Origin of the sequence: Phocoenobacter atlanticus subsp. cyclopteri, from assembly GCF_018343795.1 — a bacterium.
Classification (GTDB): Bacteria; Pseudomonadota; Gammaproteobacteria; order Enterobacterales; family Pasteurellaceae; genus Phocoenobacter; species Phocoenobacter atlanticus.
Genome location: NZ_CP074346.1, coordinates 922744 through 1153429, shown reverse-complemented (window position 1 = coordinate 1153429; position 230686 = coordinate 922744). Strand labels below are relative to the sequence as shown.

Genomic DNA, 230686 nt, shown 5'->3' with positions numbered 1-230686 from the left:
CAAATCGGACATTAAATAAGGATTACCTTGTTTTATTTTTAATATATTATCAAGATAAGATGGGTCTATCTGGCTGTTTTTAAAACTAATTTTTCCATAATGATAGCGTTCACCACTATCATAACCAAGTTGCCAGTTTGCTAGGTATTCTCTAGGATAGATTTCTAAGCGATGATATAACCAATGACTATCAAAATAACCTTTATTTTGAGCAAGATTTTCAAGTTTACTTTTAAAATTATCATAAGTACTATGATTAAGAATGGTTCCTTTTTTTGGTACCTCTTCTTTTATTAGAGAAATAAAATCAGCATCTTGTTTTGCTTTCCCTTTAATATCAATATTTCTTTTATTCAGTTTAACGGGGTTATTTAATTTAATATCAAGTGTTAATTTATTATTTTTTTTAGATGTAAAATTAAATGTTGAATTATAGTACCCCTCTGCTCGTAAGGCTTTATCAACGTTTTGAGTAACTAAATATTTATAACGATCAGAACCATCTGCTTCTTCGTTATCAATTTGAGATAAGTGTAGCTGAATATTTTTGAGTAATACAGAATTTTTAATTCCTTTTACTTCTGTTTTAATTAATTGTCTTGCTCCCCACGAAGAGCTAGATAGCACTAAACAACAAAAAGCAATCAAACGAATTTTTATTTTCACAGTAAAAAACCTCTAAAGTTCTGTAAAAGGAATAACAGTAAGGTATGATAGCGTGAAATGTGAAAATTTAAAATATGAATGTGTTATTTTTGAGGAGCAAGTTATATTTTTGATCAATTTGTTGATAAAAAAGCACCGCTAACAAGCGGTGCTTTTTAAAATGAAATTTACAAACTAACCTTTGTAATTATAAACGTGAGCGATTAAATCACACACTTTGTTTGAATAACCAACTTCGTTATCGTACCAAGATACTAATTTAACGAAAGTATCAGTTAATGCAATACCTGCTTTAGCATCAAATACTGAAGTTTCAGTTGCACCGTTGAAGTCAGTAGAAACTACCGCATCTTCAGTATAACCTAGCACACCTTTCATTTCGTTTTCTGAAGCACGTTTTAATTCTGCACAGATTTCTTCATAAGTTGCTGGTTTTTCTAAGTTTACTGTTAAATCAACAACAGAAACGTTAGTAGTAGGTACACGGAAAGCCATACCTGTTAATTTACCATTTAATGCAGGTAATACTTTACCTACTGCTTTAGCAGCACCAGTTGATGAAGGAATGATGTTTTGAGAAGCACCACGACCACCACGCCAGTCTTTAGATGAAGGACCATCTACAGTTTTTTGCGTTGCTGTTGTTGCGTGAACAGTTGTCATTAAACCGTCTTTGATACCAAATTTGTCATTAATTACTTTAGCTAAAGGTGCTAAACAGTTAGTTGTACAAGATGCGTTAGAAACGATATCTTGACCTGCATACTCATTGAAGTTAACACCGTTAACAAACATAGGAGTTGCATCTTTAGAAGGACCAGTTAAAACAACTTTTTTCGCACCTGCTTGAATGTGTTTACGTGCTGTTTCATCAGTTAAGAAGATACCAGTTGCTTCAGCAACAACTTCAACACCAGCTTCATCCCATTTTAGGTTTGCAGGATCACGCTCAGCAGTTACACGGATAGCTTTACCGTTTACTACTAATTTACCGTCTTTAACTTCAACAGTTCCATTGAAACGACCGTGAGTTGAATCATATTTCAACATATATGCCATATAATCAACATCAATTAAGTCATTGATTGCAACAACTTCGATATCATCACGAAGTTGTGCTGCACGGAATACGATACGTCCAATACGACCGAAGCCGTTAATACCAATTTTAATAGCCATAGATTTTTTTACCTATATTAAGTTAAACAAAATTTTACTTTTACACCTAAAATGTAAAAGATACTGTGAATTATATCACACTTTTTTCTATTTCTAAGTCTAAAAGTTAGAAAAGAGAGAGGTCAGATTAAAATTGGCTGATCTATGTCAAATTTTTTGTTATTCATTGATTTGTATAAATATGTTAATTCTGTTTAGTTTTTAACAGGATAATCACACATTATTGATTTTTTAAAAGTAATAATATTTTATCCCCCTCCCTAACCCTCCCCCGCAAGCGGAGGAGGGGATTTTTTTGTTATATTATGGTTGTACAGTACATCATTCCTCCCACCGCGGGGGGGGAGGTTAGGAGGGGGGCAAGTGCGAACTTGCTCTGCAGTCTCTAACTGCTTCTATTTATTTTTTTGCTGTTCAGCACGTTTACGACGAATTTCTTTAGGATCGGCGAGCAGTGGGCGATAAATTTCAATACGATCACCATCATTAACAAGATCGATCAGCTTAGCAGGGCGACTAAAAATTCCAATTTTATTGACCTTAAGATCAATTTCAGGATACTTACTTAAAACACCAGATTGCAGAATAACTTGCTCAATAGTGAGCGGTGACTTTAATTCTATTTTTTTCAAAAAATAATGTTCTGGATAAGCATAAAGTACTTCAACTCTTATTTTGTTAGACACCATATACCTCTTTCGCTCGTTTTTTAAATGCACTGATCATTTTATTAATGAGTTCATTAAACACTTTTCCAAAGACCATTGCAATGACGGGATTTGAAAATTCAAATTCTAGATACAATGCGATTTTACAACTCTGTTCATCAAAAGGAGTAAAAGCCCAAGTGCCTTGTAAATAGCTGAAAGGACCATTCAATAATGTCATTTCAATTTTTTGATTTTTAATCATTGTGTTATGAGTACTAAAACGCTGACTAATCCCTAATTTTTGAATATGCAATTCTGCTTCTAATTCATTCTCAGCAGTGGTAAGGGTCTTTGCTCCCACACAACCAGAGAGAAATTCAGGATAGCGTTCGTAGTCATTGACAAGATCATACATCTGTTTGGCACTATAAGGCACTAAAGTGGATTGATTGATTATTGGCATAGTTTTTATATTAAAATTATAAGCGGTGTGATTGTATCAAAAATTTGCAAAAAATTAATAGAAAGTTACCGCTTGTACCCATAAAAAAACAGCGAGGGAATAATCGCTGTTTTTTTACTGTAATAATTGTGGGTTTATTTCCACCAAATTGCTAAATCTGGGAAGATGATTAACAATGACAGGGCAATAATTTGTAGTACGATAAAGGGTACTAATGAACGGAAAATTAGCCCTAATGAAATATCTGGTGGAGCCACCGATTTTAAGTAAAATGCGGCAGGTCCAAATGGGGGTGATAAGAATGAGACTTGCATATTCATACAAAATACCACACCAAACCACACGGGATCGTAGCCTAAACCTGTAATGATTGGTACAAAAATTGGCATAGTTAAAAGTGCCACACCCACCCAATCAAGGAACATTCCAAGAACAAGTAAGATAACCATCATAATGAGTAATGTACCAATTTGGCTACCATTACTTAATGTTAGAATAGTTTGTTCAACAAATTTAATGCCTCCCATTAAGTTATAAACGCCCACTAATGCAGTTGCACCAATACCAATCCAGATGATCATTCCACAGGTTCGCATTGTTGATAATGCACTTTCTTTTAACATTTCCCAGCTTAATTCACCACGAATGAATGCACTGATCATAATACCCACCACACCAAGTGCAGAGGCTTCAGTTACGGAAGCAACACCACCATAGATACTTCCTAATACCACAACAACTGACAGAACAGGGAAGAATAAGGCTTTAAAATAATTAACTGGTTTTTCTTCGTTTGCTTTTAATTCTTCTGCTGACGGAAGTGGAGCAAGCTCTGGTTTTAAGTAAGAGAGTACTAAAACATAAACAATATAGAATGAGGCTAAAATTAATGCTGGAATAAATGCCCCTTTAAAGAGATCACCGATAGAAACACTAGCAGTTAAACCGTAAATAATGAGTACGATACTTGGTGGTAACATCGTACCTAACGCACCACCTGAACAGCACGTGCCAATCGCTAATTTTTTATCGTAGCCTAAACGTAACATTTGTGGAAGTGCTAGCATACCAAGTAAGACGGTTTCTCCGCCTACAACGCCTGACATTGAGGCTAAAATCACAGCAACCACTAAGGTTTGAACGGCTAAGCCACCACGTAAGCGTTTGGCAAATAATCGCATTGCATCAAAAAGATCGTGAGCAATACCTGACCGATCCAGCATTGCCGCCATTAGCACAAACATCGGTACGGCAAGGAAAACAAAGCTGGTCACAAAACTATACATTCGACTGGTAATAAGTGGAACTGCATCCATTCCAAACCAACCAAAAAGGAAAAACAGAGCAACAAAACCCGTTACAAAAGCGAGCTGCATTCCTGTTAATAATAATCCAATCATCATTATTAACATTAAAAGGCTACCATAGCCCAATCCGAGCGAGGCTAAATCAAACATTGTTACCTCCGAGTAATAAACGTACTTCTGCAATAAGTTTTAGAATAAATTGGATAGAGACAATGATCATTGTAATAAGAATAATGGCTTTTAGATAAGCAGGGAAATTGGTATTCCACGCAGTACCAGAGGTTTCAAGTTGAAATGCTCCCCAAGGTTTGACCCAAGCCTCTTTTGCCATTTGATAAGCTGCCCAAGTCATCATTGCTGAGAAAATCAATCCCATAATATGATGAAAGATATTAAGATAATGACGAGTTTTTACTGAAACATTATCGTAAATCAGTACAACACGCACGTGTTTATCTGTGGCAAGTGCATAAGCCCCACCAAATACGAAAAGTGAGCCACCTAAAAACATTGCGGTTTCGTGAACCCAAATGGTTGGAGAATTTAGTACATAGCGAACAAATACTTCAAAAAAAGTAATCGCCACAATAAATAAAAAAATGAGACTGAGTTTTTCTCCAATCCACTCAATCACTTTGTCTAAACGAGTTTTAATTTCAGGTGTGTTATCCATAATATTGCTCCTAATATCCATAAGGTGGGAAAATCTCTCCCCACCTCTATTATTTCAGCTATTATAATAAATCTTTAGCTTTTAGATATTTTGTTACAGAGTCATAAACTTTCTGTGCATTTGGCGAACTTTTCGCAAATTTTTCCCATTGTGTTTTAGCAATAGCACGGAATTTTTTACGTTCTTCTGCTGACCAGTTATGAATCGTGATTTTTGGATTTTTCATTGCTTCTTTCACCGCTTCTTCATCTGCTTTTTTCAATGTTGAAGTAATATCTATTGCAAAATCATTTACCGATTTAACTAATAATTCTTGTTGTTCTTTGGTCATCTCATCCCATTTTTTATGACTAATAGAAACGTCAATTAAAGGTAAAGAGTGGAAACCCGGTTGAACAGGGTGTGGGGCGATATCATTCAAGCCATTTTTATGGTTTGTTGAGAATACGGTATAATCCGCTGCATCAATAACCCCTTTGCTTAATCCTGTAAAGACTTCTGAACCCGGTAAATTAACAGGTGCTGCACCTGCAGCGGCAAAAACTTGTTGAATTAACCCTTCTGGGGCACGCAATTTCAAGCCTTTTAAGTCTGCTACGCCATTAAGAGGGACTTTTGAAACAAAAGATTCCACACCTGTTGTTGAAGCACCAACAAATTTTACGCCATAAGGTTTATAGAGTTCGGTAAGTAGCTCTTTACCCCCACCATTATTCATATAATCGAGTAATTGAGCGGTGTCAGACCAAGCACCTACCATATTACCTAATAAACCAAATGCTGGATCTTTACCTGAGAAATAGCCAGTGGCAGTCACGTGACCATCAATAATTCCCATTTTGATAGAATCTAAGGTTTCCGTATGTTTTACAATACTACCAACAGGTAACAAATCAATTTCAATTTGACCATTAGAATCTTTTTTAAGTTTTTCCACCCATTTTTTTTGAATTTGGAAATTTTGGTCACCAGATGGATCTGATGATTGTATTTTTAATGTAAGTGCTGATGCTGATAATGCAGACAATGAAAATGCACCTGCAACTAAAAGAGAAACTAGCTTTTTGTTCATAAGAATACCCTCAATGAAAGTAGTTAGAAAGAAAGTAAGCAATAATAATTCATTATCCTTACCTAAGATAACTAAAAGTTACCAGTAACAGTAATTCGTTGCAAATGCTATTTTTGAAATTTGTGACATAGCTCACAAATAAAGATTTTAATCGCAAAATCGCTTTAATTTTATTCAAAATTTTCTTTTTAAGATAATATTTTCCGTTTTTATGTCTTGTTACCGATAACATAAAAAGGTAGAATATTTTCAGAATGTCTAATTCTAGGAGGTGAGTTGTGTCGAACATAGGGAAAAGTTTTGTTTTAATGGGGGTTTCTAGCACAGGTAAAACCAGTGTTGGAACTGCTGTTGCACGACAACTTGGCTTAAAGTTAATCGATGGTGATGATCTACACCCAAGAGCCAATATAATAAAAATGGGACAAGGTCAGCCGTTAAATGATCAAGATCGTGCTCCTTGGTTAGAGCGTATTCGAGATGCAGCTTTTAGTCTTGAGCAGAAATCAGAAAAGGGGATCATCATCTGTTCGGCATTAAAAAAACAGTATCGAGATTTAATTCGAGATGGTAATCAGAATGTAAAATTTATCTTCTTATCGGGTAGCTTTGATCTTATTTTGGAGAGAATGCAACAGAGGGAAGGACATTTTATGAAAACGGATATGCTAAAAAGCCAGTTTGCAACCTTAGAAGTACCACAAGCGGATGAAGATGATGTTTTTCATATTAGTATTGATTGTATATTTGAAGAAGTTGTTGAAAATTGTATTGCTCAGATAAAACCTCTGATTTAACAACTGGTTAAATGCTTTCTCCTAAATGAATACGATATCCTAAATTAATAATATGGCTTTGCTGGGGTTGGTTATTTAATCGTTCTAATAGCTGTGTCGCAGCTACTTTTCCTATTTCTAAACGGGGTGTAATGACTGTTGCTAGCTGTGGCGTCATTGACTGACCGACATTGTGACCGTGAAATCCTGCAATAGCAATTTGTTCTGGTACTTTAATTCCTAAACGCTGACACTCAAATAATGCACCAATAGCAAGGTCATCATTGGTACAAAATATACCATTAGTATCTGGATATTTTCCTAAAGTTTGATGTAACTGTTTTGCTCCAAGACTAAAAGAAGAAGATTCTTCAGTTGTAATACAATGTGGAGTTAAACCGTGTTTTTGCATTGCTTTTGTATAGCCTTGCATTTTTAGTTGGGTGCGTTTATCCATTCGAGCAGAGAAGTAAACAATCTGTTTATGTCCTCGATTTATCATTGTTTCTGTCATAGATTGTGCCGCAGCTACATTATCAAACCCAATTGCTTGATAAGAGCCAATTTCACTGCATTCCATAATTTCTATAATAGGAATATTTGCCACTTTAAGCATTTTCAAAGTACGAGGGCTATGATGATTTTCAGACAAAATTAACGCATCCACATTATAAGAGAGCAAACTCTCAATACGTTGCTCTTCCTTTTTTATACTATAACCATAGTGAGCAAGCATTGTTTGATAGCCCGCAGGATCAGTGACTGTTTCAATGCCTTTGATTACATTAGCAAAAACTTGGTTGGTTAAAGAAGGCACCAGTACACCAATAGCGTGACTTTTGGCATTGGAAAGAATATCAGGAGCACGATTTGGAATATAACCAAATTCCTCAAGTGCAGTAGCAATTTTTTGTTGAGTTGCCACCGCAACAGAGTTTGGATTTCGTAAATAACGGCTCACAGTCATCTTAGTAATGCCAAGATGAGAGGCAATGTCTTGTAATGTTGGGCGTTTATTTTTTATCATTATTCATCTACTACTTTAATTGTCACTGAAACTTGATCACCTTGTGAGAGTGGTTTATCAAGACGAGCGGTTTCAACACATACCATTGTTTTATACCCTTGCTTACTCATACCACTGGTTGCTTTATGCCAAGGATTCCAAAATACCGTATTACTTGCATTATTATGCGTAATCTCAATTTTACGCTGATAAGTTGGATCAGTAATATGCTGTGTTGCAGGAGAGACAATTTTATAAATACAATCAACATTTTCTGTAATTTGACGTGGCGAAGGGACTTGTTCAGGTTGTTGAGTCAGAGAATTGAAACATTGTGTAGGTAAACCCGTTACTGAAATATTATTAATATCTGCAATATTAAAATAACTGTGTAATGCAACTTCAGCTTGCGCATTGCCATAATGTTTAAAGGTAATCTCACAAATATCGGAGAATATCATTGTTATTTTAGCTTCGATAATATCATCATCAGAAAAAAGAGAAAATTTAAGTTTTGCCTTTTCTTCATTGATGTCATAGCCACTTAATTGCCATAATGAAATACGAGCATAACCGTGTGAGGGCGATTGCTTACCACCAAACCAAGGATAACAAATAGGGATGCCACCACGAATTGCAGTACCCAATTTAAAAGGTTCTATATCACTTAACCAAAGCACATTTTGAGCAGTATCTTTTGGTTGCCAGCTTAATAAATGAGCCCCTTGCAATGAGATAAATGCATAACCAAGCTTGTGTTTTAAGACAATGATGGGAATTTCATTATATTGTTGAAGGCTAAGTTCAGGAGTTATCTGTTTAATAAAATCAAGTTGGTGGTTTAACATTTTTATCCTTCTATTTTTTATTTGCAAATTTTTGACATAATCATACCGCTTATTTTGGAAAAATTATTTTTGAAATTCATCATTTCCCTCCTCCGCTTGCGGGGAGGGTTAGGGTGGGGGCAAATCCAAATAAGTGTTGCTATTCTACCTGTTTTCCCATCACGGCGATAAGAGAAAAATTTATCTTTTTCTGTATAGGTACAATGCTCTCCACCTGAAATTTGAGTAATACCTAATTTATTTAAACGCTGAGTCGCAAGTTGATAAAGATCACCATAGTATTTTTCTTTTTCATTTGGGTCATTTTTAAAACATTGAATAGCATTAGGATCTATATCACAAAATTGTTCCACCACGTCTTTACCTACTTGAAAGGCTTTTTGACTAATGGCAGGAGCGAGCCAAACATTTATTTCTGAAGTAGGGCTGTGAAATTTTTTTACGGTTTCTTCTAAAATACCATCACATAATCCTCGCCACCCTGCGTGAGCGGCAGCCACTTCTGTCCCCTCTTTATTACAAAATAGTACAGGTAAACAATCAGCTGTCATTACAAGGCATACTTGATTAGGTTGATTGGTATAGACTGCATCTGCTTCTAAATTATTGTCTGAGTAGGGGAGTGTGATTACTCGAGTGCTGTGAGTTTGAGTTAAATAAAGAGGAGAATTTGGTAAATTTTGTGCAATAACTAACCGCTTGCGATTATTGGCTACGGCAATAGGATTGTCTCCTACGTGATCCCCTAAATTTAAGCTATCAAAAGGGAAAAGACTTTCGCCACCTTGTCGCAAGGTAGTGAAAGCCTTAATGTGTTTAGGTATATCCCAACTAGGTTGGATCACACGAATATCCGTCATTAGATAGTTTTAATTTAGGTATTACATTGATAATAATTCTACTCTCCTTTCGCCCAGTAATTTTCTTTTCTAACGGCAATCGCTTCAATTTCAATACCAGCATCTTTTGGTAAACGAGCCACTTCCACACAAGATCGAGCAGGGAATTGAGGATGATTATTTTCTTTGAAGAAAGCATCATATTCAGCATTTACTGCTGCAAAATCATTTAAGTCTTTAACGAAAATAGTGGTTTTCACAATATCAGCAACCGTTAAGCCCGCTTGTTCGATAATTGCTTTCACATTTTCAAGAGATTGACGTGCTTGTTTTACGATATCAGCGGGGAATTCGCCTGTTGCAGGATCAATAGGTAATTGTCCAGAAGTGATAATCATATTACCTAAATCTACCGCTTGTACATAAGGACCGATTGCTGCTGGTGCTTTGTCTGTGTGAATAAATTGAGTCATTAGAATTCTCCTTAGTATAAATAATTTTTAATGATTAATGTGTTAAACATGGGACTTACAAGGTGGCAGTGTTCCAATAATTTCGAATAGTTTATCACCATCCTTAAAGAAAACATAACCGCCATTTTTCATCTCTGTCCAATTTTCATTTTTGGTTAATGGTTGAGTAGTAATAACAGTAACTTTATCTTTTTCTGTTGTATATTGACTAAAATCAATCACAACATCATCTTCACGAAATACTTTACAAAATGGATATTTACGTGTCACATAATGTAATTTTGTGGCACAGCGAGCAATCATCCATTCACCATTAGAAAGAATAAAATTAAATACCCCTTTTTCTGCAATTTTTTCAGAAATCTCGACAACAGCATTAAAGATTTCCATTTCGGATGGTTTGTTAGGAAAGCGTTTTTTTAGTGCAGCAACCATACAACAAAAAGCACGCTCAGAGTCTGTTGTACCAATAGGTTGGTAATGATTGTTTACACATACTTCTAAATTTTCTACTGTACCATTATGTGCAAATACCCAATTTTCACCCCAAATTTCACGAATAAAAGGGTGAGTGTTTTCAATATTTACTGCGCCTTCTGTTGCTTGACGAATATGTGCAATAACATTAAAGGATTTAATTCGATAATTTTTGACGACATCTCCAAGAGGTGAAAAAGCCGCAGGTTGATTATCTCTAAATACACGGACTCCTTTTCCTTCAAAAAAAGCAATACCAAAACCATCTGAATGTTTATCAGTTATACCTGCTCGCAGTCTAAATCCTTCAAAAGAGAATGAAATATCTGTTGGGCTGTTACAGTTCATTCCTAATAATTGACACATTTATTGTTCCCATTGATTAAAAATTTATTTTTATTATGTGAAAGCATTATACAACAGGAATAATTAAACATTAATCATTAATTTCAATGCTTTTCGACAATTTTTACAAATATAACGTCGTCCTTTTTGTTGTATCGCATTATGGCGTTTTATGGTTAATAAATGAGTTTGGCAGTCACACTTATATTGAAAATTTTGTCTAACTGATCCCAATTCAAATTGATGGCACGTTTCAGCTGGTACACCAAAAACCTGTTCCATTAAGGCTTGCCACTCTTTGCCGTGTGGTTTTACTTTGCCGAATTGCTGATAAACAATAATGTGAGCGAGTTCGTGTGGCACGACATTTTTGATAAATTCATCGCTGTTTTCTTGCAACAAAATCGGATTAAAACGGATTTCATTGCGTTGCAAATAGGCTACGCCTGCCTTAGCACCACGCACATTATAATTCACTTTTGGTGTAATAAATTCTTTCTCAAAATACGTATTGGCTAAGACAAGGGTTTGCTTTAATTTACGCTGAACTTGTATTTTTAGGTGACGAATATCAGTCACTTTCTAAAATTCCTGTGGCACAAACAAAAGCCGATGACCACGCCCATTGAAAATTATATCCCCCAAGCCAACCTGTTACATCAAGTACTTCACCAATAAAATAAAGCCCTTTTGTTTGTTTGGTTTCCATTGTTTTTGAAGAGATAAAATCGGTATCCACGCCCCCTTTGGTGACTTCGGCGGTGCGATAACCTTCTGTACCATTTGGGACAAATTGCCAATGGTGGATAAATTGCTCTAAGTGAGTTAATTCGACTTTGCTTAAATCGGCAATGATTTTTTCTTTTAATAATTTTTGTTCAAACCATAGCTCAACTAATTTTTTAGGAAGATGGCGACACAACACGCTTTTTAGTTGTAATTTTGGCGAAGATTGACGAAGTTCATTCAAAATATCAAGGATAGATATTGTTGGTAATAAATCAATTTCAACACTGTTGCCTAATTCCCAATAATTAGAAATTTGTAGCATTGCAGGACCAGATAGTCCACGATGAGTAAAGAGCATTTGATTTGAAAAAGATTGTCCTCCACAGGTCACGGTGACTGGCAATGCGATCCCAGAAAGAGCAACCAATATTTTATCTTTTTCTTTATAAGTGAAAGGCACAAGGCTTGCTCGTGGTGGCAATACAGGGATATTAAATTGCTCCGCGATTTGATAACCAAAAGGTGTCGACCCAAGGGCTGGCATTGAAAGTCCGCCTGTTGCAATCACTACATTTTCTGTTTGATAAGTTCCACTAGCGGTATGAATATGATAAAAATTTGCAAATTTTTCAATTAATGTTACCGCTTGTCTAAGCTGAATATCCACTTTGCCACTTTTATCGCATTCGGCTTTCAACATCGCTACGATCTGCTCTGCACCCTCATCACAGAAAAGTTGACCTAACTCTTTTTCGTGATAGGCAATGCCGTAGCTTGCCACCATTGAGATAAAATCCCATTGCGTATAGCGAGCAAGGGCTGATTTCACAAAGTGGGGATTTTTGCACAGATAATGGTGCGGTGAAATTTCCATATTGGTAAAATTACAATTTCCACCACCAGACATCAAAATTTTGCGACCTAGTTTTTACCGTTGTCTAGCACAACAACGGATTTGCCACCTTGTCCTAACTGACTTGCACAAAAAAGCCCTGCTGCACCTGCACCGATAATGACGACATCAACATTTTTCATCAATTAAATATCCTGTTTTGGAACACAGTTCTGATAGCCAAATTGTCGCCACGCTTCATAAACCACCACAGCAACAGAATTGGATAAATTCATACTACGGCTGTCTTTACACATCGGAATACGAATTTTTTGGCTCATTGGTAAGCTGTCTAAAATTGCTTTTGGAATGCCACGACTTTCAGGACCAAACATCAAAAAATCACCTAGTTCATAGTTTACTTCGCTATGATTTGGTTCGCCTTTGGTTGTTAAAGCAAATAAACGTTTAGGTTTAGCTCGTGCCATAAAATCATCAAAGGAGATATATCTTTGAATATTCACAAACTCGTGATAATCAAGACCACTACGACGTAATTTTTTATCATCCCACGTAAAACCAAAGGGTTCAATCATATGTAAACGAAAGCCACAGTTGGCACATAAACGGATAATATTACCACTGTTTTGTGGAATTTCGGGTTCAAATAAAACGATATCTAACATAAATTTTTCTTCACTTCTTCTTGATCTGAAAAAGGGTATTTTTTCAAACCAATAATTTGATAATCTTCGTGTCCTTTACCTGCAATTAGTACGACATCTTTCGGATCAGCTTTTGCTATGGCTTCTTGTATGGCATATTGGCGAATATGTATGATTTTTACTTTTTTTGGCTTAATAAAGCCTTTTAAAATATCGTTAGTGATAACTTCAGGATCTTCAGTGCGAGGGTTGTCATCGGTCACTATCACCTTATCGGCGTAACGCTCAGCAATTTCTGCCATTTGAGGGCGTTTCCCTGTATCACGATCACCGCCACAGCCAAACACACAGCATAAGTCACCTTCACAATGTAAACGAGCAGCTTGCAACGCCTTTTCAAGGGCATCTGGTGTATGAGCATAATCAACAATGGCGGTTGGATATCCTTCTGTACTAAAAGATTCCATTCGTCCACGAACGCCTGTTAAGAGCGGTACGATTTTAATTAAATTTTGCAAATTATGTCCTAGCACCAATAAACTTGCTAGTGCGATTAATAAATTACTCACATTAAATGCACCAATTAATTTACTGTCAATTTTGCCATTGCCCCAGCTTGAGGAAAATTCAATGCTTGCACCCTGTTGAGTAAAGGTAATATTCGTTGCTTGTAACCATTGTTGTTGAGTTATTTTTACTGTTGGATCACAACTAACAGCGATGGCATTGGGTAAATTTTCAAGCCATTTTTTACCTACTTCATCATCAAAATTAATAACTTTATGTTGTGTAGTTAATTCATTAAATAGACGAAATTTTGCCGCTTCATATTCATCCATTGTGTTGTGATAATCTAAATGATCACGGCTTAAATTGGTAAAAATGGCAACATCAAAATCTAGTGCTTCAACTCGGTGTTGAACTAAACCGTGTGAAGAAACTTCCATTGCACAAAAATCTGCTTTTTGTTCCACAAATTGAGATAAGTATTGCTGAATTTCTACCGCAGAACCTGTGGTATTAATGGCTTCTTGCATATCTGGATACAAACCGTTTCCAATTGTTCCCATTACTGCTGATTTACCCCCTGCTAAGTTATGCCATTGAGCTAAAATCTGTGCCACAGTTGTTTTGCCATTGGTTCCTGTTATACCCACTAAGGTGAGTTTTTTTGAAGGATGAGCATAAAATTCGTCTGCAATTTGTGACACTTTTTTTGCCAAATTAGGGATCTCAAGGATAGGGCAAGCGGTAAGATCTTTTTCATTTTTTGCAAATTTTTCAGAAAATGTCACCGCTTGTTGATCTGCTTCTGCTTCACTTAAAATTAAACTCGCCCCTTGTGATATTGCCACTGGGATAAAATTTCGTCCATCAACTTGATGTCCTTTTAATGCAATAAACAAGTCGCCTTGTTGAACTTGGCGACTATCTAATCTTATTTGATTTAATGTGATTGGCTCACATTTTTTAAGTTCTGGAATGAGATGAATTAATCGTTTCATTATTATTTTTCACTTTCTAAATTATCTGGTTTAATATTACGTTCTCTTAATGTGTAGCCCATAATTTTTGAGAATACGGGAGCAGAAATTGCTCCGCCATAATATTTTTTACCTCGAGGCTCATTGATTAGTACTACTAAAGCAAAGCGAGGATCACTTGCAGGTGCAACCCCTGCCGTATAAGCAAGGTATTTTTTAACGTATTGTTTATTTTCAATTTTTTGAGCAGTTCCTGTTTTTACTGCCACTCGATAGCCATCAACAGCCGCTCGAACACCACCCCCGCCTTTTTTAGCGACACTTTCCATCATTCTGACCACATCTTTAGTGATTTTTTCAGGGAGAACTCGTTCTCCAATAATAGGTGGAGTCACTTTAGTAATAGAGAGCGGTCGATAAATTCCAAAACTACCTAAAGTGGCATAAGCTCTCGCAAGTTGTAACGGAGTAACTTGTAAGCCATAGCCATAGGCAACAGTTGCTCGTTCAATATCTGACCATCGTCTACGTTCTCCATTGGTACCTTGTCTTTCTCCTAATCCCAATCCAGTATCTTGACCAAAGCCTACTTTTGTATAAGTATTCATTAAAGTAGCGGGTGACATTCTTAATGCTAAACGGCTTACTCCTACATTACTTGATTTTTGTAAAATACCTTCTATGGATAACTGATCTCTTGGTGCAACATCGTGAATAGTATGTCCATTTACTTTAAATGGACGAGTATTAATGACTTCGTCTCTATAAGTCACTCCATTTTGTAATGCGGTTAATACCACAAAAGGTTTTACTGTTGAACCGGGTTCAAAGGTATCGGTAATGGCACGATTTCTCGCTAATTCAGGTTTATATTTTTTACGATTATTTGGATTAAAAGAAGGTGCATTTGCCATTGCCAATACTTCACCAGTAAGAATGTCAATCAACACGGCAGTACCAGATTTTGCATTATTTTCTATTACGGCTGTTTTAATTTCTCGATACACCATTGTTTGTAATTCTTCATCAATACTTAATATTACATCTTGAGGATCGTATTGTTTTTCATTATGAATATTTTCAATGACATTACCTCTAAAATCTTTACGAATAACTTTTTTACCATTTTTACCAATTAATAGTAGATCAAAACTTCTTTCTAACCCTTCTATTCCGTGTTTGTCATTTATATCAGTCAAACCCACTAATTGAGAAATAGCCTCTGATAGTGGATAAACGCGTAGGTATTCTGTTTTTAAAAATAAGGCGTTAATATTGAGATCTTTTACGTAGTTGCCAATTGCTTCGGAACGATGACGATCGATATACATAAAACGACGATGCGAATATTTATATATTTTAGTCATTAAATGCCCATAACTTTTGTGGAGACTTTTTGCTAATGCTCGCATTTTCATTTTTTCAATTTTTGCTGCTTCTCTATCTAAACGAACAAATTCTGAATTAGGGTTATTATGTACTTTTTGCAATAATAAATTGTAATCAAGTCCTGTTACTCTTGCGAGTAATGTCCAATACTTATCATTATTAGGATTTAAAATAATACGAGGGTTGTATTTAGATTTTGTCTGTGGTTTTAAAAAATGACTTAAATTAGCTTGGATGGCACTTGCTGATCCGCCTACTTCCATTGCGAGAATTTTCCAACGAGTACGATTGCGTTTAATTTGTGTATCAAAATATAATTTAGGATCAAAAGTGATTGAATAACGAGGATCACTGACAGAAAGTAAACGGTTATTACGATCCAGAATACGTCCTCGTGTAAAACTGAGTTTTTGAGTTCGAATAGAACGATTATTGGCTTCTTTAATTAATTCTTCTGAATCAAAAATTTGAATATAGGCAACTTTTCCAATTAAAGCACATACCATTAGAAAAAGGGTAAAATAAACACTATAAAATCGAAAAGGTAAATAGCTCTTTTCTTTTTGTTTATTTTCTGGGTCATTTGATTTTAACTTTACTGATGCCATTATTTATTCAACTCTATATTTATTCAATGATGATGATTTCTTGTTCTTTTTGTATTGATTGTAAACCGAATTTTTTTGCTGCAGCCACAACTCGAGGTTTTTGTGTTTTTGAATTCTCTTCTAATTGCAAATGCAAATATTGGTTATTTAATTGATGTTGCTGTTTAATTAATTTTTCTTTTTCTGTAATCAATAAACGAGTTTGGTGAGTAATCCAAACGGTAACAACAGCAGTTCCTGTTAATAATAATAAAAGTAAAATTGCCAATTTATTATTATTGACCAAATCATCGAAAATGACCTGTCTTAATGGATAATGTTTATTTGTCATTTTTATACCTTATCGCTTTTCTGCTATTCTCAACACGGCACTACGTGAACGAGGATTGATATTAATTTCTTGCTGTGAGGGTTTAATCGCTTTGCCAATCGTTTTTAATGGAATATCTTTATTCAATTCACTTTCTAAAATCGGCAAGCCTTTGGGAATCACTTTTCCTTTACTATTTTTACGCATAAATTGTTTCACCATTCGATCTTCTAACGAATGAAAACTAATAATAGAAAGTCGCCCTGCTTGATTAAGTACACTTAACGCTGAATTTAACGCCTTTTCTAGTTCATCCAATTCACTATTGATATAAATACGAATTGCTTGAAAAGAACGAGTAGCAGGGTGTTTATGCTTATCTTTAAAAGGCACTGCCTCTGCAATAATTTTAGCTAATTGTAGAGTCCGAGAAATTTTTTCAATATTCGATTTATTATAATTCACAATCGCTGTTGCAATACGCTTTGCAAAACGCTCTTCACCAAAGGTTTTTAATACCCAACTTAAATCTTCAATAGACACCTGTGCTAACCATTCCATTGCGGATAACCCTTTTGTGGTATCCATTCGCATATCCAAAGGACCATCTTTCATAAAACTAAAACCACGTTCAGCCTCATCAAGTTGTGGCGAAGAAACGCCAAGATCGAGTAAGATGCCATCAATTTTGCCCGTTAATTGTAATTTTTCGCAAATTTCAGGAATGAAAGAAAACGCATTATGTTCAATATGAAAACGAGGATCAGAAATCGTTTGAGCTTCGGCAATCGCACGAGGATCACGATCGATACCAATCAAACGCCCTTTTTCGCCTAATTGACTCAAAATTAATCGAGAATGGCCACCACGCCCAAACGTACCATCAATATAGATACCATCAGGCTTAATTGCTAATCCATCTACTGCTTCATTTAATAAAACAGTGATATGTTGAGGGGCGTTGCTCGTCATTTTGTGTACCAATTAGTTAAAAGTAAATTCAGAACTAGAAATTTTAACGTTTTACACTAGATACGACAAGCGGTTTTATCATTATCTGCGTATGTACTTTTTTATTCTATTCCGTTAAAATTACTCTTTTATTTTAAACGGGTTAAAAAATCTGTGAAAAAAGCCACTTTTTACCTACTTCAACAACAAAAAATAGGCGAATATGACGCCACTATTTCTGTTGCCTGTGATTTAGTCGCAACAGCTTGGCGTTCTGGTAAGCGAGTATTAATCAGTTGTGAAACTGAAGAACAGGCTTTAGATATTGATGAAGTGTTATGGGCAAGAGATCCTGAACAATTTGTCCCACATAATCTGTCAGGCGAAAGCACCACTTATGCAACGCCAGTTGAAGTCAGCTGGAAAGATAAACGTAATACACAACGCAGAGATTTATTAATTAATTTACAAAATCAAGTACCTGATTTTATCAGTAGCTTTAACCAAATTATTGATTTTGTTCCTACAGAAGAAACTCAAAAAGTAGAAGCTCGAGAGCGTTATAAACAACTTCGCCAAATGGGTTGGCAGTTGGATACACAGAAAATAGAATAAAAAAATAAGCGGTTACATTTTTATAAAAATTTGCAAAATTATCACAAAACCACGTAGAGACAGGGTATGCCCTGTCTAAAAAAACAAAGAAACAATATGAAAACAAGAGAAGAATTGCTAGCCAAACAACACCAACTAAACGTACTATTTTCTGCCTTTATTGAAGAAAAGAAAAAGCATGAGGTTCTGACTTTTCAACGAGATAATGGCGAAATTATAAAACACTATCCAAATGGAAAAATTGAAGTTGTAGTTTATGCAAAATAATATTAGTGCAATTTTCTATTGTGGTACAAATGGTGCTGGAAAATCAACTTTACGAGATTTTAATCAAGATCCCGTACAGATTGTAATTGACTCTGATCATATTGCTCAACGTATTAACCCAGATAATCCACGTCTTGCAGATTTGGAAGCAGGTAGAAAAGCAATACAATTATTTAATTTTGCAATAAAAGAGAAAATTCCATTTTCAATGGAATCTACTCTTTCAGGAAAGTCCATTATTAAGCGAATAGAAAAAGCAAAAAATGAAGGATTTAATGTTAAATTGAATTATGTAGGTGTAAATAATTATTTCATTAACATTGAACGAGTTAAAGCAAGGGTACAATTAGGTGGTCATTTTATTGATGAAGAAATAATAAAAAATCGTTATGACATAAGCAATGATAATTTGATAAAGGTTATTTCATTATGTGATGAAATTTTTATTTATGATAATTCACAAGAATTACCGAAAGTTATTTTTTATATTTCAGACAATACAATTATTCAGCTATCTGACATTATTCCAACTTGGTGTCAGAATTTACTAAAAATCCTGTTAGTAAAAGGATTAAATTTAGATTAAATAACAAGCGGTTACATTTTTATAAAAATTTACAAAATTATCACTAAACCATGTAGAGACAGGGCATGCCCTGTCTAAAAAATCAAAACAGAAAACAGAGAAACCACAATGACACAAAAATTTGAAATGGCAGATCGTTTTAATGCCAGCGCAGTAGAACAAGCACTTTATAAACACTGGGAAGAAAGTGGTTATTTTAAACCGACGATGACGGAAAATAACCCAAGTTTTTCAATCGCAATCCCACCGCCAAATGTAACAGGTAGCTTACATATGGGACACGCATTCCAACAAACCTTAATGGATACCTTGATCCGTTTTAATCGTATGGAAGGCAATAATACCCTTTGGCAAGCAGGGACTGACCACGCAGGTATTGCAACACAAATGGTGGTTGAGCGTAAGATCGCAGCTGAAGAAAACAAAACTCGCTATGATTATGGGCGTGATGCCTTTATTGATAAAATTTGGGAATGGAAAGCTCAATCAGGTGGCACAATTTCTGGACAAATGAAACGTTTAGGCAACTCGGTAGACTGGGAGCGTGAGCGTTTTACAATGGACGATGGTTTATCAGAAGCGGTAAAAGAAGTTTTTGTTCGCTTGCACGAAGAAGGACTGATTTATCGTGGTAAACGCCTTGTAAACTGGGATCCTGTATTAAAAACAGCTATTTCTGATCTTGAAGTAGAAAACAAAGAAGAAAAAGGTAAAATGTATCACGTTCGTTATCCTTTTGTTGATAAGAGCGTTACATTTGGCGGTGGTTATATGCATATTGCAACCACTCGCCCTGAAACAATTTTAGCTGATGGTTTTTTAGCTGTTCATCCTGATGATGAGCGTTACAGAGATATCATTGGACAAATGGTTCACGTACCAATGACTGATCGTATTATTCCTGTTGTTACTGATCCTTATCCTGATCCTGAATTTGGTACAGGTTGTGTAAAAATCACACCTGCACATGATTTTAATGACTATCAAGTAGGGCAACGTCACAATATTGAAGTTATCAATTTATTTAATGATGATGCATCTATGAACGATAATGCACCTGAGCGTTATCGTGGAATGGATCGCTTTGAAGCTCGTAAAGCTATTATTGCAGACTTAGAAGCGGAAGGATTTTTAGAAAAAATTGAAGATCACGTTTTAGTGCGTCCTTATGGTGACCGTAGTGGAACAGTTATTGAACCTTATTTAACGGATCAATGGTATGTTGCGGTACAAGAATTAGCCAAACCTGCGATTGAAGCGGTAGAAAATGGCGATATTCAATTCGTGCCAAAACAGTATGAAAACTTGTATTTCTCGTGGATGCGTGATTTACAAGACTGGTGTATCTCTCGCCAATTATGGTGGGGACACCGTATTCCAGCGTGGTATGATGAACAAGGTAATGTTTATGTGGGTCGTGATGAAGCAGAAGTACGTCAAAAACACAATATCAGCGACAATATCGCATTACGTCAAGATGATGACGTGCTTGATACTTGGTTTTCATCAGCTCTTTGGACATTCTCAACCTTAGGCTGGCCAAAACAAACACCTGAGTTAAAAATGTTCCACTCAACGGACGTATTGATCACTGGTTTTGATATTATTTTCTTCTGGGTTGCACGTATGATTATGATGACGTTGCACTTTATGAAAGATGAAAATGGCAAACCACAAGTACCATTCAAAACGGTGTATGTAACAGGTTTAATTCGTGATGAAAATGGTCAAAAAATGTCAAAATCTAAGGGGAATGTACTTGATCCATTGGATATGATTGACGGGATTGATTTGGAAGCCCTTGTTGAAAAACGTACTGGCAATATGATGCAACCACAAATGGCAGCGAAAATTGAGAAATCAACTCGTAAGCAATTTGAAAATGGAATTGCCGCTCACGGTACAGATGCATTACGCTTTACACTTTCAGTATTAGCAACTAATGGACGGGATATTAACTGGGATATGAAACGTCTTGAAGGTTACCGTAATTTCTGTAACAAATTATGGAATGCGAGCCGTTTTGTATTAACCAATGAAAAATTAGATTTAAGTGAAGGCGAGATCGAATATTCAGTCGCTGATCGTTGGATCGAATCTGAATTTAACCGTACCGTTGAAACATTTAGAAACAGCTTAAAACAGTTCCGTTTTGACTTATGTGCAACGGCAATTTACGAGTTTACTTGGAACCAATTCTGCGACTGGTATTTAGAATTAACCAAGCCTGTTTTTGCAAACGGCACACAAGCTCAAATTCGTGGTGCAAGTTATACTTTGATTAACGTTTTAGAAAAATTATTACGTTTATCACACCCAATGATGCCATTTATTACCGAAGAAATTTGGCAAAAAGTGAAAGGGTTTGCGGACATTGAAGCTGACACTATTATGTTACAACCATTCCCACAAGTGGAATCTGAATTAACGGATCTTGATGCTGAAAAATCAATGAACTGGTTGAAAGATATGGTAACGGCAGTGCGTAATATCCGTGCAGAAAGTAACATTGCACCAAGCAAAGCATTAACCTTATTATTTAGAAATGCGACTGAAAATGATCGCTTAATGTTAGCTGAAAATGAAGTGCTATTAAAAGCGATTGCTAAACTTGATGAAGTGAATTTGCTAAATGCTGATGAAAAAGCACCGCTTAGCGTCGCAAAATTAGTGGGTAATACCGAAGTGTTAGTGCCAATGGCAGATTTCATCAATAAAGATGCAGAGCTTGCTCGCTTAAACAAAGAGATCGAGAAATATCATAACGAAATTAGTCGTATTGAGAAAAAACTTGGTAATGAAGCCTTCGTTGCCAAAGCTCCAGCTCAGGTTATTGAAAAAGAAAAAGCCAAAATGGCAGATTACCAAACCGGCTTAGAAAAATTACAAATTCAATATAAAGAAATTGAAGCTCTGTAATTAAGTAAAAATAGAATAGGCGTATGAAAGTACGCCTATTTTTTTATTAAATTATGCAAGTTAGGAATAATTATTAGAGTGTTATACCTTATTTTTAAGAAGGGTAGATATTTTTTGAAAGTTGAGAGAAAGTGGCTGATTTTATTTGTAATTTTGCTCAAAATTCCGCAAAATAGCAGTAATGTTTTATTAACTAGATTTTAAAATGACAACTCAATTACTTCACTGTGAAAATATCAGCAAATTTTATCAAGAAGGCGAACAAAAAACACAGGTGTTAAATAATATCTCTTTTTCAATGAATGAGGGAGAACTTGTGGCGATTGTTGGAAGTTCCGGCTCAGGGAAAAGTACTTTATTACACACACTCGGCGGATTAGATCAACCAAGTAGTGGTAAAGTATTTATTAAAGAGGAATTACTACAAAAACTAAACAGTAATAAATTGGCTCGCTTACGTAATCAATACCTTGGATTTGTGTATCAGTTTCATCATTTAATGGCAGATTTTAGTGCGATTGAAAATGTAATGATGCCAATGTTAATTGGTAAAAAAAATAAAACGGAAGCAAAAGATCGTGCAGAAAAGATGCTACAAGCAGTAGGGCTGGCTCATCGTTTAAGTCATCGTCCGTCTGCTCTTTCAGGAGGAGAGCGTCAGCGTGTTGCAATAGCGAGGGCGTTAGTAAATGAACCTGCTTTAGTACTAGCTGATGAACCGACAGGGAATTTAGATCGCAAAACAACAGAAAGTATTTTTGAGTTGATTAAACAACTCAATGAAGAGCAGAATATTGCGTTTTTATTGGTTACTCACGACTTAAATCTTGCCAGTCAATTTTCTCGCAAACTTTGTATGCAAGATGGCGTGTTGAAAGAGGAATTATAATGAATACGCCTTTTTTTATTAGTTGGCGATACCAAGCAACCAAACAAAAAAATCGTCTTGTTTCTCTTATTTCATTATTTTCTAGTATTGGAATTGCACTTGGCGTTGCGGTGTTGATTATTGGATTAAGTGCAATGAATGGGTTTGAACGAGAACTCAATCAGCGAGTGCTTTCTGTGGTTCCTCACGCTGAATTATTATCTTATCAAAATGGGCAATTACAGCCGATTGAAAAGGGAGAAGAATTAGAAAATTTGGTAAAAAATAATCCAAATGTGACCGTTTCAGCCCCTTTTATCAGTTTTACCGCATTGATTGAAAATGGTTCAAAATTAAAAATTGTACAGGTAAAAGGGGTTTCAGCGGATAAACAGCAACAAGTCAGTGCGTTACACCAATTTATTGAACAATCACAATGGCAAACCTTCAAGCAAAATGGTGGCTTAATTTTAGGGGCGGGTATTGCTCGTGATTTAGGTATTAATACTGGTGATGAGATTACTTTATTATTGCCAGAAACCCAAAGTGATAACAAATTTGCTCAACCACAACATTTTAGTTTAACCGTGACTGGTATTTTACGCTTAGATGGTCAGCTTGATCATAGTTATGCTTTAATTCCTATTGAAAAAGCTCAAGAGCTACTTGCTTATAGTACTTCTCAGTATTCAGGAATTGAACTCTCTGTTAAGTCACCTTTTAATGTAAAAAATCTGACTATGCCTGAATTGGAGCAATTTCCTCAAGCTCTCTATTTACAAACGTGGATCGATAAATTTGGGTATATGTATAACGATATTCACCTTATCCGAACTATTATGTATATTGCAATGGTCTTGGTAATCGGTGTGGCGTGTTTTAATATCATCTCTACTTTGGTAATGGCAGTGAAAGATAAACAAGGGGATATTGCCATTCAGCGAACCCTTGGTGCAAATAACTATTTCATTCAAAAAATATTTCTTTGGTATGGATTGATTTCAGGAATGAAAGGGGCGATTTCAGGAATTATTTTAGGTGTAATTATTTCCCTTAATCTTACCGCTATTATTAAAAGTTTAGAAAGTTTTATTGGAATAAAATTACTTTCAGATGGGATTTATTTCGTGAATTTTTTACCGAGTGAATTACACTGGTTAGATATTGTATGGGTGTTATTAGCAACGGTGATATTAAGTTTAGTTGCCAGTTTGTATCCTGCAATCAGAGCATCAAAATTAGAACCTGCTAAAGTGTTAAGTGGGCATTGAGAGAATTAGCACCTTTAAAAATTTATCCCCCTCTTGTACAACATACATATGGTTTACACTTCCCCTAGTGTATACCACTGTGTGAGTGGATAGATTTTCTTATCTCTATTATTCATCAATCCTGGTTGATGGAAGCGATAGTATATTCTCCATTTACTTTTACCTTTCTCACCTCCATTATAATAATAAGCCACTATTTTATGAACTCTCTTTTATTAAACATTCTGAATGTTCGTTCATTTTTTAACTAGCAGGGCAAGATCGCACTTTTCTTAAAAATATGATCTAATAGCACCTATTATTCAATAACAAATAGGTGTAAAAATGAATATATTATCAGCTTTTAAAGATTTGGAAGACCCTCGCAAAGATATAAACAGAAAACATGACTTCTTAGATGTTATTTTTCTTTTCGTAAGTGCGGTAATATCAGGTGCAGAAGGATGGAGTGAAATTCATCAGTTTGGTAAATTGAATATAAAATGGTTACGAAAATACCGAGATTTTGAAAATGGTATTCCTGTTGATGATACGATTGCTCGTATTGTAAGACGGATAAATCCTGAGAAATTAAATTATATTTTTATTAATTTTATCAATGAGATACGAAAATCACAAGGCAAAGAGTGTATTGCAATAGATGGTAAAACATTAAAAAACAGTTCACATTTAGAGCCTCATAATGCCCTACATAGTATTACGGCTTGGAGCTGTTCAAGAGGATTAATTTTAGCTCAAAATAAGTCCAAAGGTAAGAAAAATGAGAATGAAAGCATTCTAGAAATGATAGATATTTTAGAGCTAAATCAAGCCGTCATTACGGTAGATGCGATGAATACGCAAAAGAAAATAGCGAAGAAAATCATAGAAAAGAAGAGCGATTATGTGATGCCATTGAAAAATAATCATAAGAAATTTAGAAATGAAATAGAAAGTTATTTTCATAAAGTAGTGCGAGAAAAATCAATAAAAATAGATAAATTTCAAGAAGTTAACTGTGAAAGAAGTCGAATAGATCAACGGTATTATTCAAAATTACCAATAAGTGATTGGCTTTTGGAATCTCAAGGTTGGACAGGAATTAAAAGCCTTATTCAAGTTCATAGGATAAGAGAAGACAATGGCAAGAAAAGTGAAGAAAAAGTATTTTATATCAGTAGCTTAGATGTTCCTTGCGAAGACTTTGCGAAATATATTAGGGGTCATTGGGAAGTTGAAAATAAAGCGCATTGGGTACTTGATGTTGTTTTTAAAGAAGATGATAGTACGATTTATTTGGGGGATGGCGTTGAAAATATGGCAATAATTAGGCGTTTAGGGCTTAATTTAGCACGACTACATCCAGCTAAAAATAGTATGAAAAGCAAGCTGAAATCAGCTGGCTGGTCTGATGAAATGAGGTCTGAGCTTATTTTTGGTGTGTGTGATTAATTTATAGACAAAGTACGCGGTTGCCCTGAATCTGTTATGCTCCTTTTCACTTATCTAGGATCTAAATATTGATCTTTATTCTGCATTAGTGATCTTAATTTGATTGTCGTCTATTTTTGGACTTAGTTTCAATGTTGAGAATAATGATTCTGACCGCCAATATGAAATAATAATTTCGAAAAATTAAAAAAACGAATTTTTAGTTTATTTTTGTGATTCATATCACAAATATTAACATTTTACATCAACAAAGTGTTTTTTTTTTGTTATTCTTTTTGTTAGTAAATAACATTTTGTGTTTGGTAATAACATATAGTAGTGAGGGGGATACAATGGCAGGTGTACGCTTGAGAGGGGTAGAAAAGCAATATCCAAATGGCTTTAAGGCTGTTCACGGCATTGATTTAGATATTAGAGATGGTGAATTTATGGTTTTGGTTGGTCCATCAGGCTGTGCAAAATCAACAACGTTACGAATGATTGCTGGCATTGAAGAGGCAACAGGTGGAGAGATCTATATCGGCGATCGTTTGGTTAATGATGTTGCACCAAAAGATCGTGAAATTGCAATGGTATTTCAAAGTTATGCTCTTTACCCACATATGACCGTCTATGACAATATGGCTTTGGCGTTAAAATTGCGAAATATTCCTAAAGATGAGATTGAGCACCGAGTACGAGAGGCCGCTGAAAAATTAGAAATTACTGATTTATTAGATAGAAAGCCAAAGGAGATGTCTGGTGGACAGCGTCAGCGTGTGGCTTTAGGGCGTGCGATTGTTCGTAAGCCAAAAGTTTTTTTATTTGATGAGCCGCTCTCTAATCTTGACGCAAAATTACGTGTTTCAATGCGTATTCGAATTGCTCAACTGCATAAAGAATTGAAGAATACAATGATTTATGTAACACATGATCAAGTGGAAGCTATGACGATGGGGGATCGTATCACTGTTTTAAAATTTGGGGAAATTATGCAAGTTGATACGCCACTCAATTTATATCATAGACCAAAAAATGTGTTTGTTGCTGGGTTTATTGGTTCTCCAACAATGAATTTAATGGACGCTATGTTAGTAGAAAAAGAGAATAAGGTTTATGTCAAAATTGAAGAAACATTGATTGAAATGTAGGCTAGTAAAGCTCAAAAAGTGAAAGATTATATTGGTAAGAGTGTGGTATTTGGTATTCGTCCTGAGGCTATCGAGGCTGTTGAAAGTGGTGGTATTGAAGGTGATATTACCGTTGTGGAACAAATGGGAAATGAGGAATACATCTACTTTAATATCGGAACAACACAATGGATTTGTCGAATGAATGTAGATGGCGAGAAAAATTTGCGTCGTGCAGGATGCTGTGAGTTTATTTTTAATACTGCAAAATGTCATATTTTTGATAAGGAAACTGAGCAGAATGTGAGTTTGTAGTATTAAAGATTATTGAGCTATTAAGTAGCGTATATAATTGTATTTATTCATCTATGGAGTCTTTCAAATGAAAAAATTTATGAAAAAGTTAGTGTTGCCAGTCACTTTACTTGGTTTAGCTGCGTGTGATCCAAATGCGGAAGTTAAAAATAATAAGGAAGTTGTTGAGTTTTATCACGCATTTTTCCATGAGGAGTCTGTTTATGCCCCATCTAAAGTTATGCGTGATCTTTATGATGATTTTGCAAAAACACATAATAATGAAACCATTGAATTTAAACCAATTTCAGTAAATGGTAACATTAAAGATGTGATGAATAATAAGGTGGCGAATGGCGAGTTCCCCGCAATTATTGATTTAGCTGGGCACGATGTGTCATTGGCGGCAATATCTCAAAATTTAGTGTTGGATATGAAGCCTTTTATTGATAAAAATAACTTACAAAAGAATATTGGGATTAACTATATTCAAAATAATAAAAATGGAAAAATCTATTCAGTACACGATCAGTTAGTTTCTTTAGGATTGTGGTATAACACAGATATTTTCAAGAAAGCGGGTGCCTCGTTGCCTGATACCTGGAAAGATTATAATGATTTTGGTGTGGCGATGTCTAAAGTGCGTCAACTTGATGGCGTGTATGGATTTGGAGCGGGAGAACCAGCGATTCGTATTTTTAATGCAGTACTTGGATTATCTGAAGAAGGGCGTGGATTATTAACTAAGCCATTAACCAAAGAAGGGATTGAATCAAAAGCGTTTGAAAATGCATTAAGAGTAACAATGCGTGAGGTTCAAGCGAATGGTTCTAATAATGCAGGAGGAAATGCAAATATTTATACAGCGGATTTTGTTAATAATAAATCTGCCGTATTTTTTAATGGAGTATGGGCTGCCAGTGAGTTACAAAAAAATAAAGCCTTACAGCCAGCACTTTACCCTGGAAAAGTCGCTATTTCTTCTCCAGGTGGCGGTATTACTATCTCTAATCAACTATCAGAAAAAGGTAAAGCCTTAGCATTAGAATTTTTAAAATATATGACTTCAGATAAAGTTCAAAAAATTATTTTTGAAAAAGTTGGTTCTGCAGTGGCAAGTAAAAATATTGATTTTTCAAGCTTAGCAGCCGCATCTTCTGAACCAACAACACGCTTATTAGGTACTGCGATTGCAGAGGTTGATGGATCAAAAGTTACTGTTCCTACTATTATTACTTCTTGGGGTGGGGATATTAGAACTGTCTTAATCAATGCGTTAACAGAATCTGCGGCAAGTAATGTTGATATTGAACAGAAAGTGAAAGATACACAAAAAATCTTAAATAGTTTGATTAACTAGGTCGTGTATAAATTGCCAATAGAGTTAATACTCTATTGGCAATATGTTAAGGGGGCTCTATGATAAAAATATTCAATAATAAAAAGTTTGGGAAACAGTTATTTATATTTTCTTTTTTATTACCAACATTACTCTGTTTTTTTATCTTTTATTTTTATTCTGTGGCGACTATTTTTGTGACATCATTTACAAAATGGGATTATACCAATTTAAGCCATCCAGAATTTTTAGGTTTTGATAATTTATTTGCAAATTATCATTATATTTTTAAAGAATATCCTTTTTTTATGGAGGCTCTGTTTAATTCTATTCGCTGGGCAATTATAGGTATTGTTATTCAAGTACCAATTGCAGTATCCATTGCTATTATATTATCAAAAAAATTATCAGGTTGGAAAGTAACACGAAATTTATTCATTATTCCAAGCATTATTTCTTCTGCTGCGATGGGGTTAATTTTTTACAAATTTATAATCCAAATTATGGTGTAGTTAATGAGATCATTAAATTTTTCAATCCAGATTTTAATGGTTCAGTACTTTTAATTCCGGGGGTAAATATCGTTGCAATGACAGCTGCTTATGTCTTTTTTACAGGTGCTTCGACAATTATGGTGCTTGGACAAATCCTTGCAATACCAAAGTCATTATATGAAGCGGCAGAAATTGACGGTATAAGTAATTTTAAGGTTGATTGGTATATTACGCTTCCAATGATTAAAGATACGATTAAAACAATTTCAGTCATGGCAGCGAGTGCGGGTTTCTTGATTTATAACGAAGTCTTTTTCTTAACCAATGGTGCGGCAGGTACAAAATCAATTAGTTTTATTATTCGTGAATTGGCGGTTTCAAGTTCACGAACACAATATGCTCGTGCGAATACGGTTGGGGTATTTCAGATTTTAGGTGGACTGTTGATCATTGTATTGATCGGTCTGATTTTTAGAAATAAAGATAATAAATTAATGAAATAGAGGAGTGACCAATGAAAAATAGTGGCAGTTTATCTAAAAGCACAAAAATGATTATCTATCTTTATATGGCATTTACTTGCTTAATTTCTTTATTTCCCATTGGTTGGATATTTTTATCTTCACTTAAAGCTGATCCAATGATGAATCCAGGTTTAAGTTTGCCTACTGAAATAAGTATTGAAGGCTATATTAATGTATTTACAGAGTTGGGGGTACATAAGTATTTTTGGAATAGTTTTAAAATCGTCTCTATTTCAGTCATTCTGAGTATCATAATGATTTCTATGTCATCTTATGTAATAGCAAGAATGGAGTTTCGCGGTAAAAAATTAGTGACAGCAATGCTTTATTCCACTCTATTTATTCCTGCTACGGCAATGACATTCCCTATTTACCGATTAGTAGGTGTGTTAGGTATATTCAATACTCCTATTGCATTGATTTTTGTATATACCTGTTCAGGTATTGCAATGAGTTTTTTTATTATAAAAAATTATTTTATGATTATTCCGAAGGAATTAGAAGAAGCCGCAGAGATAGACGGAGCAAGCCACACCCAAATTTTTTGGAAGATTATGTTGCCTATTGCCCGTCCCGGTATTTTAACCGCCGCTATTCTTGCATTTATTAATAACTGGAACGAATATTATTGGGCATCAATGCTGATTATTGATAAAGCTCAGCTTACTGTTCCAGCATTATTAGGACAATTTACGACAAGTTTTAACACGAATTATAATGGTCTTTTTTCAGCAATTTTTGTGATTGTGCTACCACCTATTATTTTATTTGCCTTTACGAGTAAATACTTTATTGAAGCATTAGGTGGCGGAGCAGTGAAAGGCTAAAACACTAATATTTTGAGGATATAAAATGAAAATTAGTAATAGTAATATTGAGCGTATTTTTCATTATGCTGATCATCAATTTTATACCGTAAAAGTGGTGAATCAATTAAATGGTAGAATTGTTGTAAATAATTCTAATAGAGAGTTTGAAATAACCTATTTAGATGGAAGAACGGTCACATCAGTTGATTTTAAGGCAAATGTTTTAGAGCAGAATAATAGTAATATTAAAGTGAAGTTTTATAATGAAACAACCTGTTTAATTATTGATTATATTGCAAGAAATGATGTTATCGCTAAGCAAATAGAAGTTATTTCATCAGACAATGCGATCAATTTTATCGATATAGATATTTTTGATTTTATTGATAAAACGGATATCTTCTATCCTAAAAAGCAAGATGATATTGCAGAAATGGCAAATTTTAGTGGGTACTATGTTGAGGCTGGACAACCTGTTTATGCGAAATCTTTCTTTTTAGGGGCGGAATTTCCTTTGATTGAAAATAGAATAATAGAAACGCATTATTTTTCACGGTATTTTTTAGGTGAGGCAGTGAATTTTCCTAAAAAAATACCGTCTGCTATTATTGGATCAGCTCGAGATAATGATGAATTAACTATTCAAAAGGCATTTTTCTCTTATATTGAAAGCATTTCTCAGCAGAGTTATTTCAGAAAACAATATAACTCTTGGTACGATCATATGAAAGAAATTGATGAAAAAATCATTTTAGATAGTTTTCAAAAAATTCATCAAGGTTTCAATAAATATGGGATAAAGCTAGATGCTTATGTTGTTGATGATGGTTGGAATAATTATGCAAGTTTTTGGGATTTCAATAATAAATTTCCGAATGGTTTAACCAAGATTAAAGCGTTAGTTAATTCCTTAAATGCGAGTTTAGGTTTATGGATTGGTCCACGAGGAGGCTACTGTGTGACTGAGACTATAATGAGTGATTGGCTTGAAAAAAATAAAGATAAAAAACTGGGAAGTAAAAATAAAATATCTCAAGATGTGAATGTCGGCGATTTTAATTATTTAGAAAATCTAAGAAAAGTGATGTTACAACATCAAAAGGATTTTGATATTAGTTATTGGAAAATTGATGGTTGGCTATTAAAACCCGATGTTCAAGATCAAAGTGGTGAATATGGAATGCACACAATGACACGAGTCTATGAATATTTGGTCAAAATATTAACGGATCTGAGAGATGAGAGAGGTTCTCGTGATTGTTGGATCAATCTAACTTCTTATGTGAATCCAAGTCCTTGGTGGTTGCAGTGGGTAAATAGTTTATGGATTCAACTTTCACAAGATATTGGTTTTACAGAAAATGCAGGTAATGATATAAACCGCACGATAACTTATCGTGATATTCAATATCGTAAATTTATCCGTGATCGTCATATTCAATTGCCTTTGTCGTGTTTATATAATCACGATCCTGTTTATGCAACAACAGCACATTCTGGTTATATGGATCATCAAATGTATGCTTCAATTACTGATTTTGAAAATTATTTACGCTTTATCGCAACACGAGGGAATGGCTTCTGGGAGTTTCATTATTCTTATACAATGTTTGATGATGAAAGATGGCAGGCAAATGCTCGAGCAATAAAATGGATTGAGAAAAATTATAATACGTTGAAATATAGTGAAATGATTGGTGGTAACCCAGAACTATTTGAAATATATGGTTATCATTGTATTGATGAAGTGAGCGGAAAAGCCATTTTATCGTTACGAAATCCAAGTAATATGACTCAGTTTATCTCATTACCAAATATTGATTTAAGTGATTATAAAACAACGATTGGTCAATTTTCTCTAGTAGATGATGGCATTTATCTCGCACCTTATGAGATAGTTATTTTACAAAAAAAGTAAAGTAATTTTTTAGAGACTATAAAAATAACTGTGTATCTGCTTTAATATAGAAAAACATTAAGGTGGATACCAACATGAAAAAAACAAATATAACCGACCAAATTGAAGCCCTGCTTGAGCAACTAGACTCTCAAGAAGATATCGCAAAAGCAACACAACTTTTGCACAAACGTTTCTTTGAGAAGTCACTCAATGCTGAATTAGATGAACATCTTGGCTATCAAAAGAATGGTATACGTAAAGGTAGCAATAGCAGAAATGGGGTGACATCCAAAACAGTCTATACCGAAGAAGGTAAATTTTCTATCGATACCCCACGTGATAGAGAAGGGACTTTCGAACCTGAAATCATTAAAAAACGACAAACAAGAGTGCCTACACTCGACTCAAAAATTATCTATTTATATTCACAAGGAATGAGTACCCGAGAAATCACTGAAACCGTGTCAGACCTGTATGGGACTGAAATCTCACCTACACTGGTATCACGTGTGACAGATGCACTATTAGATGATGTTATCGAGTGGCAATCTCGCCCCCTTGATGATGTCTATCCTATTGTTTATTTAGACTGTATCGTTGTTAAAGTCCGTCAAGATAAACGTGTGATTAACAAGGCAATTTACCTTGCCTTAGGCATTAATATGCAAGGACAAAAGGAGCTTCTAGGGTTGTGGATATCTGAAAATGAAGGAGCTAAATTTTTGTTAGGGGTGCTGACAGAATTACAAAATCGTGGTGTAAAAGATATCCTTATTGCTTGTGTTGATGGATTAACGGGCTTTCCTGATGCGATTAATGCTGTTTATCACAGCTTTGTATCGTCCATATGGTGCGTAATTCTATGAAATATGTGCCTTATAAGGACTATAAAGCAGTTGCTTGAGATTTAAAGAAAATTTATCAATCTGCGACAGAAGATGAAGCCTTGCAGGAATTAGAGAATTTTGCGAATACTTATGATGATAAATATCCGCAAATATCACGGTCTTGGTATAAACACTGGGATAACCTGAATACCTTGTTTAACTACCCACAGGACATCAGAAAATCCATTTATACAACGAATGCTATTGAGTCTGTCAATAGTGTTATTCGCAAAGTCATCAATAAAAGAAAATTATTCCCAACAGATGACTCAGCAAAAAAAGTTGTTTATCTGGCTATTCAAAATGCCTCTAAAAAATGGACAATGCCAATTAGAGACTGGAAATTAGCTCTCAATAAGTTTATGATTGAGTTTGATGATCGCTTAGCTGATTATCTTTAACTAAATTGCAGTTACACAGTTTAGGAGACAGTCTCTTGCCCTTTTTTAACTAGTACTTTAAGACATATTTGTTTAAAATAGGTTTTGATTATTTTTGAAGATATTATTAAAAGGACATACAATGAAACTATCCAAAATTACACTGAGTTTATTTGTCGCCGTTGCAATCTCAGGTTGTGCGAATAAAATGAGCCAAGATGGTAGTCTTGAACAAGTTCAAAAAAATTATAACAGTTATAAAGAGATCGTAAAGCAGTATAAAATTGATACTCAATGGTGGCTTGGATATCAAGATCCGCAATTAAATCAATTAATTGAAACAGCCTTAGCCAATAATAAAAATTTGGCAAAAAGTGCAATTTTAGTTAATAAAGCTCTTTATAACGCAAACCTAGTGGGAGCAAATTTAGTCCCTACGTTTAGTAGTGCAGGTAAATCTTCAGCAGAAAAAGGAGCAGGGCATTCTGCGAAAAATCCACGCTCAACAGGTACCTCATCTATTAGACACGATGTAGGTTTTGATCTAAGTTATACCCTCGATCTATGGCAACGTTTATCAAACAGTGCCAGTGCGGCGGAGTGGGAAAAAAATGCCACAGTGGAAGATTTAGAAGCAACTCGTTTGGCTTTAATTAATGCTGTGATTAACACATACTACAACTTAGCCTATTTTAATGAAGCCATTCATATTACTCAGCAAAGTATTAATAATTATACTAAAATCAGTCGAGTAATGAATAATAAATACAAATCAGGAATGATCACACAACTTAATGTTGATCAATCAATGCAAGCGGTCTTACAAGCAAGAAACAGTTTAATTAATTTACAAACAGCACAAAAGACGGCTGAACAAACACTGCGTAATTTATTGAATTTAAAACCAAATGACAGTATTCCTGTTAAATATCCAAATTTATTAAAAGTGAAATTACAAGGTGTGAATACCGATGTACCTGTTTCGACTATTGCAAACCGTCCTGATCTAAAATCTGCTTTATTCCGTTTACAAAGCGGTTTTAAAAGCCTACAAGCAACGGAAAACAGTTGGTATCCAACCCTCAGTTTAGGGGCGAGTTTATCAGGCTCTGCACCATTGGTAGGAGATATTGCAGATAATCAATTATTGGGTGGCACGTTATCTTTTAATTTACCTTTCTTAGATTGGAATAGAGTGAAGTTAAACATCAAAATTTCAGAACAAAATTATAAATTAGCGAAGCTAAATTATGAACAAATTGGTACTAAAGCACTAAATGAAATTAGTACCTATTACTATACTTATAAGCAATCGAAAAAAAGTTTGAGCAATCTGAAAAAGACCTATTTCTACAACAAGAGAATTAGTCGCTACTATCAAAACCGCTATAAAGAAGGTGTTTCTGAACTACGAGATTGGTTAAATGCAATCAATACTGAAAATGGTTCAAAACTGGCAATTATTCAAGCCAAATATAACACCCTACAATATGAAAACCTTGTTTATCAGGCAATGGCTGGGAAGTATAGTAAGTAGTTGATTTTTAAGCGGTATGATCTTTTTATTTTTTTGCAAAATAAAGTCATACCGTTTTTGATTGGTATTTTTATAAAAACTTGTTACCTTTATATGTTTTTAATACTTTCAAATAAGTTTTCTCAATCCAAGGGGAGAATAATGCTATCATTCAAAATTATGAATAAGCAAATATGATTATTTTTAATTGAAAGCAACTGGTGGGTCAGATTAAATAAGGGTTGAACTTATTTTGAAGAGGTTGGATTATTTATTTCTTTTTAAGGAAAGTGGGGAAAAGCATTACAATGTAAGGCTTTTTCCCACTTTTTACCAACGATTTTGTTTACTATACCTTATTATAAATATGGAATAAAAAATTAGTCGTCTAATAAAACTGACTCTAATGCAATTTCAATCATATCATTAAAGGTTAATTGGCGTTCTTCTGCCGTAGTTTGTTCACCTGTGCGAATATGGTCTGAAACTGTGCAAATCGATAATGCTTTTGCTCCGAATTCTGCAGCCACACCATAGATACCTGCCGCTTCCATTTCAACACCTAAAATGCCATATTTTTCCATTACATCAAACATTTCAAAATCTGGGGTATAGAAAAGATCAGCAGAGAAAAGGTTACCTACTCGAACGTTAACACCTTTGGCTTTAGCGGTTTGAATTGCTGCTACTGTCATATCAAAATCTGCAATCGCAGCGAAATCGTGATCTTTAAAACGTATACGGTTTACTTTTGAATCGGTACAAGCACCCATTCCAATAATAACATCGCGTAATTTCACATCTTCACGTACTGCACCACAAGAACCAACACGGATAATTTTTTTTACTCCGTATTCTGTGATTAATTCTTTAGTATAAATTGAACAAGATGGAATACCCATTCCGTGTCCCATTACAGAGATTTTACGTCCTTTGTAAGTTCCCGTATAACCAAGCATATTACGAACATTGGTTACTTCTTTTGTATCTTGTAAGAAAGTTTCTGCAATATATTTAGCACGAAGTGGATCACCCGGCATTAATACTACATCTGCAAATGCACCTTCTGGTGCGTTAATATGTGGAGTTGCCATTTTATTTTCCTCATTTAGTTTTTAATAAAAAGTTTAAGCGGTATGATTTCATTATAAATTTACAAAATTATTTTGTAATTAATAACCTGTCACCGATTGCTCTTCTGTTCCATTTAATGTTGCTAATAAATTAACCAATAAACTTGATGCACCAAAACGGAAGTGAGTTGAATTTACCCAATCTTTACCCAAAATATCTGCCGCTAATGATAAATATTGTTCAGCTTCTGCGGTTGTTTTTACACCACCAGCCGCTTTAAAACCGACTTTATCTGCCACATTTAAATCACGAATAACTTCTAACATAATTCTTGCAGATTCTAAGGTTGCATTCACGGGTACTTTACCCGTTGATGTTTTAATAAAATCTGCCCCGGCATTAATCGCAATTTCACTTGCTTTACGAATAAGTTGCTCTGTTTTCAATTCGCCTGTTTCAATAATGACTTTTAATAAAACATTCGCTTGTTCACATACGGCTTTACATTGTTTTACCAATTCAAAGCCAACTTCTTCATTGCCCGCAATTAATGCTTTGTATGGGAATACGACATCCACTTCATCAGCACCATAAACGACTGCTGCTTTAGTTTCTGTTACTGCAATGTTAATATCATCATTACCGTGAGGAAAATTAGTCACTGTTGCTACTTTTACGTCTAAACCTAATGCTTTTAATTTTTTATGTGCTACAGGTATAAAACGTGGATAAATACAAACAGCAGCAGGACTACCAAATTCTGTTTTTGCTTGTTCACACAAAGCAATCACTTTTTCATCTGTATCATTATCATTTAAAGTCGTTAAATCCATTAAAGATAATGCTTGTTTTGCAACTTGTTTTTGAGTCATTTACTTTTCTCCTATTTCTTCTTTAAATTTTGAAGCAATCGTTTTTCTAATACTAAAACGACAAACACCACTGATTAAGCAGTGGTGTTTACTTACGCTATACAAATTTTAACCTACAATTGCACCACCAAGTCCAATAAATAGACCTGCAATTGTTGCACTCATTAAGTTAGATAAAGATCCAGCTAATACAGCTTTCATACCTAAGCGAGCAATATCACTACGACGAGTTGGTGCCATTGTACCAATACCACCAATTAAGATTGCGATTGAACTGAAGTTTGCAAATCCACAAAGTGCAAATGTAATAATAGCCACTGTTTTATCACTTAAATGAATGGCTGATTCAGGTGCTAAGTATTTGATGAATTCTAAATAGCCTACGAATTCATTTACAACTAATTTAATACCAATCATCTCACCAGCAATACCTGCTTCATTCCAAGGAACACCGATTACCCACGCAAGTGGTTTAAATGCGTAAGCAAAGATTAAGTTTAATGAAAGATCAGGATAACCAATCCAGCCACCGATACCACCTAGAAGACCATTGATTAATGCAATTAATGCAACAAATGCGATTAACATTGCACCCACGTTAGCAGCAAGACCTAAACCAGTACTCGCACCAGATGCCGCAGCTTCTAATACGTTTGCAGGTTTTTCTAAATCAACTTCTTCTAATTCATCTTTAAATGTTTCAGTTTGTGGAAGAATAATTTTTGCAAATAATAACCCACCTGGTGCAGCCATAAATGATGCTGCGATTAAGTAAGTTAGAGGGACACCCATTCCAGCATAAGCTGCCATTACTGCACCTGCGATTGATGCTGTACCACCAGCCATTACTGCAAATAACTCAGATTCAGTCATTTTATTAACAAATGGCTTAACCACCAATGGTGCTTCTGTTTGTCCAACAAAAATATTTGCTGCTGCTGACATTGATTCTGCTTTTGAAGTACCTAATGCTTTTTGTAGCAATCCACCTAACACTTTGATCACTATTTGCATAATACCGATATAGTAAAGTACTGAAATTAATGCGGAGAAGAATATAATTGTTGGTAATACTCTAAATGCAAAAACAAAACCAAGTTTAAATGTAGTTGATAGTTCACCGAAAACAAAAGCAATACCTTCGTTACCGTAATTTATCACGTGTTGAATACCTGTTGCCATAGCACCTAACGCATCACGTCCAGCAGGAACATAAAGAATTAATGCCCCTAAACCAACCTGAATTGCTAATGCTCCAAAAACAGTACGAAAACTTATTGATTTTTTGTTATTAGAGAATAAAAAAGCAATCCCTAAAAGAACAAAAATCCCTAATAAGCTGTTTAATAAACCATTCATAGATAAGACCTCATTAAGTTAAATTATAAAGTGTGTAAATTTTACTGAATTTTTTATAAAAAATCTCAAAATATATTCAAAAATGTGAGCTTTCTCACATTTATAAAATAAACGTTATTTCAACAATAGGATATGATAATTATTTTACAAAATTATGCAATACTTTCAAATAATTCAATATGTTTTTTCCCTTCCTTTTCAACAAACTGATAAAACTGAGGAAAATTAAAGCTGAGTTTTTGTGCTTTTTTTTCTGCAAAAGTGGCATTAATCAATTTCACTTTTTTATCTTTACTTCCCTTACAGTTTAAATAACAATCTAAATGATTTTTTTCATCTAAAATATAAACATTAAAGGTAGTTTCTGTTTGATCTTCAAAAAAGAATTGGGTAAAACCCTCAATTGCAAACTCTCCAATTTCTTTAGGGAGCAAATGTTTTTTTAATAAACGCTCTTTTTCTGTAAATTTTTGAGATAATCCTACCGCTTGTTCTGAGTTTATTTCAATATTTCCAAATACAAACTGCCATTTTTGATTAGAAATCTCAGAACGTATTAATAGTTGTTTTTGATAATTAACACCTGTTTGTATAACAATACAACGGTTAACCAAAGCACTAATTAAAGATTGTAATTGTTGATTAAAATGTCGAGAATAACAAAATACATTTAATGAATGAGGTGCAAAAGTACTTTGGTAAAGTTTGTTAGATAAAAGTTTTAATGCATCTAAAACGGCATTTTCACCCTCAAAATACTCTGTTCTAATTTCACTCCACATATTACGATAAATTAACCCAATGCTACCTACAACCTTTTGTTGAGAATATCCTAAATTAAATAATTCTTTTGATGAAGGCTTAAATGACATCTCATTCATTTCTTTTGTTGGATCTTTGGTTAAATTAACGACTACCACTAAATGTTGTATTTCATTAGGATGATGCCACGCTTCACTACTTGGTAAAGGCACTCTAATAGGTATATTTAAACGAATATCTGCAATAAATTGACGTAACTGAACTAAATTAACGGTTTTACTAATAATATGTAAATCCGTTTTAGGGGTAATCAATCCATTAAAATACGCCCAAGAAATCAGTTGAATAAGATAAGGAAAATGTTGTACATAACGAGAATTAGAATCGTACATAATTTTAGGGGGATGATTCAGTAAATACCATCCTTTTTTAGGTGCTTTCGCTTCCACAAAAGTGAGGGCATCCTCCGCTAAATTCCATTTTATTTTATTATTTAATAATGTCACTTTTCCTGGCAAAACTTCAAATGTGGAATATAGTTGACGGACTAATATGTCGCTATCTTGAGAAAGAATAGTAGGGGTAATATTTTGTTGTCTTACAAAGTTAATCAATTTATGGTAACTCTGCATAAAAATGCCAACCAAAGTTTGTTGGTGCAAAATTGCTTGTTTAACTTTCCACTCTGTTCGACAAGATAATTCTTTCACCTGTTCTGGAGACCATTGCCATTTTGAAATCAATTCCTGTAATTGATTTAAACGCCAACTACCATTATTTTGTGGTATTCCTTCTGTCACCTTAATATAAAAACAGCGACGAATGTTTTCAAGACGTTCAAATTCTTGTTCTTTAGTTAAATAGGCAGTAACTTGCTCAAGTATTGCTAAATAAGGGTCAAAATGATAATCCGAACGTTTATCTTGCAATAACATTTTTTTGAATTGTTTAGAAATTAAATTTGTTTCAGGATAGGTTTTTGTATAACTTTCTAGCAATAAAATTTTTATAGCTGATTTATAAGGAGAATTAATGCTCTTATAAAGTTGCCATAAACTCGCACCAAAAAACTCATCAATGGAAAGCGCTGAAAAATCCCCAAAATCTAACCATTCATCAAGATCTACCCCATCGGAAATAAGTTGCTCAATAGCTTCTTGATAAGATTGCCCTTCTTCTTTTAAAAGATGAAGCCACAATAGTCTTTTTCCTGTAAGACGAATAGCGGAACGATAAAATTCATCTAACAAAAAAAAGTGTTGTGCTGAACCACTATTCTCTTTGGTTACTTTATTATAATAAAATTGTTTTTTAAATTGATTAGGATTCATTAAATAAAAATGAATTTCCACATTGAATTTATTTGCCCACTCTTGGATTAAACTAAACTTACTTTCGATTAATGATTGCTGTTGTAAATTAAAATATTTTTCACTACATACCCAAATATCTAAATCAGAAGTAGGGGTTTGTGAAATTGATCCCGTACTTCCCATTGCATACACAGCATCAAAACTTGGTTCATCCACTTCCAACAATGTATCATCATAAATATTTTTGGTTAAAAATTGTTTTTGATAAGGGGTCAATGAAAATTGCCAAATTCCTTTTGGTGCAGAGGGTACATAAGCGGGTAACTTCGGATGATTACAATGAATAAGTAAGGTAAGTAACTGGAAAACGTGCTGAAAATCAGTATTATTTGTGGTTGCAGTAAGCGTACGCTCTATCCGTAATTCATCAAGTGCATTAACTCTCTGTATCGCAATATCTATTTGCGAAATACTCGAATAATCTTGAGATTGTAGATTTAATTGAGGCACAGTTCACTCCATAAAAAACTGTGATCAATGTATCATTTTTTGAAAAAAAGTAAAGTTTTAGATGAAGTATTTTCCATTTTTATCGGTGAATTTAAGGACAAATAAAATGATTGCTAAAGTATGTTATAACCAAGTAAAATGCTTTCTGATAAAAACTTTACACTTTTAAAACTTATGCTGATTCGATTTTTAACCTTAATGTTAAGTTTAGTGCTGACTTTTTCTAGCTCAGCAAATTTATTTAAACAGAATAAACCTCAATATTTACCCAGTGAACAAGCATTTATTTTTTCATCTGAACAAAAGACCAATACATTAAAATTATTGTGGCAAATTTCACCTAACTATTATCTATATAAAAATAAAATGAGTATTACACCTGAAAATGGTGAAATTAAACCAATTGTACTTCCTCAAGGTGAACCATATTTTGATGAATTTTATGGTAATACTGAAATTTATACAAAGCAGCTTGAAATCAATGTTAATGCTGTTTCAACACAACCTGATTTTAATTTAACGATTGAATATCAAGGGTGTACCAAAGGTTTTTGCTATCCCCCTGAAAAACAAACCGTCCATTTTATAAAAAATGAAGCGGTCACATCTGATCAAAAATTTGCAAATTTCACAAAAGATCTTACCGCTTCAACAGATATTAATCAGCTTGAAAATAACCCAATTTCTCTCTTTTGGTTTTTAATTTTCGGCTTAGGATTAGCCTTTACTCCTTGTGTAATGCCAATGTTACCTTTGCTTTCAGCCATTGTCATAGGGCAACAACATAGACCCAATACCAAAAAAGCATTCTTATTAAGTTTTAGCTATGTGCAAGGAATGGCACTTACCTACACATTATTGGGCTTGCTTGTCGTCAGCATTGGCTTACCTTTTCAAGTCGCATTGCAAAGTGCTCCTGTATTAATTAGTTTAAGTATTATTTTTATATTATTCGCTTTTTCAATGTTTGGCTTATTTGAAATTAAATTACCAAATAGCTGGCAACAGAAACTAAATACAATTAATCAAAATCAGCAAGGCGGATCAATAAAAGGTGCTTTTGTAATGGGAATGGTTGCAGGTTTAGTTGCCTCACCTTGCACCTCTGCACCGCTTTCAGGTGCGTTGCTCTATGTTGCTCAAACAGGAAATTTTCTTATTGGTGGTACTGCACTTTATTTATTAGGATTAGGTATGGGTATCCCATTGATTTTTATTACCTTATTCGGTAATAAAATACTACCAAAATCAGGAGAATGGTTAATTAAAGTAAAAATTGCTTTTGGCTTCGTAATGTTAGCTTTACCTATTTTTTTATTAAATCGCATATTACCACAGTATATTGAACCTTTTATGTGGTCTTCATTAGCTTTGGTCTTTTTAGCTTGGTTAAGTTTTCAACTTCCAAAAAACAAAATATGGCATAAATTATTACATATTTTGTTATTTATGGGTTTAGCAGTGAGTTCAAAACCTTATTTAGATTTATTCTTTAATTCCAATATTTCATCACAAAAACAATCATCATCAGCCGTCATTTATGTAGACAGTTTTGCAGATTTACAACAAAAAGTGACCGCTTATAAAGGTCAAAAAATAATGTTAGATCTTTACGCAGACTGGTGTGTCGCCTGTGAAATGTTAGAAGAAGAAACCTTTTCCGCTCCAAAAGTAAAACAAAAATTACAACAGATGGTTGTTTTAAAAGCAGATTTAACTAAAAATACTATAAAAAACAAAGAACTAATGAAAAAATTAAACATTTTAGGTTTACCCTCTATTTTATTCTTTAATGAACAAGGTCAAGAACAACCTCATAAACGAATTAACGGATTTATGGATGCGGAAGATTTTTTGAAAAGGTTAAATGATTTGTAAAATTGAATATCTTAATTGACAGTTGTAAAGAGTGGCGATACAATTGATCTGTATTAATCAAATAGGTAGTTATTGTGATTATTTCATTTAAACATAAAGGATTAGAAAAGTTTTTTAGAACTGGTTCTACTGCAGGGATTATTGTATCTCATAAAAATAAGTTAAATCGTATTTTAACGGTTTTAGAGAATGCAACAGATATTCAAACAATTAATTTACCTGGTTATGATTTACATAAATTATCAGGTGCTTTGCAGGAGCATTGGAGTGTAAAAGTAAACGGAAATTGGCGTATTACATTTAAATTTGAAAATGGTGATGTTGAAATAGTCAATTACCAAGATTATCATTAAGGAGTAAAAATATGAGAATGTATAATCCACCTCACCCTATGGCAATTGTTAGAGAAGATATTTTACCTGAACTTAATATAACAGTAACAGAATCAGCAAGACAGTTAGGTATATCACGCGTAACTTTATCAAGATTACTCAATGAAAAATCTGCAATCACGCCCGATATGGCAATTCGGTTACATAAATGGCTAGGTCGTGGTCCTAGCCCTGAAACGTGGTTAAAAATGCAGTTAGCTTACGATTTGTGGCAAACCCAACAAAAGAACAAAGAATATAATGTTATTCCTATTGAATATGATGAAAATGATTCAGCCGTTTTGGCTTCAGCATAATTTTATATAATATCTTGATTTTATAATGGTTAATTTAGGGACAAAGCATGCTTTGTCCTTATGTTATATTATCCTTTATCTAAAACCAGTTTTTAAACTAGCGGTATAATCTTTAGTATTTTCTACAATTTTAGTCTAAATATTTATTTAGAACTATTAAAAATACTCCATTACACTAAGTATTACTTTTCATGTACACTTAAATATAATGAGCTTCCCTCTGACTCATTGCTAATAATTGAACCATTTTTACTACAAGAAGTATTTATACCATTTTGAAGTTGAAGGATAATCTTTTTATTATTTTTTTCGAAATAATAATGGCTAATAGGAAGTCTACTAATTAAACAATTATAGCTTTTAACATTTTCTGTTGATGAACTTAAATTTTTAGTAAATTTATAACCACTCTTTATGAGTGATTTTTTAAACTGATTAAAATGTGAAGAAAGCTTTTCAGAATATTGAGTTCCTTTTGTACCAAATTCTACGTTTAACCTTGAAGCTCCATCATAAAAGAAAAGAATCTCTGAAATCTCAAAACTATCAACTGCTAAGGTGTAGGTAACACCACTATCATTTTTTTCTACTATATATGGAATCCCTTCTTTTTCCAAAAAATGTTCAATATCAGAACGAGAAACTTCACTAGCACTATGATTTGTTACAAAATTAACGACTTTCATCACTTCTTCTTCACCATCTGCAAAAGCATTAAGACTGATAGCCATATTTAAAATAAAGCATAAAATCAGTTTTTTCATTGTTTACTCCTTGATGTTTATTGAATATAAAAAAACATCAGGATTGTACAAAAAAAAACAATATTGCAATGTTTTTTATTCTAAAATGTGAGAAATAGCATAATTTTGTTTGAAATTTTAGATTTGTAAATTTTTGGTTTGATGTATCCGCTATCCATTTTTTAGTGGCAGTAAATATTTATAGACAGGGCATACCCTGTCTATAAATTGTTGATTTTTAATAAAATTTGTAAATTTTTATTGAAATGTAACCGCTATATCTTTTATCCTTTCTCTAATACTGCTTTTAAAAAATGTGCGGTATAAGATTTTTTATCTTTTGAGACTTGTTCAGGCGTTCCCTGTACGATGATTTCTCCACCACCGCTACCGCCTTCTGGACCTAAATCGATAATCCAGTCAGCAGTTTTGATAACATCCAAATTATGCTCAATCACCACAATGGTATTACCGTGATCTCGTAACTTATGCAGCACCGTTAATAACTGTTTGATATCCGCAAAATGTAAGCCTGTGGTTGGTTCATCAAGGATATAAAGGGTTTTTCCTGTATCTCGTTTTGAAAGTTCAGTCGCTAATTTCACACGCTGTGCTTCACCACCTGAAAGCGTTGTTGAAGCTTGTCCTAAGCGAATATAGGATAATCCCACATCTACTAGAGTTTGTAATTTACGTGCTAAAACGGGGATTGCATCAAAAAATTCTCTGGCTTCTTCCACTGTCATATTTAACACTTGATCAATGGTTTTGCCTTTGTAACGAATTTCTAAGGTTTCTCGATTGTAACGCTTGCCTTTACAGTGGTCGCAAGGGACATAAACATCAGGTAAAAAGTGCATTTCAACTTTGATTACTCCATCACCTTGACAGGCTTCACAGCGTCCGCCTCGCACATTAAAACTAAAACGCCCAACGTTATAGCCTCTTGCTCGAGATTCAGGCACGCCAGCAAAGAGTTCACGAATTGGGGTAAATACACCTGTATAAGTCGCAGGGTTGGAACGTGGTGTTCGCCCAATCGGACTTTGGTTGATATCAATCACCTTATCAAAGTGGGCTAAGCCTTCAATACTTTTATAAGGAGCAATATTACGTTTATCGGCGCGATTTAATTCATTTTGAGCCAGTGGAAATAAGGTATCATTAATTAAGGTTGATTTACCTGAGCCAGAAACACCTGTTACGCAAGTAAACAAGCCTGCTGGAATCTCTAAATTGACATTTTTAAGGTTATTTCCTGATGCGCCTTTTAAACTGAGAATACGTTTAGGATCACGTTTTACTCGTTTAGTTGGAATATCAATTTTTTCTTTACCAGAAAGGAATTTACCCGTTAAAGAGTGTTCATTTTGCATAATCTCTTTTGCCGTTCCTTCTGCAATCACCTCACCACCGTGAACCCCTGCTCCGGGTCCAATATCAATAATATGATCCGCCATTAAAATGGCATCTTCATCGTGTTCAACTACAATTACGGTATTACCTAAATCACGCAAATGCACCAATGTTTGAAGTAATCGTTCATTGTCTCGTTGATGTAAACCAATTGACGGCTCATCAAGTACATACATTACCCCCACTAGACCTGCTCCAATTTGACTGGCTAAACGGATACGCTGTGCCTCTCCCCCTGAAAGGGTTTCTGCACTACGAGACAGGGATAAATAATTCAATCCAACATTGACTAAAAATTGTAAACGCTCACGAATTTCTTTTAAAATTTTCTCGGCAATTTTGGCTCTTTGACCAGAGAGGGTCAGATTTTCAAAAAATTCAGCCGCTTCACCAATACTTTTTTCTGAAATCTCAGGTAAATTGGTTTTTTCAATAAACACATTACGGGCTTCTTTGCATAAACGAGAACCATTGCAGGCTTTACAAGGACGGTTGTTAATATATTTTGCCAGTTCATCACGCACTGAATTAGATTCTGTTTGTTGATAACGGCGTGCCATATTATTTAACACTCCCTCAAAGGTATGAGTACGAGTAACGGTATCGCCTTTATCATTAATATAATTAAATTTAATCTCTTCTTCTGAACCATTTAAAATAATATGTTGGATCTTTTTAGGTAGCTGATTAAATGGCTTTTCAATATCAAATTTGTAATGTGCAGCTAATGATTTCAATAGACTGAAATAATAGAAACTACGGCGATCCCAACCTTTAATTGCCCCATTAACTAATGAAATTTCAGCATTTTGAATTACCTTTGTTTCATCAAAATATTGCTGAATACCTAAACCATCACAGGTTGAACACGCCCCAGCTGGGTTATTAAATGAGAATAAACGAGGTTCCAATTCTGTTAAAGAATAACCACATTCTTTACAGGCAAAGCTAGAAGAAAACACTAATTCTTCTGCGTTTGGATCGTCCATATCTGCCACAATCGCCGTTGAGCCTGAAAGATCTAATGCGGTTTCAAAGGATTCTGCTAAACGTGTTTTTAAATCAGTACGTACTTTGAAACGATCCACGACCACTTCAATGGTATGTTTTTTCTGTAATTCTAAGGTTGGGGGATCGGATAAATCACAAATTTCGCCATCAATTCTTGCTCGAATATAACCTTGAGCGGTTAGATTTTCTAATAATTTTATATGCTCACCTTTACGAGCTTTAACCACTGGAGCCAGTAACATTAAACGTTTACCCTCTGGCTCTTCCAATACACGATCCACCATTTGAGAAATCGTTTGAGCTTGTAAAGTAGTATTATGCTCAGGACAACGAGGTTCACCCACACGAGCAAAAAGTAAACGTAAGTAATCGTGAATTTCTGTGATTGTTCCTACTGTTGAACGTGGGTTGTGTGACGTCGATTTTTGCTCAATAGAAATTGCTGGTGAAAGCCCTTCTATATGATCCACATCAGGCTTTTCCATTAACGATAAAAACTGTCTTGCATAAGGGGAAAGGGATTCTACGTAACGGCGTTGTCCCTCGGCATAAAGCGTATCAAATGCCAAAGAAGATTTTCCAGAACCAGATAAACCTGTGACGACAATCAATTTATCACGAGGAATAATTACATTTATATTTTTTAAATTATGGGTTCTTGCCCCACGCACATCAATGTTTTTCATATTGTAACGCTCTTAATAATGGTCATTTTTACGGAAATAATGTGATCATTATCTCATTATTTGAAAAAAAACATATAAATTTTCAATTTTGTGATGATTTTTTTTAAAAAAAGCAAAATATATCTCAAATTTAAATAATGACTTTAATATCTATAACAATCCTCAAGGAGTTTATTCTATGAAAAAGTATTTTAAATTACTAACATTTTTTGCTTTATGTACAACAGCCGTTTCTCCAGTTGCCGTTGCAAAACACAAAGTACCTTACACTAATGAAGGTTTTTATACAACTGCTCCAACACAAGTAGCTGTACACTTTACTTCACTTGATAATATTAAGAAAAGTTTAGAAGGCAAAGCACCAATGACAGTAAGTTTTGACATAGATGATACTGTTCTTTTTTCTAGTGCTTATTTCCATTATGGTTTCACTTTTGGTGAAAAATTAGGGTTTGGAAAAACAATTCGTGAAGTTTTAAATTCTCAAAAATATTGGAACTGGTTAGCTGAACAAGGGGATGAGATGTCTATCCCTAAAAAATCGGCGAAAGCAATCATTGATATGCATAAAAAACGTGGGGATAAAGTTGTTTTCATTACAGGTCGTACAAAACACACTAATAATGAAAATGGTACAGTAACTAAAACTGCAAAAGTATTACAAAAATACTTTGATTTACCAGAAGATACGGTAATTTGGTACACTGCTTCAACACCTGTTGCTCCATACAAAAATGATAAAGCATTCTATATTAACAAAGTAGGTTCACAATTACATTACGGTGATTCAGATGATGATATTTTATCTGCTCGTGAAGCGGGTATTCGTGGTATTCGTATACAACGTTCATATTCTTCAACTAATCCACAAAAATTAAATGGTGGTTATGGTGAAGAAGTATTAATCAATTCAGCTTGGTAATACACAATAAACATTAATTTTGTTCAAATAAGAATAGCATCATACTTGTGGTGCTATTTTTTTATATCTAAATATTTTCTAAAAAGTAAACACTTTAAAATTTAATTTTTCGATCATTATCATAAATTTTATAATAACTGTACAAAAAATCAGTTTTACTAGTGATTTTCTTTTTAATTTCAGGCAAAATACACAGAATTGTAAATAACCAATAAATTAAGAAGAGGAATTTTTATGGCAGGTGTAAATAAAGTAATTATTGTTGGCAATCTAGGAAATGATCCAGATATGAGAACAATGCCAAATGGTGAAGCGGTAGCAAATTTAAGTGTTGCAACGTCAGAAAGTTGGACAGATCGTAATACAGGTGAACGCCGTGAAGTAACAGAATGGCATAGAATAGTATTCTTCCGTCGTCAAGCAGAAGTAGCGGGTGAGTATTTACGTAAAGGTTCAAAAGTTTATGTCGAAGGAAAATTAAAAACCCGCAAATGGCAAGATCAAGCAGGGCAAGATCGCTATACAACTGAAATTGTAGGTGATGTATTGCAAATGTTAGATAGCCGTAATGGTCAAGCAGGAGGCTTTGCTCCTCAAACACAACAAGGCGGTTACTCCGCACCACAGCAACAAAATAGTTTTAGTTCTGCTCCAAAATCATCTACTCCATCTCAGTCAGCACCGCAACAATCTGCACCTCCGATGGATAATTTTGATGATGATATTCCATTTTAACGTATATCGTATCTATTAGTTGTAATTTAAATTGGTAAATTCAAGCTTGAGGTACCATTCATCTAAATTTTGAATTTACCTCAAGTGATGTTTGGTAGCCTAATATTTTTCTTGGTTTATTATTTAAATTGAGCCAAAAAAATCATTATAAATAATACTATTGGGAAGAACGCAATGCCGTTAGATTTATCAGAAATTCGTCAGCAAATTACTCAAATAGATCGTAATTTGTTAAAATTATTATCAGAACGTCATCAGCTAGCTTATGACGTCGTTCGAAGTAAAGAATTAACGCAAACACCATTAAGAGATCTTGAACGAGAAAGAGAAGTTTTAAAAGAATTAATTCTTTTTGCAGAAAATGAAAGCTACCCTTTAGATCCTTTGTATATTACACAAATATTTCAAAAAATAATGGAAGATTCTGTGTTAACACAACAAAATTATTTACAAAGTAAAATTAATAAAACAAAACAGAGCACAATAACCGTTGCTTTTTTAGGAATGCGTGGTTCGTACTCACATTTAGCAACGAGACAATTTGCTAAACAACATAAAGAAACCTTGATTGAGCTTAGTTGTAATTCTTTTAACGATGTCTTAGAGCGAGTAAAATCTGGAGAAGCCGATTATGGTATTCTTCCGTTAGAAAACACAACTTCAGGCTCTATTAATGATGTGTATGATTTATTGCAGCATACGGATTTATCTTTAGTCGGAGAGTTAGTTTACACTATTAACCACTGTATTTTAGGTATAACACCCGTTGATTTAGGTAAAATTGAAACCTTATATAGTCATCCACAAGTTATTCAACAATGTAGTCAGTTTATCCAACGTTTGAATAAAGTTCATATTAAATATTGTGAAAGCAGTTCCCACGCAATGAAACTTGTAGCGAGTTTAAATAATCCTAATATCGTTGCACTAGGTAATCAAGAAGGGGGGCGTATTTATGGATTAGAAGTATTAAAACAAGATATTGCCAATCAGAAAAATAATATCACTCGCTTTGTTGTTTTTGCTAAAGAACCGATTGAAGTGTCTCCCCAAATTGAAACTAAAACGTTATTATTAATGAACACCACTCAGCAAGCGGGGGCGTTAGTTGATGCGTTAATGGTATTTAAAAAGCATAATATCGTGATGACAAAATTAGAGTCTCGCCCCATTTATGGCAAACCTTGGGAAGAAATGTTCTATATTGAATTAAGAGCAAATATTCACAATAAAGCAACTCAAGAGGCGTTAGAAGAGCTAAAAGAGTTTACTCGCTACATAAATGTATTAGGTTGTTATCCAAGTGAGGTGATTGAACCCACTAAAGTTGGGTGATTAATAAAAAATCATTACATACTGAAATAAAAAGAAATTTTATAAAAAAAGACGACTTTTTTCTTGAAAGCAACAAAATAATCCCCATATATCCAGAGCTACACAATAGGTGTAGATTTTAATTTTCTTTTTTAGGAGTAAAATCAATGAATATTCGTCCATTACACGATAAAGTAATTTTAAAACGTGAAGAAGTTGAAACAAAATCAGCAGGTGGGATTGTTTTAACTGGTAGTGCGGCAGAAAAATCAACCCGTGGTAAAGTCATTGCGGTTGGAGCGGGTCGTATTTTAGAAAATGGTTCAGTACTTCCTATGCAAGTTAAAGTAGGAGATACTGTTATTTTTAATGATGGTTATAACCTAAAATCAGAAAAAATTGATGGTGAAGAAGTATTAATTTTATCTGAAGATGATATTTTGGCGATTGTAGAATAATCGGTATATAAAAATAGAATAAAATTAAACAAAATATAAGGAATAAAAAAATGGCAGCAAAAGATGTAAAATTTGGAAATGATGCACGTATCAAAATGCTTAAAGGTGTAAATGTTTTAGCTGATGCAGTAAAAGTCACTTTAGGTCCGAAAGGGCGTAATGTTGTGTTGGATAAATCATTTGGTTCTCCAGCAATTACAAAAGATGGCGTATCAGTTGCTCGTGAAATTGAATTAGAAGATAGATTTGAAAATATGGGTGCACAAATGGTGAAAGAGGTTGCCTCTAAAGCCAATGATGAAGCAGGGGATGGTACAACCACAGCAACAGTTTTAGCTCAATCAATTATCAGTGAAGGTTTAAAATCTGTAGCAGCAGGTATGAACCCAATGGATTTAAAACGTGGAATTGATAAAGCGGTAATTGCAGTTGTCGAAGAGTTAAAAAATCTCTCCAAACCTTGTGAAACATCGAAAGAAATTGAGCAAGTAGGGACAATTTCTGCAAACTCTGATTCAACAGTAGGACAATTAATTGCACAAGCAATGGAAAAAGTTGGTAAAGAAGGCGTTATCACTGTTGAAGATGGTTCTGGATTAGAAGATGAATTAGCGGTGGTTGAAGGTATGCAATTTGACCGTGGCTATTTATCACCATATTTCATCAATAAACCAGATGCAGGTACGGTTGAATTAGAAAATCCATTTATCCTTTTAGTTGATAAGAAAATATCAAATATCCGTGAATTATTACCAACTTTAGAGGCGGTTGCAAAAGTAAATAAACCATTATTAATTATTGCAGAAGATCTTGAAGGTGAAGCATTAGCAACCTTAGTTGTAAATAATATGCGTGGTATCGTGAAAGTAGCAGCGGTTAAAGCTCCAGGTTTTGGTGATCGTCGTAAAGCAATGTTACAAGATATCGCTATTCTAACTGCGGGTACTGTAATTTCAGAAGAAATCGGTATGGAGTTAGAAAAAGCAGGACTTGAAGAATTGGGTCAAGCGAAACGAGTAGTGATCAACAAAGATAACACCACTATTATTGATGGTATCGGTGATGAAGAGCAAATCAAAGGTCGAGTAGCTCAAATTCGTCAACAAATTGAAGAATCAACGTCTGATTACGATAAAGAAAAACTTCAAGAACGTATGGCTAAATTAGCGGGTGGTGTGGCAGTAATCAAAGTAGGTGCAGCGACAGAAGTTGAAATGAAAGAGAAAAAAGACCGTGTTGATGATGCCCTTCACGCGACTCGTGCTGCGGTTGAAGAAGGTATTGTTGCAGGTGGTGGTGTTGCGTTAGTTCGTGCAGCGTCAAAAGTCGCAGAAAGCTTAAAAGGTGATAATGAAGATCAAAATGTAGGAATTAAACTCGCATTACGAGCAATGGAATCACCACTTCGTCAAATTGTTGAAAATGCAGGCGAAGAAGCCTCTGTTGTTGCTCGTAACGTAAAAGATGGTTCAGGTAACTACGGTTACAATGCAAGTACAGAGACTTACGGTGATATGTTAGAAATGGGTATCTTAGATCCGACTAAAGTTACACGTAGTGCATTACAATTTGCAGGTTCAATCGCAGGTTTAATGATTACCACTGAATGTATGGTTACCGATCTTCCAAAAGAAGATGCCCCTGATTTAGGTGCTGCTGGAATGGGTGGTATGGGAGGAATGGGCGGAATGATGTAATATCTTCTTCTATTAAGACACTATCTTACAAACTGTGTAAGTTATAAAAATAGGGTTCAGGGTTATCCCTTGAATCCTATCTCCAGAAATAGTCAAAAATTGATTCAAAATCAAGCCCCAATTTCTGATTGGTTGTGTCCATTTTGATATCTCCCTTAACCATAAATAAACAGATTTAGTGACCGTCTCATCTGTTGGATAGGAAGATTTATGTTTGCTTATGATTTACTCAAGGATTTTGGATTTTGGATTATAGATATTATTATATAACTAAAATAACACTAGGAAAATTAAGGCAGATTCGGTACAATCTGCCTTAATTTTTTAGCTATTTATCAAAAAGGATGATCAAATGATTATTGAAATAAAAAAAGATGCAGAACAACGTATGACTAAAAGCTTAGAAGCGTTTAAAGATCACATTTCTAAGGTACGTACAGGTCGTGCTCAACCAGCTTTATTAGACGGTATTCAAGTTTCTTATTACGGTGCCTTAACCCCACTTCGCCAATTAGCAAATGTGGTGGCAGAAGATGCAAGAACACTCGCGGTAAGCGTATTTGATCGTAGTTTAATCAGTGATGTTGAAAAAGCAATTATGAGTTCAGACTTAGGTTTAAACCCAATGACAGCAGGCACCACAATTCGTGTACCACTTCCACCATTAACAGAAGAACGTCGTCGTGATTTAATTAAAATCGTAAAAGGCGAAGCAGAGCAAGGGAAAGTGGCAGTGCGTAATGTACGCCGTGATGCGAACGATAAAATCAAAGCATTATTAAAAGATAAAGAAATCAGTGAAGATGAAGAGCGTAAAGCACAAGACGAAATTCAAAAAATTACCGATCAATTCATTAAACAAGTTGATGAAGTGTTAGCGGGTAAAGAAAAAGAATTATTAGATTTCTAATTTTTTGAAGCGGTCAGATTTTAGTTGTTTTTTGCAATTTTTTAAATTTTTGCAAATTTTATATAAAATCTTACCGCTTAATTTATATTTACTATTATGAAAAAAATCACTATTTTAGGTTCAACAGGTTCAATCGGAAAAAGTACCCTTTCTGTGATTGAACGTAACCCAGAGCGTTATCAAATTTTTGCACTCGTTGGGGGCAGAAATGTTGAGTTAATGTTTCAACAATGCTTAAAATTCCAACCTCAATTTGTCGCCTTAGACGATGAAAATGCCGCTCAACAATTAAAAATCGCTTTGCAATCTCATTCAATTAAAACCGAAGTATTAGCGGGTAGCCAAGCGATTTGTGAATTGTCGGCTCATGCTGATGAGGATATGGTAATGGCGGCGATTGTTGGGGCGGCAGGCTTATTGCCAACCCTTGCTGCGGTAAAAGCAGGTAAGAAAGTACTGTTAGCGAACAAAGAGTCGTTAGTGACTTGTGGGCAGATTTTTATTGATGAAGCGAAAAAATCGGGGGCAAAGTTGTTGCCTGTGGATAGTGAACATAATGCGATTTTTCAATCTTTACCGCCACAAGCACAAAATCAAATCGGATTTTGTCCGTTGGCAGAATTAGGGATCAGTAAAATTGTTTTAACGGGATCGGGTGGTCCATTTAGAACTAAGCCGTTAAGTGAGTTTTCAAGTATTACGCCTGCTCAGGCTGTCGCACACCCAAACTGGTCTATGGGGCAAAAAATCTCCGTTGATTCAGCGACGATGATGAATAAAGGCTTGGAATATATTGAAGCACGTTGGTTATTTAATGCCAGCGAAGAGGAGATGGAAATTATTATCCACCCACAATCCATTATTCACTCAATGGTGCGTTATATTGACGGCAGTGTGATTGCTCAAATGGGAAATCCTGATATGCGAACCCCGATTGCTCATACAATGGCGTATCCAGAGCGTATCTATTCTAACGTTGAACCGTTGGACTTTTTCAAACTCAAAGAATTAACCTTTATTGAGCCAGATTTCGCTCGTTATCCAAACTTAAAATTAGCTATTGATGCATTTAGAGAAGGGCAGTATGCGACAACAGCAATGAATGCAGCGAATGAAATTGCAGTTGCTTCGTTCTTGAATAATCAAATTCGTTTTACGGATATTGAACAGGTTAATCGCTCAGTCGTAGAAAATATTGCACCAGTAAAGATTACTGAAATTGCGGACGTATTACATATAGATAAGTTAGCGAGAGAGCTAGCACAACAACAGATATTACAAATATAATGAATGAATTAGACATACGTTTTGATTTAGACATACGTTTTGATTTAGACAGAATGCCACAACACGTTGCTATTATTATGGACGGCAATGGACGTTGGGCAAAACAGCAGGGTAAACTGCGAGTTTTTGGTCATCAAAATGCGATGAAAGCGGTCAGATCTGCGGTAAATTTTGCCGCTCGTCATCAAATTAAGGTGCTGACACTTTATGCGTTTAGTAGCGAGAATTGGTGTCGCCCACAAGATGAAGTGTCGGCGTTGATGTCACTTTTTATGAAAGCGTTAAACAGTGAAGTAAAAAAATTACATAAAAATAATATCTGTTTAAAAGTGATCGGCGATACATCGGCATTTAGTGATGAGTTACAACAAAAAATTATTGAATCAGAGAAATTAACCCAAAATAATGATGGTTTAATTCTTAATATTGCCGCAAATTATGGCGGAATGTGGGATATCACACAGGCGACAAAAAAATTAGCGTTACAAGTAAAATTGGGCGAGATTGCCCTAAATGAAATTACTGAACAACAGCTACAACAGAATTTAATTACAGCAGAGCAACCACAGGTAGATCTCTTGATCCGAACCAGTGGCGAGCAACGAATTAGTAATTTTCTATTGTGGCAAATTGCTTATGCGGAGCTGTTTTTTACCCCTGTATTATGGCCTGATTTTAACGATGAAATTTTTGCACAAGCGATAATGGCTTACCAACAGCGTGAACGCCGTTTTGGTGGTTGTGAATCGTGAACAACAAAATAAGGAAACAAAATGCTTAAACAACGAATACTCTCTGCTCTGATTATGATCCCATTGGCGTTATTGGGATTATTTTTTCTTTCGCCACTTCCTTTCTTTCTAGCGATATCAGTTTTAGTGGTATTAGGAATGTGGGAATGGGCACAATTTGCAGGCATTAAACGCTCTATCGGACGAATAATTGTTGCCTTAGTTACTTTGGGGATTTTATTATTTCCGATAATGGCGGGCACTTATTCCATTAAAAAAGCAGATTTTCTTAATGATGTTACCACGCCATTGTTATTTGTTGGGGTAATTTGGTGGTTAGTAGCGTTGTTTTTAGTGATCGGTTACCCAAAAACAGGCAAGTTTTGGGCAAAATCCATCAGTGCTAAATTTATTTTTGGCTTTTTGACCTTAGTCCCATTTTTAATCGCAATGCCAGCACTACGTTTTTATCACTACCATTCAAATCCTTATCAAGGGGCATTTTTATTACTTTATGTATTAGTGCTTGTTTGGTCGGCAGATTCAGGAGCGTATTTCTTTGGACGAGCATTGGGTAAACATAAATTAGCCCCAAAAGTATCACCAGGTAAATCGATTGAAGGGGCGATAGGTGGTTTAGTGACTGCTGGGGTGGTGTCATTTATCTTCTTGCAAGTGAATCCAAGTGATATGTTAAGTGCTAAATTAAATATGGCTGCCTTTATTGTGGTTTCTATCCTGACCGTTGCGATCTCAATTTTAGGGGATTTAACGGAAAGTATGTTTAAGCGTCAAGCGGGTGTGAAAGACAGCAGTAATTTAATTCCGGGACACGGTGGGATTTTAGATCGTATTGATAGCCTAACGGCGGCAGTGCCTTTCTTTGCCGTGGCATTTTTGTTCTTTTTATAGGATTTAGTAGGTAAATTGTGACAGCGACATTGTCTTTTCTATTTTTAATCTGTGTGTTAGTGACGGTACACGAGTATGGTCACTTTGCCGTTGCTCGTGCCTGTGGCGTGAGAGTGTTACGTTTTTCTATCGGTTTTGGAAAAGTGTTGTGGAAAAGAACCGATAAAAAAGGTACAGAGTGGGTAATTTCGTTAATTCCACTTGGCGGTTATGTCAAAATGCTTAATGATGAACAAGGCTTTGCGGATAGTGAGCGTTATGATAGCAAAGTCGTTTGGCAGAGAATGTTGATTATTTTAGCTGGACCTGTTGCCAACTTTATTTTTGCCATTTTTGCTTATTGGGCAGTATTTGTTTCTGGTGTGCCAACACTAAAACCAGTGGTCGGAGAAGTGGTACCAAACAGCATTGTAGCAATGGCGAAGATACCGACAGAATTTGAATTTACACAAATTGATGGTAGAAATGTACAAGATTGGGAAGAAGTGGCATTAGCTTTTATTGGTAATGTGGGTTCAGAAAAGGTAGGAGTTACAGGGCATTTGATTGATAGCCAATATCCGCAATCTTTTCAGTTGGATTTATCACAATGGCAATTTAATGGCAATAAAGAGAATCCATTGGCGGCATTGGGAATTATTCCAAAAAGAGCCATTGTTGAACCAATAATTAAAACGGTAGTCAAAGATTCGGTTGCTGAAAAAGTAGGTTTACAGGCGAAAGATATAATACGTAAGGTAAACCAAGTTCCCTTTGATTGGCATCATTTGATTGAAGTCGTTCAAACAGGAAAACAATTACAATTAGAAATTAAACGTGATACAGAAATACTGACGTTCAATTTGTTACCTCAACAAGCAAAAGAAATTAAAAGATATGTTATTGGTATTATTCCACAGTATCAACCACTAGCAGAAAAGTATCGTGTTGTGCTAGAATATGGTATTCTTGAAGCCTTTGAAAAAGGTGTTGAAAAAGTGACTTCACTTATTCATACGGTGTTTCAATTTATAGCAAATTTAATAACAGGTAATCTCTCAATAAAGAATATGGGAGGACCTATTTCAATGGCCAAGGGAGCGGTTGCAAGTGCAGAAGTAGGTTTTATTTATTATCTTAGCTTTATGGCATTGATTAGTGTAAATTTAGGTGTAATGAATTTATTTCCTCTTTTGCCTCTTGATGGTGGACAATTTATTTTGTTAAGTGTTGAAGCGATTCGAGGAAAAGCCACGTCAAAAAATTTACAAGAGCGATTTCAGAAGTTAGGAATGATATTTGTAATAGGATTAATGGTTTTTGCTTTGTTTAATGATTTAATTCATTTTTAATTAAATAAAGCGATAACTTTAGATAAATATTTTATAAAATACATAGGAATTTTTTAATGAAAAAATTATTACTTTCAAGTCTTTTGTTAGCAAATGGTGTAATTGCCTCACCTTTTGTTGTAAAAGATATACGTATTGATGGAGTTTCTCCTGAAATTCAACGTTCAATTCTTTCAAAATTGCCTGTAAGAGTTGGGCAAAGAGTAACGGATAGAGATCTTACTAATGTTGTTCAGCAATTATATATTCAACAACGTTTTGATGATGTAATCGCAAAACGAGAAGGTGATGCTTTAGTGATCGAAGTGGTTGAGAAACCATTTATTGCTGATATAGAAATAGTGGGAAATAAGATTATTCCAACAAAAGCACTAAAAGAAAACTTGAAAGCAAATTTAATTGTTAAGGGTGAAATTTATAATGCTCAAAAATTAAAATCTTTTAAAGACGGATTACTTGAACACTATTACTCTGTCGGTCGCTATAATGCAATAGTTAATACCATTGTTCAGCGATTAGATAATGGTCAAGTAAAAATTAAGTTAGATATTAAAGAAGATGATGTCACTTATGTTAAACAAATTCATTTTGAAGGAAATAAAGCGTTTGATGAAGATGATTTAATTAAAATATTGGATATTCAACCAAATGTTTCTTGGTGGAATATTTTTGAAAGTAGTAAATATGAACAGCAAGTCTTTAAAAAAGACTTAGATACGTTACGTAATTTTTATTTAAATCGTGGTTATGTAAAATTCGCAGTTAATAATGTAAAGACTGATTTTAATGATAATAAAAAAGAAGTTAAATTAACATATGAAATTAATGAAGGTAAACAGTATAAAGTCAGTAAAGTTCGTGTGATTGGCGATACGGCAAACTTAGATAATGAATTAAATAAAATTTTAAAAGAATATAAAACGGGTGATATTTTCCGAGCAAAAGATATTGATGCACTAAAAACTAAACTAGAATATCGTTTAGGCGAAGATGGTTATGGTTCAGCAAAAATACAGATGTCTTTTTCTTTTGATGAAGAAAATAATACCGTTGCTATTTCTTATATCGTAGAAGCAGGAAAACGAATTTATGTTCGTCGTGTTCGTTTTGAAGGAAATAATGTGACAGCTGATTCAACTTTACGTCGTGAAATGCGTCAGCAAGAGGGAGCTTGGTTATCAACCAGTGCTATTGCAACAGGAAAGGCTCGTTTAGAGCGTACAGGTTTTTATGAAACTGTAGAAATGAAGACAGTAAATGTACCAAATACGACAGATCAGGTGGATGTAGTGTACACCATTACAGAGCGTAATACTGGAAGTGTTAATTTCAGTATTGGCTATGGTACTGGTAGTGGTTTTACTTACCAAGCAGGAATTAAACAGAAAAATTTCTTAGGTATGGGATCAACAATTAGCTTAGATGGTACACGTAATGATTATAGTACAACATTACGATTTGGTTATGAAGAACCTTACTTCACGAAAGATGGGGTAAGTTTAGGGGGAGATGTTTATTATAGTAAGTATGACTATTCTAAAAATGGTTCATCTTCAGGCTACAAAAGAACAACTTTAGGAATTGATGGTACTTTAGGATTTCCAGTTGATGAATATAATAGTTACTATTTAGGTCTTGGTGCAACTAAGGATAAAATCAATAATGTTGATCGTGAATTTACACGTGAAAAATATGTAAAAGCGATGGATATTAAAATACCAAATGGTGTTGAAAAATATGCAAAAATTAAAACAACAGATTTTAACTTTAGTTTTGGCTGGAATTATAATAGTTTAGATCGAGGTTTTATGCCAACTGAAGGCTTGCAAGCAAGTTTCGGTGGTAATGTAACTATTCCTGGATCAGATAATAAGTACTATAAATTAAATACTAAATTTGCACATTATTATCCATTAAATAGAGAACATAGTTGGGTAATTAGCTCTCGTTTAAAACTTGGTTATGCGAGTGGTATTAGTGGTAAGGAAATTCCATTTTTCCAAACATATAGCTCAGGAGGAATAGGTTCTGTTCGAGGTTTCTCTTATAGTTCAATTGGTCCTAATGCCATTTACTTAGGAAAAGCAACGGGTGAATTTGATCAATTATCTAATGATATCATTGGTGGTAATGCAATGGCAGTGGCGAATTTAGAACTAATTATGCCAACGCCATTTGTGGCACAGAAATATCAGCATAGAGTAAGAACGGCATTGTTTGTAGATGCTGGAACCGTTTGGAATACCAAGTGGGACGCTAAAAAATTCAATAAAAATGTTCCAGACTATGGAGATTACAAACGTTTTAGAGCGGCGGCAGGAATCGGATTACAATGGAATTCACCAATTGGACCATTATTGTTATCTTATTCAAAACCGTTACGCAAGTATAAAAATGATGATGTAGAGCAATTCCAATTTAGTATTGGTGGCTCGTTCTAAATTTAGTGGGAGGTAAGACTTGTAGATTTTGAATATGATCTTACCGCTTCTAATGTTAAATTAAATTTAATTATATAAGGAACTATTTATGAAAAAAGTATTTAAAATCGCTACCCTTGTAGCAAGTTTAGCCATTGTAGTAAATACAGCAAATGCTAAAGATAAAATTGGTTTTGTTACACCACAGTTTGTTATTCAAAACCATCCACTATTTGCAGAATCTTCTGATTTCTCGAAAAAAGTACAACAGGAAAGAAAGGCTCTTGAAATTGAAGAGCAGAGATTAGCTGAAGAGGAAAAATCATTGGTTGTTCAAGCAAAGGAACTAAAGGAAGAGGAAGATAAAGTTGTTGAACAAATAAAAGCTAAAAGAGAGGCATTGAGTAAACAAGCGCCAAAACTTCGTAGTAAAGAGATTAAAAAACGTCAAGAAGCGATTGTCACATTAGCCAATGCATTTGAAAAGAAAGCTCAAGCGTTTAATAAAAAAGAGATAGCATTTAGAGAAAAAGTTGTTAATTATCGTAAAAAATCAGAAAAAGTGGGTCAAACGCTAGCAATGGAAGAAGCTAAAGTTCGTAGTCAAATTATTAAACAAATTGATGGTAAGATTAAAGAAATAGCTGAAGACAAAGGTTATACAATAATTTTAAATGCAAATTCGGTTGTGTTTGCTTCTGAAAAAGAAAATAATTTGGATGAAGAAGTTCTTAAAGCAGTAGGCGGAACAATGCCTGAATTACCAGCTAAAAAGTAACAATGAGTAATTGATGGAAAAATTTCTTTTAGGTTATTTAACCAATCAAATCGGTGGTTCTCTTCGGGGAAACGCCGATTTGGTGATCTCAGGTATTGCCCCTTTTAAAAGTGCAAAGAAAGAGCATATTACTTTTATTTCAAACCCTAAATTTCGTACTCAGTTAAAAGAAAGTCAAGCTGGTGCAATTATTGTTAGCCGAAATGATGTTGAATTTTGCTCAGAAAGTCAGAATTTAATTATAGTTGAAGATCCTTATATTGCCTATGCATTATTAGCACAATGTATGGATACAACACCAAAATCAGCTTATAGCATTGAACCTAGTGCAGTAATTGCATCCAATGTTGTTTTAGGTGAAAACGTTTCAATTGGTGCAAATGCCGTTATTGAAGAAGGTGTAACACTTGGAGATGGTGTAATTATTGGTGCTGGTTGTTTTATTGGTAAACATACTCAAATTGGTAAAAATACTCAACTGTGGGCAAATGTGTCGGTTTATCATAATGTTCAAATTGGTGAAAATTGTCTAATACAGTCTGCTACGGTAATTGGTAGTGATGGCTTTGGTTATGCAAATAGTAAAGGTAAATGGATTAAAATTCCACAAACAGGTGGTGTAATTATTGGAAATAATGTTGAAATAGGTGCTTGTACTTGTATTGATCGAGGAGCATTAGATTCAACAGTAATTGAAGATAATGTTATTATTGATAACCTATGCCAGATCGCCCATAATGTACACATTGGTACAGGTACTGCAATTGCAGGCGGTGTGATAATGGCAGGAAGTTTAAAAGTAGGACGTTACTGCTTAATTGGTGGGGCAAGTGCTATTAATGGGCATATGGAGATCTGTGATGGTGTGACTATTACGGGTATGAGTATGGTTATTCGCTCAATCACTGAGAAAGGAACTTACTCATCTGGTATGCCAGTACAACCAAATACACAATGGCGAAAAACAGCTACTTTAATGATGAATATTGATGGAATAAATAAACGTCTGAAAAGTATTGAAAAACAAAAATTAAGTATTGAAGAGGACAATTGAGTTGGATATGGAACAACAAAGTAGAGAGTCTAGAATTATTGAAACAACAGAGATAATGGAACTTCTACCACATCGTTACCCTTTTTTATTGGTTGATAGAGTTATTGATTTTGAAGAAGGAAAATGGATTAAAGCAATAAAAAATGTGACGGCGAATGAACCTTGTTTTACAGGTCATTTTCCTAAACAACCTATTTTTCCAGGTGTGTTAATTATGGAGTCTCTTGCTCAAGCAATGGGAATTTTAGCATTTAAAACACACCAATTAGAAGGTGGTGAAATATTTTATTTTGCAGGAATTAATAATGCTCGTTTTAAAAAACCAGTATTGCCTGGAGATCAAATGAAATTACAGGTTAACATTTTAAAAGAAATGCGAGGAGTAATTCGTTTTACTGGTACTGTAACCGTTGAAGGAAAAACAGTCTGTGAAGCAGAATTAATGTGTGCTCGTCGTCAATCCTAAGGAGTATTTATGCAATTAATTCATCGTACGGCTAAAATTAGTCCATTGGCTATTATTGAAGAAGGTGCAATAATTGGAGAAAGCGTCGAAATTGGTGCATATACAATCATTGGTAAGAATGTAGAGATTAGAGCAAGAACTAAAATTCATTCTCATGTCATTATTAATGGTCATACTCAGATTGGTAAAGAAAATGAAATTTATCAATTTGCAACAATAGGTGAGAAAAATCAAGACCTTAAATATAAAGATGAACCCACTAGAACAATCATTGGTGATCGTAATCGTATTCGTGAAAGTGTGACTATTCATAGAGGTACTGTACAAGGTGGTGGAGTGACTAAGATTGGTGATGATAATTTATTAATGATCAATACTCATATAGCGCATGATTGTCAAATTGGAAATCGTTGTATTCTTGCAAATAATGCTACTCTTGGTGGGCACGTAACTCTTAATGATTTTGTTATTGTAGGTGGAATGTCAGCAATACATCAATTTGTTGTGATTGGTTCACACGTAATGCTTGGTGGTGGCTCTATTGTCGTGCAGGATATTCCTCCTTACGTAATAGCTCAAGGAAATCATGCTCGTCCATTTGGAGTAAACCTTGAGGGATTAAAACGTCGAGGTTTTGAAAAAGCAACAATGCACGCAATTCGAAATGTGTACAAATTAATTTATCGTAGTGGAAAAACAATAGAAGAAGTACAACAAGATATTGAACATTACGCTAAAACAGAAGCTGCAATTAGCTTATTTTTAGATTTCTTTAAAAACTCAACTCGTGGAATTATTCGATAATTTATATTTAAAATAGGGATAACGCCCAGAATTAAAGTGATTTAATTAACTAGGGACTCATTTTTAATAAAAACCTTAGAAGTTACGGTTAACTTTTGAGGTTTGGTCTGAATTTGCAAAAAACAAAAATAATGTAACCGCTTAGTGACTAAAATAATTTCTATTAAAAGGCTTATTGACTGAGAGTTGAATAATCTTTAATTGCAGAACTTGGTAATGCTAAAAAGTCTGCTAACATCTGCATATCTTTTCGCATTTGTTCTAGTCCATTATGATTCAAAATATTAATACGACGTCCACCTTTGGTGAGCATATTCATCTCATAGCAAACGTAACTCAGTTGTTGTTTTTGATTGATTTGTAGTCCTACAATATTTTCTAATTTAACGCATCGATATGGTTTTTTTGAAAAAACACCTATTTTCTTATCAAATTTAATTTTAGCAATATAATCGCTAGAGACGTAAAATCCCAGTATAATCAAACTTATACCGAAGAGCGTAATAAATAAAAAAAGATCAAGTTGTGAAGTGTAATAATAAATGATAGAAGCAATAACAAATAGCAATCCTCCTAAAACAAAGTAGAGCATTGAGTAGCCGATGGATTCTCTTGTAGGTTTGAAATAGAATAGCTCATCTTCAACGATAGCATAATGAGTACAAAATTTAGGACCATTTTTTAATAAATGCTTACTTAAGTTAATCTCGTGCTGAATTACTTTTTTCATACTATACCTCACTGATAAAAAATAAGCCTATCAAAGGATAGGCTCATTCTATAATAGTTGTGTTTTATTTGATAGAATTATTTATATTTTTTAATCTCACCAGATTTCACTCGAGCGACAAAAGATACAAATTCTTTTTTAACAATAGGCATTAAAAAGTAAAGACCAATGATGTTAAAGATAGACATTGCAAAAATTGCGGCATCAGAGAAGTCGATAACAAAACCAAACTTAACAGTTGCACCGATAACAACGAATAAACAGAAAACAATTTTATAAACCATTTCTTTATTCGCGCCTTCACCCACTAGGTAAGTCCAGCCTTTAAGACCATAGTAAGACCACGAAATCATAGTTGAGAATGCAAATAAGATAACAGCAACAGCTAATGGATATTTAAACCAATCTGCAGTATGAGTAAATGATTCAGCGGTTAATTGAACACCAGTTAAACCAGAACCATCAAATGGTGCTGTATTTTGTCCTGCAATAGTGATAACTAAAGCAGTCATTGTACAGATAACAACAGTATCAATTAATGGTTCAAGTAATGAAACTAATCCTTCTGTAATAGGTTCATCTGTTTTAACTGCTGAGTGAGCAATTGCCGCTGAACCAACTCCTGCTTCATTAGAGAATGTCGCACGTTTTAAACCTTGAATTAATGCACCGATAAAACCACCAGTTACACCATCCGCTGAGAATGCACCATCAATAATAGATGAGAAAGCAGGACCAATATGATCGACGTTTGAGCCAATAACAAAAAGAGACATCGCGATATATAAAAATGCCATCCAAGGTACAAGCTTTTCAGTTACTGAAGAAATTGATGGCATACCACCGAAGATAACAGAGAATGTAAGAGCAGCTAAAATAATACCGGTTACTACACCATATTCAGCAGGAACACCAAAGGCATAATTTAACATTGCGTGTGCTTGGTTTGCTTGGAACATATTACCGCCACCTAACGAACCTAAGATAACCATAATAGCAAAACCAACAGCAAGGAATTTACCTAAACCACCAAAACCACGTTCTTTTAAGCCTTGGCTTAAGTAGTACATTGGACCGCCAGAAACTACACCTGAAGGTAAAATAGTACGGTATTTAACCCCAAGAGTACATTCCACAAATTTAGAAGCCATTCCTAAAAGACCTACTATAATCATCCAAAATGTTGCACCTGGTCCACCAATAGCAAGAGCAGCACCCACCCCCGCAATATTACCTAAACCAACCGTTCCAGAGAGAGCTGTGGTTAATGCTTGAAAGTGACTAACTTCACCAGCTTCTTTTTTATCTGGATTCGTGTATTTACCACGTAAAATATCAATTGCTAAACCAAATTTACGAAATTGAACGAAGCCGAAATAGAAAGAAAAGATCAATGCTGCAACAAGTAACCAACCTGCGATTAATAAGAAACTTGTTCCATTAATATCTACTGAATAGAAGATGGTGCTAACAAAAGGACCAAAAATAGTAGCCATCGTACTATCAACATTATGACTTAATGTTGTAAGCCAAGATTCTGCACTAGCAGAAAGGGGAAGTAATAGCACTAAAAATGCCATCATTTTTTTAAAGTTCATATAAATCACTCCAAGTAATTAAAAAATAAACCTAGCAATCTACAATTGAATATTTATTATAAAATAGGGTAGAGCTAGTCGTATCAATGACAATTAAAGTAATGTTTTTCAATGAATTAGATTAAATAAAATTATTAAAATTTTAAAATTCATATTTTTATTCTATATAGCTCGATTTATTTTGCAACTATTTTTTAACTTTTTTTGTTTTTTCGTAACATTTCATTTTTTGTCATAATACTTTGAAATTTTGCTAAATATCATACTATTGATGTTTGGATTTGCGTCATATATTTTAAAAAGTAAAATTGGGGGGGAGGGATAATTTCAGGGCAAAATCATACTTGAATAAAAAATATACTTATTAGCAAAATAGCTATTTATTTGAATTTGAAAATAAACTTTATTTATAACATTTAAGTATAGAAAGACATTAATTAAACAGTTTTTGTTTAGCATTCAACCTTTTGAATAAGGTAAATAATGAACATATTGTAAGTTTACAAGTATGATCTTGCCCTGGGGATAATTTAACATTTAGAACAATAAATATTTACATTAGTGAAAATTGGAATTTGTTCATATAGACGAAAACCCAAGCACATCATTTGGAAAAACAATATGTGCTTAGGGTTTTTTAATAGGTTAAATATCTAACAATAATCTTGTTGGGTCTTCTAATAAATCTTTAATTGTAACTAAAAATCCAACAGATTCTTTACCATCAATTAAACGATGATCATAAGAAAGGGCAAGATACATCATTGGGCAGATAATAACTTCACCATTAACTGCTACTGGGCGATCTTTTATCGTATGCATTCCTAAAATGGCACTTTGAGGTGGATTGATAATAGGTGTGGACATCAGTGAACCAAATACACCACCATTAGTAATGGTAAACGTCCCCCCTGTTAAATCTTCAACAGTTAATTTACCATCACGTCCTTTAATGGCTAGTGCTTTAATCGTTTTTTCAATCTCTGCCATACTTAGCTTATCACAATCACGTAATACAGGTGTAACCAAGCCTCTTGGGGTTGAAACTGCGATACTAATATCAAAATAGTTATGATAAATTACGTCATCTCCGTCAATAGATGCATTGATTTCAGGGTAGCGTTTTAATGCTTCAACCACTGCTTTAATATAAAATGACATAAAACCTAAGCGAACATTATGTTGTTTTTCAAAAGCATCCCCATAGGTTTTACGTAAATTCATAATAGGTTGCATATTTACTTCATTAAAAGTAGTAAGCATCGCGGTGGTATTTTTTGCTTCCAATAAACGCTCTGCAATACGTTTACGTAAACGAGTCATTGGAACACGTTTTTCATTACGATTTGTGTCAACAGAGAAATGCGTTTCTGGTTTTACTGGTTTATTTTTTGTTTTGATAACTGCTTCAACATCTTGACGAGAAATTCGCCCACCTACACCAGAACCTGTAATTTCATCAGCATTTAAGTCGTGCTCGGCTAATAAACGACGAATTGCCGGTCCCTGAGCATTGGCTAAATGATTGTCGTGTTCAATGGCTGCAGTACGACGATCCAATGGCGTGGCTTCATTTTTATCGACTGTTGCTGTTGTTATTTTACCATCATTATCTTGTATCGTACTTAGTTTTCCAAGAAGTTGCTTGCTGGTTACTGTTGCGCCTTCCTGTTGAAGAATTTCTTCAAGTATTCCCTCTTTTTCAGCAGGGACTTCAAGTACCACTTTATCTGTTTCAATTTCAACAAGAATATCATCTCGCTGAACCTTATCTCCTACTTTTTTATGCCAAGTAGCAACCATTGCGTCTGCAACAGATTCTGGTAAATCAGGAGTAAGAATTTCAATAGTCATAATATTTTCCTTTTCTTTCTTTTAAAGAGTTAATGCATCATCAACGAGTTGCTGCTGTTGTTGTGTATGTAGAGCCATACTTCCGACTGCGGGTGATGCAGACGCTTCTCGTCCTGCATAACGTAACGTTGATTTTGGAGGAATAGACTCTGTAAAATGATGATTGCTTGAGTACCACGCCCCTTGATTTTGAGGTTCTTCTTGACACCATACATAATCTTTTATGTGTTTATAGCGTTTGAGAATATGCAGCACATCTTCAAGTGGGTAAGGGTAAAGTTGTTCAATACGAATAATTGCCACATCATTTTGTTTGTTTTTACGGCGTTGTTCGAGTAAGTCATAATAAACTTTACCCGAGCAAAGTATCACTCGTTTTATGTCTTTAGGATTGAGATCATCAATTTCATCAATCACATTTTGGAATGTACCGTGAATTAATTCTTCTTGTTTCGACACCGCAAGTGGGTGGCGAAGCAATGATTTTGGCGATAACACAATCAATGGACGACGCATTTTACGAATGGCTTGGCGACGTAGCATATGATAAACCTGTGCAGGAGTAGAAGGGATACACACCTGCATATTGTGTTGAGCACAAAGCTGTAAATAACGTTCTAAACGAGCTGAAGAGTGTTCAGGTCCTTGTCCTTCGTAACCGTGAGGGAGTAGCATTACTAAACCACACATACGTCCCCATTTTTGTTCACCAGAACTAATAAATTGGTCAATAACGATTTGAGCACCATTTGCAAAATCACCAAATTGGGCTTCCCAAATAGTAAGGGTTTTTGGTAATGTGATTGCATAACCATATTCAAACGCCAATACCGCTTCTTCAGAAAGTACTGAATCCCAGACTTCAAAATGTCCTTGACTAGAATGAAGATTAACTAATGGAATATAGCCTGTACCATCTTTTTGATTATGAATAACACTGTGTCGGTGGAAGAATGTGCCACGTCCTGCATCTTCTCCAGATAGGCGAATATGCGTACCATCATCTAATAAAGTCGCATAAGCCATTATTTCAGCCATACCCCAATCAAATAACTTTTCACCTTTTGCCATTGCTTGGCGATCTTGATAGATTTTGGCAACACGAGATTGCGGAACAACGCTTTCTGGATAGCTAGCAACACGTTTTGCAAGGCTGATAAATCGCTCTTGATCAAATTTACTTTCATAAGGATCTGTCCATTCGTGGTTAAGGTAGGAGACCCAATCCGCTTTTGTTTTATCCATTTTACGCCACTCAGGAACAACACATTCACCATTATCCAAGGCATCACGATAGAGATTGATTATTTCGGTCACTTGTTCTTCTGTAACAATCCCTTCTGCAATTAAACGATCGGCATAAATTTTACGAGGAGTTGGATGTTTTTTGATAATGCTATACATTATTGGCTGTGTAGCCATTGGTTCATCGGCTTCATTGTGACCGTGACGACGATAAGAAATCAACTCAATAAAAATATCACGTTTAAATAAAGCACGATATTCTACTGCCATTTGGGCTGCAAACGCTACTGCTTCAGGATCATCACCATTAACGTGAATAATCGGTGCTTGCACCATTTTTGCTATATCAGTGCAAAATTCGGTTGAACGAGTATCAAGAGGGTTAGAGGTAGTGAAACCGATCTGATTATTAATGACAATACGAATGGCACCTCCCACGCTATAACCACGAGCGTGAGACATATTCAATGTCTCTTGTACTATACCTTGTCCTGCAATGGCTGAATCACCGTGAACAGTGACGGCTAATACTTTATTGTGTTTAGTATCATTTTTACGAATTTGTCTCGCTCGAGTTGAACCAATAACCACTGGATTTACAATTTCTAAATGAGAAGGATTAAAAGCAAGAACAAGATGCATTAGTTTATCGTCTGCGGCAAAATAAGAAGAAAAACCTTGATGATATTTTACATCCCCAGTTCTATCGCCAGAATGTTTACCTGAAAATTCATCAAAAAGTTCAGTCGGTTTTTTTCCTAGTACATTGACTAGCATATTTAAACGTCCACGATGTGCCATTCCCATCGTGACATCAGACATTCCTTGACGACTAGCGTGACGAATAATCTCTTTCATCATTGGAATAAACGCATCGCTTCCTTCTAGAGAAAAGCGTTTAGCACCAGGGAATTTTGCCCCGATATAACGTTCTAATCCATCAGCGGCAGTTAATTCTTCTAAAAATTTGATACGTTGTTGAGGAGAGAAAAGGGGTTTATTTAATAGACTTTCTATTTTTTTTTGTAACCATATTTTTTGTTCTTGATCTTGTACGTGCATAAATTCAAGCCCAATAGTACCACAATAAGTCTCTTTTAATTTTTTATCTAATTCACGTAATGTAATGGTTTCTTGATTATAAACGTAACGATTAATCGTAAAGGTTTCATCTAAATCGGATTCACTAAAGCCGTGAAAACGATAGTCTAATTCAGGCACTTGTGATGTTTTCCAACGGTAATAATTGAGTGGGTCTAAATTGGCTTCCAAATAACCACGAAAACGGTGAGCATTAATAAATTGTAATATTTTAACTAATTTTGCACTTGCATCAGGAGCAATAGCTGTTGTGCCACTTAGATGGCTAGTTTTTGCTAAATGACGAAAATAATCTCTCACACAAGAGTGTGCTTGTTCTATTTTTTGAGATTGAGGTAAGGCATCAAAGATACCACGCCAGCTTTCTTCTACCGAAGTAGGATCATCGAGATATTGTTCATAAATATCTTCAATATAAGATTGGCTTGCTCCATTAAGTGCTGAAGATGCCAGCCACTCTTCAAAATTTGTATGAGTTGTATTATTTGCCATATAACTTGTACCTGATTTTAAGCTTTTTAGTGCCATATATTATGCCTTAAACTTAATTAAAAAACTTAAATTATTACAAAAAATACATTTTTTTAACAAAGCAAAAACAAAATTTGTGATCTAGATCGATAAATTTTAAGTAATGTTTAGCTAAATTCATCAAGTAATCGCATTCTACGATCCAATATATGGTTATTAAAATAGAAATTTAGCAATGAATTTAGACCGATTTTGTATTTTATTTTGTTTTTTATTATTAAGTATTTTCTGGTTTCCCTTAGATTATTTTTATTGGGCGATTTGGGGGAGTAGTTTAGGTGCAATAATTGTCTTTAGCATTAGAAAAAGAATGTGGGGGGTATTTTTTATTATACTCTCAGTGAGTTTTTATCAAGTACAACAAATTGCAAAAAATGCTCAAAATGTCACCGCTTATCAAACGACGGAGAACATTAAGATCATTCAAATTTTGCATCAGATAGGCTATCAAACAGCAATTGCTCAATTGGAAAATGGCATAAAATTATATTTAAAATGGCAAACGGATACGCCCTTAGAATTAGAAAGAAGTTACCAAGCAAATTTAAAAATCCGTCCTATTTCAAGTCGCTTAAACACTGGAAATTTTAATCGTCAACAATGGCATTTTGCAAATAATATCAATGCAATAGCGACAGTCAAAAAAGCAAATTTAATACAAAAGTCACTTAATCATTTATCAACTCGAACACGATGGTTAGAGAGAGTGAAACAACAAACGGAGAAATTTGCGACACAAGGGTTGATATTAGCACTTAGCTTTGGTGAAAGAGCGTGGTTGAATAATCAAACGTGGCAACTTTTTAAGCAAACAGCAACGGCACATTTAATTGCCATTTCAGGTCTACATATTGGTTTAGTAATGTGGCTGGGATTTGGGTTAGCAAAATTGGGGCAGTATGTCATATTGTTGATTTTGAATAAAACAAGCGGTCACATTTTTATAAAATTTTGCAAAAAATTAGCATTATCTTACCGCTTGCCATTCTTATTGGGGTTATGTTGTGCCTTGGGATATGCTTTTTTAGCCAATTTTTCTACGCCTACGTTAAGAGCGTTACTTGCCATTAGTTTTGTTTTATGTTTCCAATTCGCTCGTCGTCATTACACGCCAATGCAATTTTGGTGGCGAATAGTGGTGGTGTTGTTAATTTGTAATCCGATCGCCTTATTATCCAGTAGCTTTTGGCTTTCTATCTTGGCAGTACTGTGTTTGATTATTTGGTATCGTTATTTCCCATTAAAAAAAATACTTGAGGTATTGCCTTTTAATGATAAATGGTTAAAGGCAAAAAGTGTTCGCTTTATCCTCAGGTTGTTACATTTACAAATCGGTATTTTATTACTTTTTGCACCTGTACAATTTTATTTTTTTGAAGGTTTATCGCCGTTTGGTTTTATTGCAAATCTAATTATTGTCCCTTTCTATAGTTTAATCATTATCCCTTTTATTTTGTTTTCACTGGTCACGGATAATCTTTTTGAGACTTGGCAAATCGTCGATGATTTATTGCAAATAAGCCTTGATTTATTAACCCCTCTTTCCCATTCTTGGTTTTTCTTAAGTCAATATCAACAATGGCAATATCTTACCGTGAATTTATTTATTCTACTTATTTTATACACTTGGTTAAATTATAAATTTAGACAATACTGGAAGCAGATTATTATTGCGACTGTGATATTTAATAGTCTATTTTATGCCTATTATTTCACAAAGCCACGAACACAATGGATTACCTTTGATGTAGGTCAGGGTTTAGCGAATGCCTTAGTATATCGACACGGTTTACAAACTAAAGCTGTATTATATGATACAGGAGTAAGTTGGGGCAGAGGAAAGGCACAAAATTCAATGGCAAAATTAGAAATTCTGCCTTATTTAAAACGCAATGGTATTAAAGTAGACGCTATATTCTTAAGTCACGATGATAAAGATCATTCAGGGGGAATAGTCGATATTTTAAAAGCTTATCCAAAAGCAAGGTTAATTTCATCAAGTAACAGAAAATATGCCAATCGGCAAACAGAGCCTTGTATTCAAGGAAAACAATGGCAATTTGGCAAGTTTCATTTACAAGTTTACTATCCTAAAGCGGTGACATTTAAAGCAAAAAATGCAAATTCTTGCGTAATTTTAGTGAAAATTCAAAACTTTAAAATTTTGCTAACGGGAGATATTACTCAAAATGAAGAACCTTATTTTTCACAAAAAATAGGTCGAGTTGATTTTTTACAAGTTCCACATCACGGCAGTAAAACCAGCACCAGTTATACTTTACTTAACTACACAAAACCTAAATTTGCAATGGTTTCAACAGGGCGTTGGAATATTTGGCATTTGCCGAATAAGAATATAATAAAACGATTAGAAAAGAGAAATATTAAAGTGTTAGATACTGCAAAAGTGGGAATGATTACAGTCAATTTTTATGATCAAAAATATAAAGTTAAAGTAGCGAGAGGAGAGAACAGTAGTTGGTATAATGATTTTTTTAGATAGAAAATGCAAGGCGATCCTTTATTTTATAAAAGAGTGTGATAAGGTATAAACAACTATTTTTAAATACATTAAAGCGATGAATTTAACTGAACTAAAACAACAACTAATAGAATTTAATCAAATTCAAAATAATGATTTTCCACAAGTGGATACGTTAAATCTTATTCATCAACGCAGTGACTTTTATGATCAGCGACTATTAGATATATGGCAATATTTTAGTTTTGATAAAAGAGAGGATCTCACTTTAATTGCAGTGGGAGGCTATGGTCGTCGTGAAATGTTTCCATTGTCAGATTTAGATATTTTAGTTTTAGTAAAAGAGCCGTTAGACGAAGAAACTCAAACACAATTTAATGCTTTTTTTACGTTACTTTGGGATTTGAAATTACAAGTTGGTTCAGCCATTCGTACTTTTGATGAATGTATTGAAATGGGGAAAGCAGAAATTTCTATTGCAACCAATATGTTAGAGGGACGTTTTTTAACAGGAAATAGTCAAGATTTTTATGATCTACTAGAACGAATTCATCAAAATGATTTTTGGATAACAGAAGATTTTTTACGGGCTAAAATTACTGAAAAAACAGAACGTTATGCACGTTATCATAATACCAGCTATAACCTTGAACCCGATTTAAAACATAGTCCAGGTGGTTTGCGAGATTTACATTTATTAATGTGGGTAATGTTAAGACATTATGGCGTGTATTCCTTATCAGAACTTTTTGAACAACAATTATTATTTGCAGAAGAATATAGTGAATTAGAACAGGCACAAGCAGTCTTATTTAAAATGCGATTTGGCTTACATTTACAGCTAAAACGTTATGACAATCGTTTGAGATTTGACCGTCAATTAGTTTTAAGCCAACGATTGGGTTATCAAGGAGAAGGTAATCAACCTGTTGAAACAATGATGCGAGAGTATTTTCAAGCAACACAATCAATTGTACAATTAAGTTATCTATTATTAAAAAATTTTGAGAAAGTAATCTTAAAGAAAGCAAAATTAAAAAGTGATAAAATTCAGTTAGACAACCATTTTTATTTACAAAACAACCTGATTTTTGGAACAAATAACTATCAATTTTTTGAAGATGAACCTCATTCTATTTTAGATCTTTTTTACCATTTAACGCAGTATCCTAATGCAAAACCAAGTATATCCGCATTGCGTTATTTACGTCTTGCAATAGGAAAATTAACCACTCCACTTTGTGAATATTCTCAGTCTAGAGAGCGATTTATTTCACTTTTTTCACAACCAAATTGTATAGAACGAGCCATTAAACCAATGCACCATCTAGGAGTATTAAAAGCCTATTTACCACAGTGGAAAAATATCACAGGTTTAATGCAATTTAATATGCTGCATATTTATACTGTTGATGAACACACCATTCGAGTAATGCGAAAATTAGAGAAATTACTTGATCCAAATGAAACAAGTTATCCATTGTGTTCCGAACTATTTCGAGATTTTAAAGATCCGAGCGTACTTTATTTAGCCGCAATGTTTCACGATATTGCGAAAGGGCAGAGCGGTTGTCATAGCGAAAAAGGGGCAATGGAAGTTTACCAATTTGCAAAATTGCACAATTTAGATGATGAACAGACTAAACTAATGACGTGGCTTGTCGCAGAGCATCTAACAATGTCAATGACAGCACAGCGACGAGATATTTATGATCCACAAGTAATTTCAGAATTTGCAAAAACTGTTAAAAATCATACCGCTTTATCTGCGTTACTTTGTTTAACTTTTGCAGATATGTCTTCTACCAACAAAACCTTTTGGAATAAATGGAAAGAACAACTCTTTACACAACTTTATACTGCAACCAAAGAGAAAATAGAACGAGGAGAAGAGCAGTGTATCGATTATCAACAGTTAAGTTTGGTTAATCGACAACGTGTTGCCGAAAAACTCCCCGCTATCTATGATGAAATACAAATTAAACAGATCAATACTTTTTGGAATAGTTGTCCTGATAGCTATTTTATTCGCCATAATACAGAGCAACTAAATTGGCATATTCAAGGTTATTTACAGGCAGAAATACAACTACCATTAATACTTGTTTCAAATATTAATCAGCAAAATATGACGCAATTATTCATACATTGTCAGGATATGCCCCATTTCTTTTCTACTGTTGCACAATTATTAACACAAAAGAAAATGACCATTTTAGAAGCACAAATTTTAACCAATAATCAATTGGTATTCGATAGTTTTGTGGTGGCAGAATATAATGGCGAACCATTGTCAGAAAAGCGCCGTGAACAATTAAAAAATGCGTTATTTAACATATTAAATCAGCCGAAATTACGATTTAAATTGATTAAAAAACCAATTAAATTTACCCCTTTTAAACATAAAACAAAAGTTAAATTTCTAGATAATAGCCATTTAGAACAAACAGAATTTGAATTTAAAACCCTTGATCGAGAAGGGTTATTAGCTCATATTAGCGATATTTTCAATGAACTTAATTTACAACTTCTTAATGCCAAAATTACCACCATTGGTGAACGAGTAGAAGATTTTTTTGTTGTGGCGAATAGCGAAAACAAAGCCTTGTCAGAAGAACAGAAAGTATATTTAATGCAACGGTTGTTGGAGGAGTTTTAAAAAATTGATAAATTCCCTCCTCCGCTTGTGGGGGAGTGCTAGGGAGGGAGGATTTTTTTCAGAAGAGTGCTAGAGAGGTGAGGATTAAAAATATGCATTTGCAAAAATAATTATAAATAAGTATTAAAAATCCTTTGACGAAAGCAGTCAAAGGATTTAGGATTACCAGCAGTTTAGAATTTATTATTTTCAACTTACTCACAGGAGTTTATTATGGGAAAACATACACAATCTTTTCAAGATATGCTTGATTACGTTCATTTATATCGTTTAAAAAATAAATTATTACGAGAAACAGCAGAAAATGATCGTAGAATTCGAGATAACAGAAAACGAGTATTATTACTTGATAATCTAAATCAATATATTACGGATTCAATGACAATTGAGGAAATTCGAGCAATTATTGCAAATATGCGTGATGACTATGAAAGCCGTGTGGATGATATTACTATCCGTAATGCGGAGCTTTCTAAAGAGCGTCGTATTATTCGTCAAAAAATGGCGGTTCACGCAGGCAAAAAGCAAACAAAAGAAAGTTAATTTAAAATAGATTAATTTTTAATACTGACTTGTTGAATATTAAAACATATTCAACAAGTCATTTTTGTTTATTTGGGTTTAAGAAATAGAGTCAACAAATTGTACCCCCACCCTAACCCTCCCCCGCGAGCGGAGGAGGGAATTATACTGCCTCCATTTACGGAGGGAGGGCTAGGAGGAATATTAACTTAAAAAGCTGTAAAGATGACAAAAAATAATCATAATGAAATAAATAAACAAGTTGCAGAGCAATATAAACTTTTAGTTAATCGTGCTACAACCTTTGCGGTAATTGTGGCGGGAATGTTGTTATTGTTAAAAGTGATAGTATGGTGGATTACTGGCTCGGTTTCTATTTTAGCTGCAATGACTGATTCTTTACTGGATGTGTTTGCGTCTGTCACTAATATATTAGTGCTACGCTTTGCGTTACGACCCGCTGATGATAATCATACATTTGGGCATAGTAAGGCTGAAGAATTAGCAGCTTTAGTACAAGGGGCTTTTATTACAGGTTCAGCACTATTTCTACTTTTACACGGTGTACAGCGTTTATATAATCCGCAAGTTATTTATCAAACAGAGCTAGGGATTATCGTTAGTGTTATCTCTATTGTTTTAACTGGCGTCCTTGTATTATATCAACAAAAGGTGTTAAAAGTTGTAAATAGCCCTATTGTTCAGGCGGATATTCTTAATTATAAAACAGATATTTTAATGAATATTGCTATTCTTATTGCAATGGGATTATCTCTTTATGGCATTGTTTATGCTGATGCTCTATTTGCTATTGCGATTGCACTTTATATTATGATTAATGCAATTAAAGTGGCATGGCAAGCAATACAAATGTTGTTAGATCAAGCCTTACCTGAAGAAGAAATTAATAAAATCAAGGATATTGCAGAACATCATCCTGATGTATTGAGTATTCACGATATAAAAACTCGTCAAGCTGGGGCGGTTCGTTTTATTCAATTACATATGGAATTAGATGATCATCTTTCCCTTGTGAAAGCACACGAAATTACGGATAGTTTAGAGAAAAAATTATTACGTGCTTTTCCGCTTTCAGAAGTTATTCTTCATCAAGAACCAACATCTGTTGTTGAGGTTGAAATGCAACAAATGAAGGAACAGAAAAAATAATGTATCAAGCTATTGCAAAATTTAGTTATCCTTATTTTGATGAAAACTTTACGTCATTGATTTTTAAAATTGTGAATCAATGGCGAGAAAATGGGCAGATGATTGGGCGAGAAGCGGGGATCACCCATTTTCAGTGTATTGATGAAGCCTTTTTTCAAGTGAATTTATCGATACCTCGTCAAGATAGTTTAATGGCAAAATATAATAGTGATGAAGTGAATAAAGCCTTATCTCAAGCGGATAGTTATGGTGTAAAATTTGCAAGTTTTGAATTAGTTGGAAAAGATTATCGAGCAGATGTCACCAGCCATCAAATTGAAGGAGAATTTTTACTTTTATACACAACGCATTTAGATTCTTGCTCACCGGTCTTTAATGGTGCTGATTTTTTACCTTTGCCTCTCTATGAAATTACACAATCAAATCAACCTTTTTCTGCGGATATTTTAAAATGGCAAGAAGATTGGCAGGCTTGTGATCAATTACAAATGAATGGTTCAACTCTTGAACAATCTGCATTACAACAAATTTCCGATCATACAAGTGAATTGGCACAACAAGGAAGAACACTTTGTCAAAGAATAGAACAAATCACCCAAACACCCACGTACTATTATTTATACCGTTTAGGGAAAGATGAAGAGATTGAGCATAACCGAAAATGCCCAAATTGTAATGAAGAATGGAAATTAAATGAACCAATGCACAGTATTTTTTATTTTAAGTGTGATAAATGCCGTTTGATTTCTAATTTGAGTTGGGAAGTTTTGTAATAGCTGTTATAATTGAACAACTTTTATAATCATTTTTTAAGGATAATTTTTATGGCAGATTTTAATAAAATTTTAGATGCTGGCGATGTAAACAGCGGTATTATTAACGTAGTAAATGAAATTCCAGCGGGTAGTAATCATAAAATTGAGTGGAACAGAGAGCTTGCTTGTTTTCAGTTAGATCGTGTTGAACCAATCATTTTTGCAAAACCAACTAACTACGGTTTTATTCCACAAACCTTAGATGAAGATGGTGATGAATTAGATGTGTTATTAGTTACTGAACAACCATTAGCAACAGGGGTTTTCTTAGAAGCACGTGTTATTGGTGTAATGAAATTTGTGGATGATGATGAAGTGGATGATAAAATTGTTTGTGTACCCGCAGATGATCGTAACAACGGTAATGCGTACAAAACATTATCAGATTTACCAAAACAGCTCATTTCACAAATTGAATTCCATTTTAATCACTATAAAGACCTTAAAAAAGCAGGGACAACCAAAGTAACAGCTTGGGGTGGTGCAGAAGAAGCGAAAAAAGTGATTAAAGAAGCCATTCAGCGTTGGAAAGATAAATAAAAAAATAGTTTTTTATGTTAGTAATATAAGGAGTACAAGCGGTCAGTTTGTACTCTTTTTTTACAAAATTTATTTTCTCGGATTATAATACGAGAAGTTTTATTTTTAAATAGAAAAACAATGAATAACGAATTAAACAAAAAACAAACCTATAATTTTAATAAATTACAAAAACGCCTTCGCCGTAATGTGGGAAATGCAATCGCCGATTTTAATATGATTGAAGAGGGTGATAAAGTAATGGTATGTCTATCTGGTGGAAAAGACAGCTATACCTTGCTGGATATTTTATTAAACCTCCGCATTAATGCACCGATCCATTTTGATATTGTGGCGGTGAATTTAGATCAAAAACAGCCTGAATTTCCTGAACATATTTTACCTGAGTATTTAGAAGGTATTGGAGTTGAATATAAAATTGTGCAAGAAGATACTTACGCCATTGTGAAAGAAAAAATTCCAGAGGGTAAAACCACGTGTTCCCTTTGTTCTCGTTTACGTCGAGGCATTTTATATCGCACAGCAACAGAGTTAGGGGCAACAAAAATCGCATTGGGCCACCATCGTGATGATATGTTAGAAACTTTGTTTCTAAATATGTTTTATGGCGGAAAAATGAAGTCTATGCCACCTAAGTTGATGAGTGATGATGGTAAGCAAATTGTTATTCGTCCGCTGGTTTATTGCAAAGAGAAAGATATTATTAAATATTCTGATGCAAAACAGTTTCCTATTATTCCGTGTAACCTATGTGGTTCACAACCTAATTTACAACGTCAAGTTATAAAAGAAATGCTACAAACTTGGGATCGTCAATATCCAGGTCGAATTGAAACAATGTTTAGTGCCTTGCAAAATATTACGCCCTCGCATTTGTGTGATACTTCATTGTTTGATTTTAAAGGCATTAAACACGGCGTAAGACTAGAGGGCATTGAAGGGGATATGGCGTTTGATAAAGAAGATGTTGTTACACCTATTTTTAATGAAGATGATGTTGAGCAGTATGTAGAAAGTGGTCTAATTCAATTTAAAGCGGTTTCTTAATATTTTGACAGGACAATAGCATACTTTTAAGTATTAATTTTTGATAATTAATAATATTTTCCCACCCTAACTTTCCCCTGCAAGCTGATGCACCCCAAAAATGTACAACCTAAACACAGCCTTTGGGGTGTTTTTTTATGGAAATGAGTTAAAAGATAGCAGTGGAAAGCTATATTGAGTATTATAATACGCAAAGAATCAATGTTAAACTAAAAGGACTGATACCTGTTGAATACAGAAATCAGTTCCTTTGTTTAAATTCTTAATTATAAACCTTAATTATAAACCGTCCAAAATTTGGGGTTTATACTACGCTTGCGGGGAAAGGCTAGGGTGGGTGTTTTTCTATTAATTTACAAAAAATTAACGGCGACCGCCAAACATACCACCCATTCCGCCAGCACCACCCATCATTCCTTGCATTCCACGCATCATTTTACTCATTCCGCCTTTACGCATTTTTTTCATCATTTTTTGCATATCGTCGAACTGTTTGAGTAATTTATTCACATCTTGTACTTTCGTTCCTGAACCCATTGCGATACGTTTACGGCGTGATCCTTTGATAATGGATGGATTAGCACGCTCTTTTAACGTCATTGAGTTGATAATGGCTTCCATTTTATGGAACATTTTATCATCTACTTGACCTTTCACGTGAGCAGGCAGATTTTTTGCTCCCGGTAATTTATCAAGCATTGATGCCATTCCGCCCATTTTTTTCATTTCGATCAGTTGTTCACGGAAATCTTCAAGGGTAAAGGCATCACCTTTCTTGAATTTTTTCGCCATTTTCTCAGCTTTTTCACGATCAACAGATTTTTCTAAATCTTCGATTAGAGAAAGCACATCACCCATTCCTAAAATACGAGAAGCGATACGATCAGGGTGGAAAGGTTCTAAGGCGTCGGTTTTTTCGCCCACACCTAAGAATTTAATCGGTTTACCTGTGATTTGACGAATGGATAACGCCGCACCACCACGTGCATCACCGTCCACTTTGGTTAAGATCACACCCGTTAAAGGCAACGCCTCATTAAAGGCTTTTGCGGTATTCGCTGCGTCTTGCCCTGTCATTGCGTCCACAGTGAATAAGGTTTCGATTGGATTTAGCACCTGATGAATTTGTTTGATTTCATCCATCATTTCACTATCAACGTGCAAACGCCCCGCCGTATCCACAATCAACACATCAAAGAAATTTAATTTTGCGTATTTTAGGGCTACTGTAGCGATATCCGTTGGTTTTTGACTGGTTTCACTTGGGAAGAAAGCGATATCTAAATCACTGGCTAGGGTTTCTAACTGTTTGATCGCCGCAGGACGATAAACGTCGGCAGACACCACTAAGACTTTTTTCTTATGTTTTTCTTTTAAGAATTTAGATAATTTACCCACAGAGGTGGTTTTACCAGCCCCCTGTAAACCCGCCATTAAAATGACCGCAGGCGGTTGGCTTGCAAGGTTTAGCCCTTCGTTGGCTTCACCCATTGCATTTTCAAGCTCAGCTTTAACAATTTTAACGAATTCTTGCCCCGGAGTAAGGCTTTTATTGACTTCAACGCCAATCGCTCGCTCTTTTACCTTGCTGATAAATTCACGTAATACAGGTAACGCCACGTCCGCTTCAAGCAATGCCATACGCACTTCACGGAGCGTGTCTTTAATATTGTCTTCAGTTAAACGCCCTTTGCCACTAATAGTTTTAAGGGTTTGGGAAAGTCTATCGGATAAATTTTCAAACATAATTTTCTCGTTATTTAAAAATGGTAAATTTTAATTGAAATCTGACCGCTTATATTAATGTAGTTATCGTAGGGGCGGGATTAGCAAACGTGAGTTTGCGTATATCCGCCCATTGCTCAATATAAAATTTTAACAAAAACTACATAGCAAGTTTATGAAATGACAAATTTTTTATCATTTTATTTTACATTAGTGAGCTACACATTGTGGGCGGATATTCCATTTGCTATGCTTATTAAATCCGCCTTTACAACCAATCAATTATCATCAATTTCTGATTACCTACATTATACATAAAAAATAATCATTTTTCAGTTTACTACTTATCTTTGAATAGCTAAAATCACTTTATATCTTAAAAATTCAAACAATAATTGATAAAAAAGGAACTGAAATGAATTTATACAACATCAAACACCCAGAAGAAAATGTTAATTTTGCTCAAGCTGTGCGTCAAGGATTGGGAAAGGATCAAGGACTATTTTTTCCTGAGATTTTACCCAAATTAGATAATATTGATGAACTGTTAGCAATGCCGTTGGTAGAGCGTAGCCAAGCGATTTTAGGGGCGATTATCGGCGATGAATTACCAACAGAGACCTTAAATAATGTCATTAAAAATGCCTTCACGTTTCCTGCTCCCCTTGAAAAAGTCACAGAGAATATTTATGCCTTTGAACTTTTTCACGGTCCAACCTTAGCTTTTAAAGATTTCGGCGGACGTTTTATGGCACAAGTTTTGAAAGCGGTTACTTCTGATCAAAAAATTACCATTTTGACCGCAACCTCTGGTGATACTGGAGCGGCAGTAGCACACGCATTTTATGGTTTAGAAAATATTGAAGTGGTTATTTTATATCCAAAAGGAAAAATCAGCCCACTGCAAGAAAAGTTATTCTGTACGTTAGGTAAAAATATTCGCACCGTTGCAATCAAGGGCGATTTTGATGATTGCCAAGCCTTAGTTAAACAGGCTTTTGATGATAAATATTTACGAGAAACCATCGGCTTAAATTCAGCCAATTCCATCAATATCAGCCGTTTGTTGGCTCAAATTTGTTACTATTTTGAAGCAGTGGCACAACTTCCAAAAGAAAAACGACAAAATCTTGTCGTGTCCGTACCAAGTGGTAACTTTGGGAATTTAACAGCAGGATTAATCGCCAAAAGTTTAGGTTTACCTATTAAACGTTTTATTGCTTCAACCAATAGTAACGATACTGTACCTCGTTACTTACAATCAGGACAATGGCAACCTAATTCAACGGTTGCAACTCTTTCTAATGCAATGGATGTAAGCCGTCCAAATAACTGGCCTCGTGTAGAAGAATTGTTTAAACGTAACAACTGGTCATTTAAAGAATTAGCATCAGGGATGTTGACCGATCTTCAAACAGAGCAAAGTTTACAAGCAATGAATGAATTAGGTTATTTATGCGAACCGCACGGTGCTATTGCTTATCAAATATTGTTAAATCAATTAGCAGAAGATGAAACAGGTGTTTTCCTTTGCACTGCTCATCCCGCTAAATTCAAAGAAAGTGTCGATCGTATTTTAAATATTGATCTTCCATTGCCAGAAGCATTAGATAAGCATAATAAAATGCCACTGCTTTCTGATGAAATGGATAATAATTTTGAACAGTTAAAGGGCTATTTGTTGAAATAAAGATTATCTACTAAACAAGAATAAATAATTCTAAACATTTAAATAGAGTTTGTTACAATATACTTAATACTTATCTATTTTTGAATGTAATATTATTATGAACTATGCCCAATGGCTTAATGATGCAGAGGCATTGCTATCAAAGAATTGTAAACAAGACCCTTATCTTAATCCAAAATCTGATGCACGGGTATTGTTGCAATTTGTAACGAGACAATCTAAGTCTCGTTTGTTTGCCTTTGCTGAAACAGAATTACTAGAGGCGGAACAACAGCAACTTAAGGTGTTATTATCCCGTCGTTTAAAAGGTGAACCAATAGCTTATATTATTGGTAAAAAAGAATTTTGGTCGTTACCATTAAAAGTGGCAACCTCTACCTTAATTCCTCGTCCTGATACAGAAAGATTAGTGGAAGTTGCATTAGAGTTTGCTTTGAAGCGGTTAGATTTTTGTGAAAATTTACAAATTCTAGATTTGGGTACTGGAACGGGTGCAATAGCATTGGCACTGGCAAGTGAATTAGGCAAAAAAGTACAAATTATCGGTGTTGATAAATCATTAAATGCAGTACAATTAGCAGAACAAAATAGAAAAAGCTTAGGATTTGAGCAGGTACATTTTTTACAAAGCGATTGGTTTAGTTCTTTGCAAAATAAACAATTTGATCTTATTGTAAGTAATCCTCCTTATATTGATAAACAAGACCAAAATTTACAACAAGGGGATGTTCGGTTTGAACCACTTTCAGCATTGGTTGCTGAACAACAAGGATTAAGTGATTTGCAAAAAATTGTGAGTAACGCACCGCTTTATTTAGCATCTAAAGGGGGCTTGTTTCTTGAACACGGCTGGCAACAAGCAATACAGGTACAACAATTATTTGATCTCACTTTGTGGAATGAACCTTGTACTGAACAGGATTATGCAGGTAATGATCGAGTAACTTGGGCAATATTAAAGTAATAATTATGAATAAACAAACAAAACAGGAAAGAGAGTTAAAACAGTTTCTCTATAAAGAATTATTAAGACTTTCATTGGTTATTGATGATAGTTTTCATTCACCTCAGGTTTTTGGATATATGTCTAGTTTAGTCAGAAAAGTAAAAAAATTAGTGAATGCCGAAACAGAGGAGCAACGTATAAATCAACTATTAGATTTGGTTTATAATGAATGGGGATTTTATTGTGATCGAGACTATTTTAATATTGAAAATATTTTGATGAATTATGTTCTATCTGATAGACGAGGAATGCCTGTTTCAATTGGTGCAGTCGTTCTTTATTTGGCAGCAGCATTAGAGCTTCCGATTTATCCTGTGAATTTCCCAACACAATTAATTTTACGAGCAGACTATATTGATGATAATAATCAACCTAAAACTCGTTTTATCAATCCTTGGGGAGGGCAAACGCTTTCATTGGAGCAATTACAAAAATGGTTAGAGGGTGAATTTGGATTTGAAACAGAGCTATCACTTGAATTTACCAAAGTTGCTGAAATTAATGAGTTATTAGAACGTTTGGAAACCATTGCTAAAATGGCATTAACTCGTGAAGGTAATTATGAAAAAGCGTTAGCTTTGATTGAGTATCGTCTCATTTTTATGCCTGATGATCCTTATGAAATTAGAGACCGAGGAATGGTATTAGCCAGTTTGGATTGCTTTGATGCAGCGGCGAAAGATCTTAATTATTTTATTGAGCAATGTCCTGAAGATCCTTCAGCATTAATGTTAAAACTGGAAATGCCAACATTATTAAAACACACACATCATAATCAACTGCATTGATTTTGTAAAAATTTAAGGAATTATGTATGAAAAATAAACTTATTCAATTAGATAATATTCAAATTGCCAACGATAAACCTTTTGTGTTATTCGGTGGTGTAAACGTATTAGAAAGCCGTGATATGGCAATGGCAACCTGTGAAAAATATGTCGAAGTAACCCAAAAATTAAATGTACCTTACGTTTTCAAAGCTTCATTTGATAAAGCCAATCGTTCATCCATCCACTCTTATCGTGGACCAGGAATGGATGAATGTTTAAAGATTTTTCAAGAGCTTAAAGAAACATTTGGCGTAAAAATTATTACTGATGTACACGAAATTTATCAATGTCAGCCTGTCGCAGAAGTGGTTGATATTATTCAACTTCCTGCATTTTTAGCTCGTCAAACAGATTTAGTGGAAGCAATGGCTCGCACAGGTGCGATTATCAACGTAAAAAAACCACAGTTTTTAAGCCCTGGTCAAATGGGGAATATCGTCGAAAAAATTGCAGAATGTGGTAATGATAAAGTGATTTTATGTGATCGTGGAGCAAACTTTGGTTATGATAATTTAGTAGTAGATATGTTAGGTTTTGGAGTGATGAAAAAAGCCTCAAAAGGAGCCCCCGTGATTTTTGATGTCACTCACTCATTACAATGCCGTGATCCATTTGGTGCTTCCTCTGGTGGTCGTCGTGATCAAGTGACTGAATTGGCTCGTTCAGGAATGGCGATAGGTCTGGCGGGCTTATTCCTCGAAGCTCACCCTGAACCAAATAAAGCAAAATGTGATGGTCCTTCGGCTTTACCACTTTCCGCCTTAGAACCTTTTGTTGCACAAATGAAAGCGATTGATGATTTAGTAAAATCATTTCCTGAATTAGATACTTCTCATTAGAGATAAGAAATAAAAGAAAATAAAATGAAAGATAAACCTAAGTTTAAAACCGTTGAACGTAAATCATTTCAACCAAAGTCAGAAAAGAAACCACAGGCAGTCTATCCACGTTTTGCTAAAAAATCAGGTGAAAAAGAGGGGAGTGTGAAGATCAGGGTAAAAGGCAGTGAAACGCAAACGGGAGCATTATCCCCAAGAGCACCTGAAAAAATCCGTAAAAATCGTAATGAAGAGATGAAGGTGTATGGTGAAAATAGTTGCCATACACTTTTTACACAGCGACCAGAGTCGATTGTTCGTTTATGGGCAACCATTGAAGTGGCAAAAAAGCAGGGAGAGTTATTAAGCTACCTTGCTGAAAATAAAAAAGCTTACCATATTGTGGACAAAGAAGAATTAACTACTGTGACAGGTACAGAGCATCATGGTGGAATTTGCCTTTTAGTTAAAAAAGCAAAAACATTTAGTTTGGAAGGTTATTTAAGCACACCCAAGCAAAATGATTGTCTGGTATTTTTAGATAATATTCATAATGCTCAAAATGTTGGCGGTATTATTCGAACTTGTAGCTTTTATGGAATTAAAGGTGTGATTACCGAGAATACTGATAAGCTCAATTCAAGTAGTGCAGCACGTGTTGCTGAGGGTGGATTTGAGTTTATTAGAATGCTAGAAACTAAGCATAAACAGATCGCTTTTACTCAATTAAGAAAAGCAGGCTATCAAATTGTGCATTTAACACATAGTAAAAAAGCCTCACTTTTACCTAAAATTAATTTAGGTAATAAAATTGTTTTTGTATTAAGTGAAGTAATATCTAATGAGATTGAATATGCTGAAGATATTACGGTACAGCTTTCAGTTGTTAATCCTTTGCAGAATGGTTTAAATGTTGCGGTGAATACTGGTGTATTACTTTCCCACTGGTATCATTTAAATAGGGTTTAATAATAAATTTTTAGAGACAGAGAGTCATTTTTTAGGTGTAAATTAATTGTAAATGATTATGTGGTGGTTTAGCTGAACAGGGCATGCCCTGTTCCTACGTTTTTAGCCATCTATTCGGTGGTAACCAGTTTCTTATACTTGAAAATTTTGCTTTAATATTTCTAAGCTATTTATTCAATAGTAATCCCGTAGAGACAGGGCATGCCCTGTCTAAAAAATCTCTAAGCTATCTACTCGATGGTAATTCTCGCAAACTTTTAAAAATGTGGTGACCCAGTTTTCTAAGCCATCTACACGATGGTTAACGGTGATAATTTACCGCAGGGTGCTTTCGAGGCTTTCTAAGCCATCTACACGATGGTTAACTTTCCCAAGTATCCAGTCTTTCAAAAAGGCTGTTTCTAAGCCATCTACACGATGGTTAACCTAGGAATTTTATTCATAAATCCCTGATTTTTCAATACCTGAAATGAAAAATTAGAAAAATACCCTTTTTTTGATAGTTTTTGTAACTTATTGATAATAAAATGATTTTAAAATCGGGCGGATTCAAGTTTGAAGTGCAACGCACCCAAATCTAGATTTTACCTCAAGAGGTGTTTGATAGCCTAATTGTAGAAGATCATTAAAACTAAGAAAATAAAAGAAATGTGGGAATTGGTAAAAATTAACGGGATCTAGTGGGTAAAAACATAGAAAGAAAGGGGCTTGCGGTAGTTTTGCCCCTTTTTTATTGTTGAAACATCAAAAAATCCAAAACTGCGAAAAAATAATAAAAACCTTAAATTTAAACCGCAAAAACTGCGAAATTAGAATGAACGTTTAAAAGCGTTTAAATAGCATTTAAATTATATACCTTAGCGTCGTTTTTTAGAAGATACCGCAAGATAAACTTTTTGAAGTTCTGTATCATTTAATTCAGAGATACTTATAACACCATATTTTGTATAAAGGTAATTATCAAGCCATTCATTAAGATTGTATTGCTTTGTATTAAGTTTAATATACGCATATTTCTTTTTACGCCACTCACTACCAACCTTTTTAGGTGCAGACTTTGAAGAACTTAGTCTTCCAATCCATTGTCTTAAATACTTTTCTGCTTTTGGATAACATTCAAGTGGAATTAAGTGGTATTGTGTTACACCACAATGCTTATTCAAAGATCCCCATACAGCAGGATATCCCTTAGGATATCTTTTTACTTTTGATTCTAATTGAACAATCTCATCTACTAAGTCTTTAATTTTTCTAGCCATTTTTTCGCTAATATGAGTTTCATTTGGCTTAACTTCTGCTTTTGTACGAGTAACGATCTTCTCAGTCTTAATATTATTTATTACACTTTTATCCCCAACAATAACGCTTCCTGAGTTATTACCACCAACAACAGGGCTATTAGATTTTGTTGGTTGGTTCATACCAGTAAAACCACCTAACAAGAACCCTAACATCATTTTTTTCTGTTCTGAGGTTAATTGTCTAAATTGTTGTAATAAAAAGGCTTCTTCTGTATTGATATTTGTATGAGATGGCTTCCCTGTAATTAAATATTGAATATCAACACCTAATTCATAGGCTTTTTGTAAATAATCACTATCAGGCTTACGGTTTCCCCTTTCATAGTTGGATTGAGCAATACTTTTAACACCACAGTATTCAGCAAATTCGGTTTGTTTTAAACCTAATCTAGTTCTTTCTATCTTTAATCTTTCTGAAAACATTCTTAATCCTTAAAAATAAACTTATTCAAAAAGATAAAAAAATAGCTTGACTTATCCAAATGAATAAATACAATAACACACATAACAACGCAAAAGCGAAGTTATAAATAAAAAAACGAGGTAATTTTACCACACTTTAACCCAATATTAAGGATTATTTTATGATGCACAGTGAACAAAAATTGCGTAATGCAAAAGCAAAAATCTATGCTCAGGGCTTAACGATTAAAGAATGGGCTGAACAAAATGGTTTTAACGTAAAAAATGTTTATTCATTACTAAATGGAGAAAGAAAAGGACGAGTTGGAAAAAGTTTACTTATTGCAAACAAACTTGGTTTCTATGATGAAGATTGAGTTACAAGTTATAGGCTTAAACTTGTAACTTTCTAATAAGAAACTTGTAACAGTTACAAGTTATAAAAATATTTTATAAAACAATATGTTAATTATTTAAAACAAAATAATTAGAAATTTAAACTTGAAACTATGAAGTTACAAGTAAGGATTTAAAAATGAGCAAACAAGAATATTACACAATACAAGAGTTAATTGAGTTAAATCTCAATAGTTTGCCATCAACCGTATTAGGGATTAGAAAAAAAGCCAACCGAGAAAACTGGCAATCACGCCCAAGACAAGGCAAAGGTGGTGGGCTTGAATATTCATTTGAAAGTTTTAATCAAGATATTCAACAAGCCATTATCCTAAAAATTGCAAAAGCAAATAAAGAACGTACCGTTTGTACAGCAGAGTCTAAAAGTTTTGCTTTATTGCCACAATGGGAACGCTTTGAAAAAGCCAACAATACTCAAAAAGACAAAGCAAAACTTAAATTCCAAGCCTGTGTTGCATTAGATGATCAAGTGAAAGCTGGATTAAATCTAATGCAAGCAATAGATGACACTGCAAAAGCATTCAACGTCTCTCACGGCTCACTTAAAAACTGGTACTACAAAGTCCGCAAATTTGAACGCAGTGATTGGCTCGCCATTCTGCTCTGCAAAAGTGGAAGCAATCGCAAAATTAACTACGCAGAGATAGACGTTGAAGCGTGGGAAGTCTTACTTGCCGACTACTTAAGACCTGAACGTCCTAGCTTCTCGGCGTGCTATTACAGATTGACACGCAGTGCAAAAGAAATGGGTTGGACAATTCCAGCAAAACCAGCATTAGAACGCAAATTAAAGCGTGAAGTACAAAAAGAAGTACAAGTTTTCTTAAGGGATGGCGAGCGTGCGTTATTTGATTTATATCCAGCAATGCGTAGAAGCGTTGAAGATTTACAGGCGATGGAATGGATAAACGGAGACGGTTATCAGCATAACGTGTTTGTTAAGTGGAAAAATGGTGAAATAGTGCGACCTAAAACGTGGCTTTGGCAAGACGTTAGAACACGCAAAATCTTAGCTTGGCGTTGTGATTTAAGTGAAAACAGCGACACTATTCGCCTCAGTCTAATGGATTTAATCAACAAGTACGGTATTCCTAAAGATTGCACGATAGACAACACTCGTGCAGCTGCGAACAAATGGCTCACTGGGGGCGTTAAAAATCGTTACCGCTTTAAAGTAAAAGAAGATGATCCAGTCGGAATTATCCCATTGCTCGGTATTACTCTTCACTGGACAAGTGTTATCGCAGGCAAGGGACACGGACAAGCTAAGCCTATAGAACGTGCATTTTCGCACGGTGGATTGGGTGAAGTGGTCGATAAACACCCAAGTTTAGCTGGCTATTTTGCAGGTGAAAACGTCTACAACAAGCCAGACAATTACAACTACGGTAAAGATGGCGTTGATTTTGACGTATTTATCACAGCCCTAGAACAGGGTATCCAGCAATGGAATGAACGCCCACAGCGTAAGGGTGAAATCACACAAGGCTTATTTAGTTATAGCGACGTATTCGCACGTGATTATGCTCTAGCAAAAGTGCGAAAAGCAACAGATGAGCAAATTAGACAGCTTATGCTAATGAGCGAAGCAGTAACAATTAATAAGAAAGGTGAATTTAAACTTGAGGCTGGCGGTAAGTTATTTGGACGTACCAATGTGTACTGGTCGCAAAAATTAATCAGTTCAGAGTTCAAAAAAGTGGTTGTTCGATTTGACCCAGAAAAATTACACGAAAATGTAGAGGTTTATACCTTAGATGGGCGTTATATCTGCACTGCTGAATGCTCAATTACCGCAGGATTTGGCGATAAATCAGTAGCACGTGAACACAGTAAACATCGCAAACAATTTACAAAAGCAGTTAAACAGCAAGCAAAAGCAATGGATTTAATGGAAGCACAAGAAACTGCCGCATATTTACCAGAAACAACAGAGGAAGATGTACCACAGCCTAGCATTATAGAACTTTATCAAACACAGGGTTCGGTGGCATTAAAACAACAAGTAGTAATTGAAGAAGATGAAGAAATTAGCGAGTTTGAAAAAGCTTTCCAACTCGGTGTTGATAAAACAAATAAATTGAAGCTTAAACGCTGATTTAAACGACTTTTAAACACTTTTAAAAAGAGGAAAAAAGAATGAACTTAATAGCAAAAATCAGACAACACATTGAAGATACCAACATTTCACAATCTAAACTAGCTAAAGAAATAGGTGTGACGAGTGGATTAATGTCTTCGTACTTAAACGGCAACTATAAAGGCAATATTGAAAATGTTGAAAACAAAATTAATGAATATTTTGAGCGTTTTCAAAAACTGTCACAGGAATTTATAGAAGCACCTGAATTTATTGAAACTTCAACATCTAAACAGATTTTTAAAGCCCTTGATTTCTCACGCATTGCGAACTGTATCAATGTGATTTATGGGGCGAGTGGTGTAGGTAAAACCAAAGCACTGCAACAATATGCTCAGCAATCTACAAATGTTTGGCTTATCACTGCAAGCCCTAGCCGAGCGTCATTAAGCGAGATTTTATATGAATTAGCCTTAGAAATTGGTATCGGCGATGCACCGAAGCGTAAAGGCTCATCTGCTCGTTTAATTCGCAAAAAACTGATGAATACAAATGGCTTAGTAATTATTGATGAAGCGGATCATCTGCCTTATGACGCTCTTGAAGAGCTTCGTATTATGCAAGAAGAAACAAATATTGGCTTGGTTTTAGTGGGAAATGACAAAGTTTATAACAGATTGCGTGGAGGCTCGCACCAAGCCCACGAATTTGCGAGATTGTGGTCACGCATTGCCAAGCGCATAAACATTCAGAAATGTAAAAAAGGCGACATTCAAGCGATAGCGAACGCTTGGGGATTAGTAGATGACACTGAAGCAATGACCGTAATGAGTGAGATAGCAACAAAAGGGGGCGGTTTAAGAAGTTTAACCCAAACTTTGCGATTAGCTGGAATGGCAGCAAAAGGAAGTGGCATAGCTATTACTACAGATTTAATTATTGCAGCACATAATGATTTACAAGGGACAAATAATGTATGAAAAACTTTAAAAAAGAAAAAAAAGAACAAATTCTAAGAGAAGAACAAATTAAATATGCAGTGGGCTTGCTTGTAGATTCTCATTTTAACATAGAAGTATCAATATATTGGTTAGAAGATCTATTTAAAAATAAGAATGTAGAAGTAGAAAAAGTCATAACCGAATACTTAGAGTTAATGAGTTTAAATAAAAATAAAATATTTGAACTTAGAAAAGCAATAGATCCAAATTTTAATGGGGTATAAACAATGAATATTCAAAAACCACTTAACAGAAACAATCAAATAATGCTGGGTTTTGTGAGCAAAATTCAAGAAACGATAGAGATTTTAAATGATATGGGACTATCAGTAATCAACCTTGATTTAAAAACAAAATCGCCAGTAATCAGAGTGGATAGAAACCATATAACAGATCAATTGGAAGCAGAACACAAGGCATTTACTTATATAAGAAAAGGTCGAGAGTATCACGAGGTACAAATGCAATTAAATGGTTGTGTGATTGTGTGGTGTAAGTATTTAGTTTAATTATTTTTAATAACAGGAGAAAACAATGAGTAAACATTTCACTATAGATGGCAGATACTTTTGGAAAAATGCCAAAGGGCAACTTATTCCAGAAGCGAACGTTAAAGAGATAGACAAAGAGCGTGATGAGTTAGTTCGTTTTCTTATATCTCAAGCGCTTGCAGTTCAAAAACATCTCCGTCAATTTAAAACGCAAGTATTTGATGACGTGGGGGCATTTGTTGAACTTTCAGCCGAGAAATATAACGCAAGTATAGGCGGTAAGAAAGGCAATGTTACGCTCTTTACCTATGACGGCGAATATAAGTTACAGGTGGCTGTGGCGGAGCATATCTGTTTTGACGAGCGTATCCACGCTGCTAAATCCCTTATTGATGAATGCTTGCACGATTGGTCAGAAGGTTCAAAACCTGAGCTAAAAGTATTGATTGATAATGCGTTTCAAGTAGATAAAGAGGGTAATCTTTCAACTTCTCGTATTCTTTCACTAAGACGAGTTGAGATTGATGACGAGCGTTGGAATAACGCAATGCAAGCGATTTCAGACAGCATTCAGGTCGTGGGTTCAAAGGATTATGTTCGTTTTTATCAACGTGATAAAAATGGGAAATACAATCCTATTTCATTGGATATTGCGGGGGTTTAGATGGGTTTTGTTGGTATTGATGTTGCTGATGTTTTTTGCATATTATTCCTTATTTATATAATTTATGACGTTTGGGACGACTGGAAATAAAACCCTTTTCAATGCTCTTTAAATTGTGTTTAAGGGGCATTTATAAAGTGTTTTAAATTAACAAAGGAGTAAAACAATGAGCAGTATAGTACAGTCAGCAAATGCAACAATAAAAAAGCAATTAGAAGCTGAAAGAAAGACAACATATATTTATGTTGCTAAACAAGCTAGAGATATCGAAAATCAAAAAAATGAACGTTATCTAGAAGCGTGGGGCGAGCGAATTTATCAACGTGAGAAACAGGGGCTTTGATTGTGGAATTAAATGAAAAAGCAGATGTTTTTGATGAAATGTTTATCGCTATTGACACATTGCAACACGCTTTATTTGCACTGCAAAAAGATGATGTAGATAAAGCGGAAAAATTATGGCGAGAAGGGGCAAAAGAAGTGGTTTTGCTAAAACCGTTATTAAGTGAGTTTATTAAAAATCAGGAGAAAGAAGATGGAATATAAATATTTTAAAGGCGATTTAGAGAAAGAACCTCTAAAGAAACTTAATGATAATTGGTTAGAAACAAGAAAGAGTCGTAATGAGAGTCTTCAAAAAGTAGTTGACACCATACCTTTTTATGACGGTTGGGCAGGTGGAGAAGACTACATTTGTGGAATTGTTTGCGATAAAAACAATCCACTTTTCGAGACAATAAAGCACGATGCTTCATATAAAATCAAACCTCTTAATGATAATAAAAAGGAGTTTATTGTTAGTCCTGACAAAAGGTATAAGAAAGGAAAAGAATTAGCATCAAAAATTGATGAAATTCGTAAAATACTAAAAAAACATTCTTGCTTCCGTGATTTTATGTTACGTGAATTGAAATTGCCTAGCTCGACACTTGGAAGAGCAACTGCTTATTTTTCATCAATTGGTGTGGTAAATAAAACACTGTTGCTTGAAATACCATTTGTAGATGGTAAACAACCCTCTAGCATTCCTGATTTTTTAACAGAAATTAAAGAAAGTGAATTTTTGGCTATTCAAGGGAAATAAGGGAGTAAAGAAAATGAGAGAGTTTAAATTTAGAGCTTGGAACACAGAAAATGAAGAAATGCATATGAATTATAAAGCAGGACAGTTATTTTTATGGCAAGACCAAGGTTGTCCAGTTGTAATAATGCAATACACAGGGCTTAAAGACATAAACAATAAAGAAATTTATGAAGGAGACATAATAATTAATGATAGTAATAATTATGACAAAGGAGATCTAATATGTCACGACAATTTCAGTATTGATCTAACGCCCCCTGTAACAGTTAAGTACGAATCAGAAATGTTTAAAGCTGGACGTATGTCATTATGCTCTTTTCGTTATCCTTTGGTTGTCGGAAATATTTATGAAAATTCTGAATTATTAAATCTAAGGGGGTAATTATGTAATTTATAAACTTTTCACCCACCGCCATTTATCTAGCATAACTGCGGCGGTGGAGTGAATAAATATAAGGGATAGCTTTTATATTTATTCATTCATCGGAGATAAAGAATGACATCAGAACAACTAAAGAACGAAAAAAAGCGTTTAATTATGTTAGTTAAAATCGGTCAAAAACAATTAAATATGGCTGATGATAGCTATCGTGCAATGTTGATGCGTTTAACAAATAAAAACAGTGCAACAAAATGTAGCATTGTTGATTTGCATAAAGTTATCAGTGAGTTGAAGACAAAAGGAGCAAAACTGAATGAATTTGCAAATTTTAATAAGAAAAAGACCGCTTCATATCGTTATAAAAGTGCAATTACACCCAAGATTTACGTGATTTGGCAACAAATGGCTCGTGCAGGTTTTATTAAAGATGGGAGTAAAAAAGCATTAGATACTTGGGCAAGAAAAATTATCAATCCTCGACCGAATGGCACACTAATGTTAAATATTAACGGATTAAGAGACCACGAAGCCACGATAGTATTAGAATGTTTGAAAAAATGGCAACAAAGAATGCAGGAGGCTAAATAATGAAATTAGCAAAATGCCCTGTTTGTCATTGCGACATACACTTAGAAGCTCTCATCGAAGATGAAGCAGGACGTGAATTACTAGGAAAAATCAGTCAACTAACACACGGCTGTGCAAAGCCGATAGTAAATTATTTAGGACTATTCAAACCCTTAAAAAGCAACTTAAATAATGCTCGTGCGTTGAAATTATTAAATGAAGTGTTAGAACTCTATCCTTGCTCGCTACTACTCGCTCACGTGTTAAGCGAAACGGTAGAAAGCATACGCAAAAAAAGACGTGATAATCGTAATTTAGAGCCGTTAACTAATCACAATTATTTAAAATCTGTATATGAGTCGCAAAGAGTAATGTTTGCACCGAGTTCTAATAACAATCAGACAATACAAGATCGTCTGAAAGAAGATAAAACACGCTCAGCGATTGAATATATTCAGCGTTATGCAGATTTGGGGCAGATTGAGCAAGTGAAAAATACACCTGAGTATCAGATTTGGCTAGATTATAGGAGTAAATAATGATAGAAAAAGATGTATTTACTAAAAAAACACCTGATGTATTAATTGGGTTGGCTCAAGTTGTTGAAACTGTTGCAGTTCAAAGCCTTGATCTTTCAAAAGAGAATGCTGAACAATTAGGTATTGATATCGCACAAGCAATGGCGAAAGAATGGGGCGGTTCAATGCTTTATATTCCGATTAATCTTGTGTTTAATCTCTCTCAACGAGATTTAGAAATTTGGGAAAAATTTAACGGATTTAATCACGCAGAATTGGCACGTGAATTTGGTATAAGTAAGCAATGGGTATATCATATAATTAAACGTATTCGTAAGCAGATGCAAGATAAAGCACAGCCTGATTTGTTTAATAATGGAAATCAATAAACCACCTTAATATCACTCAAATACAATAATATTTAAACTCTCTTTAAATACCATTTAAAGAGAGTTTTTTTATGTCTTTACCTATCACAAAAATTATTATTCACTGCTCCGCTACTCAAAACGGCGAACCGCTTGCTAAACGAGGCAAAACCGCAGCCCAACGCATTGATGATATGCACAGAAAGCGAGGGTTTCGTCGTCAATATCCAGCTATCAAGCACTTTAATCCACACCTAAAAGCGATTGGCTATCACTTTGTTATTGATGTTGATGGCACGTTAGAAACTGGGCGACAAGTGGGGGAAATAGGTGCTCACGCTAAACACCACAATAGTAATTCTATCGGTATTTGTCTTGTAGGTGGCATTACAGTCAATGGTAAAAACTATGGGCGATACACAAAAGCCCAATGGTACGCATTAAGCGAGTTATTGCAACATCTACAAGTGCAACATCCAAAAGCTAACATTCTTGGACATCGTGACTTGTCGCCAGACTTAAATCACGACGGGAAAATCACCCCAAATGAATTTATGAAAGACTGCCCGTGTTTTGATGTGTGGGAGTGGCTAGACAGCGAACAAGTGATTAATGAACCACATTTATTTAAGGAGTAATGCTATGAATTTCTTATATAAATTATATAACCGTTTTTCTCATAAAATTTTTAAAACAAAAAATACAAGTAAAAAGAATGTAAGTAAAAACGCTCTTAAAAGCAGAAAAATCAATGGTGGTTACACTGCTGCCGAAATACTGTTACAGAAAATCTTAACAATGTAAGGGGCTGATGATGAAAGAGCTTATTACTAACTCGGATGGACGGCTTTCTACAACTGCTTTTATTCAGTTTGGCGGTGCATTGCTGATGGCTGGCATTCTTTGTTATAGCGTGTATTTAGACCGCTCCTATGTACCTGAGTTATTTATGACATTTGCAATATTTTGCGGCGGTGGAGCCGCTACTAAAGGCTTTGCAAATGCAATGAAAAGAGGGAAAGAATGATTATATATTTGATGATCGGGTTTTTAATTGGAGTGGTTGCTCTTTTTTGCTTTCTTTATATTAAATGGTTAGAAAGCCGTTTAGAAGAAACCATTAAACAATTAGACAATAGCAACCGCAAAAATGAACAGTTAAAACAGGAAATTAACAATGCCCAAATTCGTAAAAATATTGAAGAAAATAACCGCTTGCAGTCTGATAATGATGTTGATCAGTTGCTCGAACAAGGCGGATATTTGCGTAACAACAAATAGTTGTAATGCTTTTGGGCTGATTTACCCAAGCAGACAGGATACAACTGAAACCAAAAGACAGGTATTGATACATAACAAAGTGTATCAAAAAATCTGTAATGGAAAGGAGCAATAATGATTGAGTTTATTCATTGGATAAAAGAATACTGGTTTTTTTCATTAAGTGTCTTTGGAGTTTTAGGCACTTTTATTTGGCTGAAACTTGATAGTCGTTATGCAAAAAAAAGGCGACATTAGTGATTTGCATCATCGAGTAACAAAAATAGAAGATAGCTTGCAACACTTACCGTCTTCAAAAGATTTTAATGATTTAAAGCTCGCTGTAACAGAAATGAACGGCGAAACCAAAGCATTTCATACAGAAGTTAAAGCTGAAGTAAAAGGGCTAAGTCGTTTAGTAGGTTTATTAGTAGAAAAAGAGGTAGGCAAAGAATGAAAAATATAATTCATCAAGATCAACGTTTAGTAATTTTACGCTCTTTAATTGAGTGTGATTATGATGCTAATGAGAGTATTTTAAAAGATTGTTTAGCCGTTTATGGACATCGTATTAGCCGTGATTTGGTACGTACTCATTTGATGTTTTTAGAAGAACAGGGCTTGGTTAAGATCAATCGTATTCAAACAGGTGCAGGTACAGATTTCTTTGTAGCAAGCATTACTACTCGTGGCGTTGATGTTGCCGAAGGGCATAGTGTGGTGGCTGGGGTTAAAAAGCCAAGTCCACGTTATTAGGAGTAGGAAGACTTATGGAAAAACCAACGCGAGGACGAGCCTCAAAAGTGGATTTATTGCCTCCGAATATTAAAACACAATTAGCAACAATGCTAAGAGACAAGCAATTTTCACAAGCTGAAATTTTGGAAGAAATTAATGATTTAATCCGTGATTGTGGGCTTGATGAAAGTTTGTTTTTAAGTCGCAGTGGGTTAAATCGTTATGCCAGCCGAATGGAAAAAATGGCAAGTAAAATCCGACAATCTCGTGAAATTGCACAAGTGTGGACGAAACAATTCGGTGAGACCCCGCAGTCAGACATCGGAAAATTGTTAATGGAAACCGTTAAAACAATGGCGTTTGAACTAACATTAAACGCTGATGATGAAACGATTAACGATCCAAAATTTATCAATCAGCTTGCCTTAATCACTAATCGTATCGAACAAGCACAAAGTATTTCTGATGAACGAGAGAGAAAAATCAGAAAAGAAATGGCACAACTTGCCGCTGAAACGGCTGAAAAAGTCGTGGTTCAGGCAGGGCTTTCTGGCGATACGGTGAAACTAATTAAAGAGCAGATTTTAGGAATTGCATAATGGCTTTAATAAATGAACGTCCACTGAATGTATTACACCCAGAATGTCAGGAGTTTCTTGACAATCTTGGAGAGTTTGAACCAGATGAATTATTACTTGGTTATCAAAAACGCTGGATAGCTGATAATAGCCAATTAAAGATTGCAGAAAAATCACGTCGTACAGGATTGACTTGGGCTGAGGCAGCAATTAATGCTTTAACTGCAAGTACAAGAAAGTCAGATGGTGGCAGTGATTGTTTCTATATTGGAACAAACAAAGATATGGCTCGTGAATATATTGATGCCGTCGCAATGTGGGGGAAAGCATTTAATTATGCGGCAAGCGAAACGCAAGAAGAGGTTTTTAAAGACGAAGACAAAGATATCCTAGCATTTGTTATTTATTTTGCATCTGGTTTTAAAGTAAAGGCTCTTTCATCAAATCCTACAAATTTGCGTGGCATGAAAGGGTTCGTTGTTATTGACGAATCTGCATTTAATGAGAAATTAAAAGAAACAGTTAATGGTGCAATGGCTCTTACAATGTGGGGCGGTAAAATTCGGTTAATCTCAACACATAATGGATTTGATAATTTATTTAATGAGTTAATCATCGATAGTCGTGCAGGTAAAAAAGATTATTCAATTCATACTATTGATTTAGATGATGCTTGTTCTGAAGGTTTATATAAACGAATTTGCCAAGTAACAAAACAAAAGTGGACACAAGAAAAAGAAAACAAATGGAAACAAGATCTTATTAAAAACTCTGCAACAGAAGCAGGTGCATTAGAAGAATATTACTGTATTCCACAAAATGGCTCAGGTCAGTGGCTTACTCGTCCAATGATTGAAAAAAACATGAGTAAAGAAACGCCTGTGATTGCCCTTGAAAAAAGTGATGAGTTTAATTTGCTTGATGAAAAAGTTCGCCGAGCTGAAATTGATGATTGGTGTAATGAAACCTTAAGACCTGTGATTTCTAAACTTAACCCTGACTTAAAACACTATGCAGGGGAAGACTTTGCTCGTAATGGCGATTTAACTGTTATTCCTGTGGGAGCTGAACAGCCTAATTTAGATTTAGATGTTCAATTTGTCGTTGAACTTCGTAATATCCCTTTTAAACAACAAGAGCAAATTGTTCTGTTTATTTTGGAGCATTTACCAAACTTTGCAGGTGCCGCTTTTGACGCACGCGGTAATGGTCAGTATTTGTCTGAATGTGCAGCTGATAGATTTGGTAAATGGGACGAGAAGACACAATACGGCTTAATTGATTGCGTAATGCTTAGTGAAAAATGGTATCGAGAAAATACCAGTCCATTTAAGTCTGCATTAGAAGATAGCACACTAATTAACATTCCTAAAACCGATGATATGTTAAAAGATTTAAGGGCTTTTGAGTTAGTCAAAGGTGTGCCTCGTATTCCTGATAAACGTACCACTAGCACCGATGGAAATAAACGACACGGCGATGCTGGGATTGCTCTACTTTTAATGCACTACGCACAACGAAATATTTCAGCAAAAATCGTCGAATATGGCTATGAAGCTGTAACCCAAAAAGACAACTTTTTTGATGATGACGGATTTAAAGACCGATTTATTAGAGGTAACCTGTAATGAAAGAAAATGAAAAACTAAATAAAAAATTGTTAACCGAAGAGCTCGCAATAAGTTCTATTCAAGGTGTGCGTCGTGCTTGGAATACCGATACCGTAGCCAGTGGTTTAACACCGTCAAAATTAGCTAATGTCTTAAGTAATGCTACCGAAGGTGATAGCAATGATTATTTAACGTTAGCTGAAGAAATGGAAGAACGTGAGCCACATTATGGCTCGGTATTGCGTACTCGTAAACTTGCCCTTGAAGGCTTAGATAGAACCGTTGAAGCGAGTTCTGATGTCAAAGATGAGATTATTGAAGCGGTTGAAAATTTAGTAAAAAATTCAAATTTTGATGATTTTCTTGCAGGATTAGTTGATGCACTGGGCAAAGGTTATTCTGCTGTTGAAATTGTTTGGGATGATGAATTTAAACCTGCTAATTACTATTGGCGTGATCCTCGTTATTTCACTTTTGCCAAAGATAATGCCTATAAACTTCTGTTACGTGATGAACAGGGGCAAGATGGCACACCACTACCGCCTTATAAATTTGTTGTTCATACACCGAAACTAAAAGCAGGTATCCCTATTCGTGGTGGCTTGGCTCGAATGTCTGCCCTTTCTTATATGTGTAAAACCTATGCTTTAACGGACTGGATGGCATTTTGTGAAGTCTTTGGTATGCCTATTCGTATTGGTAAATATCAAAATGGGGCAAGTGATAAAGATCAAGCGATTTTAAAGCGTGCTGTTGCTAATATTGGTACTGATGCGGCTGCGATTATACCTGAAACAATGAAAGTTGAGTTTATAGAAGCTGCAAGTGCCAAAGGTGGCGAAAGTGTGTTTGAAAACCTTGCAAACTGGTTAGATAAACAAATCAGTAAAGCGGTATTGGGGCAGACAATGACGGCTGATGATGGTTCAAGTCAGTCGCAGGCGAATGTTCACAATGAAGTGCGATTAGATTTATTAAGAACTGATGCGAAACAATTAGCCGCAACAATTAACGAACAGTTAATCAAACCCTTTATTCATTTTCATTTTGGCGAGCAAGAACATTATCCAAAACTGGTGTTTTACATTGCTGAAGCTGAAGATATTGCATCACTTGTTGATGGTGTAACTAAACTGGTTCCACTTGGTTTAAAAGTGTCACAGGGCTTTTTAAGGGATAAGTTGGGTATTCCTGATCCACAAGATGATGATGAATTATTAGGTGTGGAAGCGGTACAATCTGATGAAAAAATTGCAAAAAATTCAAAAAATCATACCGCTTGCAACCACAAAACAGCACTAAATAGCACTGAAGAAAATATTGATGAAGATGAAGAAGGTTTTATCAATACAACTCAAAATGCGATTAAAGAACTAGCTGAAAAATTGCAAAAAGCGAATAATTTTAATGAGTTATTAGAAATATTAAATAGTGCTGAATTAAATACTTCTGATATTGCTGATGCCCTTGCTCTTGCTCTTGCTGGTGTCAAAGCCTTTGTTGATGGTTCGGTTGAATAACGGAGAGATGATGCATTTACACTACGATAAAGAATATGAAGAATTTCAAGAGTATTTAGAAAAACTTAAAAATAAGAAGTAATTATTATGCAAACAGTTATCCCACACAAAGCTATTGTCTATATTGCAAGTAAAAAATTAAAAACCTCTTTTAATTGGTATGAAGTCTATGCTGATGAGCATCAACACGCTTTTACTGTGGCAAAAGTAATGGAAGCAGATTTGTTGGCTGAATTGCATCAAGGTGTCCAAAAAGCGATTGCACAAGGACAAACATTTCACAGTTTTAAACGTGATTTATTGAAAAATTTAGGCGAAAGCGGTTGGGGTAATTTTAAGCAGATTGATGAAGAGACAGGAGATGTCATTACTCGTTTATCTGATAGGCGGTTACGCAAGGTTTATCAAACGAATATAACACAAGCAAGACGGCATGGTGATTGGCAACGTTTTCAAGAAAGTAAAAAAGCCTTTCCTTATTTGCAGTATCGTTTAGGTTCAAGTGTACACCACAGGGAGGCTCATCAGCGTTTTGCAGGTTTAGTGTTGCCTGTTGATGATCCATTTTGGGATACTCACATGCCGATGAACGGTTGGGGTTGTAAGTGTTGGGTGCAACAGCTCACAGAAGAAAAGGCACAAGAGATTGGTATATCACAAAGCCCTAAAATTGAGTATCACGACTGGATAAACCCACACACTGGTGAAGTAGTTAAAGTACCAAAAGGGTTAAGCCCGGGTTTTGAATACAACGTGGGTAAGAATCGTAATCAAGGTGATTTAACGTTGATTACCAATAAACTTAATCGTTATTTAATTCAAGATCAACATTTAGCAACCAGATTATTTAAAGGATTACTAAACAGTACAAGTAACGTTTATCTAGATAAAGCATTTAGTGATTGGGTTGCCACACTGAATAAAAGCAAGTTTGCACGAGGGCAAACAATGGCTGTGGGTATAATTGATAATCAAGTTATATCAAAACTTAAACAACTTAATAAAGCACCACAGCATCCCATTATTTCAGTGAGAGATAGCGATATTTTACACGCATTAAGAGACAGCAAGAAAAATCTAGGTATAAATTTACCTCTTGAATTTTGGCAACAATTACCAATGAAATTAAGAAAACCTGATGCAGTTTTACTTGATAGAAATAATGAAAATACGTTGCTTTATGTTTTTAATACCGACAAAGGTAAATTAGCAATACGTTTAAATTACGAAATTAAAGTTAAAAATGAGAAAGGTAAAAAAGTTCGAGTAAAAGTAAATTTAGTTAGAACAGGGAGTTTATTTATAGACAATACAGCATTGTATGATTTTGATATTTTATATGGTGGTTTATAGTCGCTAAATTGCCTGATTCGAACAGGATAATACCCCTTTTACAGCGTAACCTTTCCATTAGGAAACCATTAGCGACTTAATAAATATTAAATCAAAATTATTTTTTAATCAATAGGAGAAAACAAAATGAAAAATTATCTTACAAAAGAGTACCTAGAGAGCCTTGTTGTTAAAACGGAATATCATCGTTTAACACAAAGTTTAACCGTCTGTGTATTAACTTTAAAAAATGGCTTTGAAGTATTAGGGCAATCTGCTGTTGCAGATCCTAATAATTATAATCAAGAAATCGGAGAGAACATTGCTTATGAAGATGCCTTTGGTAAAATCTGGCAATTAGAAGGCTATTTTCTAAAAACAAAGATAAGCAAAAATCAATAAAGCACTTTAATATCATTTCTTTTTAATACCCTTTAAACTCTGTTTAAGTCAATATTAAACAGGGTTTAAAATGAAAAAACAAACTTCTGCATTATGCCACGAACTGCCTACATTTAAGGTTCAAGAAACCGAAGGCGATTTGTGGCTTCCTTTAATTCCTATCGGACAAGTTACAGGTCGTGATGGACGAACTTGGAATAACCACAATCCTGAACTTGTCATTGAGCGAACCAAATTACCTTTTATTTTAGATATTGATCATCAAAGCGAACTTTCTACAAACACTGCTGCAAGCGGTTGGATTGTAGAGCTTGCGATTGAGGGTAACCATATCAAAGGGCGTTTAGAACTCAATGATTTAGGTAAGACAGCCATTGAGAATAAACATTATAAATTTTATTCGCCTGCGTTTTTATATGACACAGCGGGCAATATTACCAAATTAGTCAGCGTTGGGCTGACCAATAAACCAAACCTTGATGTCCCTGCGTTAAATCATACGCAAGATAATTTAGAAAACCCAAAGGAGCAAAATGTGAAACAAATCGCAGAAAAACTAGGGCTTAATGCAACTGCAAATACCGATGAAATTTGCACCGCTATTAACGCCCTGCAAACCAAAGCAAGCCAGGCACCTGATTTAAACTCGTTTGTGCCTAAGGCAACTTATGACCAAACCGAAATGGCATTAAATGCTGCTAACGCCAAACTTGCTCAAATTGAAAAGGATAAGCATAACGCAGCGGTTGAATTAGCCTTAAATTCTGCAATCAAAGCGAAGAAAATCGCCCCAGCAGATAAGGATTACTATCAAGCTCAATGTGCAACGGAAGACGGTTTAAAGGCGTTTAACGCATTTATTGAGAAAAAAGCCCCGTTAATCGGTGATGTAGCGTTACCTGATAATCCACCGCAAAGTGATAGTGTGGCGTTAAATAGTGAACAGAAAAAAATATTAAGCCAACTTGGTTTAACTGAAAAAGACTTACAAGGAGAATAAAAATGGCGATTATTGACAATGCAAATTTAAAAGTATTAAACACCAGTTTTAATAAAATTTTTAATGATGCCCTTAAAAGTGTTGAGCCTGAATATCAGAAAGTGGCAACGGTTGTAACCTCAAACACGGCGAGCAACACCTATGGCTGGTTAGGCGAAATGCCAGAATTAACCGAATGGGTGGGTGAACGTGATATTAAAAACTTTAAAACATACGATTACAACATTCCAAATAAACTGTTCGAGTCAAGTATTGGCGTTGCTCGTGTGCATATCGAAGATGATAATTTGGGGCAATATAATATGCGTTTTACTTCCCTCGCAAGACGTGCTGCCCAGCACCCTGATAAATTAGTGTTTGATTTTCTAAAAAATGGCGATAAGAACAACTGTTATGACGGTAAAAAATTCTTTGCAACAAACCACCCTGTTTTTGCTAAACACGATGGTACAGGGGCGAAAACCGATGTAGCGAATATGGTGGCTGGCGAACAAGCCGCTTGGTTCTTGCTTGATACTTCACAACCACTAAAACCGCTGATTTTTCAACAACGACAAGCCATTGAATTAACCGCAATGACAAAACTTGATGATGAGTCTGTGTTTATGAAAGACGAATTCCGTTACGGTGTGCGAGCAAGACATAATGCAGGTTACGGTTTCTGGCAAATGGCTTATATGAGCAAGCAGGAATTAACCCCTGAAAACTTTAATGCGGCGGTTTCAGCAATGATGAGCCAAACTGCTGACGGTGGTCGTCCACTAAATATTAAACCTACTTTGCTTGTTGTACCACCTTCACTGCGAGCGAAAGCCTTAGAAATTGTGAAAGCGGAACGCTTGGCAAATGGGGAAACCAATATTAATAAAGATTTGGTTGATGTGTTAGTAACCCAAGAAGTGATGTAGGTTAAGAATGGCTTACGCAACCATTACTGATTTAATTAACCGTCTTGGCAACAAGGCGGTAGTTGAACTCACTAATCCCAATATGCGAGCTGATGCCATTAATGATTTAGTGGCTGATGCGGCATTAGCGGACGGTCAAGCGTTGGTGGATAGCTATATCGGTCAGCGTGTTACTTTACCGATTGAAACCGTGCCTCATTTTGTGAAAACACTTTCTTTAGATTTAGCTATTTACTACTTGCAAACAAAAGTGGGTAATAGCAACAGCAAAGAAAGTGCTGCTCAAAAACTCTATGATGATGCAATTAAGCACCTAGAACGCTTCGCAAAAGGTGAAACAAGTCTAGGTTTAAACATCATCAAACAGGAAAATGAGCCAAAGCAACAAGTGGTTAAAAATACGGCTGAAATTACCAGTGAACCAAGACGATGTAATCGTCAAACATTAGGGCGTTTAACTTAATCAGTAGAAAACACGAAAAACGCCGTATAAGGCGAGATGATTAAAAAATCACTCAATTATACGGCTAAATTTTTTTAAACGTTTTATAAGCGATTTAAACGCAATTTAAACGGGGTTGTAGATGTCAGTTTCCATTACATTAGACGGAAATGTTAAACAAGTCTTAAAAAAGCTCGTACAAAAAAGCGAAAATTTACAACCGCTTTTTGCAGGAATTGGCGATACGTTGATTGCAAGTACCAAAGAACGACTTGATACAACTAAACGAAGCCCTGAAGGAAAATCTTGGGAACAACTTAGTCCTGAGTACGCTGCTTTTAAAAATAGAGTTAAACCTAATGTGGGCTTATTGCGTTTTAATGATGATTTAATGAGTTCAATCATTCGTAATGTTAGCCCATCAGAATTGAAAATTGGTACAAATATGGAATACGCAAGACGTATGCAATTTGGTGGTGGGGGTGTAAAGGCTCGTCCATTTTTGGGTATTAGTACTGATGATAATAAGGAAATTAAAAAACTTGTAATCACTTATTATGAGGAAAGATGATGACAATAAGACAGCAAATTGCAGAGCGAATAAAAGAAGTTGATGATAAAAGTAGTCATCCTCTTTTTATTATTGTTTCAGATAGTGCTGAGCTTGATGATTGTTTAAATCATCGAACTATTACTGAAGGGTGCTTCGTAATTAAATTGGAAACCACTGCAAAAAGTCACAGTGATTTCTATCAACGTATTACAGAACGCTATCAAATTGTCACACTTTGCCAAAATCTAACAGATAGCAATGGGCAAGCGGTCGGTGAATTGGCGGAACGGATGCAAAAACGTGTATTAAAAGCAATTTCAGGTTTTTGCCCTAAATACGATGAAACAGAAACTGACCCTCTACAATTTGTATCAGGGCGTTTAATTGATTTAAGTGATGGATTGCATATTTGGGCTGATGTTTATGAACTTCAATATACGCAAGCCATTCATCAATAATTTAAACTAAACAGGAGTAAATAATGGCAAATGTAGCATTAACTCGTAAATTTAAGAAAAAATTACTGCTTTTAGGAATGGGTGATTTAACAGGTCAAATTGCCCAGCTTAAAGCAGTGGAAACCAAAGATGTAGAAATTGGTTTCGAAGGTGATAGCGAAGAACAAGAAACTGATGGTGTTTCTTGGGGAGCGAATAAAAAACACCGTACCTCTGATAAGGTAAAAATCACAGGTAAAATCGCTTTTGCTGGAAGTGGTACAGCAGGTGTTCCCCCTGCTTATCGTGAACTATTTTTAATGAGCGGACACAGTGAAACCGTTAAAAATACAGGCGAAGCGAATGAGAAGAAAGTAACTTATACACCAATTACTGAAAATATTCAAAAAGGTACAGTGGCATTCTTGCTTGATGGCGAATTTCATATCGGAAAAGAAGCACAAGCAGAAATTAAACTAACCGCTAACAGTGGCGAAATTGGTTACTGGGATTTCGAAATCTCAATGGTGGGAGGCACAATTCCAACCACACAACCATCAGGGTTGAGAACTTTAGTTGAAGGCTATCAAACACCAAAAGCGATTAATTTTGCCAATACACCAAAATTCCAAATCGGTGGGCGTGATTATCCGATGAAAGGATTTGAATATACCACAGGCAATGAAATTACCGCTCTTGATTTAGTTAATCATCAATCTGCAATGATTTCTGACCGTAAACCGATGGTTAAAGTGGTAGTGGGGGCACCTGCTCTTTCTGAAATTAACCTTTATCAAAAAGCGTGGGACGGTGTGGAAATGCCTCTTGTTTTAGAACACGGCACAAAAGCAGGTGAAAAAATTAGCCTAAATTTTCCAAATGTTTCCCTTGATATTCCAAAAGCAACAGATATTGACGGTGCATTAGGCTATGAAATTGAATGTACCGCAATGCAAAAAGGCAATACTGCCCCATATACCATTATTTTTAGTTAATAAATAGGAGAATTAAAATGTTTAATATTGATAAATTACAAGATACTTATACGTGGAAAGTTGAAGTTAAAATCCCAAATAACGGTACATTTGAAAAAATTGCAGTTCGAGTGAAATACAACCGTTTACCACATAATGAAAAAATAAGTTTAATTGAGCAAATGGAAAGTACCAGTAAACTTGAATTAACCCAAATTCCTGCTGCTGAAAATGATGTATTTGACCGCATTTTTGCAGGTTGGGAAAAGGGACAAATTAAAGATAATAATGGTGAGGTGGAAGATACACCTGAAAATCGTGCGAAATTATTGAATATTACCGAGTTTCGTATTGCTTTATTACAAGGTTTTATGCAATCAATGGGTGGTGACTTGGGAAAGATAAACTCTTAATCAAACTGGGCGAGCATTATGCTCGCCTAACCCTTGCTTATCAACAATATAAAAATGACCAACAAGCTCAAGATGAAGCCTTTGCTGAATTTGGTGTTGAAAAGGAAAAGGAGCCATTTAATTTTGAAACCTTAATTATTTGGCGAGAGCATCAAGCGGTCGTTTTTTTATTTGAATTTGCCGCTTTTAAATTTAATGATTATTCAGGGGTGATAATGGGAGTGGATTGGCAAGCAGTGGATATTTTACTAAAAAATGAAAAGGTAAAAGTTACATCGCAACAGTTTAGAGATTGGAGAATTGCATTAGGTGGGTATATTCAAATAATGAATGAACATATTGTTAATAACTAATGATTAAAAACGTATCTTTAATAGCATAAATAAATAGCCCTAGACCTAACAGTAAAGCAATCCCTCCTAAAATATTAAATAACCAAAGAGTGCTAAATGTAACAATAATAAACCATGCTAGCACTTTTACAAAAATCATCACAATACTATCAGGCAGATATGATTTTGATAGTACAAGTAAAGAAAATCCAATAAAAATAAGTAATAACATTGCGATAAAAAGATTAATCAAATAAGAAAAAGGATAGCACTATGGCTCAAGATATGCAACTTACTTTAAGACTTAATGCTGACGGAACGGCAATGATCACTGGAATAAAAAAAGCAGGGAAAGCAGTTGATGATTTAGGAGAAAGAGCTAATAAAAATGCAGGGAAAACTCGTAAAGGATTAACCTCTATCTCTCAACAACTTGCAAGGGCTAAAAGTCAATTAATTGGTTTTTTTGCTGCTTCTAAAATTGCACAATTTGGGAAAGAACTTATAGATACAGCCGATAGTGTAAAACAAATGAATGCTAGATTACTTACAGCAACAGGTAGTCAAGAAGCATATAAACAAGCTATTTCTGCTTCTACTCGTATTGCAAAAGAAGCTCGTGCAGATTACCAAAGTACTGTTAATTTATTCTCACGTTTAACTACTGCTGCAGACCAATATGATATTGCTCAAAATAAAATAGCAAAAACCACTGAAGCTGTAACTTATGGTTTAAAACTCTATGGTGCAAGCAGTGCGGAAGTTACCTCTGTCCAAACTCAGCTTTCACAAGCAATGGCTTCAGGTGTTTTAGCTGGGGACGAATTTAAATCAATGGCTGAAGCAAGCCCACGCTTAATGCAAGCATTGGCAGATGGGATGGGGGTTGCTCGTGGCGAATTAAAACAAATGGCAGCAGATGGTAAGCTAACAACCGAAGTTGTTGTAAATGCCTTAGCAGGACAAGCGGATAGATTAAAAACAGAATTTGCAAAAATGCCCATTACAGTAGGAGAAGCATGGGGACAAGTTAAAAATAAATTTGTACAGGGGCTTGGTGAATTTGATAAGACTAATGGTGCAACTGAAACATTAGCTAAAGGTTTAATGTTTGTTGCTGAAAACTTAGGAACTCTGACTAAATCTCTAGCAATAGCAACTGTAGCAAGTGCTACTTTTTATGCAACTCAAAAAGGAGGTATATTAGCAACCAGTGCAAGTTCAATAATAAATTTCTCACGTGGACTTTTCTCTTTTTCAGGTGCTGTTCGTTTAGCAACAACAGCGACCAAAGGATTTAATTTTGCTATTGCCGCAAACCCTATCGGTTTAATTATAACAGGATTAACTACAGCAATTAGCTATTTATATCTATTTCGTAATGAGATTCATCCCGTAGAAGGAAGTATTGCAAACTTAAGTGACTATGTCGTTGTTGCATTCCATTTAATTGATAATGCTATTTCAAGTGTTTTTCCCTCTTTTGAAGAATTAACAGGGTTTGTAAACGCCTTAAATGAACCTTTTAATAATAGTTTAAATGCTATTTTAAGTGTATTTAAAACATTTTTAAATAATGTTAAAACATTTATCAATAAATTTATTGGTTTTTGGGCTGGTAGTTTTAAGGCTATCATTGCTATCTATGATAATTTTCCAAATGCTTTATCAGGTATTATTACTGATGCAGTAAATTGGGCGTTAGAAGGAATTAATGATCTTATTAAGGGTTCAGCAGAGTTATTAAATAAATTGCCAGGTGTTGAAATTGATATAAAGGGAATTGGATTTGAGAAATTAGAAAATAATGCTCAATCTGCGGCTCAATCGGTTTATGACGCTTTTAATCAAGGAATGGATACTGATTATATAGGTAGTGCTGCAGATTTTATGATGGAAAAAATTACTGCAGTTGGTCAAGAGTGGAAAAAACTTGCTGAAATTGAGCATCAAAAAAATACAGAGAAATCAGAGCAAGGTGCAGAAAATTCAACATTAAAAGCATTAACTCAACAAGCAAATACAACAAAATCTGCATTAAAATCAGTAAAAGAACAATTAACCGCCATTGCAAATTTTAAACAAAATCAGACCGCTTCATTAGAAGATTATGCGTTTGAAACTTCATTGATTGGTTTACAAGCCCAAGAAGTTGAAAAATTACGTTATGAGTATGATTTATGGAAACAAGCACAACAAGCAATGCAGGGATTATCTGAGCAAAACGCTCAAGCAATCAGAAATGAAGTTATTGCATTAAAAGAAAAGCGTGCTGAACTTGTCGCAGAGCGTAATATCGCGCAACAAAAACACGATAATGATTGGGCTGGTGGAATGAAAGCAGGGCTTCAAGAAGTGACTGGAAGTGCAGGAACTGCATTTAGTGTGATGAAAGATGCATCTAAAAATGCGATAGGTTCAATGGCTGACGGTTTAGCGAATTTTGTTACAACAGGAAAAGCGAATTTTAAAGACTTAACTCGTTCTATTTTAGCTGACATTTCAAAAATGCTGATTAAGTTTGCTATCTTACAAGCATTCAAAGCTGGAATGAGTGCTTTAGGATTTTCTAAAGGTGGGGCTTTTGATAGTGGTGGGCAATTTTTTGCGAATGGTGGTGCATTTAATCAAGGTGTTCAATTTTATGCAAAAGGTGATATTTTTAACCGTCCTACGGCATTTAGTCACGCAGGAGGTTTAGGCGTACTAGGTGAAGCTGGACCTGAAGCGATTATGCCTTTAACTCGTGGAGCAAATGGCAAATTGGGGGTACAAGTTTATGGAGGCAATAAAGCGAACAATACCGCAGGGCAAATTAACAATATTGAAATTAGTGTCAATGTAAACGGACAAGAAACTCAAAGCAGTTCACAAAGTCAAGCAGCAGAAGGTAAACGACTTGCAGAAAGTCTGGAATTTGCTATTAAATCTGTATTACAAAAAGAAATGCGAGCAGGAGGTATGTTAAGTGTTGCAAGATAATCATTTATTTTAAAACTTCTTAATATATAATAAGATTTTTCTTAAATAATAATATCAGAGGGAGGGACTATGAAGAAAATATTATTATTAGTGATAGTAGTAAGTTTATTAGGTTGTGCATCTGTATCTATGGAAAAAAGATTGAAAGAAGAGCCAGCTTTTACTTTTAATACAAATTCAAGTATCGATGAAACAGTTAATTGCCTTAAAACACAATGGGGAACATCTATTCCTTTCTCTTTGGTTGATACTAAAAAAGGGAAAATGATATTTAATGGTGATCCTGACTCTGTAGGACACATTATTGAAATAATTTCTAATCAAAATAACACAACAACGGTCAAAGCCATTATTGTTTCACCTTGGGCAATAATGCAAAAAAACTTAATGAACAGACTGAAAAAATGTGAAGCTATGCTATAAATTCAATAAAGCACCTTAATATCAAAAATCAACCCTACTGAGTAAAATTATTCAGTAGGTTTTTTTATGGGAGTTGAAATGAAAACATTTGAGTTTGATGTGGCAATAGGAAGCAGTTCAACGGCAGATTATCCTGTAAAAACAGTGAAATTTGGTGAAGGTTACGAACAGCGACAACCTCAAAGTCTTGCCCCTATTTTAGAAAAATGGTCAGTTTCAGCAACAGGAACCAAAAAGCATATTGATAAAATCAAAGCATTCCTAGATGAACATGCAGGCTATAAAGCCTTTTTATGGCGAGTTACTCCTGATGAATCTTATAAAAAATATAAAGCAAAAGGCTATCGTCGTATGCCAAAAGGTGGCGGCGTTTGGGAATTACAATGGGAAATGGAAGAGGTACTGGCGTGAAACAATTATCTGAAAATCAGATTAAAGAGTTCCCAAAACTGGAACAATCTGCAATGGTTGAACTTTTTACCCTTGATTTATCTGCTTTTGGTGGTGAAGTTTATAACCTTTGTAATCAGCTTAACGAAAAGGGACAACCGATTATTTTTGCGGGTATTTCTTACACTCCCTACCCTATTGATGCATCTGGTTTTGCAACCAATTCACAAGGGGCTTCAACTCGTCCAACATTAAGTGTTTCAAATATGTATGGATTAGTCACTGCTCTTGTTGACGGTAATGGGGTTGTTGGGGCAAAAGTTACACGTCAGCAAGTTTATGCACGTCACTTAGATGCAATTAACTTTATTAATGGAAATGAACACGCTGATAGTAATGCGGTAGCTCCAAGTTTTTATGTAGTGGAAACCATAAAATCATTGAATAAAAACTTAGCCACTTTTGAACTAGCGATTCCATCAGAGTCAGATGGGGTAAAAATGCCTCGTCGTATCATTATTTCAAATACTAGTCCAAGTGCCTATAAAGGTTCAACAGGGGTGCTTGCTTATCGTGAGGATTAAAATGGATAAATTAACGCAACAAATTTTAACGCATTGTCAGAAAGAATATCCAAATGAAGCTTGTGGTTTTGTGATTGGGGATAAATTTTATCCTTGTAAAAATGTCGCAGATAATCCCCAAGAAACCTTTGTGATTGCTGAAAAAGAGTGGCGACCAGAGATTGAAGTTGTGGTGCATTCACATCCTAACAACGAACCTTTTTTAAGTGGTGCAGATAGAATCTCACAAGCTAGAAGTGGTTTAGAATGGTGGTTGATTTGCAAAAATCAGCTAAAAAAATACCGCTATGCACCTTTGTTAAGAGGACGTGAGTTTAAGTATGGCAAAACGGATTGTTGCTCCATTATTGAAGATGTATTTATGTTGATGGGTATTTTTGACACACAATTCCCACGAACTAACGAACAAGATGATATAAAAAATCAAGCTATTCTGCACTATTTAGAGCAAGCAGGATTTGAACAAGTATCAACACAAAGTCAAGGCTTAACTCTTGCTCAAGCAGGCGATGTGATTTTAACAAGTATTCAAGGTGTGGCAAATCACGCTAGTTTTTATTTAGGTAATGAAAAAATCTTACACCACCCAATGTTTGGTCTTTCTCGTGTTGAAAAACTAGGGGGAATTTTTCATAAAGCCATTCATTCGATTTGGCGACACCCTGATTTTAAACCTGAAATGATGACAGCTGTGTTTAACGATTTAGAGGCAAGTGATTTATGGCAACAGTAATGTTTTATGGCGATTTACGTGAAAAATTTGGTACCAAATTTAAGCTTGATGTAGAGAGTGCAGGTGAAGCTGTTCGAGCATTAACAAATCAAATAAAAGGTTTACGACAACATTTACAAAATGGTGGCTATTATATTCGAGTCGCTAAAAAAAGCGTGGAAGAAAACGCCATTAAAAAGGACTTTAAACAGTGTTTAAACCACAATGATGTTATTCATATTGTGCCTGAAATTTCAGGGGCAGGTAAATTCGGGCAAATCATTGTTGGAGCAGCATTGATTGTTGCGGCTTTTTATACTGGTGGGGCAAGTATGGGACTTTGGGGTACTATGTCCACAGGGTTATTTACTGCGGGTGTAGGTATGCTTCTAGGTGGCGTAACTCAAATGTTAATGAAACCACCTAAAATGGATATGAATAGTCAATCCGCTGAAATGTCTAAATCATCAGCGTTTGGAAATTTAGGTAACCGTGCCGCCGAAGGCGGTTGTGTGCCTATTATTTATGGGCGTGTTCGTGTGGGTTCTAAGGTTATTTCACAGTCGCTAGAAAGTTATAGCATAGTAAAAGATATTGAGGAGAATAAATAATGGGTTCAGGTGGCGGTGGTGGTAGTGCTCATACTCCCTATGAGGCACCCAATACATTACAATCAGCACAACGCTTAAAAGTTGTCGATATTTTATGTGAAGGACCGATAAAATCAGATGTTTCTTTAAAAAATATTCTGCTTGATGGTACACCTATTCAAAATGATGATGGCTCGTATAACTTTCAAGGTGTGGACGTTTCTTATCTTGCAGGACATCATACCCAAAGCACTTTAAAAGGTTTTGAACAAGTATCAAAAGTAATAAGCGTAGGAGCAGAAGTTAAACATAGCACTCCTATTACTCGTTCAGTTACTGATCCTCTTGTTGATAGTGTGCGAGTAGTTCTTACATTAGGCTCTCTTCTAAATATGAAAGATAATGGTGATCGTGTGGGGGGAACTGTTGAACTTTTGGTTACAGCTGGAAATAGACGTTACCCAGTTACGATTACAGGAAAAACCACATCATCTTATAATCAAGATGTATTAATTACTGACTTACCTGAAGTTCCTTTTAATATCACCGTTGAGCGTATTACTCTTGATGCAACTACACAAAATACCAGCGACAAAACATATTGGAATGTCTATGTAGAAAATACTGACACTAAATTCACTTACCCAGATACTGTGGTTGTTGGGCTTTCTATCGATTCTGCTCAATTTGGGGGTAAAGTCCCTACTCGTACCTATTTGACAGATTGGCAAATGGTACAAATTCCTGCGAATTATGATCCAAAAACAAGGAAATATGATGGAATTTGGGACGGTACATTTAAGTATGATTGGACAGATAACCCAGCTTGGTTAATGTATGATTTAATTACGAATAAGCGTTATGGTTTAGGCGAACGTGTAGGAAATGCGTGCGATAAATGGTCGCTTTATGAAATAGCTAAATATTGTGATCAAATTGTGCCAGACGGTTTTGGTGGTCACGAGCCTCGTTTTACTTGTAATGTGTGCATTGATGACCAACGTGATGCCTATGCTCTACTTGATGACTTAGCGAGCTGTTTTCGTGGTATTCCTATCTGGGACGGTACACAAGTTACTTTTGCAATTGATAGCAAAAAAGATCCAGTTGCTCTTTTTTCTAATTCTAATGTGGTTGATGGCACATTTGAATATGCAAGTTCAGAGTTAAAAACAATTTATACTGCGGCTCACGTGCAATATGTTGATAAAGAAAATGGCTATAAAAAAACCACTGAATATGTCGCCGATGACGAAGCAATAGCTCGTTATGGCTTAAATGTAAAACAATTTACTGCTTTCGGTTGTACATCTCGTGGACAAGCGGCACGAGCTGGAAAGTGGATGATTGAAACATCAATTCGTGAGCGTCAGTCTGTTAGTTTTAAAACAGGTATGCAGGGTTTTTGTTTGTTGCCGTGGGATATTATTCAAATAGCAGATGCAGACTACGCAGGTGAGCAAATTCACGGACGTATTGAAAATATTGAAGATACTCTTGTTACTATCGACCGAGAATTAGCACAAAATAGCGTTGGGGCAAGTTTTCATTATTATACTCAAGACGGAATGCAACACCGCACTATTGAGCAAATTAACGGCAAGGTTTTAACATTAAATGAATCCCCAGAGGGTGCTGAACAACTTGCTGTTTTTGGTGTTGCTAAAGAGCAACTTAAACCACGATTGTTTAGGGTCATTGGGATTAAAGAAGATGAGGGCGTGTTTAGTGTAAGTGCAATACAGCACGACCCTAATAAGGAAGCCATTGTTGATAATGGAATGACCTTCACTCATCATTCACAAGCAACTAAACATACCCCTGTTTTATATGCCACGACCATCAATAAAACAGGCGATGATTTAGTGGTGGCGTGGCAAGGAATGAATGCTACCGCTTATTCTATTAACAGGGCAAGATCGCACTTTTCTTAAAAATATGATCTAATAGCACCTATTATTCAATAACAAATAGGTGTAAAAATGAATATATTATCAGCTTTTAAAGATTTGGAAGACCCTCGCAAAGATATAAACAAAAAACATGACTTCTTAGATGTTATTTTTCTTGTCGTAAGTGCGGTAATATCAGGTGCAGAAGGATGGAGTGAAATTCATCAGTTTGGTAAATTGAATATAAAATGGTTACGAAAATACCGAGATTTTGAAAATGGTATTCCTGTTGATGATACGATTGCTCGTATTGTAAGACGGATAAATCCTGAGAAATTAAATTATATTTTTATTAATTTTATCAATGAGATACGAAAATCACAAGGCAAAGAGTGTATTGCAATAGATGGTAAAAAATTAAAAAACAGTTCACATTTAGAGCCTCATAATGCGCTACATAGTATTACGGCTTGGAGCTGTTCAAGAGGATTAATTTTAGCTCAAAATAAGTCCAAAGGTAAGAAAAATGAGAATGAAAGCATTCTAGAAATGATAGATATTTTAGAGCTAAATCAAGCCGTCATTACGGTAGATGCGATGAATACGCAAAAGAAAATAGCAAAGAAAATCATAGAAAAGAAGAGCGATTATGTGATGCCATTGAAAAATAATCATAAGAAATTTAGAAATGAAATAGAAAGTTATTTTCATAAAGTAGTGCGAGAAAAATCAATAAAAATAGATGAGTTTCAAGAGGTTAACTGTGAAAGAAGTCGAATAGATCAACGGTATTATTCAAAATTACCAATAAGTGATTGGCTTTTGGAATCTCAAGGTTGGACAGGAATTAAAAGCCTTATTCAAGTTCATAGGATAAGAGAAGACAAAGGCAAGAAAAGTGAAGAAAAAGTATTTTATATCAGTAGCTTAGATGTTCCTTGCGAAGACTTTGCGAAATATATTAGGGGTCATTGGGAAGTTGAAAATAAAGCGCATTGGGTGCTTGATGTTGTTTTTAAAGAAGATGATAGTACGATTTATTTGGGGGATGGCGTTGAAAATATGGCAATAATTAGGCGTTTAGGGCTTAATTTAGCACGACTACATCCAGCTAAAAATAGTATGAAAAGCAAGCTGAAATCAGCTGGCTGGTCTGATGAAATGAGGTCTGAGCTTATTTTTGGTGTGTGTGATTAATTTATAGACAAAGTACGCGGTTGCCCTGATTCTATTAAGCTATATCGCAATAATAAACTTTATAAAGAATTTACCCAAGAAAATCCACAAATTACTTTTAAGAATTTGCCAAATGGTACTTATCGAAGTGAAATTAGAGCAAAAAACAGTAATGGGCAAATATCAGAACCAACAATTAAAGAATGGGAAATTGATTATAATATTCAAGGTTTAATCGCAAGTCCTGAATTATTTGCTATCCGTTTAGATTGGACAAATCCAAGCCTGATAATGAATAAAGCAAATGTGGAAATTTGGCACAGTAAAACTAAGAATAGAAAAGTAGCTAAACTTATCGCTACTTTACCCTTGCCAACACATTCTTTTGTTCAAAATGGCATTAAATTAAGCGAAACACATCATTTTTGGTTACGCATTAAAGATAGCTTAGGAAATACAGGTGATTTTGCATATATCAATGGTGAGTGTTCAAGTGATACTTCGGCAATTATTGAGAGTATTCACGGACAAATTACAAAAACTGAATTAGCTCAATCGTTGATTGATAGTTTGCAAAATGACATTGATGATGGAGTTGCAAAAAGTAATAGAAATCTAACCGCTAAAATTACGAATGAAGCAACCAAGAGACAACAGGCTTTACTTGTTCAAGCTAGAACGTTAGGAACAAAAATCACTAATGTTGAAACTGCGACAAATGAGCAATCACAACAACTAGCACGATTGACTGCAGTTAAAAATAATCTTGTTACTGGATTAGAGCAAGAACGCCAAGCACGTATTAACGGCGATAACGCAGAAGCACAAGCGAGACAGACCTTAATTAGTCAAGTCAATACTAATAAAGCGAGTATTAATACGCTTTCGCAAACTGTTGTTAATAATCAACAGTCGAATGCAAGTCAATTAACGACACTAACTGCTAAAGTTGATGAGGCACCTGCTGAAAATCTAGCTCAAGGAACTTTTACATTTGATACATCAGGAAATTTTAAACCGAATTACGCAGGATTTGGAATAAAAACGAATGAATTATTCAAGGGTGGGGTTGTGTATGAGACAACTCGAAATTGGCAAGGTTTCTTTTTTAACATAGAACAGACCTCGCGGCCTGTTGTTGTGTCTTTTTATGCAAAGCCGATTCAAGGGACGTGTAGGTTTTGCACTGTATCAGGCAATAGAGCGGTTAAGCATTATTCGAGTACAGGTTTAATTAAGGGTGAATGGAAAAGGTATTTTATCAGCTTTCCGAAAGGTACGGCATTCAACAATACAAAACGGCAAGGTATTGTTGAGTTCGTGTACGGGAGATGTCGTTATGCTTTAGTTAAAGTCGAGTATGGTGAAACCCCATCAAAATTTGATACAAATGCAGAAAAGCTCTCTTCAACTTACACAATTAAAACCCAAGCCATCGCAGGCAACCGTAAAGCAATAGCAGGAATAACACTTGGTTCTAGTATAGATGGTCAAGAAGCAGAAAGCTCCGTTATTTTAATGGCAGATAAAGTCGGCGTAGTATCGAGTGCCAATGATGGAACAGTTAAAAATCTGTTTTCTATAGTGTCAGGGAAAGTGGCTGTAAATGGAGATTTAATTGCTGATGGGACGATAATGGGTAAACATATAAAGGCGAATCAGACCATCACAGCACCAAATATTCGAGGTGGTTCACTTAATGTGAATAATCGCTTTATTGTTGATAATCAGGGGAATTTAACAGCAAAGAATGGCACGTTTCGTGGAAGAATTGAAGGTTCAACAATTACAGGGGGGACAATAAGAGGTGGAACAATTGAGGGGGCTACAGGAACATTTAGCGGTAATGTTTATGCAAAAAATTTAATTGATGATGTCGCAAAAGTTTATACGTGGGAACGACATAATCAAACAATTACCATACCACCATTTGCAAAAAATAGAGTTTTAATTATTCCCGGCTCTAATATTAAATTTTGGGCTCATGGTGCGTCTGGTTCGGGAGGTTCTTTTTACATTAATGCAGTATTAAAAAGTAATAGAGGGGATTCTATTAGTGATCAAGATTCAATCCATACAGGAGAGAATACAATTTTACATTTATCAGGGGCTATACCTATACCACGAAATACATCATTACAGGTTACGTTACATATTCCAACAACACGTTGTAATTTTAAAGCTCGTGTTGTAGGCATAGCCATTTGTTAATCTATTAATTTCTTTTAAAAATAAGGAGAAAACTATGAAAAAAGTACTTTTAGTATTTATGTTAGCAACAGTCTTAACTGCTTGTTCAACAAACAAAAACACAAAACTGGATTATACAACTAAACCTGTTTTCTGTTATCAACTCGAACCAGCAGAGCAAATGCCAAGTAAAAATTGCATTGGTTCTGGTGGACATAATTAAATCTAAACTAAAACAAGGAGTCATTATGACAAAATATATTAAAAAAACTATTGAGGATAGCACAACAGGTGCTGAGGTTAATTACCATGAAGTCACTTACATTGGTGTTGATTTAGCAAACAATTTAACTACCGCAACGGTAACCAGTTATTTCTCGCTAAAAGCCAAACAAAAAGGCAAACACCCAATCGGCGAACCGAAACAGTTTACGATTGAAAACAAACCACCAAAAGGCGTAGAGCTGGAAAACTGGCTTTATGAAAACTTAACGCAAGCAATCCCAGAAGGCTACCAACCAACACCTGAAAATGAGCAGTATATAGGTTATGTTGATCCGTATATGTTTACTGGGGGGATTATTAAAGATAGTGAGGAAAAAACAAAAGCTAAAAATAATTAAAGGGCTTTAATATAAAACTTTAATTTAAAAGAGTAGGATTACTTTTAATAAAAGCAAGCGACTAGCGGTTGCTCGAACAACCGCTAGACCCGCAAAGTGTCTAACCCACTATTACGGCAAGGCTTACTCTCCCCGTACGGAGATCGAGAAGTCTAGCTGATTATTTTTTTGAAGTAAATGATTAAATAATCGTAAGGTGGATTATGCAAAAAACAAAAGAATTTTGTTGTCTACATTGTAATAAATTACTTGCAATGGCGAAGCACATACAATTGTTACAAATTAAGTGTTCTCGATGTAAGACAGTAAATAATTTTAACTAATAAAAACGTTTGCGAGTACCTGAACATCTAGAGTGTCTGAGTACCATAAATAGGTAACTTTATGAAAAGCAAACATTATTTTAAACAAGCCCCGCTACCTTTTACAGGGCAAAAAAGAATGTTTTTAAAACATTTTGAAAAAATATTAAATGACAATATAAAAGGTGATGGTAAAGACTGGACTATTATCGATGTATTTGGTGGTAGTGGATTACTCAGTCATACTGCTAAGTATTTAAAACCGCAAGCGAAGGTAATTTATAACGATTTTGATGGATATTCAGATAGATTAAAACACATCAATGAGACTAATCAGCTTCGCAAACAAATCTATGATATTGTCAAAGACACACCCAAAAATAAGCGGTTAAATTCATCTCTAAAATTGCAAGCTATTCAAATAATAAACAATTTTAAAGGATATAAAGACTTAAACTGCATTGCTTCGTGGTTATTATTTAGTGGGCAACAAGTTAGTAATTTTGATGAATTGTACTCAAAAACATTTTGGAACTGCGTTAGACAAAGTGACTATCCAAATGCAAATGGGTATTTAGATGGTATTGAAGTCATTCGAGAGAGTTTTCACACGTTAATTCCGAAATTTAAAAATCAAGAAAAAGTACTGCTATTGTTAGATCCTCCTTACTTATGCACTAATCAAAAATCTTACAGGCAGGATACTTACTTTGATTTGATTGATTTTTTAAGGTTAATCAATTTAACAAAACCACCATACATTTTTTTTAGTTCTACTAAGTCAGAATTTATTCGATTTATTGATTATATTATTGAAAGTAAGTTTGATAATTATGAGAGCTTTAAGCATTCAAAACGCATCAAAGTACAAACTACAGCAAGCTATACAATTCAGTATGAAGATAATTTAGTTTATAAGTTTTAAGGGGGGAATTGTGGCAAAAAAGAGAATAATAATTTGGGCGTTGTTTGATAGTGGTAACGGTTGTTATTTAAAGGCAGCTAAGTGTTTTTCAAATATTAAAATATATTCAATTGGAATTGATATTGAAAATAAAAATAATCATTTTATTAAACTTAATTTAGCAGATTATTCTAGATTATTTGGAACAAATAAATTATTTAAGAAACTTGATAGATTGCAAAAACCAGACGTTATAATAGCAAGCCCTCCCTGTGAAAGCTTTAGTGTTGCAAGTGCGATGTGGGGAGGTAATGCAAGCTGGAAACAAGAAGATAAAAAAGGATCTCGCTTTGTTATTCGAAATAGAAGTGATTACGAAATTCCGAAGGTGTCAAGGGTGCATTTTCGCTATGAAAAATCATTTTTGAATCGAATTAATGGTGAGCTATGTATATTTAATACTATTGAGATTATTAAACGTTATCAACCACCAATTTATATTATTGAAAATCCTTATTCCAGCAGGATTTGGGACTATATTGAAAAAGTCCTAGGGTTTTACATAGAATATAATAATCCGACATATTATGGCAACTATAACTATTCAGTTAAGAAACCCACTAAGTTTAAGAGTAACATCCCACTTAAACTTAAGTATGAGAATTATTATTCAGGAGTACAATTCAGTAATGTGTTAAAAACTTATAACGCACGCTCTAATATTCCTCTTAATTTAATTAGAGACATTTATAGGGAAATAATTAAGTTTTTTGAGTTGGTTTAAATGAGGTTTAAAGATTGTTTAAAACGGTAAAAATGCGAAATTTTAGTATTAAATATTTTTCGCAGTTTTACTGTTCGCAGTTTCGTAGTTTTGCCGACGTGCAACACTAATACTTTTCTTGGTCTATTGTTTAAATTATCTTCAATAGCTTTAATCTCATCATCAGTTACTTTATCTAAAGTGGCTGATTTTGGTAAAAATTGCCGAATAAGCCCATTCGTATTTTCATTTGTTCCACGCTCCCAAGAGTGATATGGTTTTGCAAAATAAATCGTTGTCTTTAATGACTTTGCAATCTCTTCGTGTTGTGCAAACTCTTTACCATTATCAAAGGTAATACTTAATGGATTTTCACCTAAAAGCATTTCAATACAAGCTTCTTTAACTCGTTCAGCCTTACGGTTAGGTAAACATTTTATTTTAGTTTCTCGACTTACCCTATCAACCAAGGTAACTAGCACTCCACGATGATGTTTACCTACAACGGTATCACCTTCATAATCCCCTAAGCGTTCTCTATTATCAACAGAAGCAGGACGTTCTGTAATATCAATTCTATTTGCTATTTGACCACGTCTATCTTGATTAGCGTAACCTCGTTTTCTGTAGGTTTTCTGACAACGTAGGTGCTGATACAGCTTTCCTCCTGCTTGTTTATCCGCATAAATATATTGATAGATTCTTTCGTGACTAGGCACATTAGTCCACCCAAGAAAACGTAGTCTCCCTGTAATTTGTTCAGGAGAGTATTTCCTTGATAATAACTCCTCTATATATGCCCAGCCAAAATCACTAATTGTTTGAGCATTATTTGCTTTTCTAGAGACAGCGAGGTTATTTGCTTGTTTAGGGCGGTAACCTCGTTGTCCAGTATTACGTTTTAGTTCACGGTATATCGTTGCTTTGTGAACGCCAATGATTCGAGAAATTTCACTTTTTGAGATTCCTGTTTTCATTAGAGCAGAAATTTGATATCTTTGTTCTTGTGTAAGATGTTTGTAGTGTTTCATAACGTTTTGATATGTGGTAGTTGAAAATCGAAGTGCAACACTGCACATCTTACATTTCAATTACTATTTTTCAAACGTTGCACTTCGTTTTTGAATCTAAGTCGCTAAAAATAAAGGGTATTTTTAGTTATTCCATAGGGGAGTAAAGAACAAAGCGGTATGATGTGAATATAAATTTGTAAATTTTTGATAAAATCATACCGCTTATTTATTTTCAGTGTATCTAGGGCTGTCTTCCCATTTATTTGGCGATTTTTGGCTACCTTTAAAATAAAGAAAAAGACTGAAAATAAAAGTGATAAATGCAATAAAAAGGAATATTCCCATAAGAAAACCGTTTTTTCATCGTAATTATCTGTACCGTAATATCTATCAAGTTCTATAATTTTTGACAAATAAAGTAAGAAGCTACCGAAAAATGGTATTGCTACCGCAGAAAGCTACCAGCCAGATTTTCCTAAATCGTGTAGTCTTCGTACAATAAGGCTGACACTCGGAAAAATAATGATAAAACTAAATAGTCTGAGAATAAAATAGACGAGATGAATATTTGTTATTCGTGCCACTTGTAAAAGTAACATAAATATTAAACCACTAATTAGACTAAACCAGCATAACTCAGTTCGTGTGGCTCGTCTTTTATAATTTAAGGTATTTTTTAACGAGTGTAAATAATGGTTTATTATCGTCTTAAACATTTTAAAAAGTGAGAACCTTGTCGCTGTCAATTACCCAATCAGCTAAAGCATCCATTGTCGATTTTTCAGCCCCTTCAAAATAAGGTTGGTTTTTATAGATACCACAACGAGACATACAAGAGCCACATACTTTTACTGGAACACCTTTGGAAATTAAGTTTTTAAGCATTTGAGATAAATCTTGATCGTAACCTTGTGGGAGAGTGCAGCTGTCACGAGCCATATCCACCGCATCATTCATTAGAAAAATACGTACTTCTACATCTTTATTGGTTAAAGTGTCAGCCAAACGTAACCCATTCCAAGTTACATCAGTGCTATCATAAGGTTCACGGTTAAAGATAATTAATGTTTTCATTTTTCCTCTCTTTGGTTATCAGATAAGAATAATTTGCAGTTCAATTTAACACGTTAAATATTAAAATGTAAAGCGGTATGATCTTGTTAGAAATTTGCAAATTTTGATTTTTATCTTACCGCTATCCTGATAAATTGTTTTATTAAGGTACTGATTTTTAAGTATATTTGTAGAGGGTGTGCTAGATATTTAATTTGTAATTTTTTCATTAATGTAATCGCTACATATTGTAAATAAAGATATTAATGAATACAGTAAATGAAATGTTTTTCACAAATTTTGTACTCAATAAATATTATAACATATTGATTTTTATACATTTAGAGAAGTAGTATGCTACGCCACTATGCTAAATAGAAGTAAAGATTTTAGGTTATAATCAGTCTAATTTATTTTAATAAACTCCAATTGTTTTGTATATTATATCAAAACAAAGCGGTACGATCTTTTCAAAAATTTGTAAATTTTGAATATGATCGTACCGCTTAATCAGTTTAGGTTTAAACTTTAATTAAAGTTTTGGACCTGCAGCTTTTAATGCAACTGTTGCTTCATTAGTTGCATATTTTTCGAAGTTCTTAACAAAACGGTTTGCTAGATCTTCAGCTTTTTCTTGCCATTGTGCAACATCTGCATAAGTATCACGTGGGTCAAGAATATTTGGATCAACATTCGGTAATGCTGTTGGTACTTGTAAATCAAAGATTGGTACTTGTTTAGTGTCAGCATGCTCAATTGAACCATCTAAAATGGCATCGATAATTGCACGAGTATCTTTAATTGAGATACGTTTACCAGTACCGTTCCAACCTGTATTTACTAAGTATGCTTCTGCACCTACCGCTTCCATACGTTTAACTAATACATCTGCATAACGGATTGGGTGTAATGATAAGAATGCAGCACCAAAACAAGGAGAGAATGTTGGAGTTGGTTCTGTGATGCCTCGTTCTGTACCTGCTAATTTTGCTGTAAATCCAGATAAGAAATAATATTTCATTTGTTCTGGTGTTAATTTAGAAACAGGTGGTAATACTCCAAATGCGTCAGCTGTTAAGAAAATAACTTTTTTCGCATGTCCTGCACGAGATACTGGTTTAACAATGTTATCAATGTGATAAATTGGGTAAGAAACACGAGTATTTTCTGTTTTTGAGTTATCATCAAAGTCGATAGAACCATCTTCACGAACCACTACGTTTTCTAACAATGCGTCACGACGGATTGCACGGAAGATATCTGGTTCATTTTCTTCTGAAAGATTGATTGTTTTCGCATAGCAACCACCTTCAAAGTTGAACACACCATCATCGTCCCAACCGTGTTCATCATCACCAATTAATTGACGTTTTGGATCGGTTGAAAGGGTGGTTTTACCTGTTCCTGATAAACCAAAGAATACAGCTACGTCGCCATCTTCACCAACGTTTGCAGAGCAGTGCATTGAAGCAATACCTTTAAGTGGTAATAAGTAGTTCATCATTGAGAACATACCTTTTTTCATTTCACCGCCGTACCAAGAACCACCGATTAATTGGATACCTTCAGTCAAGTTAAATGCAATGAAGTTTTCAGAATTTAAACCTTGTTCTTTCCAATTTGGATTCGTACATTTAGAACCATTCATTACTGTGAAATCAGGTTTAAAATCTTTTAATTGTTCTTGGCTTGGGCGAATAAACATATTTGTTACAAAGTGAGCTTGCCATGCTACTTCTGTTACAAAACGTACTGCTAATTTATTCTGTTCAGTTGCACCACAAAATGCATCAACAACAAATAAACGTTTACCAGATAGTTGATCTGCTACCAATGTTTTTAAACTTGCCCAAGTTTCTTGGGTCATTGGTTTGTTATCATTTTTTACTTTTTCTTCTGTCCACCAGAAATGTTCTTTTGTTGTTTCATCTAAAACAATATATTTATCCTTTGGAGAACGACCTGTAAAGATACCTGTATCTACTGCAACACAGCCAGTATCTGTTAAAGTACCACGCTCGAAACCTTCTAAACCAGGTTTCATCTCTTCTTCAAAAAGTTGTTCATAAGTCGGATTATAAACTACTTCTGCTACATTAGTGATACCTACAAGTTCTAGTTCTTTGATAATATTTGACATAAAAGTCTCCCTATAGTTAATTAAATTATTTGATGGCGTAATTATAAATAATTTTTTTAGAAAAAAATGTTATTTACTTCAAACTTTTACAAAAATTTTGTTATAGATCATAAAAAAATTGATTATTTTTTTACAATATTGGTTAATATATAAAGCAAGTCAATTAACAAAGGAAACTTTTATGCAAAAAACACTTTCTATTCTTAAACCAGATGTGACAGAACGCCATTTAATTGGTGAAATTTTAGCTTATTTAGAGAAAAATAGTTTCACTATTTGCTGTTTGAAAAAAATTCAACTTACAAAAGAACAAGCCGAAGGTTTTTATGCGGAGCATCGAGGGAGACCTTATTTTGAAAAATTGGTCAATTATATGATTTCTGCACCAGTGGTGGTGGCTGTACTTTCAGGAGAGAATGTAATTTGTAAATATCGTGAACTGATGGGAGCGACCGATCCAGCTGAAGCAGCAGAAGGTACAATTCGCAAATTATATGCTTTAGATAAAACACAAAACTCTGTACATGGTTCGGATTCTGAAGAGGCTGCGATACAAGAAATTGCCTATTTCTTTAGTGATGATGAAATTATTGATTAATTGGAGGTTATTTCTCTTTTGAAGCTCGATATAAATCTTTACTATAAATAACTTCACTTGCATTCTCTTTGTCAATACCTTTGATACTATTGTTAAGAGAGATTGTTCGTTGGTATTGAAAAAGAGGCAGAATAACGACATCTTCTTCCAACAATTGTATTATTTGGTGGATAAGAACTTGTCGTTCATTTTTGCTTTGTTGGGTATGTTCTAATTGTTCGAGTAATTGATCGACTTTTTCATTTTTATAGCTTATTTTATTTTCAGGACTCTTTGAATGAAACTGGACTAAAAATTGAGCAGGATCAACGTAGTCGGTACACCAACCAGATCGGATCATTTGAAATTGTTTTTGTTCTCTTGTTTTTAATAAATCCTGCCATTCAACCGTTTGAGGGCTAACTTTAAAAAGATCTGAACGACTAAGGGATCTAATGATACTGCTTGCTATATCTTGATGAATACCTTGTTTATCATAGGTTAGAGTAAGGTGAATTGGATTTTGGGAGGTAATTCCTTCATTGTGTAGAAGTTGCTCAACAACAATAGGTTGCCATTGAGTTTGACTTTCTATATTCATACTACTCGGTAAGATAGAGGCATTTGGAATACCAAAATTTGAGACTGTATCATTTACAGAAATCATACCTTTAATGGCTTTTCTGATATTTTTATTTTGGATAATTGGGTCAGCAAAATTAAACTCATAAAAATAGGTACAAAGTTTTGGTAGCTTGAAAGCATATTGGGTATTTTTTTGTGTTGGATTTTCGATAATATCGAAATCGCTCACTGTTTTAGTCTCATTTTGTAAAACATAGATCACATTTTGAAATTTTAGTGTGGGATCGGTGGCTTTTAATGTTAATTTATTACCATTAATATGTTCAATTTGATATTGACCATTACTTATAAAAGAGAGATCTAAGAGAGGACTTTTTCCTTGATAAGTTGGCAACAATGCGGAGTGAGTGAGCATTAAAGGAAGTTGAAAATTAGTACGATTGAGCTCTATTTTTAACGTTTTCTCATTAATTGCCATTACACCTAATTCAGTTGCAAATTTTTTACCAGAAGTGACCGCTTGAGCATTTTTTATTCCCATATAAATTAAATAATCAGCAAGAGGAGAGTTGTTCTGATTGGATGCTAAACGTTGCCAACTAGCCACAAAGTCTTGAGCGGTTACTGGTGCTTTATTTGACCATCTTGCCTCATTTTTTAGATGGAAAATCCACGTTTTTCCATCTTCAGTTTGCCAGTCTTCTGCAACGCCATTGATAACATTCCCTTTTTTATTAAAAATCATCAAGCCAGTGAGTAAGTCTCTTAATGGGGCAGTATCTTTTGCTGAGGTAGTAAAAATAGGATCAACATAAAATTGTTTAGCATATATTACACGGGTAAGAGTATCCATTGAACGATTATTTTGTTTTGTGGTACTAAAATTACTTTGATCGCAAGCAACAAGTAACAGAGCCACTATTAAGCAGCCCCAATACTTTGTCGTTTTAAATAAATAATGTATTGATATTTTTTTAATAAAATATTTCATTTTAAATTTAAACATTAACTAGAGAGGGAAAAATATTTCCTAATCCATTTACAATAAATTCAATACCAAGAGACATCAAAATTAGTCCCATAATACGAGTGATGACATTAGTGCCTGTTTTTCCTAATTTCTTTACAACAGGGGCAGAAAAACGCAAAGAGATATAGCAAATTATCGCAAAGGCTATAATGGCGAGACTAAAGCCAATATAATCAGTCCATTGATGGTGATTACTTCCCCAAACGATGGTTGAACCGATTGCTCCAGGACCTGCCATCATTGGCATTGCTAGAGGAACAACACCAATATTGTCATATTCAGAGACATCAGTATTTCTTTCTTCTTTATTTTGTTTGTGTTCACCCAGTTTTCCGTTGATCATTGTGATCGCAATTGTTGTAATTAAAAAACCACCTGCAACACGAAAAGAATCCAGAGAAATACTAAAAGCATCAAGAATTAGCTTTCCAAAAAAGAGAGAAACAAGCAGAATCATACATACAGAAATAGAGGTAACAAAAGTTGTGTGGTTACGCTCTGCTTCATATTGATGTTCTGTCATACTATAAAAAATAGGTAGAAAACCGACAGGGTTAACTACTGCAAATAATCCGATAAAAAATTGCAAATAAATTGAAAAGTGAAAAACTATTTCCATAAGGTAAATTTTAAAATTTAATAATATTTCGGCATTATATATGCTATTTGATAACTATGAAATCAATAAATACAATTTTAAATATTATCTAGTATTTCTAATGCGTCAGTAAGTTTTTTAACCGTGAATACGTCCATTCCTTGTATCTTTTTCTTCGGAGCATTATTGTAAGGAATAATGGCTCGTTTAAAACCGTGTTTAGCGGCTTCACTGATACGATCTTGACCGCTGGGGACAGGACGAATTTCTCCTCCTAATCCAACTTCACCAAAAATAACAAGGTCTTGTGGTAAAGGGCGATTTCTAAAACTTGAAATTAAAGCGAGCAGTAAAGCTAAGTCAGCACTGGTTTCTGTGACTTTTACTCCTCCCACTACATTAACAAAAACATCTTGATCAGACATTTGTAAACCACCGTGGCGATGAAGTACTGCTAATAAAAGAGATAAGCGATTATGTTCTAACCCAACCGCTACTCGTCTTGGATTGGCTAACATTGAGTGATCAACAAGTGCTTGAATTTCTACAAGAAGAGGTCGAGTTCCTTCCCACAATACCATTACCGAACTGCCCGCTGTTTGTTCTTCACTACGACTTAAAAAAATAGCAGAGGGATTTTTGACTTCTTTTAGCCCCTGTTCCGTCATTCCAAAAACACCAAGCTCATTGACTGCACCAAAGCGATTTTTATGACTACGTAGTGTTCTATAGCGAGAGTCAGCTTCGCCCTCAAGTAATATGGAGCAATCAATACAGTGTTCTAATACTTTAGGACCAGCTAAAGAACCATCTTTGGTCACGTGTCCAACCATAATAATAGCCACTTGGTGCATTTTGGCATAACGAGTTAAAAACGAAGCACATTCACGTACTTGAGATACACTTCCGGGTGAAGAAGAAATATCAGCAAGGTGCATTACTTGAATTGAGTCAATCACCATCACTTTCGGTTTTTGCTGATCGGCAAGGTTACAAATTTGCTCAACAGAGGTTTCAGAAAGCATTTTTAAGTTGTTGGTAGGTAAATTTAAGCGTTTTGCTCGCATTGCAACTTGTTGTAATGATTCTTCTCCAGTTACATATAAAGTAGGTAATTTATCTGCTAAGCCACACATTACTTGTAATAATAGTGTACTTTTTCCTGCTCCCGGATGTCCTCCAATTAAAATAGCACTACCAGGTACAATCCCTCCACCTAGCACACGATCTAATTCTTTAAATCCACTACTTAAACGAGGTAATTCTTCTAGGCTAATTTCTGAAAGAGTTTGAATTTTACCTGTGGTTTCACCTGCATAGCCACGAAGTCGATCATTTTTAGTCTCTTTCGTAGAAACTAAACGTACTTCACTAATTGTATTCCAAGCCAAACAAGATTTACATTGACCTAACCAGCGAGAGTAGTCAGCACCACAATCATTACACACATAAGCTGTTTTAGGGGCTTTTGCCATTAGATACCTCTATTTTTAGAATTTTCGAACATTTTATCAAAACACTGTTTAAATAGACAGTGTTTAATAATGATTTTTGCGATCGAGATCGAGAAAATTAGGTTAAGTGTTCGATCTTTATTATAGAAACCTAGAGTATCTATCTGGAATTTATCACACTTAAAACTTAAGGAAATCTATGACAAAAAGTACATTACAAAAAAATTACTTCAAACTTTCACAAGCTTTTACGTTAATTGAACTAATGATCGTGATAGCCATTATTGCTATTTTAGCAACTATTGCTATCCCTTCTTATACCAGTTATACCCAAAAAGCGGCACTATCAGAGTTATTAAGTGCTTCCGCACCCTATAAATCAGATGTAGAAATCTGTATTTATAATGAAAGTGCTTTAACTAACTGTAATGGTGGTTCAAACGGTATTCAAGCCAATAAAACCAGTACAACAATGAAATATCTTAAGTCTATTTCAACTGCAGCGGGTGTGATTTCTGTGCAAGGTAAAGGTTCATTAGAGGGCTATGGCTATACGCTTAAACCAACCTATTCAAATAATACTATTACTTGGGAAACAAGTTGTACGGGTAAAGATAGCGATATTAGTATTTTCCCTGCAGGCTTTTGTTCAAATTAATGATGCTTTATCAGAGGAATAAATAATGCAATATAATGTTTATGATTTGAACAATGAAAAAGTATGGACTATTTCTGAACAAAGGTGGCAGAAGAATTGCAATGATAGTCAGCTTTTATTACGTTATCTTGTGTTACCACTAAAAGAAGATGAACATACATTATGGTTGGCACTGGATGATGAAAAAAATCTTAATGCTTGTGAAATATTTTCATTTTTAACTCATAAACATATTGAACCAATATTAATTTCCTCTGATGAATTAAAATATTTTTTAAATGAACTCTCTCCAAATAGGATGAATGATCAAATTAATGAACCACAAATTGCACTTTATAATCAAAAAAACAGTGATGAAATTATTGATTATCAAGATCCTATTATCCAGCTATTAGATAATATTTTTAAATACAGTTTACAAAAAGAGGTATCTGATATTCATATTGAACCTCAAAAAGATCTTTTGGTTATTCGTTTAAGAATAGATGGCGTTCTACAGCGTTATCAAACTATTTCTCAAAATATGGCATCTAGAATTATTTCCAGAATTAAATTATTAGCAAAATTAGACATTAGTGAAACTCGCTTGCCTCAAGATGGGCAATTTTATTTCCAAACACAATTAAATGAGCGATTAGATTTTAGGGTTTCAACGTTACCCACTTATTATGGTGAAAAATTAGTTTTACGTTTACAAAAAAATAACCCAACCAATTTAGATTTTGTCACCTTAGGCTTTACCCAATCTCAAAGGAAAATTTTAATTAATGCTTTAAATAAACCACAAGGCTTAATTTTAGTCACAGGTCCAACTGGAAGTGGGAAAAGTATCACGCTTTACAGTGCATTAAATTATCTTAATCAAACCGATAAACATATTTTAACTGCTGAAGATCCAATTGAAATTGTGATTGAGGGTATTATCCAAACTCAAGTAAACAGAAGTATTGGGATTGATTTTAGTCAATTGTTACGTACATTTTTACGTCAAGATCCTGATATCATTATGCTTGGTGAAATTCGAGATCAAGAAAGTGCAGAAATCGCATTAAGAGCAGCTCAAACTGGACATCTAGTACTTTCGACATTACATACCAATGATGCGCCCTCTGCAATAGAGCGTTTATTACAACTGGGTATTAAAGAGTATGAGATTAAGCATTCACTACAATTAGTGATTGCACAACGCTTAATTAGAAAATTATGTTCTAATTGTAATGGTACAGGGTGTGAAAATTGTTTTGAAGGCTATAAAGGCAGAATTGGGGTGTTTCAATGTTTATCAAAAAATGCAAAAACCTTTGATAAAGAGACCGCTTATTTAGATTTTAAAACTTTATATGACAGTGCAAAACAGAAAGTGGCACAAAATCAAACAAATCTAACCGAAGTAATGAGGGTGATCGGTAATGAAAGTATATGAATTTAAATATAAAGCCATTAATCGTTTATCCCAACGTCAAAAAGGGATATTGTTAGGGACTAATCATCAGGAAGTAGAAAATAAGCTTTTGCAGAAAGGCTATAAAGATATAAAAATAAAACGAAACTTTGTTATTGCAACACAGCCAAAGAGTGAACAAATTACGCAATTTATTAGCCAGTTATCATTATTACTCAATGCTAAAATAACCTTAAAACAAGCGTTAAATATTGTTTTAGAAACAACTACTAATATTAAATTTTATCAATGGTTAACACAAGTTATTCAATTGCTTGAAACAGGGCATTCATTTTCTAATTCATTGGAAATTTTAGGGAAATATTTTAAACCTCAAGAAATACAGTTAATTAAAATTGCAGAACAAAGCGGTCAGTTATCAACCATTTTTTACAATATTGCTAAAACGAAAGAAAAGTCCGAAAAATTGGCTAAAAAAGTAAAAAAGATTATATTTTACCCAGTTGTGGTGCTGATTATTTCTATTGTTCTTTCTATATTACTGCTTGTTTTTATTGTGCCTCAATTTGCAGAACTCTATCAAGCTAAAGATAAAACCCTTCCATTTATTACTCAGTTATTATTCGATAGTTCTCATTTTTTACAGCAAGATAAAAATAGGATTATCAGTATGAGTTTGTTAACCTTTATCATTATTTTTATTTTAAAGAAAAAAACAACAATCATCGCTAAATTAAAATCCAAGATATTATCTGTTACTCCTATTTTTAAAAATATAATAAGTGATAATAGAATTATTTTCTTTTGTCAAAATATTGCATTAATGCAGAAATCTGGTGTACCACTTAATGTTGCACTCTCTTCTTTTATTTCATCCAAAGATAATGATTTTATTTTACAGCAAGAAATCGTCAAAATAATTGAAAGTTTAAATCAAGGATTTTCTTTCTCTCACTCTTTAAATTCCGCTTTATTTGGTGATGAAGTTATTCAAATGGTGAGTATAGGAGAGCAGAGCGGTCAGTTATCTCAAATGTTAGAGCATATTAGCGAAATTACGCAACAGCGATTAGATCATAAAATAGAGATACTTTCACAAATGTTAGAACCTACATTAATGTTAGTGATTGGTTCTATTATAGGTACCATTATTATGGGACTTTATCTTCCTATTTTTGATATGGGAGCCTTAGTCTAATGATCTTTCTTCAATTATTATTAATGATGATTTTACCTTATTGGTTTGCAAAAGAAATAAAAAAATTTCCTTTTAAAATTAACCAACAAGTTTTTCAAGAGTATCATCAACTGATTAATCAAAAATCTCTTTTTTATGATTTTATCAAGCATTCAACACTTCAATATAAAGAAATAAAATCAATTAAATGGCTATATCTATTATCTCCAATAATACTTTTAGTATTTAAAAATGAGCATTTTATTATTATTTTTATTCTATCTATTTTAATTTATTTATCAATCTTAGATTTTAATTATTATTTAACAGATATTAAATATATCATTATTGTTTTTATAAGCGGTATGATTTATTTAACTTTTTGCAAAAATATGCAGATAGATGAAAATATATTTTCACTATTATTTAGCGTAATCTTTTTTTTCACTCTTCATTTTATAAGTGAAATAATATTAAGAAAAGAGTTGTTTGGAATGGGAGATAGCTTATTAATTATTGCACTATCGCCACTTTTTAATTTAGAACAATTATTACAACTGTTACTTTACGCCAGTTCTTTAGGAATATTCTTTGCAAGCGGTTACTTTTTTATCAAAAAATGCAAAATTCAACGCTTACCTTTTATTCCATTTATTAGCTGTGCCTTTTTTATTTTGTTTATGATGAAAAATTATTGACGAATTTTAGTAACAAAATTAGACTGTTTGAGCTGATTAATGTAAAGGTGAAAAAAGGTTAAATGAAATCTAATACAATGAATTATATTGTAGGGCTAACAGGCGGAATAGGCAGTGGGAAAAGTACAATTGCTGAGATGTTTCAACAACTAGGTGTTCCTGTTGTTGATGCAGATATTGTCGCAAGAGAGGTCGTCGCCAAAGGCTATCCATTACTTAAGCAAATTGTAGAAAAATTTGGCAAACAGGTTTTATTACAAAATGGTGAGTTAGATCGATCTAAATTACGCCAAATTATTTTTAATCATCAGAAAAATACACAATGGTTAAATAATTTATTACACCCTGCAATTCGTAAAGAAATGTTACGACAACTTAACCAAACACAGGCACCTTATGTACTTTGGGTTGTGCCTTTGTTAATTGAAAGTAATCTCATTCAATATTGTGATCGAATACTGGTCATAGATGTGTTACCCGAAATTCAAATTGAACGAGCAACAAAACGAGATAAAAATAAGATTGAAATGATTAAAAATATAATGAAAGCACAGGTTAGTCGAGAAGAACGTTTAAGCTATGCTCAGGATGTTATTGAAAATAATCTTGAATTAAGTGAGAATAGTCAAAATTTAGAACAGCAATTCAGCCAACTACACCAACAATATTTATTATTGGCACAATAACTTAATAAAAGGAAAATTAAATGACAGAAACTATCGTGAACTGCCCAACCTGTGAAAAAGAAGTGATTTGGTCAAAAGAAAATCAATATCGACCATTCTGTTGTAAACGTTGTCAAATGATCGACTTAGGTGAATGGGCAAGTGAACAAAAATATATTGCAGGTAGCGACGATGAAAATGAGGTAATGAGCCTAGAGTTAGAACAACATTAAACAACTTATTGAGTTTAAAAAATATTTTAAAGAGGAAGTTCTGTTGATTGTTTAATTGTATTTAAAATAATTTCTGATTTAATATTTTTAATACCGATTTCTTTATTGAGATAATTTACTTTGAGTTTGTTAAATTCTTCAAGATCGGATACAAAGATTTTAAGAATAAAATCATAATCACCCGCCATAAGGTGACATTCTGCGATTTGAGGGAGTAATTTCATTTCAAAAATAAAGCGTTCTCTTTTTTTATAATCTTCTTCAAAAAAAGAGCCAAGAACATAAATCATAAAATTACAATTTATTTTAGCGGGATTAAGTAAGGCTACATAACGGTCAATAATGCCTTTTTCTTCTAAAATATTGACTCGACGTAAACAAGCTGAATTAGATAATCCGACTTCTTCTGCAAGTTCAGTATTTTGTAAGCGTCCATTTCGTTGTAATGCACGTAAAATACGAGTATCTATGTTATCTAATTTTTCGTTTTTCATATAAGTTTACCACTCTCTCAATATTTGAAATAATTTCTGACTTATTGATTTGAAAGCTAGTTTTACTAGAAAACTAGCTTTTGATTATATTAACATATTCTTAGATTAATTATGCGTATAACTGCACTTGAATTAAGAGTAATATTGATGAAATGATGAATAATCCACCAACCATTGGCATAATAAATCTAACCCATTTATTAAATGGAATATGAAGCATTTGTAAGGTTACTAACACTAATCCTGTTGGAGCTAGGAAGAGCATTATATATTGTCCCCAGTTATAAGCGGATACGATAATATCACGAGGGATACCCACAGTATCTGCAAGCGGTGCCATAATAGGCATTGAAAGTACTGCTAATCCTGATGAGGAAGGAACAAATAGTCCTAATACCACAAAGACTAATAACTGACCGATAATAAATACACTACCAGACATTCCAGATACCATATCAGATAATGAAGCAAGAATTGTATCAGAAACCATTCCTTGATCCAGAATCATATTTACACCACGTGCTAAACCGATAATTAATGACACTGCAACCAGTTCTGACGCACCTTTATTAAAGGCATTAATAATATCTTCTTCGCAAAGACCTGAAATGAACATAATAATGATAGTAATGGTTAGGAATGATGCAGCCATTGTTGGGAACCACCAACCTCCATACATAACACCCCAAATCATAATTGGGAAACCTGCACAGAATAGTGCTAGAATCAGTTTTCTTTTAAATGTAAACGCTGGGATTTCTGTATTTGAATCATCACGATAGGTATGATAAAACTTCTCTCTTTCTTCATAAACAATAGAAGAAGTTGGATCAGCTTTGATTTTTTTCGCATACCAATAAAGGTAAGAAATAACCATAATTTCGCCAATGACAAGACCAATAGAACGCCAAGTAATCCCTTCAGTAAATGCAATACCTGCAGCATCTGATGCAATCACTACAGAGAATGGGTTAATGGTTGAGAATGCAGTACCCATTGATGCAGCAAGAAAAATTGCACCAACCGTAATAATGGCATCATACCCTAAAGCGATAAAGACAGGGGCTAAAATCGGATAAAAAGCAACCGCTTCTTCTTCAATACCACAGGTTGTACCACCAATTGCCATCAACACACAAACGGCAAAAACAATAGTGAACTCTTTTCCTTTAGTTCGCTCTGCTAATGCTGAAAGTCCCGCTGCAAATGATCCTGTTTTATTGATAACCCCGATCATACCACCGAGTACAAAGATAAATACCATAATATCAGCAGCTTCAATTGTCCCTTTAACCATACTAATAGCGATATCTTGAATACCTTTTGGATTTTGTTCTACTCGGGTATAAGAACCAGGAACCGCTATAGGTTTCCAAATTTTTCCACTAGTAATATTGCCAATATCAATATTAATATTAAGTTCTTTTAAGGTTTTTTCGGTTGCGGGTAGAATTTTATCTTCTTGTTGGTATTTCTTAATCACAAACACATTTTGTGCTTTGTCATAAGTAAGTTTTGAATAAGCACCTGCTGGGATTATCCAAGTTAGACCAACTGCTATAATGATAATAGCGAATAAGATTGTAAAGGCGGTTGGGAATTTGAACCCTTTTTTCTTCGTAGTCATAAGAAACTCCTTTTTTATAAGGATTAAAAAGGTTTATTTGATAAGGTAGAGCAAAATTTCACTCCACCTTATTACCTTTTGTATTACTTGAATGTGTAAAATTTAAAAATATTCAATACCTGATACATCTGTTGTAATTCTTGTTCCAGCTTTACCTTTCACAATATCAACAATATCTGATAATGAACCAATCACAGCATCTTTACCTGTTTGTTTAACAAAATTAACCGCTGCTTGAACTTTTGGCCCCATAGAGCCTGCTGCAAAGCCCATTTTGCTAATTTCGTCAGGGTGTGCTTTTGCAATCGCTTTTTGATCAGGCGTTCCCCAATCAACGAACACAGCAGAAACATCTGTTGCAATTACAAAGAGATCCGCATCAAGATTATCCGCAAGTAAAGCAGAACATAAGTCCTTATCAATAACCGCTTCAACGCCCTGAAGGTTACCTTGCTCATCGTAGTAGGTTGGAATACCTCCACCACCTGCACAAATTACAATACTGCCTTTTTCAAGTAACCATTTCACAGGACGAATTTCAAAAATGCGTTTTGGTAATGGGCTTGGTACAACACGACGGAACTTATCACCATCAGGCTTAATCGACCAACCTTTTTCAGCGGCTAATCTTTCCGCCTCTTCTTTACTATAAACAGGACCAATTGGTTTGGTTGGATTTTTGAATGCGGGGTCGTTTTTATCCACTTCAACTTGTGATAACAAAGTCGCAAATGGCACATCAAAAGGCACCAAGTTACCTAATTCTTGTTGAATCATATAACCAATCATACCAATATTTTCTGCACCTAATACATCTAATGGATAAGTTGGGACATCTTTATAAGCGGCACCTTGTAGAGCTAATAAACCAACTTGTGGACCATTCCCGTGAGCAATAACCAACTCATTATTTGGGTAAACTTTTGCAATTTGTTCGCAAGCGATCTTCACATTTTGACGCTGATTTTCAGCGGTTAAAGGTTCGCCACGACGCAATAATGCGTTACCACCTAGTGCTATAACAATTCTCATTATAACTCCTTAAATTATAAAATTAGGCTTAACTTAAACTTGCAATCATTACTGCTTTAATCGTATGCATACGATTTTCTGCTTGTTCGAATGCCACATTCATTGGTGATTCGAATACATCTTCTGTAACTTCAATACCGTTTGCAAGTTCTGGATATTTTTCAGCAATTTGTTTACCCACTTTGGTTTCACTATTGTGGAATGCTGGTAAACAGTGCATAAATTTCACTTTTGGATTACCACTACGAGCCATCAATTCAGGGGTAACTTGGTATGGTAATAAAATTTTGATACGTTCTCCCCAGCTTTCTAATGGTTCGCCCATAGAAACCCAAACATCAGTATGAACGAAGTCCACATCTTTCATTGCTTTATCAATATCTTCTGTTACTGTAATTCTCGCACCACTTTCCTTGGCAAATCCTTCACACATTTCAACTAATTCAGCCTCTGGAAGTAATGATTTAGGTGCACAAATACGTACATCCATACCTAATTTAGCACCGATAAGTAATAAAGAATTACCCACATTATTACGACCATCACCAATATAAACATATTTAATTTCAGTTAATGGTTTGTCGCAGTTTTCAATCATTGTAAGTACATCAGCTAACATCTGAGTTGGATGGAATTCATCGGTTAAACCATTCCAGACCGGCACGCCTGCATAATCTGCTAATTCTTGAACAACACTTTGCTTAAAGCCACGATACTCAATACCATCATACATACGCCCTAATACACGAGCGGTATCTTTCATACTTTCTTTATGACCAATTTGTGAAGAAGTAGGATCAATATAAGTGACTTGAGCACCTTGATCATAAGCGGCAACTTCAAACGCACAACGAGTACGAGTAGAGGTTTTTTCAAAAATCAACGCAATATTTTTACCTTTTAATACTTGTTGTTCGCAACCTGCATACTTAGCACGTTTTAAATCACGTGATAAATCTAACAAATATTTAATTTCACGTTCAGTGTGATGAACAAGACTTAAAAGATGTCTGTTTTTCATATTAAAAGCCATAATATTTTCTCCTAAATTGAAGTATAGATAAAAATAAAATGCAATAAAAATAGATAGTTACATTTTATTTGATTAAGCAAGTTTATGGTCATTGCTCATTACGTATAATATAAAAATTAATTTAGAATTTGTGACCTTTTTTCAATTTAAAATAAGAATTTTTCGCATAAAATTCTAAAAAAATAAAAAAACTCAGAAAAAAATTTACTGTTTTAAAGGAAGCTTATTATGAAATAAGAGGGGATAAATAATTTTTAGCAGAAACAATATGGAAACTATGAATTCTTTTTTGCTTCTTTTATTTTTTTCAATGTTTTAGGCATTTTTCCAGTAATAAAATCAACAAACATACCTACTCGAGCAAAGTATTCACGAATTCTTACTTTGTAATGTTTTGGGGGATATTCTGCGGCAAAGCAAATCGCATCAATATGATGAAATTGTGCAATTAATAGTGCCCGTTCACAATGAAATTGTTGGCTTACAATAGTAAAGTTTTGCAGATGAAAGGTTTTATTCGCTCGAATAACTGAAGATTGAGTATTATAGCCAGCATAATCTTGATGTAAGAATTGACGAGGAATGCCTTTTTTACGCAAATCCTTTGTCATATTTTTAGGTTCATTATAATAGGGAGTAGTATTGTCACCACTTAATAAAAATTGTTTTACCTTTTTATTTTTAAAAAGTTTTGTTGCGGCTTCCAGACGATTTTTATAATAAAGATTATCTCGTCCTGAAGGAAAATATTTTGCAGTACCCAGTACTACGGCATATTCACGTTGAGGAACAGTGTTAATATCAGTATAAATTTTATCTTCTACCAAATATCCTGTCATAAAATCAATTAAAATAACAAACGCAATAAGCAATAAAATACCCATAGTGGTAACTTTTATTATTATTTTGATAATGTACAAAAAGGTATTAAATAGTTTCATTATTGAACTTCGGCTAAATATTGTTATTCTCAGTTATTAGATTACTTTTCCTAGCATAATATAGTCTTCAAAATAGTCAATCACTAAGCGGTGATTTACTTATAAAAATTTGCAAATATGCTATTTGTTGGTGACAAGAATAAGTGTATAAATATTATTCTTGTTAAGTATGTTATAACACTCTCTTCATCGCACGAATGACAGCTTCTGGTTTAACTGCGTGTACCCAATGATCAGCATTACTCACAATAAATAATTTAGCGTGTGGAAATTGATTTAATACAATTTGTTTATGCTCTTTTTTAATGTAATCAGATAAATCCCCTTTAATAAATAATGTTGGTTTCTCTACCTTAACATCACTCCAATCACTGATATTATCATAATTTCGTTGCAGTGCAGTTAGGTTAAATAAAAAGCGTTCATCTTCAGTGGGTGCAAATGATTTTAACATAAATTGTTGGACACCTTGCTCCTTGATATAAGGTTGCATTGCTTTTTGAGCTTGAATACGATTTTGAGCATCAGAATTTTTTACAGCAAATAAGCCAGCAAAAATAGCATCGTGACGACTTTCCGTGTATTTGACGGGGGCAATATCAATAATCACTAATTGTTCTACTAAATGAGGAGCGACATCCGCCAATTTCATTGCAACTTTGCCACCCATTGAATGCCCCACAACAATTGCAGGAGAAAGATTTAAATGTTCAAGTAGCTCTTTTACATCTGTTGCCATTGACTCAAAATTCATTTCATCACTATGAAAAGAATGACCGTGATTACGTAAATCTAAACATAAAACATCATAGTCATCTTCAAAGGCTCTTGCAATACGTCCTAAATTATGAAGATCACCAAATAATCCGTGAATAAAAACTAACAAGCGGTGTGATTGTTCAGTGTTTTTGCAATTTTTTGCTGTTTGTAATTTATAATTTAAAAAAACGGATTTATTTGTTTCTTTTGTCATAATTTTGTCCAAATATGTAATCTTTAAAGATGAGAAAAAACTCAAACTTAAGTATAATGCCAATAATTTTTTGCGAATCAAGAGAATAAAGGAAAAATAATGAAAAAAATTGAAATCGATGATGAATTATATCATTACATTGCCAGTCAAACACAATTTATTGGTGAAACAGCCTCTGATATTTTAAGACGTTTATTAAAACTGTCTGAACTTTCTCAATCTGTTGTACCAACAAAAGAAAATATTAACAAAAAAATTAAAAAAGAGTTTGAAAATACATCAAATATCAAAAAAGAGCAAGTTAACGAGCTGACTTTCTTATTAAAACATTTAGATGAAGTATTAAATTCAGATGAATTTGTTGATGAAACAAAAGTGGTAAAACGCTTTTTGATGATTTTATCAGCCCTTTATTTTGCAGCACCAGAACGTTTTACTTATGGAACAGAAAATATTCAAGGAAGTGAACGTGTTTATTTTGCAAAAAATGAGGAGACTATCTTAGCAACAGGCAGTGGTGTACGAGCTAAACAAATACCAAGTTCACCATTCTGGGTTATCACTAACAATAATACCGCTCGCAAAGGCATTATTTTAACTAAATTAATGGAAGCAATGGATATTCCAGAAGAGAGCATTGAGCGTATTAAAACTTTTTTTATCCGTTAAAATGACTTTTTCTGTTTTTCCTACCACCTTTTGGGCTGAAAAACATACCTCTCAAATAGCAGTGGTATGGAATAAATCTGAAATAAGAGGATTGAATTTAGCGCCTTTTTTTAAAAATTTGCCACAACAAATTTCGTGGCAATTGCTTGATCAAATAATTGCAAAATTTACTCAACATCTTACCGCTTGTGGTGTGCAACCATCACAGCTGGTTGCGTACTCAGGAAAAAATAGATTTATTAATTTACTTTGTTATTGTGCGGTATTAACAATGGGGGCAAAAATTTTAATGCTTAACCCCTTGTTAACACAGTCTCAACGTCAGCAAATCTTAGAACAAAATCAAGTTGATTTTTTTATTACAGATAGGGATTTTTTATCTTTATCAAGTTTTGATACTTCTCAAAAAATAGTAAGCAGTTTTAGTTTAACTAACCTTGCAACTTTTACCTTAACTTCTGGCTCATCAGGGCAACCAAAAGCCGTGGTGCATTCAATAGCAAACCATCTGGCAAGTGCAGAAGGAGTATGTGAATTGATGGATTTTAAACAACAACATAGCTGGTTATTAAGTTTGCCACTATTTCACGTTTCAGGACAAGGAATAGTATGGCGTTGGTTGTTACAGGGATCCACGCTTTATATTGATCAAAATAAACAATCATTTTGGCAAACACTTTCAAAAGTCACTCACTGCTCCCTTGTACCAACACAATTACAACGTTATTTAACTTGGCTTGAAGATCGTAAAGTAAATCAAAAAATATTGTTAGGAGGTGCAAATATTCCAGCTAACCTTATTGAACAGGCGAACGCTAGAGGAATGACTACTTTTGCAAGTTACGGTTTAACAGAAATGGCATCAACAGTGACAGCAGCAACAAATCAAACAGATAATGTTGGGCAAGTTTTGTTAAATCGTGAGATCAAACTAGTAAATAATGAAATTTGGGTACGAGGTAAAACCTTAGCCTTGGGTTATTGGATAGAAAATAGTCTTCACCCTTTAACAAATGAATTAGGTTGGTTTGCAACAAAAGATGGTGGAGTTTTAGAGAACAATCAACTTATTGTGACAGGACGATTAGATTATATGTTTATTTCAGGGGGAGAAAATATTCAACCTGAAGAGATAGAAAAAGTGTTATTTCAGTCCAATTTAGTGCAAAATGTCTTTGTTGTACCAGTAGACGATCAAGAATTTGGTGCAAAACCTGTTGCATTTGTGGAATTTAAGCAACCATTTAGTGAGCAAGCGGTACGATCTTTACAAAAATTTGCAAAAGATCGATTAGAAAAATTTAAACAGCCGATTGCATATTTTTCTTTGGAAGAAGTAAAACATTTACAGGAAAATGGAATTAAAATTTCTCGTAAAGCACTGGTAGAATATGTAGCAAATACAAGACAAAAAATAGAATAAAATAAGGGAATTATGGCAGGTAATAGCATTGGAACTTTGTTCAAAGTAACGACTTTTGGTGAATCTCACGGTGAAGCATTGGGTTGTATTGTAGATGGCGTACCGCCCAATATGGCATTGTGTGAGGCTGATTTACAGGTTGATTTAGATCGTCGCAGACCGAAAGGTTCACGCTATACGACACCTCGAAACGAAGAGGATAAAGTACAAATTTTATCAGGTGTTTTTGAGGGGAAAACTACAGGTACCAGCATTGGGTTAATAATTAAAAATAGCGACCAACGTTCACAAGATTACGCCAATATTAAAGACCGTTTTCGTCCTAATCACGCCGATTACACTTATCAACATAAATACGGCATTCGTGATTATCGTGGTGGTGGACGTTCTTCAGCTCGTGAAACTGCAATGCGAGTGGCGGCTGGCGGGATAGCAAAAAAATATCTCAAAGAGCAGTTTGGTATTGAAGTAAGAGGTTTTTTGTCTCAAATGGGATCAGTGAAAGTTAATCCGCAATCTGTGGCAGATATTGAGAAAATTGATTGGGAAAAAGTGAATAGCAATCCATTTTTCAGCCCTGATGAAAATATAATTAGTGAGTTTGAACAGCAAATTCGCTCTCTCAAAAAAGAAGGGAATTCTATTGGTGCGAAGGTAACGGTGATTGCAGAAAATATTCCAGTAGGTTTAGGTGAGCCAGTGTTTGATCGTTTAGATGCTGATCTTGCCCACGCATTGATGTCGATCAATGCCGTAAAAGGAGTAGAAATTGGTGATGGTTTTGATGTGGTTGAGCAAACAGGTACCCAACATCGTGATGAAATTACCCCACAAGGATTTAAATCTAATCATACAGGTGGAATTTTAGGTGGGATAAGTTCAGGGCAACCAATTGTTGCTCATATTGCCTTAAAACCGACTTCAAGCATTGCTATTTCGGGAGATACCGTAAATTTAGATAATCAGCCTGTTGAAATAGTGACGAAAGGTCGCCACGATCCTTGTGTGGGGATTCGTGCTGTCCCCATTGCAGAAGCAATGACAGCGATAGTATTGTTAGACCATTTATTACGTTTTAAAGCACAGTGTAGATAACAAAGTCGATAATAGGAAATTAAATGAAATTATTAAAAATATTTGCCATTACAATGGCAGTGATCACCTCCGTGAATGCGAGTGACTGGGAAAAAATAACATCACCAGTACAAGGTAAAATGCAATCTATCGGAAGTTATTCTAATGGTTGCATTATTGGTGCCACTCCTCTAGCCTTAAAAGGGCAGGGTTACCAAGTTATTCGTTCTTATAAAAATCGTTTTTATGGACATAAAAACTTAGTCAATTTTATTCAGCGGTTAGGCAAAAATGCAAAACAAGAAGGGCTATCAACTGTTTTAGTGGGTGATATGGGAATGCCTGCAGGAGGACGATTTTCTTCAGGACACGCAAGTCATCAAACAGGGTTAGATGCAGATATTTGGTTACGTTTTGGTGCATTGAGTGATAAAGAAGCCCAACATCCAACTGCAACCGTAATGGTAACAGGAAAGCAAGTAAATAGTAATTGGACTGAAAATCAAGCAAGCTTAATTCGTCTTGCAGCACAAGACAGTAATGTCGCAAGAATTTTTGTGAATCCTGCAATTAAAGTAAAACTGTGTCAAACCGCAAAAGGTGATCGTTCGTGGTTACGTAAAATTCGCCCTTGGTTTGGACACACGGCACATATGCACGTACGTTTAACTTGTCCTGAAAATTCAAAAGATTTTAAAAATCAATCAGTTATACCCGCAGGAGAAGGTTGTGATGCAACGCTTTACTCGTGGTTTAAACCACGAAAACCGTCTAAGCACAAAAAGAAAAGAGCATTACCAACACCACCATTTCAGTGTCAAATGGTATTATCTTCAAAAGGTTTAAATTAGTTTTTATTTGATGATGCGTTTATTTATAGCAGAAAAACCTAGCCTTGCACGAGCCATTGCTGATGTCTTGCCTAAGCCTCATAAAAGAGGTGATGGCTTTATTACGTGTGGAGAAAATGATGTGGTTACTTGGTGTATCGGTCACTTGTTGGAGCAGGCTGAACCTGATGCTTATGATGAACGCTATAAAAAATGGCGAATGGAACATTTGCCGATCATTCCTCAAAAATGGCAATGGTTTCCTAAAAAAAATACCGTAAAACAGTTTAAAGTGGTAGAAAGGCTAGTAAAAAAAGCGGATATTTTGGTTAACGCAGGTGACCCTGATAGAGAAGGGCAATTATTAGTTGATGAAATTTTTGGCTATATGAATTTATCTGCTGAAAAACGCTCACAAATTCAACGCTGTTTAGTGAGTGATCTTAACCCAAGTGCGGTGAAGAAAGCCGTAGAAAAATTGCAAAATAATACTCACTTCATACCGCTATCAACTTCAGCATTGGCACGTGCTAGAGCGGATTGGCTTTATGGTATTAATATGACACGAGCTTATACCCTTCAAGGGCAACGATCAGGTTATAAAGGAGTATTGTCAGTTGGACGAGTACAAACCCCTGTATTGGGTTTGATTGTGCGACGTGATTTAGAAATTGAAAATTTCGTACCAAAAGACTATTTTGAAGTGCTAGCTCACGTGATAGTACCTGAGACTCAAGAATGTTTTACCGCACAATGGAAACCAAGTAAAGCCTGTGAAGATTATCAAGATGAGGAAGGACGAGTGCTTTCTCTTGGATTAGCTGAAAACGTAGTAAAACGTATTGCCAATCAGCCTGCCATAGTAACGGATTATCAAAATAAACTTGAAAAAGAAACCGCACCTTTACCTTATTCCCTTTCTGTATTGCAAATTGAAGCAGCACGCCGTTTTGGTCTTTCTGCTCAATCCGTACTTGATATTTGTCAAAAGTTGTATGAAACCCATAAATTGATTACTTACCCTCGTTCTGATAACCGTTATTTACCAAAAGAGCATTATGGTGATCGTTTTAAAGTGACTAATGCGATTTCACAACATCTGACTGAATACCAAAATTTACCAGAAATAGTTGATTTAGAAATTAAAAATCGTTGTTGGAATGATAAAAAAGTAGAAGCTCACCACGCTATTATTCCAACGGCTCGTACGGGTAATGTTCGTTTAACTGAAAATGAAAAACAGGTTTATCAGCTTATTGCTCGACAATACTTAATGCAATTTTGCCCTGAGGCAGAATATCGCAAAGCAAAAATTACGTTAGAAATTGCAGGCGGTATTTTTATTGCTCAAGAACGAAATTTAGTGGTAGCAGGTTGGAAAGCACTGCAAGGAAAAGAAGACAACAATGAAATCAATGAAAATACGTTACCTATAGTTAAAAAATCACAAGTATTACATTGTGAAAAAGGCGAAGTTTTAAGTAAGAAGACAACACCGCCACGCTATTTTTCTGATGCCACCTTACTTTCAGCAATGACGGGTATCGCACGTTTTGTACAAGATAAAGAGTTAAAAAAAATCTTACGAGAAACGGATGGTTTAGGCACAGAAGCAACCAGAGCAGGGATCATTGAATTATTGTTTAAACGTGGTTTTTTAACCAAAAAAGGCAGACAAATTCACAGCACAGAAGCAGGACGAATTTTAATTCAAGCCTTACCAGAAGTGGCAACTATTCCTGATATGACTGCATATTGGGAAATGCAACTAAACGGAATAAGTAAAAAACAGACCACTTATCAAAATTTTATGTCTGATCTTACGCAAAAATTACCTCATTTATTGAACAGCCCAAATCAACAAATTTTGCAAAATTTAAGTAAAATCACACCGCGTACTAAACCAAAATATAGAACTAAATAGTCACTTTCTCGCTCTCCCTTGCAACTGGAAGATGTGTAATCAGTTTCTTCCTATATTTGTGAAGAAAGAAAAAATAAAAAAAACGGCAATCTATAAAAGACTGCCGTTTTTTTATATGGTGCCTGAGCGAACACTTAACAAAACTATTCATACGCCACAAATAAAGGACTTCTGGTTTGTTTGCCCTTGCACATACTACCAAGAGTACTACTAAAGTTTAATTTCATAAATCATAGTCACTTGCCTTTAGCTTTTGCCTCGCTGTCTTTAATTTCCCCACCGCTGAACATATACGGATCTATGTACCCGTCGTACTGCTCTTCTTCAGGAACTTGCTGATAATCAGCTGGCACATCTTGAGTTAAATTCTTCAATAGCCAATCAACTAAACCCTCGTTTTCTGGCGGTGTCGTATTAATACTAAGCTGTTTTGGGTCACCTATAGGCGCCTTACCTCGCTTTTTCGTCTTCGAAGAAATATAACTTGTGACAGTGGCAGTCGTCAAGTTATTTACGAAGTCGATACCCACATAAGTTACTTCGTGATAATTCACGTCAGCCCCTGTTGTCTGGTCTTCAATAGTTTTTTCGATATATTTTGTCATAATGACTCCTTATTTTAGTTAAAAAAAACCGCATTTAAAATGCGGTTGTCTATGAGATGAAATTTAATTATGCCCACCAGAACCAATGCAATTCTTTCCTGGCGCTTGCTCCACCGGAGCAAGTTGATAACAGAAAACAGGTTTAGTCGTGTAATCCTGTTTCGTATTTTTTTGTGTTGAGCAAGCAGTTAATGTAACAACTGAACCCAAGATTAATATACTTAATATTACTTTTTTCATAGTTTACTCCTCATTTAGATTAATGCACTTCCAGAAGTGCTTGTGTGGATGCAAAAACACGTAAATATAAGCTCATCGAAGTTTACATCCGAAAAACTATATACAGCAGTTACAGGCGTATTTACCGGAATAACCGCTACATTACCAATCTTACTAACAGATGGTGAATAACTAACACCATCTACTACAGAAGACCTCATCTGTAAATCCGGGTAAAAATAGCGTTCTACGGCACGAGGTTTTATGCTAACTGCAATTTGCATATTGTAAGCTGTTTTTTCGATACTTCTACAAATTTCAACTGGATAATAACCCGTATTTGTTACTCCCCAGCTTGTAGATTGACCTGGGTTTACCTGTTCACACTGGTGTACTGTGTATCTTTTACTTGAAGAGGCTCTCACAACGTACGTTTTTGAATCAAATAAATTCGACCCAATAACATTTTCTGCGTGAACTGAACCCTTAAATACCCCTGTTACACCTTCTAGTCTTGTACCTCGTATTGTTCCACCTGTAATTGTTGTTCCGTTTATTACACCCCCATTTATAGTAGTACCCGTGATAGTAGTACCCGTGATTGTTCCCGCCGTAACATCACCCAAATTTGAACTCAATGCTGATAACTTACTTACATTTAACTTATCAGCAGTTATTGCCCCCGATACTATTTTATCCGCGGAAATAGAATTAGCTGCAAGATGTGAAGTTGTAATACCTCCTTTTGCAATTAGCTGTGGTGCTAATACCGCTTTGTTTTCTTGCACTGTAAACAGCGGTTGTAGTGTTCCGTTTTCACTTGCTGCAACATTAAAGTTATTAGCTAGCACATTTACAGAAGACTCAACAGTTTCACCATCAATAGTGGCACCCAATGTCAGCCCCGCAATTGCTTTACGATTTCCTGCAATTGCTTGTGTTTTGATTGTGTAAGTTGAAGAGAGCTTTTCTGCATTTGTATCAAATTTTGATGGGGTTTCACCATACTCGACTTTAACTAAAGCATAACGACATCTCCCGTACACGAACTCAACAATACCTTGCCGTTTTGTATTGTTGAATGCCGTACCTTTCGGAAAGCTGATAAAATACCTTTTCCAGTCACCCTTAATTAAACCTGTACTCGAATAATGCTTAACCGCTCTATTGCCTGATACAGTGCAAAACCTACACGTCCCTTGAATCGGCTTTGCATAAAAAGACACAACAACAGGCCGCGAGGTCTGTTCTATGTTAAAAAAGAAACCTTGCCAATTTCGAGTTGTCTCATACACAACCCCACCCTTGAATAATTCATTCGTTTTTATTCCAAATCCTGCGTAATTCGGTTTAAAATTTCCTGATGTATCAAATGTAAAAGTTCCTTGAGCTAGATTTTCAGCAGGTGCCTCATCAACTTTAGCAGTTAGTGTCGTTAATTGACTTGCATTCGACTGTTGATTATTAACAACAGTTTGCGAAAGCGTATTAATACTCGCTTTATTAGTATTGACTTGACTAATTAAGGTCTGTCTCGCTTGTGCTTCTGCGTTATCGCCGTTAATACGTGCTTGGCGTTCTTGCTCTAATCCGGTAACAAGATTATTTTTAACTGCAGTTAAGCGTGCTAGTTGTTGTGATTGCTCATTCGTCGCGGTTTCAACATTAGAGATTTTTGTTCCTAACGTTCTAGCTTGAACAAGTAAAGCCTGTTCACGCTTAGTCGCTTCCTCCGTTATTTTACTCGCTAGTGTTCTCTCGCCCGCTTTTCTATGCTCAACTTCATCATTAATTAACGCATCGTAATTAAATTTACCCTTTAATACCTCAATTTCTTCATCGATATCAACAGATGTCTGAGCTTTTAACCCTGCATTTTGATAGAACTCACCGTTATTAATTCCGCGAGTGTGACGTAGCCAATAGTAACGGACTTTATTCGCTCCGACTTCGTGCGAGTACATTTGAGCGGTCACTTTTGCAAGTTTTTTTGCAGTTTTTATATCATCAGTTTCCGATACAAAAATCTCGGTTTCTGTTGTGTCATCAACGTATTGCCACTCAAGAATAACATTTTTTAAGCCCCCAGTGATTTCTACCGCAGTTGGTCTAGGCGGTTTGTTAATAACAAAATCATTGGAACTTTCTTTTAATAGCTGTCCATTTTTGTTTTTAGCATAAATAACAGCGGTATAGTCGCCGTTCGGTAAATTATTTAGTTTTAGCTCCGGTGATTTAAGTCCTTTTCTAAAATCGTATAAATTACCGTCTTTGAGAATTTTAATATCGTAAGTTAATTCTACTCCTGCGGATGAAACATCCGCTTCAATATTTGTTCCACTTCCCACAGAACTAATTGCGATATGTGATATGTTTGGTGTTTTATGTGAAGTAGATACACTTGATGAAAAACTTGCCCCACCATCAACAATAGCTTCTTTTTGTGGTTCGTGTTGCAAGGCTGTTATTGTATAACTTCCATCTTCACCTTCAGCTATCCCCAATGCTCGGAAAAGTTGGGTTTGTACTGTTTGGGTATGTAAAGCCCATACACAATTTTCCTCAAGCCCAATAGGTTCGACATCTAAATGTATGATATGATCATTCTCGCTATCAACACTTAAAACCTTAACACGTTGTAATACTGGATTTTCGCTACCGTAATCAACATAACTAATATAGCTCTCTCCGACAAGTTCTACACTTCTATCTAGTGTTACGGTTCGCTCTTCGATAGCAACTACACGACCACCTAAGTTTAAGTTTGCATAACTGTTATCCGCGACTTCAATAATGTCACCAGGTAAATGTCGAAGCCCCTCACGACCGACAGAGAAAGTAATAGTACATTGTTCTAAGCGGGATGTTTCTAAAATCCATTTGCCATATCTTCTAGCTTGTCCACGACTTGTACACGCAAAAGCAACAATTTTTTTTACATTGTAGCCGTAGCGAGCTATCATTAAATCATCTGCTATATATTCAATTGTTTTTTGGTATCTATTTCTAGCATCCACATATTCTACTTCTACAGCTGTATAAATAGCTTTGAGTGGAACATATCTACGACTAAATTTACCATTGACTACGTTAGCTTGAGTGTATGTACAAACCGGATCTGTAGCTCTGTCTTGGGTAGCCATTAGTTGCGTACCATTCCACGCTACTATTGCTCTAAACACTGAAGCCATATCAGCAAGAACAGAATAAGCATCTCTTTGTGATGTAAGCCACAAGTTAGCCGTCATTCTTGGTTCTTTACCACCGTAACCGTCATCTACAAGCTGGTCACAGTATTGGGCGATTTGGTAAAGTTGGAATTTATCAACTCCATATTCGCCTAATCTCGCACCCAAACCTACCAATTTACTAGTGACTAAATCGTAGAAAACCCAAGCTGGGTTGTTTGTCCAGTCTAATTTAAAATCACCTTTCCATAACCCATTTTCATAAGTTCTTGTATATGGATCATAATTTGCAGGAATTTTTACCAAACGACCTTGCAATAAAAAATTAACATTTGGAAAGTGTGGGTTATAACGAGAATCGGTTTTTATCCCCACAATCGCCATATTTGGGTATGATAATTTTGTGTCTATGATTTCTGTGTAGCTAGACCAAAAAGTCGTATTTTGCAAACGTTGGCTGTTACTGTCTTCTGTAATTCTTTTTACGGTAATAGTAAAAGGACGCTCGGGTAAATTAGTAAGTATATAACTACGAGCAAAACGCGATGATGATTTACCGCTAATCGTAAATGTTGAATAATCCGCATTATTTATTAAAACTTGAAAAGTAACATCCGTGCCGTTTGTATCGCCCTCATCATTTTGTTCAAATAAAGCATTTACGCCCATTGTAAGACGAACACGAGTAATATCTTTATCTATTACTGTGCGAGTAATTGGATGATCTTTTTTTACTTCTACGCCGACATTAACCTCACGCTCTGAACATTCAAAACCATTTAATGGCAATTGGTCTTGTGTACCTAAATTGTACTGAATTTCAGTATTTTTAAAGTTAAAGCTCGCTTCATCATTATCATCAACTCCATCTTCTTTTTGAATTGGGGTATTGTCAAAATAAGTGCTTTTCCATTTGTTTACAGGTCCTTTAATAGGTCCTAAAGAAATTAGTCCGATAGCTCTTAATCTTTGGGATGATTTAAGAGAATCAGGAGCTTCATAGGGAGTATGACCTCCGCCACCACTTTGTCCACCCATAATTTACTTCCTTAAATTTGTTCATCAAAGGTTTCAATTCCTTGCGAAATTAAAACTAAACTTGTCATCATTGTGCCGTATAGCAAGGGGATTGGTCGCCCCTGTGGGGTTATGTTCTTAAGATTAGAAAAAGAAGTGCTTTTTTGCTTTTCTGAATCATCAAACCCCGTTCCCATTTCAGGAGGTTTTGTTAGCAATGATACGGCACCACTCATAATCATCGCGACTCCCATCGTAAATGCTAACGTTGCCCCCGTTTGGGTACCTATATATCCCCATCCAGCAGCACCTCCCACATACCAAGAAGCCGCAACAAGAATGACTCCTACAACAATACTAAAAATACCGCCATTTTTACCCGCCCCCGCAACAACCGGCGTGAAATGAATGGTGGCATTATCATTAAGTTTTATAGCGTTTGGATCTGTTTCTATTTGCTTTTGCGTGAGATACTTATTTTTACCCATTCGTACTTTATAAAAGCCTTTAGATAAATGCTGTCTTAACCCTGGTATTTGGGTAAGTAATCCGCTCATTAATTCTGAAAAGCTATCGACACAAAGCTCTAACGTCTTGTTATCTGCAAATCGTTTAAGATCGCCGTGAAATTTAATTTTTGCCATTCTTTATATCTCCAAATGCTATGCGTACAATCCAACCAAAAGCCATCGTAAGGCACTCGTGCAGATAATCGTCCCTCACTGTGATGAAGCATTAATTGATTCCCTAAATAAATTCCTGCGTGATTTGGCACATCCGCACCAATCTGAACCATCACAATATCACCCAACTGCGGAGTTTCATTATGTGCTAGTTTTTCACACCCAAATCTAATTAGGTTTTCTTCGTATAAATTACTTGTTTCAAACCAGTTAAATTCATACTTAACGTCATCAGGAACATCGATACCTGCTAACATATAACAGTCTAGTAAAATGTTTCTACAATCCTGCTTGTTGTTTTTAAATTGACGACCAAGCAGGGGAGCGATATTTCTAAACTGTTTAATTTCTCCATTGACAACCAACCAAAAATCTAATTGCATTCTTAACTGGCACTCTCTATCCGCCGTTGATAAATAGGGGAGTCCTTTTTCTTCTTCGGTATCCGGGTGAGAGTGAACAAAAGCGACAATTTCACCTTTTTGCTCGGCTTCAATTAAATCTTCTGAGGAAACCTCAAAAAAATTCACAGGGTTATCCGCTATATTTTCACAAGGAAAATAGAGGGTTTCTTCCCCATCAGAAATGACAAAGCCACAACTTTCTTGTGGCTTACATTGTTCTGCGTGGTCTAATATCTTTTTCTTAACGTCATTAGGTATTTTCATTTTTAATTACCGTATTGTGTTGTAGATGGAAATCCACCAAAGGGCAGTGCTACATCGTTTCCAAACCTTAATTTGCACCCTTGAATACAATGACTGCAACGATCTTTTTTAAGGTCTGTTGTGGGTCTATCGTATTCATCTGCCACCGCCTCTCCTGTGTAGCCACATTGAGCTGAGCGATACTGCCAAATACAGACATCAGATGTGATCATTAAGAGTGGTATTCGAGCATTATCAGTTTCGGCGGGCAATGAGAGTTCAAAACTTGCGATTTCATCATCTAAATTTTTTAACTGCTCAACGATATAGTAGCTAGATGTTCCCGCTAAAGGATCTGCTTTCGTGTTCCCCTCTGGAAAATTAACCGCATCTAAAAATTGAGCATAGACTTGATGACGAGTAACTTTTGCTCCAATGCCTTGTCCAAACTCCGAAACAATCGCTGTTACAATTCCATAAAGATTTGAAATCACAAGAGAAGGGCGATTGCTAGGACCTTGCCCCGATACTTCAAACCCCTCTGCTTGTATTGGATAAGCCTGATACTCATTACCTTGCCAAATTAAATTTTTATGCCCCTGCGACAATCCATTGTGAAATCTTAGCAGCTCTCCTTTTTTGGTTGGGTCTAAACTACTATGAATATGTCGTAAATCAATCTCCCAAAGTTCAATTAATGCGTTTTGTTCAAATTTGGGTAATTCTTTTAACATTTTTTCAGGTATTGGCTTTGGCATTAAAGCACCTCCTCAAATTCACAAGCAAACTCAGAATATCGCAACCCTGCCGTTTCTGACCACTTAGCACAAATCACTTTAACTAGTTTACTTTGTGGTCGTTCTTGAAAATAAAACGCCCTTACTCCGCCGTGTTCTGCTAAGAAGTTATCAAAACTATCTTTTTTCTCACTCGGAACTTTAAACGTTAATGAAAACTTTCTTAGCAACGGATTCAATCCGTCAGCGGTTCTTTGTTGATAACCATCTCCGAATTGTATCGCTTTTCGCTTTGGTTCATTACTTACCGAGTAACCTGGCTTAGGACAAAATGGAAACGTTTTAATACCCATAAACTACCTCCTATTATATTGTCCACCACTTCGCACAAACCCATTAACTAACGCATTATGGGTTTCTTGGCGTGCGATTTGCTTCATTAACTCAACTGTAACTTTAATATCATTACCATCCCGTTCTGTTTTAACCGCAGCCTCTGTTGGCTCACCGTTATTAATTACTTTAACAGTTACATTTGGTGATGATGGTTTTAGTTTGTATTTTGGTGTTGGAAGATTTGGTACTCCTACGCCTCCGCCATTAGCAAATCCACGTCGAGGTACTCCATAGTTAAGCTGATCTAAAAAGCCACGACCTAATCTAGACGTGGCTTCTTTTGTTATAACGTATTCACCTCGGTGAACAACCCCCGCAGGTGTGTATTTCCCTCCATCTCCTGTATAGCCTCCCGTCGCAAAACTCATTTGTACAGATTGAATGCTAGATACTATTCGTGCTGTTAATGCAGCGGCTCTTGCATACTGAACCATATTTTGAGGAAATGGTAATTTTGCCGCTTCTGAAAGCGCTAAACCTGCATTAATTGCTGCCTCTGCAATCGCAAATCCCTTTGAGATGGCAAACATTGCTTTATATGCACCCGATTGCTTACCCGCCGCATTCTCCATCACACCTGCCATTGTATCGAAAGCTGAGGACATTAATGCCGAGGATTGAGCATAGGCTTCTTGCTCTTTCTTGGTTCGCTCATTTTTATAGCGATCAATAATATCCTGTCTACGCTTCTGATAATCTTCCTCTGTCATCAATTTTTTATCATTAGCTTCCTGCTGGCGATATAATTCATCTAACAGTGCAAGTTCTTGCGTTTCTTGATTTTTACTTTCCTGATTTGGATCATACATCCCCGCAATTCTGTCCATTGGTGTAACCGCATTCTGTGACATATGCTGAGCATATTGAAACTGTGCATTTTGTCGTGCTATTTGTGCTTCTTTATCAGATAACGCACCTTGCCCTTGTAACTCCTGAATGTTTGCCATTCCATTTTGTAAGTCTAACTCCGCTCTCTTACTAGGTGAGTATTGAGCGGCGAGTTCCAAACGTTTTTTTGCAAAATTTTCTTCAATAGCAAGTTTTGCCTTAGTAGCTTGGTCGTGAGTAACTACACCCTTGCTAATAAACGCACTCAACTTCTTAAAATGCTTGGTTCTTTCTACTTCAATCTGAGCCAAACTTGAGCTGTTTTTATTGACTAAGTTATCATAAAAGGAGATCCAATTATCTTGGCTTTTATTTCCTCTTCCATACTTACTTCTTGATTTTCCTTGCTCTTGAAGATACTTAAGATTTGATTGATATAGCTTTTTATATTCATTACTCTTTTCATCAAATTTGTCACCTAATTTAGATCGTGTTCTTTGTTTCGCTTTTAATTGAATTTCCTTTTTGGTATCGCCGGAGTTACGTGCTTTTAGAATTTCTAAATTTAATTCATTATCTTCAATAGATTTAGCAACCTCAGGATTGAGCGCTTCTTCTACCGCTTTCTTAAACTTAATTGCTTCATTTGTCGCTAAATCAAGTCCTAAAACAAACTGTTGAATGCTGTATCCAATTCCCTTAATATTTCCATCTGCTTTAGGCAGTATTCTATTCCATTCATCAATAGAATACCCGAAAGATTCTACACCTTCTTTAGAAATATCAAGGTACGGGTATAAATCTTTCAATTTATCCGTAATTTGAGTAATTGGCAGTGCGGATGTCGCTGAATCCACAAATTGCATAGTTTGTGCCAATTTGTTTTCGGCAACATTCAGATTATAAGTTGCATTCATCAATGCATATCTTTGTTTTTCTAGCAACTTGGTACTTTTCGCGAAAGCGTGAACTTCACCGGTTAATTCATCGGTAACAGTAATTGTTTTTTGTTCAAATTGTTTCTTTAATTTTTCATATTCTTCCCTAAGATCTTTAATTTGTTTCTTTTGTTCCTCGATGCTCACTTTGGCATCGCCTATTTTTATCTCAAGCTCCACAGAGTTTAGTTTTTCAAGATTTTTAGTAATTTCAGGAATAGTGTCCGCAAACTCTAGTGCTTTTTTTCTTGCTTCCTCAGCTTCTTGATAAACTTCATAAAAGGCCGCAGCAACTCCGCTAATAACAATTGCAGCCGCTCCATAAGGTCCCCCAACAATACCCATTGCTCCGGTCAAAAATCTTGAGCTTGTTGATGTCATTTTTTGTGCAACAGCTAACTTTTGCTGTGCTGTTGCCTCTGCGTGAATAGCCGCGGTTAATTTTCTTTCTTGATTAATAATTTGCTGAGAAAGTGCAAGACGCTCTTTATCCGTGATTGCTAGCTCTTTTTTGAGATGTAGCATACTCATCTCAGCTTGTCGTTGGGATAAAATAGAAGCAGTTCTTTGTTTTTCCGCCTGAGCGGCATTAAATGCTGATAATGCTTGTTTGTCACTTTCTAATCGCCAAGCTCTAGCTTTAGCTATTGTTGCCGCAATGCCTGTGGAAACAAGAATTGCGGCAAGTATTTCTACGTGATCAGCCAAAAAACCAATAGAATTAGCTACCCCAGAGCTTACTCCAATTAATTCATTAGCCTCACCAATATATTCGGTTGTTGCGGTTCTTAAATTTTCAAATGCTGCAGATATTGTTACTACACGCGTAGCAAATTGTTTATCAACGTGACTTTCTACATTCTCGAGACCTTTAACCAAAGTTGCCGTAGTTAATTCACCAGCATTCGCCATCTTACGAAGCTCGCCGATACTTACCCCAAGACCCTTGGCGATCGCCATTAATAACCCCGGTGTTTGCTCTGCTACTGAGTTAAATTCTTGCCCTCGGAATACACCACTCGCTAGTGATTGACCAAGTTGCATTAATGCGGCATCTGAAGCAGCGGCACTTGCTCCTGAAATAGCAACCGCTTTCGATACTGTTGCGGTTAAGCGAGCTACGCGTAATTGACTAATCCCTAATCTATCAGCATTTTGTGCAAATCGTTGATACACTGCGGATGTAGAACTAACACTTTGGTTTGTTTCCATCGATATATCAAAAATAGACTGCATTGACGATGTAACTTGTGCAGAAGTATCATTCACAAGTCGCATTCTGTTTTCAATTTCAGTATAACTATCTGCGTATTCAACCAACCCTCTTGTTAGTTGGGGAACAGCATACCCAAATACTTGAAATTGATTTAACCGATTAATAGAGTTTGCTGCTTTCTCGATGTTATCCAGATAACTTACGGTTTTATCGGAGAAGAGCTTTACTCTTTTCTGTGCATACCCTAGATTTTTTTGGAATTTTGCGTGATCCAAATAAAGCTTAACGTTTAAGTCTCCTACTGAAGCCATCTTTATTTCTCCCAATAAAAAAGCTCACCGAAGTGAGCTTTTTGTTTAACTATAACTAATTTTATTTATTCAAAATCATTTATTCCAAATAATTTATTTGTTTTTTGTTCTTTGGTTAGTGTTGGATCTAACTTGATTTTAATTATCCAACCAATATTTACTAACGCTAATAGTACCCACGCTACAAGACCGTAAGGAAATCCAAAAGTATTTAACCACGATGTAAATGCAACAAAAACTACAATTACTACAGGAATAAGTATTATAAAAGGGTTAATGTCTAGCCACGCTAAAAAACCCATTAGTAAAAAGAGTACAACTCCACCAAAAATTAATGCTCCCATAATATTTCTCCAGTTATCTTATATACGATTACCCAGCTCTTTTTGTGATGCCACCGCTAAAAAGTGACTTCTGTCACGATAGATATCAGAATGACTAACCTTGCTATCTATTCTATCAATTAGATATTGTGGTAAGCTTATATTTAAACGTTTACGATTGCCAAAATATGATGTTAAATCGATATCAATCAACAGCCAAACATCGCAATATTTATAATCTTCCTGTGTTTTATAAAAGTTAAATCCCTTATCTGTAATACTTAATATATCAAAATCATCATCAAGCATTAACTCTAACATTGAATGAACCGCGTCTGTCACTTGCGGTATTATCTCTTCTTCACTATCCGCAGCACTAAAACAACTGTATTCATCATTACAAAGTGCTGGCACCACCATTCCAAATGCCGAATTTTCATCCTTTGGCATTTCAACGCCTATTGTAAATAACATCATAACCTCCACTTTAAGCTCGGCAGAGCTATAAAAGCCCTGCCGATTTTTGAATTGACCTTAATGTTCCAATTGCTACTTCTTTTTTAGGATGTGGTACTACAAATTTCTTTCCAGTTTTAGGCGAATACCAAACTTGATGATCGCCTTTTCCGTGCCTAATAAAATAACAACCTTGTTTTTTAAGGTCTTTGATTAAGTCACGTGAGTGCATATTACCTCCTTGTCTTAATCAACTATCATTATACACACAAATACACACCAATCAAGCTTTTTTCATATTTTTATCTGTTGGCTAAAAACTCGGCACTACCATCATCCTCGTCCTCGTCTTTCTCAAAACCTGATTTATTCCAAAATGGCATAAAGTCTTGTAGCTTTGGAGGTTCCCTTTTGCTGTCTCGGTTTATTAAAGCGAGCAAGTGTGATATTTGAGCGGTTCGATAGTCATCTCTCCATTGTCCGAAAGGTTGCTCTTCGTTATAGAGCAAATACTCATTAAACTCACGCTCTGGCATTTGCTCTATTTCTGTTAATGTTTTACCTAATGCCAGCGAAAGCGTTATTTGGAATTTTCGTCGCTGGCTAAGGCTTTTGGGGTGGTTATGTCAGACACGGATTTATTGAAATCTCGAAGTACTTCTGAATCAAGTTTACTTAACGCTTTTAAATCTTCGATATTGTCGGGGTCAAACAATGCCTTACCCTTTTCATCACATAAACGAATTGCCATCGAGCGTGCTAGCGTGTATGGGTCATAAACACTAGCCAATTGTTTAGCTAATACCTCTTCATCATCAAGATTTAATTCAATTCCTTGTTCTTCTGCTAACTGGACAAGTCTCTGACGTTGTCTGTATATCATACTATTGTGGTCACCTACAGTAAGTTCTCGAATAAAATAATCATCTTCTCCGATTTTTATTTTAGACACTTTCGGTGTTTTATTTAATAGTTTGTCACGTAAATTCATTTAGTATTCCTTATTTGTTTGAGGGCGGATAACCGCCCTAATTTTTGTTATGCTGGTAATAAATAATCACGTTTTGATTGTTTGATAGTTACACCACTTTCAAACTTACCTTTTACTTCACCGCTGAAGTTGGCACCTGTTTGAATAAAGCCTGTTCCGTATAAAGAACCTTGATTATTTTTAAATATGATCAGATATGGGAATGTTTCTTTATTGTAAAACTTCTTACGCAAATCTGCTTGCATTGTCGTTGCTGGGGCAAAGAAGAAGGTTAATTTTAAAGAACCAAACTCAATATCACCTGGTTCTGTTTCTGTTCCCTCGCTACACATCGTAGTAACATCTTCTTCACCTAATGTGTCGCCATCTTTTTCGATGTTTTTAATCGCACAGAAGTTATCAGACCACGTTACTTTAGCCATTTTTGCTTTAGTAAAATCTGTTGGTTTGTCTTTTTCTGTCCAATCTACCTCATCGCCTAATGTGATGACGTCACTAGCAATAGATTTAACAGGGTAAAAGCCCTCCATTGAGCCTAAACCTGTAATTTTAATACAGTCCCCAGCTTTTAAACCGTGAGAAGCAACAGTTATTGTTGCGTTAGGCGTAACAGTACAAGCAGTAATCGCTTTTCCTGCACCTAGACCTACGCCTAGATATAATTTAGTTCCCTGAAATGGGGTTGTTCGTGCCATAGTTATTTCTCCTTATGGTAAGTGATTTGGTACGTAATATTGGCGATATGCCAAGATCGTTGTGTTGTATCAGATTCATAATTAATTTGAGATAAATCCAATTCTTCGACTGTTTGCAATTCTTCTTTTGCACTTTCTAATTGAGAAACGACAGCTTCAATGGTTTCATCTAACTCGCTGGGTTCAAAGGTCTTTAAGTACACTGCGATATTCAATGTCGCACGCCATTCTTCCCACGAAGTTGAAATATCATCCCTCTCGGCTTCATCAATAAAAACCGCAACGGCTGATTGCGTATCATCCAAGTCTAAAAACTCAGGTCGCCCATTATGAAACTCTTCTACATCAATATTGCCTTTTAAAGATTTTAGAATTTCTTGACGAATTTCGTTGTGAATTTTCATTATCTTTTCTCTGTAATAATTTGTCGGATTTCTTTTTGAATTTGTTGCGGATAGTCAGAAAGTTGCTTTTTAAACTCGTCTGTAAAGGGTTGTGAAAGCGGTATTTTTACTACATCAATGGGGTAACGCTCGGCACCTTGTCTTTGTATTATATGCGTTCTACCATTTGGCAATTTTTTCTTGAAGCCTCGAGCAACTGTATATTTTCCAACGCTAATTGCACCTTTTTGTACTCTTAGTTCGTTTTTCGCAGTTTCAAGTACTCTTATCATTGGCATATTTGAGCGATTAACTTTTACAACAGCCTTTGGAGAGCTTAATTTTGCTTTCTTAACAAATCTAACTCGTCCTCTGATTGTTTTTTGTTTAACACCCACCTGCTTTGCAACCTCTCTAACACTTGCTTGCATAGCCTTTCTAGCAACTTTGTTAATTGCTTTATTACTGGCTTTTCTATAACGCTTCCCCTCTTCTTCTAAGTTTTTTATTACTTTCTTAGTATCCGCCTCCAAACTCATAAATTACTCCAACTGTAAAATAATTAAGCCATCTTGAAATGCGTAACTTTGCACAACGTAGTTGCGTTCATTTACTTTTACTTGATGACCCGCTTTTGGTTTATAACCGCTACTTCTAAACAGTGTTAATGTTCGCTCTGTTCCATTAATGCGTGGCTCGTCTCCTCGAGACAGAAACTCTGCCATTGTTGGATTTTCATCATAAGTAGCAGAATACTTTTCTCCATTGATTACACATTCTGCCATTATGATTTCTTCTATCGAACTATCTGCTTGTTTAAGTAGCGTATCAAATTCGCTAGGCATTGATTTTAACCTGCACCATTGAATCTGATGTGCCTGAATCCGCCCAAGCGATACCTAGCTTCGGATTGCTGCCTTTTGTGATTGTTGCTTGATTATCTGAGTCAGACCAATACACCACCGCTCCTTGCTTGATATCATCTGCCATCTTAGCTGGCAACTCCCAAACTCCGCCAACAATACCTGTTCCTGTTTCATTTGCTTTTACATCAGTAACAGCAACCGCCACCAATGTTTATAAAACAGCAACTTGACCACTTTGCAGATTTTTCTTTGCAGTAAAATTAATCGTTTTACCGTCTTGAATATAATTTTTAGCCATAATGTTTTCCTTTTGAAATAAAAAAACCGCTTATACAAGCGGTCATATTTAGTTAAATTTTTGCAAAATTACTTATTAGTTACACGAACAATGCCACGATGATCCAATACATTTACACCTGCATCAATACGTACTTTTGTAGTTACACCGTCAATAGTAAAGCCTGTTTGTTGATCGATAAATGGTGTTTCAACGCCATTTAAGTATGATACTTCAATCGCTTCTTTATTGAGTAAGTACCACTGTTTCGCATTGTGTGCTTGCAAACGTTGTGACTTGGTAATTGGTAAAATATTTTGGATTGGATTAATAATTCCAGAATTAATATCTGCACCTTCTACGGATGCTGAGCCAACCACTTGTTTTGCTCGTGTAAACAATGTCGTCGGGGTAAGCATTACATCCGGCTCAATTGCTAATTGTTGCTTACCGTCAAAAGATTTATGAGCATTCATCATCTGAATTGCGTTATCAATATTGGTAACGTCAATAGCGCCATTAGTTAGCGTATTTTTGTGAGAAGTGTCATACAGTTTCTTACCATCATACGCCATCAAAGGATCGCCTGTTAGCTGAGCAAAAACTAAATCTGCAATGGTAGCACGTGCGGCACGTCCTAATTTGAATGGAATACTAGTTAGCATATTCATATCATCATTAATGATTGTCTGACGTGTAATACTAAATAATGCTCCGTAAGTAGCAAGTGATACTAAGGTTCCCGTATCTCCTAATGTCACGTAAGTATATTCAGCACCTTCACGAACTTGTGGCAATGATTCAAAGCCACCCAACCCAACACGATGGGCAGGGCGAAAATCACTTAATGTACCTTTTGTTGTCCATTCTGCAAAATTCTCGTTAGCTTCTTCCCACCCTTTCATTACAGATTTATGGGTAACATCAATTAAGATATGTCCAAAATCACTGGTTGAATGCGTAAAGGCTAGGCCAACCATTTGTAGAGGGTTTAACCCCGCAACCCCAACACCTCGATCTACTAATGAAGCACGAGCCAATTCACGTAATGTCATTCCGTTGTAGATATTATCATTTTGTCGCTCGCCATTGCCGGTTGCGGATAAGAGAGAGGCTTTAATACTGTCACCAACAATATTACCGTTACCAGCATAAATGTGTTGGTTACCCACGCTTGGGGTTGTCTTTTCACCTAGTTTAGCTAATAACTTTTCTTGTGCCTTATCTTTGGTGCAACTTAAATCACTTAGACATTCAATAAGTACATCATCAAACTGCCCCGCAAAAGGCTTAAATACCGACTTAATTGCTTCATTTCGAGCTGTTAATTCTGCTTGTACGGCTGCTGCGTTATCAACCTCCTTTTCAACCACTTTATTCTGTGGTTCAATAATTACTTTGTTCTCTGGTGCTTTTTCTTCTTTTGGATCCTTAGCTTGTGCTTTTGGCTCTAACAAATTTTTAATTGCTTTAGGCATATTTTCATAATCCTCTAATTTTTTGATTGAATAGAAGCCATTGCCAAAACTGGCTCGGCTAGTTCGTCTGCAAAACCTAGCTCAAGACACTCTTTGCCATTGAGCCACGTTTCATTGCTTAGCATTTCTGCTAATTCATTTTCATCTATACCTGTTTTATTGATATAAGCTGATGTTAAAGAGCCTTCCACTTTATCAAGTAGATCGGCATATTTACGCATATCCTCCGCATCGCCACCTTGTACGCCCCAAGGCTTATGGATCATCATCATTGCATTTTCAGGCATAACAATCTTATCGCCAACCATCGCAATGACACTTGCCATAGATGCAGCAAGACCGTCAATATAGACGGTCTTTTGTGCAGAATGATTTTTTAATAAATTGTAGATGGCTATACCATCAAAAACATCTCCCCCTGGCGAATGAATATGAAGATTGATGTGTTTTAAATCCCCGTAATCCATCAGTTCCTTAGAAAATTGTTTTGCTGATACGCCCCACATTCCGATTTCATCGTAAATACTGATTTCTGCGGTACCCTTTGACTTTGCTTTAATCGAAAACCAATTTTGGTTATTCGTCTTTGTCGCCATCGCTTTGGGTTTTATCAGTATTTCCGGTGTCTTTTTCTTCCCCATTGGTTGCCCCCTGTGTATTAGTTAAATCTGTATCAAATTTCAAACCGTTTTCTTTATTCTCTTTTACTTCCACAATACGACGGCGTTTTACTTCCGCAGGATTGTAGCCACTTGCTCGGATAGCTTGGCTTTCTGTTGCCAAGCCACCACGAATACGCACCGACCACGCATTTGCTTCTTTAACTGGATCTATCCACGGCATAACAGGTCCAGAATAAACCGCGTTATAAAGAGAAGCTTCATCAACATCAATTGGAACCTCAATTTCTCCTGAAGCAATCGCCATTTCTAGCCAAGCACGATAAACTGGGCGAGAAATACGAGATACAAAAGTATCTTGTAGTACCGCATACCCTTCATAGCTTTCAACCAGTTCTTGACGTTGGGCTGAGTAAGTTCCGTTGTAGTCTCTTGCTATACTTGAATAGCTTGAGCGTGTACCACTCGCTACGGCTCGTAATTGACCGTTTCTAAATGCCTCAAGATTGACGTTTGGGCGATTAGAATTAATCATTCCCACATCTTCACCGGGTTTTAAATCATCAATTACCGCTCCCGGTGCGATGTCAAATAGTCGTTGCCCCTTATCATCCACATCATCACCATCATAAAGTGCGGCATCACCTTTTTTAATATAAATTGTGAAAGCCGCTGCAATTCTTGCCGCAAAACGCTCGCTTTCTTCATAATCCTTAAGATCTGCAATGCGAACAATAACGCTGTGTAATGCGGTAATACCTCTTAACTGATGAAGTCGCTTTTTAAATGCTAGATGTAGCATATTCTCAGCACTAACAAGTTTAGTTTTATGAATAACCATTCCGTGTTCTTGTGGATTGTCTAAATAAACTTGATAAGCGGTTGGTTTTCGCCAACTATTTACTTTGATTCCCTGTACCAAATTTTGACTTACATCGGTATTCATCGGAATAAAATCAGCTTCTAAGGCTTCAAGAGCAAATTTAATTTTTGTAGGGTATTTCAATCCAATCACACTTCCTTTTACCAATTGGATGAATACCTCACCATCGCGCAACCAAGTTCTTAACAACATTCGCTCAAGCTCTGGACGTGTAAATTGTTCTGTTACATCTGGCTTAACCGACCATTCTGCCCATTTTTTACGGATTATTTCAGCAAACCCATCATTCACTGAGCCATCACGATTTAATGGCTGTGGTTCGATATAGATACCCTTTGAGCCTATTACTCGCTCTTCCATCTTATCCAGAATACCAACAACAATATCGTGATTTTGGTCTAATGCTCTTGCTTGTTCTCTTAGCGAAACGCCACTTTGTCGCACGTTGGCGTTTGCCCCTTGTTGATCTCGCACCGCTTTGTGTGTGCGAGAGGGTAGAGCAGCCTCGTAAACATTAAGCATATAACGATCACGAGACCGCTTCGCCGCCCAGTTTGGAGAAAAGGTTGCAATGGCTTTTTCAATTACATTCATTTAAAACCTCGCATATTTAATTCTGTGCTTTTTCGCGTTACTTTTTGTTAATGCGAGTTGTTCATCTAACATTCTTTGATAACGATCTCGCTGTTTAGTCCACTCGCTTACTTGATAAGAAACTGACCGCCCATTAAAGCTAACCTGACTTTGAGCCGTTTCAATTTTTTCATCTAGTGAACGGATTTTTTGTTTTAATTCTTCTATTGAATAAATCATCATAACCACCCACCTCTTTTAGGTTCTATCCACCCGCTTGATTTAGCTTCCTGTTGTGGTTTAAGCGGTGTGATTTGTTGTGTTTTTTGCAATTCTATTGCTGGTTGTTCGTTATTCGTCTCCGTGATAATGACGTTTGGGTTAACATTTGGAAGTCTCGCCCAATAAGGAATTAATTCTTCATCTCCCCATTTGATACGTTCATAGCCCCGTAAAATTGCTATTGCGTGAGCGTAACAAAATAAGTCAAATGCCTCATTATTCCCTTTTCCTGGTTTTCGCCATTTGCCATCAACGCCACGCTCTTCATAAACCAACTCATCAAAAAACCACTCGCCTAACCAATCAGGGAAGTGAATATAATTAGCTCCTTCAGTTTTTCTATTGAGTGCGTTATAAATTCGGTCTTTAAATGCGTCTGTTTGCAGTAAGTACAGAGGTACATCACCTCGCGCGTCTGCGTGTCGATTAGAACGTCCTGTATTATCTGGATAGCTACGTGTGATTAACTTTTGACGTTTAGTACTATCCCCTTTAATCAGATAGACTTTTTTACCGTTGCCATTTCGCTTACATTTCCGCCAATATTTATAAGCAAGATCGGTAACACCATCTTCACCGCCACTGTCAACCGCCATTGCTAAAATTGGCATTTTGCGATTGCTGTACCCCTCTAAACGATATTGTTTATTCAAGACGTCAGAGGTAAGCAAATCCCAATCTTCAAGATAACTAGATGGATCAATACGGTAGCATTCACCGTCTTCGTTTGAGCGTAGCGACCATTTGATGTTGTAGCGATCTATTAGCCAACGTTCGCCATTTTCTCCATACCCAACAATCTGAACCACGAAACGACGATTTTTACCACCCTGAACATCCACTGCAGCAATTAAAAAACGGCATTGATTTGGTACAATACGTTTTTCGAGTTCCTCTCTACGCTCCATTAGTTCATCGCTAGAGCGTTGCTCAAGTGCGGCTCTTGGTAAATAAGGCAATCCCCAGTCAGTATTGATAACTGCTTTTAGAATTTCCTCACTACCTGTGATTTCGTACTCGTGTTCAGCATTTAATAACTTATACGTTAATTGTGACCAAGTTTGATACGCGGCAGCTGGTCCTTCCATCCAAAACGAAGCTATTCGGGATTGTCTAGCTATGCCCGTGATTTTGCCTTGCTTATCAATTTTTTGTCCCTCTTTTAGCCAAACTGAGTTTATATTTAGCTGTCGCTTTTGTTCTGGCTCAATTAAGTTTTTGCAATGTGGACATTTTAAGCGAGCATTCTCACTTGCTTTTACAAAGTCCTTTTCCTCTCGAAAATTAGCCATATTTTCAAGACTAGGCTGGAAATAATCACTACAATGTGGGCATTGCCAATACAATCTTCTACGGTCACCTCTATTATAAAGTGATAATATCCCCGTTGTTGGCGGTGCTTCGTGGGTAGAACTTACCTTAAATTTCACATCTCGAATATCTTTACCGGGAGAGCTTTCTACAAGTGTCATCCCGGATGACATAAATGTGGTAGTACGCTTACTCGCTAAAGAAAACCCATCCCCCTCGCCGTCAATGTCTTCTGGCCAGCGGTCGTAATCGGTTAGTGCAACAAATTTGTAATCTGACGAAGATAATATATTGATTGATGGCCAGCCAATTTTTAAAAAGTTACCTCCTCTAAAAATCTTATCGTGAATATTGTTGTCATTTTTGCGAGGGCTTAATCGTTCCGCTACTTTTGGCGAACATCTAAATGTTCTATCCAATCTTTTACGACTGTGTTCACTCGCTTTTTCTTGGGTAAGTTGAACTAGCAACATATCAGACGGATCACACACGATTGAATAAACTATCCAGCCATCAATCAAACCTAACGTTTTACCTGTTCGAGCTGGACCTACGAAAATAACCGCATCATATTCACGAGAGTTTAAACAGTTGATCGGTTCAAGCATATAGGGGGCAGTATTTGCATCCCATTTAACCGAATTTCCACCACCGACTGGCACTCGCATATATTCAGCAATGGCCTCGCTTACTTTCATTCTGCGTGGTGCTTTGATTGATTCGGCAATATCTCTTTTAATTGATTTCGCACTCGCAAACATTATTCTTCCTCACTCTGTGGCTCTGTTATTAAATGCAATGCCATTTGGTCTCGCAAATCATCAACCACTTCTTGAACTCGATTAAGAGCTTTTGGAGAAAGCCCCTCGTCTCGCTCTAAAACATCTGGTAATGTCTCTAACGTTTGGATGATTGCCTTAGCCATTGCCCCCATTTCAAAAGCGACCTCGTGAGCTGGGATTAACTCTCCTGTTTCCCTTTCAAACTTCAATCTTTCATTTTCTGCTTGCCAAAAAGCACGGCGTTCAACGGGCGAAAGGCTATCGACATCCGCCGTCATCTTTTCTTGTAGTCCCAGTTGAATTAAATCTGACAGTTTATAGAGCTTCTTTTTACTGTTACTTCCGATTGCTGGGGTTAAACCCGCAACCCTTTGAGATACTGTTTGTCTATGTAATCCAACAAGATCGGCAATTTGGTTAATGTTTAATTTTAATTCGTGTAAATTTTCCATAATTTTAAAATTACCTTAATCAAATAATCCTTAAAAATTAAAAAAAAACAGTACTTGATGATGATGACTAGAGATCCAAAAAACTGTCGAAAACCAGGCCGCGCTAACCTCGTGTAATGGGTAGCCCCCCTAGGAGTACCTTTTTATTTTACAGACTCCGATTGCCACTCATTTATCAACTTAATCTGATTCGCACAGATGTCACGCTCTCCAATTACAGTGATTAGAAAGCTAATAACATCCCCATAAGTCTTACCTCGGAATGCGGATTGCTTGCACTGAATTAAATAAGCCTGTGGCGGATATTGAGGCTCAATCTTCGTGACGACTGATTGACTGCAACTGCTTAGAAATACTGCTAGGCAAACGGGTATTAGCGCACTTTTCATTTTTAAGAGTTTGATTAATACTTTGTTTTGTTTCATTTGCTTTTTCTCTTAATGATGTAACCGTTTGCTGATAACTAGTAACAGCCTCTCTTTCTAGCTCTAAGTTTCTAATCAAATTCTTGTTTGCTTCTTCTTGCTTAGAAATAGTTTGTGATAGCTTGTTATTTTTATCTTTCAAATTAGAAATGATATTGTTTTGAAAAACTAACACGCTGAGCAATATAACAATTAGAGTTGCAATTATTATTTGTAATCTGCTAAACATAGTTGTTTCTCTTTCTCTCGACGAATAACCAAGCCATTTAAAACCCTACCATTACTATACTTCCACTTCGTGAACTCATTACACATCGCTTTGATTTTTCCTGACCGAGCATACTTAAATAAAGTAGACTTCTTCATCGTGCCACAACCGACATTAAATGTGATTGATGTAGCAGCCTCGAAAGCTCCCTGCGGTAGTTGATTTCCATTAGCAAATCTATTTATACATTCTTCCGCTTTATGAATATCGTTCGTCCATCGTTCTGCGATTTCATCGTATGTATAAACTTTACGTTTAATAATATCGCCACCAGCTTCTGTCGAACCTATACCGACCGTCAAAACACCAGCGGGGCATTTATAAGGGTATTTTCGACACCCTTCAGCCTGCCCTATGATTTCAAGCCCTTTTTGAGTTGTGCGGATATCTTCTGGATATTTATTAACTACTATAAAAATAACCGCCATCACGCTACACGCAACCGCAGTTTTATGGCTTCTCATCTTCATTAATCAATCTCCCTTTCTTATCTCTCAGACCCGCTCGAATTTCTTCAAGAATAATCATACGTTTCTTGTATCTTGATTCTCGAAAAAAACCTAGCACAGTAACAATAATACCGATTAATATCGCCCATTCGCTCAGTGTAAATGCTCCAAAAAAAGCGGTTACCCAAGCACATATTTGAGATTCGATAGGAATATTTTTAACTGTTTCTTTAAACATAAACCTTCCCATTTTTTGGATATAAAAAAGCCCAATCCGTTAAGATTGAGCTTTGTTTGGGTACAAAAAAACCTCGAATGTAGTGATACATTCAAGGCTATAAAATTATTTAACTTTTCTTTAAGATGTGTTTTCGACATCTTACGGGAGAAATATACCTTACTGGGGTCCCCATTGTCAAATTTTTTTTATGATAAAAAACCGTGAATAAACATCTCAGCACCTCTAAACACTGTATGAACATACTTTTTAGGGCGATTAATTTCCTTAGAAATTTTATTCAAGGATATATTATTTATGTAATAAGTTTTAATCACCTCATAACCTAGCTCATCAAACTGTTTAAACTTGCACACTGCTTTTTCCACTTCCAATACTTCCTTTTCGGTTCCCGTTACACTAGAGGGTATGCACATATCCGAAGTATTTAAAAAAGCGGATAAACTAGGATATCCAGTGTGGATCTCTACTTCTCTTGACCATCTTCCCCAATTAATCAATCTGGCTTTCAATTCATCTTTTTTCATTTTTTATCCTTATGACAGGGAGACACCTACGTGTCTCCTCATTAAACCCAGTATTTGCAATGCTTTTATGAAATTTCGCGACGGCGACACCTTCATTAAAAACTTTCTATATAAATAGAAAAATATAAAAATACATAAATACTCATTTATTTAACTAATTTATATTCTTATAAATATTTTTTTAGTGTCTCCTGTCTCCTTTAGTACTAAAATACATATAACATATTGATTTTATTAAAGTTAACAAGGCGACACTTGTTTTTACTTGGTGTCTCCTCGCATCATATAACTTGTTGATTTTTATATAAATTAATGGCGACACGTGATTTATGGTTGTTACAGGTTGCTGTCGCCTTCTAATAAGTGTTCCGCTTTTTCTATATGTAAACGATAAATATCATTTTCTACTTTTTTAAGCTCATCACACAAAACCCAAGGACGAAGCATTTTACCCCTATACTTTAAACGTCTTTGGTCGCCCACGTGGTGTTGTAATAACTTCACTAACTGTGATTCATCAATAAACAAATCATCATTAGAATTATTTAAAAAGTCTGTGATTTGCTTAAGAGTCATCACACCAACAGGAGGCTTTTCTAAGAAATCTAAAAAAGCGACTTCGATATCAGAGCGATTGAACTCAATCATATTGCGACGTGCCGGGGTATCAAAGGAATGTGTCCAACGATAGTCTGATAAATCGAGTGTAATTAAGTAAGAATACACCTCGTCAATAAATGTACTATCTTCCAGTAAGTTATATAAATTATCATAATAGTCCTTTGATTTAGCTTTATCGGGTCCATCAAAGGCATTGATACGCCTGTCTTCTTCTCGAAGCACTAACGCATCCCTGTGATTTGTCATAAAAAAGAAATTTGTATAAACAGGAATGGTTTTCTTTGCACCGTATTTTATATTTACTTCTAAATCTTTCTCAGTCAGTGTATCTCGCACTTTATCACTAATCGCAAAGCGATCGTTACGCTCCTTCACTTCTTCGATACAGCATAAAATAGAGCGATACATAAAACCATTGAATTGACCATCGACCAAATCACCCATTTTACATTTCGTACAATTCCATTTACCCAAAATTATTTGCAATAACTCGACAACCCAACCACGTCCAGTACCTTGAGGAACTGAAACGAGCATATTAGTAACTTTATTACGACGTTCTGGATGTTGTCTAAGAGATGCCATCCACTGCAAGAAATGTTTACGTTCATTTGCGTTAGGGATTAAATACTCAATATGCTCTAAAAAGAAATGCAATTTATCTTTAGAACTCACCATATTCAAATTTGGAAAATGAAAGGTATTGAAATATCGTGCACCGCCTTGCTCTTCAATAAACATATCTTGACCAGGGAGATAAACAGTACTAATAACAGATTGGCGTTTAGGGTTTGAAAGCCACTCTTTCCATACCGGAACAGGCTCTAACTTATTCTTGCTTACGGCTTTCATAATTGTTATATTAGCAGTATAGTTTTTGAACTCGGAAAGCTTAGGCATATATGAATGGTGCGGATGATCTAAATCGAGTACACGGTCATTTTCTGCGACATAAACATAACGCCGAACGAACTCCGCCACCCAATCATCGGCGGGGTTTTCTTTATCCGTAGGGATTTCGTCAAACATATCATCATAGAAACCGATCGCGTCTAAAAAATCATTGTCAGAACGATTAGCACAATGAGCGTGCTGACATTTGAAATGCCCCATTTCAAAACCGCCCGTTTCTGCTGGAAAGTAAGCTGTAGAGGTTTCATTACCGCTATCGCTAGAGTGTTCACTCTCAAAAGGACAACGAATAAAACGCTCACCGCGATTACCGATACTGAATACTTCGCAGTTATTGTCTAAGAACGCTGCGACTTCGTCAGAAGACAAGCTATCGCCCTGTGATAAATCTCGGTTTTTAGAAAGAGATTGCGAAGACTCATCAACGACATCAAGAATTAAAGGTAATGTTTCCCAGAAGTTATTGAAGTCATTTAATGAAATGGTAGGAATGTCCTTTGGTAATCCTCCTTCCCACTCATAGCGTACGCCACTTGGATGCGTGCCAATCGCAACGAATTGCTGACCTTTTGCTAAGAACTCAATCATACCACCATCAGCTAATCGCATAATACGTTTCGGTAATTGCTCATCTTCAATCGCAAACATAAATAAGCACTTATTAGAGTTTGAACGAAAACGCTTTGGCGGGATAATGCCAAAATAAGATTGTAAAGTATTAGCTACATTTTCAACATCTTTTAGGTTTTAACTATCGACACCTAACGCAACGAGATATCTTTGTGTACTTTTGTCAAATAGTGCATTATTTGAACTATTGCCATAATATGTGAGTGGCTGTTCACATATTATGGTAAGATCGTTTTTTAAACTTGTTTCGTTTGTTTTTTCATCACTTACGCGAATATGTTTATTTATACAGTATTCATTGCCTAAACGAATACAAATCCCTAAGCGATGATCTGTTTTCCACCCTTTGATATCTGAATCTGTAATAGTTCTATTCGTCCAATTAGTAAGTCCCACCATAAAACCATTGTTATTAATAGTAGAAGGTAATTTTCCCTTTGAAGTAATTCTGCTTCTAGGAGATATTTTTATATTTGGATCAGAAACGACAGGTAATAAATCTTGACCTAAACCGAGATCGACAAAATGCTGCCATTCTTCCAGAGATGCTCCATAAATTTTATCAGTCATAAGGTATCCTTATTTACTATTACGAAGCACAGACCAATCAATATCAGGACGAAGCTCTTCACATCGCACTTGACCCTTTGTTAATTTTTCGATTTCAATACAACGTTCCACTGGTACCCCAGATTTTTGCCATTTTGATACAGCCCAAGGGCGAATTTGGAAATGCTTTGCAAGAGCGGATTGCCCTCCAACTATAGTAAAAGCTTTTTGAATAGCTAGCATAAAATTAAACTCCTTATCTTTATTCTACTTTAAGTAGCATTATAAAACTTAAAATAGAATTGATTCAAGCTTTTTTTGAGTTTATTATCTACCTTAGGTAGAAACGCATAAACAAAAGGAGGGTCAAAATGACTTTGCATACCGACACAAAAGTAGAACAGAAAAGTTTAGCGTATAGACTTAAAACATTAATGACTACCAATAAAGTATCAATTCAAGAGTTGAGCGATGCTCTCGGATTAACGTACGAAATGATCAGAAGATACACCTTGGGTAAAGCAGAACCAAGAACTAAAAACTTAGAAAAAATAGCAAAATACTTAGATACAACACCCGCTTGGTTACAATTTGGAGAGGAAAGTACTTCACTTATGAGAAGCGTACCTTCATTTTCTTACCCATTAATAAGTGCAGTTCAAGCAGGAGCTTTTACAAGTACTTACGATTTACAAGACAGTGAGGGCTATGAAATGCTGGATAGTGAAACGGCTACTAAAGGAGAGTCCTTTTTCTTACGTATTTCAGGGCGTTCTATGGAGACTAAATTTAGCGAGGGTGATTTAGTATTAATTGATACTGGAAGAGTGCCTCAGCCAGGTAACTATGTTGCAGCGGTAAATGGTTCAGGTGAAGCGACATTCAAAATGTATAAACAACTCGGGGAATTATCAGAAAGTGGTAATCCACATTTTGAGTTAGTACCTTTAAATAGTGTTTTTCCAACGTTGAGTTCACTAAAACAAGATATAAGAATCATCGGTGTAGCCGTTGAACATAGAAGTTATTTATAACGTTATTAGGAAATAGTAGATGAACAATAAACGAATTACCCCAGATCAATTCGCAGATTTTATAGTATCAAAAACGGGGAAAAACCTTACTTGTCCTATTTGTAAAGGGCAAGAACACTATCTACACGAAGGTTATGATACCTTTAGTGAAATTGGAGGCGAAAAAGTAATAGGTGTTCCAACAATCACTTACAAGATAGAGCCAACCCCAACCGAAATATCAAGCTTTGTAAAACCTGAAATGCAAAAGGTACATTTTAAAGATAGGGCTTTCTATAGAAATCTATTAAATGATAAGGCAAAAACTGTGGTAATTGTAACCTGTTCTTGTTGCAGTAATGTTCTATTTTTTGACCGTGAAAGAATTATAGAGTGGAGTGATAAAAATGAAAAATAATGAACAAGCTAGTATTATTCTTGACCCATATTCTTTACAACTGGGTAAAATGCTTGCAAATCATTCAGGAGGAGATCATAATAATTCACAGTCATACACCCAGGAGGATGAAGAAATGGATTATTATAGAAGACTGACAAGATTAGAAGAAAACGTTCAAAAAGTTTCTCTAAAAGTTAATGTTATTGAATCTAATTATTTAACCACAAGTAAGTTTTATGCTAGTGGTCTTACTGCATTCTTTTTACTTATTGGCTTAGGTGCTGGCTTATTTGCTTATGTGGACAATAAATACGAAAATAGATTTGCTAATATTGATAAAAAATTTGAAAAGATAGATGTAAGACTCGACTCTATAGAACAAAATTACATTAAAACGGATAGCAAGATAGACAAACTTGATGACAAAATACAATTTTTGATTGACCAAACCCAAAATTAAAAATAACACTACTTCATACTTAGCTCTCTTAAGAATTATTGGTGTAACAGTTGAGCATAGAAGTTATTTGTAAGGAGAAATTAATATGAGTTTTTTAGAAGTCAATAGTTCAATTTTAGAGAAAGAGATTACAGAAAAGCAAAAAATGTCTTCTCACGATATTAGAGAATACCCTATAGGTGTTATTGTTGATAAGTTCTTAAAGGGTATAAAAAATGACGAATCAGAATTATTTATCCCAGACTATCAGCGTGAATTTAGATGGAGTAAAAAACAGCAAAGAGAATTTATTGAATCAATTCTACTAAATTTACCAATACCTTATTTATTTGTTGCAGATAATGGAGAGGGGAGATTAGAGATTGTTGATGGTAGCCAAAGAGTGAGAACGCTCGTTGAATTTGTCACTAACAAATTATCTTTAGATAGCTTAAAATATATTCCTAGTGCAAATGGGCTTTTTTTTGAAGACTTCCCTAAAGTAAGACAATTACGCTTCTTACGTAAAACATTGAGAATGATTGAATTAACTGAAGAGGTTGATGAAGACGCTCGCAGAGAGCTATTTGCCAGGCTAAACTCGGGAGGCTCTCAACTAGTAGAAATGGAAATTAGGAGAGGTAGAAGCGATGGTGAGTTTTTAAAGTTTATTAGACGGTTATCTAAAGATAAATTATTTCACACTGTTTGCCCTCTTAGCATAAAAAAACAAAAAAAATCAGAATATGATGAGTTGGTTTTAAGATATTTTGCTTATAGTGAAAATTATTTAGGGTTCAAGCATAGTGTGGACGCATTCTTAAATGATTATATTAAAAGTAAAGAAAATGGCTTTAATGAAGAGGAAATGGAATATAAATTTCAAAATATGCTTGAGTTTGTTAATAAATATTTTGATAATGGTTTTAGAAAAACGAGTACCGCACAAACGGTTCCTAGACTAAGATTTGAAGTTATTGCAACGGGGGTTACATTAGCTTTGAATATAAATCCTCAACTTATACCTAGAAATGTAGATCAGTGGTTAGAATCTCAAGAATTCATAAAACATACCCGCTCTGATGCAAGTAACTCAAGACCAAAAGTAAAATCAAGAATTGAATTTGTTAGAGATAAATTATTAGGTGGCTACCCGTATGACAAGTGAGGTTATAACTCCTAAACTTACACCCAAAGACATAACAATACCTGGGTTTAAAATATATACAAAACCACCTCAATTTCTTCCTGAAACATATTTGTTGTTTAAAGATAAAGAAAAAGAGGCAAAAGAATACCTATCCTTCTTAAAAAAGATTGATTCTAAAGGCAGTTCTATTACATATAATAAATTTTCAATAAATGACCAGACTTTAGCAACTCAAAGTGAAAGCATTACAGAAAATATTGACACAAATCTAATTCATTCATTAAAATCAAGTTATATTTTGTTGTTATATAGTTTTTCAGAAGCTATTGCGACCACAATCATGAGAGAAATACATTTACACTTAAATGATGAATTTAATAACAATTCTCTGCCCCTAAGAAAAATCCATAATAATTTAATGAATAAAATTATTCATCATATTCTTAATGAGAAAAAATGTGAGAAAAATATCAAGGAGCATATTCAAGAATATATAAAGAAACCAAGGATTAATTCAATTGATAAAAGCTTATTCAGAGAATGGCTAATGTTCTATGAAGAGAAAATGAAAGAAGAAAAATCTTGTTGGTTTTCAGGAAATGTAGATCATAGAAAGATTAAAGAAATAGGAGAAACATACGGCTTTTATAAAAAGGAATATGAAGCCTTTTTTAGAAAAGACCAAGGAAGTACTTTAGTGAAAGTAAAAAATGGTAGAAACCAGCTGGCTCATGGTAAAAAATCTTTTATTGAATATGGCAATGATTTCACAACACCTGAATTGGAAAAGTTTTATACAGATGTCACTGCTTATTTGAAAACTCTCATAAGATTAGTAAACTCATATTTAGAAAATAAAAGCTATATATCTTGAAGATGTTTAATCAAAGATAAGCCTATAATTTCGCCTAATCTGACAGGCACGGCATTACCTATCATAGTGCCTAATTCTCTCATTCTCAAATTATCATCAGGATGGCTGAATTGATAATCCTTTGGAAAAGTCTGAAAAATAGCCGCTTCTCTTAGAGAAATAGCTCTATCTTGCTCCGGATGACCAAAGCGACCATTACCATACCCAAAGCACTGGGTTGTCATCGTTGGGCTTGGCTTATCCCACTCCATACGACCATAAACACTTCCATAGTTAGAACCGGATTTTTTCTTATGGCATACTAAACGTAAATCTTCTGGCCAGTCTTTCCAAGTTCCACCGGGTTTAGACATTTTAATACGTTTTAAATTAACTTGATTAAGAGACGAACATCTGTGTAATAAATCACTTTCTAATTGCTCTCCCGCTCTGATTTCGGGTAACTCTCTTATCACATCTTTTACAGTTACCCAGTTATCTTTGTGAGTAGGCTCAATTAATTTAATACTACCTAATCGTGAAGCTAACAATACGTGACGACGTCTATTTTGAGGTACACCATAATCAGCACATACAACGGTATCCGCCCAAGTGTAATAGCCTAGACTTTCAAGTTTTTTTACAAAATCGTGGTAAACTTGGTGCTTAGTTACCTCCGGTACATTTTCCATTGTTACTAATTCAGGCAATTCTTCTTCAATTAAGCGAGCAAACGAGTAAAGCAATGGCCATTTTTTATCTAAAGTAGTGTTTTTACCTTGATTATATTTTGAGAAAGGCTGACAAGGGGCACACCCAGCTAAAAGGCGAATAGCTCCCTTTGAGTACCATTGGCGAAGTTCACTACTACCAACCAAAGACACATCTTTATTTATAAATGTTGTTTGGTTATTGAATTCAAAAGCATAACGACATTTTTCTTCAATGTCATATCCTGCCTTCACTTTAATACCAGCTTGCTGTAATCCTGCAGTCAAGCCTCCCGCACCACAAAACAGATCAATTGCTTCAATCATTTTTTTTACCTCTAGCACATTATACAAATATTTATTTTTAAAATCGATTTATTTTTTACTTTTTTTAAAAAATTTCTAAATTTTGCAAAATTTCACACAAAACCCACCGCTTATATATCTAAAAAACGTGATCTAACTCACATTTTCAAAAATTCTTAAAAAAATATCTCTTTATAAATCAACAAAATAAAACTTTAAGTAGAATTTTTTAAAAATATTTACTACTTTTAGTTGACAATACTTTCTACTTTAGATAGTATTTGCCACATAAAACAAATTGCTCTTTAAAAACCTGAATAACTCTCTATAGCCTATGTGTTAGGTTCGTAAACGTGTACGAGAGAGGCTGAGGCAAACACGTATCAAGCTATTACCCTTATTTATTTTTTATAAGTGAATAAAGGTAATAGTTAACTAGGAGAAAAACCTATGGCAAAAGTTATCATAAAAAGAAGTGCTACTAAGTTTTCTAATAAAAAAGACATACGCTTAAAAGGTAAAGCGGGTCGCAAAGCGAGGATGTTCCAAAAATCTCGTAAGATAGAAAGCGTATGGCAAAAAGCGGTAGAAAAACCAAGTAAAGTGGATAGCGTACTTTCGATGGTATCAACAAAAAAAGTTATAAGAGATGTAACATTACCTAAGAAACATTACAAACAATCACATATCCCAACCGCAACTGCAAAACAAAAACGTTGTTGTGGTCATAGAGATTTAATTTAATCATCATAATCACCGCCCGCTTAATCGCGGGCTTTTTTATACCTAAAAAACAGGAGAATAATAATGTCGTTGGAGCAAACATTACAAGAAAATACTGCAGCAGTAAATAAGCTGAGTGAAATACTGCAGAGTCTATTTGAAAAAGGTATTGAGATACCGAAAAAAGTAAAAAAAGAAGCTAAGGCACAAGTTAAGGAGGAAGCTAAGGAGGAAGCTAAGGCACAAGCTACCGATAAAGTGGATTTAGTTTCTCTCCGCCAAAAAGCCGCCGAGCTAACTGTTAGCGTAGCTAAAATAAATCGAGAAAGCGTTGTTTCATTGTTGGCGGAGTTCAATGCAAAAAAACTAACGGATGTACAGTATTCTGATATTGAACAGTATTTTAATAAATTGCTGAAGTTAAAAGAAGGGGTAACCAATGCCGACTAAACACGCACTGCTTTCCCCAAGTGGAGCACATAGATGGCTAAATTGCCAAGGTTCTTTACTTCTTGAGTCTCAATTTGAAAATACCACATCGGATGCTGCAATTGAGGGAACAACCGCCCACGCGTTAGCCGAAATATGTTTAACAGAAAACAAAGCACCTGCGGATTTTTTAGGAAAAATTTTAGAAGAGGGTTTTGTTGAAGTAGACAAGGATATGGTGGAGTACATTTCAACCTATATTCAAGAAATCAGATCTGCAGCACAAGGGTCGATTTTACATATAGAAGAAAAGGTAGATATTTCGCCTTATCTTGAGCAAAAAGACGTATTCGGAACGGTAGATGCCTTAATTATTTCAAACGATGAAATTCAAGTCCACGACTTAAAGTATGGAATGGGCGTAAAAGTAGATGCTAAAAACAATGAGCAATTACAAATGTACGCATTGGGAGCGTACGCGCTTTATCAATTCGGTTTTGATATTAAACAAGTCAGAATGGTGATACACCAGGTACGACTTAACTCAATATCAGAATGGGTTATCTCAATTGATGATTTGCTTAAATTTGGAGAAAAAGCAAAACAGAAAGCAGCACAAGTCATCGCGATTTATGATTCAGGCGAATTAAAAAAGCAAGACTTCAACCCGCAGGATAAAACCTGCAAATTCTGCAAAGCTAAAGCACACTGCAAAGCATTAGCACAACACGTAGCGGATTTAGTTGCGGATGATTTTGTTAATCTTGATGAAGAGATAGATTTAAGCTCAGGTATTAATAAGCTTGCAACCTGTGATAACTCACACATTGCAAAATTACTCCCACAGTTAGATTTAATCGACGGTTTTACAAAAGCTGTAAGAACTCGAGCAACATCCGAATTATTAAGCGGAAACGAGATACCGGGGTACAAACTCGTTGCAGGACGTAAGGGTGCAAGAAAGTGGACTGACGAAGAACGTGTTGAACAAGAATTGCGAAAACTTGCAAAAGTTAGCGATATTTACACGAAAAAACTTATCACCCCAACTGTCGCAACCAAACTCTTTAAAAATGCCCCAAAAAAAATCGCAAGATTGCAGGATTTTATCATACAAGCAGAGGGTTCACCTTCTGTTGTTCCTGAAACAGATAAAAGACCTACATTAGTTACCAACGAAGTCGCTGATGACTTCGACAATTTAAACCAACCATAAAAGGAAAAACCAATGAAAGTAAAATTAAAAGATGTACGTTTAGCATTCCCTGCATTGTTTCAAGCGAAAACAATTAACGGAGAAGGTGACCCACGTTTTAGTGCAGTATTTTTATTAGAAAAAAATAGTGCAAACGTTAAAGAGATGGAAGACGCCATCAATCAAGTTGCAAAAGACAAATGGGATGATAAAGCGGAAGCAATACTAAAAGGTATTCGCACGCGAAACGCCGTTTGTTTGCACGATGGTGCCGAAAAAGCAGAATATGACGGTTTCGAGGGCAAGATGTATGTTTCTGCGGGCGGTTGTGCAAAACCTAAAATCTTTGACCGAGACAAAACGGAGCTTATTCAAGCCGATGGTAAGCCTTATGGAGGTTGCTATGTAGATGCTGTTATCGATATTTGGGCTCAAGATAACAAATACGGTAAACGCATTAATGCCTCATTGATGGGAGTTCGATTCCTCCGGGATGGCGACGCATTTTCCAGTGGCGGTGTTGCTAGCGAAGATGATTTTGACGACTTAGGTGTCGATGAAAACGACACTGATTTAGTGTAACTAATTAAGAGGACATAAAAATGGATAAAACAAATATTTACGATTTTATGGGGGAGCTTGATGCAGGTATTTTTGAACAAAAGATAGCAGCGGCTCTTTCTGACGTAGCACTTGGTGTAGTTAATCATAATAAAGAGGGTAAGGTCACCCTTGAATTTAAAGTGAAGAAAATGGACAGTGATAACCCACAGGTTCAGATCTCACACAAACTCACGTACGCAAAACCTACCAAGCGTGGTAAATCTTCAGAAGAAGATACAACGGCTACACCGATGTACGTACATAAAGGCGGTAAGCTCAGCGTTACACCTGAAAAAGTGGATAATGCACTATATCAACGCGATAGTGAAAACCCAACAGTTGTTTATAAAGTAAATTAATAGGAGTATTAAAAATGAGTCAAAATATAGAGCAAATTAAAAACCTAGTTCTTTCAAGTGTACGAGTTGACACCTGTGCACACCCCATTGCTATTTTACCAGATAATATGAATATCCATTCTTTGGAAAAACATAACCAATTTCGTAATCAATTCCGCGCGGATTTTAATACTGCGGATTTCGACAGCTTTGTAGCGTATGTGAAAGACCAAACGCAGGATAACGCACAATGCTTTATTAACGCGGAACGCTTAGGTGCGGAGATCGTTTTTGATATAGGAACATCTGAGCTACCAAAACATGCGCTACATCGTGCAAGTATTCGAATGCAAAAAACAGCAGCGTATCAAGCCCTATGTAACTTTACAGGCACTAAGCACAACCAAAAAGATTTTTCAGAATGGCTGGAAGACTGGAGCGAATACCTAGAAGCATATTCGGAAGACGATAAGCCGATGGGAGTTACAAAAGCAGTTCAAGCAATCCGAAAAATGACGTTAGATTATGCTCGTAATGAAGAGCACGAAGTCAGTGAGTTCGCAGCGAAAAAATCAGCAATGGAAAGCGTTGAAGCAAAAAGTAAATTGGAACTTCCAAAATACTTTGTTTTCCACACTATCCCATACAATAGTTTAAACGCTCGCGATTTTGTATTGCGTTTGTCGGTATTAACAGGGGGCGATAGACCAACACTCGTGGTTCGCTTAGCCAAAGAAGAGCAAATCAACGAAGCTATTGCGCAAGAGTTTGCCGATAAATTAACAGAAGCGTTAAAAGAAACCGGTATAAAAGTTAATATCGGAAGTATTAGTATTTAACGGATATATGCCCTCGCAAGAGGGCTTTTTATTATACAAGGGATACACGAGATAGCTTTAAATAGTGATGTAAAAAATATCTACAGTAAAGCGATTAATCTGCTTAATGAGAAGTTAGATAATGAATTAAAGGCATTAAAAGCTGAGAACTAGGTTATTTAATCTTTATTGACAACCTCCAAAACCTATACCAAACTACCCTAACGTTCTAATTTATTAACAAAAGGAAAAACTATGAATATCCCTGATGATTATTTCTTAGATACAGATGACGGTATGCTTGAATACCTTGAAAAACAAGGAAAAGACAGCCTTAAAGGGATTCAGCAATCTAATGAAAAGAATAAAGAACGAGCATATAAATTACTAAATTACCTTATTTTAGGTATTGGTGGGATTGCTTTATTACTTATCAATAAAGGCAAAGAAATCCACCCTATCATATTAGTGAATGCAATATTACTAATGGGGGGCTGGACAATATCAGCACTAATACTTACTCAGCATATTATTTTAAGTAAAAAAAGACCCATTGTAGCAAATATGCCACAAAATCTTTATAACGGCTCTTTCAAAGAAAGCGATGATAAAAATAAGTTAGATATACTAAGACGTTATGAATTGCATAATATCAATCAATCTATTAAATGCTTGTTAGACATCAACGCTACATATAGAAAGTTTACAGATACCGCAATAATAATGGCAATCAGCTTACCAGTATCATTAGCACTTATTACAACATCAATTCTTGTGTATTTAACCTAAAATTGGTTTATCTTTTTTGAGTTGCGGTTTATTAACGCTATCGCCTATAAAAGTACGTTCTGGTTTTTGATAAGTTGTTTGTTGTGGTTTAGGGGCTTCTTTTGCATTATCTTGTTTCTTATCAGACATAAGAACTCCTTAATTAAACTATTTTCTTGGCTTAATTATGCTATCAAAAGTTTAATTATTATTCAAATACTCCTTTGTTTTCTTGGCAGAAAAAAGGAAGCACGTTAGCGAGCGTGGGTAAATAAATCGCTATCAACAACCTCTAAAACCGTGAAGCAGATCACAGAAAATAATTTATTTTCTCGGTAGAATAGAGCTTTATTTTACCAAAGGAGTTTTTTTATGAAGAAATTATTAGCAGTTGGTTTATTAAGTCTAATTCTTACTGGGTGTAGTATTGGGGCGTATAAAACCGACCTACTAGCCACAAAGCCAATCTTGGATATTTCATCACAAAAAACGGTAGAGCAATATTTATCTTGTATAAAGCCTACTTGGATAACTATTCCGAGATATTCAGAAGAAAAGTTGCCGAATGGTTTAAGGCTGATTGCGATGCAAAATGCCGAAAAAGTTAGACATCTGCTAGATATAGTTGAAGAAGGTAAAGGCTCAAGAATTAAGTTTTATGATGCTTCTGCGGGAGGAACATTTATGCTTGGGAATGTTATGATCCCTACAGAACAATGTGCTAAATATTAAATTCTTGCTTTTAGGGTAAATTTTATGACGACTTCATATTGGGTATTTATAAGTTTAATTGGCTTATTTTTCTTTTTTTTATTTCGAGGGTATTTCTTTAAAACTAAAATTGAAAATCAACAACAGTTAGAGCAAGATATAGGTAAAAAAGAAAATATAATTAAATCTTCTGTAACTGAAGAAGAAAAAGTACTGATTAAGTCCGTTATAGGTGAAAGAATAAACATTTATGCTTATATGGCAGAATCAGTAGGCAAAACAAAAGCACAAGCGATTAAGGATATTCTTCAAGATATAAATACTCTTGAAGAATATGAAGAGTTTGAGCGTCAATACTACGCTCTATTATCTGATAAAAATCTTGACATTGAAGTTTATGACTCAGGGTTTTTAGATATTCTAGACAAAGTATCTGATAAATTAGATGATAAAGTCCTTGCTTGGCAATTTATCCCCGATTTAAGTATTTACACGCCTAAAAAACAACTCGAAAATGCTTATAAAGTTTTTTCTAAAGAAGAATATCAAGAGGCAAAAAAATATTTATCTAAATCTAAGTATGATTGGGAGCCTATTACTGGATGGGAAAGTCCTGAACAAATAGATTCTAAAATGCAATCTGAGATTGATTTTTCAATTGAATTTCGAATAATTGTTGAATCAGATGAACCAATGCAGTCTCAAATCATTAAAATAAATTCTTTAGTTGCAAAAAAACCAACAATGTTAAATGAATTATGTTCTGCTCTTGAAGATGAGCATTTAACTTTTGGTGATATGTGGTTTATGTATAATCTTGAAAAAGATGGATTACCATTCGCTTATGAATTATATAAAGATGGATATACAACACCTGAAAAATGTTTGGAAATAGATCCTAACGAATTTATAAAAAGAAAAGGTGTCGGTAAGGTAAAACAGGAAGAACTAAAAAAATACCAAGCTAAAGTTAAACGTAGAAAAAATAAAATTTTAAGTAAAAATAAAAAATTAGGTTTAATAGTTTTATTCAATAAAATTCTAGAAGATGATATTGTTACCCTTGAGGAAGCAAAAGAACTTCAACAAAACATTAGTTCATCCAGTATCAACGATCGCCAAATTAAGCACATTGAATTAACGCTTGCTAGAGTATTAATTGATGACCACTTAGATGAAAAAGAGGCTGAAGAACTCCGAGTTTTACTCGGAGAGTATGTTGATTCTGAAAACACGAAAAGCAAACCAAAACCGCAAAAACCTAAAAAATTAAAACCAAAAGAACCCATAAAAAAAGAGAATAGTAATTCAGCAAGCATATACAACCCTCTTTTTATTGGTAAAGAATATTATATTCTATATCAAGATTTTGAGGGTAATATATCTGAAAGAGGAATAATTGTTTTATCATATACAGAGAATAAAATGGGTAATCTTATTGTTAAATCAAAATGTAAAAAGGCTAATGCTATTCGCCATTTCAGGCTTGATAGGATTATAGAAGCAGTAGATTTGGAAACTGGAGAAATTATCTTATAAGTATAAAAACAAAAGCTCGCAATTCAGTGAGCTTTTTTATTTGACAAACCGCTCTACTTCGGATTATTATAACCGTACTATTTGAGATCAGCGGTTATCCGCACCCGACAGCATAGCGGCTTTTTTATGCCTAAAATTTAGCATAGTAACGATCTATGATCGGGTTTAGAGAACCTAATAAAATACCCTTTGGGGAATAAGTTCCGCCGACTGATCTCGGTAGTTGAAGCCCGATCACCCTACTAAAGTGATCGAATTACTAATTAAAGATCAGGGGCATAAAATGTCAAATGTAACTCAATTCAATTTCAAATCTAATCAAGTTCGTGTAGAAATCAAAGATGATCAACCATTATTCTGTTTAAAAGATGTTGCTAGTATTTTAGAAATTTCTAATTCAAAAGCTAGTCGCTTTAAACTAAAAGCAAAGGGGATACATAAAATGTACCTCCTCACGAGTGGTGGTAAACAACAAGTTGTTTTTATTGATGAACCAAACTTATACCGAGTAATTTTCAGATCCAACAAAAAGGAAGCGATAGAGTTTCAAGATTGGGTATTTGAAGAAGTATTACCAACAATTAGAAAAACGGGAAACTATTCAATACAACAACCAAAATCCCATACACAAACAAAACCGATTAATATTCCAAAAAAATTAAATGTAGGAGGGGTGATCGTTCACCCAATAAAAATTAACGGACAAGCCTATTTTACCGCGAGAGAATTAGCTTGTGCATTTGGATATACAAAATCAGATGCGATACTGAGAAAATACCGAGAGTATAAAAGGCTATTTAAAGAGGGAATGGTTCAAACGGCTCAACACTACGTTACCAATCTTGTCGGCAAACGAACGCTAACCTTAAGTTATGCCTTTAATATCGACGCTCTACGATTAATTGAAGCTCAAATGAACCCTAAAGCAAGAAGAAACACCTTTAGACTTGGATTAGCAAGACTGGAGAGAGCCTTAGAAAATCCGCAACTAAATTTACCTATCCAACAACCTGATTTACCCGTGCAAATATCCCCAACGGTAATAGAAAAGCCGATAGGATTAAATCCGGGTCGTTGGTTTGTGAATGTCGACGACAATTGCAATATTACTACCCTTATGAACCTAGAAGGAAAAAGTATTGTTGAGGCAGAACTCTACGACCAACTCAAAGGCGAAACACGAATGATGGCAAAATTAATGCAAGAGCTAGCGGAGAGAATGAAAATTGCAAGTGGCGAATGCAGTCCATCTCGCTTTGACATACCGCTATTACAACCTAAAAACCTGTAGGTAAGGAGTAATTATGAAAAGGGACTGGGAATTAGTTCGTAAAATTCTGATAAAACTCGAGGAGAAAGTTGATGATTCAGACTTGGATTCTGATTGCTTTAAAAAGTATCCATCAGACGTTGTAGCGTATCACTATAAACTTTTATCCCAAGCAGGGCTAATTGAAATTATAGATAACTCAACGGTGTCTGAAGAAGATTTCTCCGCCAAACAATTAACTTGGCAAGGACACGAGTTTTTAAATCAAATTCGGCACGATACTGCGTGGAATAAGATTAAAGCAACATTAAAAAATAAAGGAATAGATATTTCTTTTGAAGCAATAAAGGTAGTAAGTAAAACCTTTATTACTAGCTTGCTTTCTTAACCCAAAATTTGCAAAAACTTAACACAATCTGACCGCTTGTAGAAATATAAGCGGCGGATTGTTGCACCCAAAATTCAAGAAAAGGTGGAAAAAAATGGACATCTTATTAGACAAAGCTAACCAAATACTTTTAGGCATTATCTTATCTGCTTTCTTTTTATTAAGTATCACGACGAATATAGATGATGAAACGGCGAATGCCATAAATACTTGCCAACTGCAACAAGGCACTTGGCACGAAACAGAAAAAAGGGGGTTATTGTGATTGACCCAAGAGAAATACTCTATGCAACACTATTTTTATTATTCATAACACTTGTTCAAAATTTAGCAGAGGCACTTTAACAATGACAACTCTTTATGCAGATTTAGAAACTTACTCTCCAATACCCATAAAAAATGGGGTTCACGCTTACGCAGAGCAGGCAGAAATCTTACTTTTTGCTTATGCGTTAGAAAGTGAAGATGTACAAGTATGGGATTGTACAGTGGAAGATATGCCAGAAGATTTAAAAGAGTATTTAGCAGATCCAACAATCACATTATGCTTTCATAACTCGCACTTTGACCGCACCATTTTAAAACATACTATGCCAAACGCTATAGCGGGTGGCATAGAAAGATGGTTTGATACGATGGTTCAAGCATATTGGCATAGCTTACCAGGTAGCTTGGGGGAGCTAAGTGAAATTTTTAATTTGGATATTGGAGATGCCAAAGATAAAGTGGGTAAACAACTTATTCAACTTTTTTGCAAACCAAGACCTAAAAATAGCAAGCTAAGACGAGCAACCAGAGAAACACACCCTGCAGAGTGGGAACGCTTCAAACAATACGCGACACTAGATATTAAAGCAATGCGAGTACTACGCTCAAAAATGCCGATGTGGAATGCTACTTACGAAGAAAAACAGCTTTGGTATCTAGACCAAAAAATAAATGATAGAGGATTTGAAGTTGATATTGAGCTAACTCAATCAGCTATTAAAGCGATAGATAAGCAGAAAAAAGGGTTAGCAAAACGAACGCTAGCACTGACAGATGGTGAGGTGTCATCGACAACACAAAGGGACGCATTACTATCCCATCTTCTATCAACGCATGGCGTAACACTCCCTGATTTAACAGCGAGTACAATTGAAAGGCGTTTATCAGACCCCGAATTACCAGAAGCCGTAAAAGAATTGTTATCTACAAGATTGATTGCCAACGCAACCAGTTCAAGTAAATATAAAAAATTATTAGGAGCGGTAAGCTCTGACAGTCGGTTACGAGGCACCTTGCAATTCTGTGGTGCGACACGCACAGGTCGATGGGCAGGGCGAACATTCCAACCTCAAAACTTGCCTCGCCCTACACTTAAACAACACGATATTGATTTAGGCATTGAAGCGTTAAAAGGTGATGTTGCGGAGTTGGTATATGACAGTGTAACAGAATTAGCAAGTGCTGCCCTTCGGGGCTGTATTGTTGCACCAACGAATAAAAAACTTGTGGTTTCTGACTTATCTAATATTGAGGGAAGAGTGCTTGCCTGGTTAGCAGGCGAAGATTGGAAAATAAAAGCATTTGCGGATTTCGATAGAGGGCAAGGCCACGACCTTTATAATCTCGCTTATGCAAAATCTTTCGGCATAAAGCCGGAAAAAGTCACTAAAGACCAAAGACAAATCGGAAAAGTGCAAGAATTGGGATTAGGTTATGAGGGCGGAGTAGGAGCGTTCTTAACGTTCGCGAGTGCATATCGCTTAGACTTAAATGACCTTGCTAAGTCCGCCAAAATACCGCCACATATTAAAGAAGCCTCTACTCGAGCGTGGGAGTGGGCTGTTAAACAAAAAAGAACATACGATTTAACAAAAGAAATTTTTATTGTATGTGACTCAATAAAACGAATGTGGCGAGAGGCTCATCCGAATATATGTAGTCTTTGGAAAGGGGTAGATAATGCGGTTCGCAGTGCGATACAAAAGCCACATTCTATATATACAGTTGGACGTTTAAAAGTTCTCCGCCAAGGAGCTTGGCTAAGGATTGAGTTACCATCCGGGAGATATTTATGTTATCCCGGTATTAAAATCGATGACTTAAATCGTATCACCTATATGGGTATAGATACTTATACACGCAAATGGAAACGCCTCACAACATATTCAGGAAAACTTGTTGAAAACATAACACAAGCAACGGCTCGGGATGTAATGGCTGTCAATATGCAATTGATAGAGCGGCACGGCTATTCAATTATTTTAACGGTTCACGATGAAGTGATTACCGAAGCTCCAGATACTACTGAATATTCACACCAACATTTAAGCGAATTGCTTTCAACTCAACCAAATTGGGCAACTGGCTTGCCACTAAATGCAGGTGGGTTTGAAGCATATCGATATAAAAAGGATTAACAATGACCTATAAAACAGAAATTGAAGAATTACCCGATAATCGAGGTTGGGTAGGGTATTTGAAAAATGCAAAAAATATTACGATTTATAAAACATCAAACTTTTGTGCAAAAGAACTCGCTATTACAGCGTTAAATAACCGAATAAGAATGCACAATGAACGCTATGAAACGACAATTAAAGAAGTTCCGCAAATATCAATGTTTGGGTGATTTATGCTTCGAGAAAGAGACATTGAAAAAAATCTGGTGGATGCAGTTAAAAAACGCGGTGGGGTTGCGTATAAGTTCGTTAGTCCGGGGCGAGCGAATGTCCCGGATAGAATAGTCGTACTTCCAAATAGTCGTTTGATTTTCGTTGAATGTAAAGCACCAAAACAAAAGCCACGTGCGGGACAAATCAGAGAAATTGAACGATTGCGAGCATTAGGTCACCGTGTTGAAATCATAGATAGTTATGAGGTAGATCATTTATGGCAAGATTAGAATTCGAACCTCGCCCATACCAACATTTAATCATTGATTATATCATTAATAACCCACGCTGCAGTATTTGGGCTGGAATGGGGACAGGCAAAACCTCCTCAACATTAACCGCGATAGATTTGCTTTTTTTAAGTGGTTCTATTACCCCACCAGTACTTGTAATAGCACCTCTTAGGGTTGCGAGTTCGACGTGGGTTGATGAAGTTGAAAAATGGCAGCACTTATCAGATATGAGGGTTACTGCGGTCGTTGGTAAACCCCAAGAGCGTTTATTAAAGCTACAGACTAACGCAGATATTTACACAATCAACTATGAAAATATCCCTTGGTTAGTTGAAACGTTAGGGGATGATTGGCAATTCTCTACTGTAATCGCAGATGAAAGTACTAAACTAAAAAACTACAGGGCGAGAAAAGGCGGAAAGAGGGCAAAATATCTTGCAAAAGTAGCACACAGCAAAGTTACAAGATGGGTAAATTTAACAGGCACCCCATCACCAAATGGCTTAATTGACTTATGGGGTCAGCAATGGTTCACTGATAAAGGAAAACGCTTAGGCGTAACGTTTACGGGATTTAAAGACCGTTGGTTTAGGTCTATCCCCATCGGTACTACTGGATTTTTTAAAACCGAGCCATACCCTTTTGCACAAGATGAAATCCAAAACGCACTCCAAGACTGCTGTTTATCAATTCAAGCCGAAGACTATTTTGATATAAAAGAACCAATACAAACACGAATAGACATAGATTTACCCCCAAAAGTAATGAAGCTCTACAAAGATTTTGAAAGGGAGATGTTTATCGAAATAGCGAATGAAGAAATAGAGGCGATGAGTGCAGCAGCTAAAACACAAAAGTGTTTACAACTTGCAAGCGGAGCTATCTATACAGAAAGTGGAGAATGGATTGAAGTACACAAAGCTAAGCTACAAGCATTAGAAAGTATTGTAGAAGAAGCTGCGGGTACGCCAGTTCTGGTCGCATATCACTTTAAAAGTGATTTAGCTCGATTAAAAAAACATTTTCCCCAGGGAAAAGAATTAGATGCAAATCCAAAAACAATAAGAGATTGGAACAAAGGAAAAATTCCAATCTTATTCGCACATCCAGCAAGTGCAGGACACGGATTAAATCTACAAGATGGTGGGAATATTCTCGCTTTCTTTTCGCACTGGTGGGATTTAGAACAGTATCAACAAATCTTGGAACGTATAGGTCCAACAAGACAAGCACAAGCAGGACATAACCGTCCTGTATTTATATACCACATTGTCGCTAAAGGAACATTAGACCAAGCGGTTATAGAAAGGCGAGATAGTAAAAAAACTGTACAAGAAATTTTATTAGAATCAATGAAACCTGAATAGTGGGTAGGAGGACTGTATGAATAAGTTCACGAATGAAGATTGTACTGCGGGTATGAAAAAATATCCAAATAACTATTTTGATTTAGCCATAGTTGATCCGCCTTACTTCTCTGGCCCTGAAAAAAGAAAATACTATGGTAAAAAGATAAGCCCTATCGGTGTTCAGAGAATCTATAAAGAAACTGATACTTGGGAGTTGCCAAATGAAGAGTATTTTAATGAGTTATTTAGAGTAAGCAAACACCAAATAATTTGGGGTGTAAATTATTTCAATAATTACAAATTTGGCTCTGGCCGTATTATCTGGGATAAATGCAACGGCAAAAGCCCTTTTAGCGATTGCGAAATTGCTTACTGCAGTAAACACGATAGTGTGAGACAGTTCAAATATATGTGGAACGGGATGATGCAGGGGAAATCAATAGATGAAGGATGGGTTCAGCAAGGAAATAAAAAATTAAATGAAAAAAGAATACATCCAACACAAAAGCCAGTAAATCTTTATTTGTGGCTACTGCAGAAGTATGCAAAAGCCGGCCATAAAATTTTAGATACTCACGTCGGTAGTGCAAGCAGTTTAATTGCTTGTGAGAAATTAGGCTTTGAGTATGTTGGCTTTGAACTTAATTCACATTATTTCGAACTCGCTAAAAATCGAATATTAAAAGAAAGGAGTTCTGTTAACAGCTAACTTGCAAAAACCGAATTAAATGTAACCGCTTATGTAGAAATATATAAGCGGTTTTTTATATCTGAAAGGAGGCATAAATGAGAAAAACAACAATAGCTTTAACTGTAAGTGCCTTGGCTCATCAACATTTTATTAATAATAGAGAGATGAGCAACTCCTATTCTGAACTTTATAAAAGAAGAAATGGAACAGTTCTCAATCATCCGCACAGAGCCAAGAAGCAAAGATTAAGACAAATGTATGGGAGAAAATAAATGAATATCACAGAATTTAGGGAGAATACGAGTACAAGAATACTCGATATGTTACAAACCGGTTTTAATTGTTATGACATAGGACACACAACAGAAGAAATAGCAGATGAAATCGGTATTGACATTAAAGAATGCAAGGAAATTTTAAGATGTTTAGTTGATAGAAAACTTATCCGCTTAGTTCATTTGGTTGATTTAGAAACGAACAAGCTTATGGGTAGTGGATATATTCCATATCAACGTTAAAAAATTTTGGAGGTAAAATGATTGTTTGGGCTTTGTTTGATAGCGGAAACGGTTGTTATAAAAAAACTTCTCAAGATTTTGAAAATATTGAAATTTATTCAATAGGGATGGATAAAGAGAACAAAAGCAACCATTTTATCAACTTAGATTTGGCTTACTACTCTATTTCACAAAAAGAAAACAAACTATTTGATGAACTTGATAAATTACCAAAGCCTGATTTAATTATTGCCTCCCCTCCTTGTGAAAGTTGGAGTATAGCCAGTGCAATGTGGGGTGGTAATGCTTCTTGGAAGCAAGAAAAACAGCACAACAAAAATGCTTCTAAGTTTACAATTAGAAGTAGAAAAGATTACGATTTGGACTTTGTACAATTCAAATATGACAAATCATTTATCAATCGGATAAACGGAGAGCTTTGTATATACAACACGATTGAAATTATAAAAAGATATGCTCCAGCTATCTATGTAATAGAAAATCCTGGTGCAAGTAGGATTTGGCATTATATTAATGACATATTAGATTTCCATATTGAATTTGACAATCTAACTTACTACAACAACTACGGGTACCCCATCAGCAAAGCAACTCGTTTTAAAAGCAATATCAATCTCAATTTAGATAGTCGAAAAAACAAATCCAAAGTATGTTGGGGTGATTTTTCGAGAAACTATAACGAACGCTCAAACATTCCACTTGCTTTAATTCATCAGATTTACACAGAAGTGATTAAACACCTGGATAATACAATAGAGCAAAGACCTGGACTAACAGAGCAATTATCAATACTAAGGAGCTAAAAATGGAACTTAAAAAAGATGAGCATTTAATCTTTACACTTGAACAGTTTGAAATGATAGAAAAACTTGTGTTGCAAAATAAAGGTGCTACTCGCATTCTTTTGTTTTTCATAAAACAGAAAGCAAAACATTCTGTAATAAAGTTAAGTTATTCAGAAATAGCAGAGGAACTTTTTATGTCGTACGAGTCCGTTAGAGTTGGTGTAAAGTTTTTACAAAATAACGGCTATTTAGAGAAGCAAGATTTTAGATGTAAAAAAGAAACAAAAAAGCCCACATTTAATTTATTAAAATTTTAACTGGAGAAATCAAAAAATGGAAAATAACATTATACAAGAAACCCTGGAAAAACGCGGTGAAACCTATGGCGATTTTGAAGACGTAGCACAAGTATCGCAGCTATTAAAGGGCATAGTGATACACGCAGGGAACCGAAAGAAACTTACTGATGTACAACGAGAGGCTCTAGAGATGATTTGCGTAAAACTCGCACGTATTTCAATGGGCGATCCTGATTATGAAGATAACTGGCGAGATATTGCGGGTTATGCAATATTGGGTGGCAGTTTAGAAAAGGAGTAAAAAAATGGAACAACAAAATACTATTCAAAAACAACTACTCACACTTGATGAAGTAGTTGCTATGACAGGATTTTCTTCATCCACAATATACAAATATATGGATCAAGGTAAATTTCCAAAGCCTAAAAAATATAGCACTAGAAACGTACGCTGGCGTTTAACAGATGTGCAAAACCACATTAATGCTTAATTATAAACCCTTTGAGCAATTTTCAACATAATCACCCCATTTTTGCATTAAATTCTTACGCTGTTCTAAATAATTAGAACGGTTATAGGCTTTTCTAACTGCATTTTTTATACCGTGTGATAAACACGCTTCTATAGCATCATATTGTTCTAAAAATTGCTCATTTAAGTAAGTGCTAGCAATACTTCTTAAGCCGTGCGATGTCAATTTACCACTGTAGCCAATTAAACCTATTGAGCGGTTAGCCGTTTGTGGGTTTAGTGGCTTAGTGGGATTTCTAAAACTAGCAAAAATATATTTGCTGTTCCCCGTCAATTCTTTCATCACTTCTAAAATAGCTAACGCTTGAGTAGAAAGCGGTACTGTGTGTGCTTTTTTACCACCTTTCATCTTCTGAGCTGGGATATTCCACAGCTTGCTCTCAAAATCAATTTCAATCCATTCAGCATTTGCAGCTTCTTTGGGTCTTACCATAGTCAATAATTGCCACTGAATCAGTTTTTTTGTTACTAGCGAAATATTGCTATTTCGTAAAGCGGTTAAAAACTCAGGTAAATCTTCAGGTCTAATACTAGGATTGTTTATTACAGACTTTCTCATAAATGTACTACCAACCTTAGTACATTTATTAAATTCTAATATGCCTGAATTAACTGCAAAATCAATTACTTCATTCACTAATCTTGATAATTTTTTTACTGTATCAGTTTTTCCTTGTTTATTTAACGGCTCAATTGTTTTAATTACAAGTTGAGGCGTGATTTCAGAAACTGGGTAATGACCCATCTTAGGAAAAATGTGATTTTCTAAACGTTGCCAATTCTTAATTAACGTAGATTGAGCTACTTCTGTCTGCTTTTTAACTTTCCATTTACAAGCTATTTTAAAAAAAGTGTTATCTTGCTTTTCTAATGTCTCACGTTCTATTTTTTGTCTGTGAACTTGTGGATCGATATTTTGAGCAAGTAAAGATAAATACTCTTGTCTTAACTCTCTTGCTTGAGCAAGACTAACGTCAGGGTATCGACCCAAACTTAAGTCATTCCTATTTTTTGCAAAAGGACGATAGTAATTAAATCGCCATAATTTACTTTTATTCGATTTCACTAATAAATAAAGCCCTTTACCGTCGGTTAGCCGGTAGTCTTTTTCTTTCGCTTTTGCCTTATCTACTTCTGTGTTTGTAAGAGGTCTAACTATTTTTGCCATAATTTTAGTAGTACAATTTTGTGATAAAAATTAAATTTTTAGTAGTATTAAGTATTATACTACTAAATGTACTCCTAAAACTCAAGGAAGTAAACGGATTTCTGTGGAAATATACGGAAGAAAGGGGAAAAAATAACCCTGAAAGCGTAAGTGCTATCAGGGTTTTCGAGTAAGTATGCGGAAGTAAAAAGAAGTATACGCAATAAATTATGGTGCTCTGAGCGAGACTTGAACTCGCACGTCCTACGGACACTACCCCCTCAAGATAGCGTGTCTACCAATTCCACCACCAGAGCGTAAATTTATTGATCAAAATATTATTGAGGAATATCGTTATTTTTATCTTGCACAGGTAACACAATTTGAGGTTCAACTTTCTGTTGAACATTACTTAAATCTTCAAATTGACTTTTTGATTTTGTACTATGAGAGTTTAAATTACCAATGACTAGGCTAATTCCAAAAAAAACAATGGTCAATAGTGCAGTTGTTCTTGATAAAAAATTAGCTGAACCTGCAGAACCAAAAACAGTACCTGACGCACCAGCACCAAATGAAGCTCCAGCATCAGCCCCTTTACCTTGTTGCATTAAAATAAATCCGATTAGGATAACCGCAACCACTAAATATACAATTGTCAAAATATTAATCATTATTTTTTCTCAAAATTCTATTATAAAAATAAAATTCTGTAACCCTTTGTTACAGAACCTATAAAACCTTGCGTATAATAGCTGTTTCAAATTTTCCTTGCAAGTAGAAATTTTATCTCTTGCTATGATTTTGCTGTATTTTTCAACATTTTATATTTTTTGTTAAAATCTTATTGCTTGTTTAGAATAAAATCGTATTTAGCATTTATCACTTTTCTTGCGGGTTGGATTTTTTAAATTTATCAACAGGATAAAATCATACTTGACGTTCGTTATTTCGCTCCCTTCCCCCGCAAAATATTTGAGCAAAATAGAATTTCACGTTATTATAATTATAATGAACTGAGCAACAATTACACAACAACGAATAATTATAGATTTTCATTAATTTGAAATTGAGGAGTTTTTTATGGACTTAGATTCAAAAACATTATGCTTAGTAATGATTGTACGAAATGAATCCAAAGTAATAAAACGCTGTTTAGATAGAGTAAAAGACAAAATTGATTATTGGGTTATTGTCGATACAGGGTCAGATGATAATACAATGGAAATTATTAAAGAAACACTACAACAGGTTCCGGGGGAGTTGCATCAACAACAATGGGTTAATTTTGGTGTTAACCGTACTCAAAGTTTAGCCTTAGCAAAGAATAAGGCAGATTATCTATTACTTTGTGATGCAGATGAACAAATTCTCTTCTCAGATGATTTTGATTCAAGTGTGTTAAAAACTGACGCTTACTTGATTTCCTATATTGGGACAAATGATTATTCTGTTCCTTATCTAATCAAAGGAAATTTAAATTGGGAATATATAGGAGTGACACACGAATACTTGTCTTGTGATATCGATATTAACAGGGGAAAAATAAGTACTATTTCTATTCTTGATTTACAAGATGGGGGTTATAAACAGGATAAATTTGAAAGAGATATAGTACTATTAGAAAATGCACTAATTGAAGAACCAGATAACCCACGTTATAAATTTTATCTAGCTAACTCTTATCGAGATATTGAAGATTATGAAAATGCAGCTAAATGGTATAAAAAACGTATTCAAGACGGTGGCTGGCGAGAAGAGGTAACTTGTACTTATGAAAACCTAGGTATATGTTATGAAAAATTGCAACGTCCAGAAGAAGCCCTGCATACTTGGCTAATGGGTTATGACTACGATCCATCTCGAATGGAATGTTTATATAATGCAGTAAGATTATTACGTATTCAAGAAAATTACCGATTGGCATATCAATTATGCTTAATTGCAAGATCAATCCCTTATCCAGAACAAGATATTTTATTTGTTCAACGCCGAGTCTATCAATTCTGGATATTCTACGAATTATCCATTTGTAGTTATTATGTGGATAATTTTCAATTAGGTTACGATTGTTGTAAGCATGTTCTTTTAAATGATCCAAATTTTATTGTTCTTGAAACAACCATTAATAATTTACGTTTTTATAAAGAATTTGCTGCAACAGATACTGTTCAAAATGTTGAGAAAATAGTGATTATTTTACAAGAATACCTTAAAAATAATCACAATGTTAAAGCACAAGAAACATTAAAATATTTAGAAACGTTACTCGGGTAATTATCCTCCTATCCTTCTTTATCTTTATGAAGAAGGATAAAATTTAATCAGTTGAACGTTAATGTTTTCAGCCATCTAGTCATATTAAAAATAGATAAAATATCAAAAAACAATAGAGTAACTTATTGTTTTTTATGGTATAATAATCACTAATCACTAATCACTAATCACTAATCACTAATCACTAATCACTAATCACTAATCACTAATCACTAATCACTAATCACTAATCACTAATCACTAATCACTAATCACTAATCACTAATCACTAATCACTAATCACTAATCACTAATCACTAATCACTAATCACTAATCACTAATCACTAATCACTAATCACTAATCACTAATCACTAATCACTAATCACTAATCACTAATCACTTCACTAAAAATATTGCTGGTTTTTTTTTTTTTTTTTTTTGCGAAAATAAACTAATTCAAACAAAAAATTAACATTGCCTGTAAATGGACTTTACAAAAGCATTAAACTCAAGGAGAGAGTATCTATTAAGCAGGATACTATGAACAAAGTCTACAAAATCATCTTCAACCAAAGCACACAAACTTTTACCGTTGTATCAGAGCTAGCCAAAGGTGCTAAAAAATCACAAACGCAGTCTTTTGTCTTCCGTCCCCTGTCTTCAGAACAGCAAGCGGGTACATTTTTACCAAAATTTACCAAAATAGCATTGCTTATTTCAATGGTATTTGGAATTCATTCACAAGCAATGGCAGAAGAGAATTCGGATCTCACAGCCTTAATCGATCGAGTTACGAAATTAGAAAAATTAGTAGTAACAGCAGATGGTATTACATTAGTAAAAAAGAATGATGAGGATGGTAAGGAAGTATTAACGGTAAATATAGATGATAAGACATTAAAAATAAAGAATGGAAAAATTAAAGTCTCAGACGAAATAGCTAAAAATTACTTCCACACTAACACAACAGGACAATGGCAACCAGGGAATGATAGCAATTTCGATGTTGTAAATGGTGTTGGTGGAGCAAAAGGAATAGCTTCACTTGCAGCAGGTAAGAACGCAAATGCAAGTGTAGATAATGCAGTTGCGATTGGTTATGGAGCGAGTGTTAATAGTGCTCAAGGAGATCCTGGAAAAGGTGGAATTGCGATTGGGTGGGGAGCTCAATCTCATCAAATGGCCACTGCAAATCATGAATCTGTAATTAAATTTGGACGTGATCCAAGTGAAATGTCTGGTGGAATAGCAATAGGACAAAAAACTCATGCAAGAATTGGAACAATTGATATAGGAAATAGAGATTATAAAGGAGATATTGGCGATTTAACTCAAGCCAATGGAAATCAATGGAATGGAGACACTTGGAATCGTACAGCAGCTGTTGGTGCAACAACAGTTGGAGATAATTCTATAAATAGTGGAAATTTTGCAAGTATAACAGGTGCTTATAATGTAATTTCAAAAGCTTCATCAAATAAATACCAAAGTTTTGATGAGGTACCTGATAAAATTAAGAAAGGTTTAGAAAGTATTAGAAGCATTGCAAGGTTAGCGGGCTATAATGTTAATTCATTTAAATCACCATTGTTTGTAGGAGCAAATGTACTTCGAAATGCAGGAGCTGCTGTTCAAGGTTTAGGTGCTACAGTAAATGGAACATTTAATAGTATAGAGGCTGCTGAAGAGGTAGATGCCAATATGGCAGCCCTAAAATTATCTGGAGGTTCTGGAGGATGGAAAAGTTCTTTTGCTAAGGGTGTGATAGAAAATGCTTTTGGAATGACAGGAAATGGAAATCCAGCGACAGGTCTGATGTATTCAGGATTAAATTCAACGGTTTTTGGTGTAGCAAATAGAACAGGAAAATCGAATGGAGTGATTATAGTTGGAAGTGCAAATGAAGTTGATCATTCATATTTAACTCCTGAAGCAAGATTAGTCTTTGATTCTAAAATAACAAATTTACCTATGCAATTTAAACTGAGTTTAGATGGAAACTTTATGAATTCTAGTGGAAGCCTAAATTCAGTGAAAGAGTTGGCTGATACTTTTAGAAAATATGGGCAAAAAAATAGATTAGGTTCAGTTGGAGTAATTGGAGGTGCAAATAAAGTAGATTATTCAGTTTTTTCTAATGTGGTGGGAGTTGGAAATGAATTATTAGGAAATGGAGTCGCATCAAATTCAGCGCTAACTTCTGAAAATACTGCATTAGCAGAGGCTACTGAAAATGGGTCGATTTTCAGTGCGTTCAATAATATTCAAGGGTATGAGAATGTAGGAAAGAATGTAAGTCATACTAATATACAAGGATCAAATAATAATGTTAAGAATGGATTTAAAAATATAGTTATGGGAAACAATCATAATTTGGTTGGAATTCTTGCAGATACAACTAGTAATGTTATTGAAAACTTAGCTGAAAGAAATATTATATTAGGATTTAATAAAAAAACTGACGGTGGAAGCATAAAAGAATCAGCTAAGGATATATTTGTATTTGGTAATGATGTTAAAGCGAATATCGATAACTCTATTTACTTGGGAGCAAACACCACAGAAGCAAATATAAATGCAACGGTTGGTAATGGGGAATACCTTTCAACTATGGCTGGTTATAATGCCAAATTTGCTGGAAAAGTAGCTGATGGAATAGTTTCAGTGGGTTCTGAGGGCAAAGAAAGAAGAATTCAGAATGTTGCTGCTGGTTTAATTTCAGAAACGTCAACAGATGCGATTAATGGTTCACAGTTATTCCAAATTGCGAGAATCCCATTCTTTAATGGTGGATTCAAATCAGACAGTGGTTATACTCAAGGAAGCAAGGTTGGTGGTGATGATGATTTTGATCTAACCAAACTCGCTTTTGATTTTGGAGATGGCTTAAAAGTTCAAAAACAAGAAAAAGATGGTAAAGACGTTGCATTAATTACTTTAGATAAAGAAGCCTTGAAGAATGATCCTGACTTTAAAGGACCAACAGGACCAGCAGGAGCAACTGGACCAACAGGAGCAACGGGAGCAACAGGAGCAACGGGACCGACAGGAGAAACGGGAGCCACTGGAGCGACAGGAGCAACGGGACCGACAGGAGCAACTGGACCAACAGGAGCAACGGGACCGACAGGAGAAACGGGAGCCACTGGACCAACAGGAGCAACTGGACCAACAGGAGCAACGGGAACAACGGGACCGACAGGAGCCACTGGACCAACAGGAGCCACTGGAGCAACGGGAGCCACTGGACCAACAGGAGCCACTGGACCAACAGGAGCCACTGGAGCAACGGGAGCAACTGGACCAACGGGAGCCACTGGACCAACAGGAGCAACTGGACCAACAGGAACCACTGGACCAACAGGACCAACAGGAGCCACTGGACCAACGGGAACCACTGGAGCAACTGGAGCAACTGGAGCAACGGGAGCAACGGGAGCCACTGGACCAACAGGAGCCACTGGACCAACGGGAACCACTGGAGCAACTGGACCAACGGGAACCACTGGACCAACAGGAGCAACGGGAGCCACTGGACCAACAGGAGCAACTGGACCAACAGGAACCACTGGACCAACAGGACCAACAGGAGCCACTGGAGCCACTGGACCAACGGGAACCACTGGAGCAACTGGAGCAACTGGAGCAACGGGAGCAACGGGAGCCACTGGACCAACAGGAGCAACTGGACCAACAGGAACCACTGGACCAACAGGACCAACAGGACCAACAGGAGCCACTGGAGCCACTGGAGCGACAGGAGCAACGGGACCGACAGGAGCAACTGGACCAACGGGAACCACTGGACCAACAGGAGCCACTGGACCAACAGGAGCAACGGGACCGACAGGAGAAACGGGAGCCACTGGACCAACAGGAGCAACTGGACCAACGGGAACCACTGGACCAACAGGAGCCACTGGACCAACAGGAGCAACGGGAACAACGGGACCGACAGGAGCCACTGGACCAACAGGAGCAACGGGAACAACGGGACCGACAGGAGCCACTGGACCAACAGGAGCCACTGGAGCAACGGGAGCAACTGGACCAACGGGAACCACTGGAGCAACTGGACCAACAGGAGCAACGGGAACAACGGGACCGACAGGAGCCACTGGACCAACAGGAGCCACTGGACCAACGGGAACCACTGGAGCAACGGGAGCAACGGGAACCACTGGACCAACGGGAACCACTGGAGCAACGGGAGCAACTGGACCAACAGGAGCCACTGGACCAACAGGAGCAACGGGACCGACAGGAACCACTGGACCAACAGGAGCCACTGGAGCAACAGGAACGACTGGAGCAACAGGAGCCACTGGAACCACAGGAACCACTGGAACAACAGGAACCACTGGAGCCACTGGAATAGTTAAGCTTAAATTATCTGATACCGAAAATGATGCTACTGAAATTATGGATAATGAAATTAAGATTGGAGAGAGTGGTACTCTTACTCCTAATGATGGTTCTTTAAATATTAATTTAGGTAAGAATATCAATGCTAAAAAAGTAAAAGATAGTAGTAATAAGGAAACATTAGTTATTTCAACGGCTCAAAAAGTTGAATTTAAACAAGTTACTATTGGCGATGTTGATAAGGATGGAAAGGGCACTATTACCATTTCTAATAACGCATTAACAATTAAAGATGGTGTGAAAGTTGATATTAATATGGGTGGTAACCAAATCCATAATATCGCAGCAGGTGTAGCACCAACGGATGCAGTGAATGTCTCTCAGCTAAATGAGGTGAAAGATGAGGTAACAAATATCGCCAATAAAGTAGGTAATGTTGAAAAACGTGCTAATGAAGGTATTTCAAGTGCAATGGCAGCAGCAGGCTTGCCACAAGCTTACTTACCAGGTCACAGCATGGTTTCTGCTGCAGGTTCAACTTACAAAGGCGCAACAGGTCTTGCTGTTGGTATTTCAACTATTTCAGATAATGGTAAATGGATTATCAAAGGCTCTGTAAATTCAAATTCGAGTGGGGGTGTTGGTGCAACTTTAGGAGCTGGATATCAGTGGTAGTTGAATACAGAGAATAGAGATATTCTTTTGACCTAAAGTAGGTAAATGCCCTTTTCAATTGATGAGGGCATTTTTTATAGTGTAGATAGCGGATAGATTTATTTGAAAATTTGCAAAATATTAGAAAATTATACTACTTGTGGAGAAAGGTAAGGATAAGGGGGTGTACTGTACAGAGTCTAATCAAGATAAAAAATGCCGCTATCTTCCAATAACGGCATTTCATTTTACTTTAAAACTCTTTGATTATAACGCTTTTAAAATGTCATCAACACGATCTTTCGCATCGCCGAATAACATTTGTGTGTTATCTTTAAAGAATAATGGGTTTTGAACCCCTGCATAGCCTACTGCCATTGAGCGTTTAAATACAATAACATTTGACGCATTCCACACTTCTAACACAGGCATTCCAGCGATTGGACTGTTTGGATCTTCCATTGCCGCTGGGTTTACTGTATCGTTTGCACCGATAACTAATACCACTTCTGTTGAAGATAAGTCATCGTTGATTTCGTCCATTTCAAGTACGATATCATAAGGCACTTTTGCCTCTGCTAATAACACGTTCATATGACCCGGCAAACGACCAGCAACTGGGTGGATTGCAAAGCGTACTTCAACGCCTAAATCACGTAAACGTTGCGTTAAATCTGCAACTGGATATTGTGCTTGTGCAACTGCCATTCCGTATCCCGGAGTGATAACCACAGAGCTTGCATTTTTAAGCATTTCAGCTACTTCTTCTGCGGTAGTTTCACGGTGTTCGCCTTGTTCTTCATCAGATGAAACTTGAACATCGTTACCAAATCCACCTGCGATTACGCTGATAAATGAGCGGTTCATTGCTTTACACATAATGTAAGAAAGGATCGCACCTGATGACCCTACTAATGCACCAGTGATGATAAGTAAGTCGTTGTTTAGCATAAAGCCTGCTGCCGCCGCTGCCCAACCAGAGTAAGAGTTTAGCATTGATACAACCACTGGCATATCTGCACCACCGATTGATGCTACTAAGTGCCAGCCGAAAGCAAGTGCGATAGCGGTCATCAATAACACAGGGAATAAGTTTTCAGGGTGTTTAATGAAAGCGATCATCAATAATGCTGAAACAACAAGTGCAGCTAAGTTTAGTTTGTGGCGATGTGGTAAAGTTAATGCTTTTGAATTTAATTTACCGTTTAATTTACCAAATGCAACTAATGAACCTGTGAAAGTTACCGCACCGATGAAGATACCTAAGAATACTTCAACATTATGAATATTTTCTAAAATAGGGCTTGATGCTTCGTGTAAACCGTAGCTGTTATAGCCCACTAATACTGCGGCTAGACCAACAAAACTATGTAAGATTGCAACCAATTCTGGCATTTCCGTCATTTCAACTTTTAATGCTTGGCGGATACCTAATGCACCACCGATAACCATTGCAATAATAATCCAGAATACACCTTGTGATTGTGGACCAAAGATAGTCACAAATAATGCAATTCCCATACCCACGATACCATACCAACAACCTGCTTTGGCTGTTTCGTGTTTAGAAAGCCCTGCTAAACTCATAATGAAAAGTAGAGCCGATATAATATAAGCAGCTTGTACAAAACCTAAAGACATATCGTTTTCTCCTTAACCTTTTCTGAACATTGCAAGCATACGTTGGGTAACTTTAAAGCCACCAAAAATATTGATACTTGCGACTAAAATTGCAATAAATGCAACGACACTAATAAATATACCACCTTGTGCGATCTGCAATAATGCCCCTACAATGATGATACCTGAAATTGCATTGGTTACTGCCATTAATGGTGTGTGCAATGCGTGGCTGACATTCCAAACCACATAATAACCTACAACACAAGCTAACACGAACACAGAAAAATGGGATAAAAATTCTTGTGGAGCAACAGAGGCTAAGCCTAAGAATGCAACTCCAGCAGCCGCCATTACACCATATTTGATACGAGGATCTTTTGGTTTCTCTTCTTTTTTCGCAACCGGTTCTTTTGCTTTTTGTTGTGGTTGAGCAGAAACTTTGATTGGTGGTGCTGGCCACGTGATTTCGCCATCACGAACAACAGTGACACCACGTTGAACCACATCATCAAAATCAATGTTGATATTGCCATCTTTTTCTTTACAAAGTAGTTTTAATAAATTAACTAAGTTTGTTCCGTAAAGTTGTGAGGATTGGGTTGGTAAACGACCCGGTAAATCAGTATAACCAATCACTTTTACTTGATTATCTGTGATAACCACTTCATCAGCTTTTGAATATTCACAGTTACCGCCTGTTGCTGCGGCTAAATCTACAATCACAGAACCTGGTTTCATTGAATCCACCATTTCTTTTGTGATTAAGCGAGGAGCAGGGCGACCTGGAATTAACGCTGTTGTGATAATAATATCGACTTCTTTTGCTTGCTCAGCATAAAGTTCTAAAGATTTTCTATTGAATTCTTCAGACATTACTTTTGCATAACCGTCAGAACTGACTTCTGTTTCTACATCAATTTCAAGGAAAGAAGCGCCCATACTTTCAACTTGTTCTTTGGTTTCAGGACGAGAATCAAAAGCACGAACGATTGCCCCTAAGCTACTTGCTGCACCAATGGCTGCAAGACCAGCAACACCAGCACCGATAACCAATACTTTCGCAGGTGGCACTTTACCCGCAGCAGTAATTTGACCAGTGAATAAGCTACCAAATTCGTGAGCGGCTTCAACCACTGCACGATAACCCGCAATGTTTGCCATTGAGCTTAACGCATCTAAGGCTTGAGCACGGGAAATACGAGGCACACTATCCATTGCCAGAACATTAATTTTTTTAGAAGAAAGTTTTTTCATTAGCTCTTCATTTTGAGCAGTCCAAATAAAGCTAACAAGGGTTGCCCCTTCTTTCATCAACGCAATTTCCTCGTCAGTAGGTGCGTTTACTTTAAAGATAATATCCGCATTCCATACTGTTTTTTGATCACCGACAGACGCACCTGCTTCTACAAATGCTTTGTCATCAAAACTTGCTTTAAAGCCAGCACCGTGTTCAACGATAACTTCAAAACCAAGTTTTAGGATCTGTGCAACGGTTTTAGGCGTTGCTGCTACACGATTTTCACCGCTTAACAGCTCCTTTGGTACACCAATAAGCATAAAGACTCCTTATAATAATAAAAAAATGACTAGTAATTAACCATTCTAAATGTTTTAGAAAAACAGTATAAATTTACCATTTTTTTGACTGAAAGTGTAAAATTTTGTAAAAGAAAATAATAATAAAATTGATAAAGGAAGAAATAGGGGATTATATTTAATTCTTAAGTCTCCTATTAAGATAAAATTCCTTCAACTATTTCTCTATGTTCTGTATTTTATACTCAAAAGATAAATATGCTCTAATAATTTTTGAGAGTATTTTCTTACTTTATCTTATGTAGTGTAGAGAATTTTTTACCCACTTTTGTTATTTGTAAATTCCTCTTGAAATACAATGCAAACATTGTACAATAATATTATTGTATTTTGTGGTTGAGAAGAAAGTAATGAAAATATTTGGTAGAAAAACATTTATTAAACATATTTGGCACATTTTAGAAGAAAATTCTATCTTACTTACAGCAGAACGTCGAATAGGAAAAACAGAAGTTTTAAAACAGTTAAGAGATGAGAGTAGAAATGATTATATTGTGATTTTTAGTGATTTAGAGGGGGTGAGTACTCCAGTAGAATTTGTAGAAGATATTCTACAAAAAATTAAAGATCATCGATGTTTAAAAGGGCAAGTTATAAGTTATTTCTCTAACTTGAGAAGATTATTTGATGGTGTAGAAATCTCCAATGTTATTAAAATCCCTAACAGCAAAGAAATGCAATGGAAAAAAGAATTAAAAAGCATTATTACTGAGATATGTAACAATAATCCTGATAAAAAAATTCTATTTTTATGGGATGAAATTCCTTATATGTTGAATAATATAAAAGAACAAAACTCAGACACTAATTTTAGCGTAGATATTTTAGATACGCTGAGAGAATTAAGACAGGAAAATAAAAACTTACGTATGATATATACGGGTTCTATTGGTATACATCACGTACTTTCAAAAGTTAAAACCAATGCGCCAATACAAAGTATTAATGATTTACATATTGAAAAACTATGTCCTATTTCAGATACTGATGCTATTGAAATGGCTCGTTATCGCTTTATTGAGGTAGAAAAACTAGCACCTGAAATTGATGATAACTTGCTACGAGAAATTTGCCAATTTTGTGATAATGTTCCTTATTATATTGAGAAAATGATCAAGTTTTTAGAAGAAATACCCTCTATACACAATATTGAAATACAATTACGACAATTATTACGTAACCATAGTAGTAATTTAAATTTGGAACACTTTCGTGCACGTTTAAAAGATTATTACTTAGGTGAAATAGCAGATGTCAATGGCAAGAGAACGCTTAAGCATACTTTGGCAAAATCATTATTAAATCATATTGCCGTAAATGAAAATACCAGTATTGATGAGTGTTTTTCTCAGCTTAAACTAGATTATGCATTCTCATTTGAACATCGAGATGAAATTATTGAATTACTTAGATTACTCACAGAAGATCACTACTTAATTAAAACAGATAAAGGTTATCAATTTGCCTTTTCTATGATTAGAAATTGGTGGATTGAAGCAGAAGGATTAGAAGGATAAATTTATGATAAAGAGTAAACACTTATCAGCTTATACGCCAAGTAATATGAGTCCTGAAACGTTAGAATTTATATTTGTACAACGCCATAAATTATTAGAAAAATCAGTTGGTTGGATAGAGGAAAGCTTATTGACGGATAAAAAAAATCATTTGCTATTTGTTGGTGCTAGAGGCAGTGGTAAAACCCATTTAATCACGATGATTATTAACCGCTTAAAAGTAAGTAAAAATTTAGATGATTTAGTGGTTATTTGGTTGGGTGAAGATGATGTTATTATGAGTTTAACCAGCTTTGCTTTAGCTATTATTAATAAAATGGCATCAACATATCCAATACGCTTTAATAATAAATGTTTGGAAGAAGCAAAGGGAAAAAATCCTGATGAAGTCGCCAATATCATTTTAGAAGATATTAAAAAACAAGCAGGTCATACTACCTTATTGATTGTTAAAGAAAATATGAGTGATGTTTTTTATGGATTAAAGGACTTAGGGCAAAAACGTTTACGTGCCTATTTACAAGAAAATAATCATATTAGTCTACTGGGGACTTCACAAAAACTGTTTGATGGTGTGTCATCACGCAATTCTGCATTTTGGGGATTTTTCGATATTCATCATCTAAACTCACTCAGTGTGAAAGAAGCATCACAACTTATTAGTAATATAGCTAAATTAAACCAAGATGATGAATTAGTTGATTTTCTTAACTCTTCACAAGGAAACTACCGTATTCGTGCTTTGCATTATTTAGCAGGGGGCAATCATCGGCTATATATTGAGCTGGCTAACTTTTTAACTAAAGCTTCATTAGATAATTTTGTTGATGCGATTACACAACTAGCCGATCATCTAACCCCTTATTTTCAAGAACGAATTCGCTCATTATCCCCTCAACAAGGAGCTATTATTCAAAAACTTTGTGAGTTAAACGGCGCCATTCAAGTTAAAGTTATTGCAGAAGCATTATTTATTGATGAACGAGCTGTCGCAAGCCAATTGCAAACACTTAAAGGAATGGGCTATGTTATTGTTCACAAAAGGGGAAGAGCAGCCTATTATGAAATTGCTGAACCTTTATTACGGCTATCTCTTGAAGTTAAAAACAATCATGGCAAACCTTTAAAAATTATTGCTTCGCTATTTAGGGCATGGTTTTCTGATAAAGAATTATTAGCAAATAGAGATAAAGGTAATCTTTTATTAAAAGAATATTGTCAAACAGCCTTGGAACAGAAAGAAATTTTAAATTATTTAGAATTTTCTATTTACAGTGATTTAAACAATAATAAGAAAAACTATAATAAAGTTATTAAATATCTTGATGAATTACTTTCTTACTCAGAAATAATTGGAAAAGAAGAGCATAAAGCTATTGCTTTATTAGGTCGTAGTGTAGCTTATTTAGAAAATGGTAATAAAAAACAAGCATTACATGATGTAACTCAACTAATAAAAACAAAAAATATATCTAATGAATGGATTATAAAAGCATTACAACTTAGAAGTATAATTTACTTACAACAAGAAAATATATCATTATGCTTATCCGACTTAGATAAAATTGAAAATTTTAAAGATATTCCTTTAGATATTAAATATTGGCTAATATTTCTAAAAGCAAAAATACACTATAGTCTATTAGATATAAAAAATGCTCGAAATAGTCTTAAAAAGGTTTTTTTAGAGATGGATAAAGAATCAGAAAATTATTTTGTCAAAAATGAATGGATTTTAGGTGCTATCTCTAAACTCGGTACAAATTATTGGAAAAAAGAAATTGAATTTTTATTGAGTCTATATGGTAAATATTGTTTTCTTTCTTATTTAGCCTCAGAATTGATTATTTCAATTCGTATATTTATTAACAATGAAACAATGCACTCTTCTTTTAGAAAATGGGCAGAATTATGGCGAGAAGCAAGCGCTACTTACCCAGAAATGCAACCTGCAATTGAGGCATTAAATGCTTCTGTTGAAGCTTTAGCAGTAGGTAATGATAAGCCATTATTTGTATTGCCAAAAGAAATACGAGAATTGATTTTGCCTATGTTTGAGGATAAATTAAACTAGCATATAACACTCTCTTTAAATAAGTAAAAAAATCCCATTATTTAAAATAATTTTGGGATTTTTTACTATAAAGACTAATTGAGTAGAACTTCTAACTCATCGTGGCACTCTAACCACTGCATTTCAACCTCTTCAAGTTGCTGTTTGGTTTTAACTTGTTGAGCCAATACTTCATTTAGTTTGGTTTTATTTTCTGTTTCATAAAGTGAACTATCACTTAATTGTTGTTCAATCTGAGAGAGAGTAGCGGTCAGTTTCTCTAAACTTTTTTCAAGTTTTTCAATTTTCTTACGCAGTGGAGCAGTTTGTTTACGCAATTCTGCCTCTTGGCGTTTTTGTTCTTTACGGTTTATGGCACTGTTTGATGTGTCAGTATAAGCGGTCTGATTTTGGGATCTTTTTACAAGTTCAAGCTGATTTTGTTCGTTGAGCCATTTTTGATAATCCTCTAAATCGCCCTTAAATTCATCCACTTTTTTGTTATGCACCAAATAAAATTCATCAACGGTACTACGCAATAAATGACGATCGTGCGATACCACCACAAGTGAGCCTTCATATTGTGTTAAGGCTTCGGTCAAGGCTTGTCGCATATCCAAATCCAAATGGTTGGTCGGTTCATCGAGTAATAATAAATTAGGGCGTTGCCATACAATTAAGGCTAACACCAAACGGGCTTTTTCGCCTCCTGAAAAACTTTTTACCGCTTGTTTGACTTTATCACCGTGAAAATCAAATCCACCTAAATAGTTTCTCAATTCTTGTTCCGTTTTTTCTGGGGCAATATGGGTCAAATGCCACAAAGCACTTTCTTCTACACGCAAGGTATCTACTTGATGCTGAGCAAAATAGCCTAGTTTTACGCCTTTTGCTAACTTAATTTTCCCAGTTTTAGGTGGTAGCTCTTCTGAAAGTAATTTGATTAAGGTTGATTTCCCTGCACCATTACGTCCTAATAAACCAATGCGAGAACCCGGAACTAAATTGAGTTTTACCGATTCTAAAATTGTTTTATCGCCATATCCTGCACTCACTTTTTCCATTGAAAGCAATGGACTAGGCAAAGATAACGGCGGACGGAATTCAAATGAAAATGGGCTATCGATATGTGCTGGTGCAATCATTTCCATTTTTTCTAGGGCTTTAATTCGACTTTGTGCCTGTTTTGCTTTGGTTGCTTTGGCTTTAAAGCGATCAATAAAGCTCTGCAAATGCTCGACTTTACGTTGCTGCTGCTGATACGCCGCATTTTGCTGGGCTAATTTAGTTGCTCGTTGAATTTCAAAAGAACTGTAATTTCCAGTGTATTCGTGTAACTGCTGATTTTCAATATGGATCACACGATTGATAATTGGATCTAAAAAATCCCTATCGTGTGAAATCAAAATCAACGTACCTTTATATTGCGTCAGCCAACGCTCTAACCAAATGACCGCATCTAAATCCAAATGGTTAGTCGGTTCATCGAGTAACAATAAATCACTGCGGCAAAGTAACGCCTGAGCTAAATTCAAACGCATACGCCAGCCACCTGAAAAGGCTTTCACTGGCTCATCAAGTTGTTCTGTGCTAAAACCTAAACCATTTAACAAGGTTGCGGCACGAGATTGAATTGTCCACGCATCAATGGTATCTAATTGAGCGTGAATGGTTGCGATTAAATGCCCATCATTATCCAAATTTGCTTGCTCTAAGGCTTTGTTCAGCTCGGTATATTGACGATCCCCTAAAATCACATAATCCAACGCAGAAATATCAAGGGCTGGCGTTTCTTGATTTACCCAAGAAATTGACCAACTATTTGGATATTTCGCCTCGCCACCTTCTGGGGTAAATTCATTTTTCAGCAAGCCCAATAAAGACGATTTCCCACAGCCATTTTTACCGACAAGACCAACTTTTTGTCCTGTATGAATAACGGCATTAGAATGTACTAAAAGATCTGCTTGCCCACGTTTTAAGGTTAGATCGGTAAAATAAATCATTTACAACCCAGCCTTTAAACTTGCTTCAATAAAGCGATCCAAATCGCCATCTAGCACCGCTTGGGTATTGCGATTTTCAACGCCTGTGCGTAAATCTTTGATACGGCTGTCATCAAGTACATAAGAACGAATTTGACTGCCCCAACCGATATCTGATTTACTTTCTTCAAGGGCTTGTTTTTCGGCATTTTGTTTCTGCATTTCTAATTCAAATAATTTTGCACGCAGTTGTTTCATTGCACTGTCTTTATTTTGGTGCTGTGAGCGTCCGTTTTGACATTGCACCACTGTGTTTGTCGGTAAGTGGGTAATACGCACTGCCGATTCCGTTTTATTGACGTGCTGACCACCCGCCCCTGATGCTCGATAAACGTCAATACGTAAATCGGCAGGGTTGATGTCAATCTCAATATTGTCGTTGATTTCAGGGTAAATAAATGCCGCACTAAATGAGGTATGACGGCGGTTATTTGAGTCAAACGGGCTTTTACGTACTAGGCGATGAATCCCTGTTTCAGTTCGCAACCAACCAAAAGCATATTCGCCAGATACTTTAACCGTTGCCGATTTTAAGCCAGCCACATCGCCGTCTGAAACTTCGATCAATTCAGTTTTAAAGCCTTTGCTTTCTGCCCAACGTAGATACATACGGAGCAACATTTCTGTCCAGTCTTGGGCTTCTGTTCCACCTGAACCTGCTTGTAAATCAATGTAGCAATCGTTCGGATCGTTCTCGCCACTAAACATACGACGGAATTCTAATTTTGCTAATTTTTGTTCTAATGTATCCGCTTCTTGTGTTGCTTCATTGAAGGTGTCTTCGTCTTCCATTTCAACTGCAAGATCAAGTAATCCTTCAATATCATCAACACCTTGTTCTAATTCTTTGATTGTGTTGATAATTTCTTCTAAGGCGACTCGCTCTTTCCCTAAGGCTTGGGCTTTTTCAGGATTATTCCAAACCTCTGGTTGCTCTAATTCTGCATTTACTTCTTCTAAACGCTCTACTTTGACATCAAAGTCAAAGATACCCCCTGATAACTTGGGTGCGTTCGGTTAGGTCTGCAAGTTGAGTTCTAATTGGGTTTAATTCAAACATTTTTATTCCTTCATAATAATTTGGTAGAGATCCGATATATATCAGTCTCGATTTTTTAGATGATAGATTGCATTAAGTCTGTATTAAGTAAGACTTAGTCTTCTTAATTTCTGTCTAATTCTATCATTGTTGTAATAAAAAATATATTTTTCTGGGAGAGTATTGATGTTAATACAATTTATAGTCTGATATGTATTCAATATATAAATAAATTTACTAATAATTTCATCTTTTATTTTATCTTTATAGTTTCTTAAGCGGTAAGATAATAAGAAAAATTTGCAAAAAAAACTTGATTTTTGTTAAGTTATTAATCTTTCAGCAGAAGTTAAATTTATTAAATTTTTACGTGAGCATTTTTATCATTTTATGCTAATATTATTCTACTTATTTTGAAGTTATATTTTGATAATTTAAAGTTAACTTTTAATAACCTTATGATTTTAATAAATAAATTTATATAAATAGCGATTGAAAAGGAAATAATTAAATGACAAATACGTTAATGGTAACCAAACGTGATGGTAAGCAAGAACCAATTAATTTAGACAAAATCCATCGTGTCATTACGTGGGCAGCGGAAGGGCTGAATAATGTGTCGGTATCTCAAGTTGAGTTACGAGCACATATTCAATTTTATGAAGGTATTCGTACTTCAGATATTCACGAAACTATTATTAAATCAGCCGCAGATTTAATCAGCAAAGAAACACCTGATTATCAATATTTGGCAGCTCGTCTTGCGGTATTCCATTTACGTAAAAAAGCCTATGGGCATTTTGATCCTCCTCGTTTATATGATCACGTTAAAAAATTAGTGCGAATGAACAAATATGATAATGCACTACTAATGGATTATTCTCGTGAAGAGTGGGATGAAATGGATAGCTATTTAGATCACTGGCGAGATATGAATTTTTCTTATGCTGCAGTAAAACAGTTAGAAGGAAAATATTTAGTACAAAACCGTGTGACGGGTGAAATTTATGAATCAGCACAGTTTTTATATTTGCTAGTCGCAGCAAGTTTATTTGCCCAATATCCAAAAGAAACCCGTTTGGATTATGTGAGACGTTTTTATGATGCAACTTCTACTTTTAAGATTTCATTACCAACACCAATTATGTCAGGGGTACGTACTCCAACTCGTCAATTTAGTTCGTGTGTGTTGATTGAATGTGCAGATAGTTTAGACTCTATCAATGCGACTTCATCGGCTATTGTAAAATATGTTTCTCAGCGTGCAGGAATTGGTATCAATGCAGGGGCAATTCGAGCATTAGGTAGTCAAATACGTGGTGGAGAAGCTTTCCATACGGGTTGTATTCCTTTTTATAAGCATTTTCAAACAGCGGTTAAATCTTGCTCACAAGGTGGTGTACGTGGTGGTGCGGCAACAGTTTATTATCCATTTTGGCATTTAGAAGTAGAAAGTTTATTAGTACTTAAAAATAACCGTGGGGTTGAAGATAACCGTGTTCGCCATTTAGATTACGGTGTACAGCTTAATAAAACAATGTATCAACGTTTGATTAAAGGTGGCAATATTATGTTATTTAGCCCTTCTGACGTTGAAGGTTTATATGAAGCATTCTTTGCGGATCAAGATAAATTTGAAGCACTTTATACCAAATATGAGCAAGATCCAACTATTCGTAAACGTTCAATTAAAGCGGTGGAATTGTTTTCATTGTTAATGCAAGAGCGTGCTTCAACAGGGCGTATTTATATTCAAAATGTGGATCACTGTAATACTCATTCACCTTTTGATCCAAAAGTGGCTCCTGTGCGTCAATCTAACTTATGTTTAGAAATTGCACTACCAACCAAACCGTTAGAACATCTTCACGATGAAAAAGGCGAAATTGCATTATGTACTCTTTCTGCTTTCAATTTAGGTAAAATTGAAAATCTTGATGAATTAGAAAACTTGGCAGATCTTGCAGTACGAGCTTTAGATGCGTTGTTAGATTATCAAGATTATCCAGTGATAGCTGCTCGTATAAGTTCATTAGCTCGCCGTTCATTAGGTATTGGCGTGATTAACTTCGCTTACTATTTAGCAAAAAATGGTGTGCGTTATTCAAATGGTAGTGGCAATAATTTAACACACCGTACCTTTGAGGCAATTCAGTATTATTTATTAAAAGCGTCAATGAATTTAGCAAAAGAGCAGGGGGCGTGTGAATATTTTAATGAAACCACTTATGCACAAGGTATTTTACCTATTGATACTTATAAAAAAACGGTTGATACTTTAACTCAGGAACCATTACATTATGATTGGGAAGGTTTACGTAAGGATATTCAAGAATTTGGGTTACGTAATTCAACATTAACAGCATTGATGCCATCGGAAACATCATCACAGATTTCAAATGCGACTAATGGTATTGAGCCTCCACGTGGTTATGTCAGTATAAAAGCCTCGAAAGATGGTATTTTAAAACAGGTAGTACCTGATTATGAAAATCTAGGTCCTAATTATGAATTATTGTGGGATATGCCAAATAATGACGGTTATCTACAATTAGTAGGTATTATGCAAAAATTTGTGGATCAAGCAATTTCTGCGAATACTAATTACGATCCGCAAAAATTTGTAGATGGTAGAGTACCAATGAAACAGCTTTTAGCAGACTTGCTTACAGCGTATAAATATGGTTTAAAAACCTTATATTATCAGAATACTCGTGATGGTGCTGATGATCAACAAAATGATCTGGATGATGGTTGTGAAGGTGGAGCCTGTAAGATCTAGGTACTTTAAGCGGTATCATTTTACTTAAAATTTACAATTTTTATAAAATGCAGTAAAGATAAATATTGATTTGTCTTTACTGCATTTTTTTATATTTTCTTTCCTTTAAATATGTATGTATAACGCTATAACATAAGTATTTATTTAATTAATTTTCTAAAACGCTCAAATTATTTGTGATTAGCATCACAAAAATAAGTAAAAATGGTTGTTTTTGGTTTTTTTATGGATTATTTTATTCTTTAGAAATTATTTTTTGTGGAGAACAACATTATGAAAAGAGTAGAGCTAGTACAAAATATTGAAACAACAGATACTTGGGACGTCATTGTTATCGGTGGTGGTGCAACAGGATTGGGCGTTGCATTAGACGCTGTTACTCGTGGTTACTCAACATTATTATTAGAAGCAAATGACTTTGCAAAAGGAACATCAAGTCGTTCAACGAAATTAGTTCACGGTGGGGTGCGTTATTTAGCACAAGGTAATGTAGCCTTAGTGCGTGAAGCATTAAGAGAACGTGGTCGTTTAGCAAAAAACGCCCCTCATTTATTTAAAACGCAATCTTTTATTATTCCTGGGGAAAAATGGTGGACAGCACCTTACTATACTTTTGGGTTAATGATTTATGACTTATTAGCAGGAAAATTAAGTATTGGTCATACAAGTTATGTATCAAAAGACGAATCTCGTCAACGTTTAAAAGGCGTAAAAGCGAGTAAATTAAATGCAGGTGTTTGCTATTATGACGGTCAATTTGATGATGCACGTTTAGCAACAACATTAGCACAATCTATTGTCGATAATGGCGGTACAGTATTAAATTATTGCCGTGTTACAGATTTACAAAAAAATGCAGCAGGTAAAGTAAGCGGTGTTTGTTGTAAAGATACGATTAGTGGTAAAGAATATACTTTAAAAGCAAAAGCGGTTGTGAATGCAACGGGGGTATTTGCGAATGATATTATGGCGATGGACGAACCAGGTAGCAAAGCACGTATCGTACCAAGTCAAGGTATTCACTTGGTGTTAGATCGTGAGTTCTTACCAAATGATGATGCGTTAATGGTACCAAAAACTAGCGATGGCCGTGTGTTATTTGCTGTGCCTTGGCATAATAAAATCGTAGTTGGAACAACGGATACTTTAGTAAAAGATGCGGATTATGAGCCAAAACCAATCGATCAAGAAGTACAATTTATTTTAGATACGGCAAAAGATTATTTAACTAAAGCACCAACACGTGAAGATGTTCGCAGTGTGTTTGCTGGTTTACGTCCACTTGCTGCACCAAAAGAAGAAGGCAAATCAACCAAAGAAGTGTCTCGTAGCCATAAAGTGGAAGTGTCAGATTCAGGCTTAGTGCATATTCTTGGTGGTAAATGGACAACGTATCGTCAAATGGCAGAAGATACTGTTGATGCAGTAATCAAAAATGGTCTAATTTCAGAGAGACCTTGTAAAACAGTAGATTTACATTTGCACGGTTATGACAAAGATGTTCACTTAGATGATTCTCCATTATCACCTTATGGCACGGATGCTAAAGAGATTAAAGCGCTTGCACAAAGTGATGAAAAATTAGCAGAATTAATTCATAAAGACCACCCTTATATTTACGCACAAGTAAAATGGGCAATGGATAATGAATTAGCGAGCACGTTAGAAGACGTGTTAGCAAGAAGAATACGTTTACTCTTCCTTGACGCTCGTGCAGCAGAGGAAGTGGCTCAAAGTGTGGCTGAGTTTATGGCATTACACTTAGGCTGGAATGAAGAACGTGTAAACCAAGAAGTAAGTACATTTACTCAATTAGTTAAACAGTACTTATTATAATGTAATTGAGGGCTGGCGTTTGTTAGCCCTTTTTATTAAAACTGTCCCATCCTAAAATAAGTTTACATAAAAGGAACTTATTTATGGAAAAAGCAAAAAATAAAAGGGTAAAATGTACGCAACGTGATTATATATTTGGCTTTAAATTAGCCGTTATTGATTTAGTTGAAAAAGATGAGATAACCTATAAACAAGTACAAAAACATTACGGGATACAAGGTAAAAGTACTGTTTTAATATGGTGACGAAAATATAGTACACTAGATTAGAGTAAACCATATTATAGGGTACCATCAATGTCTAAAACAGAAATATCAGCACAAAAGATAAAACGTCTTGAACGAGAACTTTCAGATTTTAGGACGATATACTAGATGGGAAGAATTGATGGTATTTTTGAATTATTCTGTTGAAATGATAACAATTATTTACACGAAAAATCTGATTGAGAATTTAAATGGTAACAAGGATAACCCTGAACCTTATTTTAGAACTTACACACTTTTGGGTATAGAGCCTGTTTAATAAACCATTATTTAAAATCGAACTACACATCATTTTTGATTTTCTGTTAGAATTTGCAAAATATATTATTTAACTAACCGCTTATACTATGAATTATATTATCAATATCAATGAAAACAACTTAACAGAAGTGTTACAAATGACAGCAACAACTCCTGCTGTCTTTCACTTTACTTCCTCAAATGAACCCTACTCTATTGAGTTAGAAGGGATATTAAAAAGGCTATCAGAAGAGTATTCAGAGCAGTTTATACTTGCAATAATTAATTGTGATGAACAACCAATGGTTGCTGCTCAATTTCGTTTACAAGCCATTCCAACCACTTATTTTTTCTATGAAGGACAGCCAGTAGATGCTATTTTAGAACCTATTAGTGAACAAGAATTACGTATCCGCTTAGCCAATATCTTACCGAAAGAAGAGGAATTAAAATTTAATGAAGCTTTAACTCTTTTACAAAATGAAGAGTTTGATAAAGCATTACCTCTATTAAAATCAGCGTGGGAACTTACAGATAAGAAAAACAGTGATTTTGGATTACTGTATGCAGAAACTTATATTGCAATGAAAATAGTGGAAGCAGCAAAAGATATTTTAGCTCAAATTCCACTACAAGATCGAGATAGCCGCTGGCAAGGATTACAAGATCAAATTTTATTATTAGAGCAAGCCGCAGACTCTCCAGAAATTCAGCAACTACAAAATGACTATAATAAAAAGAAAACCCCAGAAATAGCCATTAAATTAGCAATCCAATTACATCAAGTATCAAGAAATGAAGAGGCTTTGACCCTATTATTTGATTGGTTAAAACAAGATTTGACCATTTCAAATGGAGAAGTTCGTTCTCAATTTTTATCTATTCTATCCGCAATGGGGAATAATGATCCATTAGTGCCAAAATTTAGACGACAACTATATTCACTGTTGTATTAATTGATGGTATTAGGGTAATAATAAATAGTGGTCAAAAATTTTTTTGATCATTATTTTTATCAGAAGCACAATAATGTAGCGGGTACATTATATAAAAAATTTGCAAAAAATTGCTAATATCATACCGCTTGTAGCAGTAATAAAATATGAATTGAATAGGGCAGTGTTAATAATAAAGAAGTGGTGGGCGATACCGGTCTCGAACCAGTGACCCCCTCCTTGTAAGGGAGGTGCTCTCCCAACTGAGCTAATCGCCCTTTAATTCTTAAATTTTTTTGTTTCTACTTTGTCAAATTTATTTGACATACTTATGTATGCCTGCATAAATTTTCCTAGTATAAACTTCAAAATTTAATTTCAAAGGTATTCTTTAAATTAGGTTATTTAAAGAATTATTTAGAATAAAAAGGCACTTTAATGTTGGTAAAAAAAGTGGTGGGCGATACCGGTCTCGAACCAGTGACCCCCTCCTTGTAAGGGAGGTGCTCTCCCAACTGAGCTAATCGCCCTTTTAATTCTAAATTTTCTTGTTTCTGCGTTGTCAAATTTATTTGACATACTTATGTATGCCTGCATAAATTTTCCTAGCATAAACTTCAAAATTTAACCTTAAAAATATTCAAGATTAAAATTCTCAACAGTGGCACTTTAATGTTGGTTAAAAAAAGTGGTGGGCGATACCGGTCTCGAACCAGTGACCCCCTCCTTGTAAGGGAGGTGCTCTCCCAACTGAGCTAATCGCCCGCTGTTGTGAGGTTGAATTATAGAGATCTAATCTTTTCAGTCAATCAATTTTTGTAAAAAAAAGTTTGTTTGTTTTAAAAATCATCAAAAAAGTAAATTTTTTACTATTATTCGCCATTTTGCGTAGTAGAATAGTAAAATATTTTATTTGAAACTAATAGGTTATTTATAATGCAAATTGAAAATCTTTTCCCTTTTGATCCAAATGTAAAAGTGCGAACTCGTTTCGCACCAAGTCCAACAGGTTATTTGCACGTGGGAGGTGCAAGAACAGCACTTTATTCTTGGCTTTATGCTAAACATAATAATGGTGAATTTGTACTTCGTATTGAAGATACGGATTTAGAACGTTCAACGCCAGAAGCAACAGCGGCTATCATTGAAGGTATGGCGTGGTTAAATCTAGCGTGGGAACACGTACCTTTCTACCAAACAAAGCGTTTTGATCGTTATAATAAGGTTATTGATCAAATGTTAGAGCAAGGGCTAGCTTATCGCTGCTACTGTTCAAAAGAACGTTTAGAAGCATTACGTGAAGAGCAAGAAGAAAATAAAGAAAAACCTCGTTACGATAGACATTGTTTAAATGGGCATAATCATTCTGCTGATGAACCTCACGTGGTGCGTTTCAAAAACCCAACGGAAGGTTCGGTTATTTTTGATGATGCTGTACGTGGTACGATTGAAATTAAAAACAGTGAGCTAGATGATTTAATTATTCGTCGTACTGATGGCTCGCCAACCTATAACTTCTGTGTAGTTGTTGATGATTGGGATATGGGGATTACTCACGTGGTACGTGGCGAAGATCATATCAATAACACCCCTCGTCAAATCAATATTTTAAAAGCATTAAATGCACCCGTACCAACTTATGCACATGTTTCAATGATTAACGGTGATGACGGTAAGAAATTATCCAAACGTCACGGAGCGGTAAGCGTAATGCAATACCGTGATGAAGGTTATTTACCAGAAGCATTAGTCAACTATTTAGTGCGTTTAGGCTGGGGACAAGGCGATCAGGAAGTTTTCTCTGTGGAAGAGATGATCAATTTATTTGAATTAGATCACGTGAGCAAATCAGCGAGTGCATTTAATACTAAGAAATTACAATGGCTAAACCAACATTACATTAAAACCTTAGATCCTAGCTATGTAGCAAAACATTTAGATTGGCATATGAAAGATCAACATATTGATTATTCAAAGGGTCCAAAATTAGAAGAGGTGATTACTGCTTTGGCAGAGCGTAGCGTAACGTTAAAAGAAATGGCAACTGCAAGCCGTTACTTCTTTGAAGATTTTAATGAATATGATGAAAAAGCAGCGAATAAAAACTTTAAACCAGCGGCGGTTGAACCACTTGCAAAATTGTTAGAAAAACTGACCGCTCTAGAAGAGTGGACAGTTGAAAATATTCACAATGTAATGAATACAACGGCAACAGAACTTGAAGTTGGAATGGGTAAAGTAGGAATGCCATTCCGTTTAGCAGTAACAGGTTCAGGACAATCGCCATCAATGGATTTAACGGCTTATTTAGTGGGTAAAGAACGTACACTTAAGCGTATTCAGAAAGCTATTTGCTTTATTAATGCTCAAAACGTCTAATTTTCTATTGACATAAAAAACGCTGGGTATTATTATCCCTAGCGTTTTCTTTTCAGAAAAACGTGGGGATATAGCTCAGTTGGGAGAGCGCTTGAATGGCATTCAAGAGGTCGTCGGTTCGATCCCGATTATCTCCACCAAATCCTTAAATCATACCGCCCCAAACTACCTCACAAACCCTTTAATACCAATGCTTTAAACCCTTTTAATTGCCTCAGATTAAATCATACTAACCCACCATAACGCAAGAAAAAAGTACCCAAATAAGTACCCAAACGCTATACTTACCTCAGTAGATAGAGAATTGTAAAAAATACGTGGGTACTAAATACGCCTAAATCCCTTGCATACCAATGCTTACGGCGTTTTGCTTAAAAATTAATCCGAATGGATTTTTTACAAAAAACGTTTGTTTTGGATTGGGCTTTAAGCCTTATGTAGCAATGGTTTAAAGGGATTTTTGTTTATTTAAAATTTGGGTACTTTTAAAAAATGGACATTTGGGTACTTTTGAGGGTTTTTAATTAAATTTGGGTACTTTTTTAAATCACGTGGGTACTTTTGGTGGAAGTTATGGCAAAACTAAACAATTTAACAAATACACAGATAGAGAGAGCGAAAGCAACAAGCAGGGTTCAAATTCTTAATGATGGGCAAGGTTTATTTTTGGAAATCAAGCCAACAGGGACTAAGGCTTTTAGATTTAGGTATAATCAACCTATTACAAAGAAAAGAACTAAGATAACGATAGGCAACTATCCAGCGGTTACACTCGCACAAGCAAGAAAGCATAAGGACGAATACCTTACTTTGTTATCCAAAGGTATTGACCCTCAGACCTACCGTCAAAAGCTACAGACTGATTTGCTTGCACAAGCAAGTAATACATTCCTTGCGGTTGCTAATAAGTGGAAAGAAAAGAAACGCCACGAAGTGATGGAGCTTACTTTAAGTAAGTATTGGCGGAGCTTAGAACTCCACGTATTGCCAACTCTTGCCAACGTTCCTATTACAGATATTAAACCGCCCTTAGTGATTGCTATTTTAGAAAAGCGTACTCCTGATATGTCTCATAGGTTAAATGGCTATATCAATGATATTCTTAATTATGCGGTTAATAGTGGATTGCTTGAATATAATCCTTGTATGCGAGTAAGTGCGACCTTAAAACCCATTAATAAAAGCAATAACCCTCATATCGATATCGAAGAATTACCAGCGTTTTTATTGGACTTAAAAAGAGCGACTATTCATATTCAAACCAAAGCCGTTATATTGTTTCAACTTCTTACAATGACACGACCAAATGAAGCCGTTACGGCTGAATGGGCTGATTTTGATTTTAAAGCTAGGTTATGGACTATTCCACCAGAAAGAATGAAGCAAAGGAAGATACATACAATCCCGCTATCTGATGAAGTCATTGAGATATTAGACCTAATGAGACCTCTTACAGGGCGTTATAAGTACGTCTTTCCTTTGCTTAGTGATGCTACTCGCCCAATGAATGAAAGTACCTCTAATAATGCGATTAAGAAGAGTATAGGACACAATGGTAAATACAAAGGACGGCAAACGGCTCACGGATTAAGAGGATTAGCAAGAACCTATTTTGCTGATATAGGTATTCAACACGAACACGCAGAAGCGTGCTTATCTCATAAAGTGGGTAGTGCGGTAAGCCTTGCTTATAATCATTCTACATACTTAGAGCAAAGAAAAGAAATAATGGCATTATGGGGGCGTTTTATTAAAGAATGCTCGAATAATGAATTATTTTAGGTAATTTTACAAAGCACTTGCCGAGCAGTTAGAAATCACTGATAATATACACAGTATTTAATAATATTCAAATTTGAGTGGCTAGGCGTGGACTAATTACCCAAGCCGAAAAAGTAAAACCCTATTTTTACCCGCCACTCTTTCCGCTAAATAGGGCAACGTATAGGGGCGTTTATGATTGATATACAAGCCGATTTGACAGTTTTAAAACAAGCACGGGAAAATAAATATATTTCTTTTGTAGTACTATTTTAACAGCTTAAAGAGGACAATCCCGCACTCTCTTATTCTGATATAGCCTACTGGTTAAGCAGGAAATTAGAGAAAAATAACCCGAATTTATTAGACCCCCCGCCAATAGATGATGAAGAGGGGGAAAAGTGGGCGAATGCTTACGGTATACATTCTTTTTGGGGTAGCAATTTTAATAATGTACTTGAGGAACTAAAGCCCGCTCCTTATTACTTTTTATTTGACCTTTTAGAAGATATTAAAGACAACTTTTATAATCTTGATTTGCCCGAGGGTACGGGGGTGCTACGCTATTTAAATGATTTTAACCTTGATAAATTTTATGATTTGGGCGGATTGTATTTGGATAGGGACAGGTTAGAGTATTTTTTAAAATACTCACTAAAGAATAAAGCACAAAGTGAACCTTCCCAACAATTACAGTGTAGCGGACAGCCAAGACAAGAAAGACTAAGCGAAGCTAATAGGGTTATTTTCTCCCTTGCTTGCTATAAGGTTTTTGGTAGTGAGGATTTAACAGGATATTCAACGAATAAGATAAAAGATATTATCAATGCCGAACTAATGAAAATAGGTTGTAAAGAGGTGTCTTATAACACCATTGATAACCTTATTAAGAATAACCCATCGAGCATAAAATTCCCCGCCAAAAAATAACCCAAATTTTCAATTAAGCCCTTATTTATTTCTCAATTAAGGGCTTTTTTTCTATTAGAAAAACCGCCAAATGAAATATTACCCCGGTCAAGTATAGTACCCCTAACTTAATCTGAGACAGCTTGACACTGTTTAACTTAATCAAATCACAAGCAGGGGGTAATTATGGCCACAGAGGAAAAAGGAATTGAAAAACTCTACTCGATACAGGAACTCGTCCAAATGGGTATTGGCTCACGTTCTAAGATAGACCGATTAGTCAAAGCGGGAAAGCTGAAAAAAATAAAAATAGGATTTTCTGCTCGCTTTAGAGAAAGTGATATCAAGAGCTTTATTGGCGGATTAGAGGCGATTTAACAATACGATTTTATCAAAGATAAAGACTATTATCTGCTCAACAAAAAAATGGAGCAGGTACCAAAAGTTAAACATTAGAAAGGGTATAAAACACCCTATCAATGGTAAAAAGAAAAGCCCTACCATACACAATAGGGCCAGAAGATGGAGTTATTTACCTTTACTCATTATGGATTGTTACCAAGGCAATCTTAAGGAACTAATTATGAAATTATCTAAGTACTTTGATAACGTTTTGCATTATAGCAAATTGTTATCAAAAAGTAACCGCTTATTAACCGAGCATTCTATACATCAAATGCCCGCATTGGCGGACGCAAATCAAACAACCATTGAAAAATTTGATTTATATCAATTTACAACACAAGGCGAGTTAAGTTATATTATTAACGTTGTAGCAAAATCTACAACCGAGCGTGGAAACTCGAATTTACTCTTGGCGAACAGTAGCACGCCTTTTCATCGTGCTTTTTTTGTTCGTAGCATACGCACACCAAAAGAAAATAATCGCTTAAATTTAGCGGTTAGCTTTCTCTCAATGGTAGCGTGTAATGGGAAAGGTTTCGCCCTTTGCTACATTCCAAGAGTTGTAGTTTTCCACCCCGTTACACGTTACCGCCCAATTGTGGAAAATAAAGCGGTAACTTCCAATTATTCACTCTTGGAGTTATTAGCAATGATCTATTTATTACTATGTGTCAATCGCACAAAACCAACCTTTAATACTGAAATAGTACGCATTCAAGCACCGAATGAAGAAACTGCTCGCTTTCAACTAACCGCAGACTATCAATTATTGGCGGTATGCGGACGTATTAATCCCCGTAAGACAAATGCTCATCAAAAGGGGGTGATTTATGCGTAATTTTATAAATACTGCAGTAGCCGAGCATATCCGCCAATCAAAAAACATTGATGAATTGACTGATATTTTAAGCGATTTAGATTTGCAAGCCCACGCATTAACAGCGGGCATAAGAGTAATAGGCGAGTTGATGACCCAAGTAAGTCAATGGGAGGACGGTCGCCTTGAGGGAAATGAGCTTTGTGACTTAGGTTTATTTTTACACCATAGCTCTAAAAAACTCGAACAACTTAATGATAGCACAATGCAAGCATTACATAAGAAAACCCTACTAGAAAGGACTTGATATTATGGCATTTTTTATAGAACTTCATTCTCACCCCACGCGAGCATTGATAAGTGTTAACGTTGATATTATTTCAGCATATAGCGGACATATATGCGAAAAGGCGACCTGGGTCGGTTTAATTGGCGACCCCGAACCTATTTTAGTTGAACAGGGGGGTATGTAATGCTTGCAATTAATTATGCTCGAGGTAGAACGATATCATCCGCCAAGGTAGAGTTTAAAACAAGTGCTAGCTTTAAAGATTTTGCTACTCAATTAGAAAAAGACAGGGCAAGCACTAAGGGGAAACAGTATATTTGTGGAGCAATGCAAAAAAAGAAACGTAATACACAAAATGCGTTATCTTGTGGATTTATTGCATTGGATTGTGACGGGTTTAAATCGCCTGATGATTATAAAGCCCTTTTGGATTATATTAAAAAGTATGAATCGGTTGTTTATACCACGTTTAGCCACACCGAAGACGTACCGCGGGCAAGGGTTATAATGCCTCTACCCAAAGAGTATACCCGCGAGGAGCGAATAGCTATAGGGTACCAACTGCAACACCAAATCGAGCGTGAACTAGGTACAGGTAGAATTGTGTTTTATAGTAGTGTTTACCGTCCTGAGCAACCGCTATTTACTCCGCCAAAAAATGCAGATTTTTATTATTTTAGTGGCAATGTTTGGCAACCCAAGGAACCAATAAGTGATAATTTAGGCGATACCCAATCCGATGAAAAAATAACAGGCATATCAGACGATGATTTATTTGTTAGAGAATGCACGCTAAATGAGGTTAACGCACAAACATTTGTAGATTTGGCGGATGCTTTAAGGGTTTTAAAAGCGGATGATTATCAAGATTGGGTGGCGGTAGGTTTAGCCCTTGCTTATTTCAAGCAGACTGAATGGGAGAATAACGCCTTTGATTTGTGGCACGATTTTTCCGCTCAATCTTTTAAATATGATGTAGATATTGTTTCTACTAAATGGGATACGCTAGAAATACCTCAAAACACGAGCTACAAGGCGGTTTTTGCCAAAGCACAGCAAAAGGGCTGGGTAAATCCTAGAACGACTTTTAAAGCCCTTAGAGACGCATATAAAGGAGCAATCCCCGCGAGTGCATTAGCTAAATTATTTGCGGATAAGTTAGGCGGTTGGGATAACCTAGCAAAATTGCCCGATACTTCTGTTAGTTTTTTTAATGGTATATTTTGGGAGCTTATCCCCGATAACGATTTAAAAAGGCGGGCAGCTCTCTTTTATGAAGCGTTAGGGCTTGATTATACAAACTTAAAGGTAAAGAATTTAGTTGATACCTTAAAAGTTAGGCTGGCGGATTTAGGGGAGGAATCAAGCGATTTTATCGCCTTTAAAAATGGCTTACTTAATAAAAAAGATGGTAGTTTTTCAGAGCATACCCCAAAAGCATTTTTGCGAGCGTGTAGCCCTTTTGATTACGAACCTTTGCAAAAGGATACCCCCCGGTTTGATGAATGGGTGGATTTTGTATCACACAATGACCCGTTAAAAGCTAAGGTATTAAAAGCGGCTTTGTATATGGTATTAGCAAACAGATACGACTGGCAATTTTTTATCGAGCTTGTGGGCGTTGGCGGGAGTGGTAAATCTGTATTTACTAATCTTGCAAGTGCGATTGTGGGTCGTGGCAATGTTGTGTCTAAAAACCTTGAGGATTTGGACAAGGCGAGAGAGCGGGATGGATTAGATACTGCTCGCCTTATAGTTATACCCGACCAGGAGCAATACCGTGGGCAGGGGGCAGGATTAAAGGGAATTACTGGCGGGGATTTAATGCGAATAGACCCGAAAAATAAAACCCCGTATAACGCTTATATTAGGGCAGTTGTAATTATGAGCCATAACGGTACGGTTAACTTCACAGAACGCAATAACGGGATTGAGAGACGCCGTATCCTTGTTCAATTAGATAGGGAAATCCCTACAGATAAACAAGACCTAAATTTTTCTGATAAATTAGAAAAGGAGTGCGGGGCAATTATCACTAAATTAATAAATGAATTTAAAAATCCTGACAATGCCCGCCAAATACTAGCAGAGTCTAGATATTCAAATGAGGCATTGTCTATAAAACATAAAAGCGACCACACAATGGATTTTGCGTCGTTTTTTGAGACGACCGAAAATTGTGACGGGTTAAGGGTAGGTACGCGTATCAATGCGGGCAATCTTGATTTCTTTTACTCTATGTATTTGAGATACTGTGACGCGTATGGGTTTCACCCGCTATCTGCAAATAAATTTAAAGAAGCAATGGCAACCGCCTTTAAAACCCACAAACAACCCTACCCATACACCACACGCAAAACGGGTAGCCTAGGTTTTTTTTACCAACGTTATACTCAAACCTAAAGACTGCGAGCATTTAGACTTTAGCTGGCTAATGGGTGATGATTTAGAGTTTTAAAAGGGCGAAAGCCCTTTTTTTTTATACCCTTTTTTGCTTTATCTCTTAAAAATGCTTAATTATGTGTAACACCTGAGTACACCTTGTGAAACCCTTGTTTTGTTTAACTTATTGATTTTAAATGAAAATAAAGGGTTTTTGTGCCTAGCAGAAGGGGTGAACACTTTGTGAAGCCCGAAAAAACTCAGAAATTTTTTTAAATTTTTTATATATTATTTATATTATATATATATATTATTATAAATATATAATATAAATAATATAGTCTTCACCTCTTCACTTTTAATAATAATATATAATAATATCAATAAGTTATAAGAAAAACACTAGAGTTCAACCCCGTTCACTAGTGTCCCCCCCCCCCTAGTTAAGCATTTTTAAAAGGGGTCGATGGTAGCCACTGCCCGCTTACCATAGGTCACGCGGAGAACTAACGTACATTGTAAGAATATAAGGCCGGTATTGATGAATGGTTAGGGCAGTAGCCTAATTTATTATGTCGATAGATGACGGTAAGTTTAGAGCTAACAAGCCCGCCATCGCTCAGTATGTACCAGTAGCGATATGTTACTGGTATTTTGTTATTTATGGGTATCTGTGGGGAGCATTGAATACCGCAAGGAAAAGGGTTGGATATATATATATATTATTAAAAGGTACTCCTAGTAGTACTGCCCGTTACACGGGGTTAGAGCGTCGCGGGCTCCGCGAGTTTCCCAAATTTCTGGGCATCATCATCTTCTGAGAAAAAGAGGCGGGGGGGGGTGGGGGTAGTAAAATCTCTATAGATGGGTAAGCAGGGAACCGCCCATTTAACTCAATTTTTATGCCCGCGAAATTAAAAATTTAGGGGTAACATTACTTAATGATAATATAACGTACCTTTTCTTTTTCCTCTTGCTCTTTCCTTTTTTTCTCAAGCTCAATATTTATAAGCTTATTGTGGCGGTAAAGTACTATGGCTATTGCTAAAAATAGACCCAAAATAGCAATTATAAAATAGTAATACGGGACCGATGAAAATATATAGGAAGCCCAAACGATACCGCCAAATATCATCAAGATTGCGAGCATAAGTTTTATTATATCAATAGTCGTAAGTTTAATAGAATTAAATGTATTACGCATAAATAATCCTCTTTTTATCTTCGACAATACCAACCTTAATACTAATGCCCGCCAAGTGCAATGAAAAATAACTATTTTTATAGGTGACTTTGTAAAAAAGTACCCAAATTGGTACCCAAATCAAAAACTGAATAACAAAGAATGTAGTAATTGCAAGGGTTTTAGAGGTCAATTCGGGGGAGATTATCCCACCAAATCCTTAAATCATACCGCCCCAAACTACCTCACAAACCCTTTAATACCAATGCTTTAAACCCTTTTAATTGCCTCAGATTAAATCATACTAACCCACCATAACGCAAGATTTTAGTAACACAAATAGTAACACAGTGATACAATATCCTAAAATTTACTAAATATTATGAAAAAAGTCGTGTTACTAAAATTGCTATAAACCCTTGTGTATCAATGCTTGCAGAGTTTTTATGAAAAATAGGGTGTAAAATGAACGTGTTACTATGAACTTTAAAACCATTGGTAATAGGGGCTTGTAGCGTTTTATTTTTTTATATGTAAATATTTATTTTTATTAAACTGTGTTACTAAAATAGAGGTTATTTATGGACAGAATTGTTAAACCGCTCACCAATACCGAGATAGAGAAAGCAAAACCAAAGGACAAAGAATATAATTTATCAGATGGTGGCGGACTTCAATTAAGAATAAAAGCAAATAATGGTAAGGTATGGCTATTTAATTATTATCAACCTATCACCAAGAAAAGAACTAATCTTAAAATAGGCAACTATCCAGCGGTTACACTCGCCCAAGCAAGAAAGCATAAGGACGAATACCTTACTTTGTTATCCAAAGGTATTGACCCTCAGACCTACCGCCAAAAGCTACAGACTGATTTGCTTGCACAAGCAAGTAATACATTCCTTGCGGTTGCTAATAAGTGGAAAGAAAAGAAACGCCACGAAGTGACGGAGCTTACTTTAAGTAAGTATTGGCGGAGCTTAGAACTCCACGTATTGCCAACTCTTGCCAATATTCCTATTACAGATATTAAACCGCCCTTAGTGATTGCTATTTTAGAAAAGCGTACTCCTGATATGTCTCATAGGTTAAACGGCTATATCAATGATATTCTTAATTATGCGGTTAATAGTGGATTGCTTGAATATAACCCTTGTATGCGAGTAAGTGCGACCTTAAAACCCATTAATAAAAGCAATAACCCTCATATTGATATCGAAGAATTACCAACGTTTTTATTGGACTTAAAAAGAGCGACTATTCATATTCAGACAAAAGCGGCGATATTGTTTCAACTTCTTACGATAACAAGACTTAATGAGACCTCTTACAGGGCGTTATAAGTATGTCTTTCCTTTGATTAGCGATTGTTATCGCCCAATGAATGAAAGTACCTCTAATAATGCGATTAAAAAGAGTATAGGGCATAATGGGAAATATAAAGGACGGCAAACGGCTCACGGATTAAGAGGATTAGCAAGAACCTATTTTGCTGATATAGGTATCCAGCGAGACTATAAAAATAACTGTGTATCTGCTTTAATATACAAAAAACATTAAGGTGGATACCAATATGAAAAAAGCAAATATAACCGACCAAATCGAAGCTCTACTTGAGCAATTAGATTCTCAAGAAGATATCGCAAATGCAACACAGCTATTGCACAAACGTTTCTTTGAGAAATCACTCAATGCTGAATTAGATGAGCATCTAGGCTATCAAAAGAATGGCATACGTAAAGGGAGTAATGCTAGAAATGGGGTTACTCCCAAAACAATATATACCGAAGAAGGTAAATTTTCTATCGATACTCCACGTGATAGAGAAGGCACTTTTGAACCTGAAATCATTAAAAAAAGGCAAACAAGAGTACCCACACTCGACTCAAAAATTATCTATTTGTATTCACAAGGAATGAGTATCCGAGAAATCACGGAAACCGTGTCAGACTTGTATGGGACAGAAGTCTCGCCTACACTAATATCACGTGTGACAGATGTACTATTAGATGATGTTTTAGAGTGGCAATCTCGCCCCCTTGATGATGTCTATCCTATCGTTTATTTAGACTGTATTGTCGTCAAAGTCCGTCAAGATAAACGTGTGATTAACAAGGCAATTTACCTTGCCTTAGGTATTAATATGCAAGGACAAAAGGAGCTTCTAGGCTTGTGGATGTCTGAAAATGAAGGGGCTAAATTTTGGTTAGGGGTGCTGACTGAATTACAAAATAGAGGTGTGAAAGATATCCTTATTGCTTGTGTTGATGGATTAACGGGCTTTCCTGATGCGATTAATGCGGTTTATCCAAAAACAAAAATCCAGCTTTGTATCGTCCATATGGTGCGTAATTCAATGAAATATGTACCTTACAAGGATTATAAAGCGGTTGCTCGAGATTTAAAGAAAATTTATCAATCTGCAACGGAAGATGAAGCCTTGCAGGAATTAGAGAATTTTGCGAATACTTATGACGATAAATATCCGCAAATATCACGGTCTTGGTATAAACACTGGGATAAGCTGAATACCTTGTTTAATTACCCTGAGGATATAAGAAAAGCCATTTATACGACGAATGCTATTGAGTCTGTAAATAGTGTTATTCGCAAAGTCATCAATAAGAGAAAATTATTCCCAACAGATGACTCTGCTAAAAAAGTCGTCTATCTGGCGATTCAAAATG

The 230686-nt window shown here is 35.3% G+C and carries 230 protein-coding genes, 5 tRNA genes and 6 pseudogenes (2 of these 241 running past the window's edge); 153 read left to right on the top strand and 88 right to left on the bottom strand.

What is annotated here, in order from left to right:
* From tamA to KGI96_RS05445, 7 genes are all read right to left on the bottom strand, one after another.
* Nucleotides 1-666: the 5' portion of an autotransporter assembly complex protein TamA gene (gene tamA, locus KGI96_RS05475; protein WP_211597133.1), read on the bottom strand. The gene continues 1062 nt to the left of window position 1, outside the view; 666 of the gene's 1728 nt are visible here — the first part of the coding sequence; its start codon is at nt 664-666; the stop codon falls past the left edge of the window.
* A 174-nt stretch (nt 667-840) separates the two neighbouring features.
* Nucleotides 841-1845, bottom strand: coding sequence for a glyceraldehyde-3-phosphate dehydrogenase (gene gapA, locus KGI96_RS05470; protein ID WP_211597134.1), 1005 nt, complete (start codon nt 1843-1845; stop codon nt 841-843).
* A gap of 395 nt (nt 1846-2240) precedes the next feature.
* Nucleotides 2241-2534: an RnfH family protein gene (locus KGI96_RS05465; protein WP_211597135.1), complete on the bottom strand. Its 294-nt coding sequence runs from the start codon at nt 2532-2534 to the stop codon at nt 2241-2243.
* A complete protein-coding gene (locus KGI96_RS05460; protein WP_211597136.1) occupies nt 2524-2958 on the bottom strand; it encodes a type II toxin-antitoxin system RatA family toxin in 435 nt (144 codons plus the stop codon). The genes KGI96_RS05465 and KGI96_RS05460 overlap by 11 nt, the downstream gene beginning before the upstream one ends.
* Nucleotides 2959-3092: 134 nt before the next feature.
* Nucleotides 3093-4415, bottom strand: a complete 1323-nt coding sequence (locus tag KGI96_RS05455; protein ID WP_213156580.1) for a TRAP transporter large permease — start codon at nt 4413-4415, stop codon at nt 3093-3095.
* Nucleotides 4408-4938, bottom strand: a complete 531-nt coding sequence (locus KGI96_RS05450; RefSeq protein ID WP_211597138.1) for a TRAP transporter small permease subunit — start codon at nt 4936-4938, stop codon at nt 4408-4410. The genes KGI96_RS05455 and KGI96_RS05450 overlap by 8 nt, the downstream gene beginning before the upstream one ends.
* Nucleotides 4939-4999: 61 nt before the next feature.
* Nucleotides 5000-6010, bottom strand: coding sequence for a TRAP transporter substrate-binding protein (locus KGI96_RS05445; protein WP_211597139.1), 1011 nt, complete (start codon nt 6008-6010; stop codon nt 5000-5002).
* Between the two features lie 308 nt (nt 6011-6318).
* On the opposite strand from KGI96_RS05445, the gene KGI96_RS05440 reads away from it, so the two are divergent.
* Entirely contained in the window at nt 6319-6807 is a 489-nt protein-coding gene (locus tag KGI96_RS05440; RefSeq protein ID WP_211597159.1) for a gluconokinase, read from the top strand.
* 7 nt (nt 6808-6814) lie between these two features.
* Here the strand turns inward: KGI96_RS05440 and gntR are convergent, their stop codons facing one another.
* The 12 genes and pseudogenes from gntR to rsmH all read right to left on the bottom strand — a co-directional run bounded on the left by gntR (nt 6815) and on the right by rsmH (nt 17763).
* On the bottom strand, nt 6815-7813 hold the full coding sequence (gntR, locus tag KGI96_RS05435) for a gluconate operon transcriptional repressor GntR (RefSeq protein ID WP_211597140.1): 999 nt from the start codon (nt 7811-7813) through the stop codon (nt 6815-6817).
* Nucleotides 7813-8640 (bottom strand): D-hexose-6-phosphate mutarotase, encoded by an 828-nt coding sequence (locus KGI96_RS05430; protein ID WP_211597141.1) that lies wholly within the window; start codon nt 8638-8640, stop codon nt 7813-7815. The genes gntR and KGI96_RS05430 overlap by 1 nt, the downstream gene beginning before the upstream one ends.
* A 17-nt stretch (nt 8641-8657) precedes the next feature.
* Entirely contained in the window at nt 8658-9491 is an 834-nt protein-coding gene (pgeF, locus tag KGI96_RS05425; RefSeq protein ID WP_213156588.1) for a peptidoglycan editing factor PgeF, read from the bottom strand.
* A 47-nt stretch (nt 9492-9538) separates the two neighbouring features.
* Entirely contained in the window at nt 9539-9952 is a 414-nt protein-coding gene (locus tag KGI96_RS05420; protein WP_211597142.1) for a RidA family protein, read from the bottom strand.
* Between the two features lie 42 nt (nt 9953-9994).
* Nucleotides 9995-10795 carry a class II glutamine amidotransferase gene (locus KGI96_RS05415; protein WP_211597143.1) on the bottom strand — a complete coding sequence of 267 codons (801 nt, stop codon included), beginning with the start codon at nt 10793-10795 and terminating at the stop codon, nt 9995-9997.
* Between the two features lie 63 nt (nt 10796-10858).
* Nucleotides 10859-11344, bottom strand: a complete 486-nt coding sequence (locus KGI96_RS05410) for a SprT family zinc-dependent metalloprotease (protein WP_211597161.1) — start codon at nt 11342-11344, stop codon at nt 10859-10861.
* A gap of 1 nt (nt 11345) precedes the next feature.
* Nucleotides 11346-12538, bottom strand: a pseudogene (locus KGI96_RS05405) (BaiN/RdsA family NAD(P)/FAD-dependent oxidoreductase).
* 3 nt (nt 12539-12541) lie between these two features.
* A complete protein-coding gene (gene trmL / locus KGI96_RS05400; RefSeq protein WP_211597145.1) occupies nt 12542-13021 on the bottom strand; it encodes a tRNA (uridine(34)/cytosine(34)/5-carboxymethylaminomethyluridine(34)-2'-O)-methyltransferase TrmL in 480 nt (159 codons plus the stop codon).
* Nucleotides 13015-14505, bottom strand: a complete 1491-nt coding sequence (murE, locus tag KGI96_RS05395) for a UDP-N-acetylmuramoyl-L-alanyl-D-glutamate--2,6-diaminopimelate ligase (protein WP_211597146.1) — start codon at nt 14503-14505, stop codon at nt 13015-13017. Before murE ends, trmL begins: the two co-directional genes overlap by 7 nt.
* Before the next feature lie 2 nt (nt 14506-14507).
* On the bottom strand, nt 14508-16484 hold the full coding sequence (locus KGI96_RS05390; protein WP_432757705.1) for a penicillin-binding transpeptidase domain-containing protein: 1977 nt from the start codon (nt 16482-16484) through the stop codon (nt 14508-14510).
* 16 nt (nt 16485-16500) lie between these two features.
* On the bottom strand, nt 16501-16812 hold the full coding sequence (gene ftsL / locus KGI96_RS05385; protein ID WP_211597148.1) for a cell division protein FtsL: 312 nt from the start codon (nt 16810-16812) through the stop codon (nt 16501-16503).
* Nucleotides 16813-16821: 9 nt separating this feature from the next.
* Nucleotides 16822-17763 (bottom strand): 16S rRNA (cytosine(1402)-N(4))-methyltransferase RsmH, encoded by a 942-nt coding sequence (gene rsmH / locus KGI96_RS05380; protein WP_211597149.1) that lies wholly within the window; start codon nt 17761-17763, stop codon nt 16822-16824.
* Between the two features lie 153 nt (nt 17764-17916).
* On the opposite strand from rsmH, the gene KGI96_RS05375 reads away from it, so the two are divergent.
* From KGI96_RS05375 to tdeA, 16 genes and pseudogenes are all read left to right on the top strand, one after another.
* Nucleotides 17917-18357: a DNA polymerase III subunit chi gene (locus KGI96_RS05375; RefSeq protein WP_211597150.1), complete on the top strand. Its 441-nt coding sequence runs from the start codon at nt 17917-17919 to the stop codon at nt 18355-18357.
* A gap of 96 nt (nt 18358-18453) precedes the next feature.
* Complete coding sequence (locus KGI96_RS05370; RefSeq protein WP_211597151.1) at nt 18454-18624, top strand: hypothetical protein; 171 nt, start codon at nt 18454-18456, stop codon at nt 18622-18624.
* A complete protein-coding gene (locus KGI96_RS05365) occupies nt 18614-19210 on the top strand; it encodes an ATPase (RefSeq protein WP_211597152.1) in 597 nt (198 codons plus the stop codon). Before KGI96_RS05370 ends, KGI96_RS05365 begins: the two co-directional genes overlap by 11 nt.
* A 108-nt stretch (nt 19211-19318) precedes the next feature.
* Nucleotides 19319-22129 (top strand): valine--tRNA ligase, encoded by a 2811-nt coding sequence (locus KGI96_RS05360; RefSeq protein WP_211597153.1) that lies wholly within the window; start codon nt 19319-19321, stop codon nt 22127-22129.
* 205 nt (nt 22130-22334) lie between these two features.
* Nucleotides 22335-23018 carry a lipoprotein-releasing ABC transporter ATP-binding protein LolD gene (gene lolD / locus KGI96_RS05355; protein WP_211597154.1) on the top strand — a complete coding sequence of 228 codons (684 nt, stop codon included), beginning with the start codon at nt 22335-22337 and terminating at the stop codon, nt 23016-23018.
* Nucleotides 23018-24268 carry a lipoprotein-releasing ABC transporter permease subunit LolE gene (lolE, locus tag KGI96_RS05350; protein WP_211597155.1) on the top strand — a complete coding sequence of 417 codons (1251 nt, stop codon included), beginning with the start codon at nt 23018-23020 and terminating at the stop codon, nt 24266-24268. The genes lolD and lolE overlap by 1 nt, the downstream gene beginning before the upstream one ends.
* A 324-nt stretch (nt 24269-24592) precedes the next feature.
* Entirely contained in the window at nt 24593-25699 is a 1107-nt protein-coding gene (locus KGI96_RS05345) for an ISAs1 family transposase (protein WP_213156547.1), read from the top strand.
* A gap of 332 nt (nt 25700-26031) precedes the next feature.
* Nucleotides 26032-26829, top strand: a complete 798-nt coding sequence (locus tag KGI96_RS05340) for an ABC transporter ATP-binding protein (protein ID WP_229577252.1) — start codon at nt 26032-26034, stop codon at nt 26827-26829.
* Between the two features lie 18 nt (nt 26830-26847).
* On the top strand, nt 26848-27123 hold the full coding sequence (locus KGI96_RS11330) for a hypothetical protein (protein ID WP_229577250.1): 276 nt from the start codon (nt 26848-26850) through the stop codon (nt 27121-27123).
* 67 nt (nt 27124-27190) lie between these two features.
* On the top strand, nt 27191-28462 hold the full coding sequence (locus KGI96_RS05335; RefSeq protein ID WP_211599435.1) for an ABC transporter substrate-binding protein: 1272 nt from the start codon (nt 27191-27193) through the stop codon (nt 28460-28462).
* A 59-nt stretch (nt 28463-28521) separates the two neighbouring features.
* On the top strand, nt 28522-28953 hold the full coding sequence (locus KGI96_RS05330) for a carbohydrate ABC transporter permease (protein ID WP_213156579.1): 432 nt from the start codon (nt 28522-28524) through the stop codon (nt 28951-28953).
* Nucleotides 28854-29438 (top strand): carbohydrate ABC transporter permease, encoded by a 585-nt coding sequence (locus KGI96_RS05325; RefSeq protein WP_267873286.1) that lies wholly within the window; start codon nt 28854-28856, stop codon nt 29436-29438. The genes KGI96_RS05330 and KGI96_RS05325 overlap by 100 nt, the downstream gene beginning before the upstream one ends.
* Nucleotides 29439-29449: 11 nt before the next feature.
* On the top strand, nt 29450-30286 hold the full coding sequence (locus KGI96_RS05320) for a carbohydrate ABC transporter permease (protein ID WP_211599433.1): 837 nt from the start codon (nt 29450-29452) through the stop codon (nt 30284-30286).
* Nucleotides 30287-30311: 25 nt separating this feature from the next.
* The gene (locus KGI96_RS05315) at nt 30312-32186 is read left to right on the top strand and encodes an alpha-galactosidase (protein ID WP_213156577.1); all 1875 of its coding nucleotides are present in this window, start codon (nt 30312-30314) and stop codon (nt 32184-32186) included.
* Between the two features lie 74 nt (nt 32187-32260).
* Nucleotides 32261-33456: pseudogene (locus KGI96_RS05310) on the top strand (IS256 family transposase).
* A gap of 121 nt (nt 33457-33577) precedes the next feature.
* Nucleotides 33578-34972, top strand: a complete 1395-nt coding sequence (gene tdeA, locus KGI96_RS05305; protein ID WP_211597992.1) for a toxin/drug exporter TdeA — start codon at nt 33578-33580, stop codon at nt 34970-34972.
* 359 nt (nt 34973-35331) lie between these two features.
* Here the strand turns inward: tdeA and deoD are convergent, their stop codons facing one another.
* From deoD to KGI96_RS05285, 4 genes are all read right to left on the bottom strand, one after another.
* Nucleotides 35332-36045, bottom strand: coding sequence for a purine-nucleoside phosphorylase (gene deoD / locus KGI96_RS05300; RefSeq protein ID WP_211597991.1), 714 nt, complete (start codon nt 36043-36045; stop codon nt 35332-35334).
* Nucleotides 36046-36123: 78 nt separating this feature from the next.
* A complete protein-coding gene (gene deoC, locus KGI96_RS05295) occupies nt 36124-36897 on the bottom strand; it encodes a deoxyribose-phosphate aldolase (RefSeq protein ID WP_211597990.1) in 774 nt (257 codons plus the stop codon).
* 108 nt (nt 36898-37005) lie between these two features.
* Nucleotides 37006-38256: a NupC/NupG family nucleoside CNT transporter gene (locus tag KGI96_RS05290; protein WP_211597989.1), complete on the bottom strand. Its 1251-nt coding sequence runs from the start codon at nt 38254-38256 to the stop codon at nt 37006-37008.
* 152 nt (nt 38257-38408) lie between these two features.
* Nucleotides 38409-40841 carry a class I adenylate cyclase gene (locus tag KGI96_RS05285; protein WP_211597988.1) on the bottom strand — a complete coding sequence of 811 codons (2433 nt, stop codon included), beginning with the start codon at nt 40839-40841 and terminating at the stop codon, nt 38409-38411.
* 174 nt (nt 40842-41015) lie between these two features.
* Between KGI96_RS05285 and KGI96_RS05280 the strand changes: the two genes are divergently transcribed.
* The 3 genes from KGI96_RS05280 (at nt 41016) to KGI96_RS05270 (ending at nt 43407) form a co-directional block, all read left to right on the top strand.
* Complete coding sequence (locus tag KGI96_RS05280; protein ID WP_211597996.1) at nt 41016-42719, top strand: protein-disulfide reductase DsbD; 1704 nt, start codon at nt 41016-41018, stop codon at nt 42717-42719.
* A 74-nt stretch (nt 42720-42793) separates the two neighbouring features.
* On the top strand, nt 42794-43072 hold the full coding sequence (locus KGI96_RS05275) for a type II toxin-antitoxin system RelE/ParE family toxin (protein ID WP_211597987.1): 279 nt from the start codon (nt 42794-42796) through the stop codon (nt 43070-43072).
* A gap of 11 nt (nt 43073-43083) precedes the next feature.
* Nucleotides 43084-43407 (top strand): HigA family addiction module antitoxin, encoded by a 324-nt coding sequence (locus KGI96_RS05270; protein WP_211597986.1) that lies wholly within the window; start codon nt 43084-43086, stop codon nt 43405-43407.
* Between the two features lie 182 nt (nt 43408-43589).
* Here the strand turns inward: KGI96_RS05270 and KGI96_RS05265 are convergent, their stop codons facing one another.
* Together KGI96_RS05265 and uvrA are read right to left on the bottom strand one after the other, a co-directional pair.
* Nucleotides 43590-44171, bottom strand: a complete 582-nt coding sequence (locus tag KGI96_RS05265) for a hypothetical protein (protein WP_211597985.1) — start codon at nt 44169-44171, stop codon at nt 43590-43592.
* Between the two features lie 263 nt (nt 44172-44434).
* Complete coding sequence (uvrA, locus tag KGI96_RS05260; RefSeq protein ID WP_211597984.1) at nt 44435-47263, bottom strand: excinuclease ABC subunit UvrA; 2829 nt, start codon at nt 47261-47263, stop codon at nt 44435-44437.
* A 178-nt stretch (nt 47264-47441) separates the two neighbouring features.
* Here uvrA and aphA point away from each other — a divergent pair, with 178 nt between their 5' ends.
* The 15 genes from aphA to lpxA all read left to right on the top strand — a co-directional run bounded on the left by aphA (nt 47442) and on the right by lpxA (nt 63082).
* Nucleotides 47442-48185 (top strand): acid phosphatase AphA, encoded by a 744-nt coding sequence (gene aphA, locus KGI96_RS05255; RefSeq protein WP_211597983.1) that lies wholly within the window; start codon nt 47442-47444, stop codon nt 48183-48185.
* Nucleotides 48186-48419: 234 nt separating this feature from the next.
* Nucleotides 48420-48920: a single-stranded DNA-binding protein gene (locus tag KGI96_RS05250; protein WP_249111423.1), complete on the top strand. Its 501-nt coding sequence runs from the start codon at nt 48420-48422 to the stop codon at nt 48918-48920.
* 174 nt (nt 48921-49094) lie between these two features.
* A complete protein-coding gene (locus KGI96_RS05245; protein WP_211597982.1) occupies nt 49095-50255 on the top strand; it encodes a chorismate mutase in 1161 nt (386 codons plus the stop codon).
* A gap of 146 nt (nt 50256-50401) precedes the next feature.
* Nucleotides 50402-50692, top strand: coding sequence for a co-chaperone GroES (locus KGI96_RS05240; RefSeq protein WP_211597981.1), 291 nt, complete (start codon nt 50402-50404; stop codon nt 50690-50692).
* Nucleotides 50693-50742: 50 nt separating this feature from the next.
* Entirely contained in the window at nt 50743-52389 is a 1647-nt protein-coding gene (gene groL, locus KGI96_RS05235) for a chaperonin GroEL (RefSeq protein ID WP_211597980.1), read from the top strand.
* Between the two features lie 352 nt (nt 52390-52741).
* Nucleotides 52742-53299, top strand: coding sequence for a ribosome recycling factor (frr, locus tag KGI96_RS05230; RefSeq protein ID WP_211597979.1), 558 nt, complete (start codon nt 52742-52744; stop codon nt 53297-53299).
* 96 nt (nt 53300-53395) lie between these two features.
* Nucleotides 53396-54586 carry a 1-deoxy-D-xylulose-5-phosphate reductoisomerase gene (ispC, locus tag KGI96_RS05225; protein ID WP_213156576.1) on the top strand — a complete coding sequence of 397 codons (1191 nt, stop codon included), beginning with the start codon at nt 53396-53398 and terminating at the stop codon, nt 54584-54586.
* Nucleotides 54586-55338: a polyprenyl diphosphate synthase gene (locus tag KGI96_RS05220; RefSeq protein ID WP_211597977.1), complete on the top strand. Its 753-nt coding sequence runs from the start codon at nt 54586-54588 to the stop codon at nt 55336-55338. Before ispC ends, KGI96_RS05220 begins: the two co-directional genes overlap by 1 nt.
* Before the next feature lie 21 nt (nt 55339-55359).
* A complete protein-coding gene (locus KGI96_RS05215) occupies nt 55360-56229 on the top strand; it encodes a phosphatidate cytidylyltransferase (protein ID WP_211597976.1) in 870 nt (289 codons plus the stop codon).
* A gap of 17 nt (nt 56230-56246) precedes the next feature.
* A complete protein-coding gene (gene rseP / locus KGI96_RS05210; protein WP_213156575.1) occupies nt 56247-57560 on the top strand; it encodes an RIP metalloprotease RseP in 1314 nt (437 codons plus the stop codon).
* A 56-nt stretch (nt 57561-57616) separates the two neighbouring features.
* Entirely contained in the window at nt 57617-60001 is a 2385-nt protein-coding gene (bamA, locus tag KGI96_RS05205) for an outer membrane protein assembly factor BamA (protein WP_211597974.1), read from the top strand.
* Between the two features lie 88 nt (nt 60002-60089).
* Complete coding sequence (locus KGI96_RS05200; RefSeq protein ID WP_211597973.1) at nt 60090-60758, top strand: OmpH/Skp family outer membrane protein; 669 nt, start codon at nt 60090-60092, stop codon at nt 60756-60758.
* 13 nt (nt 60759-60771) lie between these two features.
* A complete protein-coding gene (gene lpxD / locus KGI96_RS05195) occupies nt 60772-61812 on the top strand; it encodes a UDP-3-O-(3-hydroxymyristoyl)glucosamine N-acyltransferase (RefSeq protein WP_211597972.1) in 1041 nt (346 codons plus the stop codon).
* A 7-nt stretch (nt 61813-61819) separates the two neighbouring features.
* Nucleotides 61820-62278: a 3-hydroxyacyl-ACP dehydratase FabZ gene (gene fabZ, locus KGI96_RS05190; protein ID WP_211597971.1), complete on the top strand. Its 459-nt coding sequence runs from the start codon at nt 61820-61822 to the stop codon at nt 62276-62278.
* Nucleotides 62279-62287: 9 nt separating this feature from the next.
* Nucleotides 62288-63082 carry an acyl-ACP--UDP-N-acetylglucosamine O-acyltransferase gene (gene lpxA, locus KGI96_RS05185; protein WP_211597970.1) on the top strand — a complete coding sequence of 265 codons (795 nt, stop codon included), beginning with the start codon at nt 62288-62290 and terminating at the stop codon, nt 63080-63082.
* 172 nt (nt 63083-63254) lie between these two features.
* Here the strand turns inward: lpxA and KGI96_RS05180 are convergent, their stop codons facing one another.
* The 4 genes from KGI96_RS05180 to sucA form a co-directional block, all read right to left on the bottom strand.
* A complete protein-coding gene (locus tag KGI96_RS05180) occupies nt 63255-63812 on the bottom strand; it encodes a hypothetical protein (RefSeq protein WP_211597969.1) in 558 nt (185 codons plus the stop codon).
* A gap of 77 nt (nt 63813-63889) precedes the next feature.
* Complete coding sequence (locus KGI96_RS05175; protein WP_211597968.1) at nt 63890-65410, bottom strand: alanine/glycine:cation symporter family protein; 1521 nt, start codon at nt 65408-65410, stop codon at nt 63890-63892.
* Nucleotides 65411-66055: 645 nt separating this feature from the next.
* Entirely contained in the window at nt 66056-67264 is a 1209-nt protein-coding gene (gene odhB, locus KGI96_RS05170) for a 2-oxoglutarate dehydrogenase complex dihydrolipoyllysine-residue succinyltransferase (RefSeq protein WP_211597967.1), read from the bottom strand.
* A gap of 21 nt (nt 67265-67285) precedes the next feature.
* Nucleotides 67286-70102, bottom strand: coding sequence for a 2-oxoglutarate dehydrogenase E1 component (gene sucA, locus KGI96_RS05165; protein ID WP_211597994.1), 2817 nt, complete (start codon nt 70100-70102; stop codon nt 67286-67288).
* A 349-nt stretch (nt 70103-70451) separates the two neighbouring features.
* On the opposite strand from sucA, the gene KGI96_RS05160 reads away from it, so the two are divergent.
* From KGI96_RS05160 to KGI96_RS05125, 8 genes and pseudogenes are all read left to right on the top strand, one after another.
* Nucleotides 70452-72644: a DNA internalization-related competence protein ComEC/Rec2 gene (locus KGI96_RS05160; RefSeq protein ID WP_229577248.1), complete on the top strand. Its 2193-nt coding sequence runs from the start codon at nt 70452-70454 to the stop codon at nt 72642-72644.
* 76 nt (nt 72645-72720) lie between these two features.
* Complete coding sequence (gene glnD / locus KGI96_RS05155) at nt 72721-75282, top strand: bifunctional uridylyltransferase/uridylyl-removing protein GlnD (RefSeq protein ID WP_211597965.1); 2562 nt, start codon at nt 72721-72723, stop codon at nt 75280-75282.
* A gap of 213 nt (nt 75283-75495) precedes the next feature.
* Nucleotides 75496-75825 carry a DUF496 family protein gene (locus KGI96_RS05150; RefSeq protein WP_211597964.1) on the top strand — a complete coding sequence of 110 codons (330 nt, stop codon included), beginning with the start codon at nt 75496-75498 and terminating at the stop codon, nt 75823-75825.
* Nucleotides 75826-76029: 204 nt separating this feature from the next.
* A complete protein-coding gene (locus tag KGI96_RS05145; RefSeq protein WP_211597963.1) occupies nt 76030-76974 on the top strand; it encodes a cation diffusion facilitator family transporter in 945 nt (314 codons plus the stop codon).
* Nucleotides 76974-77747, top strand: coding sequence for a Zn-ribbon-containing protein (locus KGI96_RS05140; RefSeq protein ID WP_211597962.1), 774 nt, complete (start codon nt 76974-76976; stop codon nt 77745-77747). Before KGI96_RS05145 ends, KGI96_RS05140 begins: the two co-directional genes overlap by 1 nt.
* 51 nt (nt 77748-77798) lie before the next feature.
* The gene (locus KGI96_RS05135) at nt 77799-78329 is read left to right on the top strand and encodes an inorganic diphosphatase (RefSeq protein ID WP_211597961.1); all 531 of its coding nucleotides are present in this window, start codon (nt 77799-77801) and stop codon (nt 78327-78329) included.
* A gap of 120 nt (nt 78330-78449) precedes the next feature.
* The gene (gene ttcA, locus KGI96_RS05130; protein WP_211597960.1) at nt 78450-79376 is read left to right on the top strand and encodes a tRNA 2-thiocytidine(32) synthetase TtcA; all 927 of its coding nucleotides are present in this window, start codon (nt 78450-78452) and stop codon (nt 79374-79376) included.
* Nucleotides 79377-79534: 158 nt separating this feature from the next.
* A pseudogene (locus KGI96_RS05125) lies at nt 79535-79642 on the top strand (IS3 family transposase); the annotation flags it as partial.
* 97 nt (nt 79643-79739) lie between these two features.
* On the opposite strand, the gene ffh reads toward KGI96_RS05125, so the two are convergent.
* Nucleotides 79740-81122 (bottom strand): signal recognition particle protein, encoded by a 1383-nt coding sequence (gene ffh, locus KGI96_RS05120; RefSeq protein WP_211597959.1) that lies wholly within the window; start codon nt 81120-81122, stop codon nt 79740-79742.
* 394 nt (nt 81123-81516) lie between these two features.
* On the opposite strand from ffh, the gene thrC reads away from it, so the two are divergent.
* The 5 genes from thrC (at nt 81517) to KGI96_RS05095 (ending at nt 86414) form a co-directional block, all read left to right on the top strand.
* Nucleotides 81517-82791 (top strand): threonine synthase, encoded by a 1275-nt coding sequence (gene thrC / locus KGI96_RS05115; RefSeq protein ID WP_211597958.1) that lies wholly within the window; start codon nt 81517-81519, stop codon nt 82789-82791.
* 97 nt (nt 82792-82888) lie between these two features.
* The gene (gene prmC / locus KGI96_RS05110; RefSeq protein WP_213156573.1) at nt 82889-83755 is read left to right on the top strand and encodes a peptide chain release factor N(5)-glutamine methyltransferase; all 867 of its coding nucleotides are present in this window, start codon (nt 82889-82891) and stop codon (nt 83753-83755) included.
* Nucleotides 83756-83760: 5 nt separating this feature from the next.
* A complete protein-coding gene (locus KGI96_RS05105) occupies nt 83761-84585 on the top strand; it encodes a SirB1 family protein (RefSeq protein WP_211597956.1) in 825 nt (274 codons plus the stop codon).
* A 26-nt stretch (nt 84586-84611) separates the two neighbouring features.
* A complete protein-coding gene (gene kdsA, locus KGI96_RS05100) occupies nt 84612-85466 on the top strand; it encodes a 3-deoxy-8-phosphooctulonate synthase (protein ID WP_211597955.1) in 855 nt (284 codons plus the stop codon).
* Between the two features lie 24 nt (nt 85467-85490).
* Nucleotides 85491-86414: a TrmH family RNA methyltransferase gene (locus KGI96_RS05095; RefSeq protein ID WP_211597954.1), complete on the top strand. Its 924-nt coding sequence runs from the start codon at nt 85491-85493 to the stop codon at nt 86412-86414.
* 857 nt (nt 86415-87271) lie between these two features.
* Here the strand turns inward: KGI96_RS05095 and KGI96_RS05090 are convergent.
* Nucleotides 87272-88138 carry a helix-turn-helix domain-containing protein gene (locus tag KGI96_RS05090; RefSeq protein ID WP_211597953.1) on the bottom strand — a complete coding sequence of 289 codons (867 nt, stop codon included), beginning with the start codon at nt 88136-88138 and terminating at the stop codon, nt 87272-87274.
* A gap of 161 nt (nt 88139-88299) precedes the next feature.
* On the opposite strand from KGI96_RS05090, the gene KGI96_RS05085 reads away from it, so the two are divergent.
* The 46 genes from KGI96_RS05085 to KGI96_RS04865 all read left to right on the top strand — a co-directional run bounded on the left by KGI96_RS05085 (nt 88300) and on the right by KGI96_RS04865 (nt 121740).
* Nucleotides 88300-88494: a helix-turn-helix domain-containing protein gene (locus KGI96_RS05085; RefSeq protein ID WP_229577246.1), complete on the top strand. Its 195-nt coding sequence runs from the start codon at nt 88300-88302 to the stop codon at nt 88492-88494.
* 158 nt (nt 88495-88652) lie between these two features.
* The gene (locus KGI96_RS05080) at nt 88653-90632 is read left to right on the top strand and encodes a transposase domain-containing protein (protein ID WP_211597952.1); all 1980 of its coding nucleotides are present in this window, start codon (nt 88653-88655) and stop codon (nt 90630-90632) included.
* Nucleotides 90633-90673: 41 nt separating this feature from the next.
* Complete coding sequence (locus KGI96_RS05075; protein ID WP_211597951.1) at nt 90674-91594, top strand: AAA family ATPase; 921 nt, start codon at nt 90674-90676, stop codon at nt 91592-91594.
* A complete protein-coding gene (locus KGI96_RS05070) occupies nt 91591-91839 on the top strand; it encodes a hypothetical protein (protein ID WP_211597950.1) in 249 nt (82 codons plus the stop codon). Before KGI96_RS05075 ends, KGI96_RS05070 begins: the two co-directional genes overlap by 4 nt.
* Before the next feature lie 3 nt (nt 91840-91842).
* The gene (locus tag KGI96_RS05065; RefSeq protein ID WP_211597949.1) at nt 91843-92124 is read left to right on the top strand and encodes a hypothetical protein; all 282 of its coding nucleotides are present in this window, start codon (nt 91843-91845) and stop codon (nt 92122-92124) included.
* Nucleotides 92125-92149: 25 nt separating this feature from the next.
* Nucleotides 92150-92770 carry a DUF3164 family protein gene (locus tag KGI96_RS05060; protein WP_211597948.1) on the top strand — a complete coding sequence of 207 codons (621 nt, stop codon included), beginning with the start codon at nt 92150-92152 and terminating at the stop codon, nt 92768-92770.
* Nucleotides 92771-92936: 166 nt separating this feature from the next.
* Complete coding sequence (locus tag KGI96_RS05055; RefSeq protein ID WP_211597947.1) at nt 92937-93113, top strand: hypothetical protein; 177 nt, start codon at nt 92937-92939, stop codon at nt 93111-93113.
* A 2-nt stretch (nt 93114-93115) separates the two neighbouring features.
* Nucleotides 93116-93316 carry a hypothetical protein gene (locus KGI96_RS05050; protein ID WP_211597946.1) on the top strand — a complete coding sequence of 67 codons (201 nt, stop codon included), beginning with the start codon at nt 93116-93118 and terminating at the stop codon, nt 93314-93316.
* A complete protein-coding gene (locus KGI96_RS05045; protein ID WP_211597945.1) occupies nt 93306-93854 on the top strand; it encodes a DUF5420 family protein in 549 nt (182 codons plus the stop codon). Before KGI96_RS05050 ends, KGI96_RS05045 begins: the two co-directional genes overlap by 11 nt.
* 13 nt (nt 93855-93867) lie before the next feature.
* Nucleotides 93868-94236 carry a YopX family protein gene (locus KGI96_RS05040; RefSeq protein ID WP_211597944.1) on the top strand — a complete coding sequence of 123 codons (369 nt, stop codon included), beginning with the start codon at nt 93868-93870 and terminating at the stop codon, nt 94234-94236.
* A gap of 114 nt (nt 94237-94350) precedes the next feature.
* The gene (locus KGI96_RS05035; protein WP_211597943.1) at nt 94351-94824 is read left to right on the top strand and encodes a gp16 family protein; all 474 of its coding nucleotides are present in this window, start codon (nt 94351-94353) and stop codon (nt 94822-94824) included.
* The gene (locus KGI96_RS05030) at nt 94824-95342 is read left to right on the top strand and encodes an HI_1489 N-terminal domain-containing protein (protein ID WP_211597942.1); all 519 of its coding nucleotides are present in this window, start codon (nt 94824-94826) and stop codon (nt 95340-95342) included. The genes KGI96_RS05035 and KGI96_RS05030 overlap by 1 nt, the downstream gene beginning before the upstream one ends.
* Nucleotides 95342-95710: a Mor transcription activator family protein gene (locus KGI96_RS05025; RefSeq protein WP_211597941.1), complete on the top strand. Its 369-nt coding sequence runs from the start codon at nt 95342-95344 to the stop codon at nt 95708-95710. The genes KGI96_RS05030 and KGI96_RS05025 overlap by 1 nt, the downstream gene beginning before the upstream one ends.
* A 71-nt stretch (nt 95711-95781) precedes the next feature.
* Nucleotides 95782-96327: an N-acetylmuramoyl-L-alanine amidase gene (locus KGI96_RS05020; protein WP_211597940.1), complete on the top strand. Its 546-nt coding sequence runs from the start codon at nt 95782-95784 to the stop codon at nt 96325-96327.
* A gap of 170 nt (nt 96328-96497) precedes the next feature.
* Nucleotides 96498-96716, top strand: a complete 219-nt coding sequence (locus KGI96_RS05015) for a DUF2644 domain-containing protein (protein ID WP_229577258.1) — start codon at nt 96498-96500, stop codon at nt 96714-96716.
* Nucleotides 96713-96970, top strand: a complete 258-nt coding sequence (locus KGI96_RS05010; RefSeq protein ID WP_211597938.1) for a DUF2681 domain-containing protein — start codon at nt 96713-96715, stop codon at nt 96968-96970. The genes KGI96_RS05015 and KGI96_RS05010 overlap by 4 nt, the downstream gene beginning before the upstream one ends.
* Before the next feature lie 114 nt (nt 96971-97084).
* The gene (locus KGI96_RS11125) at nt 97085-97207 is read left to right on the top strand and encodes a DUF2730 family protein (protein WP_229577244.1); all 123 of its coding nucleotides are present in this window, start codon (nt 97085-97087) and stop codon (nt 97205-97207) included.
* Nucleotides 97185-97406, top strand: coding sequence for a DUF2730 family protein (locus tag KGI96_RS05005; protein ID WP_229577242.1), 222 nt, complete (start codon nt 97185-97187; stop codon nt 97404-97406). Before KGI96_RS11125 ends, KGI96_RS05005 begins: the two co-directional genes overlap by 23 nt.
* Nucleotides 97403-97705 carry a VpaChn25_0724 family phage protein gene (locus KGI96_RS05000; RefSeq protein WP_211597937.1) on the top strand — a complete coding sequence of 101 codons (303 nt, stop codon included), beginning with the start codon at nt 97403-97405 and terminating at the stop codon, nt 97703-97705. Before KGI96_RS05005 ends, KGI96_RS05000 begins: the two co-directional genes overlap by 4 nt.
* A gap of 14 nt (nt 97706-97719) precedes the next feature.
* Nucleotides 97720-98286 carry a DUF3486 family protein gene (locus KGI96_RS04995; protein ID WP_211597936.1) on the top strand — a complete coding sequence of 189 codons (567 nt, stop codon included), beginning with the start codon at nt 97720-97722 and terminating at the stop codon, nt 98284-98286.
* On the top strand, nt 98286-99893 hold the full coding sequence (locus KGI96_RS04990) for a hypothetical protein (protein ID WP_211597935.1): 1608 nt from the start codon (nt 98286-98288) through the stop codon (nt 99891-99893). Before KGI96_RS04995 ends, KGI96_RS04990 begins: the two co-directional genes overlap by 1 nt.
* Nucleotides 99893-101395, top strand: a complete 1503-nt coding sequence (locus KGI96_RS04985) for a DUF935 domain-containing protein (RefSeq protein WP_211597934.1) — start codon at nt 99893-99895, stop codon at nt 101393-101395. The genes KGI96_RS04990 and KGI96_RS04985 overlap by 1 nt, the downstream gene beginning before the upstream one ends.
* Before the next feature lie 87 nt (nt 101396-101482).
* The gene (locus KGI96_RS04980) at nt 101483-102748 is read left to right on the top strand and encodes a phage head morphogenesis protein (RefSeq protein ID WP_211597933.1); all 1266 of its coding nucleotides are present in this window, start codon (nt 101483-101485) and stop codon (nt 102746-102748) included.
* A gap of 126 nt (nt 102749-102874) precedes the next feature.
* Nucleotides 102875-103129 (top strand): Gp49 family protein, encoded by a 255-nt coding sequence (locus tag KGI96_RS04975; RefSeq protein WP_211597932.1) that lies wholly within the window; start codon nt 102875-102877, stop codon nt 103127-103129.
* A 70-nt stretch (nt 103130-103199) separates the two neighbouring features.
* A complete protein-coding gene (locus KGI96_RS04970) occupies nt 103200-104129 on the top strand; it encodes a phage protease (protein ID WP_211597931.1) in 930 nt (309 codons plus the stop codon).
* Nucleotides 104130-104131: 2 nt separating this feature from the next.
* Complete coding sequence (locus KGI96_RS04965; protein ID WP_213156572.1) at nt 104132-105037, top strand: Mu-like prophage major head subunit gpT family protein; 906 nt, start codon at nt 104132-104134, stop codon at nt 105035-105037.
* A gap of 7 nt (nt 105038-105044) precedes the next feature.
* Nucleotides 105045-105500, top strand: coding sequence for a gp436 family protein (locus KGI96_RS04960; protein ID WP_211597929.1), 456 nt, complete (start codon nt 105045-105047; stop codon nt 105498-105500).
* 121 nt (nt 105501-105621) lie between these two features.
* The gene (locus tag KGI96_RS04955) at nt 105622-106050 is read left to right on the top strand and encodes a phage virion morphogenesis protein (RefSeq protein ID WP_211597928.1); all 429 of its coding nucleotides are present in this window, start codon (nt 105622-105624) and stop codon (nt 106048-106050) included.
* Complete coding sequence (locus KGI96_RS04950) at nt 106047-106490, top strand: phage tail terminator protein (RefSeq protein WP_211597927.1); 444 nt, start codon at nt 106047-106049, stop codon at nt 106488-106490. Before KGI96_RS04955 ends, KGI96_RS04950 begins: the two co-directional genes overlap by 4 nt.
* Before the next feature lie 23 nt (nt 106491-106513).
* Nucleotides 106514-107464 carry a hypothetical protein gene (locus KGI96_RS04945; RefSeq protein ID WP_211597926.1) on the top strand — a complete coding sequence of 317 codons (951 nt, stop codon included), beginning with the start codon at nt 106514-106516 and terminating at the stop codon, nt 107462-107464.
* A 17-nt stretch (nt 107465-107481) separates the two neighbouring features.
* Nucleotides 107482-107856, top strand: coding sequence for a hypothetical protein (locus KGI96_RS04940; RefSeq protein ID WP_211597925.1), 375 nt, complete (start codon nt 107482-107484; stop codon nt 107854-107856).
* A 215-nt stretch (nt 107857-108071) separates the two neighbouring features.
* A complete protein-coding gene (locus KGI96_RS04935) occupies nt 108072-108209 on the top strand; it encodes a hypothetical protein (protein WP_211597924.1) in 138 nt (45 codons plus the stop codon).
* 252 nt (nt 108210-108461) lie between these two features.
* The gene (locus KGI96_RS04930) at nt 108462-111170 is read left to right on the top strand and encodes a phage tail tape measure protein (RefSeq protein ID WP_211597923.1); all 2709 of its coding nucleotides are present in this window, start codon (nt 108462-108464) and stop codon (nt 111168-111170) included.
* Between the two features lie 69 nt (nt 111171-111239).
* On the top strand, nt 111240-111593 hold the full coding sequence (locus KGI96_RS04925; protein WP_211597922.1) for a hypothetical protein: 354 nt from the start codon (nt 111240-111242) through the stop codon (nt 111591-111593).
* A 78-nt stretch (nt 111594-111671) separates the two neighbouring features.
* Nucleotides 111672-112004 (top strand): phage tail protein, encoded by a 333-nt coding sequence (locus KGI96_RS04920; protein ID WP_211597921.1) that lies wholly within the window; start codon nt 111672-111674, stop codon nt 112002-112004.
* Nucleotides 111977-112567 (top strand): phage minor tail protein L, encoded by a 591-nt coding sequence (locus tag KGI96_RS04915; protein ID WP_211597920.1) that lies wholly within the window; start codon nt 111977-111979, stop codon nt 112565-112567. Before KGI96_RS04920 ends, KGI96_RS04915 begins: the two co-directional genes overlap by 28 nt.
* 1 nt (nt 112568) lies before the next feature.
* Nucleotides 112569-113300, top strand: coding sequence for a C40 family peptidase (locus tag KGI96_RS04910; RefSeq protein ID WP_211597919.1), 732 nt, complete (start codon nt 112569-112571; stop codon nt 113298-113300).
* Nucleotides 113288-113890, top strand: coding sequence for a tail assembly protein (locus tag KGI96_RS04905; protein WP_211597918.1), 603 nt, complete (start codon nt 113288-113290; stop codon nt 113888-113890). Before KGI96_RS04910 ends, KGI96_RS04905 begins: the two co-directional genes overlap by 13 nt.
* The gene (locus tag KGI96_RS04900) at nt 113890-115803 is read left to right on the top strand and encodes a TipJ family phage tail tip protein (protein WP_211597917.1); all 1914 of its coding nucleotides are present in this window, start codon (nt 113890-113892) and stop codon (nt 115801-115803) included. The genes KGI96_RS04905 and KGI96_RS04900 overlap by 1 nt, the downstream gene beginning before the upstream one ends.
* 48 nt (nt 115804-115851) lie before the next feature.
* Nucleotides 115852-116958, top strand: coding sequence for an ISAs1 family transposase (locus tag KGI96_RS04895; RefSeq protein WP_213156571.1), 1107 nt, complete (start codon nt 115852-115854; stop codon nt 116956-116958).
* A 105-nt stretch (nt 116959-117063) separates the two neighbouring features.
* Nucleotides 117064-119148 (top strand): phage tail tip fiber protein, encoded by a 2085-nt coding sequence (locus KGI96_RS04890; protein WP_229577239.1) that lies wholly within the window; start codon nt 117064-117066, stop codon nt 119146-119148.
* Nucleotides 119149-119182: 34 nt separating this feature from the next.
* The gene (locus KGI96_RS04885; protein ID WP_211599445.1) at nt 119183-119350 is read left to right on the top strand and encodes a hypothetical protein; all 168 of its coding nucleotides are present in this window, start codon (nt 119183-119185) and stop codon (nt 119348-119350) included.
* 25 nt (nt 119351-119375) lie between these two features.
* On the top strand, nt 119376-119750 hold the full coding sequence (locus KGI96_RS04880) for a hypothetical protein (protein ID WP_211599444.1): 375 nt from the start codon (nt 119376-119378) through the stop codon (nt 119748-119750).
* A gap of 203 nt (nt 119751-119953) precedes the next feature.
* Nucleotides 119954-120073: a Com family DNA-binding transcriptional regulator gene (locus KGI96_RS11245; protein WP_211599443.1), complete on the top strand. Its 120-nt coding sequence runs from the start codon at nt 119954-119956 to the stop codon at nt 120071-120073.
* 61 nt (nt 120074-120134) lie between these two features.
* Nucleotides 120135-120977, top strand: coding sequence for a hypothetical protein (locus KGI96_RS04870; RefSeq protein WP_211599442.1), 843 nt, complete (start codon nt 120135-120137; stop codon nt 120975-120977).
* A gap of 10 nt (nt 120978-120987) precedes the next feature.
* Entirely contained in the window at nt 120988-121740 is a 753-nt protein-coding gene (locus tag KGI96_RS04865) for a DNA cytosine methyltransferase (protein WP_211599441.1), read from the top strand.
* On the opposite strand, the gene KGI96_RS04860 is transcribed toward KGI96_RS04865, so the two are convergent.
* From KGI96_RS04860 to pckA, 4 genes are all read right to left on the bottom strand, one after another.
* On the bottom strand, nt 121737-122750 hold the full coding sequence (locus KGI96_RS04860; RefSeq protein WP_229577237.1) for an IS30 family transposase: 1014 nt from the start codon (nt 122748-122750) through the stop codon (nt 121737-121739). The two genes, KGI96_RS04865 and KGI96_RS04860, sit on opposite strands and share 4 nt — an antisense overlap.
* Before the next feature lie 440 nt (nt 122751-123190).
* Nucleotides 123191-123448, bottom strand: coding sequence for a DUF805 domain-containing protein (locus KGI96_RS11240; protein ID WP_211599299.1), 258 nt, complete (start codon nt 123446-123448; stop codon nt 123191-123193).
* Between the two features lies 1 nt (nt 123449).
* On the bottom strand, nt 123450-123806 hold the full coding sequence (locus KGI96_RS04850; protein ID WP_211599300.1) for a DsrE/DsrF/TusD sulfur relay family protein: 357 nt from the start codon (nt 123804-123806) through the stop codon (nt 123450-123452).
* Nucleotides 123807-124317: 511 nt separating this feature from the next.
* The gene (gene pckA / locus KGI96_RS04845; RefSeq protein WP_213156570.1) at nt 124318-125925 is read right to left on the bottom strand and encodes a phosphoenolpyruvate carboxykinase (ATP); all 1608 of its coding nucleotides are present in this window, start codon (nt 125923-125925) and stop codon (nt 124318-124320) included.
* Nucleotides 125926-126106: 181 nt separating this feature from the next.
* Here pckA and ndk point away from each other — a divergent pair, with 181 nt between their 5' ends.
* Nucleotides 126107-126523 (top strand): nucleoside-diphosphate kinase, encoded by a 417-nt coding sequence (ndk, locus tag KGI96_RS04840; protein ID WP_211599302.1) that lies wholly within the window; start codon nt 126107-126109, stop codon nt 126521-126523.
* Between the two features lie 7 nt (nt 126524-126530).
* Here the strand turns inward: ndk and KGI96_RS04835 are convergent, their stop codons facing one another.
* From KGI96_RS04835 to radA, 3 genes are all read right to left on the bottom strand, one after another.
* Complete coding sequence (locus KGI96_RS04835) at nt 126531-128006, bottom strand: peptide ABC transporter substrate-binding protein (protein ID WP_211599303.1); 1476 nt, start codon at nt 128004-128006, stop codon at nt 126531-126533.
* A gap of 79 nt (nt 128007-128085) precedes the next feature.
* The gene (locus tag KGI96_RS04830) at nt 128086-128736 is read right to left on the bottom strand and encodes a YchE family NAAT transporter (protein WP_211599304.1); all 651 of its coding nucleotides are present in this window, start codon (nt 128734-128736) and stop codon (nt 128086-128088) included.
* 77 nt (nt 128737-128813) lie between these two features.
* Entirely contained in the window at nt 128814-130190 is a 1377-nt protein-coding gene (radA, locus tag KGI96_RS04825) for a DNA repair protein RadA (protein ID WP_211599305.1), read from the bottom strand.
* A 178-nt stretch (nt 130191-130368) separates the two neighbouring features.
* Here radA and KGI96_RS04820 point away from each other — a divergent pair, with 178 nt between their 5' ends.
* The 6 genes from KGI96_RS04820 to yacG all read left to right on the top strand — a co-directional run bounded on the left by KGI96_RS04820 (nt 130369) and on the right by yacG (nt 135002).
* Nucleotides 130369-130827: a prepilin-type N-terminal cleavage/methylation domain-containing protein gene (locus tag KGI96_RS04820; protein ID WP_211599306.1), complete on the top strand. Its 459-nt coding sequence runs from the start codon at nt 130369-130371 to the stop codon at nt 130825-130827.
* Nucleotides 130828-130852: 25 nt separating this feature from the next.
* Nucleotides 130853-132250, top strand: coding sequence for a GspE/PulE family protein (locus KGI96_RS04815; RefSeq protein WP_211599307.1), 1398 nt, complete (start codon nt 130853-130855; stop codon nt 132248-132250).
* Nucleotides 132237-133427 carry a type II secretion system F family protein gene (locus KGI96_RS04810; RefSeq protein WP_211599308.1) on the top strand — a complete coding sequence of 397 codons (1191 nt, stop codon included), beginning with the start codon at nt 132237-132239 and terminating at the stop codon, nt 133425-133427. The genes KGI96_RS04815 and KGI96_RS04810 overlap by 14 nt, the downstream gene beginning before the upstream one ends.
* A gap of 23 nt (nt 133428-133450) precedes the next feature.
* On the top strand, nt 133451-134104 hold the full coding sequence (locus KGI96_RS04805) for a prepilin peptidase (RefSeq protein ID WP_211599309.1): 654 nt from the start codon (nt 133451-133453) through the stop codon (nt 134102-134104).
* 77 nt (nt 134105-134181) lie between these two features.
* Complete coding sequence (gene coaE / locus KGI96_RS04800) at nt 134182-134790, top strand: dephospho-CoA kinase (protein WP_211599323.1); 609 nt, start codon at nt 134182-134184, stop codon at nt 134788-134790.
* Nucleotides 134791-134810: 20 nt separating this feature from the next.
* Nucleotides 134811-135002, top strand: coding sequence for a DNA gyrase inhibitor YacG (yacG, locus tag KGI96_RS04795; RefSeq protein ID WP_211599310.1), 192 nt, complete (start codon nt 134811-134813; stop codon nt 135000-135002).
* A 26-nt stretch (nt 135003-135028) separates the two neighbouring features.
* On the opposite strand, the gene KGI96_RS04790 is transcribed toward yacG, so the two are convergent.
* The 6 genes from KGI96_RS04790 to KGI96_RS04765 all read right to left on the bottom strand — a co-directional run bounded on the left by KGI96_RS04790 (nt 135029) and on the right by KGI96_RS04765 (nt 141102).
* Nucleotides 135029-135496, bottom strand: a complete 468-nt coding sequence (locus KGI96_RS04790) for an Lrp/AsnC family transcriptional regulator (RefSeq protein ID WP_211599311.1) — start codon at nt 135494-135496, stop codon at nt 135029-135031.
* Between the two features lie 109 nt (nt 135497-135605).
* Nucleotides 135606-137123, bottom strand: a complete 1518-nt coding sequence (locus KGI96_RS04785) for a YfcC family protein (RefSeq protein WP_211599312.1) — start codon at nt 137121-137123, stop codon at nt 135606-135608.
* 102 nt (nt 137124-137225) lie between these two features.
* Nucleotides 137226-138155, bottom strand: coding sequence for a carbamate kinase (gene arcC, locus KGI96_RS04780; protein WP_211599313.1), 930 nt, complete (start codon nt 138153-138155; stop codon nt 137226-137228).
* Between the two features lie 28 nt (nt 138156-138183).
* On the bottom strand, nt 138184-139188 hold the full coding sequence (locus KGI96_RS04775) for an ornithine carbamoyltransferase (RefSeq protein ID WP_211599314.1): 1005 nt from the start codon (nt 139186-139188) through the stop codon (nt 138184-138186).
* Nucleotides 139189-139463: 275 nt separating this feature from the next.
* Nucleotides 139464-140072, bottom strand: a complete 609-nt coding sequence (locus KGI96_RS04770) for a SanA/YdcF family protein (protein ID WP_229577234.1) — start codon at nt 140070-140072, stop codon at nt 139464-139466.
* Between the two features lie 229 nt (nt 140073-140301).
* Nucleotides 140302-141102 carry an alpha/beta fold hydrolase gene (locus KGI96_RS04765; protein WP_211599316.1) on the bottom strand — a complete coding sequence of 267 codons (801 nt, stop codon included), beginning with the start codon at nt 141100-141102 and terminating at the stop codon, nt 140302-140304.
* A 99-nt stretch (nt 141103-141201) separates the two neighbouring features.
* Between KGI96_RS04765 and seqA the strand changes: the two genes are divergently transcribed.
* From seqA to KGI96_RS04740, 5 genes are read left to right on the top strand one after another with little or no spacing between them, the layout of a single operon-like run.
* Complete coding sequence (gene seqA / locus KGI96_RS04760) at nt 141202-141771, top strand: replication initiation negative regulator SeqA (RefSeq protein WP_211599317.1); 570 nt, start codon at nt 141202-141204, stop codon at nt 141769-141771.
* Nucleotide 141772: 1 nt separating this feature from the next.
* The gene (menE, locus tag KGI96_RS04755; RefSeq protein WP_211599324.1) at nt 141773-143194 is read left to right on the top strand and encodes an o-succinylbenzoate--CoA ligase; all 1422 of its coding nucleotides are present in this window, start codon (nt 141773-141775) and stop codon (nt 143192-143194) included.
* 12 nt (nt 143195-143206) lie between these two features.
* On the top strand, nt 143207-144289 hold the full coding sequence (gene aroC / locus KGI96_RS04750) for a chorismate synthase (protein WP_211599318.1): 1083 nt from the start codon (nt 143207-143209) through the stop codon (nt 144287-144289).
* A 23-nt stretch (nt 144290-144312) separates the two neighbouring features.
* Entirely contained in the window at nt 144313-145119 is an 807-nt protein-coding gene (mepA, locus tag KGI96_RS04745; protein ID WP_211599319.1) for a penicillin-insensitive murein endopeptidase, read from the top strand.
* A gap of 13 nt (nt 145120-145132) precedes the next feature.
* Nucleotides 145133-147022, top strand: coding sequence for a DNA topoisomerase III (locus KGI96_RS04740; protein WP_211599325.1), 1890 nt, complete (start codon nt 145133-145135; stop codon nt 147020-147022).
* 236 nt (nt 147023-147258) lie between these two features.
* Here the strand turns inward: KGI96_RS04740 and KGI96_RS04735 are convergent, their stop codons facing one another.
* The 31 genes and pseudogenes from KGI96_RS04735 to KGI96_RS04590 all read right to left on the bottom strand — a co-directional run bounded on the left by KGI96_RS04735 (nt 147259) and on the right by KGI96_RS04590 (nt 173041).
* Complete coding sequence (locus tag KGI96_RS04735) at nt 147259-147627, bottom strand: hypothetical protein (protein ID WP_211599320.1); 369 nt, start codon at nt 147625-147627, stop codon at nt 147259-147261.
* A 63-nt stretch (nt 147628-147690) separates the two neighbouring features.
* A complete protein-coding gene (locus KGI96_RS04730) occupies nt 147691-147867 on the bottom strand; it encodes a hypothetical protein (RefSeq protein WP_211599321.1) in 177 nt (58 codons plus the stop codon).
* A gap of 14 nt (nt 147868-147881) precedes the next feature.
* Nucleotides 147882-152072: a TipJ family phage tail tip protein gene (locus tag KGI96_RS04725; protein ID WP_213156569.1), complete on the bottom strand. Its 4191-nt coding sequence runs from the start codon at nt 152070-152072 to the stop codon at nt 147882-147884.
* A gap of 11 nt (nt 152073-152083) precedes the next feature.
* On the bottom strand, nt 152084-152695 hold the full coding sequence (locus KGI96_RS04720; protein WP_229577229.1) for a tail assembly protein: 612 nt from the start codon (nt 152693-152695) through the stop codon (nt 152084-152086).
* A complete protein-coding gene (locus KGI96_RS04715; RefSeq protein WP_211598962.1) occupies nt 152638-153402 on the bottom strand; it encodes a C40 family peptidase in 765 nt (254 codons plus the stop codon). The genes KGI96_RS04720 and KGI96_RS04715 overlap by 58 nt, the downstream gene beginning before the upstream one ends.
* A 2-nt stretch (nt 153403-153404) precedes the next feature.
* Nucleotides 153405-154139, bottom strand: coding sequence for a phage minor tail protein L (locus KGI96_RS04710; protein ID WP_211598960.1), 735 nt, complete (start codon nt 154137-154139; stop codon nt 153405-153407).
* The gene (locus KGI96_RS04705) at nt 154139-154471 is read right to left on the bottom strand and encodes a phage tail protein (RefSeq protein ID WP_211598958.1); all 333 of its coding nucleotides are present in this window, start codon (nt 154469-154471) and stop codon (nt 154139-154141) included. The genes KGI96_RS04710 and KGI96_RS04705 overlap by 1 nt, the downstream gene beginning before the upstream one ends.
* Before the next feature lie 3 nt (nt 154472-154474).
* On the bottom strand, nt 154475-157807 hold the full coding sequence (locus KGI96_RS04700; protein WP_213156568.1) for a tape measure protein: 3333 nt from the start codon (nt 157805-157807) through the stop codon (nt 154475-154477).
* Nucleotides 157808-157872: 65 nt separating this feature from the next.
* Entirely contained in the window at nt 157873-158151 is a 279-nt protein-coding gene (locus KGI96_RS04695) for a hypothetical protein (protein WP_211598954.1), read from the bottom strand.
* Between the two features lie 18 nt (nt 158152-158169).
* Nucleotides 158170-158604 (bottom strand): type II toxin-antitoxin system HicB family antitoxin, encoded by a 435-nt coding sequence (locus tag KGI96_RS04690; protein WP_211598970.1) that lies wholly within the window; start codon nt 158602-158604, stop codon nt 158170-158172.
* Nucleotides 158605-158632: 28 nt separating this feature from the next.
* Nucleotides 158633-158818, bottom strand: coding sequence for a type II toxin-antitoxin system HicA family toxin (locus KGI96_RS04685; RefSeq protein WP_211598952.1), 186 nt, complete (start codon nt 158816-158818; stop codon nt 158633-158635).
* A gap of 70 nt (nt 158819-158888) precedes the next feature.
* On the bottom strand, nt 158889-159122 hold the full coding sequence (locus KGI96_RS04680) for a phage tail assembly protein T (protein WP_211598950.1): 234 nt from the start codon (nt 159120-159122) through the stop codon (nt 158889-158891).
* A 44-nt stretch (nt 159123-159166) separates the two neighbouring features.
* Nucleotides 159167-159577, bottom strand: coding sequence for a hypothetical protein (locus tag KGI96_RS04675; RefSeq protein WP_211598948.1), 411 nt, complete (start codon nt 159575-159577; stop codon nt 159167-159169).
* A gap of 47 nt (nt 159578-159624) precedes the next feature.
* Nucleotides 159625-160272: a hypothetical protein gene (locus KGI96_RS04670; RefSeq protein ID WP_211598946.1), complete on the bottom strand. Its 648-nt coding sequence runs from the start codon at nt 160270-160272 to the stop codon at nt 159625-159627.
* A gap of 2 nt (nt 160273-160274) precedes the next feature.
* On the bottom strand, nt 160275-160676 hold the full coding sequence (gene gpU / locus KGI96_RS04665; protein ID WP_211598944.1) for a phage tail terminator protein: 402 nt from the start codon (nt 160674-160676) through the stop codon (nt 160275-160277).
* A complete protein-coding gene (locus tag KGI96_RS04660; protein ID WP_211598942.1) occupies nt 160676-161194 on the bottom strand; it encodes a phage tail protein in 519 nt (172 codons plus the stop codon). Before KGI96_RS04660 ends, gpU begins: the two co-directional genes overlap by 1 nt.
* A 3-nt stretch (nt 161195-161197) precedes the next feature.
* On the bottom strand, nt 161198-161500 hold the full coding sequence (locus KGI96_RS04655; RefSeq protein WP_211598940.1) for a phage tail protein: 303 nt from the start codon (nt 161498-161500) through the stop codon (nt 161198-161200).
* Nucleotides 161493-161819: pseudogene (locus KGI96_RS04650) on the bottom strand (DUF2190 family protein). The gene KGI96_RS04655 and the pseudogene KGI96_RS04650 overlap by 8 nt, the downstream one beginning before the upstream one ends.
* Nucleotides 161820-161887: 68 nt before the next feature.
* Nucleotides 161888-163872, bottom strand: a pseudogene (locus tag KGI96_RS04645) (ClpP-like prohead protease/major capsid protein fusion protein).
* Complete coding sequence (locus KGI96_RS04640; RefSeq protein WP_211598936.1) at nt 163853-165373, bottom strand: phage portal protein; 1521 nt, start codon at nt 165371-165373, stop codon at nt 163853-163855. Before KGI96_RS04640 ends, KGI96_RS04645 begins: the two are co-directional and overlap by 20 nt.
* Nucleotides 165374-165592: a hypothetical protein gene (locus tag KGI96_RS04635; protein ID WP_211598968.1), complete on the bottom strand. Its 219-nt coding sequence runs from the start codon at nt 165590-165592 to the stop codon at nt 165374-165376.
* Nucleotides 165592-167706, bottom strand: coding sequence for a phage terminase large subunit family protein (locus tag KGI96_RS04630; RefSeq protein WP_211598934.1), 2115 nt, complete (start codon nt 167704-167706; stop codon nt 165592-165594). The genes KGI96_RS04635 and KGI96_RS04630 overlap by 1 nt, the downstream gene beginning before the upstream one ends.
* Entirely contained in the window at nt 167706-168179 is a 474-nt protein-coding gene (locus KGI96_RS04625; RefSeq protein WP_211598932.1) for a DUF1441 family protein, read from the bottom strand. Before KGI96_RS04625 ends, KGI96_RS04630 begins: the two co-directional genes overlap by 1 nt.
* A 143-nt stretch (nt 168180-168322) precedes the next feature.
* The gene (lysC, locus tag KGI96_RS11315; RefSeq protein ID WP_420797745.1) at nt 168323-168568 is read right to left on the bottom strand and encodes an Rz1-like lysis system protein LysC; all 246 of its coding nucleotides are present in this window, start codon (nt 168566-168568) and stop codon (nt 168323-168325) included.
* Nucleotides 168492-168833, bottom strand: coding sequence for a DUF2570 family protein (locus tag KGI96_RS04620; protein ID WP_211598930.1), 342 nt, complete (start codon nt 168831-168833; stop codon nt 168492-168494). The genes lysC and KGI96_RS04620 overlap by 77 nt, the downstream gene beginning before the upstream one ends.
* Complete coding sequence (locus tag KGI96_RS04615) at nt 168812-169336, bottom strand: lysozyme (protein WP_370685839.1); 525 nt, start codon at nt 169334-169336, stop codon at nt 168812-168814. Before KGI96_RS04615 ends, KGI96_RS04620 begins: the two co-directional genes overlap by 22 nt.
* On the bottom strand, nt 169323-169559 hold the full coding sequence (locus tag KGI96_RS04610; protein ID WP_229577227.1) for an HP1 family phage holin: 237 nt from the start codon (nt 169557-169559) through the stop codon (nt 169323-169325). Before KGI96_RS04610 ends, KGI96_RS04615 begins: the two co-directional genes overlap by 14 nt.
* Nucleotides 169560-169747: 188 nt before the next feature.
* Nucleotides 169748-170086, bottom strand: coding sequence for an antiterminator Q family protein (locus KGI96_RS04605; protein WP_211598924.1), 339 nt, complete (start codon nt 170084-170086; stop codon nt 169748-169750).
* A gap of 336 nt (nt 170087-170422) precedes the next feature.
* On the bottom strand, nt 170423-172267 hold the full coding sequence (locus tag KGI96_RS04600; RefSeq protein WP_211598922.1) for a primase-helicase family protein: 1845 nt from the start codon (nt 172265-172267) through the stop codon (nt 170423-170425).
* A 99-nt stretch (nt 172268-172366) separates the two neighbouring features.
* Nucleotides 172367-172819, bottom strand: coding sequence for a hypothetical protein (locus KGI96_RS04595; protein WP_211598920.1), 453 nt, complete (start codon nt 172817-172819; stop codon nt 172367-172369).
* Nucleotides 172820-172828: 9 nt separating this feature from the next.
* Complete coding sequence (locus KGI96_RS04590; RefSeq protein ID WP_211598919.1) at nt 172829-173041, bottom strand: transcriptional regulator; 213 nt, start codon at nt 173039-173041, stop codon at nt 172829-172831.
* A 128-nt stretch (nt 173042-173169) separates the two neighbouring features.
* Between KGI96_RS04590 and KGI96_RS04585 the strand changes: the two genes are divergently transcribed.
* The 5 genes from KGI96_RS04585 to KGI96_RS04565 all read left to right on the top strand — a co-directional run bounded on the left by KGI96_RS04585 (nt 173170) and on the right by KGI96_RS04565 (nt 176674).
* The gene (locus KGI96_RS04585) at nt 173170-173832 is read left to right on the top strand and encodes a LexA family protein (protein ID WP_229577225.1); all 663 of its coding nucleotides are present in this window, start codon (nt 173170-173172) and stop codon (nt 173830-173832) included.
* 19 nt (nt 173833-173851) lie between these two features.
* Nucleotides 173852-174229, top strand: coding sequence for a hypothetical protein (locus tag KGI96_RS04580; protein ID WP_211598917.1), 378 nt, complete (start codon nt 173852-173854; stop codon nt 174227-174229).
* Nucleotides 174219-174671, top strand: a complete 453-nt coding sequence (locus tag KGI96_RS04575; RefSeq protein ID WP_211598915.1) for a hypothetical protein — start codon at nt 174219-174221, stop codon at nt 174669-174671. The genes KGI96_RS04580 and KGI96_RS04575 overlap by 11 nt, the downstream gene beginning before the upstream one ends.
* A gap of 85 nt (nt 174672-174756) precedes the next feature.
* The gene (locus tag KGI96_RS04570; RefSeq protein WP_211598913.1) at nt 174757-175818 is read left to right on the top strand and encodes a DUF262 domain-containing protein; all 1062 of its coding nucleotides are present in this window, start codon (nt 174757-174759) and stop codon (nt 175816-175818) included.
* The gene (locus KGI96_RS04565) at nt 175808-176674 is read left to right on the top strand and encodes an MAE_28990/MAE_18760 family HEPN-like nuclease (protein ID WP_211598911.1); all 867 of its coding nucleotides are present in this window, start codon (nt 175808-175810) and stop codon (nt 176672-176674) included. Before KGI96_RS04570 ends, KGI96_RS04565 begins: the two co-directional genes overlap by 11 nt.
* Here the strand turns inward: KGI96_RS04565 and KGI96_RS04560 are convergent.
* On the bottom strand, nt 176662-177690 hold the full coding sequence (locus tag KGI96_RS04560; RefSeq protein ID WP_211598909.1) for a DNA cytosine methyltransferase: 1029 nt from the start codon (nt 177688-177690) through the stop codon (nt 176662-176664). The genes KGI96_RS04565 and KGI96_RS04560 overlap by 13 nt on opposite strands.
* A 429-nt stretch (nt 177691-178119) precedes the next feature.
* Between KGI96_RS04560 and KGI96_RS04555 the strand changes: the two genes are divergently transcribed.
* From KGI96_RS04555 to KGI96_RS04525, 7 genes are all read left to right on the top strand, one after another.
* Nucleotides 178120-178413, top strand: a complete 294-nt coding sequence (locus KGI96_RS04555) for a hypothetical protein (RefSeq protein ID WP_211598907.1) — start codon at nt 178120-178122, stop codon at nt 178411-178413.
* A 63-nt stretch (nt 178414-178476) separates the two neighbouring features.
* Nucleotides 178477-178842 carry a hypothetical protein gene (locus tag KGI96_RS04550; protein ID WP_211598905.1) on the top strand — a complete coding sequence of 122 codons (366 nt, stop codon included), beginning with the start codon at nt 178477-178479 and terminating at the stop codon, nt 178840-178842.
* Nucleotides 178832-180037, top strand: a complete 1206-nt coding sequence (locus KGI96_RS04545) for a DUF2800 domain-containing protein (RefSeq protein WP_211598902.1) — start codon at nt 178832-178834, stop codon at nt 180035-180037. Before KGI96_RS04550 ends, KGI96_RS04545 begins: the two co-directional genes overlap by 11 nt.
* A gap of 12 nt (nt 180038-180049) precedes the next feature.
* A complete protein-coding gene (locus KGI96_RS04540; protein WP_211598900.1) occupies nt 180050-180598 on the top strand; it encodes a DUF2815 family protein in 549 nt (182 codons plus the stop codon).
* 20 nt (nt 180599-180618) lie between these two features.
* Nucleotides 180619-180978, top strand: a complete 360-nt coding sequence (locus tag KGI96_RS04535; RefSeq protein ID WP_090920574.1) for a YfdP family phage-associated protein — start codon at nt 180619-180621, stop codon at nt 180976-180978.
* A gap of 14 nt (nt 180979-180992) precedes the next feature.
* Nucleotides 180993-181796: a DUF2303 family protein gene (locus KGI96_RS04530; protein WP_211598898.1), complete on the top strand. Its 804-nt coding sequence runs from the start codon at nt 180993-180995 to the stop codon at nt 181794-181796.
* 234 nt (nt 181797-182030) lie between these two features.
* Entirely contained in the window at nt 182031-182564 is a 534-nt protein-coding gene (locus KGI96_RS04525) for a hypothetical protein (protein ID WP_211598896.1), read from the top strand.
* Here the strand turns inward: KGI96_RS04525 and KGI96_RS04520 are convergent.
* Nucleotides 182556-182693, bottom strand: a complete 138-nt coding sequence (locus KGI96_RS04520; protein WP_211598894.1) for a hypothetical protein — start codon at nt 182691-182693, stop codon at nt 182556-182558. The two genes, KGI96_RS04525 and KGI96_RS04520, sit on opposite strands and share 9 nt — an antisense overlap.
* A gap of 222 nt (nt 182694-182915) precedes the next feature.
* Here KGI96_RS04520 and KGI96_RS04515 point away from each other — a divergent pair, with 222 nt between their 5' ends.
* The 16 genes from KGI96_RS04515 (at nt 182916) to KGI96_RS04440 (ending at nt 193477) form a co-directional block, all read left to right on the top strand.
* Nucleotides 182916-183275: a hypothetical protein gene (locus KGI96_RS04515; RefSeq protein ID WP_211598892.1), complete on the top strand. Its 360-nt coding sequence runs from the start codon at nt 182916-182918 to the stop codon at nt 183273-183275.
* 24 nt (nt 183276-183299) lie between these two features.
* Nucleotides 183300-184793, top strand: a complete 1494-nt coding sequence (locus KGI96_RS04510; protein ID WP_213156567.1) for a hypothetical protein — start codon at nt 183300-183302, stop codon at nt 184791-184793.
* A gap of 283 nt (nt 184794-185076) precedes the next feature.
* Entirely contained in the window at nt 185077-186084 is a 1008-nt protein-coding gene (locus KGI96_RS04505; RefSeq protein ID WP_211598888.1) for a BRO-N domain-containing protein, read from the top strand.
* Between the two features lie 13 nt (nt 186085-186097).
* Nucleotides 186098-186451, top strand: coding sequence for a DUF2513 domain-containing protein (locus KGI96_RS04500; protein ID WP_090920586.1), 354 nt, complete (start codon nt 186098-186100; stop codon nt 186449-186451).
* A gap of 94 nt (nt 186452-186545) precedes the next feature.
* Complete coding sequence (locus KGI96_RS04495; protein WP_211598886.1) at nt 186546-186716, top strand: hypothetical protein; 171 nt, start codon at nt 186546-186548, stop codon at nt 186714-186716.
* An 82-nt stretch (nt 186717-186798) separates the two neighbouring features.
* Nucleotides 186799-188856, top strand: coding sequence for a DNA polymerase (locus KGI96_RS04490; RefSeq protein WP_211598884.1), 2058 nt, complete (start codon nt 186799-186801; stop codon nt 188854-188856).
* 2 nt (nt 188857-188858) lie between these two features.
* On the top strand, nt 188859-189068 hold the full coding sequence (locus KGI96_RS04485) for a hypothetical protein (protein ID WP_211598882.1): 210 nt from the start codon (nt 188859-188861) through the stop codon (nt 189066-189068).
* Between the two features lie 3 nt (nt 189069-189071).
* The gene (locus KGI96_RS04480) at nt 189072-189341 is read left to right on the top strand and encodes a VRR-NUC domain-containing protein (protein ID WP_211598880.1); all 270 of its coding nucleotides are present in this window, start codon (nt 189072-189074) and stop codon (nt 189339-189341) included.
* Nucleotides 189329-190711 (top strand): DEAD/DEAH box helicase, encoded by a 1383-nt coding sequence (locus KGI96_RS04475; protein WP_211598878.1) that lies wholly within the window; start codon nt 189329-189331, stop codon nt 190709-190711. The genes KGI96_RS04480 and KGI96_RS04475 overlap by 13 nt, the downstream gene beginning before the upstream one ends.
* Nucleotides 190712-190727: 16 nt before the next feature.
* On the top strand, nt 190728-191402 hold the full coding sequence (locus KGI96_RS04470) for a DNA methyltransferase (RefSeq protein WP_211598877.1): 675 nt from the start codon (nt 190728-190730) through the stop codon (nt 191400-191402).
* Between the two features lie 77 nt (nt 191403-191479).
* On the top strand, nt 191480-191656 hold the full coding sequence (locus tag KGI96_RS04465) for a hypothetical protein (protein ID WP_211598875.1): 177 nt from the start codon (nt 191480-191482) through the stop codon (nt 191654-191656).
* Nucleotides 191657-191902 carry a hypothetical protein gene (locus KGI96_RS04460; protein WP_211598873.1) on the top strand — a complete coding sequence of 82 codons (246 nt, stop codon included), beginning with the start codon at nt 191657-191659 and terminating at the stop codon, nt 191900-191902. It begins immediately after the preceding gene.
* Nucleotides 191903-191919: 17 nt separating this feature from the next.
* Nucleotides 191920-192705 (top strand): DNA cytosine methyltransferase, encoded by a 786-nt coding sequence (locus KGI96_RS04455; protein ID WP_211598871.1) that lies wholly within the window; start codon nt 191920-191922, stop codon nt 192703-192705.
* Nucleotides 192706-192707: 2 nt separating this feature from the next.
* Entirely contained in the window at nt 192708-193004 is a 297-nt protein-coding gene (locus KGI96_RS04450) for a hypothetical protein (RefSeq protein ID WP_211598869.1), read from the top strand.
* Nucleotides 193005-193020: 16 nt separating this feature from the next.
* A complete protein-coding gene (locus tag KGI96_RS04445; RefSeq protein WP_211598867.1) occupies nt 193021-193287 on the top strand; it encodes a DUF6378 domain-containing protein in 267 nt (88 codons plus the stop codon).
* Between the two features lie 4 nt (nt 193288-193291).
* Nucleotides 193292-193477: a helix-turn-helix transcriptional regulator gene (locus KGI96_RS04440; protein ID WP_090921925.1), complete on the top strand. Its 186-nt coding sequence runs from the start codon at nt 193292-193294 to the stop codon at nt 193475-193477.
* Here KGI96_RS04440 and KGI96_RS04435 read toward each other — a convergent pair whose 3' ends face one another.
* The 3 genes from KGI96_RS04435 to secG all read right to left on the bottom strand — a co-directional run bounded on the left by KGI96_RS04435 (nt 193478) and on the right by secG (nt 195339).
* Nucleotides 193478-194686, bottom strand: a complete 1209-nt coding sequence (locus tag KGI96_RS04435) for an integrase arm-type DNA-binding domain-containing protein (protein ID WP_211598865.1) — start codon at nt 194684-194686, stop codon at nt 193478-193480.
* 210 nt (nt 194687-194896) lie between these two features.
* Nucleotides 194897-194982: transfer RNA gene (locus tag KGI96_RS04430), tRNA-Leu, on the bottom strand.
* Nucleotides 194983-195003: 21 nt separating this feature from the next.
* Nucleotides 195004-195339: a preprotein translocase subunit SecG gene (gene secG / locus KGI96_RS04425; protein WP_211598863.1), complete on the bottom strand. Its 336-nt coding sequence runs from the start codon at nt 195337-195339 to the stop codon at nt 195004-195006.
* 409 nt (nt 195340-195748) lie between these two features.
* Here secG and KGI96_RS04420 point away from each other — a divergent pair, with 409 nt between their 5' ends.
* On the top strand, nt 195749-196942 hold the full coding sequence (locus tag KGI96_RS04420) for a glycosyltransferase (protein WP_211598861.1): 1194 nt from the start codon (nt 195749-195751) through the stop codon (nt 196940-196942).
* 521 nt (nt 196943-197463) lie between these two features.
* The gene (locus KGI96_RS04415; protein ID WP_213156566.1) at nt 197464-201963 is read left to right on the top strand and encodes an ESPR-type extended signal peptide-containing protein; all 4500 of its coding nucleotides are present in this window, start codon (nt 197464-197466) and stop codon (nt 201961-201963) included.
* A 246-nt stretch (nt 201964-202209) separates the two neighbouring features.
* Here KGI96_RS04415 and pntB read toward each other — a convergent pair whose 3' ends face one another.
* Nucleotides 202210-203583 carry a Re/Si-specific NAD(P)(+) transhydrogenase subunit beta gene (pntB, locus tag KGI96_RS04410; RefSeq protein WP_211598240.1) on the bottom strand — a complete coding sequence of 458 codons (1374 nt, stop codon included), beginning with the start codon at nt 203581-203583 and terminating at the stop codon, nt 202210-202212.
* Between the two features lie 12 nt (nt 203584-203595).
* On the bottom strand, nt 203596-205122 hold the full coding sequence (gene pntA / locus KGI96_RS04405) for a Re/Si-specific NAD(P)(+) transhydrogenase subunit alpha (RefSeq protein WP_211598238.1): 1527 nt from the start codon (nt 205120-205122) through the stop codon (nt 203596-203598).
* 389 nt (nt 205123-205511) lie between these two features.
* Between pntA and KGI96_RS04400 the strand changes: the two genes are divergently transcribed.
* Both KGI96_RS04400 and KGI96_RS04395 read left to right on the top strand, forming a co-directional pair.
* The gene (locus KGI96_RS04400) at nt 205512-206678 is read left to right on the top strand and encodes an AAA family ATPase (protein ID WP_211598235.1); all 1167 of its coding nucleotides are present in this window, start codon (nt 205512-205514) and stop codon (nt 206676-206678) included.
* Between the two features lie 4 nt (nt 206679-206682).
* Nucleotides 206683-208752, top strand: a complete 2070-nt coding sequence (locus KGI96_RS04395) for a hypothetical protein (RefSeq protein ID WP_211598232.1) — start codon at nt 206683-206685, stop codon at nt 208750-208752.
* A gap of 74 nt (nt 208753-208826) precedes the next feature.
* On the opposite strand, the gene KGI96_RS04390 is transcribed toward KGI96_RS04395, so the two are convergent.
* Both KGI96_RS04390 and prfB read right to left on the bottom strand, forming a co-directional pair.
* Nucleotides 208827-210737 carry an ABC transporter ATP-binding protein gene (locus tag KGI96_RS04390; RefSeq protein ID WP_211598229.1) on the bottom strand — a complete coding sequence of 637 codons (1911 nt, stop codon included), beginning with the start codon at nt 210735-210737 and terminating at the stop codon, nt 208827-208829.
* A protein-coding gene (gene prfB, locus KGI96_RS04385) for a peptide chain release factor 2 (RefSeq protein ID WP_211598227.1) occupies nt 210738-211836 on the bottom strand; the annotation gives its coding sequence in 2 pieces (ribosomal slippage) (nt 210738-211760 and nt 211762-211836; 1098 coding nt in all).
* Nucleotides 211837-212326: 490 nt separating this feature from the next.
* On the opposite strand from prfB, the gene nrdA reads away from it, so the two are divergent.
* From nrdA to KGI96_RS04365, 4 genes and pseudogenes are all read left to right on the top strand, one after another.
* Nucleotides 212327-214597 (top strand): class 1a ribonucleoside-diphosphate reductase subunit alpha, encoded by a 2271-nt coding sequence (gene nrdA / locus KGI96_RS04380; protein ID WP_211598225.1) that lies wholly within the window; start codon nt 212327-212329, stop codon nt 214595-214597.
* A 273-nt stretch (nt 214598-214870) separates the two neighbouring features.
* Complete coding sequence (locus KGI96_RS04375; protein WP_211598222.1) at nt 214871-216433, top strand: glycerol-3-phosphate dehydrogenase/oxidase; 1563 nt, start codon at nt 214871-214873, stop codon at nt 216431-216433.
* Between the two features lie 83 nt (nt 216434-216516).
* Nucleotides 216517-216675 (top strand): annotated as a pseudogene (locus tag KGI96_RS04370) (IS3 family transposase); the annotation flags it as partial.
* 371 nt (nt 216676-217046) lie between these two features.
* On the top strand, nt 217047-217895 hold the full coding sequence (locus tag KGI96_RS04365; RefSeq protein WP_211598218.1) for a co-chaperone YbbN: 849 nt from the start codon (nt 217047-217049) through the stop codon (nt 217893-217895).
* 181 nt (nt 217896-218076) lie between these two features.
* On the opposite strand, the gene KGI96_RS04360 is transcribed toward KGI96_RS04365, so the two are convergent.
* The 3 genes from KGI96_RS04360 to KGI96_RS04350 form a co-directional block, all read right to left on the bottom strand.
* Nucleotides 218077-218152: transfer RNA gene (locus tag KGI96_RS04360), tRNA-Val, on the bottom strand.
* A 176-nt stretch (nt 218153-218328) separates the two neighbouring features.
* Nucleotides 218329-218404 (bottom strand) — tRNA-Val (locus tag KGI96_RS04355).
* 159 nt (nt 218405-218563) lie between these two features.
* Nucleotides 218564-218639 (bottom strand) — tRNA-Val (locus KGI96_RS04350).
* Between the two features lie 171 nt (nt 218640-218810).
* On the opposite strand from KGI96_RS04350, the gene gltX reads away from it, so the two are divergent.
* The 8 genes from gltX (at nt 218811) to KGI96_RS04310 (ending at nt 226837) form a co-directional block, all read left to right on the top strand.
* On the top strand, nt 218811-220253 hold the full coding sequence (gltX, locus tag KGI96_RS04345) for a glutamate--tRNA ligase (RefSeq protein ID WP_213156565.1): 1443 nt from the start codon (nt 218811-218813) through the stop codon (nt 220251-220253).
* A 64-nt stretch (nt 220254-220317) separates the two neighbouring features.
* Nucleotides 220318-220393: transfer RNA gene (locus KGI96_RS04340), tRNA-Ala, on the top strand.
* A 433-nt stretch (nt 220394-220826) separates the two neighbouring features.
* Complete coding sequence (locus tag KGI96_RS04335; protein ID WP_211598212.1) at nt 220827-222035, top strand: tyrosine-type recombinase/integrase; 1209 nt, start codon at nt 220827-220829, stop codon at nt 222033-222035.
* 534 nt (nt 222036-222569) lie between these two features.
* Nucleotides 222570-222944, top strand: a complete 375-nt coding sequence (locus KGI96_RS04330; protein WP_211598209.1) for a hypothetical protein — start codon at nt 222570-222572, stop codon at nt 222942-222944.
* A 165-nt stretch (nt 222945-223109) separates the two neighbouring features.
* Entirely contained in the window at nt 223110-223301 is a 192-nt protein-coding gene (locus KGI96_RS04325; RefSeq protein ID WP_211598207.1) for a helix-turn-helix transcriptional regulator, read from the top strand.
* 205 nt (nt 223302-223506) lie between these two features.
* Nucleotides 223507-224166: a host cell division inhibitor Icd-like protein gene (locus tag KGI96_RS04320; protein ID WP_229577223.1), complete on the top strand. Its 660-nt coding sequence runs from the start codon at nt 223507-223509 to the stop codon at nt 224164-224166.
* Nucleotides 224159-224452, top strand: coding sequence for a hypothetical protein (locus KGI96_RS04315; RefSeq protein WP_211598204.1), 294 nt, complete (start codon nt 224159-224161; stop codon nt 224450-224452). Before KGI96_RS04320 ends, KGI96_RS04315 begins: the two co-directional genes overlap by 8 nt.
* Nucleotides 224453-224617: 165 nt before the next feature.
* Nucleotides 224618-226837: a phage/plasmid primase, P4 family gene (locus KGI96_RS04310; protein ID WP_211598201.1), complete on the top strand. Its 2220-nt coding sequence runs from the start codon at nt 224618-224620 to the stop codon at nt 226835-226837.
* Between the two features lie 913 nt (nt 226838-227750).
* Here the strand turns inward: KGI96_RS04310 and KGI96_RS04305 are convergent.
* Nucleotides 227751-228020 (bottom strand): hypothetical protein, encoded by a 270-nt coding sequence (locus KGI96_RS04305; protein ID WP_211598198.1) that lies wholly within the window; start codon nt 228018-228020, stop codon nt 227751-227753.
* A 560-nt stretch (nt 228021-228580) separates the two neighbouring features.
* Between KGI96_RS04305 and KGI96_RS04300 the strand changes: the two genes are divergently transcribed.
* The 3 genes in view from KGI96_RS04300 to KGI96_RS04290 are tightly spaced (at most 13 nt apart) and all read left to right on the top strand, a layout consistent with a single transcriptional unit that may run on beyond the window.
* The gene (locus KGI96_RS04300) at nt 228581-229342 is read left to right on the top strand and encodes an integrase arm-type DNA-binding domain-containing protein (protein WP_211598195.1); all 762 of its coding nucleotides are present in this window, start codon (nt 228581-228583) and stop codon (nt 229340-229342) included.
* Nucleotides 229317-229559 (top strand): hypothetical protein, encoded by a 243-nt coding sequence (locus KGI96_RS04295; protein ID WP_211598192.1) that lies wholly within the window; start codon nt 229317-229319, stop codon nt 229557-229559. The genes KGI96_RS04300 and KGI96_RS04295 overlap by 26 nt, the downstream gene beginning before the upstream one ends.
* Before the next feature lie 13 nt (nt 229560-229572).
* A protein-coding gene (locus KGI96_RS04290) for an IS256 family transposase (RefSeq protein WP_211598189.1) crosses the window boundary here: on the top strand, nt 229573-230686 show its 5' portion. Its footprint extends 95 nt past the window's final position; only the first 1114 of its 1209 coding nucleotides appear in the window; its start codon is at nt 229573-229575; the stop codon falls past the right edge of the window.

Bases quoted from the DNA above. Each gene is read 5' to 3' on its own strand.
- gapA (WP_211597134.1), bottom strand. From the start codon at position 1,845: ATGGCTATTAAAATTGGTATTAACGGCTTCGGTCGTATTGGACGTATC.
- KGI96_RS05465 (WP_211597135.1), bottom strand. From the start codon at position 2,534: ATGGTGTCTAACAAAATAAGAGTTGAAGTACTTTATGCTTATCCAGAA.
- KGI96_RS05460 (WP_211597136.1), bottom strand. From the start codon at position 2,958: ATGCCAATAATCAATCAATCCACTTTAGTGCCTTATAGTGCCAAACAG.
- KGI96_RS05455 (WP_213156580.1), bottom strand. From the start codon at position 4,415: ATGTTTGATTTAGCCTCGCTCGGATTGGGCTATGGTAGCCTTTTAATG.
- KGI96_RS05450 (WP_211597138.1), bottom strand. From the start codon at position 4,938: ATGGATAACACACCTGAAATTAAAACTCGTTTAGACAAAGTGATTGAG.
- KGI96_RS05445 (WP_211597139.1), bottom strand. From the start codon at position 6,010: ATGAACAAAAAGCTAGTTTCTCTTTTAGTTGCAGGTGCATTTTCATTG.
- KGI96_RS05440 (WP_211597159.1), top strand. From the start codon at position 6,319: ATGGGGGTTTCTAGCACAGGTAAAACCAGTGTTGGAACTGCTGTTGCA.
- gntR (WP_211597140.1), bottom strand. From the start codon at position 7,813: ATGATAAAAAATAAACGCCCAACATTACAAGACATTGCCTCTCATCTT.
- KGI96_RS05430 (WP_211597141.1), bottom strand. From the start codon at position 8,640: ATGTTAAACCACCAACTTGATTTTATTAAACAGATAACTCCTGAACTT.
- KGI96_RS05420 (WP_211597142.1), bottom strand. From the start codon at position 9,952: ATGACTCAATTTATTCACACAGACAAAGCACCAGCAGCAATCGGTCCT.
- KGI96_RS05415 (WP_211597143.1), bottom strand. From the start codon at position 10,795: ATGTGTCAATTATTAGGAATGAACTGTAACAGCCCAACAGATATTTCA.
- trmL (WP_211597145.1), bottom strand. From the start codon at position 13,021: ATGTTAGATATCGTTTTATTTGAACCCGAAATTCCACAAAACAGTGGT.
- murE (WP_211597146.1), bottom strand. From the start codon at position 14,505: ATGAAACGATTAATTCATCTCATTCCAGAACTTAAAAAATGTGAGCCA.
- ftsL (WP_211597148.1), bottom strand. From the start codon at position 16,812: ATGACAAATAAACATTATCCATTAAGACAGGTCATTTTCGATGATTTG.
- rsmH (WP_211597149.1), bottom strand. From the start codon at position 17,763: ATGACGAGCAACGCCCCTCAACATATCACTGTTTTATTAAATGAAGCA.
- KGI96_RS05370 (WP_211597151.1), top strand. From the start codon at position 18,454: ATGAAAACAAGAGAAGAATTGCTAGCCAAACAACACCAACTAAACGTA.
- KGI96_RS05365 (WP_211597152.1), top strand. From the start codon at position 18,614: ATGCAAAATAATATTAGTGCAATTTTCTATTGTGGTACAAATGGTGCT.
- KGI96_RS05360 (WP_211597153.1), top strand. From the start codon at position 19,319: ATGACACAAAAATTTGAAATGGCAGATCGTTTTAATGCCAGCGCAGTA.
- lolD (WP_211597154.1), top strand. From the start codon at position 22,335: ATGACAACTCAATTACTTCACTGTGAAAATATCAGCAAATTTTATCAA.
- lolE (WP_211597155.1), top strand. From the start codon at position 23,018: ATGAATACGCCTTTTTTTATTAGTTGGCGATACCAAGCAACCAAACAA.
- KGI96_RS05345 (WP_213156547.1), top strand. From the start codon at position 24,593: ATGAATATATTATCAGCTTTTAAAGATTTGGAAGACCCTCGCAAAGAT.
- KGI96_RS05340 (WP_229577252.1), top strand. From the start codon at position 26,032: ATGGCAGGTGTACGCTTGAGAGGGGTAGAAAAGCAATATCCAAATGGC.
- KGI96_RS05335 (WP_211599435.1), top strand. From the start codon at position 27,191: ATGAAAAAATTTATGAAAAAGTTAGTGTTGCCAGTCACTTTACTTGGT.
- KGI96_RS05330 (WP_213156579.1), top strand. From the start codon at position 28,522: ATGATAAAAATATTCAATAATAAAAAGTTTGGGAAACAGTTATTTATA.
- KGI96_RS05320 (WP_211599433.1), top strand. From the start codon at position 29,450: ATGAAAAATAGTGGCAGTTTATCTAAAAGCACAAAAATGATTATCTAT.
- KGI96_RS05315 (WP_213156577.1), top strand. From the start codon at position 30,312: ATGAAAATTAGTAATAGTAATATTGAGCGTATTTTTCATTATGCTGAT.
- tdeA (WP_211597992.1), top strand. From the start codon at position 33,578: ATGAAACTATCCAAAATTACACTGAGTTTATTTGTCGCCGTTGCAATC.
- deoD (WP_211597991.1), bottom strand. From the start codon at position 36,045: ATGGCAACTCCACATATTAACGCACCAGAAGGTGCATTTGCAGATGTA.
- deoC (WP_211597990.1), bottom strand. From the start codon at position 36,897: ATGACTCAAAAACAAGTTGCAAAACAAGCATTATCTTTAATGGATTTA.
- KGI96_RS05290 (WP_211597989.1), bottom strand. From the start codon at position 38,256: ATGAATGGTTTATTAAACAGCTTATTAGGGATTTTTGTTCTTTTAGGG.
- KGI96_RS05280 (WP_211597996.1), top strand. From the start codon at position 41,016: ATGCTGATTCGATTTTTAACCTTAATGTTAAGTTTAGTGCTGACTTTT.
- KGI96_RS05270 (WP_211597986.1), top strand. From the start codon at position 43,084: ATGAGAATGTATAATCCACCTCACCCTATGGCAATTGTTAGAGAAGAT.
- KGI96_RS05265 (WP_211597985.1), bottom strand. From the start codon at position 44,171: ATGAAAAAACTGATTTTATGCTTTATTTTAAATATGGCTATCAGTCTT.
- uvrA (WP_211597984.1), bottom strand. From the start codon at position 47,263: ATGAAAAACATTGATGTGCGTGGGGCAAGAACCCATAATTTAAAAAAT.
- aphA (WP_211597983.1), top strand. From the start codon at position 47,442: ATGAAAAAGTATTTTAAATTACTAACATTTTTTGCTTTATGTACAACA.
- KGI96_RS05250 (WP_249111423.1), top strand. From the start codon at position 48,420: ATGGCAGGTGTAAATAAAGTAATTATTGTTGGCAATCTAGGAAATGAT.
- KGI96_RS05245 (WP_211597982.1), top strand. From the start codon at position 49,095: ATGCCGTTAGATTTATCAGAAATTCGTCAGCAAATTACTCAAATAGAT.
- KGI96_RS05240 (WP_211597981.1), top strand. From the start codon at position 50,402: ATGAATATTCGTCCATTACACGATAAAGTAATTTTAAAACGTGAAGAA.
- groL (WP_211597980.1), top strand. From the start codon at position 50,743: ATGGCAGCAAAAGATGTAAAATTTGGAAATGATGCACGTATCAAAATG.
- frr (WP_211597979.1), top strand. From the start codon at position 52,742: ATGATTATTGAAATAAAAAAAGATGCAGAACAACGTATGACTAAAAGC.
- ispC (WP_213156576.1), top strand. From the start codon at position 53,396: ATGAAAAAAATCACTATTTTAGGTTCAACAGGTTCAATCGGAAAAAGT.
- KGI96_RS05220 (WP_211597977.1), top strand. From the start codon at position 54,586: ATGAATGAATTAGACATACGTTTTGATTTAGACATACGTTTTGATTTA.
- KGI96_RS05215 (WP_211597976.1), top strand. From the start codon at position 55,360: ATGCTTAAACAACGAATACTCTCTGCTCTGATTATGATCCCATTGGCG.
- bamA (WP_211597974.1), top strand. From the start codon at position 57,617: ATGAAAAAATTATTACTTTCAAGTCTTTTGTTAGCAAATGGTGTAATT.
- KGI96_RS05200 (WP_211597973.1), top strand. From the start codon at position 60,090: ATGAAAAAAGTATTTAAAATCGCTACCCTTGTAGCAAGTTTAGCCATT.
- lpxD (WP_211597972.1), top strand. From the start codon at position 60,772: ATGGAAAAATTTCTTTTAGGTTATTTAACCAATCAAATCGGTGGTTCT.
- fabZ (WP_211597971.1), top strand. From the start codon at position 61,820: ATGGAACAACAAAGTAGAGAGTCTAGAATTATTGAAACAACAGAGATA.
- lpxA (WP_211597970.1), top strand. From the start codon at position 62,288: ATGCAATTAATTCATCGTACGGCTAAAATTAGTCCATTGGCTATTATT.
- KGI96_RS05180 (WP_211597969.1), bottom strand. From the start codon at position 63,812: ATGAAAAAAGTAATTCAGCACGAGATTAACTTAAGTAAGCATTTATTA.
- KGI96_RS05175 (WP_211597968.1), bottom strand. From the start codon at position 65,410: ATGAACTTTAAAAAAATGATGGCATTTTTAGTGCTATTACTTCCCCTT.
- odhB (WP_211597967.1), bottom strand. From the start codon at position 67,264: ATGACTATTGAAATTCTTACTCCTGATTTACCAGAATCTGTTGCAGAC.
- sucA (WP_211597994.1), bottom strand. From the start codon at position 70,102: ATGGCAAATAATACAACTCATACAAATTTTGAAGAGTGGCTGGCATCT.
- KGI96_RS05160 (WP_229577248.1), top strand. From the start codon at position 70,452: ATGTGGGGGGTATTTTTTATTATACTCTCAGTGAGTTTTTATCAAGTA.
- glnD (WP_211597965.1), top strand. From the start codon at position 72,721: ATGAATTTAACTGAACTAAAACAACAACTAATAGAATTTAATCAAATT.
- KGI96_RS05150 (WP_211597964.1), top strand. From the start codon at position 75,496: ATGGGAAAACATACACAATCTTTTCAAGATATGCTTGATTACGTTCAT.
- KGI96_RS05145 (WP_211597963.1), top strand. From the start codon at position 76,030: ATGACAAAAAATAATCATAATGAAATAAATAAACAAGTTGCAGAGCAA.
- KGI96_RS05140 (WP_211597962.1), top strand. From the start codon at position 76,974: ATGTATCAAGCTATTGCAAAATTTAGTTATCCTTATTTTGATGAAAAC.
- KGI96_RS05135 (WP_211597961.1), top strand. From the start codon at position 77,799: ATGGCAGATTTTAATAAAATTTTAGATGCTGGCGATGTAAACAGCGGT.
- ttcA (WP_211597960.1), top strand. From the start codon at position 78,450: ATGAATAACGAATTAAACAAAAAACAAACCTATAATTTTAATAAATTA.
- ffh (WP_211597959.1), bottom strand. From the start codon at position 81,122: ATGTTTGAAAATTTATCCGATAGACTTTCCCAAACCCTTAAAACTATT.
- thrC (WP_211597958.1), top strand. From the start codon at position 81,517: ATGAATTTATACAACATCAAACACCCAGAAGAAAATGTTAATTTTGCT.
- prmC (WP_213156573.1), top strand. From the start codon at position 82,889: ATGAACTATGCCCAATGGCTTAATGATGCAGAGGCATTGCTATCAAAG.
- KGI96_RS05105 (WP_211597956.1), top strand. From the start codon at position 83,761: ATGAATAAACAAACAAAACAGGAAAGAGAGTTAAAACAGTTTCTCTAT.
- kdsA (WP_211597955.1), top strand. From the start codon at position 84,612: ATGAAAAATAAACTTATTCAATTAGATAATATTCAAATTGCCAACGAT.
- KGI96_RS05095 (WP_211597954.1), top strand. From the start codon at position 85,491: ATGAAAGATAAACCTAAGTTTAAAACCGTTGAACGTAAATCATTTCAA.
- KGI96_RS05090 (WP_211597953.1), bottom strand. From the start codon at position 88,138: ATGTTTTCAGAAAGATTAAAGATAGAAAGAACTAGATTAGGTTTAAAA.
- KGI96_RS05085 (WP_229577246.1), top strand. From the start codon at position 88,300: ATGATGCACAGTGAACAAAAATTGCGTAATGCAAAAGCAAAAATCTAT.
- KGI96_RS05080 (WP_211597952.1), top strand. From the start codon at position 88,653: ATGAGCAAACAAGAATATTACACAATACAAGAGTTAATTGAGTTAAAT.
- KGI96_RS05075 (WP_211597951.1), top strand. From the start codon at position 90,674: ATGAACTTAATAGCAAAAATCAGACAACACATTGAAGATACCAACATT.
- KGI96_RS05070 (WP_211597950.1), top strand. From the start codon at position 91,591: ATGAAAAACTTTAAAAAAGAAAAAAAAGAACAAATTCTAAGAGAAGAA.
- KGI96_RS05065 (WP_211597949.1), top strand. From the start codon at position 91,843: ATGAATATTCAAAAACCACTTAACAGAAACAATCAAATAATGCTGGGT.
- KGI96_RS05060 (WP_211597948.1), top strand. From the start codon at position 92,150: ATGAGTAAACATTTCACTATAGATGGCAGATACTTTTGGAAAAATGCC.
- KGI96_RS05055 (WP_211597947.1), top strand. From the start codon at position 92,937: ATGAGCAGTATAGTACAGTCAGCAAATGCAACAATAAAAAAGCAATTA.
- KGI96_RS05045 (WP_211597945.1), top strand. From the start codon at position 93,306: ATGGAATATAAATATTTTAAAGGCGATTTAGAGAAAGAACCTCTAAAG.
- KGI96_RS05040 (WP_211597944.1), top strand. From the start codon at position 93,868: ATGAGAGAGTTTAAATTTAGAGCTTGGAACACAGAAAATGAAGAAATG.
- KGI96_RS05035 (WP_211597943.1), top strand. From the start codon at position 94,351: ATGACATCAGAACAACTAAAGAACGAAAAAAAGCGTTTAATTATGTTA.
- KGI96_RS05030 (WP_211597942.1), top strand. From the start codon at position 94,824: ATGAAATTAGCAAAATGCCCTGTTTGTCATTGCGACATACACTTAGAA.
- KGI96_RS05025 (WP_211597941.1), top strand. From the start codon at position 95,342: ATGATAGAAAAAGATGTATTTACTAAAAAAACACCTGATGTATTAATT.
- KGI96_RS05020 (WP_211597940.1), top strand. From the start codon at position 95,782: ATGTCTTTACCTATCACAAAAATTATTATTCACTGCTCCGCTACTCAA.
- KGI96_RS05010 (WP_211597938.1), top strand. From the start codon at position 96,713: ATGATTATATATTTGATGATCGGGTTTTTAATTGGAGTGGTTGCTCTT.
- KGI96_RS11125 (WP_229577244.1), top strand. From the start codon at position 97,085: ATGATTGAGTTTATTCATTGGATAAAAGAATACTGGTTTTTTTCATTA.
- KGI96_RS05005 (WP_229577242.1), top strand. From the start codon at position 97,185: ATGCAAAAAAAAGGCGACATTAGTGATTTGCATCATCGAGTAACAAAA.
- KGI96_RS05000 (WP_211597937.1), top strand. From the start codon at position 97,403: ATGAAAAATATAATTCATCAAGATCAACGTTTAGTAATTTTACGCTCT.
- KGI96_RS04995 (WP_211597936.1), top strand. From the start codon at position 97,720: ATGGAAAAACCAACGCGAGGACGAGCCTCAAAAGTGGATTTATTGCCT.
- KGI96_RS04990 (WP_211597935.1), top strand. From the start codon at position 98,286: ATGGCTTTAATAAATGAACGTCCACTGAATGTATTACACCCAGAATGT.
- KGI96_RS04985 (WP_211597934.1), top strand. From the start codon at position 99,893: ATGAAAGAAAATGAAAAACTAAATAAAAAATTGTTAACCGAAGAGCTC.
- KGI96_RS04980 (WP_211597933.1), top strand. From the start codon at position 101,483: ATGCAAACAGTTATCCCACACAAAGCTATTGTCTATATTGCAAGTAAA.
- KGI96_RS04975 (WP_211597932.1), top strand. From the start codon at position 102,875: ATGAAAAATTATCTTACAAAAGAGTACCTAGAGAGCCTTGTTGTTAAA.
- KGI96_RS04970 (WP_211597931.1), top strand. From the start codon at position 103,200: ATGAAAAAACAAACTTCTGCATTATGCCACGAACTGCCTACATTTAAG.
- KGI96_RS04965 (WP_213156572.1), top strand. From the start codon at position 104,132: ATGGCGATTATTGACAATGCAAATTTAAAAGTATTAAACACCAGTTTT.
- KGI96_RS04960 (WP_211597929.1), top strand. From the start codon at position 105,045: ATGGCTTACGCAACCATTACTGATTTAATTAACCGTCTTGGCAACAAG.
- KGI96_RS04955 (WP_211597928.1), top strand. From the start codon at position 105,622: ATGTCAGTTTCCATTACATTAGACGGAAATGTTAAACAAGTCTTAAAA.
- KGI96_RS04950 (WP_211597927.1), top strand. From the start codon at position 106,047: ATGATGACAATAAGACAGCAAATTGCAGAGCGAATAAAAGAAGTTGAT.
- KGI96_RS04945 (WP_211597926.1), top strand. From the start codon at position 106,514: ATGGCAAATGTAGCATTAACTCGTAAATTTAAGAAAAAATTACTGCTT.
- KGI96_RS04940 (WP_211597925.1), top strand. From the start codon at position 107,482: ATGTTTAATATTGATAAATTACAAGATACTTATACGTGGAAAGTTGAA.
- KGI96_RS04935 (WP_211597924.1), top strand. From the start codon at position 108,072: ATGGGAGTGGATTGGCAAGCAGTGGATATTTTACTAAAAAATGAAAAG.
- KGI96_RS04930 (WP_211597923.1), top strand. From the start codon at position 108,462: ATGGCTCAAGATATGCAACTTACTTTAAGACTTAATGCTGACGGAACG.
- KGI96_RS04925 (WP_211597922.1), top strand. From the start codon at position 111,240: ATGAAGAAAATATTATTATTAGTGATAGTAGTAAGTTTATTAGGTTGT.
- KGI96_RS04920 (WP_211597921.1), top strand. From the start codon at position 111,672: ATGAAAACATTTGAGTTTGATGTGGCAATAGGAAGCAGTTCAACGGCA.
- KGI96_RS04915 (WP_211597920.1), top strand. From the start codon at position 111,977: ATGGGAAATGGAAGAGGTACTGGCGTGAAACAATTATCTGAAAATCAG.
- KGI96_RS04910 (WP_211597919.1), top strand. From the start codon at position 112,569: ATGGATAAATTAACGCAACAAATTTTAACGCATTGTCAGAAAGAATAT.
- KGI96_RS04905 (WP_211597918.1), top strand. From the start codon at position 113,288: ATGGCAACAGTAATGTTTTATGGCGATTTACGTGAAAAATTTGGTACC.
- KGI96_RS04900 (WP_211597917.1), top strand. From the start codon at position 113,890: ATGGGTTCAGGTGGCGGTGGTGGTAGTGCTCATACTCCCTATGAGGCA.
- KGI96_RS04895 (WP_213156571.1), top strand. From the start codon at position 115,852: ATGAATATATTATCAGCTTTTAAAGATTTGGAAGACCCTCGCAAAGAT.
- KGI96_RS04885 (WP_211599445.1), top strand. From the start codon at position 119,183: ATGAAAAAAGTACTTTTAGTATTTATGTTAGCAACAGTCTTAACTGCT.
- KGI96_RS04880 (WP_211599444.1), top strand. From the start codon at position 119,376: ATGACAAAATATATTAAAAAAACTATTGAGGATAGCACAACAGGTGCT.
- KGI96_RS11245 (WP_211599443.1), top strand. From the start codon at position 119,954: ATGCAAAAAACAAAAGAATTTTGTTGTCTACATTGTAATAAATTACTT.
- KGI96_RS04870 (WP_211599442.1), top strand. From the start codon at position 120,135: ATGAAAAGCAAACATTATTTTAAACAAGCCCCGCTACCTTTTACAGGG.
- KGI96_RS04860 (WP_229577237.1), bottom strand. From the start codon at position 122,750: ATGAAACACTACAAACATCTTACACAAGAACAAAGATATCAAATTTCT.
- KGI96_RS11240 (WP_211599299.1), bottom strand. From the start codon at position 123,448: ATGTTTAAGACGATAATAAACCATTATTTACACTCGTTAAAAAATACC.
- KGI96_RS04850 (WP_211599300.1), bottom strand. From the start codon at position 123,806: ATGAAAACATTAATTATCTTTAACCGTGAACCTTATGATAGCACTGAT.
- pckA (WP_213156570.1), bottom strand. From the start codon at position 125,925: ATGTCAAATATTATCAAAGAACTAGAACTTGTAGGTATCACTAATGTA.
- ndk (WP_211599302.1), top strand. From the start codon at position 126,107: ATGCAAAAAACACTTTCTATTCTTAAACCAGATGTGACAGAACGCCAT.
- KGI96_RS04830 (WP_211599304.1), bottom strand. From the start codon at position 128,736: ATGGAAATAGTTTTTCACTTTTCAATTTATTTGCAATTTTTTATCGGA.
- radA (WP_211599305.1), bottom strand. From the start codon at position 130,190: ATGGCAAAAGCCCCTAAAACAGCTTATGTGTGTAATGATTGTGGTGCT.
- KGI96_RS04820 (WP_211599306.1), top strand. From the start codon at position 130,369: ATGACAAAAAGTACATTACAAAAAAATTACTTCAAACTTTCACAAGCT.
- KGI96_RS04815 (WP_211599307.1), top strand. From the start codon at position 130,853: ATGCAATATAATGTTTATGATTTGAACAATGAAAAAGTATGGACTATT.
- KGI96_RS04810 (WP_211599308.1), top strand. From the start codon at position 132,237: ATGAAAGTATATGAATTTAAATATAAAGCCATTAATCGTTTATCCCAA.
- KGI96_RS04805 (WP_211599309.1), top strand. From the start codon at position 133,451: ATGATGATTTTACCTTATTGGTTTGCAAAAGAAATAAAAAAATTTCCT.
- coaE (WP_211599323.1), top strand. From the start codon at position 134,182: ATGAATTATATTGTAGGGCTAACAGGCGGAATAGGCAGTGGGAAAAGT.
- yacG (WP_211599310.1), top strand. From the start codon at position 134,811: ATGACAGAAACTATCGTGAACTGCCCAACCTGTGAAAAAGAAGTGATT.
- KGI96_RS04790 (WP_211599311.1), bottom strand. From the start codon at position 135,496: ATGAAAAACGAAAAATTAGATAACATAGATACTCGTATTTTACGTGCA.
- KGI96_RS04785 (WP_211599312.1), bottom strand. From the start codon at position 137,123: ATGACTACGAAGAAAAAAGGGTTCAAATTCCCAACCGCCTTTACAATC.
- arcC (WP_211599313.1), bottom strand. From the start codon at position 138,155: ATGAGAATTGTTATAGCACTAGGTGGTAACGCATTATTGCGTCGTGGC.
- KGI96_RS04775 (WP_211599314.1), bottom strand. From the start codon at position 139,188: ATGGCTTTTAATATGAAAAACAGACATCTTTTAAGTCTTGTTCATCAC.
- KGI96_RS04770 (WP_229577234.1), bottom strand. From the start codon at position 140,072: ATGGGTATTTTATTGCTTATTGCGTTTGTTATTTTAATTGATTTTATG.
- KGI96_RS04765 (WP_211599316.1), bottom strand. From the start codon at position 141,102: ATGACAAAAGAAACAAATAAATCCGTTTTTTTAAATTATAAATTACAA.
- seqA (WP_211599317.1), top strand. From the start codon at position 141,202: ATGAAAAAAATTGAAATCGATGATGAATTATATCATTACATTGCCAGT.
- menE (WP_211599324.1), top strand. From the start codon at position 141,773: ATGACTTTTTCTGTTTTTCCTACCACCTTTTGGGCTGAAAAACATACC.
- aroC (WP_211599318.1), top strand. From the start codon at position 143,207: ATGGCAGGTAATAGCATTGGAACTTTGTTCAAAGTAACGACTTTTGGT.
- mepA (WP_211599319.1), top strand. From the start codon at position 144,313: ATGAAATTATTAAAAATATTTGCCATTACAATGGCAGTGATCACCTCC.
- KGI96_RS04740 (WP_211599325.1), top strand. From the start codon at position 145,133: ATGCGTTTATTTATAGCAGAAAAACCTAGCCTTGCACGAGCCATTGCT.
- KGI96_RS04735 (WP_211599320.1), bottom strand. From the start codon at position 147,627: ATGACAAAATATATCGAAAAAACTATTGAAGACCAGACAACAGGGGCT.
- KGI96_RS04730 (WP_211599321.1), bottom strand. From the start codon at position 147,867: ATGAAAAAAGTAATATTAAGTATATTAATCTTGGGTTCAGTTGTTACA.
- KGI96_RS04725 (WP_213156569.1), bottom strand. From the start codon at position 152,072: ATGGGTGGACAAAGTGGTGGCGGAGGTCATACTCCCTATGAAGCTCCT.
- KGI96_RS04720 (WP_229577229.1), bottom strand. From the start codon at position 152,695: ATGGCAAAAATTAAATTTCACGGCGATCTTAAACGATTTGCAGATAAC.
- KGI96_RS04715 (WP_211598962.1), bottom strand. From the start codon at position 153,402: ATGAAAATACCTAATGACGTTAAGAAAAAGATATTAGACCACGCAGAA.
- KGI96_RS04710 (WP_211598960.1), bottom strand. From the start codon at position 154,139: ATGCCAAAGCCAATACCTGAAAAAATGTTAAAAGAATTACCCAAATTT.
- KGI96_RS04705 (WP_211598958.1), bottom strand. From the start codon at position 154,471: ATGGGTATTAAAACGTTTCCATTTTGTCCTAAGCCAGGTTACTCGGTA.
- KGI96_RS04700 (WP_213156568.1), bottom strand. From the start codon at position 157,807: ATGGCTTCAGTAGGAGACTTAAACGTTAAGCTTTATTTGGATCACGCA.
- KGI96_RS04695 (WP_211598954.1), bottom strand. From the start codon at position 158,151: ATGGGAGCATTAATTTTTGGTGGAGTTGTACTCTTTTTACTAATGGGT.
- KGI96_RS04690 (WP_211598970.1), bottom strand. From the start codon at position 158,604: ATGTTATTTACAATAGGCGTTGAAATGCCAAAGGATGAAAATTCGGCA.
- KGI96_RS04685 (WP_211598952.1), bottom strand. From the start codon at position 158,818: ATGCACTCACGTGACTTAATCAAAGACCTTAAAAAACAAGGTTGTTAT.
- KGI96_RS04680 (WP_211598950.1), bottom strand. From the start codon at position 159,122: ATGCCAGAGCGTGAGTTTAATGAGTATTTGCTCTATAACGAAGAGCAA.
- KGI96_RS04675 (WP_211598948.1), bottom strand. From the start codon at position 159,577: ATGAATTTACGTGACAAACTATTAAATAAAACACCGAAAGTGTCTAAA.
- KGI96_RS04670 (WP_211598946.1), bottom strand. From the start codon at position 160,272: ATGGCACGAACAACCCCATTTCAGGGAACTAAATTATATCTAGGCGTA.
- gpU (WP_211598944.1), bottom strand. From the start codon at position 160,676: ATGAAAATTCACAACGAAATTCGTCAAGAAATTCTAAAATCTTTAAAA.
- KGI96_RS04660 (WP_211598942.1), bottom strand. From the start codon at position 161,194: ATGAGTTTGGAGGCGGATACTAAGAAAGTAATAAAAAACTTAGAAGAA.
- KGI96_RS04655 (WP_211598940.1), bottom strand. From the start codon at position 161,500: ATGCCTAGCGAATTTGATACGCTACTTAAACAAGCAGATAGTTCGATA.
- KGI96_RS04640 (WP_211598936.1), bottom strand. From the start codon at position 165,373: ATGAATGTAATTGAAAAAGCCATTGCAACCTTTTCTCCAAACTGGGCG.
- KGI96_RS04635 (WP_211598968.1), bottom strand. From the start codon at position 165,592: ATGATTTATTCAATAGAAGAATTAAAACAAAAAATCCGTTCACTAGAT.
- KGI96_RS04630 (WP_211598934.1), bottom strand. From the start codon at position 167,706: ATGTTTGCGAGTGCGAAATCAATTAAAAGAGATATTGCCGAATCAATC.
- KGI96_RS04625 (WP_211598932.1), bottom strand. From the start codon at position 168,179: ATGGAAAATTTACACGAATTAAAATTAAACATTAACCAAATTGCCGAT.
- lysC (WP_420797745.1), bottom strand. From the start codon at position 168,568: ATGAAAAGTGCGCTAATACCCGTTTGCCTAGCAGTATTTCTAAGCAGT.
- KGI96_RS04620 (WP_211598930.1), bottom strand. From the start codon at position 168,833: ATGTTTAGCAGATTACAAATAATAATTGCAACTCTAATTGTTATATTG.
- KGI96_RS04615 (WP_370685839.1), bottom strand. From the start codon at position 169,336: ATGAGAAGCCATAAAACTGCGGTTGCGTGTAGCGTGATGGCGGTTATT.
- KGI96_RS04610 (WP_229577227.1), bottom strand. From the start codon at position 169,559: ATGTTTAAAGAAACAGTTAAAAATATTCCTATCGAATCTCAAATATGT.
- KGI96_RS04605 (WP_211598924.1), bottom strand. From the start codon at position 170,086: ATGAAAAAAGATGAATTGAAAGCCAGATTGATTAATTGGGGAAGATGG.
- KGI96_RS04600 (WP_211598922.1), bottom strand. From the start codon at position 172,267: ATGTTTGCGATTGAAGATGAGCAATTACCGAAACGTATTATGCGATTA.
- KGI96_RS04595 (WP_211598920.1), bottom strand. From the start codon at position 172,819: ATGACTGATAAAATTTATGGAGCATCTCTGGAAGAATGGCAGCATTTT.
- KGI96_RS04590 (WP_211598919.1), bottom strand. From the start codon at position 173,041: ATGCTAGCTATTCAAAAAGCTTTTACTATAGTTGGAGGGCAATCCGCT.
- KGI96_RS04585 (WP_229577225.1), top strand. From the start codon at position 173,170: ATGACTTTGCATACCGACACAAAAGTAGAACAGAAAAGTTTAGCGTAT.
- KGI96_RS04580 (WP_211598917.1), top strand. From the start codon at position 173,852: ATGAACAATAAACGAATTACCCCAGATCAATTCGCAGATTTTATAGTA.
- KGI96_RS04575 (WP_211598915.1), top strand. From the start codon at position 174,219: ATGAAAAATAATGAACAAGCTAGTATTATTCTTGACCCATATTCTTTA.
- KGI96_RS04570 (WP_211598913.1), top strand. From the start codon at position 174,757: ATGAGTTTTTTAGAAGTCAATAGTTCAATTTTAGAGAAAGAGATTACA.
- KGI96_RS04565 (WP_211598911.1), top strand. From the start codon at position 175,808: ATGACAAGTGAGGTTATAACTCCTAAACTTACACCCAAAGACATAACA.
- KGI96_RS04560 (WP_211598909.1), bottom strand. From the start codon at position 177,690: ATGATTGAAGCAATTGATCTGTTTTGTGGTGCGGGAGGCTTGACTGCA.
- KGI96_RS04555 (WP_211598907.1), top strand. From the start codon at position 178,120: ATGGCAAAAGTTATCATAAAAAGAAGTGCTACTAAGTTTTCTAATAAA.
- KGI96_RS04550 (WP_211598905.1), top strand. From the start codon at position 178,477: ATGTCGTTGGAGCAAACATTACAAGAAAATACTGCAGCAGTAAATAAG.
- KGI96_RS04545 (WP_211598902.1), top strand. From the start codon at position 178,832: ATGCCGACTAAACACGCACTGCTTTCCCCAAGTGGAGCACATAGATGG.
- KGI96_RS04540 (WP_211598900.1), top strand. From the start codon at position 180,050: ATGAAAGTAAAATTAAAAGATGTACGTTTAGCATTCCCTGCATTGTTT.
- KGI96_RS04535 (WP_090920574.1), top strand. From the start codon at position 180,619: ATGGATAAAACAAATATTTACGATTTTATGGGGGAGCTTGATGCAGGT.
- KGI96_RS04530 (WP_211598898.1), top strand. From the start codon at position 180,993: ATGAGTCAAAATATAGAGCAAATTAAAAACCTAGTTCTTTCAAGTGTA.
- KGI96_RS04525 (WP_211598896.1), top strand. From the start codon at position 182,031: ATGAATATCCCTGATGATTATTTCTTAGATACAGATGACGGTATGCTT.
- KGI96_RS04520 (WP_211598894.1), bottom strand. From the start codon at position 182,693: ATGTCTGATAAGAAACAAGATAATGCAAAAGAAGCCCCTAAACCACAA.
- KGI96_RS04515 (WP_211598892.1), top strand. From the start codon at position 182,916: ATGAAGAAATTATTAGCAGTTGGTTTATTAAGTCTAATTCTTACTGGG.
- KGI96_RS04510 (WP_213156567.1), top strand. From the start codon at position 183,300: ATGACGACTTCATATTGGGTATTTATAAGTTTAATTGGCTTATTTTTC.
- KGI96_RS04505 (WP_211598888.1), top strand. From the start codon at position 185,077: ATGTCAAATGTAACTCAATTCAATTTCAAATCTAATCAAGTTCGTGTA.
- KGI96_RS04500 (WP_090920586.1), top strand. From the start codon at position 186,098: ATGAAAAGGGACTGGGAATTAGTTCGTAAAATTCTGATAAAACTCGAG.
- KGI96_RS04495 (WP_211598886.1), top strand. From the start codon at position 186,546: ATGGACATCTTATTAGACAAAGCTAACCAAATACTTTTAGGCATTATC.
- KGI96_RS04490 (WP_211598884.1), top strand. From the start codon at position 186,799: ATGACAACTCTTTATGCAGATTTAGAAACTTACTCTCCAATACCCATA.
- KGI96_RS04485 (WP_211598882.1), top strand. From the start codon at position 188,859: ATGACCTATAAAACAGAAATTGAAGAATTACCCGATAATCGAGGTTGG.
- KGI96_RS04480 (WP_211598880.1), top strand. From the start codon at position 189,072: ATGCTTCGAGAAAGAGACATTGAAAAAAATCTGGTGGATGCAGTTAAA.
- KGI96_RS04475 (WP_211598878.1), top strand. From the start codon at position 189,329: ATGGCAAGATTAGAATTCGAACCTCGCCCATACCAACATTTAATCATT.
- KGI96_RS04470 (WP_211598877.1), top strand. From the start codon at position 190,728: ATGAATAAGTTCACGAATGAAGATTGTACTGCGGGTATGAAAAAATAT.
- KGI96_RS04465 (WP_211598875.1), top strand. From the start codon at position 191,480: ATGAGAAAAACAACAATAGCTTTAACTGTAAGTGCCTTGGCTCATCAA.
- KGI96_RS04460 (WP_211598873.1), top strand. From the start codon at position 191,657: ATGAATATCACAGAATTTAGGGAGAATACGAGTACAAGAATACTCGAT.
- KGI96_RS04455 (WP_211598871.1), top strand. From the start codon at position 191,920: ATGATTGTTTGGGCTTTGTTTGATAGCGGAAACGGTTGTTATAAAAAA.
- KGI96_RS04450 (WP_211598869.1), top strand. From the start codon at position 192,708: ATGGAACTTAAAAAAGATGAGCATTTAATCTTTACACTTGAACAGTTT.
- KGI96_RS04445 (WP_211598867.1), top strand. From the start codon at position 193,021: ATGGAAAATAACATTATACAAGAAACCCTGGAAAAACGCGGTGAAACC.
- KGI96_RS04440 (WP_090921925.1), top strand. From the start codon at position 193,292: ATGGAACAACAAAATACTATTCAAAAACAACTACTCACACTTGATGAA.
- KGI96_RS04435 (WP_211598865.1), bottom strand. From the start codon at position 194,686: ATGGCAAAAATAGTTAGACCTCTTACAAACACAGAAGTAGATAAGGCA.
- secG (WP_211598863.1), bottom strand. From the start codon at position 195,339: ATGATTAATATTTTGACAATTGTATATTTAGTGGTTGCGGTTATCCTA.
- KGI96_RS04420 (WP_211598861.1), top strand. From the start codon at position 195,749: ATGGACTTAGATTCAAAAACATTATGCTTAGTAATGATTGTACGAAAT.
- KGI96_RS04415 (WP_213156566.1), top strand. From the start codon at position 197,464: ATGAACAAAGTCTACAAAATCATCTTCAACCAAAGCACACAAACTTTT.
- pntB (WP_211598240.1), bottom strand. From the start codon at position 203,583: ATGTCTTTAGGTTTTGTACAAGCTGCTTATATTATATCGGCTCTACTT.
- pntA (WP_211598238.1), bottom strand. From the start codon at position 205,122: ATGCTTATTGGTGTACCAAAGGAGCTGTTAAGCGGTGAAAATCGTGTA.
- KGI96_RS04400 (WP_211598235.1), top strand. From the start codon at position 205,512: ATGAAAATATTTGGTAGAAAAACATTTATTAAACATATTTGGCACATT.
- KGI96_RS04395 (WP_211598232.1), top strand. From the start codon at position 206,683: ATGATAAAGAGTAAACACTTATCAGCTTATACGCCAAGTAATATGAGT.
- KGI96_RS04390 (WP_211598229.1), bottom strand. From the start codon at position 210,737: ATGATTTATTTTACCGATCTAACCTTAAAACGTGGGCAAGCAGATCTT.
- nrdA (WP_211598225.1), top strand. From the start codon at position 212,327: ATGACAAATACGTTAATGGTAACCAAACGTGATGGTAAGCAAGAACCA.
- KGI96_RS04375 (WP_211598222.1), top strand. From the start codon at position 214,871: ATGAAAAGAGTAGAGCTAGTACAAAATATTGAAACAACAGATACTTGG.
- KGI96_RS04365 (WP_211598218.1), top strand. From the start codon at position 217,047: ATGAATTATATTATCAATATCAATGAAAACAACTTAACAGAAGTGTTA.
- gltX (WP_213156565.1), top strand. From the start codon at position 218,811: ATGCAAATTGAAAATCTTTTCCCTTTTGATCCAAATGTAAAAGTGCGA.
- KGI96_RS04335 (WP_211598212.1), top strand. From the start codon at position 220,827: ATGGCAAAACTAAACAATTTAACAAATACACAGATAGAGAGAGCGAAA.
- KGI96_RS04325 (WP_211598207.1), top strand. From the start codon at position 223,110: ATGGCCACAGAGGAAAAAGGAATTGAAAAACTCTACTCGATACAGGAA.
- KGI96_RS04320 (WP_229577223.1), top strand. From the start codon at position 223,507: ATGAAATTATCTAAGTACTTTGATAACGTTTTGCATTATAGCAAATTG.
- KGI96_RS04315 (WP_211598204.1), top strand. From the start codon at position 224,159: ATGCGTAATTTTATAAATACTGCAGTAGCCGAGCATATCCGCCAATCA.
- KGI96_RS04310 (WP_211598201.1), top strand. From the start codon at position 224,618: ATGCTTGCAATTAATTATGCTCGAGGTAGAACGATATCATCCGCCAAG.
- KGI96_RS04305 (WP_211598198.1), bottom strand. From the start codon at position 228,020: ATGCGTAATACATTTAATTCTATTAAACTTACGACTATTGATATAATA.
- KGI96_RS04300 (WP_211598195.1), top strand. From the start codon at position 228,581: ATGGACAGAATTGTTAAACCGCTCACCAATACCGAGATAGAGAAAGCA.
- KGI96_RS04295 (WP_211598192.1), top strand. From the start codon at position 229,317: ATGAGACCTCTTACAGGGCGTTATAAGTATGTCTTTCCTTTGATTAGC.